Origin of the sequence: Chitinophaga sancti (assembly GCF_034087045.1) — a bacterium.
In the GTDB taxonomy this organism is placed as follows: Bacteria; Bacteroidota; Bacteroidia; order Chitinophagales; family Chitinophagaceae; genus Chitinophaga; species Chitinophaga sancti_B.
The window spans coordinates 3854013-4084698 of record NZ_CP139247.1 but is presented as its reverse complement, the minus strand read 5'-3'; the positions used below and the strand labels follow the sequence as shown (position 1 = coordinate 4084698).

The window sequence follows — 230686 nt, the reverse complement described above, 5'->3', positions numbered from 1 at the left end:
GGTTGAACTATAACTATGAAAAAGGTATGTTCAGCACTATCACATTTACCTATAACAATGCCAGCAATACGCTCCGGATCGGCAAGCGCACAGGTGAATTTCCCGGCATGCTGCAACAGCGTAGTTTCCGTATTGTAAAGATAGATCCAACACATCCAACAGCATTTGACCTGGCTGCCAACAAAGGCCAGCTGGTACAGTATAATGGCAATGAACAAATGATCCGTATAAAACTTTAAAACCAAAACCACAGTAACATTTAATACGTTGTGAACAACACAAAATTCGTCGACCATCAATTCTTACATCATCCAGAAACAAACATTCTAACATTATGAAAACTGCTTACAAAATCCACGATTTTGTGGCTGCATCCTGGGGGATCAGGGGCATACTGCTTATAGCAATGCTGCTGACCGGTACTATGACATTTGCACAGACCAACTCTCACCAGCTCGAAGGAAGAGTATCCACAGCTGGTAAAGATGAACCACTCACAGGCGCCAGTGTGCGCATAAAAGGCACGAACAATGGTGCCATTTCTGACATCAACGGCCGCTTTCACCTGCAGGTGAAAGATGGAGATTCCCTGGAAATTACCCTCATGGGTTTCAATAAACAGGTGATCACCGTAAAAGGACAAACAACCATCAACATCCAGTTAACCGAAGGCACAAAGACAATAGACGAAGTAGTAGTGATCGGTTATGGTACGGAGAAGAAAAAACTCGTAACCGGCGCCATCGACCATGTGAATACCAAACAACTGGAAGAAAACCACTCCCTGCGTGTAGACCAGGCTTTACAGGGTCAGACTGCCGGTGTGCAAATCGCTACTGTATCTGCCCAACCCGGCGAATCTATGAAAGTACGCATACGCGGTACAGGAACTGTAGGTACTGCCGATCCTATTTACATTGTAGATGGTGTGCAGGTAACGGACCTTTCTTACCTGAACCCTTCTGACATCGCCAGTGTTGACGTACTGAAAGATGCCGCTTCTTCCGCTATCTACGGTTCACGTGGTGCAAACGGGGTGGTACTGATCACAACTGTCAAAGGTAAAAACTCACCTACTAAACTGGCTTACGATGCTTATTATGGTGTGCAGAACCCTTCTCACAAAATGGCGTTGCTGAATGCACACGACTATGGTGTGATCATGAATGAAACTGCGATCAACTCCGGCAACAATGCGTACTTCACCACCGAAGAACTGAATGCACTGGGTAAAGGCACCGACTGGCAGGAAGCGATGTACAACAAGAAGGCACCGATGATGAACCATAGTATCTCTATGTCTGGTGGCAATGACCATTCTGTATACGCAGCCTCACTGTCTTATACCAAACAGAATGGTATCATTGGCTTTAAAGGACAATCCCAATATGAGCGTATCAACTTCCGCGTCAACTCCGAACATAAGGCTTACAAGGACCTGATCGTATTTGGTGAAAACCTCACTTATTCCCGCTCTGCAAAAAAAGGTGTGGGTGTGAGCGGTATTTATGACAATACGATGCATGGCGTACTGAATGTAAGTCCGCTCTTCGATGTGTATGACTCTACCGGGGCTTTCGGTAAGTCTACCTGGAACGTGGGTGAAGCTAACCCCGTAGCTGCCATGTACTATAAATACCAGAACAAGAATACCTACGACAACTTCATTGGTAATACTTACCTGCAGGCCACACCGATCAAGGGACTGAATATCCGTTCTGACTTCGGTATTAACCTGCAGTACGAAAATACCAACAGCTATAAACCCACTTATGAGCTGTCTACCACTGAATATAATGTTCACTCACAGGCCAACCAGGGTATGTCTCGCACTGCCATCTGGAACTGGGATAACACCATCAACTATGTACGCCAGTTTGGCAAGCACAACATCAATGCGCTGGTGGGTTTAAACTCCATGGAAAATACCACCTTTTATATCAATGGTTACAAACAGGACCTGACTAAAACAGGTCTGGACAATGCAATTATCAACAATGGTACGACAGACAGTACACAAAAAGTATATGGTTCCAGAGGTTCTTCTGCACTGCTTTCCTATTTTGGCCGTATTGGCTATAACTATGCGGAAAAGTATATGTTCACTGCCGTATTCCGTATAGATGGATCTACTGCATTTGGTGCAAACAACCGGTATGGTCGTTTCCCTTCCTTCTCTGCGGGCTGGGTACCTACCAATGAACCATGGCTGAAAAAATACTGGCTGGACTTCCTGAAGATCCGCGCCGGCTGGGGCCAAAACGGTAATCTGCCATCTGCTCAGTACCAATACCTGTCTACCCTCTCCACCCAATACCTGGGTTACTACTTCGGTAGTGGTGATGTAGCTTACGTAGGTGCGGCACCAATTAAAACTGCCAATCCTGATCTGAAATGGGAAACTTCCGAACAGGCCAACTTTGGTATCGATGCGGTGCTCTTCAGAGATTTCACGCTGACTATCGACCTGTATAATAAGCTGACAAAAGACTGGCTGGTAAGTGTGAACACGCCTGCTATATCCGGTGCCACCACTGCCCTCGTAAATGGTGGTGATGTGCGTAACAGAGGTATTGAAGTGGCAATGGGATGGGATCACAAATTCAATGAGCTCTCTGTAGGACTGAATGGTAACCTGACCGTGAACCGTAACAAGGTGACGGACATTCCTAACAAGGAAAAGATCATCAATGGTTCTACCGGCATCACCTATGCCAGTATGCCAGAGTTCTACCGTGCACAGAAAGGGTTCCCAATGGGTTACTTCTATGGCTACAAAACAGATGGTATCTTCCAGAATACAAACGAAGTCGCTGCTTACAAAGGTAAAGATGGTTCTCCTATCCAGCCGAATGCACAACCCGGCGATGTACGCTTCAAAGACCTGAATGGTGATGGCGTAATTGATGCGAACGATGAAACCATGATCGGCAATCCATTTCCTAAGTTTACTTATGGTTTCAATGTGAACCTGGGTTACAAGGGTTTTGATCTTACTGTTGCGATCTATGGCACACAGGGCAGCAATATCTGGGATGGTACACACGACTTCTCCAGCCCGCTCAATAACTATTCTACAGAGATCCTGGGTCGCTGGACAGGCGAAGGTACTTCTAACAAAATACCTCGTGTTACAGATGGTGCTGAGCTGAACCAGAACTGGATCCGCTCTTCTGACCTGTATATTAAAAACGGTTCTTTCCTGCGCATAAAGAGTGTGAACCTTGGTTTTGACTTCAAGAAGGTATTCCCGCAAATGCCTGTTCAACAATTAAGATTATACGTTTCCGGTACCAACCTGTTTACGTTCACAAAGTATAAAGGCATAGACCCTGAAATTGGTTATGGTCCTTCTTCCTGGGCTTCCGGCATTGACGTAGGTACCTATCCACAGCCTAAGACACTGTTACTGGGCCTGAACGTAAAATTCTAAAACATTCCACATGAAAAAAATATTCTTAGCAGCTATAGCAATCGCGTTCTTTGCCGCTTGTAGCAAGAGCTTCCTGGAACGCTCCCCTGTTGATGAACAGACGGAAGAATCTTTCTATAAAACACCGGAGCAGGCATTGCAGGCACTGGTATCCGTATACAATCAACTGGAAATCGGTGACTATGATAATATCCACCTCGTATCTGAAATAGCCAGCGACGACTGTTTTGGCGGCGGTGGTACCTCTGACCTGGTATGGAAACAATGGGACCGCTTCGAAGCGTCATCCAACATGAACCTGAGCCTCTGGCAGAAATATTATACAGGTATTTACAGGGCAAATATCCTCCTGTCAAAAATTGATGGTGTAAGCTGGGGTAGCGATACCACGCTGAAAGTACAGTATACGGCAGAAGCACGTTATCTGAGAGCATACTTTTATTTTGACCTGGTAAGGTTATTTGGCAACATCCCAATGACGACCGCTCCGCTCACACCCAGTGAACTGGGTCTGCCACAATCCGATCCTGCAGTAGTCTATGCGCAGATCGCAGAAGACCTGAAGTATGCAGCTGATCACCTGGCAGCTACACCTTATGCCAGCATCTCTTCTTCCGATTATGGCAGGGTGAACAAATGGGCGGCTGAGTCACTGATAGGTCGCGTATTTTTATACTACACCGGCTATTATAGTCAGACAGATCTGGCAGGTGTGATTACAAAAGCAGACGCCATTACTTACCTTGATAACGTGATCAACACCGGCGGTTTCGGATTGGTAGATAACTTTGCAAACCTCTGGCAGTCCTCACTCTCCAACTTTGTAGGAGAAGACAATAAAGAAACCATATGGTCTATTAAATTCACATACAAAGGGCTGGGCAACTGGAATCAGCACAATGGTAACCGTATGCAGGTAGACATCGCTATTCGTAACCAGGTACTGGATCCTTATTATAAAGGATGGGGTGCCGGTACCGTGAGCACAAGTCTCTGGGATGCGTATGATGATAATGATACCCGCCGTGGTGGTTCTATTATCTCTATTGAAAATGAAAACCTCACTGCTTACTCAAAGGGCGATCAGGCACAATACACCGGTTACTTCTGGAAGAAATATACACCCATGAATGAAGGCAATGCCGTGGATCTGGGTGGTGATTTCCAGATTGACAACTATTATGATGATGTAGTGATCCGCTATGCCGATGTATTGCTGATGGCAGCAGAGCTGAATCTCGAAAGCAACCTGTCTAAAGCACAGGACTACTATAACCAGGTACGCGACAGGGCTTTCTTAAGTACCAACTATCGTAAAACGCTCACTGCCGATGCAACGGGCAAAGCCCTCATCATGAATGAGCGCAGACTGGAACTGGCACTGGAAGGACAGCGCTACTGGGACTTACTGCGTCAGGGTATAGATGTTGCAAAGGCCGCGATCGACAATTCAGGTACTACATCTGATTTTACGGTGAGCTTCCCTTCTGCCACAAAAGGCCTGTTCAAAATTCCGGAGCAGGAAATCAGTTTGTCTAATGGCGTGTATCAGCAAAACGCTGGCTGGTGATTTTATAATTCCACAAAACTGTTAAAAATGAAAAACTATATTATACTGTCACTCCTGGTACTGGCTTTTGCTTTTACTGCCTGTACCAAAGAAGATGAGGAGAGCATGGGGTCTCCGACCGTAGCACAGTCCGGCCTGAAATATTCTGTTACACAGAAAGACGGGCACGATAATATCATCTACCTGAGTAGTGAAACCAGTGGCGGATATATTCCTTTCTGGCAATATACCGGTGGGTTCTCCAAGAAAATGCAGGATACCATCAATTTACCTTTTGCTGGTGATTATTGGGTCAAGTATACTATCTATACCCATGGCGGCCCTGTAGGCGATTCTACAAAGATCACCGTATCAGAGAACGACCCGGAATATTTCAGTAGTGCATTGTGGAACCTGCTGACAAATGGTGCAGAAGGTAAGACATGGGTATGGGCGGTGGATGTACCTACTTTGTATTGCTATGGGAATGGCCCGGGCGATGCGACTACACCGGCATGGTGGACGAATGGAGAGAGTTACCTTGTGTCACAGGGTGTAGCTGCTGATGAAATGACTTTTGACCTGGATGGTGCGAAGAACTTTACTTTTAATCATAATGGCACGAAAACCAAAGCCATCTTTGACCTGGATACCACAGCGCAAACAGTAAAGATAACGGGTAGTGATATTAGTTTGGGTGCGAAAACGACGTATACGATTGTGAAGTTGAATGAGAATGAACTGACGCTGGTGCAACAGGGAGATGGATGGAGAAATATCTGGTTATTCAAAAGAAAAGGATATAATTATTAAGGGTGATATACAGGGGCTGGTTGTATAACCAGCCCCTTATTTGTGTTTATTCATAACCGGGATTCTGGTAATACAGGCCCGGTTTTATTTGCATTTCAGATTGAGGAATTGGATATAATTCCTGTGTCACATCTATCGTTTTTGAATAGTTCGTTTGTAACCATGGGTTCATTACTTCCAAACACCTTCCTGTTCGTACTAAGTCGCCCCAATACAGTCCTTCCCATGCCAGTTCATGTCTTCTTTCAGTTTCCAATATTAGTCTGAATTCAGATTGTGATACACCGGAGATAACTGCAAGTCCTGCTCTTGTTCTGATCCTGTTCACCAGATTCAATGCTTCTGCTGTAGGACCACTGGTTTCATTCACGGCCTCGGCATACATAAGCATTACATCTTCCGGTCTTAAAATGGGGAAGTTAATACCCCAGTCAGCGCTGCTGAGAATAGACGCAGCGGCTGAGGAGTCAAGGTATTTTTTGAAATAGTTCCGCTTCGTCAACACACCTGATTTGTTTCTGTATATCGTATCCAGGATCACAAATTCCCGCATATCTCCTGCTTCAAAACTACTGATCAGGTCATCGGAAGGAAAACCCTGCATATAGTAGCTGCCGTAAGGAGTGATCTTTGTATCCATGTCCAGCGGAATCACTTCGCCCGGTACAGGATTGCCTAAGCCTTTCCCTCCTGACAGATATTGTACTTCGAAAAGATAGTATTTATTATCGCTGGCTGTCTTGAAGATCTCTGCATAGGTGGAGGCAAAGGTCCAGCCGCTATTCTCTGCATCCAGCACCTGTTTGAGTACATTGACCGCATTGGTATAGTTTTCTGTTTTGTAAAACGGATACCCTGCCATGAACAGGTATGCCCTGCCTAATAAACCTAAAGCAGCCAGTTTTGTAGCCCGCCCTTTATCTGTGCCACTATAACTGGTAGGTAATAAAGTAGCCGCTGTAGTGAGTTCGCTGACAATGAAGTTGTAAATAGTATCTGCACCGACACGGGGATAGTTGAGCGCTTCTGCTGAAGAAACCGTTGTTTCGATCAAAGGTACTGCGCCAAAGGTTTTTACCAATTCAAAATAAGCGAGTGCACGGAGAAACTTACATTCTCCTTTCATCCTGCTACGTTTGGTAGTATCTGCGAAAGAGATATTATCTATCTTGTCCAATACCTGGTTCGCTCTTTCTATCATTTCATAATCATTCGTCCAGGCGGTTTGCAAAGTACCTAAGGCAGCTGTGATTTCAAATGCAGAAAGGCTGAAGTAATCCCTCGCAGCATCCTGTCGGGCTACATAGTAGTTGTTGGAACGTACCTCGGACAGGTATAAATTATTCACGTCAGGGAAAGCGAGCAGCTTGTTGTACACCCCGCTCACGGCCTGCACAATGTCGTTCTCAGTTTTGTAATAGCTGCTTTCATTCTGATTGGAGATGGGCGCTGTATCCAGGAAATCTTTATTACAGGCGGCCAGTATGGCGATGCAAATGATTGCGATAATATATTTCATGTAACTTATTTTTTATAATCCGATATTAATACCCATGCTGTACGTGCGTGCGGTCGGGTAACTGGACCAGTCACTCAGGTAGTCGGACTGAAATGCTTCAGGAGAATAACCACCGGAGTAGTTGTCATGCATCCAGAGGTTATCTGCGCTGAAATATAGCCGCGCATTACGGATACCTTTTACAAAACCCGGGCGGAAAGTATACCCGATGGTGAGGTTTTTGATCTTGTAAAAAGCACCTGTGTAGAGCCACCGGGTATCGTATAAACTGGCGGTGGATGCATCGATGCGGGGTGTCTTTCCATCTCCGGGTTCACTCACGCTACGGAATCGGTTCACCCACACCTGCTTTGCATTGTAGTTACCCAGCCCGGTGGTCGGCCGGTCGATGTTACGGCCAAACATGCTGAAGATCTGGTTGCCCCATTGTCCCTGAAATAATAGAGACAGGTCAAAGCGCTTGTAGCTGAAGCGGTTGGTCATGCCCCAGGTGTAGTTGGGATTAGGATGGCCCACTTCTGTCATATCATTGGCATCGATCGTACCGTCTTTGTTCACGTCTCTGTATACAGGGTCTCCAATAATCGTACTGCTCCTTTTAGGCAGGTTTTTCAGCTGTTCTTCCGTTTGGTATACACCTATAGCATCGTAGAGCACATAGGTGTATAATGGCCTTCCTACGGCTATTTTTACCGTATTCTCCCAACCGGTGTAGATCGGAGTGTTGTCGTTGTTCAATTGTACAACCTTGTTTTTGTTCCAGGAAAAGTTGAAGGCCGTTTCCCAGCTGAAGTCCTTACCGCGGATGTTCCTCGAGTTCAGGTTGATCTCATACCCCCAGTTCCTGACAGAACCGATATTGGAGTTTTCCTTTGTAAAGCCGGTAGCACGGGCTACGGGTACGCTTAGTAACAGGTCTCTGGTGATCTTGTCGTAATAGTCAAAAGAGAGGGCGAACCGGTCATTCAGGATACTTGCATCGAAGCCGATATCGTTGGAGGTCGTCTTTTCCCACCTAAGGTTAGGATTGGTAATGCTGGTCACAGAGAAACCGGTGCTTTGTGCCTGTGTTTCTCCAAATACGTAGTTGGTGCTGGACACTAAGCCGATAGATGGATAATCACCTCCTATGCGGTCATTACCGGCAATCCCCCAGGAGTAGCGGATTTTGAGGTCACTCAGGATGTGTCGCAGGCCACTCATAAAGTTCTCATCACTGATCCTCCAACCGATAGAAGCGGCAGGAAACGCACCCCAGCGGGAGTCTTCGCCAAAGCGGGAACTACCATCCTGCCGGAAGCTCACTGATAATAAATACCGGCTGTTGAAGTTGTAATTGACACGACCAAAGAAGGAAGCGAGTGTGCGCTTTGATTCTGTCGTGCTGGATGTAGTCACGGTAGAAGAGCCCTGGTCAAAAGTGTACAGGTTATCATTGGCAAATACCTTGTTGGTTTGTGCAGTATTCGCCGCGTTATTGTTTTCTGTACTTGCACCGGCTATGAAGTTAAAACCATGTTTGCCCAGTTGCTTATCGTAGGTGAGCAATGCCTGAAAGAGGTAGTATTGTGTACGGGCAGTCTTGCGGGTGGCTGTACTCTGGGAACCTTCAGTAGCAGTTCTCCTGGCAGATGTCACGGAGGTTGGCTGGTAATATTTGTAATCACTGCTACTGCTGTTCCAGGCACCGGTCAGGTTCAGGCGAAGGCCTTTTGCCAATGCCGCATTGATATACATTTGAGAGAGTAACTTTGTCAGCTCTGTTTTGTTCATCGTTTTTTCCATCACTTCTACAGGGCTGATCTGGTCTGCTACCCAGCGATAAGCATCAGAGGTGATAGCACCGGAGTGTACACCGACGCCCTTCTCCTGTATGGGTGCTGTACCAGCTACAGATGGACCAATACCACTACGGCCATCGATGCCTGCACCATCTGTCCATGAAATGGAAGGTGATAATTGCAGTCCGACTTTCACCCGTTCGCTTACCTTAATTTCCATGTTGGAACGGAAGGTGTAACGTTTGTAACCAGTGTTTACCGCCATCCCATCCTGATCCATGTATTCGCCAGATAAGAGGTACGTTACATTTTCATTACCTCCTGAGGCAGAGAGGTTGTACTTCTGCATCCAGGCCGGCCTGAAAAATTCATCCTGCCAGTTCACATAATCGAGACTATCTGTACCGTACGCCCAGTAAGGATCATACATATAAGTGGTGTTGGCCAGATCATGTGTGTTCGCAACGGTGCCACCTAATTCGGAGGCACGAAAATCCATGTTATCACTGGCCGTATAGCTCTTTCCTTTTGTTCTGCCAAGGGCGACCCAGGAAGAGTCGATAATGTCTTTTTTGAATTGGATCCATTCTGTGGGCGACATCATGGCGACTAACTTTTCAGGTGCCTGCCTGGCATAGGTGGCGGAGAATGCAATGATGGGTTTTCCTGTCTGCCCTTTTTTGGTAGTGATGAGCACTACACCGTTTGAGCCTCTGGCGCCGTATATCGCAGCAGCCGATGCGTCTTTGAGCACATCTACAGATTGTATGGTAGCAGGATCGATATCGCCCAGGTCATCAACGGGTACCCCATCTACAATGTACAAAGGATCATTGCTGCCGGATACGGAGGCGGCGCCTCTTACCCTGATCTGTAGTGCCGCACCGGGTGTACCTGTAATGGATTGAACCTGTACGCCGGGCATCTGAGCGGCGAGTGCCTGGTCGATGCGGGTGATGGGGCGATCTTTGATCTGGGTTTCACCGATGGAAGCGACGGCACCTACCAGGTTCTTTTTGGCGACGCTGCCGTAACCAATTACGACGACTTCATTCAATCCTTTGTTTGCTTTTGATAAACGAATGGTGAGGTGTGGACCACTCACAGTAACTTCTTTAGGTTCATAGCCGACGTAAGAAATGACGAGTACGATATTGTCTGGTACATCGAGCGTGAATTGTCCCTCTGCATTGGTGGTAGTCCCTTTATTGGTGTTTTTCACCTTTACACTCACACCAATTAATGGTGTCTGATCGGCATCGTCCACGATTTGTCCTGTGACCGGGGCGAATGCGGCATGGAGGCATTGCCCGAGGAGGAGCAAAGCTGCCAATAATAAAATTTGTTTCATAACGCTTTCGTTGGTTGATACTAATTGAAAAAGAATAACCATGCTACCAGTGCGGTAGCCGATATGATGAGAATGAGCAATAGTTTTTCTAAACGTTTAAGACGCGCGAGCCGTTGTTGCTGGTAATGCGATTCCATGGGATAAAAATAGAGGCATGGAAAGGGGAGAACAATGGAGGATTGTACTATTTGATGGAAAATCTGGTATCTGTTGGCAAAAAAAAGCTTCTGCCTTCGGCAGAAGCTTTTTTTTGCGGGCGGCGAGGCGACGTGAGGCTGCGGAGGACGGTGGTGTGGGCCCACGGCCGGCTAAAAGGCAGACGCTGTATTAATCTGTTTTGAACGGACTCGCAGGCAAACCTGCCTTGTTATATAAATTTGTGGCAGGGTTGCCGGCCCATCCATATCTTACTATTGTGGGTTTTGAAATCGCTGGTGCTGATACAATCACCGTATTCCCATCAATCCGTGCATTTGCAAATACAAAATGCTGATCTGCACCTGCTATCGCAAACCCTTTCAATGTATCACCTTTTGCCATCAGCCCTCCATCTGTATGTTCAAAATATAACCTGATCTGTTTGCCCTGTACTTCCATTTTTGAAAATACCGGGCCACTATAGGCCACCTCTTTATGATACACTTTTGCATCAGCAATTAACGCTAACCGCAACCCTATCTCCTGCTTATTCTTCGGATGTATATTCCCCGGATCTTCCGGATTCGCATTATCTATCGCCACTGCCATCCCACTATTTGGAATGCTTAAATTTTCCAGCTGTGCCTGTCTGATCAACACGGTTCCATTTTCTCTCACAGGCAATGAATCTGGTTTGCCATAGTTCGCTAACTGCACATAATAGAAAGGAAAATCTCCCTGATGCCACTCAGCTCTCCAACTGGTTACCAATGTCTCCATCAAAGAGCGGTATATGTTTGGATTGTTGGCATTGGACTCTCCCTGGTACCAGATAGCTCCTTTAATGGTATAAGGTATCAATGGCGCTACCATCCCATTGTACAATACAGCAGGACTATGCTGATCGTGCTCAGGGTCAGGATCTTTTGGATTCCGGGGAGGATCTTTATGCTCCGCCTTTGCGATAGCCGCATCTGCATTCCAGCGCTCCATCGCTGTTTTATATTTTGCACGCGCTACAAAGCTGGTATCATACACGGCCTTTTTCTGCGCATACGCATCTAATAAATACTGGAAGTTATGGGCAGCTAATTCTTTTCTACTTACCCACGCTTCTGCCGTACTGCCACCATAAGCAGTGGTGAGCAAACCTATCGGTACCTGCAGCTGCTGTTGCAAATGCCTTGCAAAGAAATACGCGGCGGCAGAGAAGTGACCTACTGTAGCCGGTGAACAAATTTCCCACTTGCCTTTTACATCCGTTTGAATGGTATCAGTTGGCGTAAAGTCGGTATCAAAAACACGGATCAATGGGTAATTGGCTGCCGCAACTTCCGCTGCTTCATTGTACACGCCACACCAATAGCGATCCTCGCGTGCTACCGTCATATCCATATTTGATTGCCCGGAACACAACCACACTTCCCCCAAATAAATATCAGATAACCGTATATTATTTATCGCCAGTGTATACGGCCCCCCTGCTTTGGCAGTAGGCAGTACTGCCTGCCAGCGGCCATCTTTACCCACCGTGGTCGCAATAGTTTTATTATCCCAGCTATTCCGGATTGTCACCTTATCACCAGCTATGCCCCATCCCCATATGTTTACATCCGCATTTTGCTGTAATACCATGTGATCGCCTACTACGGCAGGTAACCGTAAAGCAGTAGGCTTCAATTCATCCGGACTATCCTTCGTATACAGGTTTACTTTCTTTGATGCACCCGGTCTGAACAATTCCTGTATCACAGGCAGCTTCACATCTACAGCTGGTTTGAAGTTGGCAGACTGCATATACTTCAATAAACTATACTTCAGCTGGCGGGTGACTATTCCTTCTTTATTCAGATCAATACTACTGATGATCAATCTTCCCTTCCCTACTTTCGCTTCCACGATCATTCCCAATCGCCTGTTCAGGAACCAGGTATCTATATTCTGTACCAATGGTGTCAAAGTAGCAGGGAAGTCAGACAGCTCCATGACCTGTGTATTATTCACCAGCTCCCACCATTGATAGTTGCTATAATAGTCTGTAGGAAAATCTGCAAATACAGGATGTGTAGGATTACATAAGATGCCTAATGTATGTGGCGGGCGCATCTTGAACCAGGAGGTATTCCAGAATACAGGTGTAAAACTCTGTACTACCTCTTTGCCCTGTTGTACCTTTCCTGCTGCCAGCAACAATACCTTTCCACCATCCTGCAATACCTTTTGTGCAGCAGCATCCAATGTATCGCAAACATAAATACCTTTTTCAGAAATATCCAATGTAGGCGTATATACCCATAACTGCCAGCTGTTGCTGATTTCCGTACCATCGAGACTAATTTCCACACTGATATTTCCTGTAAATTTTAAAGGCAGATGTAAATCACCTAAAGGGATATTATCACCCAATGGAATATCTGTGACCGGGAATGTACCTTGCTGCAATATCTTACCGGTTTTGTCTTTTACCTTCCAGAGAGGGTGCGTCGCCGATAAGGCTTTCTCTCCAAAGTTCGTTACAGATATAGCTGCATGCAAAGTATCGTTACTGGTGTATACAAATTTCTTTATCCTCGCCAGCAGTACTGTCGGACTACAAAAGTGCCGCCATTCTTTGTCACTGATATAAGGCTTATCATTCCAGAACGGATCCAATACACCTACCAATGCGGTACCCTGTCCCGGATAATCATTGATGGATAATAACTGAATACCCGCTAAACCCGGTGTACGTAAAGCTGCCTCTATTTCTGCTTTATAACATAACACCTGCAATTTTCCGGAAGCCATAAAGAAATCATGTGCCTGCGCACCCATATGATGCGCTGTGAGCTGATCACGGAATATCTCAAAGTTCTTTGCTTTGTATACACCTGCATATTTAGATATTTCAGTAAAGTCGGGATATACACACCACTGCCCCATTTCATGACTCACATAAGGCACATGAAAATCCCTGATGCGATCATAGTAATCAAAATCACTACCCGGCAAAGTGGACCAGCGTAAACCACGGGCGCCGGCCTTCACCATGTATTCATTATCCGGCACCAATGGCCAGCTATTACCTACAGAAGCGCCAGTATATACCCTTCTGCTATCCTTCTCTTTCCAATAAGCAATAAACTGTGTGAGGTAATCTACCTGGTGACCACCTTTAGGTTCATTGCCATACGCCAGCATACAAAAAGAGGCGTAGTTACCATATGCTTTTGCAATTCGGTTCGTCTCATCATAAATATATTGATCTACAGGTAAGCCATCTCCTAAAGAAGTACCATGGTTCGCCCAGCTGGGCCCTTCCGGTTGCAGGTAAAAACCAACTTTGTCTGCTGCACTGAAAGCGGCTTCTGGTGGGCACCAGGAATGAAAGCGCATGTGATTGAGGCCGTATGATTTTGCTTTCTGAAAGATGCGTATCCAACTTGCTTCATCCATAGGTGGATAGCCTGTTAAAGGAAAGACAGCATTGTCTACTGTGCCACGCAGAAATACAGGTTTCCCGTTTATGAAAAACCGGGTATCTGCAATTTTGAATTCCCGCATACCGAAGGTGACATTTTTAGTACTGGCTTCTCCTTCAACAGGTTTCATTTGAATCTTTAAATCATACAGATCAGGATGGAACTCATCCCACAATAATACATCATTGCCCATTGGATAATCAATCACAATAGCAGTGGTATCTTTACTCAGTTGAAAAGGAACTTCTTTTAATGGAATTTCCTTCAAAGGGGCTTTAATATTTTCACTCTTTGCTGTAATTAAAAATTGACCAGCTACAGGTGAATTTCCCTTTTTGCCAATTAACAATTTCAACCTGGCAATATGATGCTTCACATCCGGATACACCTGCACATCCTCCATCCACACCATCCCTCCCGCATTCAACTCCAACTTCCCAATCGTTCCATTCCAATTCCCCTGCGTATGATCCGTCAGACTATGTGAATCCGGCCCTACATTAATCTCCTTAATCCTATTATCAATCCGCACTAATATCGTATGCCTCCCCGGACTTAATAACCCGGACAGAACATACACATGCGGTGCACTCATACTATTCTGCATCCCGGCCCGTTGTCCATCTACATACACCACTGTTTCCCAGTGCGGCCTTTCCATCGTAAATGTAATTCTGCGATCCGCGTATTCTGCCGGAATATCCACCACCTTCTTATACCATGCCGGCCCTACATACGTCTTCGCCGGCGTGAGCCAGAATGGAAACTTAATATTCCCCGGCACCCGGTATTTCGCCATTTCAGGATTGAAGTACCAGGAGCTATCATAGATACTCCCTGTCCACCGTGTATTCACCGACACCTCCTCCCCTTTATTATTTTCCAGCATAGAGCCCGGCAATTTTACGGTACTCCATTGTCCGGCAGAGTCGGTGGTGAACTGCCATTCTCCCTTCAGGGAAATCGTTTGTGATTTTGCAGACAGCATACAGCCTAGCAGCAGTGCTATCAATCCTGTTTGTTTCATATCAGTTGATGACTATCGTATTTTCTTTGGTAGCATCGATGCCTTCAATCGTATATACCTGATGGGTAGCATCGTATTTTCCTTTGCCATTGGCAGGAGCTTTCTCTACATGCACCCTGAGGGTAAAGGTTTTGGTGGGAGAATTATATTTCCCTTCAGGAGCACTGATGTGTATGCGGCAGCCGCCATTCTCTGTCCGCTGATCTATGTGGGTAATGGAACAGATCCCCTGCTGGTATTGCAGGCTTTTGCCATCATCAGTATATAGGTCGGTACTGCCTATGCCCGGGTAAACTTCCAGTATCACGTTGTCTATCACACGCTGGCCTACGTACTGTACAACCTGTTGTTTCGGGATAATACCGCCTGCTTTGATGAAGATAGGTACTTTGTCGAGCGGGCATACGGCATTCAGGTAACTTTTACCATCGTAATGTTTGCCTGTCCAGTAGTCGATCCATTCGCCTTTTGGCAGATAAACAACTCTTGTTGCAGCGCCTTTTTCCGTCACTGGACATACCATGATATGCTCTCCTAATAGGTATTGATCTGTGATGTTGTATACATTCACATCATCCTGGTATGCCAGTACAAGGGCCTGCATAATGGGCGTACCTGTTTTATACTGATGATAGCTGGCGCTATAAAGGTAAGGCAGCAGACTATATCTCAGTTCATCATATTGCTTAAAAATATCCGTCGCCTCCTTCCCATAGCGCCAGGGTTCTTTATAACCAGGATGATCCATCCCGAATAATAAAGCGACAGGACTCAGCATACCAAACTGCACCCAGCGAATATACAACTCAGGATCTGCAGGTTGCTCAAAACCACCCATACAATGCGCCCAGTAACCTACGCCAGATACTCCTATATTCAAACCTGCTTTGATCACAGGACCAAAGTACTGCCATTGACTGGGCCAGTCACCCGCAAAGATGAAAGGGAATCGCTGAATACCCGCATACCCTTCGCGGGTCTGGTTCAAACCACGCAGCTGGTTGTAAGCCCCAAACTGTTCGTACGCCGCCTTCGCATATGCTATGGGAAATACATTATGTAATCGCTGTGCTTCAGGGCCACCGGGACCAGTCTTCGCACTTTCATTGGCCAGCGCACCAAAGGCACTGCCTTCATCTGTTTTGAAGAACCGTGCTCCTATTGCCGCCACTTTCATCGCTGCATGGTTCCACCACCAGCTCACAGCAGCAGTATCAAAGTAGTTGATGAACTCACCGGGATTATTAGCCTCCGGGTAGGTATAATGTAATTCTCTGGCCGTGTCTAACAATTTAAACCGGGTGCCATTGTCTATCCTTGGGCGAATGTGCAGCCCCACCATGTTGTAATGCAAACTATACAGGGTGTCGAACATCGCTTTCGGGTTATGAAAGGTCTCTCTCCATTCAAAAGAAGTAGCCCCCTTTCCCCCATTCTTTCCAAACTGTCTCCATGTAGAATCCAGGAAGAGGATATCTACAGGAATACCCATTTTTCTAAATCTGCGGGCCAGTTCAATCACATACGCAGCAGAAGTCAGTTCCTCATGCCCCCAGGTACCTCCACTATAAGTGCCCACATGCAGACCGAGGGCAAATTGTGGCAGTAAGGGCGACTTGCCGGTCAACCGGGTATACAGATCCAGTATCCCCGTAAACTGAGGGCCATATATAAAATAATATTCCAGCGGCCCCTGAGCGGCAGAAAAGCTATATGCATCTGATTCCGTATTTCCCATATCCCAGGTGGAATTATAGGTGGTATGCAGGAAAATGCCGTAGCCTTTCGTACTCATGAAGAAAGGTACCGGACTATAATTCGCCTGCAGCACATTGTAAGCACCCACGATATGTGGCTTCTCTTTTCCCCTGCCTACTTCCATTTGTACTTTCTTACCGCGCTGATCCAGGAAGTCCATCCGCTCCCCAAAACCAAAGAAGTGCTCATCGGATTGAAGCACCTTTTTCACCCCAAGGGAATCTGCGTTTTTTTCGGAAGAAAGGAGCTGACCATTGGAGGAATAGACTTCCAGGTGGCCGGCAGCACTGATGATGAGCCGAAGACTGGCAGTGCTGAGTTCCAGCCTGCCCCCCTCGCTATTGACCCGTACATCCACACTATCCCAGTCGTACCTGTTCACCATCAATGACTCTTTGAAAGGCACCCCATAGCTGACCCTGAACATGGACGGTGTACAAAATTCCAGCTGAAAGGATTGCGTAGCGGTGTGAATTTGAAATGCATGCTGTAGCCGGGTAAATTGCTGTGCCCGGGCCGGCATTATCACATACAAACAAATAATCGTAACTATTGACCTGATCATACCCTCAAATCTATCTCCTATATCAATATTGTGCAATGGATTATTGTAGTAAATCCTGTAAATATGTGGTCAGCGGCATGGATAAATTGACAAAAGGATGGAAAAATGTGCGAAAAAGTGTTGCTAAGACACTATAGGATAATGAGTAAGGGTTATTTTTTTATATTGCTCATACGAACTGATTTCACGCTTTATAAATTCCATCCGGTTATTTCCACCGAGGCCGGCAAAGAAAAACGTTATGCGACTGCAACAAAACTTCCTCTTGTTATGCGGCTTTCTATGGCCGTCGTTAACCGGGCTATCCTTTTCGTCGGCCGGCCCGATACATCCTTATACAGATCCGTCCGGCAATATCAGGCTGGAACAATTAACCACTCATGACGGGTTGTCCCAGAATACCGTGCGATGTCTGCTCCAGGACAAAAAAGGGTTTATCTGGGTAGGGACCCTGAATGGGTTGAACCGGTATGATGGCAGGAAGTTTACCGTCTACCGCACGAACCAGGGAGCACCCCTTCCTATTAGTGACAATCGGATCCGGTCATTGTATGAAGATAAGTCAGGGATTATCTGGGTCAAGACGACAGAGGGACATTATCATTGTTTTGATCCTAAAAAGGAGAGTTTTGTCAATGTAATACCAGACAGCGCAGACCTGACCTATGATCATCTGTACGAAACCTCAAAGGGAGTATGGCTATACAGTAAAAATAACGGGTGCCAGCACAATGGCAAAAGATACGCACTGGGTGCCGTACATTTTATATTTGAAGACCCGCAACATGAGCAATGGATAGGTACGGATAAGAATTTATATAAACTGGATGCCCGGGGCAATGCGATAAAAATCTGTGAAGGGAATTTTATTAAAGCAATAGCGAAGGACCAGCAGTTGTATTTTATAAAAAAACAGGGGTTCATCATATATGACCTTTCAACAAAACAAACCCTGAAAAATGATTTAGCTTTCCTCCCTGCCGGCGTGACATTGACAGATGCTGCTATTTTAGCCAATAACCGGATCTTATTAGGTACCCAGCAGCACGGCCTGCAATTAGTAGATCTAAAATCAAACCAACTGAGTTCTATCATAAAACTCTTTGGTGAAGAAATACCCGGTCATATCGATATAGAAACAGACCAGGACCATGGCATTTGGGTCAATAACCATTCCGGCAATGTCTGGTACTTCGATCCTGAACAGGAATTCAGCCAGCGCATCTCCCTCATTCCTGCCAATGTCATGAAGGTCATTGACGATTGCCGGTATGTTTTTGCAGCTGATCACAAAGGCAAGGTATGGATCACCACCTATGGAGGCGGTCTGTATTGCTTTGATAAACTCAACAGGCAGGTACAGCGCTTTGTATACGACCCAGACAATCCCAATGGGTTAAGTACAAATTACCTGCTCAGCGTAATCGCAGATCGTTCCGGTTTAATATGGGTAGGCGCGGAACATACCGGTCTGCAAAAACTAACCCCGCAATCCCTGCATGTCACACATATTTTCCCGGAGACACAAACGCCTGAAAGGTATACTACCAATGGGGTGAAGACCATCTTCGAAGACAGCTATCACCGCATATGGGTAAGTACCCGCAATGGTGCGCTGTATCTATATAATGATCACCTTGAAAAGATACGCTCTTTAGAACACCTGCTACCCGGACAATGTGCCAATATCTATTGTATCACAGAAGACGCCCGGGGATACCTCTGGATAGGTACCAAAGGCGATGGGGTGTACATTGTACATCGTGATTCACTACAACAAAAAGCAAGACATTTTCTGTTGCCCACAGGTGACAACCGGCTTGTGTACACCATCATGCAGGACCGCCAGCAGCGAATGTGGGTAGGTACTTTTGGGAGTGGTTTATACCTCGCTACTTACAATGGCGGCAATTCGCTGGAATGGAAGAGTTTCTTTCACGATGGCGTAAACCCTGTCTACGTTCGTTGCTTAATGCAGGATCAACAAAACCAGATATGGGCAGGTACAAACAATGGTATACTCGTATTTAATCCTGACAATTTACTGGCGGGTCAAAATAATGTGACCACTTACCAGGCTGGATTAGGGAGTAATGAAATCAAAAGCCTTTGCGAAGATCATACCGGAAGGATCTGGATAGGTACAACCGGCGGTGGTTTCAGCCAGTTTGTACGAAAGAAAAGGAAGTTCATAAATTATACTACCGAACAGGGGCTTTCGCATGATGTTGTAAATAGTATGCTCGAAGATGCACAGGGAAACCTATGGGTGAGTACTGAAAATGGCCTGACCCGGTTTAATCCAGAGAAGAGCACCTTCGAAGTATTTTATTTTGCCAATAATGCACTGGGCAATTTATTTTCTGAAGGTGCCTGTTTTAAAAGAGAAAACGGGCAGTTGTTATGGGGTAGCATGAATGGCTTTTACAGCTTCTTTCCTGAGCAATTGAAAAACGGCAATGGCGATGCCCCTGTATTCCTGACAGGACTCAGTGTGGCAGGCAATCCTGTGCCTTTAGAAGAATCTATCAGTACAGCCAAAGCGATCACCCTGGAACCCGGACAGAAAGTATTCAGCATTTCATTTGCCTCACTGGCATTCAGAAACCCGCAGCAGAATAAGTATACCTATATCTTAGAGAATTATGAAGATGAATGGAATGCACCTTCCAGTTATAATGTGGCTACTTATCGTAATCTGCCGCCGGGAAAATATACATTCAAAGTAAGGGGTACGAATGATGATGGTACATGGAGTAAGCATGTAGCACGTATACAACTCATCGTACTCCCCCCTTTCTGGCGTTCGGATATTGCCATCGTCGGGTACCTTGCATTCATCATTTGTCTCATCATGGGAGTGCGTACTGTCAACAAACGCATCCATCGCTTACAACATGCGGTGACGTTAGAAAAGGAACTGACTGAATACAAGCTTAATTTCTTTACAGATATCTCACATGAGTTCAGAACACCGTTATCACTCATCGTGAGTGCGATGGAACAATTGCTTCCGGGCAAGCCAGCAGGCAAGCACCTGCATATCATGCAAAGGCAGGTAGCACAACTTATGCGCCTCGCAGATCAGTTACTGGATTTCAGGAAAATACAGCATAATAAATTACAGTTGCAGGTACAGGAAACAGAAGTAATCCGGTTTATAGAGGACATCTGTAATGGATTTACGGACCTCGCTGCGCAAAAGCAGATCACCCTCAACTTTCAGTCCAATGTAGATGCCTGTATGGCCTGGGTGGATCAGGGTAAGCTGGATAAAATGCTGTATAATTTACTCTCCAATGCACATAAGTTCACCCCTACCGGCGGGAGGATCAATCTGGAAGTAACGGTCAGCAATGACCTTTCCATCAAAGTAATCGACAATGGCATTGCTATTTCCGAAGAGAAGCAACATCTCGTATTCCAGCGGTTCACACAACTGACCTTCTCTCCCACTGGTACCGGCTTAGGCTTGTCACTGACCAAAGAACTGGTCACCCTGCACAAAGGAGAGATTAGTTTTGAGAATAATGCCGATGCGGGTGTGACATTCAAAATAAACCTTCCCATTCACAAACAGGCGTACCAGGCAGATGAAATCGCCCTGCAGGTGGTACCTAAAGAACCGGTGATTCCATTTATTGATGATACCGACACTTCAGCAATACCACAACCCAGTTCCAGGTACAATGTATTGATCATTGAAGACAATGCCGATATTGCTGCGTACCTGGCAACTACCCTGGGTCGTTATTTCCATATAGATACAGCGGCAAATGGCAGGGAAGGATTAGAACAAGCCATTGCACAATCTCCGGACCTCATTGTTTGCGATGTGATGCTCCCTGAGATGAGTGGATTAGACATTACACATAAGATAAGGAGTGAATTCCAGACCTGTCATATACCGGTGATATTACTCACAGCATTGTCCAGTGGGGAGCACCAGTTACAGGGTATTAATGCAGGTGCAGATGCTTATATCACCAAACCTTTCAGCACACGGTTCTTACTGACCACTATTATCAGGATTATAGAACAACGGGAAAAGATCAGGAAGCGCTTTGCGAATGATCCTGGTTTCTTTGCCGTACATATTTCGGAGAATGAAGCAGATCAGCAATTCTTAGATAAGATCAATGTGATCATTGAAAAGAACCTGGATAATGCGCAGTTCTCTGTAGATGATTTTGCACTCTCCATGAAAATGGGCAGAACGTTATTTTACAAAAAAGTAAAAGGGTTGACTGGGTATTCGCCAAATGAATATATCAGGTTAGTGAGGGTGAAAAAAGCTGCTGAGTTGTTGAATACAGGAGAATACACGGTGGCGGAGGTGGCTTATAAAGTGGGGATGAATGATCCGTTTTATTTCAGTAAATGTTTTAAGACCCAGTTTGGAGTGCCACCAAGTGTACATCTAAAAAAGGTGAAAGCAGCGGGATAACATGAGAGGAGGTGGATCATAAATAAAAAAAACTCCTCAGAAGGGTTAAAAAGACTAACTATCTACATTAGGTACCCGAATAAAATGAGGCCGCATCTTACTTAAGATACGGCCTCCTCATTTTATTTAACATCGATAGTTTCCGTAATATCATCACCGTTTACTCCTCTGAATGTCAGGAAGGAGGTGCCGGATTTAGTAGGTTTAAATTTGTAACTGGCAGAACGTTCCGGAATATCCATGGTACAAAAGCAGCCTTTGTAGACAGCTTGAACGGTTACGATATGGGCACCGGCAGAGTCCTTTTCTATAAATTTGTTAAACTGTCCACAGCCGTTATTAACAAGGAAATATACTTTGATGCTGTCGTTGACGTGTTCGATACGGGATATGGATACGATGGCATATTTGGTACATTCTCCTAATTTTTCAGGAGTGATTTTCTTGCTACAGCTGCTGAGCAGCGCTACGGTAAGAAGTAAGTAAATGGTTCGCATTTTATTTAAACGCATAAAAGGGGGATTTAGTTACGCAGGAGTGAAAATTTGCTTTGCAACTTTCCACTCCTGCGATGCAGACCCGCTGGTGCGGGTCGTTTAATTGATTCTTTGGAAGAGCGTTTTAATACTAATTACCGGATCCTGACTATTTTTGCACTGCCAATTAAGCCCGCTTTCCCGTTCACTTTCAGTACCCATACACCTGCTGGCACAGTACTGATATCCAGCTGTACCGCACCACTTGTATTAATCAATTTCTGCAATACAGGATTACCTGATTGAACATCTAATAAGGATACTTCCAACTGCTCATTCGTAGCACTATTAATATTCAATGTTAAAGTATTACCACTAACCGGGTTTGGATAAACAGTCAATGCTGTTGTAGCAACAAGCGTCTTACCTGAAGCTGCTACAACAGGTTTATCCGTTGCTGAAGCAACACCTGTCTTCGCAGACACAGCTGCAGGCCCTGACACAGCCGAAGCTATCGCTGAAGCACTACACACCCCCACATACGTCCATGGTAAACCATCTCCTACATTTAAATCAGGCTGATTACCCTGTGTCCACCACTTTGCCTGGTATATCTTCCCTCCATATGCCACCTGGTTACCGGCTACATATATACCACCCTGTGTCCAACCCGGAATACTGCCACAACTTTGCCCATTTCCACCACCATTGCCGCCATTACCAACGCAGGTTCCTACCACTGCCCACGTATCATTACCACCTGGAACGTCTGCACTACCTGCCCACCACTGATTTCTATACACGATAGAATTATACAGCACGATATTGCCTACCGTCGTATAATTCTTCGTCGCATCCCACGCCGGCAAATACGCACAACCTGCAAATGTCTGGCTATTCCATACGGCAAATGTTGTAGTCGTTACCACTGAATCCTTGCCATTCCGCAATGCCACTGCTGTAGCGGTATAAGACTTATACGCAGGTGGTGTCCAGGATACACTCGTTCCACTCAACCGCTGACCATCTATTTTAATATAAACGGCCGTCACCTCATTATTCGGATCATTCTTAGCCACTGATAATGTAAGGGGAGAAAGGCTGGTCACATCCAGTATACCATTTGCAGGAGCAGTAAATGTAAGCGATACGATCATGCTGCATTCCGTATTATCAATCACAAACTGGCTCATATTTGCACAACCACAATTACTGGCATTATTGCCACCATCCAACTCCAGGCTCACCCCTTTCAAACCGGTATAGCGGGTATAATGACCAATGCGGCCTACTACCTGTGTTTTTTCCGTACCACCCCCACATTCTACACCGCCATTAATAATATTCACCGTCGCACCAAACCCTGCCCTGATCCCGGCAGCCGTCTGCGTAGCTGTCGGTACCCATTTGCCGGGAATCATCACATCATGACAACAAGGCTTTGGATACTGCTCTGCCATCCAGAACCAGATCGCGGTTTCAAATGCAATCGCTCCGTCTTCAATTACCTTCTCCGGATTGGCCAGCAATACATTCTTATCACCGAAGATAAACTCACTCGCCTGACCATAGTTATAATTATAACTCAGCTGGATCGGTCCACGACCATGATAAGACTTGCCTGCAGCAGGCGGATATTCTGCATTGGTTTCATCCCTGTAACCAATATTCATAGTACCCTCATACCCTACTTCCTCCCTGAAATACAATCCCCAGGCATATTGACCACCCGGTGCTGTTGCCCAGCCACCAGTGGTTTCCTGCGAAATATTCGCCAGAAAAGCCATCAGTTCCCGTTTGCGTACTGTCAGGTCACCTTCATTCGCAAAGGTGCCATAATCCACTGTGGTGGTAATGATGTTGTTAGTAGAGCTGTTAAACCCATCTACCGTACGAATCACAATAGAAGAGCCGGTGGTTTTGTCCACACGGATCAGGCGATACAGGTTGGTAGCACAACGCCGTTCTACAATAATCTTTATATTGCTCATCCATGTCACGGCTTTGGCAAAGTTAGCATAGGAATAAAAATCCTTAGCAGCGGTCGTGGGCAATGTACCAGCACCGGTGCGATCGTCAGGATTGAAGCGGTGAGGGAAAAACGTATTCCACTCAGTGCTGTCAATAACGGATGATAAGGATTGAGAATGAATGGGTAGCAAATAGCAGGTGAATAGGATCACCCACACCATGCGGGACAACAATGTTTTCATAGATACAGTATTTTGGTTATTTTGAGTCTGGCGAAGATAGGTTTTTTATTATTTTGAAATCCGGCACAAAATCCGGCGTATGACCTAAAACATTTTTTTTCTATCTCAGAATACTTATTTTTATTCCATACTTTTCCACTTATGAAAACTATCAGACTACTCGTCATAGTATTAGCTATTAGTATGCATGCAATTGCCCAGGATAAAGACATTATTCATATATGGCCTGGCGATGTTCCCGGAGAAACTGCTCCGAAACACCCCGCTAAAACCACTCCGGACACTTCCAACCATGTAGTCCGTCTCACCGACGTGACCGACCCTACCCTCCAGGTATTCCACCCTGCCAAACCCAATGGTGCAGCAGTAATCGTATGCCCCGGTGGTGGTTATAAAATACTCGCTATCAACCACGAAGGTTATGAAATCGCCAAATGGCTCAATACCCTTGGTTTCACCGCTTTCGTACTGCAATACCGTGTACCTGACAAAGAACAAGGCGCCTTACAGGATGCACAACGTGCCATCCGCCTCGTAAAAAGCAGGGCAGCGGAGTATAAGATCAATCCTGACAAAGTAGGTATACTGGGCTTCTCCGCCGGCGGTAGTCTCAGTGCACGCATCAGTACACTTTATGAAGCAGACAGTTACAAAAAGATAGATGCGGCAGACAACCAATCTGCCAAACCGGCTTTCAGTGTCCTGATCTACCCTGCTTACCTGGACAAGGGAGAAAACCGCTCCCTTACCCCTGAGCTGAAAGTAAACACCAACACCCCTCCTATGTTCCTCTTCGCCACTGCGGACGATCCTTATGGCAACAGTGCCCTGGTCATGGCAGGCGCCCTCCGGGATGCAAAAGTGCCGGTAGAACTACACTTTTTACCAAAAGGCGGTCATGGATACGGCCTTCGCAAAGGCAACTTGGCAGGCGAAACCTGGCCATCGCTGGCGGCCAAATGGCTTGCTCCCTATGGCCGATGATGATAATCACCGGAACTACTGACACTGATCATATGCATTCACCCCACCGTAGCGGAATTTTACAGCTGTAAGGCTGATCTTGTAACTATGCTCTACGGTAACAACCTGTATAAAAAGGAATACGATAAAGAATTACAACGCTTTGAAGCGCTGTTCAATTTTGCCAGCATTGGCATACTGGTGACCAACCGGCAGGGTGAGATCGTGCTAATAAACGACTTCGCACTGGAACAATTTGGTTATCAAAGAGAAGAGCTCATTGGCCAGACCATTGAGCGCCTCCTGCCCATGCGCTTCCGGCCTAAACACGAAGAATTTCGCGACAGCTTCAGTAGCCAACCCCAAAGCCGCCCTATGGGTATCGGCATGGATCTTTTTGCACTCAAAAAAGATGGCTCTGAATTCTCCGTTGAGGTCAGCCTCAGTCAATACCAACATGAAGAAGGCTCTTTCGTTATCTCCTATATCAATAATATCACTGAAAGGAAAAAGGCGGAAGAAAAGCTCGAAAAAATGCATAACGAGCTGGAACAGAAGATCGCTGAGCGTACCCAGCAGCTCACACATGCCCTGGAACAACTGGAACTTTCCAAACAGGAAGTGATGATCGCGCTGAACAAAGAAAAAGAACTGAGTGAACTGAAAAGCCGCTTCGTTTCCATGGCCTCCCATGAGTTCAGGACCCCCCTGAGCACCATTCTTTCCTCTGCTTTCCTAGTTAATCAATATATAAATACAGAAGACCAACCTAAAAGAAGTAAACATATACAACGAATCATCTCTTCCGTGACCCTGCTCACCGAAGTATTGAATGATTTCCTGTCTGTCGGAAAAATTGAAGAAGGAGGTGTAACAGTCAGAAGCAACACCTTCGATATGCAGCTACACACCACTGCCATTATCCAGGAAATGCAGGATCTCGTACAGGAAGGCCAGAAGATCGAATATGAACACAAAGGCCCTTCCAAAGTAAAACTGGATCCTTCGCTGATCAAACATATCCTGCTCAATTTATTGGGCAATGCGATCAAATTCTCCGGAAAATATGGAGTGATACGCGTGAGCACCCTTCAGAAAGGACATATTATCAAACTCGAAGTAAGCGATTCCGGTATAGGTATCTCCGAAGAGGACCAACAGCATTTGTTTGAGCGGTTTTTCAGGGGCACCAATGTCAGCAATATACAGGGGACGGGATTGGGGCTGCACATTGTAAGTAAATACGCAGAACTGATGAACGGAAAGATCACATGTAAGAGTGAATTAAATAAAGGTACTACCTTTACTGTGACCTTTCTGCAATCTTAACTAAAACGCTCAAATGATGAAAACTATCTTACTTATAGAAGACAACGACGATATTCGGGAGAACACCGCCGAGATCCTTGAGCTTGCCAACTACAAAGTAATTACCGCCGAAAACGGCAAAACCGGCGTAGAACTGGCATTGGAACACCAACCGGACCTGGTGGTTTGTGATATCATGATGCCTGTATTAGACGGATATGGGGTACTGCACCTGCTGCAAAAGAACCCCGACGTACAGGATACCCCCTTTATTTTTCTCACCGCCAAAAGTGAACGTGGAGATTTCCGGAAAGGCATGGAAATGGGTGCGGACGATTATATCACCAAGCCATTCAGTGGCACCGACCTGCTGAATGCAGTGGAGAGAAGGCTTAAAAAAGCCGCTGTTAAGAAATTGGAACTTACGTCAGATATGGAAGGATTACAACAACTATTGACGAGTGCAACCGGGACGAACACACTTCAAACCCTCATGGAAGAAGGTAATACCGACCGGTTCAAAAAGAAACAACTCATTTACCAGGAAGGCAACCGCCCTACCAGCCTGTATTACATACAGAAAGGAAGAGTAAAAACCTACAAGGTGAATAATGACGGTAAAGAACTGGCAGCTAACCTCTATAGCGCCGGCGATTTCCTCGGCTATGTAGCCCTCCTGGAAGGCAGTAACTATCACGAAAATGCAGAAGCACTGGACGATTGTGAACTGACCGCCATCCCCAGAGAAGACTTTGAGACACTCATTAACAATAACAGGGAAGTGGCCCAGCAATTTATACGCCTACTGGCCAAAAACATCACAGAAAAGGAACAACAACTGCTCCACATCGCTTACAGCTCCCTGCGTAAGAAAGTGGCCGAAGCCCTCCTTTTCCTGAAAAAGAAATACCATGTAACCAAGGATCAGCCATTCTCGATCGACATCTCCAGAGAAAATCTGGCGACTATCGCAGGTACAGCTACCGAATCCATGATCAGGACACTGGGTGATTTCAGAGATGAAAAGTTGCTGGAGATTAAACAAGGGGTTATCACGATCCTGAATGAACAAAAGCTGGCGAACCTCGTAAACTAAGCATGATAAAAATCAGTTTTCCTACTGACCCGTATCCTGTTTGGCCAAACAGACGCTAAGTATCTTTGAACTGATAAGATTTTTAGCGATGGAAGACTTGCGCAATGCCCTTGACAGGTGCAAAAAACAACTGGCCGTACTGGAAAACCGGAATATCAACCTTAAAACCCAGTTAGCCAATATTTTACAGTATCACTTTGATCGTTCCCTCTTAGAAAAGCTGGAATATTTTCATACTGCTTTTCTTCAGATGGACACACGATTCGAAGCCCTGCGCAACGAGGTGGCCTTACAGCAAGCCTGGTTAACCCCACACGGAAGCGATTTTTCTAATGAGGAACATATCAGGCGTCACCAGCAGCACATGCTGGAAAAGCTGGAAAATATGGAAAGAGACGCGAGAAGATTGGGAATAGGATTTGATGAATATGTGACAGAAAATTTTCCGGTAAATCTGGTCCTGCAGGCGCAGGAAGTGAGGAAACGAGATATAAGGTGAAGTTTTAAACAAGGACCGCAGTAGCGGTCCTTATTTTTTTACAAACAAATTAAAAATAAGCACTATATTAGTCCCCATCTCTAGCCCTATGCCTAAAAAAAGATGGATTGAACTAATATCAGCCCTGCTGGTTTTCCTGTTTGTATATACCAGTATCAGCAAATTGCTGGATTACTCCGTATTTAGCAGACAACTCAGCCAATCTCCCTTCATCACCCAATATTCGAATATTATCGCATGGGCACTGCCCCTGGGAGAACTCGTGATTGCCGGTTTGCTATTGGTCAATAAAACCCGTTTACAGGGCCTATATTGTTCCTTTTTTCTACTCTGCCTGTTCACTACTTACCTGGTCGCCATGCTCAGGTACAGCCCTTATATACCCTGTTCCTGCGGAGGCGTGCTCCAACACCTCTCCTGGCAGGCTCATATCATATTTAATTCAGCATTCATAATCATAACTACCATCGGCATCCTATTGCATGTAAAGAAGCATCTATGAAGAACATTGTCAGGAACCGCCGAAAACCTGTAGAAAAGAGTAGGCATTTATCAACTTCATTAATCTTTAAGACCATGAAAAAGACCCTTAGTATCACCCTGCTCGCCGCTGTTCTGGCGGCCGGTTCCGCGTTTGCCAACCAAAAACGTGTAATCACCTGGATACTGTGGGAGGGTACCTTAGTAACGGGCCTCGCCAGCGATATTAAAATCCAGTATTGCCTTGGCGGGAACAGGATCGTATGTGCCATGGATATCGACAATGGCTACAACGTGATCTATCGCCCATAAGCCAACATTCCTAAAATTTTCAGGGGCTGATCCTATCAGCATCAGCCCCCCTTTTATATAACCAATAACCATGCGCAAAGCTATTTTAACGCTCTCCTTCCTCCTCCTCAGCGCCATCGCTATCGTCACTTTCCTGGTAACGTCTGCACCACTTCCCAATAAAGTTCGCAACGGATTTGACAGAACCATCCAGCCGGCTCACTTCCTCACCCCACTGGGCAATATGCCTACCGGCGACAGCATCCAGCTCGTAAGCGGCGCTACCGCCACCCAACTTTTTTTCACTACCACAGACCCTACCATCATTCTCTGTACTGATTACCATTTTAAACACCCTAAGCGGATCAGGATCACCCTCTCGCAGGGACTCCTCGATTCCCTGCAAACGTATTTCTACACTACCATCGATTCTCCCTTCGTACACATCTTTGGCTATAACATGCCGGCTATCATTACCCTGCCGCTCTACAGTGGCAATGCACAGGTCTTCCATCTCCCTCCCGGCGGCTTTTCCAAGGCCATTGCCATCGCTCCCGATCAGTTTATTCTACGCAAACTGGACAGGAAAATATCCGATCAGCAATTCCTGAAAGTTAATACCTCCACCAATACCATTACTACCGAAAAGAACCTCTCTATCCTGCACCAGGATGGAGGCGTGAGTACCGACGGCAGCCTTATTTATGACACCGCAGCCAAACAACTCATCTATACCTATTATTACGTCAACCAGTTCTTCAGCTTCGATACCTCCCTGCAAAAATTACAGGCAGGCCATACCATCGATACCTCCTCCCACTTCCGCTACCAGCTGGCCGAAGCCACTGCCCGCAAGGAACACGTGTTCACCAGCCAGGGACCTGACCCGATGATCAACAATGCCAGTTTTGTATACAAAGGAAAATTGTTCGTCCACTCCCTCCTGAAAGGAGACCACGAAGCAGAAGGGAAATTCAGCAACAATACTGCGATTGACAAATATGACATCCATACAAATCAATACCTGGGTAGTTTCTACCTGCCCCTGAAACCTGAAAAAGTACTCCGCATCAATATCTTCCACGGTAAACTGGTCGTACAATGCAGGGACTACATCTATAGCTTTGCTATTGATACCCGGGATTCTGTGTTAAATTAGGATCCTTGTCCCGCTCCTGCTGCGGAATGGGGTAATATGCCGCCCAGTCTTTCCAGAAACCGGGTTTCAAAGCACCCAGCACCTGACTCATAGTACCCATACGTTGCAGGGTAAACCAGCGGTCTCCCCATTCACAAAATAATTCTGCCCGTCGCTCCTGCGCTACGGCTGCCATACAGTTTGACCGGTCATTGACAATATCCAGCGTATTCAATCCTGCCCCTGCCCTGATCACATCCAGGTCGGCAATCGAACCCGTGAAATTATCCTGCTGTGCCCTCGCCTCTGCCCGTATCAGGTATTGCTCTGCAAAACGCAGCACCATCAGGTATTCTTTGTCTTCGCCGGTTGTAGCCCCACGCTTTTTATATTTATAAGGATAATAGTAAGTACCGCCGCCATATACAAAAGACCGTGTCCACGACGCCCTGCGCTGATCCCCATTTTCAAACGCCGCTACCATATCCGCTGATAATGGATAGTAAGATGCATCGTCATCCAGCGGGATAAACATTTGCCCAGGTAAGGTATAACCTTCACTGGTCCAGATCTGTAAAATTGCCTGTGGACTATTGTATAGAAATGCACTATCAGGTACACATAACCGATACATGCCGGCATCAATCACCTGCGATGCATAGTATTCAGCTTTGGCTGCATCTCCACCCTGCAATGCCACCCTCGCCAGCAATGCCATGGCCGCCCATTTATTGGCTCTTACATGCTCCGCTCCCGGATATTTTTCAGATAATAAGTTGATCGCACTGAGTAGATCCTGTTGCATCCATGCATAGATACTATCTGTTCGCATACGATACGCCAGCGCAGTTTGATCCACATCTGTCGTGGTTATATATGGCACATCCCCCCAGCAGTTTACGAGATAATAATAACACAATGCCCGCATAAACTTTGCCTCTCCCGTCCATTGCTGCACCCTTTCGGGAGATAGCTTTGTTGATTGCGACAACCCTTCCAGTACTGAATTACAACGATAAATCGCTTTATAATAAGCTTTCCAGATCAGGTTGATCTGTGCATCATCCGAAGGAATACTATTGTTCACATAACGCTGATAATACGCATTCAATGTTCCCCCTTCATCACCTGTCATACCATTGATCACAGACAGTAAGTTACCATTGTAATACATACCCATGGTATAATAAATATCTGCCACAGCGGCATCAGCACTGGCATCGTCACTAAATACGTCATCTGAACTCTGCTCACTGTCCGGCGTGGACACTGTGAGCAGTTTCCTGCACGAGACCAGGCTAAGCGCCAGTAATATGATTCTTACATACCTCATATCCTATAGTGTTAACTGCACACCACCCGTGATGATCTTCATCGGTGGCAGTGCCAGCTGGGTTTCAGGGTTTGCACCACTGTATGGTGTGATGGTGAACAGGTCCTGTCCTTCGGCATACACCCTGCATTTGCGCAGGAGCGCCCGCTTTGTCCAGGTCACAGGCAGTTCATAAGAGATACTGATATTCCGGAGCCGCAGGTAAGAAGCATCCATATAGGCAGCATTGGACAGTGTGAGGTTTGCACTCAGATCATAAGCCTCATTTCCCGGCGTGGCACTGGCCCGCTGCACATTGGTCTGATCGCCATAGTGTTGCCAGCGGCTAAGCGCTGCAATGGTTTCATTGCCCTGACCACCCGGCGCATTCACAAAGGTTTTGCCCTGCTGCCGCACATATTGCAGAAAGCAACTGAGCGAAAATTGCCTGTAAGTAAGATCGTTTGTAATACCCGCATAGTAACGGGGATCCTTGTTAGATATCGTTACAAAATCATTGGCGCTGGAAAGGAACCCATCCTTATTTACATCTTCAAACCTGGCGACACCAGTCTCCGGATTTACCCCCTGAAAATGATAGCCCCTCACAATGTTCAACGATTGCCCGATCACAAATGTATTCGCATAGGAAGATGCCGCTAACCCCTGGAATGACTGTAATTTATTGCCAAAGAATGTGGCATTCAGACTACTCTTCCAACCGAATTGTTTATTTCGAATGATGGTGGCATTCAACTCTATCTCCCACCCCCTGTTGCGTACTATGGCAGGCAGGTTCGCCTGGTAACTGGAAAAACCGGAGATGCCCGGTAACTGATACCCTACCAGCTGATTACTGCTCCAATTGTCATACCGTGCGATGGCAAAAAACAACCGGTCATGCAGAAACCCCAGTTCAAGTGCTGCTTCCAGCTTTCGGTTCTCCTCCCAGCTATAACCATCATTGGCAATGCGCAAAGGAGATAGCGTACTACTGTTCTGGTAATTTCCATTCACCCCATAGTTGCTCATATACTGGTAATCCGGTATCTGGTCATTGCCCGTAATACCACCACTCACACGGAGTTTACCAAAACTCAGCCAGGTCAGGCGCCGCATCCACTGTTCTTCTGAAAAGATCCATGCTGCACCGATAGCACCAAAGTCCCCAAACTGTCTGCCAGGTCCAAAACGGGAAGAACCATCCCTTCTATAACTCACATTTAGCAGGTACTTGTCCTGCCAGTTGTAATTCCAGCGGGTAAAGAAAGAAATGTACCTGTATTCCCCGTGCGTATCCGGCTTACGGATAATGGTATCCGCACCCTTCAGTGATCCTAACTGATTTTCATCTGCATAGCCCCTGCCTTCGGCAAACTGCCCATTGCTCAGGGTACGCTGAAAGGTGCCGCCGATCAAAGCATGCAGACTTCCCTTTGCAATACGTAAGGTGTAATCGGCCTGTGGTTCTATAATATATCCCGCTCTTCTGTTGTCCGCCACCCGTGTAAAACTGGTCACTGCATTTTCCGGATGCTGTGAAGATTGCGGGAAGGAAAAGGTCTGTTGCATATCAATACGGGCATACCCGCCACTGGCCTTCAGGTACAGCCCCGGCAATAACCGATAGCGCAATACGGCATTGCTCAGTAAATTACTTGTCTGGCTATTCGCATGTTGTATTAAATACGCTGCCGGATTATCGAGATAAGAACCCCAGAAGAACTTACCATTGCGGTCATACATAGGATAATCAGGAGGTAGGTTCACCAGCGAGAAAAGATCGTTGGAAATACTCTGATTATTATCTGTTGTAAATAAAGTCGTACTGTTGATCTCAAAGCGCTCATTTACATCGTGGTGTTGTATACTGAAATGCCCGCCCCCCCTTGCATACCTCAATGCAGCAGGCAATACGGAACCCTGCCTGTAATAGTTGCCTGCCAGTCTGAAAGTAGTGCGTTCACTGCCCCCGGAATAACTCAGTTGTGCATTGGTAACAGGCGCAGTGCCACCAGTCAGGTATTTCGGCCAGTTCATATTAAGGGTAGTATCCCATAGCAGTAAGTCGGGGGCTACTGCCACAGTAGGGGTAACGCCGTCATTACGATAAGCTTCCCTGCGCAGGGACAGGTATTGGGTGGTATTCAGCATACTGAGAGATCCTGCTGTACGCCCGGCGCCCTGGTAAATATTCAGGTCCAGGAGGGGCTTTCCCGTTTTCCCTTTTTTGGTGGTCACGAGTACGACCCCATTGGCCCCACGGGAGCCATAGATGGCCGTAGCATCCGCATCTTTGAGAATGTCGATACTTTCTATATCTGCCGCATTGATGCTGTTAAACGGGCTGATATACTTTATGGCGCCCTGTAGTTCATCCAGGTTATTGAGCGGGGTGATATCAAAAGGCACCCCATCTATAATAAACAAAGGGTTATTGCCTGCAGCAATGGAATTACGACCTCTTATATACACTTTGATTTCAGCGCCGGGCAGTCCATTGGTATTCATGACGAGTAAACCGGGGATCTGTCCCTGCAGGGCAGAGAGTGGATTCACCACCGGCTGGGTTGCGATCTGCTGCGCGGAAACGCGGTTCACATTGCCCGTGAGCAGGCGGCGGCTACTGGCGCCATAGCCAATTATCACGGCGGCATCCAGACTATTCACGGCTTCTGACAGGTGGATCACATGGGTACGAAAAGGTGTCAACACCGTATCCAGCGGAGCAAACCCCAGTGACGAAATATGTAATACCGCATTGCGGGGCAGGTGGCTCAGTTCAAATGCACCATCGTTTCCCGTAGTAATACCACGGGAGGTACCTTTGAGGAGCACGGTTACGCCCGGCACGGGTTGCTCTCCTTCTGTTCTGATGTAACCCTTTACCACGTAGGGCAGGGAATCCTTTGCAGGAACCGGCACGGGAACAATGTTGACATCCGCCGTTTTTTGTAAAAAGATCCTGTTATTCAGCAACGTCCAGCTAACGTTTCTACCTTGTAAAACGACTTGTAATACCTGTTCCCAGGGTACTTTTCGAAAGTGTACAGTTACTTTTTCAGACTCATCCAGGATAGCATTATCGTAAACAAAATAGTAACCGGTCTGCTTTGAAATACTTTTAAAAATAGCAGATAATGGAAAGTGTTTACCCACCACCGTTACTTTCACGCTGTGGTTAGCAGGTTGGGCCAGAACAGCGGACGGTAGTAAAAACAGGTATAAAACACAAAGGGTTCCAATAGCGCTACAAACATGCTTCGCCATCCTTGAGTTTTAATGTTGGCTTACTTTTGACAAGTATTGAATTGGTTGAGTTTATATCACAACGTAAATGTTTTCGTCCGAAGGAAGGCTTGTATTCCGGTATAAAACGGCAATACCCGCAGTGCGGAATAACCGTTTACCGGCAATGAAAGACACCCTCTTAATTGTTGCTACTAAGATATACCTTCTCTGCTGTAATTTGGTATGCTATACCAGAAGTTTTTTTCAGCCCGTCGAGGAATTCGGTGATAGGATGGTCTCTCTCTATCACACCTGTGAGCATTTTATGAATCAGGGTAGTATCTTCAAAAACCAGTGTTTTACCGTACCAGTGGCGGATCACTGCATCGATGGAACTCAATGGTTGATTATAATAAGTATATTCTCCTTTGCGCCATCCCAGCGTTATATTTTCATCAAATGCACGCACTATTTGTGAGTGTCCTGAAGCATACACAGTCTCCATACCGGGCTTTAACAACACAGCAGCTTCCTGGCTCCGGGTTGTACTCACACTTCCCTGTACCAGAGAGGTAGTGACCATACTATCAGAATAGGCATTCACATTAAATGCTGTACCCAGTACTTTGGTATCGATCGTACCCGTATGGACTATAAAAGGATGCAGGGGATCAGGGGCGATATTGAAATAAGCTTCTCCTTCCAGGTACACTTCCCGGGTGCCTCCATTAAAAGCGAAGGGAAAGCGGAGTCGGGAAAAAGCATTGAGATGTACCTGTGAACCATCGGCAAGGACTACCCTATAGTCTCTGCCAGTAGGAACCAGCAAGGTGTTCCAGCCATTGGCATTGCCGGTAGGCGTAAAAGTGAGTTGACCGGGTACGGGATGCAGCTTTACCTGTTGTGCTGCAATATCTGCACTGTTGTTTTCAGGCAGACGGATGGTATCCCCGTTTTCAAGAAGAAGTTTGATCATTCCCTCATTCAGGGAATTACTGGCAAATGAAGCAGGCGATGCATTTTTATGTGCCGAAAGCAGGAAAAATAAACCTACCGAGACAAGCACAAGCAAACTGGCCGCTGCCAGCCATATTTTTGAAGGTGATTTTTTAACAATCCGGAACTGTTCTACGGGTTCTTCAGGTACGAAAGAAGATGCCGGAATTTCTGATGGAGAAGGTGCTCCGGCCTTCAGTTCTCCATGCAAATGTTCTTCCCGCTGATGTTCTTCCTGCTGATGTTCTTCCCGCAAATTTCCTTCTTCCTTATGTCTTCCCTGCTGCTGTCCATCCATCTGATCTGCATCCAGCAAGGACAACACCTTTCCCCACGCCATTTCATTGTATACATCTGTCATAAAGCCGGGACCTGCGGCATGCAGCGCATCTTCCATTTCGTCGAGACAGCGTTGTACACTCGGATCCTCTCCGGCCACCTTATTCAGGTAGTCGAGATTTTCCTGGCTTATTTCACCACTCAACTTTTCTAGTATCAGTTGAAAGATATGTTCTTCGTTATGAATCATTGGGCTAAAAAGGAAAATTGCCACCAACAGCGGGCGACAGGTTTTTCGTTGGCATTATTATTTATTACTTACGAAGCCTGAGTGTTCTGAGGACTTCTCTGCATAACTGTTTAGCATAAAGGACACCGTTTTCCATTATTCTTCTAAACTGCTCCACCCGATCTTTTTCCGGGCCGGATAAGCTAAGTACACTATAGGGTGTCGGTAAAGGGAACTCAACGTGGCGGACCATCAGTAAGCCTGGATCGGCGGAAAAGCGGTCGTCTGAATCGCTCTTCTTTACCAGATTAACACAACTGTTGTGAACCATTTTATATAAATATCCACCCATAGAGTGGTCTATTTCAAGATAAAGCTGTTCCTCCCATACCTGTACAAATACATGTTGCACCAGCTGCTCTGCCTCTTCCATCACCGTTAGCATGGTTCTGGCCTTCAGGCACAATGGCTTATAATATTTCATAAAGAAATACTGATAAGCTTTCAAATCTCCGCCTTTTAGGGCAGCCAGCATTACCGAATCATCCATGTACTGCATACAGCGTAATTTTGGGAAATCGTTAACAGTTGTTACCGTAAATATCATATTTCCCTGATCTCCAAAACGTTAATACCATGTTAACAGGTATATTTTACGTTTTTTATGCCGCCCATGGCTGAATCCGTAATGGAAATTAATGTAGGTTTTACCTTTAAAAACCGGCATAAACCTACAATTTATTAACTGAACAAAGATCGCTTTATTGCTTAAACGATTTAGTTTTTTTAGGAGGTGTTCAAATAATCCAGGTATAAAAAAGCCCCTGCGGGGGCGCAGGGGCTATCAAATAAAGTCATTATTGTTGCGCCAGGAGTTGTAAAAGAATATCCACATCGATCGGTTTACTCACATATCCATTTGCGCCGGCCGCCAGACACTTTTCTCTATCTCCCACCATTGCCTGCGCCGTTACTGCTATCACTGGTACCTCCGCCAGTTCAGGGTCATTCCTCAAAATGGACAGCGCTTCATACCCATCCATTTCCGGCATCATCATATCCATCAGTACCACATTAATTCCTCCATCTTCTTTTAGGATCTGAATCCCCGCCGGGGCATCCACTGCCGTTAATACCTCAAAGCCTTTTGCCTTCAATACCAGTCTCAATGCGTAAATGTTACGCGAATCGTCGTCTATGATCAGGATCTTTTTCATGTGTCTTTTAAGCGTTACGAGAATTATCGTACAACCATACTCTTAATAAGGATACCAGCTGGTCTATATCTACCGGCTTTGAAATATAATCGGAAGCTCCCGCACGGATACATTTCTCTCTGTCCCCGATCATCGTCTTGGCTGTCACCGCCAGTATAGGTAAGTGGCGATACCTGGCTACCTGTCGGATCTGGCGGATCGTTTCATATCCATCCATTTCCGGCATCATCATATCCATCAGTACAATGTCTATTTCCCCGTTATTTTCCAGCTGCTGCATGGCTTCTTTTCCATCCAGCGCCGATACGATCTTCATTTTATGTTGTTCCAGTGCCTTGGTCAGGGAGAAGATATTGCGTACATCATCATCTGCTATCAACACCGTCTTACCATTCAGTACTTCCTTCAAACTACCCAGTTGCTTACGGCTGGGTTTCTGTCCACCTTTTTCCTCTACCAGGTGCAGGAACAGTGCTACCTCGTCCAGCATACGCTGGTACGAATGCGCCGTCTTGATCACGATACTGTCCGCATACTGGCGAATGCGTTGCTCTTCTGCACGGGACAGGTTCTTACCTGTGAAGATGATGATCGGCAGATTCTCAAGACCCGGGTTGTTCTTTACTGTTTCCAGCGTTTCGTACGCATGCTGGTCAGGTACCCCCATATCCAGGATCACACAGTTCACATCCTGCTTTTGCAGGGCGGTGATACTGCTGCTGATATTGCCTGTGATCTCTGTACTTACACTGAAGTTTTCCAGGAAGTATGCCAGCGCCTGTGCATGTTTCGGATTCTCTTCTACAATCAGTACCTTCTTGGGGCCTTTGCTCAGGGCTTCTTCCAGTTGCTGGAATATGCGTGGCATCTGCTCCAGTGCCAGTGGCTTATTGATAAAGTCTACCGCCCCTTTCTGTAAGCTTTCACGCTTCGCATCCATACTCGATACAATGTGTACCGGAATATGACGGGTGGCCGGATTAGATTTCAGGGCATCCATCACCTGCCAGCCACTCTGTATAGGCAGTACAATGTCCAGCAGGATCGCTACAGGTTTGTATTTCAATGCCCATTCCAGCCCCTGGTCGCCTCTTACTGCCACAATCCCCTTATACCCACGCTTACGGGTAAAGTCGAGCAATATGCGGGCATAATTCGTATCATCTTCTACTATGAGGATGATCTTATCATTCGCGGTTATATCATTTCTGTCATCAGGTATTTCTTCCGGAATATCAGTCGCGATAAAGTCAGCGTATTTATTAACAGGTTGCTGCGCATCCTGCCATACTTTTTCTGCCTCTTCCTGCGTAGGTTCCGATACCAGGTTCTTCTCCACTTCATGTGGACGCACAGGGATGATCACCATGAATTCACTGCCATGTTCTGGTTCTGAGTCCAGCTTCAGTTCACCATGGAGCAACTTCGTCAGTTCACGGCTGATGGAAAGCCCCAATCCTGTACCACCGTACTTGCGGCGGGTAGAACCATCTGCCTGCTGGAAGGCTTCGAAGATCACTACCTGCTTATCTTTGGGAATACCGATACCGGTATCTCTCACTGCAAAACGGACATAGCCCGGCTGGTCAGGCATCATGCCCACCTGCAGGGTCACCCCTCCTTTGGCGGTAAACTTCAGCGCATTGGAGAGCAGATTTTTCAGGATCTGTTCCAGTCGCATTTTATCTGTTTCAATTAGTGCCGGGGCATCTGCCAGGATGTTGACATTGAACGTGAGGTTCTTTTCTCTGGCGATCGGTGCAAACAGGGATTCCATGTCTGTACAGATCTCGTGTACCGGTACATTGGCCATTTCAAGGTCCATCTTACCAGCTTCGATCTTGGAGAGGTCCAGGATCTCGTCGATCAGGTTCAGCAAGCCCTTGCCGGAGCTCTGGATCACACGGGCAGATTCTATCTGATCGTCTACCAGGTTGCCTTCGTTGTTTTCAGCCATGAGACGGCTCAGGAGCAGGATGGAGTTCAGCGGGGTACGGAGTTCGTGGCTCATATTGGCAAGGAACTCTGATTTGTACTTCGTGCTCACTTCCAGTTCCTCTGCCTTCTTCTGGATTTCCAGGTTACGCTCTACGATCACCTGATTCCTGTCTTCCAGCATGCGGGAGCGCTCTTCCAGTTCCTGGTTCGCCTGTTGCAGTTCCTCCTGCTGTACGCGGAGTTCTTCTTCAGAGGCCTGCAGTTTCTGGGCCTGGGCTTCCAGCTCTGTATTGATATTTTCGAGCTCGGAGTGTTGGGTTTGCAGTTCTTCTGACTGTGCCTGTGTTTCTTCCAGCAGTTCCTGCATACGACGGCGGTTTTCGGCCGTGATGATGGCGAGACCTATGTTGTGGCCTACTTCTTCCAGGAACGAGATATCATTTTTCGTATACGGGGTCAGGCTGGCAAGTTCTATCACGCCTTTAATCCTGCCTTCGAAATTGATAGGAACCAGGATGATGCCAGCAGGTTTTATTTCGCCGGAAGCATAGCTGATGCTGATGCTATCAGGCGGCACATCAGAAAGTAAAATAGTTTTGGCACTGGCGGCACATTGACCTACCAACCCATGACCAAATTCGATCTCTTCTCGATCTGTCGTTGGAACGAAAGCATAGCTGCCGGAGAGCCACATTTTCTTGTTGGAGTCGTTTATATATAAAGCACCTACCTGGCTATGCGTATATTCAGCGAGGAATTCGATAATGTGTGCCGTGAGCACCTCTACCGTCTTTTCTCCCACCATTTTATTATTCAGTCCTGCTACCCCGGTCTGGTGCCATTCTTTATCGTTCAGCAGGTTGAAAGAGGTTTCAAGGGAGGCCGCCATTTTATTGAGCGAGAAAGACAGGCTGCCCAGACCATCTTTTTCTTCATCATTCACTCGGATAGCATAGTCGCCAGCCGAAATCTTTTCAGCAATATTTTGTATGATATCGATACGACGGGTGATTTCCCTGTCTTTTGCTTCTAAAGCGTGTTGTAATGATGTACGGAGTTCGAAATCCCGTTTTACTCTTACATAAAATACGGATGTGATCAGTAATGCAAGGAGGGCTGCGATCACAATAAGGATGGGTGTATAGCCGGACACACGGTTCAAACGTTCGGTACGTGTCAGTAACAGGGATTTTTCCCTGGCTTCCATCACCTTCACAATATTGCGGGCATCGTCCATGATCATACGACCACTTTGCAGGGTATCATAGCTGATATTCCTGCCCATTTTTTTTGCTTCTACTGATCTTTGAAGGAGTGCCTGTCTCCTCAAAATGAGGAGTCTTAACTGTTCTATTGAGGTTTGTTGTGGAGGATTATCCACAGTTAGTAGCCTTACCTGTTGCACACCTGCTATCGCACTGTCGTATGCTCCCCTGTAAGGATCGAGAAATTCATCATTGCCTGTAAGCAGGTAGCCTCTTTGTCCTGTTTCCCCGTCCTTCATGTAGGAGATGGTGTTTTCAAGACCCTGGATCACCTGGTTGGTGTGGTCTACCATTGCAGCACTTTCCATCAGGTTTTTAATACTGAAAAATGATGCGACGGAGCTGATGATCAGCAGGAATAAGGATAGGCCGAATCCAATTAGTAAATTTCTCCTGAAAGTAGAACTAGTTTTCATCCATTCGTTGTTGTGCGGTGTATAGGCCCGTAAATATAGTGCCACATTATATATAAGTTGCAAAAAAAGGGTGTATCCTGGATAAATAAAACTTTTGATAACTGGAATCTGGCTACACCAGGTATCCGAAAAAAAAGAGGGTGTACCTCACATTGGATACACCCTCTTTTTTGCGCGCGTAGGACCTGCGGCCGGCTTTATTTTTACATCTTTTCTAAGTAAGCTGCGAGTTTATTGATCGCACCTGCCACTATTATAATCTGTTCCTGTGCTTCTTTCCAATTTCTTTGCTCTATCGCCTCTCTCACACCCGGCACCGTTTTTACCCCATAACCGGTATAAAAACCCGGTGCATAAATAGCGTGTTTATACCAGTCTCTCCGTGGCAAACCATTCGCTACTAACAGCTGTTGTTCCGCCTGATAAAGTGCCTGGTTGATAGCCGCCTTGTCCCCTGTTCCTGCTGCCTTTACATTTGCATGGTTCGCTGCTGTATCCAGTGCCACCAATGCATTCTGCAAAGGAGAGAAATCCAGGTAAGGTACCTCCGCCTTTGCAACCGGCGCCTTTACCTTTTCCTGGGGATCTGCTGCCAGATCGTACTGGCGGTTTCGTATCAGTTCATTTTCGATAGCCGTATTTTCTCTCATGGTCGTCACCAGTGCATCCAGTTCCTTTACATATCCTGCAATAGTTTTTTGCAGATTGCTGAAGTTGAAAGGCAGTACCGGTGCATCGGCCAGCCGTAAGGCAGCTCTGCCCGCAGTTTGTGCCAGCGCTACACCGTAGGCAAATTCAGGATCACCGAAACGACGATAGTGATCCCAGCTATCAAAGATAGAGTGGTAATCACCCCCTTCATCTTCCCCTCCAAAACCGATATTCAGTGAAGGCACCCCCAGGTGCTGTAAGAAGGAGGAATAGTCAGACCCGGAACCCAGTGCACTCAGGGTAAGCTGTTGCTGTTGCAGCAGGTCTTTCTTTGCTTTGGCATTACCGGCTTTTAAAACATCTGCCGCTTTTTTACGTTCATAGATACTCACTTTGGTTTGCGGATCGGTCACTGTCTGTGCTATATCCGCCACCAATGGTTCCAGTGCATGCGAGCCACCTGCATACAAAAAGCCACGGCCGTTGCCATCGCTGTTGATGTAAGCCACCGCTTTCTGTTGCAGCTCCTGTGCATGATCTTCTACCCACTCCGTAGATCCGAGCAAACCGGGTTCTTCGCCATCCCAGGCACAGTACACCAGTGTACGTGCAGGTTGATAACCATATTTTACGAGCTGGCCGATGGCCTTCGCCTCATCCAGTTCTGCCGCCATACCACTGATTGGGTCAGAAGCGCCGTTCACCCATGCATCGTGGTGGTTGCCCCTTATCACCCATTGGTCAGGATATTTGGCGCCTTTTATTTTGGCGATCACATTATAGGCAGGTACTAATTTCCAGTCAAAAGCCAGTTCCAGGTGCACTTTGCCAATACTGGGACCTACGTGATAGGTAATGGGCAATGTACCTCTCCACGCCGCCGGTGCTACAGGGCCTTGCAGACTTTTGAGCAAGGGCTGCGCATCGTGATAACTGATGGGTAATACCGGTATTTTCAGGATGGTAGGTGCCTGCGTTCTTTCCAGCCTTTTCGCAGACGCCGTAGCCCCGGTACCCGGTGTGAGCGGGTCGCCGGGGTAAATTACCATGTCCATGACTGATCCCCTTTGCACCCCGTATTCATTTTTATAGGCACCTTTGGGATATACATCCCCCTGGGTATAACCGTCATCTGCCGGATCTGAATAGATGATACACCCGATCGCCCCATGTTCGTAAGCGACTTTAGGTTTGATACCTCTCCAGCTATGTCCGTATTTTGCAATGACGATCTTGCCTTTTACATCCACTCCCTGTCTTTCCAGCCACTCATAATCTTCAGGCAACCCGTAGTTAACAAATACGAGTTCCGCGTTGACATTGCCATCTGCGCTCCATGCATTGTAAGTAGGCAACTGTCCCTCCTGTGCAGAAGTGCCGTCCTCTTTCAATGCAGGTTCTTTTAGTACAGCTTTATAGGGAGTGGGACCCGTTAGTTCCAGCACTCTTGTTTTTGGCGTAGGAAACAACACCTGGTAGGAGACGATGTTCGTTTCAAAACCATAACTTTTAAATTTGGCAGCAATGTCTTCAGCCACGGCCTTTCCACGGGCCGAGCCTATATGATGTGGGTAAGCAGAAAGCGTCCTGATGTTATCTCCGATGGCTGCTGCGGAAAGCAGTTTGTCGAAGCGGGTCTCCAACTGTAGCTGTGCGGCAGATTCACTGCTGTTATAACCAGTGATTGGTTTTTGCTGTGCTGTCGACAGCGTGGCATAGCTCAGGAAAACAGACAATACACAAGTAATACTACGGGTTTGCATGTATGTTTTTTTTAGTTGATAAAAGGTAATAGCAAATATACTATATTAATTTAGTAGACTAATACTCTTTTTCAACATGGGCCAACGGCTACAAGGCCGGATTAGCGGCGTACTCGCTCCACAGTTCATCCACAGTCTTCCCGGTCAGTTCCTTCCAGATTCCGTCTGTGTAGGTGTTGGTGCGCATCGCCTTGTCCAGTTTCAGGACCATGTCTTTACGTTTGTTTTTTTCCAGCCAGATCAGGAAGCGGGCGGTCACACGATAAGCATTTTTGTAAGACTGCTTTTCATTGTATTCCGGCAGGGTCCATTTAGCGCCGGCATTGTCTACCCCCATGGTAGCGCGTACATAATCGGCAATGCCTTCGGTCAGCCAGCCTGGGTTATACTCCGGATAGGCCTGTACCACATGCATCCCTTCGTGTGTTACTACATCGATATCACCGGGGTGCTTCCGGAACCATTCCGGGTTGAAAGTGATCACTGAACCACTGGTAGCGGCAACGCCGTCGTAGGCAGGGTCGATAACGAAATCTACTTTCTTTACCGTGTGTTTGTTGTACTTCTTCGCTTCGGCCGGATAGACGGTGAAGAAGGTGCTGATCAGCCGCGCTTTGACTGTGGAGTCGAGGTCAGGACTCTTGTCGGTAAAGACAAGGGTGTAACCTTTACGGTTGATAGTTTCTGTTTTGTCCTGCGCCCGGGTTGATGCGGGGAGCAGGGAGGCGGATAGGCATAGCAAGCCTATAGTTCTTTTCAGACCTTTAGTTGAGTAGACCATTTTACGTGGGTGGTTTAGTATTTAAAATATGTGCCGGTGCTTAAACACCGGCACGCCACAAAATAAATAATTTATATTTTAATTTTCGGGAGTTTCATTATCCATTTTTTCTTCACTCTCTCCTAATTGTTCCGGCAAATGTCTGACCGCCGTTTCTACAGCCTTCACCTCCGGCAAAGTATTTTTCAGCGCAGGGCCCAGATTATAAAGTTTTTTCGCCTGCGGTACAAACCTGCTTTCCAGGCTGGCGACTGCATTATTATAATGCCCAACCGCCGACGTCAGACTACCTCCTATTTTTGTAAAATGCTGCACCAGTACATTCGTTCTATTGTACAGCTCAATCCCCGCATTCCTGATCTCTTCAATATTCTCCGCCACATGCAACTGCTGCCATACAAATCCAACGGTACGCAGTAATGTGATCAGCGTGGTCGGTGTGGCAAATACCACCCTGTTCCGGATACCATCTTCAATCAAAGAAGGATCTGCCTGCAAAGCCGCACCAAAAGAAGATTCTATCTGCAAATACAAAATAACATAATCGGGTGAATGACTCCACTGGCTCCAATATGCTTTTGCACTGAGTTTTTTCAGGTGATCCCGAACCGCCAGTGCATGTTGTGCAAACAGCGCCTTTCTCTCATCTTCATTATCCGTCTCAAACGCTCTCATGTAAGCACTTAATGGTACTTTCGAATCCACCACGATCGTCTTCCCCTCCGGCAAACGAATGATCATATCCGGTCTTAACTGCCCCTCATCGCTGTTTACAGACACCTGCTCATTAAAATCACAATGCTCTGTCATACCAGCGAACTCAACTACCCTGCGCAAGGCAATCTCTCCATACTTACCACGTATATGAGAGGTCTTTAATGCACTCACCAGACTATGCGTCTCCTTTTGTAACTTCTCTGTACTTTGCTGTACACCGAGTATGAACTGATTAATCTGTCCATACTGTTGCTGCCGCGTACTTTCCAGGTGACGCATATTATCGTCAAATCGCTGCAGACTTTCACTCAGTGGTTTCACCATGCTATCAATGGCCTGCTGTCTTTTTTCAAGATCCCCTTTGGCATCTGTGAGCTGTGTTTCAAGCGCCGCCTTGGCCAATGTTACAAATGAATTGTTATTATGCTTCAATGCCTCGGTAGATAATGCACTGAATGCATCCCTGAGTTGTAAATTAGATTGTTCAATAAAATGTTGTTGCTCCCGCAGCCGCGTTTCACGGGCTTCTGCGTCACTATGAAGACGGATATTTTCCTGCTGCAATATTTGCATCCGGGCATTCAGCTCTTCTGCCAATGCCTTTTTTTCCTGTATGTCCTGTCTTAACAGATCGACCGCCTGGTTACCAGAACCCATCTGACTCTCCATAACGGCTATGCGGGTTCTGTATTGGTGTATGATAAAAAGAAGCCAAACGATGATCGCTAACGAAAGCACGACAATGATAATAATCTCCATATATATGTAAAAAAGGGAATTTTGTGCAATAATAACGAAAAATTAGCGAGCGATATTTTTCGGCTATTCGGAGATTAAATACTAACTTTCATAGATAACTTTTACCCATTCATCCCATTATGTCTGATCTTTTTAAACTCATTCCGTGTAAGGGTATCTAAAAATACCGACAAACTTTAATTTAATTATAATTAGGTATTATAATGAATTACGTAAGTTTGCCCGCGAATAAATTTTAGGTTATATTTTAAAGGGAGGAGCCTTTTTTCAACCCTGAAAAATTTATAAAATTGTCAAATAGCAAATATTATCTATGAAAAAAGGATTATTACTGGCAGGTGTTTTATCACTGTTTATTGGAACGGCTTCCAAAGCGCAGACATTTCATTACGGTTTAAAAGCCAGCCTGATGTTTTCCAGTATTCAAGGAGATGGCATGCAATCAGGTGTGAAGCCAGGTTTCCAGGGCGGTCTGTATGCCCATTGGGATCTGTCAAAAGACGGGAAATGGGGCTTCCAGCCTGAATTACTCTTTACCCAGGCGGCAGCAAAGAAAGCAAATAGCTTTCCTACTTACTTCGTTTCAGACAGGAACACGTATGGTAATGACAAGTTAAGACTCAGCTATGTGACTGTACCTTTGTTACTGCGTTACAGTCCAGTCAAGAACTTTACCCTCCTCGCAGGTGGTCAGTACAGCTACCTCGTATATGCTGATGAAAACATATTCAAAGGCAACAGAGATGCACTGACCAAGAGCGATATCGGTGCGGTGGCAGGTGTACAGATTGCAGTATCTACCGTACATTTCTTTGGCCGTTATGTGTATGGCATCAACGATGTCCTGAATGTACATCCGGCTGATCGTGGCGATGTGCACTGGCATTCTCAGCAGATCACAGTTGGAATGGGCATCAACATTAAATAATGTCAATCCCTCATCATTCTGATCGTACCATATACCGGGCCCGTACTATTGTGCGGGCCTGCTTTCATTGTAACAGTTACCTGTTTTTTGCCCTTTGTTAACTCCAACGGTATCGGATATACAATTTCGTAGAACTTACTCGCCTTGTACTGGTTCAGATCTTCTGTCGCCACCTTCACCCCATCTACCAGGATATCAAATTTGCGGTAACGGTTATCCATTCCCCAGTAATTGCATAGTAAACTATTAGTGGCTGCAGGATCTGTTTTCATTGTGAAAGCCAGGTAACCATCTTCTTCTGTCGCTCTCCATTTACGTCCATGTTCTTCGCCATTCAGTGTCTTCTCACCACCAAAGTTGTGGTCTCTTTCCGGCTGCATCTCCCCTACTCTCAACATGTCTACTGTCTTTGCTTCTATCTGTTGCAGGCGTTTCTTTTCACCCTCATATTTCTCCTGTTGCACTGCCCAGGTTTGTGGGGTGAAAGCATCCCAGTATACGCTGTAATATTCTTTTGAAATGGTATTGAATGGCACCAGTGTCAGGTCTTTTGGCTGACCGGTTTGCGCAGTGTGAAATACCAGTGGCTCATCGCTTTTCACCCAGTTATTCGGATCGTTGTCTGCAGTGACGAGTACAGGAATACCCGTCACCGGGTCGGGTTCTGTATTGCCCAATACACCTGCTAAAACAACAGGGCCGTAGAACAGGGCGATCCTGTCAGGATTGTCCGGCATACTTTCTTTGTACACGTTCATGGGCAATTGCAACGTGATCTTATCCCCGTTTTTCCAGCTACGTTTTACGGTGATGTAACCATCTTTGCCCACTGTTACGCCTTTATCCGTTTCTCCATTCACTGCAATCTGCCAACCCGGTTGAACCCAGCGGGGTTTGCGGATGCGCACGGCAAATGTGGATGGTTCTTTTGTATTGATCGTCAATTCTACCTTATCATCTGCAGGCAGTGAAGTAGATTGTTCTATAACTACATTCTTCTCTTTCCATTGCAGGCGTGAAGGGATGAAGAGGTTCACATACAAACTACCATCGGCTCCCTGAAAGTAAATGCTCTCGCCATACTTCACATGGTTTTCCATTCCACTTCCTACACAGCAGGTAAAGGTGTTGAATGTATCACTGAATTCCTTACGGGTACCCATCCGCAAAGGAACAAAGTAACACATCATTCCATCCGCATGATTCTGTGATGCAAGAATATGATTGTATAAGGTTCTTTCATAAAAGTCCATGAAATGTGCATCCGGTTGGAGGGAGAAGAGGTGACGGGTTAGTTTCAGCATATTGTAGCTGTTGCAGGTCTCCATCGTATTGTCCGTAAGATAGTCGTTCAGCTTATCCGCAGGGCCCAGGTATTCGTAGTTACTGTTACCACCAGGTGCATAGCTGTGATGCTGTGTCACCGTGTTCCAGAAAAAACCTGCGATCACACTGTCTTTCTTTTTACCCGTCATTTCATAGCGACGAATACAACCGAGTACCTTTGGTATCTGTGTATTGGAATGCTTTCCGGGCAATACATCCAGTTGTGCCGCAAGTGAATCGAGAATGCGTACATCGTGGAACTTGTACGAAAGGTCCAGGTATTTCTTTTCTTTCGTGAGCGTGTACGTATTCACCAATACTTCATTCATACCACCGTATTCGCAAAGCAGCATTTTCTGGATCAGGGAATCCGGCAGGTGATTGATCTCCTTTGAAGTCCAGTCAGCCATTTTCTTTTCTACAATGAGTGCTGTATTGTTATTGCAATAGAGGTAGGCATCCAGCAGACCGGCCATGATCTTATGTACGGTGTACCAGGGAGACCAGCCACCATTCAGATCAAAACCACGGCTTTTGATTTTGCCGGCAGCTACCTGTGCCCATACGGAGTCTTCCCCCGGTATGGCACCCAGGTAGCCTGTTTTGCGGGCTTGTTGACATTCGTCCAGTTCCTGTACGATATAATTTACTTTGTCGAGAAAACGCTTGTCGCCGGTGGCAGCATATTCCATGGCACAGGCAGAGAGATAATGCCCTAAGGTATGTCCTGCCAACCCGGAATTTTCCCAGCCACCATATCGTTCTCCTTTTGCTTTCAATCCTGCATGTACCCGAAAGTCGGACAACAGCCGGTCAGGCTCTATTACCAGCAAAAAGCGTTCATCTGCCTCCATGGCCTGTTTAAAGGGGCCTGCGGCAATGCTCACGTCTTCCAGCGGAAACGTATAGGCCTGTAGTTTTACAACAGGTTTCACCTTCATCTTACCGTTGTCTTTCATGGGAGAGAAAGACTGTGCGGAGCAAAAAGCTACCGGTAGCAACAAGGAGAATATAGCGGGTATTTTCATGCGTCAAAGTCGTTTAATGGGTTAATAGAAGCGCCAGTTTGTTCGGTAATCCTGCGTCAATGCCGTTAACCTGTTAATAGAAGCGCCAGTTCGATTTGAAATCTTTGGTGATCGTTTTGTTTTCGAGGATCACCCTGATCATCTCTACGGGCAACATATTATTTTGCATAATCGCATCGTGGTATTGCTGGTAAGTCATCTTACCACTGTCTACCAGTTCTTTTTTCAGGGCCATAAATTGCAGACCACCGATCATATACGCAACCTGGTAAAGGGGACTGTAATCACCTTTGAAAGAACGGCGTACTTCGCCGGCGGCATTGGCTCTTTCATGCCCTACCCTGTCTACGAGGAAGTCGATACATTGTTGGGGCGTCCATTTACCAAGATGGTAGTTGAGGGAAAATATAATCCTGGCACAGCGATGCATTCTCCAGAAGAGCATGCCTACGCGGTCTTCGGGTGACTGCGGAAATTTCAGGTCCCACAGCAGCATTTCCCAGTAGAGGGCCCAGCCCTCTATCCAGAAAGGGGTTTCAAAGTGACGATACGTCTTATAACGGTTGGTCATAAATTCCTGTAATGCATGGCCTGCAAACAGCTCATGGTGCACGGTTGCACGGGAGAAGTGTGGGTTGTTGCCTCGCATACTCATGAGTTTATCTGCTTCTTCCATATCGTTCGTAGGATAGGAAATACTTAATTCCTCTCCTCCTGTAAAGAATGGATTCACCAGCTGGCGTTCAGGCGTCATCATGATCATGCGCCAGGTTTCTTCTGCCAGTGGTGGAATGGTCACGAGGTGATGGCCTTTGATGAAGTCTACAGATTCGTTGTAGAGTTTCATGATGGCTTCCGGTTGATCGCCGGCAGGTACATAAGTGTTCTTTACTTTTTCCAGTGCTTTGTGCCAGTCATCGCCAAAGCCCATTTCATGGCTGGCTTTCAGCATTTCTTTGTCACAGAAAGCGAACTCCTTGTTAGCGATATCGATCAGCTCTTCAGGAGAATACGGGATCAGTTCCGTTTGTAACTGACGGATCAGTTCTTCTCTGCCAATAGGGTGACCGGTAATGCCGCTGCCATCGTCTTTAGTACCCGGCGCCTGTTTCATCTTCGTTCTCCATGCATTGGCATAACTCGTCAATGCGGAGTCGAGTTGTGCATAGGGAGCAGGTATCCACCAGGTGAACAGGGGATCATAAGCATTGTAAAAGGTTTGAATGCTATGGATCGCTTCCTGCAGACCTTTGGTTACCTGCTCGCCTCTGCGCAGCAGGTAGATGTTGAGGTCTGTATTATTGGTTAACTGTTTTTCTTTTTCTTTGATGGCGAGGGCCATTTCTCTGTAGGTGCCTGCCAATGCCTGCGCATCCTGCCTGCCACCTCTTCTTCTGATCTTTTCAGCAGCGTAAATTTTGTCAGCTATAGGAAACCAGGGTGCCAATGTTTTTACCTGTGCAGTGGCTTCGTCCAGGTGGTAGATGTTCTCTTTGAGTTTTGTGCGGAAGAGGATGTAGTCGACTTTGCCATCTGTGGTGAGCGCATCGAAGTTGACCGCTTCCAGTTGGGTCAGGTAGTCGTTGTTGAATGTTTTAAAGCGGGCATTTTTTTCGGGTGATTCATCGATCTGGTAAAAGCGGTATAAGCTGCCCCTGTCTGCTTCGTAATGAATGAGCAGATCGCTGATATCCTTTTGTTGTGCCCATACGGGCATGGTAGTCCCCAGCATCATCGAGAGAATGAGTCTTTTCATGTATAATGAGTTTGTATATGTTAGAATCGGTCTACCTTGAACGGTGTAATATCCATGGATAACTGATCGCCGTTGATGATTTCGCTCACAAGCTTACCAGTGGCGGCACCCAGGCTGATACCCAGCATGGAGTGACCGGTGGCCACGGTGACATTCGGATAGTTTTTCAATGTACCGATATGTGGCAGACCATCTGCGCTGCAAGGGCGATAGCCATACCATACTTTATCCTGCGTGGGTAATGGAATGTCGTAAGCAGGGAAATATCTTTTCACTGATTCGAGAATACCCTGTACTCTTTCCATACGGGGAGGCGTGTTTACAGGGGTGATTTCCATGGTACCACCAAAACGGATCTTATTGCCATTCATCGGGGAAATAGCTACGCGGGCTTCGCTGAGGATCACGGATCTTCTTACTTTCCACGGCGCGTTTTCGTAGGTAACGGAGTAGCCACGGCCACCTACCATGGGGATATTCAGGTTTAATAGCTTTGCTAATTCCCCACTCCATACACCGGCAGCGACAATGATATGGTCAGCTTCTATATTGCCTTTGCTGGTGATAACGCCGTTTTTGGTAAACCCTGTCACTTCACTGTTACCTTCGAATGTTACACCTTTACTTTTCAGGTAGGTGATCAGGCTGGACATCAGCTGGTTTGGATAGAGCTGGGAATCACCGGGGAAATATACCGCACCGAGGGCGTTGATTTCCGTATCGGGTTCCATTTGTTGTAACGTTGCTTTGTCTATGAGTTGTGCATCGATGCCCAGTTCTTTAGCAGCTTTGATGGTGTGTTCGGCATGGTACGCGTTGGCTTCGCGCTGGAAGAGTTCCAGCATGCCGTTAGGTTCATAGCTGAATTCCAGGCCGGGTATCTTTGTCCATTCTTCATAGAGATGTTTGCTGAGTAAAGCGATGTCTCTTAAAGGGATGGCGGATTTCTCAACATGAGATGTAGTAGCGCTTTTGTAAAACTGAAATCCCCATTTTACGAGTGAGCTATTTAAAGATGGCTTGATGTAAAACGGGCTTTTTGAATTGAGCATCCATTTGAGCCCCTGCCATACGATACCGGGTGTAGCGAGGGGTACGAAATGGCTGGGACAGATATAACCGGCATTGCCATAAGAGCAGCCGTCGAGCATGTCTGTACGATCTACGATAGTGATATTGTGTCCGGCGGATTGCAGATAAAGTGCACTGGATAATCCGATGATGCCGCCGCCTATGATGATAATCTTCATTTTGTTTTAATTTTATTTTTGATTTGCCGCCTTACGGCGGCAAATCAAAAATTCCTTTGACTACATCGACCTTCGGTCGATGTAGTCAAACTGTTTACAATACGGTGAACCCATATGCATACGGATCATCCTCCGGATCTATTGATATCGTATTATATCCATAAATCCTTGCCCATCCCTCAATACCTGGTCTGATCGCAGGCATACCCCCTACCGTCGTTTCCTCTTCTATAGTACCAATAAACTTAGAACCGATGATGCTCTCATGAACAAAAGCATCTCCCTTCTTCAGTTTCCCTTTTGCATACCACTGTGCCATGCGTGCTGAGGTACCGGTACCACAGGGGGAACGGTCAATCGCCTTATCACCATAGAAAACAGCATTCCGTGCTGTAGAAGCCGGATCCAGCACACTACCCGTCCAGAGTACATGTGAGCAACCGTTGATGTGAGGATTATCAGGATGTACGAAAGTGTATTTCTCATTAATACGGGTTCTTAATTCACGTGCCCAGCTAATCAACCGGGAAGCCGTATAATGTTCCAGCCCCGGGAAGTTTTCCTGCACATCTACGATAGCATAGTAATTCCCTCCATAAGAAACATCTACTTTCAGTGGGCCCAGATCAGGGCATTCCACTACCAGATCGGTAGCCGCCAGATAAGAAGCAACATTGGTCAGTTTGACACTCTTTACTTTATTGCCTTCCTGTTTGTATTCGATGATGACCAGGCCAGCGGGCGCTTCCATGCGTACTATACCGGGAATCTTAGGAGTAATGAGCCCTTCTTCAATCGCAATGGTAATTGTACCGATCGTACCATGCCCGCACATAGGCAGACAACCACTGGTTTCGATAAATAAAACCGCCACGTCGTTCGACGGGTCATGTGGTGGATACAGGATACTGCCGCTCATCATGTCGTGTCCGCGCGGTTCGAACATCAGTCCTTTGCGGATCCAGTCGTATTCCTGTAAAAAATGGTTGCGCTTATCACTCATAGTGGCGCCATGGAGTACAGGTCCTCCACCAGCTACCAGCCGCACAGGATTGCCACAGGTGTGGGCATCGATACAAAAAAATGTTTTCTTCACGGGTGCTTGATTCTGGTTAATTTTTTTTCCTCATTGGTAAAAATACCGGGTGCATAGGAATGTGTACTCTCAGGTATTGATCAATGATGTGCAAAAATTAACATAAAATCAGTTAGGATGCAATAAAAAAAAGCCCTCCGGGGGCGGGGGGCGGAATATAAGCGGAATATAAAATAACTATTGGTTTTTGGGTAGGGCAATCCTGCCTATTTTGAGGTCGTGATAGTCATCGGAGGAGTCGATCATGAATTCGACCTTTTCTATCTGGTCGATATTTCCAAATACGGTATCTACATACCACAGGTAGCGTAGCGCACTGTCCACATCCTGGTCATAGCGAAGGGTCACGCCGAGAGTTTCGCTTACTTCGGTAACGATGAGCCGGAAAGACTCCATACTATTGGCATTCAACCCGATAATGGCCTTTACGGAGAGGAGTTTCTTTCCTTCTGCGTCAGCGATGAATTCCGAGGAAATATAAGGAACGTCATTGCTGATGTGAATGATCTTCTCTGAAGTAGCAATCAGGTCAAAAGTGCTATGAATGATGACTGGTGCGGTCAGTGAGTCTTCCATAAAAGGGTAATTTTTATAATGTAAGGTGTAAAAATCATGCCGGTAAAACGAGGGCTGACTAAAAAGGATACACCTCTCGGGTAGGTGGCGGAGGTGAAACTACTTTTACGCAATTCTCAGCACCTTCACGTTACTTTTTAGTCAGCCCGCGCAATGGGTCAACAATATCCTTATTTCTTCAGGGCGCCGGGATATACCAATCCCTCTGCCTCCTTTAAATCAATCCCTAACAACTTTGCCACCAGTGGTGCCACATCCTCCAACCCAATCTCCGGCAATACCACTCCACTACCCAAACCAGCTCCACCTGCCACAAAACCGGTTCTGATCTCTTTAAAATCAGGGAAGTAACCATGTGCCCCCCCTTTCGCCGGCTTCAGCAAAGGCCCGTCTGCATTGTTATTGAAACTGATCCCCTGCTCCCCTGTCAATGCCAGTAAGGCTTCCGGATCTGCCTCCATTCTATCGATGGTAGCTTTGTCGATCACCCTGAACAATTTCTGCTGTGTAGGCGGCAACCCTGCCAGGATTGTTTTCACCTGTTCCAGTGTTTTTGTATCCTTTGGATCTTTCAGGTGTAAAAAAGCCGATCCTCCACTGGCATGAAAGGTGGCCTTCCAGTTGCCACGATCGGCAGTAGTACCCTGCAAACCAGCCTGTGCCAGCCATACATTCGGTGCCAGACTGGAATGGGTATCTACAAAACCATGATCACCTGTAATGATCAGGGCCGCACTATCCTTAATACCTGCCTTTTGCAATGCCTCGATAATATCGCCAATAGCCCTGTCTGCTGCCGCAACTGCTTTGCGCACACCGGGGCCTTCACGACCTTCCATATGCTCAAATTCATCTGTATTTGGCAAATGAACGGCTATCAGGTTCGGCTTATATCTACGGATCAGGTAAGCCGTCATTCTCCCCAGGTTTTCATTCATACTCAGGTAGTGCAGGTCCATATCATTTGCTTCCAGCTGCCCGGTTGCATTTGCCTGAATCTCTTCGAACAATCCTTTTGGTGTGGCATCCTGACTCGTCGCCATTCTTCTGTCGCCCGGCATTTTTTCTAACCAGGTTTCAGGAATATTATAATCGATATCTGCACCTACAGTTACCGGCCATGACACGGCAGCCGTCTTTAACCCTGCTTTGTGCGCAGCCTGCCAGAGGGTCTGTGCCTTGATCTGGTTCGCATACTTAAACCAGGTTCCATTCAGTCCTTTTGGATCAAAAGGCGTATTGTATACAATACCATGTTTGGCAGGCATCACACCGGTGATCAATGTGGTATGCGAAGGATAAGTGACAGTCGGAAAAATTCCTCTCACGCCTTCTGCATACACACCGTTGTGCATCATCTGCTGCATATTAGGTGCCGGCCATGAAGCGTCCATGTAAAAATCAGGACGAAAGCCATCCACACTCACCAGTACCACGTACTTTACCTGCTGCGCCACCAGCTGATGACCGCAAAGAAATATTGCTATGGATAATATAAACTTCTTCATATTAATTAATAAATGGGAAAATATAAGGAGATGTCTTGTTCTCAACCAATACCTTGTTCATATCATACTTCATGGTCACAATGCCGGATGCGGTATCATTTGTAAAATCATCCATTCCTCTTGCCAGTGGTATGAAAGAAGGAATCTGCGCCACGATATCCGCATCACTCACATTCGTATTGTTCAGCTGCTCCGTTTGTGATACCGGGAATTTAATACCCAGGTCTGTCATACGGCGACCTTCTGCCATAAATATTTCCTGGCGCATGCGGTACAACAGGTACAACAGCTCATCCTGTGTAGTGGCAGCATCCAGGTCAGTAGCAGTCACCTTTGTACCTGATACGGTATAAGCTGTGATATTCCCTGCCTGACGATTCAGGATATATCCACTGCGGGTATTATCCGTTGCATCAAACTTCACTAATTCAGCTGTTAGTGGATAGTCGGTCCTGTTACCTCCGTTACGTGTTTCTTTGCTATCATTCAGCGATACCGCCGGACGGTTTGCGATGACAGATGTGAGCAGGTCTTTCAGCGTAGTCCGGGCAGTGCCCAGGTCATTGCCGGCAATCGCAGCTTCAGCTACAATCAGCCACGCTTCTTCTGCTTTCACGATAGTTACAGGTTTCTGATCAGACGATGCTAAGCCTGTGTGGTAATATTTAGGGTCCAGGAAATCCAGTCTTGGCAATGGTGCAAACTCATTGTAAGTAGAAGAGAATACATAAGTCTGCATATCATTCGTCACACTGTTTGTACCATCATACTTCACCTGTTGCAATAAAGTAGGCACACTCATGGTTGTTTTTGCGATGGCCACCGCACTGTCCGTATTGCCCAGAGAATAGAATGCACGTGCTTTCAGCAGTGTATACGCCATTTGTGCTGTACTACCAGCATCCGCCAGTGTAATGGCAGTATTCAGACTGGCAATGGCCAGGTTCAGGTGTTCTTCAGGCGTCAGCACACGACCTTTATCACTACCCGGTAAGCCTACAAACAGTTCCCCGCTCAGGATATGCGCATACCCTAAGCTATAATACATCTTCGCACTATCCGAAGCAGTAGAAGTAACGTCGCCCGGCAATACCTTGCTCAGTCCGTACTCCGCCATGGTACGCAGTACGGCGATCTGGGTCTGCATATTATTAACATCCGTATCATAATAGTCGATCTGCGGAATATCGAATACTTTACTACTCTGTGTACGGTTGTTATAGTAATTGTCCGATACCAGTTCGGAGCTTACCACTACCTGGTTCATAGTGAGAGCCAACTGTCTGCTCACACCGTTTACCCAGCTGCTGGCAGCACCGGCATTGTCTACATATACATCATCTGTGATATTCGGGTTCAGTACATTACAGGCACTGGCGCCGAGTAAAAAGAATATAAAGAGTTTTTTCATTTGTTTCCGGAATTAGAAGTTTAACTTTAAAGAACCCAGCCACTGACGTGGTGAAGAGTAAGTGGCATAAGAGATACCGCCGGTAGTGGCACCACCCTGTCCCTGTGCTGCACCACTGATGGTAGTTTCAGGATCAAAACTGGATGCACTGAAGTTCAGTGGATTCAAAGCCATAAAGCCAATCACTACAGAACGTACCCTGTTATTCAGCTTACTGCCCTTCAGCGTATAGCTCATACCGATAGTCCTTACTTTGATAAAGTCCGTCTTTTCTACAAAGCGGTTTGTAAAGTTCAGCCAGTTAGTACGGCCGTTCTTTGTAATCTCCGCCTGTGGAATACCTTCATTGGAAGCGCTGTAATAAAAGCGGAACTGACGGTCGAAAGAGTTTGCATAAGCCCCTTTCTGATAGTCTGCATTCGCAAATACTTCCAGGTCTTTAAAGCGGAAGTTCAGGCCCATGCTACCAAACAGGTTAGGAATAGTCGTGCCCAGGTACTGCTGTGCGGTCGTAGAAGCGAGTGTACCATCTGCTGCAAATACACCTTTATTCCCTCTCAGGTAACCAATGGCATACCCTTCCTGTACCACCGTCTGAATCGTTCTGGCACTAAAACCGTTGATATTAAATGCGGCTACACCACCGCTGCTTTGCACCTTATTATACAGGGTATTCACAGATGCATTCAGGCGGAGGGAAGTATTCCTGGTCTCAATAGGTACTACCACAAAGTTGAATTCAAAACCACGGTTCAGTATCTTACCTACGTTGTAGAGCTGAGATTGTGACTGTCCGCTCGAAGGCGTAGCAGGCACATAAAACAGGGCATTTTTTGTCAATGAATGATAATAACCTGCGGACACTAAGATCCGGTCATGTACAAAACCCAGGTCCAAAGCACCTTCTGTGGTCTGTGTCTTTTCAGGCTTCAGGTTATCATTACCCGGCTGACCAAAATACGCTGCCTGCTCATTCTGATAACCACTGAAAGCAATGGTACGCTGATTGGCAAAAGCAGTCGGCAGGTTCCCGGCTACCCCAAAGCTTCCCCTTAGTTTCGCAGAAGAGATCACTTTGGAGACGCCGTCGAACCAGGGTTCCGCAACAGGTATATAGGACAATCCTACTTTGGGATAATATTGCACACCAATGTTTTTACCAAATGCAGGATTCCCATCACCTCTTACACCCATATCGAGGAAGAGTTTATTTTTAAAGCCCACATTCTCCTGCAGGTACATACCGTAGTTCACCACCTCTAAATAATATTCATCGCTGGTCTTGGTAGCGGCACCGGTTATGATCTGTGCACCATCACGGATATTACTACCTATGTATTGGATCTGCTGATCTTCGTTGCGGAAGTACTGGCCACCGGCAGTGGTTACAAATGAGAAGTCTCTCCACTTAGCCTGGTACTGGCCATTCAGTTCCAGGGTGATCCCCATGTACTTTCTGTCCGTATTGCTCACGCTACCCTGATCTACCACTTTTGTATTCGTGGTAACAGACAGGTATTGGTTCGTTGTGATCACCTGATTGCGCATCACACGATAATCAATACCACCCGTTGCTTTGAACACGAGGTTCTTAAGGGGAGAATATTTAAATACCTGTGAAGTCTGGAAACGGTTTACCTTAATACTATTGTTCTGCAATTGTTCTGCTTCGTCTACATATGCTTTCATCTTCGCATAGGAAGCGGCAGACAATGTATCGATCACAGGACTGAACTTCGGACCGGTGATGGCGCTTGCACCACTCTCTGCAAACCATAATCCGGTATAGCCACCCTGGTTACCATTCCTGTTACGTTTGTAGTTATTATTGATATAGGTAAAGCTGCTTTCGTAAGTGACTTTCTTACCCAGCGCGGCCCGGAAACCGCTGGAGAAATCTATACGTTTGTTCCTGTTCTGGTCATAGATCTGTACTCCCTGGCTATTCATATAGTTGCCGGAAAAACTGTACCCAAAGTTGTCCTTACCACCATTGATCGCGAGGTGTTGTTTCTGATAAAAACCATTCTGGAACAGCAGATCTTTGGTACGTTTGAAGTGCAGGAAATCGGCGGTAGGCGTTTCAACCCCCATCTGTGTTTCGGCAGTTACGTCCGTTCTGTCAGAACCGCCTTTTTTTGTAAAGATCTGGATCACCCCGTTTGCTGCATCCGAACCATACATCGTTGTAGCAGCACCACCATTGATGTACTCGATCTTTTCAATATTGTCCATAGGAATATCTGCGATAGAGCTCACGGCAGCACCGGTAGCAGAACCACCACCGAGCTTGGAAGCAGTATTCAGGTTATCCATTCTCACACCATCCACATAGATGATAGGTGTAGAGTTTACAAAAGCGGAATTTACGCCTCTTGCACGGATGATGGAGGTAGCACCTGCCTGACCACCTGTAAGGCGGATCTGGGCATTTGGCAGACGTGACTGAAGGATCTGATCAATTCTACCCGAAGGTGCCTGATCCAGCTCCTTCGCACCAATAGATACGATGTTTGACGAGAGTCTTCTTTTGGAGATATCCTGTCCCTGACCGGTCACCACTACTTCATCCAGCCCCATACGGTCGGTTTCCAGCTGGAAGTTAAGCGGGGCAGCGGCCTGGTCGCGGGTCAGGTTGATTTCAATTTTCTTGTACCCAAGGGAATAGATCACCAAAGTGATCTGCTCCTGATCCTGCGGAAAACGCAGGGAGAATTGACCATCCACACCGGTAGCGGTTCCTGAAGAAGTACCTTTTATGGCAATGCTCACGCCCGGCAGCATTTCGCCGGTGGTTTTATCACTCACTTTACCAGTGATGGTGATCTGTTGCATGAGCAGGTATTTTTCCGAATAAGATACCTTGTTCAGCACGATATATTTCTCATTTACCTGGCGGGCTACCACCGGGTAAATATTGAGGATGTCTTTGAGCACATCGCTCACCGACTTATTATTCCCGTGGTAGCTGATCCTGCTACTATCGGGAATATTGTCCTGGTTGTACCCGATCACAAAAGCAGATTGCTTTTCGATAAGGGCCAGCACTTCCTTAATAGGTCTGTTATCGACCTGGAGGCTTACCTTCACTTCGTGCATAGACTGGCCTGAGCCGGTGGCTGCAAAGGAAATGACCGAAGAAAAAAGTATCAGAAAGCTCGTTAGTCTCATTTTCAGGGTAAATAGCTTTTTAAACAGGTTATAATAACCTGAGAAAATTTTTCGCATCTTTGATGTAGTTTTTAATGTGAGTTGAATCCGTTAAAAATGTGACGTACTGTTAGCAGTGCGTTATCTGCCGGGAGTGTTGCAACCACTTCCGGCTTTTTTCGTACTGCCTACGCCTGTTTAATTTGTTTTTGGCACTTGAATGATCACCTGATCTGATTTAATTGTGTATGTAATACCGGTCAGGCCGGCGAGTACTTTCAGTACTTTAGTAAGCGGTTCCCTCGAGAAACTGATTTTGTAATGCCCGCCGTTCTTACCTTCTCCATTCACGATGACAGGTATATTATATTGTCGTTGCAGCTCCTGCCCTATTTCGGCCATGCTGCTGTTATTGAAATGAAAGATGTTATTACGCCATGCACCCGGCATACCGGCATCGGTGTCAGTAATGTCTGAGGTACCGGTTTCAAGGTGATAGAGGAGTGCTTTGTTCGCCGTGAGACATTCGGCCATGACCTGTTTGTTCACTTCATTGGAGACCTTTACTTTTCCGGTACTTACCCCAATTGCCCAGGTATCTTCTCCCGGCCAGGAGCGGATATTAAAGGACGTACCCAATACAGTGGTCCGGATATTTCCGGCATGGATAACAAATGGATGTACAGCATCGGTAGCAACAGTAAAAAACGCTTCACCTGTGAGGGTAATGGTACGATCTTTCATACCAAAATCACCGGGAATCACTAACGAAGTACCGGCATTCAACTGTACGACAGTACCATCGGGCAGGCGGATCGTTTTTCTGCTGCCAGCGGGTGTACTTACCAATTGATCTGCATGAAGCGGGAGCGGTTTCTTTTTAGTGATGAAAAAAGAAAGCGTGGAACCCAGCAGAATAAATACTGCGGCAGCAGCATACCAGTAAATTTTGCGCACACGTGCAGGTGGATTGATTTCCTGTAATACGTTGGAAATTATTTCATCCTTCAGGCGTGCTTTATCATTATCAGATAAAGGTGTGTCATTAAAAGAGTTGTACCATGCTTCGACCTGTGCGGCTTCGGCTGGTGTAGCTTTGCCCTGCAGGTACCTGGATAAAAGGAATTTTAGCTGTTGATTGCTCATAACATACTATACATCTCTTCAGCAAAAAAGAAGTACCGGTGAAGTATGTTAAGGAATTATGAAGAGTATAATAAGAATAATGCCGGCGATATCGTTTTGTTCTTTCAGGTAAGTGCGGAGGTAACGTAATGTGATGGAAATATTATTTTTCACGGTCTGTTCGGAGAGGGAAAGGCGCAGGGCAATTTCCCTGGTGGAGAGTTGCTGGTAGCGGCTCAGGCGATATGGCAGGCAAAGGCGGTCTGGCATGCGGTCCAGGGCTTCATTGACCTGTTGTTCCAGCTCTTTGGTTTCGAGTAGTTCGATGGCGGAAAAGGTGGTTTGCTGAGGAACGGTATCTGCAAAAAATTCTTCATTATATATTGGGGTGTGTGGACGGCTGAAGTGATCAATGATGCAGTAGCGGGCGGCGGTGAAGAGGTAGCTGCTGAGGCGACCGTTTTGGTCGGGGGTGATGGTGTCGCGTTTTTTCCAAATGGTGATGAAGATCTCCTGTAGCATGTCTTTTGTATCGTCTTCCTGCTTCAGGCGGGCGTGAATATGGGCATACAGCTCTTCCCAATACCTCTTTACCAATGCAGCAAAGGCCTGCTGATCCCCAGTTTTAATGAATGCTAGTAGTTGGCTGTCCGGATACTTTTCCATATTAGGGTACAAACATACTCACCGGATGTAAACTGAATATTAAGTTTAAAAAAGGGCCTCTGTAAAAACAGAGTGCCCCTTCATCTCAACATTCCAAAGAATTTTTAAAAGGATTGATAGCGACTGCCTGCGATAGCGGTTCCGATTGGATTACCTGCTATAGCAGCTGTCAGTTCCGGATAGGATTACCTGCAGCAGGCTATTTAGTAATGACTAATTTTTTTGTATATGTCTGCACCCCACTCACCTTCAACACATACACACCGGGCGTCAATGCTTTGTTTATATTGACACTATTCTGCCCTTTTACTCCCTGGCGCAATACTTCTTTCCCCTGCGTATCATATATTGATATTATCAATGCTTCTTCACTATCAAAGTTGAGAAGACTTACATTAAACGAGGTAGCAGCAGGATTTGGATATATTATCACCTCTTTTGTAGCTATCTTTGCAGCAGCTGCCGCTGTGGCAGGGCATGCCACACTTCCTGTAAATGCCATCTGCGTATCTGTAAACCGGGTATAAGCACTGTTTACATCAGTATTAGAGGCATCACTGGCACCTTTACCATCACAATCAGTACGGCCATTATTTGTATGTGGCACCTGCAAATACACACCTGCCGTACTACAACTTCCTATTTCCGCATCGCCACCTACGGTTACGCCTGTACCAAAGGTCACCCCCCATTCCATCGCATCGCCTTTTATAATCGCATTGTTGCTTACGGTACAATAACTTAACAACGCATTGTCCGTTACCTGCGCCGTACCGGAGTAAGTACCATACCATACATTTGCATTGCCATTAATCACCACACTACCAGATACTGCCGCACTTTCCACCCATGCAAAACCATCTATCCTGGCCGTACCGGAAATATTGCTGGTACCTAATACGATGGCATTAGGACCTACATAAGCCGTAGAAGCCACTGTTGCCGTATTTGCTACCCAACCACCACCATTGGAGTGCGCATGTCCATTTGTTTTGTAAGCAGCGCGGAAGTTACTTTGATACCCTTCGGGTACTGCATTTGCAATACGCAGTTCATAAGGATAACGTTTAATCTTTGGCCATCCCGGCTCCCAAACATAAGAAGTATGTGTAGTGGGTGCACCCATCACAACCAGGTACAATTTTGATTCATTGCTATTGAGTTGAAAACTGATCTGGCTTTCATTGGCATTATTCAGGGTACCATAGCGGGAAATAGTGCCATCTGCCAATGCGGTGACAAAGCCATACCGCCAGCCGGCAGTACTGTTCACCTCAGTATGCCCTTTGAACTTTACGGTCACCAACCCGGTGCTACAGGTAGGATACAAAGGGATGATGTTATATCCATAATCCTGTGGTGCAAAAGCATCCGGTACCACATAACGGCCGGTAGTGGCATTGATCTGTGTGAGGATCGTATTTAACCGCCATACATAATGCGGTTCACTGCTGATGAGTGCATCCCGCTGTGCACGGATAATGCCGCCAAATCCATTCACTGTATAATCGGCCGTCGGTTCTCTTTTTACATATTCAAACATAAAGTCGTTCAGCTGTGATTGGGTCCATCCTTTTAAACGACGATAGGTGATTAAGGGATGTTCATTGGCAACCGACTCTTTCCAGAGTCGATTGACCATGGAGATGCCATCAAGTTGCTGGATAGTAAATAATAAACGGAAGGCGTCATAGTGGTGACGGGTGGAGCTATAGTGAAACATCGCTGTTCCCATCCATCTGGGCATATCGTCTGATGCAAAGCGGGGATAAATCTGGGTGCGCATAAAATTGGCATGTGTTTCCCAAAAGAACCCGGCAGGTTCATAATTGACATAACCACCACCGACGGTGTTTTCCTGGATGGAGATCATGCCCTGCAGGGAATGGGCGAGTTCATGGCTGATCACCCCTCCATCGCGGGTGGCATTGGGATGTACCCACATGGCCCCGATGGTGTTGTCGTAAGTACCACCAAACGCCCAACCGGTAGGACCATTGGTACCCCAGGTGTCGTTCATAACGATAATGATCTTGTACTTCCCGAGGTTTTTAGTGGAGGTGTCAGTACAGAACTTAATCTCGGAGATGTACTTCGTGTAAATCTTTTCCAGGGTGTCGCAAATGGACTGCGGGTTAAAGGCCAGGTTCGCATCGGAATAATTAGCAGGGTCAGTGCCTACTACACTACCCCAGAAGACAATGAAGTTCGTGGATTGATAAGACCGGGTGTACGACCAGGTATTCAGAGGGGCCGTTGAGAAACCGGTAGGTATAAATACCGACTTCTGGGCGGCAGAGATGCCTGTAATGAGCAGGCACCATACTAACAGTACATGTGTTTTCATGAATTGTGTTTTTAAATTGTAACTGGGTTTTAAGGAGTTATAGCATGAGGGTTTGCTATTGATAGGTTTTTCTAAAATTAGGAGAAATGAGAAGGGCGGGCGGTACGGATATTAACCCGTTCTGGTCCTATCATAACCATATCAAAGCTTCGACGCTTCTTCGATATAACTTCGATACTAACGGTGCAGTAACAGGGCACCAAAAGGGCACTTCATTATCCTCACGATATTAAGGTGCCCTTATAATGTACTATTGGTAGCGAAGCTGTAACGAAGATTCACTATAGCTTCAGCGGGGGTTTGCCCGCATATTAACACATATTAAATAAAATTATATATACACTTTTACAAAAACAGTCCCTCCATTTCATTATATTGTAAAAATCCAGCACCAAATATTATCAATTACTTATGGGATTTTTGGACCAATATGACCTTCCTCCCAACATTTGGGACGAGATGTACGATCACCAACAGATAAGGGAGCACTATCACAAAGTCTTTACTTCGCTGGAACAATTCGATGTCAGTGCTCTTCAGCAGAAAGACCGCCTTGCTGGTGAACTCTTTATGAATCAAGGCATTACATTTACAGTGTATAGTGACGATGCCGGTATTGAACGTATTTTCCCCTTCGATATCATTCCCCGCATCATAACCGGGAAGGAATGGGACCATATAGAATTGGGCATTCAACAGCGTTTAAAGGCCCTAAATCTCTTCTTAAAAGACATTTACAACGAACAGCAGATTTTAAAAGACAAGGTCGTTCCTGCGTCTCTTATTGCCACTTGTCCGCATTATACCAGAGAGGTATTTGGGATCAAAGTTCCCCACGACATCTATGTACATATTTCCGGTATTGACCTGATCAGGGGCGAGGATGGAAAGTTCTATGTACTGGAAGACAACCTCCGCACCCCTTCCGGGGTGAGCTATATGCTGGAAAACAGGGAAGTGACCAAAAGGATCTTCCCCGAAATGCTGGCATCCAGTCATGTGCGCAGGGTGAGTAATTATCCCCTCATGCTCCATGAGATCCTTTTACAAATGGGACCGGCACAGATCTCCAACCCCCGTGTGGTATTGCTCACACCCGGTATTTACAATTCTGCTTATTATGAACATGCTTTCCTGGCCAGAATGATGGGGATTACCCTGGTAGAAGGCAGGGACCTGGTCATCGATAATCACAAGGTATATATGAAAACCACGGAAGGCCTGGAACAGGTACATGTGATCTATCGCAGGATAGACGATGAATACCTGGACCCGCTGGCGTTTAAGCCGGATAGCGCACTGGGCATTCCTGGGTTAATGAACGCTTACCGCATGGGCAATGTAGCGATTGTGAATGCCATCGGGAACGGTGTGGCCGATGACAAAGCAGTGTATGCCTATGTACCGGCCATGATCCGGTATTACCTGAATGAGGAACCAATTTTGCCCAATGTACCGACTTACGAAATGAGTGATCCGGAACAGCGCAAACATGTTTTTGAACATATAGGGCAAATGGTGATCAAGCGTACCAATCAGTCAGGTGGATATGGCATGGTGATGGGTAATAAAGTGACTCCTGAGGAATGGATTAAGGCCAAAGCCGCTATTGAAGCAGATCCACGTAGCTTTATTGCACAACCGATCATCAAACTTTCTACAGTTCCTTGTTTTATTGACGGCACTTTTCAGGCCAGACATGTAGACTTACGCCCTTATGCTTTATGTGGACCACAGGGGGTACAGATCGTACCCGGTGGACTCACAAGGGTGGCCTTGCGCAAAGACTCCCTGATTGTGAACTCTTCACAGGGCGGGGGTAGTAAAGATACATGGGTTATTGATTAAAATTATTTTCATGCTAAGTAGGATTGCGGATTCACTATTCTGGCTGGCCCGTTATATGGAAAGGGCCGAAGGTTTACTAAGAGTTACCTCTACACATTATCTCCTTTCTCTCGACAAAGATGTGAATGGTGCGCTCACCTGGCAATCGGTACTTGAGACCTTTACCACCGCTTCACCAGCGGAGATTGAAGCGACCAAAGATCAAACTGCGGATGCGTTGAAACTGTTGCTCACCAGCAACAGCAACTCCAATTCTTTGAAAGTAATCATCAGCAAGGCAAGGGAGAATGCGAGAGGTATACAGGATTATATTACCAAAGAGGTATGGGAGGAAGTGAATTCCTTTTATCACCTCATCAATCAGCCTTCACTGGATAAACGGCTATCCAGCTATGAAGCGGCAGATATGCTGGACATGTTCACAAGACATAGTGTTTTGTATACAGGCATTACAGATATCACCATGGCCCGTGGCACGGGCTGGGCTTTTATGAATCTTGGGAAATACATTGAACGGTGTTTTGAGACCATCGTGCTGACGAATAAACACTACCAGATCAATCATTACAAGATCCATGAAAGCAAGGACATCATGCAATGGCGACAATTACTCCTGTCACTTTCCGGATATGAACTACATTTGAAGACTTACCGGTCTTCTGCGGATAATCACGATGTATTGCACCAGGTATTGTTCAATGAAGACTTCCCGCATTCGGTGGTGTATTCCTTAGGACGCATTGACCGGCATTTGCAGGATGTAACAAAGCGCAACTTCTCGGAAGAAAACGCTGCATTGATGCGTTGTTTCGGACGATTGTACAGTAAGGTAAAACATACTGACCTCGAAACACTGAATAATCATACCTTACATCCTTATCTGGAAGACCTGCGGGGTGAAGTACAGTACTTTACCAGAATGCTGGGTCAACAATTTTTTTCTTACGCATAAGTGTTTGCTATATGCCTATTTTCAGAATTCATCATATTACAAGGTACGAATACGACAGACCGGTCAAAGAAAGTGTGAACGAGATCAAGATCTTCCCTTCCCAATGCCCGGGACAGGAAGTCTTGCAGCATGACCTGTCTATTACCGGGCATCCGGATGTACAGACATTTACCGATTACTTTGGGAATAAAACGGGTGGGTTTAACATACTGGCCGCACACAAGTTGCTCAAGATAGAAAGCAAATTACTGGTAAGGACTACTGCCACTTCGCAGTTACAGTTGAATTTTCATTCAGGGTTTGAGCAATTGAAAGATGAGGTGCTGGGTGATCTGCAATTGTTAGAAATGGCAAGGACCGCGTCTATCAATGCACAGGATGTGATCAACGATATTCAGCAATCGATCTTTGCCCAGGGGAAAAGCGTGGCGGCTGTAACGGAACATTGTAGTGAATATATCTTCAGGCATTTCAAATACATCAAGGGGATTACAAATATTGAAACCACGGTAGATGAAATTCTGCACCACAAAGCAGGTGTGTGCCAGGATTTTGCGCACCTGATGTTGCAGATATTGAGAAGTTGCCAGATCCCATGCAGGTATGTGAGCGGGTATATTTGTCCGAATAAGGATGGGTTAAGAGGTGAAGGCGCTACGCATGCGTGGGTAGAGGTATATATACCCGGAACAGGATGGGCGGGGATTGATCCGACCAATAATGTATGGGTGACGAACAAGCATGTAAAACTGGCTGTGGGCCGGGATTTCAGAGACTGCACACCTGTAAAGGGAACTTTTAAAGGACCTGCTAAACAGCAGCTATCTGTATTTGTAGCTGTGGGGTATGAGGATGGATATGTATTTGAAGAGTTGAACAATGTACATCTACAGGGGCAACAGGAGCATACACAGAAGGAAGAAAGCGAAGGCGCCGGCCAGCAATAAGGTCATTACATTCGCCGGCCGCCTGCCAGCTATAAAAAAAATGGCGCTTGCTAAGCAAGCGCCATTTTTTTAGTTCCAAAAAGATAATACGCAGGAATCCCCAATAACACTATCAACAATCCCGGCCAGGTATTCTCCCACTTATACACCAGCAATGACAAACAAATAATCGTCGCTGCTATAATATATAGCATTGGAATAAACGGATACCCAAATGCCTTATATGGCCTTTCAATTTCCGGCCTTGTACGCCTCAGCCTGAATATCCCCGCTATCGTAAGAATATAAAAGATCAACACCACGAAGATCACATAATCCAGCAGCTGCCCATACCGCCCACTCAAACACAATAAGGAAGCCCATATACACTGACTCCACAACGCCTTCCCCGGCACCGCATTCTTATTCAACAACCCCATTTGCTTAAAAAACAACCCATCCTTCGCCATGGTAAAACACACCCTGGCTCCTGACAATATCAACCCATTCACACACCCAAACGTAGACACCATCAGCAACACAGCAATGATCACTGTACCATTATTTCCAAAGATGCGTACGGCTGCCGCCACCCCTACCCGATCATTCTCTGCAAATGCAATTTCGCGCAAAGGCAGCACTGCTAAGTAAACCAGGTTAGTGGCAATGTAAATCATCGTGACCAGCAATGTACCAAAGAACAAACTGCGCCCGATATTCTTCTCAGGGTTTTTAATCTCCCCCGCTATAAAGGTCACATTATTCCAGCTGTCGCTACTAAACAACCCGCCGACCATACTCGCCGCGATGGCTCCCAACACTGCAAATCCGGAATAAGATACCAGCTGCGCAGGCTCCAGTTTATTAAACCCAAAACCACTCTGCCAGTTCGCATCCCACACCTGCTTATTCGCCGCAAAACAGCCAAATACGATCAGTGCCAGCAAGGCAACGATCTTTGTCAATGTAAAGATCGTTTGAATTAACTTCCCCTCTCTTACCCCCCGCGTATTCACAAAGGTGAGAAAGATGATCAGCAAAATAGACGTGACCTGAGCAGCGGATATTTTTACAAACCCCAGATCTGCCAGTATATGCGTTTCACTCAATACAGGAAACCGAAAGGCCGTGAACCTGGCAAATGCTACACCTACTGCTGCAATTGTACCCGCCTGTATGACCGTAAAAAAACTCCACCCGAACAGGAACCCTGTCAGGTCATTAAACGCTTCTTTCAGGTATACATACTGTCCGCCAGCATGAGGAAACATTGCACTGAGCTCACCATAACTCACGGCCGCCGTAATGGTGAGTACTGCTGTAATAACCCATATCAGTATCAGCCAGCCGGCCGAGCCTACATTGCGGGTGATATCGGCACTCACGAGAAAGATCCCGGAGCCGATCATGGATCCTGCTACGATCATTGTAGCATCGAGCAGGCCAAATGAACGTTTAAATGATTTTGGTTGATCTGACATAGGTGTTTTTTATCTGGTAAATTCGTTATCGACCAGTCTCCATATTCCTAACGGGTTTGATTTTTTTAATGCATCGGGCAACATGCTATCTGAAAAGTTCTGAAAGCATACAGGTCTTACCCAGCGGCGGATAGCACTGGTACCCACACTGGTAAAACGACTATCTGTCGTAGCCGGATAAGGGCCACCATGCACCATAGCAGCGCATACTTCCACGCCCGTAGGGGCATTGTTCAATATTATCCTGCCTGCTAAAGTGGCCTGCAATGCGATCAGTGATTTGTAAATAGTCGTATCCTTATCTGTACCGACCACTGTAGTGGTGAGTTGGCCTTTCAGGCTTCTCAGTACTTTTCCCAGTTCTTCTTCATCGGTACAGGATACCAGCAATGAATACGGGCCAAAGAGTTCTTCTGCCAGGTGAGGGTTTTGTAAAAACTCAGCCCCCGTGGTGCGCGCTACGGCAGGCCAGGCTTCTGTATCAGTTGGTTCGGCTGTTTGTCCCACCAGCGTAACAGCTTCCAGTGAGAGTACGCTGGCACGTCCTTTTACATAGGCCGCATGGATACCTGCGTGCAACATCTTTGCGGGTGCACTGGCAGCTATTGCACCGCCTAACATATGTGCGAAGTTGTCCAATGCATCGCTTTGTATACCGAGTAACAAACCGGGGTTGGTACAAAACTGTCCCATGCCGAGGGTAATGCTTGCAGCAAAAGTTTGTGCCAGTTGTGGTCCCTGTGTGAGCAATGCATCCGGGTAGAATACAACGGGGTTCACACTGCCCATTTCTGCGAAGACAGGGATGGGTGTTTCTCTTTGTGCAGCGTATTGTAACAATGCTTTACCACCATTGAAAGAACCGGTGAATGCCACCCCTGTAGTAGCAGGATCCATGACCAATGCCTTGCCTGTTTCATAGCCTTCGTCGGCTACATGCTGCACGGTATGCGCAGGGAGCCCTGTTTTTTCAATGGCACTGGCGATGGCCTGGTAGGCCAGTAAGGAGGTGCGTGGATGTGCGGGATGACCTTTCACCACCACGGTTGCACCGGCGGCGAGGGCACTGGCAGTATCACCACCGGCAGTAGAAAATGCAAAAGGGAAATTGCTGGCGCCGAATACGACCACTGGGCCTACAGGCAATAACATCCTGCGCAGATCGGGCCTGGCGGGGGTATTTTCTGGTCTGGCAGAATCGATGACAGCTTCTACCCAGCTACCCTCTTTGATCAGGTCAGCAAATAATTTTAACTGGTTGGTGGTGCGGGTCAGTTCTCCATTGAGGCGGGCAGCAGGCAGATTGGTTTCTTCGCCGGCTGTCTCAACCATGATTGTTCTTTGCGCTTCCAGCTCTGTAGCGATGGTTTCCAGTAATGCAGCACGTACAGCAGGGGTTACCTGTCTGTACGTTTCAAAGGCCTGTGCGGACTGCTGCATAATCTTTTGTATCTGCATGCGATGTGATTATATTGAAATGTTAATATACGGGCAACTTCGGTTTATTGGCCAGTGCGGTATTGATCACAGCGAGAATTTTTTCTCTTTCCGCTCCTTCCAATGGCAGGCGGGGTGCTCTGACAGTTTCAGAACCGAGACCTACCAGTTGCTCAGCCAGTTTAATATACTGTACTAATTTAGGGTGCAGATCTAATTCAAGCAAGGGCAGGAACCAGCGATAAATAGCGAGGGCCTCCTGGATCCTGCCAGCTTTGGTGAGGCGGTATATTGCCACCGTTTCTTCAGGGAAGGCACATACCAGTCCTCCTACCCAACCATCGGCACCCAGCATGATCTCTTCCATAGCTAACGTATCTACCCCACAAAGTATTTTGAAGCGATCGCCAAACCGATTGATCATACGGGTCACATTAGAGACGTCTCTGGTAGATTCTTTAACAGCCTGTACGTTTGGAAATGCGCTTAATTGTTCAAAGATATCCAGGGTTACTTCGATCTTATAATCAACAGGATTGTTATAGATCATGATTGGCAGGTCAGTGGATGCAGCTATGGTTTTGAAGAAAGTAGCGGTTTCTTTTTCATCGCTTTTATAGCGCATGGGTGGCAGCAGCATCAGACCTTTTGCCCCCCATTTAGCAGCAGCTTCCGCCTGTTTTACGGCATCGGCGGTAGCGCCTTCTGCAATGTTGAGAACCACTGGGATCTTTCCCTGCACCTTTTCAACTGCATATTTTGTAAGGGTTTCTTTTTCAGCGATGCTGATGGTACTGGCTTCTCCCAGTGAGCCACCGAGGATCACGCCGTCGATACCGGCTGCTAACTGTGCATCCAGATTTTTGCCAAACAGAGATAGGTCGAGTTCATCTGATGGTGTAAACTTGGTGGTAAATGCAGGAAATATTCCTTTCCATTCAATAGCCATAGACTGTTTATTTTTTTTCCAAAAATATCTACTACGATGTAAGGGGGCCGCTCTGATAGTAATCAATTATTATTAAATTTTAACCTCTTTGACTGTGGGGTAGTTGCAATGCCTGTTGTACGCACATCTCCGAATATTGCGCGGGCGGCCGCCGGGCCGTCGGGGACGGAAACACAGTACTTTTAACGGGTGTAATTTAAGTTAATCCGGATTTTATCCATCATTGCCCGGATATTAACCTGTATGGGTTTAATATTATGAAATTTGGGTTAAAATCCGTAATATTGAGTGGACGAAATTTTAATTGTGTAATTAACACTCATTTCTACCTGATAGAAGGGATCAACCAAAATATTTAGATTTTTGCTACTGAAGAAGGGCCTTTTTACTTTTTACCTGTAAAACAATTTTTGCAAGTACCAGCTTGCGGTGACTTAAAATTTCTTTACGATGAAAGTGTTACAGTTTACTATACCTGTTCCGCTGGACAAATCGATCATTGTTCAAAAAGACGTTCTGCCTTTTTTCTATCCACACTTACACAGACATCATGAGATCCAGATGAGCTGGATTCAACAGGGAGAAGGCACCCTGGTAGCGGATAATAATATGCATGCGTTCAGGCCAAATGATATATTCTGGCTGGGGGCAAATCAACCGCATATCTTTAAGAGTGAGGCGTCGTATTTTCAGCCGAAAAGCAGGAAGAAGATCGTGGCGCTGGCAATATTTTTTAATCCGAATGGAGAGCTGTCTTCGTTGTTTAACTTGCCGGAGACGAAGTTACTGAAGAACTTTATTACGCAGAGCCAGTCAGGGTTTAAGGTGCCAGATGCACATAAGGCGGAAGTGAGTAGTAAGATGATGCAGATTACGAATAGTAGTGGTACAGATCAGTTGTTGCAGTTTGTAGACCTGTTAAAGCAATTATCCGGGTATGCGGATATGACGCCGCTGGCTACGGCGCAGAAGACGCAGCTGGTGAGTGAACATGAGGGGATCAGGATAGGGAATATCTATAATTATATTATGCAGAATTATGATAAACCGATCACGCTGGAAGATGCGGCGAAGCAGGCGCATATGACACCTCAGGCTTTTTGCAGGTTCTTCAAGAAGCATACGCTGCATACGTTTGTTTCATTTTTGAATGAGGTGAGGATTAATGAGGCGTGTAAGAAGCTGACGGATGGGGCGTTTGATAATATTGCGACGGTGGCTTATACGTGTGGGTTTAATAGTATTACGAATTTCAACAGGGTGTTTAAGACGGTGACGACACAGTCGCCGAGTGATTATATGACGAGTTATTTTCAGAGTGTATGATAATGATAAACCCGCCTAAGACGGCGGGTTTGTCTTTTTGTTTTTCTATTCTTTCTGCTTCCAGCCTTAAAGGAGTCATATTCCTCGTACCTACATTTTAATATCCGGATTCGCCCCCTGCTTCCTATGCGCCGCCCATTGCTCCAATGCCTTGTCAAAAAAAGATTGTACCGTCTCTCTATTCCCATCCACATACACCTTAATCAATTTATGATCATACGTCGTCACCAGCAAGTGCGGCGTTCCCACATGTACCGAACGGTACAAAGTATCCATTGTCCGGATATTCTCATAGTATGCAAAAGCAATCTCATCTTTCGACTTGCTTCTATCATCAATATAGTAAGTAGCTACCCGCTTGCTGGAAACAAAATTGCCGGCTATTCGCTTTCTGTAGTTGGAGTAAAATTGGTAAATGGTCTCGTCCTCATCCAGTAAATGCAGATCCCTGAGGCGCTGTATCAACCGCTCGCTGATCATCTTGTCCCTTTTGCTGGGCTGACAGGCAAACAAACAACATAAAAAAATGCCCCAAACATAATATTTCATGGTAAAGGAAATTTATAGAAAAGCATGGAGGCCTGAACCGACCTCCATGCTTTTGCGCTACAATTTAATAAATTTCCTGTTTATCTTCTTTTCACCGTCTTTAAACTGTATGATATAAGTACCCGGCGTCAATCCGCTCACATCAATCTTTCCACCTTCGGAGCGCAGGGAACTGGTTTGTCCGCTGGCTACGTTCACGATGATAAAGAGACCATCGCTTGTTATTCCACTGATATTAAGGTAATTATATGCAGGGTTTGGATAGATCTTAACCACCTTCGGAGGAGCAGCGTTGTAATTGGCTACCCTGGCAGCACCGTTACCGTACACTTCCAGTTCGAAAATTGAGTAACCATAGCCCGTAGTTCTGGCGGTGCCGTAAATCTGTACGTAACGACCTGCAGCTGTTAAACCGGTGTGGTCGTTTATGAGATCATTATTGCCTGTAATGTTTTTTACGGTATGCCAGTTGCCAATGGTGTCCGCCACCTGTACGAGGTAGTCTTTGCCTTTGGCATTTTCCCAGGTGATTTTCACTTCGCTGATATTATACCTTGCTCCCAGGTCTACATAGATCGAGGAAGGATCTTCGAAGGCGCTGGACCAGCGCGTATTCAGGTCGCCATCCACTGCTGCGGAACCAGGCATGGTCACGGCGTTTTCATTGCCGGATACCACTACGTTTTTATTCAGTGCCAGGTTAGCACTGCCACCATTGCTGACGGTGATACTCACCGGAATGGAAGTAGCCGTAAGCCCCGCATTGTCAGTCGCTTTGGCGGTGATAGAGTATGTACCGGCAGGCACATTGGTCCAGGTAAAGGTATAAGGCGCATCTGCATCCTCTCCTATTTTAGTACTACCCTGGTAGAATTCTACATTCATAACTGTGCCGGTAGAATCTGTGACTGCTGCGGCTATTTCAATGTTATCACCTGCGGAGTAAGTGGCATTGTTTGCAGGTGCACTCAGGCTCACCACAGGACCTTCTACGCTACCTGCCAGTGCAAAGGTGAGATAGTTCACATTGAAGTCTGTCGCATCCAGCGATACGCGCAGTACCTTCACACCTTTGGTCAGTAAAGGTGTGGTGATGGATACTGTTTGCCATGCCTGAAAACCACCAGTGGCGGGTACAGTGATATTGCCTGAGATGTTCTGGCCATCCAGTTCTACGTGCATCGTCTTGGCAGCGCCGGGATTGGCTACGCGAACAGACAATGTGTATTGGGCAGCAGTAGTTACATCTATGGTGTATTCCAACCACTCTCCTGCTGCTACATAGCCAATGTTATAACCACCTTCGGAGCAGTTTTCAAGATCTACATCTTCGGTAGTGCGGTATTGATTACCTGCATTGCCGGTAGAGTTGTCATGGTAAGCAATGCCTTCGCCACCGAGGTCGAAGTTTTCAATTTCGATCTTGCCAGGAATAGGCGTAGGAGTAGCGAAATAAGGATTTTGCAGATTTGCACCCAGGGCATAGTTTGCTGTAAAGGTGCTATCCTTTGCAGGAACACGGATTGTCTGAGCCGCAGCACCACCATTACTCCAGGATGCGAATTCGTAGTACTTGCCGTTCAATACCTGTGGCGTAACCGCTTCCAGGGAGATCGGTGTATTGACTACGAGTGTTTTTGTAAATGGCGCAGTGTTCTGTGCACCGAGAATGAGTTTTAATCCTGCGATGTTGGAAGCCGCGGTGATGTTTACTTTATTTGGAATGATATCTATTGAATCTACACCGGTACGACCTTGTGAATCGCTCACGGTGAGCATGATGCGTAACCATACATTCGGAGAAGTTTCCCCACCATTGTCGGCCACAAAAGTACCGGCAGTCACACCATTTGGTACAGCGGGACCGGGGTGATAGTGCTGATTGTTCGCACCATCCTGGTGATAGAAACGTACTTCCCACTGATATTTACCGGCAGGTATAGTGCCGTCTTCTGCATCGGTAGCAGTAGCTGCAAAGTGAACGGTATCGCCTACATTCCAGGTGAGTGTAGAGAGTGGTGCAGTAATGTGTGGCACCGGGCGGGCATTGAATGGCAATACAGTGAGTTTTGCATTATTACTGGTATCCCTGCCTGCACTGTTGCTTACAATACAACGATAATTAGCTGAATCGGAAGCGGCTACTGCTGCGATCACAAAAGTATCTGCCGTAGCACCGGAAATGTTCACTCCATTCTTTTGCCATTGATAAGTTAATGGCAATGCACCGGAAGAGGTAACGGAGAATTCAACAGGATCGCCGGTTACAATAGCCTGGCTTTGCGGCTGGTTCACGATCACAGGTAATTGTGTCGTATCATATTCCAACCGGTACAATGATCCGTTCGTGCCGTAGTATACAAAATAAATATTACCGTCCAGCCCTACGCTGGTGCCCAGTACACTTCTGAAATTGGTAGTAGAAAAGGTCGTAGCGCCGGCCCCGGGATTGGTGGCATCTACACTTTTGAACCAGTCAGCACACCAGTCGGAGAAGTAAAAACGATTCTTGTATTCGGCAGGATACTTTGTATTCGTAGGATTGAAGAATACACCAGAGGTGATGGCACAACCCCATCCATCATGCGGATAAGCGAATACAGGTGCAATGGTTGAATCAGGTTGTTCAGGTCCTGACTGGCCCTTTCCATCCCAGCCATAGTTATAATGTTTGGTAGAATCCGGGGCAGTGACGTCGTCAATTTCTTCATAGTTACCACCTACATTGACAACGAATATTTTCCCTGATACCGGGTCCAGTGCCATTTTCCATGGGTTGCGCATACCGATGGCCCAGATGCTTCTTTGCTGGCGGGAAGCATTGGGTGTGTTGTAATAAGGATTGCCGGGAGCAGGCTGACCATCGGCTGTGAGACGCAGGATCTTTCCGCGATAGGTATCCAGTTTGGTTGCTTCGGCTGGAGAGTTACTTTCACCGATGGCGACATACAGATAATTGTCTTTGAACAGGATGGCGCCACCATTGTGAAAGCCATTGATGATAGGATCGAATTCCATGATGCGGGTCGTGTCAGTGATCTGGTTGGCGGCGTTGATCGTTACGCGGTCCAGGTAGTGCACGGTGCTGGCAGCATTGGTGTAGAAGATGTAGAACTGGCCGTTGGTGGCAAACTGCGGATGCAGTGTGATGCCTAACAGCCCCTGTTCATTGGCAGTAGTTGTCGATACAAAATGTACGGTGGAGACTGTACCGTTTTGATAGACTTTTACACTACCGCCACGTTCGGCGATAAAGATACGGCCATCAGGCGCATGGGCCAAAGCAGTCGCTTCGTTGATGTTGTTGCCCGATAACTGTTTGAGTACAAATGCCGATGGCAGTTGACCAAAGGCAGCGCTGGCATAGAGGAACACCAATATAAAAATGGTGAGTAGGTTTTTCTTCATGAATAGGATTGTTGATGAATGAATATAGGAGGATCTGTTTAAGGCATGGTATGTCTTTGTTAATGGCGATTGTAAAATAATAAAGATATCGGATAGAATGCAAAATGCCGGGAATTCCCGGCATTTACGCAGAAAAATGATGTAGATATATACTATAGTCATTACCGGTGGCATAAGGTACCAAAGGGTACTCTTCTTCGACAGGTAGTCATTGATCTCCTGTAGCGAATGTTAATTTCTATCAGGTGGCGTCACCCCCAATAAATTCTTAACAAAGAAATCCCGCTTTTTCAGTCTGCCATACGGCCCGCCATCGCTATGGCCCATACCGGGCACCACCAGCAGATCAAAGTCTTTATTCGCTTTGATCAGGGCATCTACAACCCGGTAGGTAGATTCAGGTGGTACGTTGTTGTCTGCTTCGCCAACGATGAGGAGGAGTTTGCCTTTCAGTTTGCATGCATTGGTCACATTGGATTGTGCGGCATAGTGAGGCCCCACCGGGTACCCCATCCATTGTTCATTCCACCATTGCTTATCGACCCGGTTGTCGTGGCAACCACAGGCAGATACAGCGGCTTTGTAAAATTCAGGATGGAAGAGCAACGCGCCTGCGGCATTCTGGCCACCAGCACTGGTGCCGTAGAGGCCTACGCGGGTAGTATCAACGTAAGGATATTTTGCAGCGAGGGCTTTGATCCATAAGATACGATCCGGCAAACCTGCATCAGCAAGATTTTGCCAGCATACGTCGTGAAAAGCTTTGGAGCGGTTGGCGGTACCCATACCATCGATCTGAACGACAATAAAGCCTAATTCTGCGAGGCTTTGCATTTCGCTGAACGTCATGAAGGTCTTGGGTACAAAAGCGTCCTGTGGGCCCGCGTAAATGTTTTCAATGACAGGGTACCTACGTGTACTATCGAAGTTGCGCGGACGGCAGACTACACCCCATACGTCGGTTTGGCCATCGCGGGCTTTGGCGGTGAATACTTCCGGCAGGCGGACGCCCGTGGCGAAGTAATCGTGCAGGTCTGCTGTTTCTACTTCCATAATTTGCTTACCATCTGTCGTGCGATGGAGGGTGGTAACAGGGGGTAGATCCGGCCGGGAATAGGTGTCGAGGTAGTAGGTTCTGTCAGGTGAAAAAGAAAGATTATGCTGGGCATTTTCTTTGGTGAGTGATACGAGTTGAGAGCCATCGAAATGAATGCGATAGTAGTGAATATTGTAAGGGTCTTCGCCGGGGTTCATGCCACTGGCTTTGAACCAGATCTCTCTTTTCTTTTCGTCTACACTGTCTATGTCGCGTACCACGTATGGACCTTTGGTGATTTCGTTTTTGATCGTGCCTTTGATGGCGTCAATTAAGTATAAATGATACCAGCCATCTTTTTCGGAGGACCAGATAATTTCGTTCGTCGCTTCGATATAGTGTGTGAAGATGCGGGATTCGTAGATGAAAGTATTTGTTTTTTCATCAACCAGGTCGCGGGTATTGCCATTGGCGGCATCGACCTCTATGATGCGGAAACGCTGGTGACCACGGTCTGCTTTTTCGTAGGTGAAATAGCGGGGATCATCTTTGCGCCAGCGCAGGTATGGCTTACCGAGGAAGTCGTAGAGCGGTGTGTTGACTTTAGTCGCCTTTTTACCTGAAGGATTGAAAATAAACATTTCGAAGGAGGTGAAAGGATCACCGGGTTGTGCATATTCTTCAGTATCCAGGCGGGCACGGGTCTGGTCTGGGAGAGAAGAAAGTAAATGGTGGATGGATCCTATTTTTTCAGGACGAATGCGGTAGCCAACAAAGTACTTGCTATCAGGCGACCATTGCAATGCACCGTAAGGCTGATCGATATTGCCATCAGTGGTGAGTTGTACGGAGTCAGTGGTGCCGGCTGCTTTGAGAAAAACATTGCCGTTTTGTATAGAAGTCACCCATTCTTTGTTGGGAGATGATGTATCGGAGGCTGTGTTGTCATCGTGAAGAGACCAGCGGGAGATATTACGAAAAGCTGTTTGTGCCGTGCTGACCAGCGGTGTTTTTATCTGTGTACATTGGCCATTTTTGTATTCATACCATTGCTCTTTGACAGCAAATTTCAATGACGATTTCTCTATCAGCAGATCTGTGATCGGCAAGTGTTTACTATCAGATTGCTTTAAAGCAGCAGCTATTTTTTCGTGGTCGAATGCAGGTGATTTTGTGCCTTTGACAGCATCAACTAATATAAATTCGACAGTGCTGTCTTTTAAATAGTTCTTGTACCAGAATGATTTATTATTCGCCTGCCAATGAGGTTTGACGGTGGTTTTGTAAGCTTTGCCACGAATGATGGAATCGAGATGTGCCGCAGATTGGTAAGCGGTTTTTTCTTCAGCAGCAGAAGGCTGATAAGGTGGTAAGGATTGTGCCCATGCGAATGCCGGGAATATGATAATCAGCAGGAAAATATTTTTCATAAGGATAAATTTAAGGGATGCACGGTCATATGGGTTCGCAGATTTTAGCTTTTTTTGAGCGAATGTTGCGAAAAATTTCCTTTGCTTTCAATTAATGTTGACGGCCAGCTGAAAGGATAACCGGCTTGAGAGATTGATTAATTAGCACTATCTTGGGCATTCTAAATTTTCACGAATATGAATGCTTATATACCTGCTGGTGACCGGTATGATTCCATGCAATATAACCGTTGCGGGAAAAGCGGCATCAGGCTCCCGGCTGTTTCGCTGGGCCTGTGGCACAACTTTGGTTCCATCGATACTTTTGAAAACGGCAGAAAGATTGTACGTCGTGCCTTTGACAGGGGCATTACCCATTTTGATCTGGCGAACAATTATGGTCCTGTGCCTGGTTCTGCAGAAGAGAATTTTGGGCATATCCTGAAAAAAGATTTTACTGGTCATTTGAGGGATGAACTGATCATATCTTCCAAGGCGGGTTATCATATGTGGCCGGGTCCTTACGGAGAATGGGGTTCAAGAAAATATATGTTGTCCAGCCTGGATCAGAGTTTGAAAAGATTGCAGCTGGATTATGTAGATATATTTTATTCGCACCGTCCGGATCCTGATACCCCGATCGAAGAGACCATGGGTGCACTGGATACGGCAGTCAGACAAGGGAAGGCGCTGTATGTAGGATTGTCTAATTATACAGCAGAGCAAACAACGGCGGCACTGGCAGTGTTAAGGTCACTCGGTACGCCTTGTTTGATCCATCAGCCTAGGTATTCTATGTTTGAGAGATGGGTGGAGAATGGTTTGCTGGATGTGCTGGAAAATAATGGTGTGGGATGTATTCCGTTTTCACCACTGGCACAGGGATTACTGACGGATAGATACCTGCATGGTATTCCGGAGGGATCGAGGGCGAGTAAGCCAAGCGGGTTCCTGAAAGCGGAGCAGATCACGCAGGAGAAACTGGATAAGATCACTAAGCTGAATGAGATAGCGCAGCGGAGAGGTCAGTCTCTGGCACAGATGGCGCTGTCATGGTTGCTGAAAGACAGGAGGATTACGACGGTGTTGATTGGAGCGAGTTCTGTAGAGCAGTTGGATAATAACCTGGGGGCGCTGGGGAATTTGAGGTATACGGTGGAGGAGTTGGAGGAGATAGAAGGGATTTTAAAATAATAGGAAATTTGAGGAGTTGGAATAGAGATAGAAGGTATACTGAAATAATAGGAAATGGAGGTTGCAGCGTGAAAGCAATTTCGAAATTACATAAAAAAGGCTCCCTTGGTAACCCGGGGAGCCTTTAATTATTTACAGAAAAAATAAGCTTACAAATAAAAATGGAAACTATCACCTCTCAGCCCCACTCTCATCGCCTCAAGAGAAATCACTTCATTGGATGATATATTGCCGAGATTGGCATTACAACCTACCAAACGCAGGAAATACAATTGCTGATCCTTACGTGGCGCTTCCCAAATGATTTTCTCCCCGGGGATCTTTGTGAGAATCTCCTGTACCAACCCTTCTCTCACCTCACCTGAGTCACGATACAGCCCTACCGTACCCTGCTCTCTTGCTTCTGCAATTACATATGCAGCACCAGCATCCATCTCAGCTTTCATCAACTCAATCCACTTATAAGGAGGCGTGATGTGCTCACGGTCTTTATCTTTGGAACCTACTTCACTTAATACAGTGCCTAGTTTTGCCAGTTTTTCTATATACCCGCATTTTTCAGCGTGTGGGATATCGAGTGATCCGTCGGATACTTCAAAATATTTGATACCATATTCTTTGGCTACGTTCAGGTAGTCATCAAACTGGTTGCGGATGATAAATGCTTCGAGGAGTAAGCCTCCGAAATAGACGGGTACATTGAAGGAATGGAACAGGTCTATTTTCTCCTTCAGGTTTGGCGTTACGTAGGCCGTACCGAAGGCGAGCTTTACCATGTCTACATGTGGTGATGCAACGGATAAGAAGTCTTTTGTGTCTTGCAGGCTCAGTCCTTTGTCGGTTACCATTGTGATGCCATTAGAACGGGGCCGTTGCGTACGTTCGGGCATCTTATCCAGGTTGAAGTTCATTTTCCTAATTTTTTATCTTCCGGGGCAAAGGTATTTAAAAAATCAGGACATGTGAGGGAAAGTTTTGATGGATGGATGTTGACGTTGGATGCACCTTGCTTCAGGCGTTGTCTGGCTATTTCAGGTGTTGGGTAGCACCTTGCGTCAGGCGTTGTCTGGCTGTGTCTTGCTTTTGAAAGAGCCTTCGGTTATATTTAGGTTATAGTGATTGTAACTGTTTCTTTAATAATTCTATCTGGCCGGTATGGTACATGTCATGTAGGGCTACGCCATTGATCAGGTATTTGATATCATAGTCCCTGCCGCCTACCGGTGTGTCCAGGTCTTCGGGGCTAAGGTCATCGAGCGCGTCCAGCAGGTCTTCGTGTACGTTTTCCTGTGCTTCGAGAAGCTGTTGCCAGCCAGCGGCCGGGTTTGCTGCGAGATCATTGACATTGAGCGAATCTTCCTGATCGACGTCGTAAGTGATATTGCCCTGTAACTTTTGTATGACGAATTGTTTCCAGTGAGTCATGTGTTTTACGATAGCGGCGATTGAATTACGGTGGCCAGGGGGTTGTTGGAACGCCAGTTCGGGGGTTACACCATCAATGGCACTGCAAAAACTGACCCCTACCCAGTTGTCTCCATCATAGATCTCGGCATATTGCTGATGGATGTCGAGGTTGAGTGATTTCATAATTTGAGGTTGATATTGTAAAATACGGAGTATGAAGGGATTTCCCTAATAATGGTGTAACATTTAATATAAAAAATACGCTTTGCCTGCGGCAAAGCGTATTTCAATAAAAAAGAGTGGAACTCATTATGCCCCTGCCACTGCCGCAGGCGCCTCCGACGGCAAGGCATCCCCTACCATAGGCCCGTTTGCCGCCAGTTCGCTTCCTTCTTTCTTAGATTTGAATATCGGCCACAGAAACTGGGCATACCACTCTTCCTGTTTATAATGTTTGATCCCATACCCGGTAGGATATTGACGGGTTATTATCCCGGTACCAAATACCAGGTCCCAGATAAAGAACATATTCCCAAAATTCCCTTTATAATACCCAACCCCATCATCTGAAGTATCCGCATGATGCGCATGGTGGGTGGCAGGTGTGGAAATTACCCTTTCCATCACCCAACCTATTGGCTTCAGCCATTTGATGGTATAAAACGGTTTGTCCCATTTTATACTGGAATGCGCTCCTGTTGTAATCAGCGCTTTCACCCCTGTTACAAACAATACAGGATATCCTAACCCCAGGTACACCAGCGTTGTAGTCAAATAGATCTGTGAAAAGAAAATGGTATAGATCACATTCTGCCTGCTCGCCATGGCCATACCCATGTAAGGCGCGGAATGGTGTGTACGGTGAAATCGCCATAACCATGGCAACTGGTGATGCAACCGATGATACCAGTACTGTGTAAGATCATCCGCTACTGCTATGATGGCGAATCCCCACCAGGAAGGTACCCATGCAAATGCATTCTTCGCATCCGGCAGAAAACGGGGGAATAATAACAGACCGACGTAAGCCACGAAAGGTCTTACAATGATCTTTGGTATAATAAAGCAGACAATATCCAGCACCTTTTCATTCTTCGTCCAGTGATTTTCATAGAGTCCATAAGCAAATTCGATCACACCAATGAGCAGCATGATGACAGGTAGTCCCCAGCCATTGAGATTCCGAAAAATGGTTTCGATATGTACAAGCATGTGAATGAGTTTTTATTATTTGTTAATAGTTGTTGCCGGTTTATCTTTCCATGGCCGCTGACCTGAAATCTTAAAAGACAATAACATCAGCAAGACCGGCAATGCATAAATAAAGACACTGATAATGACATCTCTCAATATGCGTTTCTGCGTTACTACTGGCGTTTTCATATCCTTTGTTTTTTTTTAGTTAGACAATAAATACCTGACCAGCCATAATAACAGACCGATCACCCCCAGTGGAATGAGGAAAATGATGATCCCCACTAAGATCTTCCTGATGAGTAATAGTATATCCTGTACTACCATGACTTATCGTTTTACTTTTTTTGCATTAATTAACTTTCCTGTAAAAACATCTTCCCAGTCTATGAGCGGATAGATGTTGTATTTCTTCGCATCTTCCTCAAATTGTTTCTTCAACTCAGCCAGTTTTTCCGGGTACTTTTTAGCCAGGTTATTTTGCTCGTTGAAATCTTCATTCAGATTATAGAGTTCCCATTCATCTTTGTCAAAATCCTTCTGTACATCGTGCTTTGTATCAGCATACTCATTCAGATCAATGTAATCAGGATGATGTGCCGCTGCGGCTTTCCAGCCATCTTTGTACACGGCACGGTTGCCAAAGATGTAATAGTATTGTTCAGTATGACGGGATGGTGCTTTGGCATTGTCAAAGGAGTAAGCCAGTGACGTACCCTGTAAGGTATCCTGTTTGATGCCTTTGATCGCTGCAGGAAATGGCACGCCAGTGACCTCGAGTGTGGTAGGCAGAATGTCCGTTACGTAACCGTATTGGGTACGCAGCGCTCCTTTGTCTGTGATCTTTTTTGGATAGAATACAATGAGGGGATTGCGGGTGCCACCTTCTGCAAATGCATCCTGTTTCCAGAATTTGAAAGGTGTATTGGTCGCCTGTGCCCAGCCTAAAGGATAATTCGCGTCTGACTCAGGAGTGCCAATGAGTGCGATATTCTCTTCGTTGTATTTAGTGAGTTCTGCACGGGTGAGGTTCTTATTACCACGCGGTGTTTGTTTGCCGGAAACGACACCTTCGTCTGTACCTTCTTTGCTGGCGCCGTTATCACCAATTACTACATAGATGAGCGTATTGTCGAGCTGATTGATACTCTTTAAATAGTTGATCACACGACCTACCTGGTAATCGGTGTAGGTAAGGTATGCAGCATAGACTTCGAAGAAGCGTGCATAGAGTTTTTGTTCATCTGGTCTCAGGCTGTTCCATGCCTTGATACGCGCATTGCGGGCAGGCAGGGTGGCATTTACAGGAATGATGCCCAGCTTCTTCTGGTTGGCAAATACCTTTTGGCGGTATACATCCCAACCTTCGTCAAACTGTCCTTTGTACTTATCACGCCAGTCAGCAGGTACCTGGTGTGGGGCGTGTGTAGCCGCAGGTGCATAGTAAAGAAAGAAAGGTTTACCCGGCGCTGCCTTTTGCTGACGTGCGATATAACTAATAGCTTTATCAGTGAGCTGTTCACTGAAATGACGGCCATCGGGTTGGATATTTACATTGTCTTCTGCCAGTGCAGGTTTATATTGATCTGTTTGTGAGCCAAGGAAACCAAAGAAATGTTCAAAGCCTTTGCCGGAAGGCCAGTAGTCGAAAGGACCGGCATTGGAAGTATCTTCATCAGGTGTGACCCCATACTTACCAACCGCAAAGGTATTGTAGCCTGCATTCTTCAACACTTCGGCAATGGTACCGGAAGAGCTGGGAATACGACCATCCCAGCCGGGGAAACCCGCTGATGAAAAGTAGTGGGCAAAACCACCCATGTGTACAAAGTGCTGGTTTCTGCCCGTGAGCAATGCAGCACGGGTAGGTGCGCAAATGGCAGCTGTATGAAAATTTGTATAGCGAAGACCGTTAGCCGCCAGACTATCAAAAACAGGCGTGCGGATTAAACCACCAAAAGCACTGCTGGCACCAAATCCCACATCATCTAACAATACGAGCAATACGTTGGGCGCACCTTGTGGTGGGTGCACAGGTTCAGGCCACCACTCTTTGGATTCGGCGAGGGTGCGGCCGACAGTGCCCTGATAAGTTTGAGCCGTCGCAGCGAGCGAAGAGAGTATTACAGCAGCGGCTAAAAATTGTTTTTTCATTGATGAAGTTTTGTGAGTTTTACCAACCGGGATTTTGTGTCAGTTCGTTATTAATATCTATTTCAGATTGTGGGATCGGGTAGAGTGTATCTTTCACAGCAGCGCCTGTCTTGGCAGGATACACCCTGAGTGCATCGTACAGGTAAGTGCCTCCCCTTCTCGACAAGTCGAACCAGCGATTGCCTTCCTGTATGAATTCCTTTCTTCTTTCATGGAATACAGAATCACGAAAAGCTGCCTGACTCAAACCAGCTGTGAGGTTACTGATCTTTGCCCTGGCCCTTACCTGGTTGATAGCAGCATAGGCATCGGCTGTAGGACCATTGATTTCATTCAGTACTTCGGCCTGCATGAGCAGTACATCTGCATAGCGGATCACAGGATAGTTGATACCACTGATGGACTGATTCGTCAAAGGAGAAATGGAATAGTCGATGAACTTGGCGAAGCGCGCGGCGCCGAATTGTACATACTTGCCGGTGGCAGCATTATATAACTGTGTAAAGAACGTCACGTCACGACGGGCATCAAAGCTGGCGAACAATTGATACAAAGTACTGTCTGCAGGCTGATCGCCGGGATATACAGCGGGATTGAAAGAGCTAAAATTACTACTGCTCAGGGAATTGGTACTGTTCTTTGCGCCAAGGTTGGTACCAAATTGTACAGAGAAGATATGTTCTTTGCCATTCTTGGTCGCCTGCTGGAATACATCGAGGAAGTTATCAAATAAGGCGTAGCCATAACCACCATTGATCACCGTGGTGAGTTCTGTTGCGGCTTTTGCCCATTCTCTTCTGGTGAGATAAACCTTCGCAAGCAATGCATGGGCCGCGCCACTGGTTGCACGGCCTACATCAGCACCGGTGTATGTCTTAGGCAACAGGGTCGCTTCATTCAGATCTGAAATGATCTGTGCGTAGACACTATCTTTTGGACTCCGTTTTATCTTTTGTGCATTCACATCTATGCTGGTAGGATCATGCAGCACCAAAGGCGCATCGCCCCAGAAACGTACAATATTAAAATACAGTAAGCCCCTGATGAATTTAGCTTCGCGTACCAGTCTTGCACGAAGGGTGGTATCGAAGTCTATATCCGGAATATTGTCTATCGCCACATTGGCACGGCTGATACCGAAATAGTGTTGTTGCCAGTTCTTTTTGATACGGTCATTAGCAGGTACATATGTCGCAGTACCTAATGCACGTACATCGGTATTGGTATTGGATGGACTGAAGATCTGGTCATCACTACCGTTGCCTGTTAAGAGGTTCAGGTCACGGCCATAGATCACGAAGTCGCCGGCAGCATCGGTATTGAGTGTGCTGTAAACCGCTGCTACGGCAGAAACGGCGTCTGACTGCGTTTTATAGAATTGCGATGCCGTGACGATGGAGTTCGGATCTTCTTCCAGCTTGTTGCAGGCAGCAGCGAAAAGTAAAGAAAATATGATGAGTGATTTGTTCATGGTTGTTAATTTTAGAATGTCAGATTCAGACCAGCGAGGAAACCTTTTGTGCTGGGATAGGCGCCGTAGTCAATACCCTGCTTGGTATTGTCACTATCAAAGAAATTGACTTCGGGATCGAGGCCGGTGTATTTGGTCCATGTCCATATGTTCTGGGCAGAGACATACACCCTGAGCTGACTGATATGTAACGGGCGGATCACATCGCGGGGGATGGAGTAGCCTAAAGAAAGTGTTTTGAGTTTTACGTAAGATCCATCTTCTACATACCTGTCGGTCACCTGTGCTACAGGCGCGTTGGTGGCTTTCGCAACTTTACCATTTGGATTGGTTGCACTGTATCTATCCAGCAAAGTGGCAGAGGCGTTGAGGGATAGTGTAGGTATTTCCAGTTTTTGCTGGAGGAAGTTGAAGATCTTATTACCATAAGAACCCTGGAAGAAAACGGACAGGTCAAACCCTTTGTAAGCAAGGGTATTGGAGAGGCCGAAGGTAAATTTAGGCTGCGCACTGCCTAAGTAATGTTTATCAGCAGTGGTGATCGCACCATCACCATTTGTATCTACATATTTAGTATCGCCTACCTGTTGAGATACACCGGTAAGGTAAGGTACACCTTTCGCTACGTCTGCAGCGGTAAGCAACCCTGCGGTATTATATCCCCAGAAACTGCCGACAGGCAAACCAACTTTTACAATCACCGGCGATACATATCCTGTTGGCGCCAAAGGGAAGTAGTAATCGGTTCCCTGACCCAGGCTCAGGATCTTGTTTCGGTTCACAGCAAAGACAGCGGTGGTCTTCCAGGTAAAAGAACTGCTTTTGATATTATCAGATGAGAGACTCAGCTCCACTCCTTTGTTCTCTACGCTACCCACATTCTGCAATACACTGGAATACCCTGAATAGAGCGGGAATGGTACATTCAGCAGCAGGTCTGTCGTTTTCTTATAATAGGCATCGAAGGTAAAGGTGAGGCGGTTATTGAAGAAGCCTGCATCCAGACCTACATTGTATTGAGTGGTGGTCTCCCATTTCAGATTGGGATTGGCGATCTGTGTAGGAGCGATACCTGTAACCAGCGAACCATTGAAGTAGTAATTGCTGGGTGACAGTGCTGCCAGTGAACTGTAAGGTGGTACTTCGGAGTTGCCGGTACGACCTACAGATGCACGTAATTTCAGGTCATTCACGATTTCACTGGCAGGACGGAAGAAGTTTTCCCTGCCTGCATTCCACGAGATACCAAGAGAAGGGAAGTAACCCCAGCGGTTATTCTTACCCAGTTTGGAAGAACCATCTGCACGCAGGGAGATCGTTACATTGTATATATGGTTGTAAGAATAACTGGCTCTTGCGAGGTATGAGTTCAATGATGATTCATGTGCATCGGAGGTAGAGAGTACAGCAGTACCTGCATAGTTCAGGTTATTGAATGTAGTCAGGTCATTGGGGAATTTCTGTGCGCTGGCTACGGCAGACTGGTCTTCCTGGTGCTGGGTAGTATAACCAGCCAGTACATTCAGGAAGTGCTTACTGCTGAAAGTATGATCCCAGGTGAGGGTGTTTTCATTGATCCAGGTAGATGCGGCAATACTACCCACAGATGCATAGCCCTGTGCAGCATAACCGGTGCTGTTGCCAGCTGGCGAACCCGCGTAGCTGGGAGAGTAATAATTTTGCTTGGTATTAATGAGGTCAGTACCGCCTGTAACTTTGAGGGTGAGGTCTTTGAGAATCTTGTATTCTGCGGAGGCGTTGCCGAGAATACGACGGATGTAAGTACGGTTAATGGTGGATTTAAAATCCTGAATAGGGTTGGTAGGAATTGAGGAATAAGGGCTGGCCGTATAATAGGTGCCGTTTGCATTGTAGACGGGCACAACGGGTGACACCTGTAATAAATTGGCGAAGGCGGTGCTCTGGAAGTTGATGCTGTTATAGCTATTTCCATAGAGTTTATCCTCGATGGATTGGCTACCGAATATATTGGTGGAGACTTTCAGTTTGTCGCCGATGTTTCGTTCATAGTTGATCCTGCCGGAGTAGCGTTTGAAACCGGTGTTCACAACAATTCCGTCCTGGTTGAAGTAGTTGCCGGAGATGAGGTACCTCGATTTATCGTCGCCACCAGATACAGAGAGCTCATGGTTTTGAATGGGTGCTTTGCGAAGCGCGGCGGATTGCCAGTCAGTACCGGCTCCGAGGGCAGCGATGGCAGAGTCGCTGTAGGTTTTGGCGCTGCCTGTGCTTGTATTCACATCATTGATGAGAGAGGCCCATTGGGAGGCATTGAGCAGCTTCAGTTTTTTACGCACCTGTTGCTGGCCAAAGTAGGTACTATAGCTAATTTCGTCACGGCCGCGTTTCCCTCTTTTGGTGGTGATCACCACTACCCCATTTGCACCACGGGAGCCATAGATAGCGGTGGCAGAAGCATCTTTGAGGATTTCGATACTTTCTATATCGCTGGGATTGATGGTAGAGAGGGCGTTCACCCCTACCCCGTTGGACGCGCTGGTGTTTACATTATCATTGTTATTATAAATGATAAAGCCATCGATCACGTAAAGAGGGGCGTTGCCAAAGCTGATGGAGTTGCCACCTCTTACACGGATAGTGGCGGTGGCACCGGGTGCACCGGAGCTCTGGGTGACATTGATACCTGGTACAGAGCCTTGCAATAAATTGTCGAAAGAAGCAGCGGGTTGTGACAGCAATCCTTTGTTCACGCTGGCGACGGCGCCGGTGAGGTCACTTTTGCGCTGGGTGCCATAACCTACTACTACGACTTCGTTGAGCTGGCTTTCGTTTTCGACCAGCGTGATGGTGAGTGGTGAGTTGGTGGCTTCGATCTCCTGCTTTTTGTACCCTATATAAATTGCTTCGAGTACGTAGGGAAGTTTTTGTCCTGTTTTGAAGAAGAACTTCCCTTTATTGTCAGTGAGCACCTGGTTGGTGGTACCTTTGATCCTTACCAAAGCCCCGATGAGCGGGGTTTGGGATTTGCTGTCTACGACAATGCCGGTGAGTGTGGAGTTGATGACTGGTTCATTCACTGTTTGCGCATACGACGTTACAGGTGCTAATCCCAGGGTGAGTGAGATGAGCAAGAGAACTTTTTTCATTAAATTTGTAGTTAGCGATTAAAAAATAAGGTGCCTGCCCAGCGATGTGAGTCGTTGAGTAGTGCGATAACGAGCCTTGTTAAAATCCGGCCGGTGACTGTTCCCGCAGTTACCGGCTTTCTTTTTTTAACACACGGTTGGTGTGCCTTTGTTATGTAGATGTGTGTGCATATTGCAGTTTTGAGGCATTCTTATGTCGTGCTATTGACATAGGAAAGCATGTGTCAGGATTATTATGCTGGAAAGGTGATTGAATGGAAGAAAATATCATTAGCGGCAACAACAGCGGTCGGCTGAGTTAGGACATCCTGGTTGATGATAAATGGTTTGTACTGTATTTGCCATTGTACAAAATAAATTACAGTGATATTGAGACAAAAATAGTAAAAAATATTAGTCCACCAAATTAGTGTACTAATATTTTTTTAGGAACTGTATAAATAGAAAAGCCTCCCTGACGGGAGGCTTTTCTATTTATTGCATTATTTTTTAAAAGAAGTCCGCTGTCCAGCTTCTCTCAAATACCTGTTTAGCCCCCAGTTGATTGATCCCTTCCTTTTCTGTAAGTTCTCCTGTAGCATCTACATTATCCGCTACACCACACCACGGTTCGATGCAAACAAAGTCTGCATCTATCGCCGCCCAGATACCCATGAATGGAAATCCATCAAATTGCAATGTAAGACCATGTGGTTTCTTATCGCTTTTAATAGAGATCGCATTGGAAGCAAGATCCTTAAATACCAGTGCATCCTTATAAAAGAGGGATTTCTTCAGGTCCAGGCGCTGGGTATGCTCCAGGAAAGGAACAGGTGTCTTTTCCACAAATCCTGCATCAGACAGGAGATATAAACGGGTATCTTCTACTTTATTAAACGCAAGGTAGTAATCCTCGTAAGTGACTCCTTCTTCCAAAGGCACTTTGAATGCAGGATGTGCACCTACAGAGAAATACATGTCTGCCGCACCTTTATTTTCCACCTGGTAAGTAACAGTGAGCTTTGCACCTTCAATTGCATAAATGACAGCAAAACGGAAATGAAAGGGGTATACTTTCAGGGTTTCTTCATTACTATTCAGTTCGAACGTAACCTGGGTATCGCTCTGCGAAGTAACAGCAAATACATTGTCCCTTGCAAAACCATGCCTGCTGAGTGTGTAATTTTTTCCTTCAAACGTGTAGGTATTATTCTTTATGGTACCCACTATAGGAAATAATACAGGGCTGGTTTTGGCCCAGTAAGCGGGGTCTGCATTCCAGAGATACTCCTGGTGCAGGTCTGTACGGGTTACCTTGCGGAGCTCCGCTCCTTTTTCAGCTATGACTACGTGCAACTGTCCGTTCTTCAATTCAGGCATATATTCCTATTTTTATGCCTGTAAATGTAAGGATTATTTTTTCCTGGCTCCCAATACCAATACTACGCCTACAACAGCTACAATACCACCCGCATAGGTAGGCCATCCAATCCATTTGTTTTCTTTCTTATTGATTTCAACGGGGCCAAGGTCAACTACTTTCTTTTGGGTGGTTACAGAGAAGCCTCTGATAACGATCATGGCAATACCAGCGATAATGAGGACGAGACCTAATGTTTTCATGCTTATCAGTTTTAGATAAGTAAAGACAATCGGCATGCCAGCAAAATGCAACAACCCATTTCTAACAAAAATGGAAGCCAACCTAAAAGATCATCCTCCGGCAGAAGGGTATCTTCTTAGTCAGCTTCCTTGCAGGTTTATTTGTATAGTCTATGAAGAATGTCAGAGTAGGGTTTGAGGACACACATATTCAGTCAACTGAAGCCTGTTTGCTTCGCGGATTGCCTTGAGCCCACCTCTAACATCTACCAGGTGGCTAAAGCCCCTGGCTTTTAGTATGGAGATAAACATCATGGAGCGATAACCGGCTGCACAATGTATGTAGTACAATTTCTCTTTATCCAACAGTTGCATGCTGTCATTGATATAATCCAGCGGCGCATGGATAGCGTCCATTACGTGTTCGCTTTCAAACTCACTTTTGCGGCGTACATCCACGATATGCTCCCCACCTGTGAGGGAACTGGCTTCTACCGTAATGACCCTGTCTATAGGCTTACCGGCCTCCATCCAGGAGAGCATACCACCTTTCAGAAAACCCATGGTAAAATCATATCCCACCCTGGCGAGACGGACGATCACTTCCTCTTCCCGGCCTGTTGGCGCTACGATGAGAATGGGTTGTTCTATATTCGGAATGAGGGTGCCAGCCCACGGAGCAAAGCTGCCATCAATACCGATATTAATAGCACCGGGGATAAAACCGGTAGCAAATTCTTCAGGATCACGGGCATCGAGAATGAGTGCACCTGCTTCGTCTGCGATAGCTTCGAAATCTTCTGGCAGTAATGCCTGGAGACCTCTTGACAAAACGGTACCCATTTCAGTAGCCCCTTCTTTGTTTAACCGCACATTTTCAGGGAAGTAAGCAGGCGGTGTAGTGAGACCGGTCGTTACTTCTATGATAAATTCATCGCGGGTCATATTTTTGCGCAAAGCATAGTTTGTCGCAAGCTGGTTAGCCAGCGTATCGGTGGTTTCGCGGCTCATATTTTTACCACAGGCACTACCTGCACCATGACCGGGATAGATAGTGATATCACCAGGTAATGTCATGATCTTGTTGCGCAGGGAATCGAAAAGCACACCGGCCAATTCTTCCCTGGTCATGTCTGTAGCCTTTTGGGTCAGATCAGGACGTCCTACATCGCCAATAAAGAGGGTATCTCCTGAGAACAGGGCCACCGGTTTATTAAACTCGTCGTATAATAGATAAGATGTAGACTCTGGTGTGTGCCCAGGTGTATGTAACACCTGGATAGTGCATTTGCCTAAGAACAGAAATTCATTGTCGTTTGCTACATAGGCGGGGAAACCTGGTTGTGCCGTAGGGCCATAGACGATGGTGGCGCCGGTAATAGCGGACAACTCCAGGTGGCCTGAAACAAAGTCAGCGTGGAAGTGTGTTTCCAGAACATATTTTATACTGGCGTCGGCAGTGGCGGCCTTTTGGATATAGGGAGCCACTTCGCGCAGGGGATCGATGATAGCTGCTACTCCATCGCTTTCGATGTAGTAAGCCCCATGTGCGAGACATCCTGTATAAATTTGTTCTATTTTCATGGTGACTAAGCTTGTATTGCAAAGATGCAATACGCCATTTTTTTAATAGATGACCAGGGTCATGCATGAGAATGATATAAATTTTACGGGAAAAATAGTGTGGATCACGGGAGCTTCTTCAGGAATTGGAGAGGCGCTGGCCGTATTGCTGGCACAGAAAAAGGCGCGGTTGATATTGACAGCAAGAAGGGCATCGGCTTTACTGGCTTTGTCAGCGCGATTGGATACTGCTGTGAAAGTATTACCGGCAGATCTGTATACAGCCGATGTTGCCGCATTGACCGCAGATGCATTGGCCGCCTTTGGCGGGATTGATATAGTGATACATGCAGCGGGAATGGGGCAAAGATCGCTGGCGGTGGAAACGCCGGTCAAAGTATACAGGCAGTTGATGGAGATTAATTTCTTTGCACCAGTCGCGATCACGGGATCTTTATTGCCCGTTTGTAATGCGCATATGGTGGTGATAGGGAGTATGTCGGGATTGATAGGATTTCCGGGGAGGACAGGGTACGCGGCGAGTAAACATGCATTAAAGGGGTATTTTGAAACGTTGCAGGTGGAGCAGGATGTGCCGGTGACGATTGTGAGTCCGGGTAGGGTGCAGACAAATTTATCACTGTCGGCGATTACGGCAAGTGGGGAGGCGCATGGGGTGATGGATGAAGCACAAATAAAAGGCATTCCGGTCATGGAATGCGCTGCACGAATATTAGAAGGAGTCGCAAAGCGGAAAAAACATGTAATTATTGCACGGAAGGAGAAGTATCTATATTGGTTGCATGGGTGGTGGCCATCCATCTACTATAAGGTTGCAAAAAAATACTCATTTACCAAAGGCAAATGAGTATTTTTTTGAGGCTGGGCCGGGCGGCCAGCAGAGAAAAAGAAGCTTTTAGCTTCAGCTTTATGCTGGCAATAATTCTGTTAATATTTCTTTGATAATATTCTTTCCAATTGGTTTAACAAGGTAGCCTGCCAGAAAAGGAAACTCCTTCGCTTTCTGCAAATCACTTTCATGTGTAGAACTGGTCAGTACATACACTTTAATCTGCTTGTCTGCAGGCAACGTTAACTTTACGTATTCCCGCAGAAACTGCCACCCATCCATATAGGGCATATTTACATCCAGCAGGATCAGATCAGGGAGATTATCCGGCTCATTCAGATTTTGTTTTATGTAGTTCAAAGCCTGTTCTCCATCAGTAAACTTATGGATCTTTTCCACCAGTTCCAGTCTTTCAAAATGCTGCCGCATGACAAATTGAAATAATTCATCATCATCAACAACGCAAACATTTTTAATCTTATTCATCTTCCTTCGTTATGTGTACCCGGTTATTAAAATAAACAAAGAAACTACTTCCTTTTCCTACTTCACTCTTTACATCCAAACTTCCACCGAAAGTCCGGATTTGATTCCGGACCATAAAAAGGCCCACTCCCTTACTTTCATAACCACGATGAAACTTCTTCTTATACCTGAACAACTGCTCTCCGTGCTTTTGGAGGTCAATACCTATGCCATTATCCTTTACCATCAATACGACCTGGTCCTCATCCTGCCAGGTACCAATAGTAATTTCAGGCGGAGCTTCCGGGCGGGTATAAGTTAATGCATTGTTTATCAAATGAAATAAAATATTTTCCAAATACGGGCGACAGTAAAATAAGACTGGAATTTGAAAATGCATATTCAATTGAGCATTTTTCTCCACAACCTGCTGATTGAGCGAGCTCCACAACTGACTGGTTATATCTTCCAGATCACATTGGGTAAAGGGCAGATCTGTATTGGCCTGCTGTGCCAGCACTTCTTTCAGGTCATTGAGGGTATTGATAATCGAATTCGCTGAATTTTTCATGTGATTGAGCAGGGCCTGCTCTTCCTCCATGTCTTTCAGTTCAGGTAAGAGCTCTACTGAACTGATAAGGGCTGTAGCTGGCCCCCGCAAGTTATGGGCAATGATCTGGTTGAGTTCGAAAAGTTGTTTGATCTTTTGCTGGAGGTCAATAGAAGTGGCATGTAGGATGATGTTTTTCTTTCTGGCTTCCGAATCAAGGTGTTTTAGTTCCGTCACGTCGATCATCTGAACGATCAGGTAACGGATGGTTTCATCGGGGTTCAGCATCGCCGAGCAGGCCAGGTACATATAGATATAATGCCCGTCATGATGCCGGTATCGTTGTTCTGCTCTGTAGCTATTGATCTTCCGGTCAGTGATCTGCTGGATCTGGGCGGTGGCTATATCCAGGTCGTCAGGATGAATGAGGGTGCGGGCACTCATGCCTAACATTTCCTCATGGGTATACCCCAGGGTATCCAATAGTGAGGTGTTTACATCCAGCCATTGGCCATCCAGCGATAACAGGGCGATGCCGGTAGGCGAATAGTCAAATACGCTCTTAAATACCTGCTGACTATCTTCCAGCTGGGTACGGGCCTCTTTGAGTTCCTGGTTCGCCTTGTATTCGGCGGTGACATCGTGTATGCTGAGGATAATGGTATTATTGGCAGTGCCGGGTTTGAGCAGGCGGATGCGGTACCATACCTGTTGATCTCCATCCAAAGGATCCTGCATTACCCTCACGACCTCCTTGCCGGAGGTAACCACTTCACGGATCAATTGCTGAATTTCCTTTTTTAAACGATCAGGCATGTAATGATAGGCAGATTTGCCCTGCATCTCCATCCAGGGCAGAGTCAGGCGGGCGCTCCGGTTCATCCATACATGCAGGATGATGCCATCGATTGTCATTTCGAGGATGATATCATCCAGGGAAGAGATGATGGTATTGAGCGAACGGTTGATTTCAAGGTAACCGGTCACATCTCTGAAAGTGAGGATATAGCCAGTCTCGGTAGATGTGTGCAAAGCCTTGCCGGTGACATGCAGCCAGCAGTCCTTTTTGTGAGGTACATCCTGCCGGATCTTAAGACCTACGAATTCTTTCTGCTCCTGCAACAGGCTTCCTAAAGCACCGGCAGACGTGCTTTTCCACCAGTCAGGATCCTCCATCTGAGCTTCAGAGATCTGCAGGATCTCCAATGCGGAGGGATTAAAGGCTACGATCTGACCTGCCTGGTTAATAGCGATATAGCCATCTTCGAATGCGGCGGCTATTGCGCCCCACCAATTGTTCACGGGGTTAAAGGTTTTAATTTGCACCATAGTTATTTTGGAACACTCCTTTAAGGTCGAGTGATTTTACTGCTAACGGTTGGACATGGATATGATTATAACAAAATATTAACAGCAATATTAAGCGAAAACTACAAGTTTGCCGCCAAAAACGAGTAATTCATCTCTATTTTCTGTTGAAATCCAGTTATTTTCTGTTTTTTTGAAGTGTTTTAATGGACGAATTAAAGAAATGACTGTTACACAAAATGATATAAAACCCGCCTGGTATACGAAAAAATGGGCTCAAAGTTTACTCCACGCGGTGGCCTGGGTTACCTTATTCACCCTCCCATATTTATTACGCCCTTCGCCAGACAAAAATCATGGACACAAGGAAGAAGATCCTCTCTGGCATATCCACTTTATCATAAATTGTGTGTTCCTGACCTTCTGGTTTTACCTGAACTCAAATGTGCTGATACCTAAACTGGTATATAAGAAGAAATGGTGGCAATATGGTGGTATATTGCTGGTAATGCTCTTTGTGCAGGTATTAGTGAGGTGGATATTTGTGAATATATTTATTTCGCCGGAGGAGTTTGATTTACGTCCTACGATATTCTTTAGCTTTTTCACCCTGCTCTTTATCCTTGCATGTAGTACAACCTGGAGGATCGTGAAAGACAAGGTAGAAGCTGAGCAACTGGCCAGTGACAGGGAAAATGAGAATCTGAAAACAGAGCTGAGCCTGTTGCGCTCCCAGGTAAGTCCGCACTTTATGTTCAATGTATTGAATAATATGGTGGCCCTGGCCCGGAAGCGGTCCGACCAGCTGGAACCTTCCCTTATCAAACTCTCTTCCCTCATGCGGTATATGCTGTACGAAGCGGATGAGGACAAAGTGGCCCTGGACAAGGAGGTCGATTATCTGCAAAGTTATATTGACCTGCAGCAGCAGCGATTCGGGGCAAAAGTACAGGTGAATGTAAACCTGCAACTACCGGAGAATGGGTATGAAATAGAGCCGATGCTGCTCATTCCTTTTGTGGAAAATGCCTTTAAGCATGGCACAGGTATGATACCGGATGCCAGGATTGATATAGAACTGAGAGCGAAGCAGGGTTTATTACAGTTCTCTGTAATGAACAAGTACAATGAAGAATATGAAGAGGTAAAAGATAACTCGTCCGGGATAGGTTTGACGAATGTGAAACGAAGGCTGAACCTGTTGTATAGAGATAATTACCAGTTACTGATCAATAAAAAAGAGGGATGGTTCGTTGTATCCCTACAATTACACTTGCATTAATAAAATACGAATATGGTATTACGTTGCATAGCAGTAGATGATGAGCCACTGGCGCTGGATTTATTGGAAGACAATATCAAACAGGTACCTTATCTTGAGCTGGTAGCAAAGTGTGCAGATGCTTTTGAAGCAATTAAGGTGCTGGAAGAAAATACCGTGGACCTGATCTTCCTGGATATCCAGATGCCGGGCTTGACGGGATTGCAGTTTATACAGAGTTTACAGCACAAGCCGATGATCATCCTGATCACGGCTTATGAAAAATACGCATTGCAGGGGTTTGACCTGGAGGTAACAGATTACCTGGTGAAGCCAGTCGCGCTGCCCCGCTTTATCAAAGCCTGTAACAAGGCGAAAGAACTGTTCCAACTCAGACAACAGCCATCTAACCCCACAACGGCGGCCCCTTCCCCGGAGTTCTTTTTTGTGAATGCGGATTATAGCCTGCTGAAGATCAATATCGGAGATATCATCTGGATTGAAGCCCTGAAGGACTATATCCGGATACATTTGACAGGTACTGCCAAGCCGGTGGTGACCAGGATGCCATTGAAACAGGTGGAAGAGCAGCTGAACCCGGCAAAGTTCATCCGGATTCACAAGAGTTATATCATTGCTGTAGCGCATATCACTGCAATCAGGAAGAACAGTGTGTTTATCGGTACCATGGAACTGCCTGTGGGCGATAACTACAGGGAGTCTGTGGCGGCGCTGACGGGTACTAAATAAGCTTATGCAGCTATATCAAAAAAGTGGGTTTTACCGGCTGGTAAAACCCACTTTTTTTGTCTGGCGTGCCAAACATGAAAAGAAGCTACCTTTTGTCGCTATATTTTTTCCTATTGTCTCATTTGGCTATGCATAATTAAATTCTACAATTAGTTTTGCCTTATCAGAAAAGAAGTTTATGCAAAGATTTTTTTGGCTAATCGCCCTGTTGACCTTTACAGTAGCAGCACATGCACAAATGCCCCCGGGGGGCACGCCTCCTCCGGGAGGTTTCCCAGGTGGTGGTAAACCTGTAGCAAACGGTCACCTCTACGGAAAGGTATTGGATAGTGATGGTAAACCTTTACCCTACACTTCCGTAATCGTATTTCAAAACAGGTATGACACCATTACCGGTACTAAAAAAGATGTGCTTGTGAAAGGAGCCATGACACAAAATAACGGGGATTTCAGCCTGGAAGGTGTGCCTACTTTCGGCCCCCTGATCCTGAAAATCTCGGCTACCGGTTTTAAACAATATGTACAGACCGTGTCTTTCAAAAAAGCAGGTAGTGGTCCCCCTTCTACAGATAAGGACCTGGGCAACATCAAACTGAGTTCCGATATCAGCCAGCTGAACGAGGTAACAGTTACCGCTGCCAAACCGCTCATGAAAGTGGATATGGACAAGAAGGTATTCGACGTGACCCAGAATATTTCCAGTGTAGGTGGTACTGCACAGGATGTGATGAAGAACGTACCTTCTGTGAACGTGGATGTAGATGGTAACATGACCATGCGCAATGCCACACCGCAGTTGTACCTGGATGGCCGTCCTACTACCCTGACCCTGGATCAGATTCCGGCCGATGCGATCGAAACAGTGGAAGTAATGACCGCTCCAAGTGCTAAATACGATGCATCAGGTGGTGGCGCAGGTATAGTGAACATTGTACTGAAGAAGAACCGTAAAACGGGTTATAATGGTAACATCAGAGCGGGTATTTCCAGCCGTGGCGGCCTGAATGGCGGCCTGGACTTCAATGCACGCCAGGGTAAATTTAACCTGAGTGCAAATGCCATGTATAACCAGAACAAAGATCGTACAACAGGTTACACTGACCGTACTGATTACTCTACAGACCCTAACCTCCATACACTGCAGAACAACGTACAGACTGGTGGCGGTGGATTTATGTTTGGCAGGGTCGGTCTGGATTATTTCATGAATAACAGAACGACTTTATCCCTCACAGGTACAAAAGTGCATGGTGAAATGTCACCAAAAAGTACGCTTGACATTTTTACAGACAGCCTGTACGACAGCGGTACTACCAGCTCTTATGGTCATCGTATTACAGATGGAAAAAGAGTCTTTAACGGGAATGGCCTGGAACTGGCAATGAAACACCTGTTCCCCCACGAAGGAGATGAACTGAGTGTAACGGCAAACTATTTCGGTGGTACCAACACAAATAATTCACTGTATACCACCAATTACTATACGGCTAAAGGTGGTACTTACACAGATGATGTAATTCAGAAGATCGATGGCGATGGTAAGATGCACCACATCACCGGACAGGCGGATTATACAAAAGCACTGAGTGCAAAATCAAAACTGGAAGCAGGTGTACGCGGACAGTTCAACTACACGCTGAACAAGAACGCTACTTACTATTACAATGACGAAACCGGTGAGTACGATCTGTCATCCAGCTCTACCAGCAACTACGAGAATCATGAGAGGATCCTGGCGGCTTATGGTACATTCAGCAGCAGCATTAAGAATTTCAGCTATAAAGTAGGTGTACGTGCAGAAAGTTCCAACTACGATGGTAAACTGCTTAACAACGGTGAGAAGTTTAGCAACAGTTACCCGGTAAGCCTTTTCCCAACTATCTTCCTGAGCCAGAAAGTAGGCCACAACCAGGAATTGCAGCTGAGTGTAACCAGGAGAATCAACCGTCCAAGCTTTTTCCAGCTGATACCATTTGCGGATAGTACAGATAAGCTGAATATCACAAAGGGTAATCCTAACCTGGTACCAGAGTTCACACAATCATTCGAATTATCTTACATGAAGACGTTTAGTAACAACAGTACCTTTATGGCATCTGGTTATTACAAACGTACTACACATACTATTACCAGCTATACTGATTCAGAAACAGACGAAGCCACTGGTACTTCTGCACTGATAAACACATATATCAATGCAAAGAACAGCTATACCACAGGTGCGGAAGTAACACTGGTCAACTACATCACTAAATGGTGGGATATGAATACAAACATCAATGCTTACAACTCTAAGGTAAATGCGGGTACTTCAGAGGTACAGAACAATGCCTTGTGGAGTGTGTTTGCAAAGGTGAACAGTAACTTCAAACTGCCGGCCAGCTTTGAATTGCAGCTGACAGGTACCTATCAGTCTAAAACCAACATGCCGGTGAACCAGCAGAAAGGTTTTGGAGATGGTCCTCCACAGATGCAGGCACAAAGTTCTTCCCAGGGGTATATCAAAGGTTTCTATGGTGTAGACCTGGCGTTGAAGAAGAGCTTCCTGAAGAGCAAGGCGCTGACAGCGACAGTGAGCGTGAACGACATCTTCCGCAGCAGAACTACGGATCAGGTATCATACAGCACTTATTTTACACAGGAGTATACACGTTTGCGTAACCCACAGTTCGTAAGACTGAACCTGGCATATCGCTTTGGTAAGATCGATGCTTCATTGTTTAAGCGTAAAGCAAACAGTACCATGGATACCAATTCAGGAATGCAGATGTAATTTTTTTATCGTAGGATATGGGGAAAACAAAAAGCAGCGGCTGGTCCGCTGCTTTTTTATTATCGGTCCAGCAGCGACATAAAGCCAAGCAGGAGGAGGAAAAGTACAGGTGCCAGTACGAGTAGGCCGGTGGCGAAAATGAGACCATCATGTATGGCTTGCTCACTTTGATGGGCAAATTCTTTATAAGTTCTGCGAATGACTGTTTTCCGGCTGAAATAGCATCGGTTTATCGAATAGATAAAGATGGTAAACCCTGCGGCGATAGCCGTCAGGAAGCCGTAAGACACCTGATCAAAGATCATAATAAAGCTGGCTATCACGAATGGTAATAGCACCATAAAACCCACCGCAGTCAGATATAAAACGGCATTCCCTCTTGCATACCGTTTTGTAAATTTTTGTGCCAATAAGTAATAATGGTAATACAAATAGCGGTATACTAATGTCATATACAGATCATCATATATGTTTTAACATAACGTTGTTGTGCTGTGTGTGTGTATTTGGTTGATAGGCCGAAGTAAAGAATTATTCCTGTCTTTTAAGGTTAATGAGCGGTTAACGCTATATATCCTCTGCATCGTAGACGATCACCTTTTGCCAGAGGGTAGAACAGTTTTTGATGAATGCCAGGTGTGCAGGATCGGTCTGATAGATGTCCTGATCTGCTTTATTTTTGAAGAACAGCAGCCAGGATACCTGGTAAGAGCGGTCAATCACTTCGCGGTTGGTGGTAGATGGCAATCCAATATGATGTTGGCGAATGGTTTTGGCGGTTTTCGCCAGCGTTTGTAGTCCTTCAATCAGCTTTGCTTTATCTTCCTGGCTGTCCGGGTTTTTGAGCCAGAAGTAGACATGGTGTACAAATACCTTTTCAGTTGGCTTAGCCATGAGCGCAGTGCCTGACAGGGAAGCGATACTGGTGAGAGCGGCTGTTTTCCCGGCGGTGGCTAAGAATTGGCGCCTTGTTTTTTTGAACATAGGGTCATGATTTTTAGTCCTTTAAAATAGGAAATATCTATGAGCCCAAAATTTATTTTTTGCAAAATGGATTTAGCTCAACGGATTAGCAGGATGGTGCCTTTTCTTACGACATCACCACAGATAGTTCTGGCGCGGATCATGTAAATATATGTACCCACAGGTAAAGGTTCGCCTTTGGAAGTACCGTCCCAGCAAGCATCTGGTGAATCTGATGCATATACGATCCGACCTACCCGGTTGAAAATATTAAACTCAAACCCGGAGGTTTCCCCCCAACGTTTTAGTCCAAAGCAATCATTTTTACCATCTCCGTTAGGTGTAAATGCCGAAGGTATGGGATAACGGGTGAAGGCGAGAGCGACATCCACATTGACGGTTATACTTTCTACATTGGTACAGCCATGACCATCCATAATAGTGACTTCGTAAGTAGTCGTTTCCAGCGGGGATACGGCCGGACTGGCGGTATGCGTATTGGTGATGCCGGGAGCAGTTTCCCAGGTGTAATAGATGCCTCCTGTTGCTTTTAAACTGATGCTGGCGTTGGCACAGTCAATGTCGCCTGATTTGGCAATGGTAGTCCTGGGTGTATCGTATACGATCACGGGTACCACGAGGGTATCGGCGAGCTTGCAGGCGTAGTCCCTGATGTAGACCTTGAAAGTAGTATCGTGCAGGGGTGAAATGTTTAAAGCCGTACTTGTGGTAAGCAGGGAATCATTTGATGTAAGCCATGCATATTCATCGCCACCGGCGGCGGTCATGATCACAGACTGACCGATGCACACAGCGGGTGAGTCGGGGGTGACCTTCAATACAGGCGTCGGAGTTACATTGATATATATTTTTTTAGAAGTACGGCAGCCGTAGATGGTAGATGCGGTAATGATGTAATTGGTGGTGGTGTCAGGGCTGGCAGTAGGGTTTGTGATGGTCGTGTTACTTAATCCTTTGGCTGGCGACCAGGTATAACTGGCAGGAATATCTGAAACGCCTGATAACTGGATAGTGGTGCCCGTACACATGGAGGTATCCTTGCTGGTGGTGATAACGGGAGAAGGATTCACATTGATCGTGAGCGAAGCTTCGCCTGTGCAGCCATAAGCGTCTGTTCCTGCTACGGTGTATTTTGTGGTGATGGTTGGACTGGCCACAGGTTGAGCGATGGTATCGGCATTCAGGAAAGTAGCAGGTGTCCATTTATAGGAGGTAGCACCCGTAGCACTGAGCTGCGTGGACCTACCTGCGCAGAGAATAACGTCGGGGAGCGTGCTAACTTTTACATCGCAGGGTGCAGTGAGAGGAATAAAATAGTCTTCGACTTCGCCATTGGGCGCATAGCCGGTGGGACTGGTGATAAGCGTATCGGAGATGCGGAAGCGAAAGGCGGATGGAGACACTTTGCCGGCAGGGAGTCGTGCCGGGATGTCTGACCATTTTAAAGTGGCGGTATTTGCTGTTATAGTATCGATAGCGATTTCATTTGCATCGAAGGTACCATTGCGGTTGAAGTCGAACCACGCGGAGACGTATGCGGTTGTAGTGGCGTATACCGGAATTGTGATTTCGTACTCCCCTCCTCCTGTATATGGAGGAAAAGTGGTGATCGCATCTTCGTCGGCAACGTCATCAGTGGCTTTTAGCGTGTCGGCATCGGGGACGATGGCACCTAAGTAGAAATTTGATTGTTGGGTGAGGGTACAAGGGATATAATTGAGTTCATGGGCGGCATAGCCGTAGGAAGCCGGCAGGTCTCCCCTGTCGAATCCTGCCAGGATACCGAAGATGACGGTGGAGGCATTTCCCATAGTGACTTCGGTCGTATCAGTACTTAACGCCATCGAAGTGCTGCAGGCATCTGTATAAGTAGTGCTGCCGGTACCGATGGCGACCATGGTAACGGGTATGGGAGTATTATTCCGGGTGGCGGTAAAGGACACTTTGAAATGCGCGCTGCTGTTGGTATTTAAAGAGCCTTTGATGGCTGGGTTATTGAAGTCATAGCCGGCGTAAGACATATAGTTAGGTACGGGAGTAGTACCTGTAACGTCGGAAAAGGTGGCGGTAACAGTGAGGCTATCACTGGTAATAAATGTTTTAGTGGCCCCTTCGGTAATGGTAAAACCGGCCCAGTTGCACCAGTAGATCTGCTCTTTGAGGGATCCTGTTCCGGTATCGGCATATTGTGCTTTTAGCTGTAATTGAGATAAAAGCAATGCCAGAGACAGGGAATAGATTTTTGGCATCGGGTATAGGATAAAGTTTTCAATGCATACAGGCGCTGGTTCTGGTTAAAAAGGGTTCAATATCACGGTAGCTGTATGTGTCGATGATGGTTTATGAGATAAGTAAATTATGATATTTTTTTATATAATAAAATATATTTTCAGGTAGGTATATTCTTTATGTGAGTATAACGGAGAGAGATGGTTGAAATTGAGGTGATTGGTTATTGTGCAGTATTTGGGAGGGAAAAAAGATTTGGAAAGAGCGGAAAAAGGTTGTTACATTTGCATACCAATATTTGAAGGGGAATAATACAAATTAGGTTTTCAAAGGACCAGATAATTTATTGAGGTAGCATCTCTGCTACCTCTTTTTCGTTTTAGGGGAATTGGAGGTATTTGTATCGATATTGTTACTTTATTTATTGTTCTGTTTTTCAAAAATAAAAGGCCCGCATCCTACGATGCGGGCCTTTTATTTTTTCAGCATATGCTGATAGCAATTATTTCTTAACAGCCTTCACTTTGAAGCCGATTTCGATATCCTTGCTAATCACCCAGTTTTCAGGGCTACCTTCAGTTTTGTAGTGGATACCCCATGCGGTTCTGTCAATCACGAATTTAGCAGTAGCAGTTACGTCGCCTTCAGACACAGTAACTACAGCAGGGAAGGTGATGTTCAGGGTGCTATCTTTCAGGGTCAGGTTACCGCTGATCAGATTAGTTGCACCTGCTTCCAGGCTCTTAGCTTTAGTGCTGTCGTAAGGAGCTACGGCAGTGATAACGAATTTAGCAGCCGGGAACTTCTCAACATTGAAGAAGTCTGCGCTTTTCAGGTGGCCATCCAGATCAGTGGATTTCTTATCCTTTTCAGTAACAGATGCAGGATCAGTGGTCAGGGAATTCATGTTTACTTCGAATTCACCACTGGTAATAGTGCCGTTTTCAACGTTCAGGGTACCGGAAGACACCTTGATAACACCCCAACGAGGAGCCATACCACCTTTGTGGGTAGCTTTCCAGTCAACGGTAGTAGCAGCAGTGTCGATGGTGTAAGCAGCACCGGTGGTAGCAGCAGCTTCCTGTGCTTCGGAGGTTTTAGCCTGTTCAGGTTTAGTACCACCGCCACAAGCGGCCAGTGCAAGCATTAAAGCAATAGCAGATACAGTTTGCTTCATGGTTTTCGATTTTTTTAATTAAAAGACAATGTATTATATCACCGAAATTAAATATTTGTGTTCTAACAACAATAGCGAAACCGGAAAAAAGATGAAAAGTACAACGACTTTTTACCGGGGAATGGACAATTTTCTGAAAATGATGTGATTTTTTTTAAATTTTAATGATTGTACAGCGAAATGACTAATGATTAATGTGGGATTTAATAGGAGGAGATAAAGGATGTAAATTTGTAACTCAGATAAACAGCAGTGGGTATTCGTTTAGTATAGCCATACTAGTTTGTTTATTTTACAATTTTAATGGGAAGCCCCAGCTGGATTACCGGCTGGGGCAATTTATTTAAGTTAGGCTATTTTTCTGGATTTAAAAATAAAATGATGAGTAGTGTATCATTTTGAATTTAGTCAGGCCCCGTACAATTAGCTACTTCTTTGCCTTCTGCGTCATGATCGTCTCATCCCCCTTTGAAATCGTCAATGTAGGTGGCAACTTCTCCTTTCCAATAACAGTGATCTCTACCTTGTAAGTATACGCCCCATTCTCAAAAGAGAAATAATGATTGCCTCCTGAGCCCTCACGTATCAACTTCCCATCCTGAATCACCACCTCCGGCTGATCTATGGTTCTGACATTCACTGGCCAGCTGGTATACCGGAAATTATTACTCCCCATATCATCAATTCGCACCTTGAATTTATCTGTCTGAAAAGCTAAAACCGGTTGCTTATAATCTCTTAAAGAAGGATTGATCTGGTTCTTATCCGCTTCTATCAGCGTAGCTCTTTTTGCCGCTTCTGTTTTCGTCTGGTAATTGATCCCTATCAGCTTTCCATTATCATCCAGCCATACCTGACCCCGATTCAGAGAGATTCCCCTCCACCCTCCTGAAGCCCAGTCTTTTGCCGGGTCAGAATGAGCGATTATATAAATCAGTGAATCATCAAACAGTTCACTGTAACGGGCAAGGAATTCCTGCTTATTATTCACAGCTGGCAACGGATATTGTCTTCTTAAAGGATATATGACTTTATCGGCGAGCGCCTGTTTATCCTGTTGTTTTACAAGCGTGATAAAGGCGGAAACGGCTTTGGGATTAGGATTGTCCTGACCAGAAGCATTTACGCCGGCATAGAGAAAAACGGCTAATAGTAATCTTTTCATAGTATTTGTAGCGGGCAAAGATATTGCACCTTGAGGGATAGAAGGCGAATTATATGCCAGATTTTTTCGTGAATTTATTATGAAAGTAAAATAACGGGATGTAGCGCAGCCCGGTAGCGCACTTCGTTCGGGACGATGAGGCAGCTTTTTGAATCAGGAAAGAATTATGAAGCATCATCCTCTGCTGCTGGCTCGCCCTACATCCTTCAACCAAATTCTTCTAATTTATTTTTATCTTTTTTTGTAAAAAAAATCAATAAATTTTATTAAATAGGGGAAATTTTACACTATTTAAAAGATTTCCGGATTGTTTGCAGACGTTACAGATAATAACACAGAGCTCCTTTCACTTGTAGCTGCGGGCAATGAAAAAGCTTACCGAAAGCTCTTTCACCTCTATGCTGATCTGTTACATACATATATACAACATCTCACAAAGTCAAACGAACTAGCCGAAGAAATCGTACAGGATATTTTCCTGCAAATCTGGACAACACGGGAAACTTTGGGCAATATTCACAACTTCAGGAACTACCTCTTTGTCATCTCCCGTAACCATGCGCTGAACATCATAAAAAAGATGGTTCGCGAGAATAAAAAAAGAAAGCTATGGGAATATAATGAAGAACTCCTCGCCACCCATCCTCCAGAAAATCAGGAACGTCAGTTAAGTCTTATAGAAGAAGCAATTGCCCAACTCCCTCCCCAGCAACAAAAAGTATGGATCATGAGCCGGCAGCAGGGAATGAAATATAATGAGATTGCGACTGCAACCGGCCTTTCCAGGGAGACTGTGAAAAAATACCTTCAATATGGTACCCAATCAATTATAAACTATGTAACCAAACATAAAGACCTTTTATTGATCTTACTTTTATTTATTAAAAAAAAATTCCCCACCTGATAGCCCCTTTTTCATTTTTCTGTTGTTCCTATTATAAAGTAATACTTTTTTCATGCAAACATCTTCCAGGCTTGAGGAGCTATTTCAACGGTGGTTTAATGGTCAGGCCAATCCCGCCGAAAAAGAAGAGCTGATAAACCTCCTCGAAAGCATCGATATAAATGGAACACTTCCTGCTGTACTAAAGGCAGCGTGGGATGATTTGCAGGCAGAGCAGGTATATACCAATATTCAAAAAGATGCAATTGTTGATAAAATACTTCAAAAAGCCCGGCCACCACTGAAAACCCGTACGCTCAATCACAGTTACTGGTGGTGGGCAGCTGCAATGCTTTGCATTATTATGGGTGCAGGTTACTGGCTTAATAGCCGGGTATCAACAAGACACACCGGGAATGCTATTGCAACAACAAAAGACGTTCCTCCCGGTCGGCATGGGGCTGTATTGACCCTTGCTAATGGAAAGAAGATCGTATTGGATAGCAGCGGCAATGGCATTATCACCAACCAACAAGGTACACAGGTCATACTCAGCAATGGAAAACTGTTGTATAACGCCGCCAAAGCCGAAGGAGTGAGCTATAATAATATTTATACCCCCCGGGGACGAAAATTCCAGCTGGTATTGCCGGATAATTCAAAGGTATGGCTGAATGCCGGTTCCAGCTTGCAATTCCCTACTGCTTTCACCGACAAAGAACGCCTGGTGAAGGTTACAGGAGAAGCTTATTTTGAAATAGCCAAAGATCCAGCAAAGCCTTTTTGTGTTTCAGTGAATGATCGCATGCAGGTGAAGGTATTGGGAACCAGCTTTAATGTCAATGCATATGGCGATGAAGCAAGTATGAATACCACCTTATTGAATGGCGCTGTATTGATCGAAACGCCGGGCCATAAACCGATGCAGCTAAATCCTGGCCAACAGGTAAGAGCAATGCCCGATGGCACCCTTCAGATGGAAAGTAATGTCAATACAGACCAGGTGATTGCCTGGAAAGATGGGTATTTTAACTTCGATGGGGCTACAATACAACAAGTGATGCGGCAACTGGCCCGCTGGTATGATATAGAGATCGTCTACGAAGGAAAAATACCAGACATCATATTCGAAGGAGAGCTCCCTACCTCACTTCAACTGTCACAAGTATTGAAAATATTAAATCAGGTTGAAATCAAATATCGTATAGAAGGGAAACGACTTATAATTTTGCCATAACCAAAAACTAAAATAACTACAACCAACTAGCCTGAAAAAAATAAGGGAGGTGTTCCACCACCCCCCTCTATGTAATTCCAGGTGACCAGTAAAACAGTCAGCAAGACTCATTTTTTAATCTACCTAAAATCGTTACAAAAGTATGAAATTTTACACCTTTTGTAAGTGTGCTTTTTATGTCCGTACAGTTCGTAAAGTACTATCAACCAAATTCAGGCACGGCACGGCCATAGAACCTGATCTATCCGGCAGCCGGAACTTAAAAACCTGGGGGAAAGCAATGAAACTAACTTCAATCCTCATGCTTGCTGCCTGCTTGCAAATCAGTGCAAAAACATTATCTCAGACCGTTACTTATTCAGGCAAACAAGTCATGCTGTCACAAGTGCTGAATGCGGTAAAGAAGCAAACAGGCTACGTTTTCTTTTACAACAAGAGCATCCTGCGCAATTGCAGCCCGATGAATGTTACGGCTGTTAATCAGCCATTGGAGACATTCCTGGATGACATACTGAAGGAACGGCATCTGGCCTATTCCATTGAAGAAAAGGTCATCATCATTTCAAGGTCAAAGGAGGATGCGAAACCCCAAAAGACCTCTTTGCCTGATAATAACCTGAAAGGAAGGATTACGGATGAAAAAGGTCATCCGCTACCAGGTGTTACAGTTAAAATTAAAGGAACCAATAAAGGGACTATCACCAATGCCGACGGTACATATAACCTGGCAGATATTCCCGATGGCAGCGTGCTGGAGGTGTCCTTCATGGGATTCCAGTCAAGGGAAATAAACATACAGGATAGATCAATAGTTGATCTCCAGTTGCAGCCCGTTAGCAAGGATATTGAAGGTGTAACTGTTGTAGGCTATACCAGCAAAAATGTAAAATTGTTATCGAGTTCTGTTAGCACCGTCTCTGGTGATAAACTGAGGGATGTAACCTCCAACGACCTTGCCAGCCTCCTGCAAGGCAAAGCGCCGGGTGTGACCGTATCTACCGGATCCGGTGACCCTACCACGGGCGCTACCATTCTGATCCGCGGACAAGGTACGCTGGGAGCCAGCTCCTCTCCCCTCGTTGTGGTAGATGGTAACATTGGAGGCACCTATAACCCGAACGATATTGAATCAGTTACTATCCTGAAAGACGCTGCTGCCACAGGCCTGTATGGATCAAGAGCGGCTAACGGCGTGATCATCGTTACTACCAAACAGGGAAAGACAGGCAGTTCAAAATTATCATTCAGCTCAACTACAGGATTTAACAAAGCTAATTTTGGGAAATTCAAACTGATGGATTCCCGCCAGCTGTTTGACTATCAGCAGACATTCACTAGTCGTCCTGATTCAGTATTAAATACAAATACGGATTGGTTAGACCTTGGTTTCAGAACTGGCATGACACAAAGCTACACCCTGTCAGCATCAGGTGGATCTGAAAAGACACAGTTCTTTGCTTCCGGCAATTATTACAGTGAAGAAGGCACACTGCTCACCAACAAAACAACTGTCTACAGCTTTCGTACGAATGTAACTCAAAAGCTGACTGACAAGCTGAAAGCAAGTGTACTTGTCAATGGACTGTTCACCAAAAACAATAATCAGCAAAGTAGCACATTATATGACGCTTACACTAATCTTCCATGGGATAATCCCTACTACGCTGATGGTACCCCCCGCCCGGGTAGCAGTGAAGGCTGGCTGGGCCGCGACCAGCATAACTTCCTGCATTCACTGCAATACAACCTTTCGTACGATAAGACTTTTGAAGGAACAGGCGATCTGAATATTGACTACGCAATTGTCAGGCATTTCACCATATCTTCTTACAACCGGGTCTACTTCAGTGCCTATAAAGCTGTAGATTACTACGATCGCAGATCACAGGAAGGCACTGCTGATAACGGTTATCTCTATAACGAAAACAGCTATTCCAGCCGGCTCTTAAGCTCAAACAGACTGCGATATGATAATAGTTTTGGGAAACACAACCTTTCGATACTTGCAGTTCAGGAAGGTGAAAAGTATTATTATGATGTGAACACTGCCACTGGCCGGGGATTACCTCAGGGTATGACGGCGATGTCTACAGCTACAGAAGTGAAAAACAATCCTACTGGTGGCAATAACCAATATTCCTTTTCCAAATACCTGACGCAAGCGGACTACAATCTTGCCAATAAATATTTCCTCGTTGCTTCCTTCGTCTATGATATCTCGTCAAAATTCGGGAATAATAACCCGGGTGGTAGCTTCTATCAGTTTGGAGCGTCCTGGATACTGACCAATGAACCTTTTCTAGCAGAGAATAATACGATCAGCTTTCTGAAGATAAGGTTGGGCCATGGTACGGTTGGCAATCCGCCCAGTGGCGATTACCAGGCATTGGGACTTTACTCTTACGATCAAAGCGCGAGCTATGCGGGCGAAGCAGGCTCCTATCCTTCTCAAAAAGGGAATCCTGACCTGACCTGGGAAAAGATCAGGGTCAATAACCTGGGATTTGATGTGTCGTTCCTGAAAGAACGGATTGCCCTCACCGCTGATGTCTATGACAAAAAAGCCAAATCATTATTGATGACAGTGAACCTCCCCTATACCAGCGGATATTCCTCTATCCTTGAGAATATTGGCTCGGTAAGCAACAAAGGCCTTGAACTGATCATCAATACAAGGAACCTCGTCGGTAAATTCAAATGGGAAACCAGTTTTAACATTGCTGCTAACCGGAATAAAGTACTTAAACTGAATGGCAATGATAAATTTGCCAACCCAGGTGCCCGCCAGCCGGTAGGACTTGGAGAAGATATGGATAAGTGGTATATGCGCAAATGGGCAGGTGTTGATCCGGAAAATGGTGATCCACTCTGGGAAAAAATTGAAACAGACCAGGATGGCAAACAGGTGGTGACCCAAACAAATAGCTATAATAAGGCGACCTTACAATATACCGGCACCTCTGCGGCTGCTAAATTCACAGGTGGGATTACAAACACATTCTCCTATAATGGCATCAGTTTAAGCTTCTTTTTCAACTTTGTAAGTGGTAACCAGGTATATAATAACTCCAGGCAATTCTTCGACTCAGATGGATTATATGACAGCTACAACCAGATGGTATTAGCTAAAGGCTGGAACAGATGGCAAAAGGCCGGCGACAAAGCCACACACCCTAAACCTTTGCTTGGCGGCAATAAGTCTTCTAACCAGCCTTCATCAAGATACCTTGAAGATGGAAGCTACCTGCGCCTTCGTAATGTGAGATTAGCCTATAGCTTTCCCAAAGACCTGCTCTCCAGGATCAATATCAGCAATGCAAGGATATTCGTAAGCGGTGATAATCTCCTCACCTTCACCCGTTTTTCAGGAATGGATCCTGAAGTGAACCTTAGCTCCGGCGAGTCCGGAACTAAATATCCTATAAGCAGGAAGGTATTATTTGGTGTAAACGTAGAATTTTAAAAACAAACACATGAAGCGTCATATTATATATATATTTCTTACCTGTTATCTGCTCACCGGCACTACGGCATGTAAAAAATATTATGAACCATCTACAGCCAAACTTGAATCAGCTGCACTGAACACTGAAGAGGATGTATACTCTGCTACGATCGGCACTTATGCAGTTCTCAAAAAAGCCGAATATGTGAGAAGCATGCATTTCCTTTCTGAGTATCCAGGTGATAATATCGCCCAGGCGCAGACCTCCTCTGATGACCTGTCTAACTGCTACCGATATACACATCTTGTAGATGGTAGCCATGCTACCAATGTATGGATGCAGGCTTATTCTGTTATCAATGCAGCCAACAAGGTCATTGCTTTTGTAAAAGATGATGAATCGGATAACCTCAACCAGCTAAAAGGAGAATGTCTTTACCTGCGTGCTATGATGTATTTCAACCTTGCCCGGGTATTTGGCCGTCCCTACTCACAGAATGGCGGAAGCAGCCAGGGTGTGCCTATTGTGCTGGAAAGCACTACTGAAGAATATCCTAAACGGAACACTGTAAAAGAAGTATATGATCAGGTGATCTCTGACCTCTTAAAAGCGGCAGACATGATGACTGAAGAAAAGAACAATAACTATGCTTCCCGGGAAGTGGCCGATGCACTGCTTTGTCGTGTTTACCTGTATATGGAAGACAATGATAAAGCCATTGAATATGCTGATAAAGTGATCAACTCAGGTCGTTATAGTTTGCTTACAGGTGAAAACTACGAACAATATTTTAGAGGTGTACCGGAAGATAATAATGAGACCATCTTCTGCATCCGGCATATGACAACAGAGAACCGTGACTTTAATGCTATCGGCTCAATGTACTATAGCGAAGGAGGGCAGGGAGTGACCGGCTGGGCAGAAGTCTATGCAAGTACCCAGTATATGGAGCTACTCAATAAATATCCGGAAGACCTGCGCCACAGCTTTATCTCCCCTTATACTACAGACGGCGTATTGTCATACCCTTATAGTACACCGGTATCCAATATTCGTTACAATACCCGCCTGAATCCCAATACACCTATGTACTATATAAATAAGTACAACTATCAGGAAGGTCTTGTGAACCTCAGCTCGCCGGTATATATACGCCTCGCGGAAATCTATCTGAACCGGGCAGAAGCGAACGCAAAGAAAGGAAATCTACAAAATGCACTGGATGATGTGAATGCTATCCGGTCCAGAGCCGGCCTTAGTGGAAATGCATTATACACACAGGCCAATTTGGACGCTGCCGGGAAAACAGTACTGGATGTCGTGCTGGAAGAAAGACAACTGGAGCTGGCTTTTGAAGGTCATCGCAGCTATGACCTTTTCAGGAACAACCGGCCTTTGAAAAGGAATTATCCGGGCACACACAGTCTCAATAATACCCCCTCCACTAATATTACCCAAACCATAGAAGCTACTGATAACCGGGTAATATTCTATATCCCGAACAGGGAAATTCAGATCAATGCAAACCTCACACAAAATCCATGATGTTTTAACCAGTTTAAAAAACAAATATGAAAACACAATCACATTTCATCAGCACCTTGCTGATAGCAGCTTTCTATGCCTGTAACATTTCCAGTAACAACGATCTGGAAGGATTATCATCGGTTGCTGCTACACAGAATGCTACTGCTACTGATACATTACATGTAGCACTGGCAGGCAATGCCTATGTTACCAATCTTCCTTCAGGTGCGGCTGAAGTGATCACCTCTTATGGACTCGGTAACTGGACCAACCCATCCAGCATTACCAGTGTATATGTAAGATTAGGAAAGACAGGTACGCTAAATGTGGGCCTGACTGCCAAAGTACCTTCAGGAACAAGTAATATCAAGGTAACTGTGAATGGTACACAATTCAATGCAACACTCACTGGCACATCCTATAGTTCCTATAACATTGGCAGCGTAAGTATAGCGGATACCGGGTATGTGAAAATAGACCTGCAGGGTGTGAATAAAACCGGTGGTTACTTTGCAGATGTTTCCCAGATTAACATCAGTGGTACGGCCACTACCAGCAATGTCGTATTTGCCAACGATCCGGATAATTATTACTGGTCCAGGCGCGGGCCGTCTGTTCACCTGTCATTTACACCTCCCTCCGGCAATACGGCTGAATGGCTCTATAGTGAGATTTCAGTACCTGCCGGGCAAGATAAAGTAGGCTCTTACTTTATGGCAAATGGATTCTCGGAAGGGTATTTTGGCATACAGGTGAATAGTAGCTCAGAAAGAAGAGTACTATTTTCTGTATGGGATGCAGATTCAGGTGCTACGACGCTCGTACGGAAAGGAACAGATGTGGTTGATAACAGCTTTGGAGGGGAAGGCACCGGCGGACAAAGCTACCTGGTATTTAACTGGTCTGCGGGTACTACCTATAAATTCCTCACCCATGCCAAACCGGATAGCGCCGGAGGTACGGATTACTCTTCCTGGATATATACACCTGAAACCAGTACCTGGAGGTTCATTGCTACCTGGAAAAGACCTTATACAGTCACCTACCTGACAGGTTTGTATTCCTTTCTTGAAAACTTCAATGAAACAACCGGATACCAGGGAAGAAAAGCAAATTATAAGAACGAATGGATCAGGAATACCAGCGGTACCTGGGTAGAACTTACTACTGCCAGATTTACGGCTGATGCTACCGCTACCAGTGATCAGCGCCGTGACTATGCAGGTGGGCTGGATAATGGAGTCTTTTACTTACAGAATGATGGGTTCTTTGCCAGGTACGTAAATTATAATACCAACTATACACGTACCGCCACCGGCACACCTCCTGCTGTAGATCTTAATTCACTTCCATAATTAAATTTCATATGATTCATCGGAGAACTTTTCTTCAGCAAACTGCTGCCGCAGGCATGCTATTCCCTTTGCTCAATACCCCTGCCAGATTATTTGCAAATGCCAAAAAGGAAAAGGTGAGAGTAGGCATGATCGGTGTGGGTGCCAGAGGACAAAATCATTTAAATCTTTGCCTGCGTAGAAAGGATGTAGAGGTGGTCGCTATTTGTGACCCGGATACGAAATGGGCCATACCCAAATCAAGAGAAATGATCAGTAAAGCTTATGACGCTAAAAGGAAAGTAGCAGAATACAGTGATGGCCCGGAGGATTTCAGGAAAATGCTGAAACGGGATGATATTGATGCCGTGATCATTGCGACTCCCTGGGAGTGGCATACCAAACAGGCGATTGCCGCCATGAAAGCCGGGAAGATACCTGCTGTAGAGGTTTGTGGCGCCAGTGATATCCAGGAATGCTGGGAGCTGGTTGATACCAGCGAATCGACCGGCATTCCCGTCTTCGCTATGGAGAATGTAAGTTATAGAAGGGATGTCATGGCTGTGTTGAACATGGTACGACAGGGACTTTTTGGAGAGCTGACCCATTTACAGGGTGGATATCAGCACGATCTGCGTAGTGTGAAGTTCAATAATGGCCAACAGCTCTATGGTGGTGGCGTAGAATTTGGTGAGAAAGCAATGTCCGAAGCCAAATGGCGAACAAATCATTCTGTTCATCGCAATGGCGACCTTTATCCCACGCACGGATTAGGACCTGTATCTAATATGATAAATATTAACCGGGGAAACCGTTTGATATCCCTTTCCTCCGTGGCTACCAAGTCAAGAGGATTACATAAATATATAGTAGATAAAGGCGGCAAAGATCATCCAAATGCAAATGTGGAGTTCAAGCTCGGAGATATTGTCAGTACACTGATCAGGACAAACAATGGAGAGACAATACTCCTTTCACATGATACGAACTCTCCCCGTCCTTATTCTTTAAATTTTCGGGTACAGGGAACTAATGGATTATGGATGAATGATATGGAATCCATTTATGTAGAAGGGAAAAGTCCGTATGATCAATGGGAGAAAAGTGGTTCTTTTAAAGACGAGAATAGCTATATGGGCCGGTATGATCATCCATTGTGGAAACGCTATGCAGCTGACACCTCAGGAGCTGGCCATGGTGGAATGGACTGGTTTGTGATCAATTCATTTATTGAAAGTATAAAGCGGGAGGCACCGTTTGCACAGGATGTGTATGATCTTGCTACGTGGTATGCGATTACTCCATTGAGCGAGCAATCGGTGGCAGAAGGGGGAAGTGTGCAGTATATTCCTGATTTTACAAGGGGCGCCTGGATAAACAGGAAAGCTAATTTTGCATTGGATGGGGAATGGTGAGTTGGACGTTTAATTGTAAGGAGATGATTGGGATACTCATTCGGATAGCTGAATCGCCAGGTGATAAAACAAGAGAAGCCGTCTCATAAATAAATGGGGCGGCTTTTCATTTTCTATATTTCTATAGCCCTTTTAGGTGCAGGTCAGAATAAATACCTATTAACTTTCTCCGCTTCGAATGTCGCCGTAATTACACTATAATCACCATTGAATATACTTTCTTACCAAAAGTACCTTTATTAACGCCTTCATTTCATTCCTGCCATTCCAATTATTATCTTTCCGCCATTACAGGTCTTAAAATTGAATATAAAATGAAAACGTTATTCACTTGTTTAACTGTGGGGATGTTAGGTTGCAGCACTCTTGTTGCACAAACAGTTCAACCGAATAACCAGGTACCTGCACGACCTGCTACGTTGCCGGCCATTTACCCGGCCCCCGTATCTATCGCGCTGGGAAAGGGATCTATCATGCTGGGTAAATCAGTTACCCTGGTTGCACCTCCGGGTATTGATACGGAAACTACAGCCCTGGCACGTAGCATACTTACGCAGGCGGGCGTTGAAACCATCACGGCGGCAAAACAGCTGCCACAGGCATTCGAAGGTACGCACATCGTACTCGGTACCGGCGATGCGGCGATCGTGCGCACAGCACTCACGAAATGCGGTGCTGTAGCAGACAGTAATACCGAAGGCTATACGATCGCCAGTGTAGCGACAGGCAACGGTGCACTCATTACACTTGCCGGCCACGATGCGGATGGTTTGTTTCATGCAGCACAGACTTTCCGGCAACTGGCACAACGCGCTGCCATTCCGGCACTCGTGATCAAGGACCATCCTTCTATGCCGATCCGCGGCACCATCGAAGGGTTTTATGGTAAACCATGGTCAATGACAGACCGGGAGAAACATCTTGACTTCCTCGCTACTGTCAAAGCAAACACCTATGTATACAGTCCCAAAGATGATCCATATGCAAGGGATCGCTGGCGCGATGCTTATCCTGCAGCTACTTTAGCTGAATTGGGTAAACTGGTAGCGGTAGCCAGAAAGAACCATGTCAACTTTGTGTATGCTATTTCTCCGGGTCCTACTGTGTGTTTCTCTGATTCAAGCGATCTGCATCAGTTGGAGCGCAAGTTCAGTGCACTTCGTTCAATTGGTGTTCACAGCTTCTATGTGGCCCTCGATGATATTGAATATACCAAATGGAATTGTGACCTGGACAAGACCACCTTTGGCCCTTCAGGCCCAGAGGCGGCGGGTATTGCGCAGTCTCGCCTGCTGAACGCACTACAGGCCAATCTCAGGAAAATAGATCCAACAGCTCCTCCGCTGATTATGGTGCCAACTGAATATTATGATGCGAAAGAAAGTCCGTACAAAGCTGCGTTGAGGAAAAATCTTGACTCGCAGGTGGTCGTACAATGGACAGGCACAGATGTGGTGCCGCCAGCAATCTCTATTGGGGATGCACGTGCAGCGACAAAAGCATTTGGACGCAAGACACTGTTATGGGACAACTACCCGGTAAATGATTATGGGGAATCTACAGGCCGGTTGTTGCTTGCTCCTTATGTACGTCGCGAAGCCGGCTTATCAACAGAACTGGCAGGTATCCTCTCTAATCCAATGAATCAGGAAGCACCGAGCCGTGTTGCGGTAACAGGGGTAGCTGCTTTTGCGTGGAATGACAAAGGGTATGATGCAGAACGTACCTGGCTGGCTGCGGCACGCGAGCTGGCAGGGGGTGATGAGCAGGCAACAGCTGCGTTGCTGACCTTCTTTGATACCCAGCATCTGGCGCCTACTTTTGGTAGTCAGCCATGGCAGTTACAGGCGCCCAAACTAAAGGCGATGCTCGATGGTGTACGCGATGCCATTGCAAATGGAGACGTTGCCACCCGTCACCAGGCAATTGCGGACCTGGTACAACGTGCTGCAGCGTTTGCAGCAGCGCCGGATATTATCAGGTCAGGAACTGTCGATACCTCCTTTGCCCAGGATGCACGTCCGTGGCTGGATGCGATGCAGTTATGGGGAAGAGCACTACAGCTGACCGCCGCAGGGTTGGATGCTGCTGATCATGGAAGTGCCGCAGCGGCTCGTTATTTTGCCAATGCGAAGAAATTTGCAGCTGAAGCTGCTGCATTGCAGACGATCCCTGGCGCTACCCGTTTTGGTGGTCCAATTAAGATTGCGGATGGTGTGCTGGATGTGTTTGTGGCGGATGCACCGAAGCTGATTGCGTATTAATTTAGATGCAGAAAAATAGGTACCGGGCAAATCAATGCATGTATTGGTTTGCCCGATTTTTATTCAGGCTGGTGGCAAGTTGGTAAGCTTGTCAGCTATTATTAAGGCTTATTAGAAGGACTGCATGCTGCAAAAGCAAGTCATCTTCTGATCTTTCTTTATATTACAAAAACCGTTTTATAGTTTCCTGGATACCTTCTTCAGTTTCCGGCACCAACCAGTTCAAACCACGGGTAATCCTTGCCTGCACACTTTCTACAAAAGGGCGGTAGGTGTCATTGTACTTTGCAAATGCAATATTGTAATCCTCATTTTCATGCAATGCATGTGCGATGATACTTGCCCCCTGCATGGCCAGACTCGTACCCATGCCAGTTGGAAAACCCGTTGTATGCGCAGCATCACCCACTAATGCCACACGACCATTTGTCCACGCAGGCATATGGATCTGACACACTTCGTCAAAATATAAATTGTTGGAATGCTGCATTTCATCCAATATCTCCGGTATCTTCCAGGAACTATCTTTGAAATTGTCTTTCAGGATCTGCTTATGTTGTGCATCATTCTTATAATCGTACGGTAACTTTGGCGACCGGAAAACGACAAACGCATTCACTACATTTTTAAATGGATACAACGCCGCTAATTTGCCTGGTTCACGGTAAATCACCGCTCCGGTTCCAGCTTTCAAACGAGGTGCTTCTACTATGGCAAAATAAGCACCGAAGAATTTTGAATACTTTTCCTCTTCCCCAAATACAAGTTTTCTTACGGATGAATGCGTACCATCCGCCCCAAATACAAAATCAAATTCACGGGGCGCTCCTTTTTTAAAAGTAACTGCAACGCGATCTTTGTGCTGCGTGATTGTCTCAATTTTATTATCAAAAATCAGCTGAACATCCCCAACAGGAATATTCTCATACAATATATCCACCAGGTCATCCCTGGTAATCTCAATATCACCACTATATTCCGCCTGTGCATTGATCGAAAAACTAACAATAGTTTCATTATCAGCATTCACAATTTCATCCGTATGCACCAGCTCTTTTGCCCTGATCTTATCCAATATCCCCATCTCTTCCGCCACCCGCAATGCATCACCCCGCACATCAATAGGAGAACCGCCTCTCCTTAACCCTTTTGATATCTCAATCACCGTCACTGCATATCCAAAATGATTTAGCCAATAGGCTAATGAGAGGCCTGCTATGCTTGCTCCCGATATTAATACCTGCTTTTTCATCTTACAAAAATGAATGTATCTTTATAAATAAAATAGCACGATAACTACTAAAAATAGTCGTAAAAATTATGTCAACTCAACAAGACTTCTTTCAATTGTTTGATAAAATAGGCTATAATATAGGTACTAACTACCTCCAGAATGTAGACATTCACAACTATAAAAGCTTTGACTTTTTTCCCGACCTGGCCATGTTCTTTGCTGCTTATACTGTAAAGAAAAACTTCTCCCGCCCCACAACTGCACCAAAATTTATCAACAACAGTATCTGCTTTTTCTTTAATAATCCATTTGACAACGATCACCCAAACAAAAATGAGAAGCCATTCATCCGCGTATTCCCCTCTACTTACACCTATACCAGTACTTTCAAAAAAGATTCCCGTGTAAAGATTGTCTCCGTGCTGATCAGCGCGGAATATTTAAAAGGATTTCTGAACAAAGATGTAGACCAGTTTCAATATCTCTTTGACACCAGCCATGACTTCTTTTTAGAAGAGATCATGACGGATGATATTGTCCGCACTATTAACGATATAGTAAAAAAAGAATCCCCAGGCGTATTATCTGACTACCACTACAAACTAAAAGCAATGGAACTGATCTTCCATCTGTTTAAAAGCCTGAGCAAACGCGAACAATCCGTTCACCAAAAATTGAGCGACAAAGACATCAAATCCATTTACAAGGTCCGCGATAAGATGATCTCCTCTTTAGAAAAGCCCACTGCTATTAACGAGCTGAAACAAATTGCTGAAATGAATGAATTGAAAATGCGCAAGGTCTTCACCCAGGTTTTCGGCATGGGGATTTATGATTATTATCAGCATTTCAGAATGCAGGAAGCGGCAAGACTGATCCGCGAAGAGAAACTATCCGTATCTGAAGCCGGTTACCAGATAGGCTTTGAAAACCTCAGCCATTTTTCCAGAACATTCGAAAAGTACATTGGTCAAAAACCTAAAAAATACGCTCAAAAAATTAGTTAAACCGGTTTAGCAAAATATTTTATACCTTTCGCCCCACTTATACCACACGAAAAAATGAAAAACAAGATGCTATTGCTGCTCCTTGCAATGCAGGCAGCAGTTTTTACCACGAATGCTCAGGTCAGAAAGACCTCTAACGGGATCATTGTGAATGCAGGCGGCCATCAGGTAGGATTATTTACCACTAACAATGCTGCATTTTGTCTCAGCTTAAACGGAGAAATGATTAAAAGCACTTTTATCGCATCCGGTAACAGTGCATCCTCGCCGTACACCGTAGTTTCGACCCCTCCGTTATATGGGATCAAAACTGCTTATGGCCAGTTAACCATCAATACCACTACCGGCACCTGGTCATTGTATGATGCAAAAGGTCAGCCGCTGATACAGAACGGTGCCTACCGCTTTACCGACTCTTCGGTTGAGATTGATCATACTATACAGGGATTACTGTATGGCGCCGGCAATATCTCTTCCAAAGACCTTACAAAAAGCCAGTCCGGTTCTGCTGTAGGCAATGGCGTAGCTGGCATTCCATATCTTTGGAATACGACAGGCTACAGTGCGTTTGGTGTTGCGGCCAATGATAATCAACCAGCTAGCTGGACTACAAATCACAACCAGTTAGCATGGAAATTTCCATCCAAAATTGCTAACCTGTACCTTTGGCCGGCGAGCACCATTTACGATGGTGCCAAAGGTTATGTAAAACTGACCGGGCAACCTAAACTACCACCCAGATGGGCTTTTGGATACCTGCAAAGTCAGTGGGGATGGGAAGATAGCACCTATATTTCGAATGTACTCACCAAATTCCGGACACTTCATCTACCTGTAGACGCCTTTATTTTTGACTTTGAATGGTACACCACTACACCTGATTATACTGTACCTAAAGAAGGACAGAAAGGTTATAGTGATTTCACTTTCAATCCAAAACTGTTCCCCCATCCGGCCAAACAGATAGCTGATATGAAAGCGCAGGGCGTGAAATTTATCGGCATCCGCAAACCAAGACTGGGCAATGATCAACGACTGGATACTGCCAGAAAAAACGGTTGGTTGATGAACCCACATACGGATAGCCGTGACCTGAACTTTAGCAATGCAGATCTGCGGCAATGGTTTGAAGACAGAACAAAACCTATGTTACAGGCAGGCGTAGATGCATGGTGGGATGATGAAGGCGAATCTTATTATACCTGTTATTATTGGTGGAATACTGCACAATGCAACTTACTGTCAACCGTACGGCCGAACTATCGCCACTTCACGATTAACAGGGCATTTAGCCCCGGCAATCAACGCTTTGGTTATTGTACCTGGGATGGCGATATACAGTCTTCCTGGTCTTCACTGGCCGATGTACCCAAAGACCTGTTGAACTTCAGTCTTGCCGGCATGTACTACGGTGCCTGCGACATTGGTGGTTTTCACGGCACGCCGGAAAAAGAGACTTTGGTACGCTGGTTCCAGGCAGGGGTGTTCTTCCCTATCATGCGTTCACATTCAGATTTCGGCACTACTGCCCGCTTTCCATTTTTGTGGGGGGATGATGGTGAAGCGGCCATACGCAAAGCGCTGGAGCTGAGATACCAGCTGTTACCTTATACTTACAGTCTCGGACACGAAGCATACAACAATGGCGCACCTATTATGCGACCGCTGGTGATGGAGTTCCCTACCGATACGACTGTTGCGAATATGACGGATGAATGGTTGTTTGGTAAAGGCGTATTAGCTGCGCCAGTATTAAATGCAGGTGGCAAGCGGCGGGTGTATATACCAGCTGATACGTGGTATGATTACTTTAGTGGAGAAAAAATTACAGGGCCAAAGACGATCGAAGTAAATAAGCAATTGGATGAGATCCCCGTATATGTGCGGGCGGGCACGATATTGCCGCTCAGTCCTGTTGTGCAATATTCAGAACAGGCTACTACAGCTCCGCTTGAAATACATATCTATCCGGGTAAAAACGGCAGTTTTAATATGGTGGAAGATGATGGTACTTCTTACAATTATATAAAAGGCGCTACAAGAACAACGGCGTTTTTATGGGATGATGCGACGAAAACCCTTAGCTGGAAAGTAAGTGGGGGGTATGCAGGTAAGCATGCTTACAAAATGATGAAGGCTGTTATAGGAAAAGAAGAGAAGAGTGGAATGATAGGGAAAGATGGCAAATTGAGTTTTTAAATAACAGAAAAGGGGGCGTGTCAACCTTCGGGACGGCCCCTTTTTCATTGAAAATAGTTAGTCTGTGTCATAATTTTGATATGACTCTATATGCTTAAAATTTTCATTTCGTGCTTATAGCAACAATCGTTTGTACTTAGAGTCTTAAATCAGTTTTCTTTACAGGCTTAAAAAGCACCAATAAGAGGTCGATTTTTGTAACTTAGTAATCTTATTGAGATGGGGGTAATGCCTCAAGCTCGCGCAGGCGCCTGAGATAATTATTTATCTGCGCCTGCTTTCTTTTTTTAAGCCACTCCTGATTATCCGGTTCCATATATGGCACTCTATTTTTGAGTATAAAATAAGTGGCAATGAGGATTTTGTGTGCAATGGCGATAAGAGCACGTTTTTTACCTCTTCGCACACTTAAAGAGTAATATCTTCTTTTCAGATAAGATTCCTTTGTATGTACAGCGGCCCAGGCCGCCTCCACCAGTGCTGTTTTAAGAGAACTGTTGCCATGATTGATACGTTCACTTTTCTTTTTTCCGGCACTTTCATTATTACCCGGACATAAGCCACACCAACTGGCTAAATGATGCTGATTTGGGAAGGCATGCATATCTGTACCTATTTCGGCTAAGATGGCTGTAGCTGTTTGTTTTTGTACTCCGGGAATAGTCTGAAGTAATTTTACTTCTTCTTCCCATTTTCTTAAGTACTGATCAATACGGTTATCTACCTGACAAAGCAGTTCATTTAGCTGTAAGATAGCAGCTTTAGACAGGTTGAGCATAAAACGGTGATGCTCATTAAGATTACCTTCTAAAGCAAGAATAAGTTCTTGCTTCTTGATTTTGAGCCTACTTTGGCCAGATTGGCCAATATCATGGGATCCTGTTCTCCATCAATAATAGCAGAGATCATTGACCAGCCGCTTATGCCGAACACATCACTGACAACGCTGCTCAATTTGATATTGGCAGTCTCTAAAATGTTCTGTAATCGGTTATATTCACTGGAGCGTTGGCCTATTACTTTACGTTTGTATCGGTACAATTCCCGTAATTCACGAGTGTATTGGGGTGGAATAAAACTTCCTTTTAGTAGCCCGCTTAGCAATAATTTTGCAATCCAGGCACTGTCATTACGATCAGTCTTATGACCCGGCACATATTTAATATGCCGGGCATTGACCAAAATAAGTTCAAAGTGAGGTTCTAGTATATTAAAAACAGGCTTCCAGTAAACACCCGTGCTCTCCATTGCGACATGTGTAATGCCCGATTCTTCCAACCAGGCTACCAGGTCCTTAAGTGAACTTGTGAAGGTGCTAAAAGTGCGGGTTTGTTCCTGCAAATTATCACCCCTGATGGTAGCTACTACATTCTCCTGGTGAACATCGAGGCCACAGCCACGACTCACAACCTGTTCAAAACTGATATGTGATTGTTCCATGGTAGTACTTTTGTCGAAGGTACCACCATTTTCATAGTCGTTTGTGAATTCGGTTCATGAGGGTTTTCTTTGAAAAATGGTTTTCATTACCCATTGGTGAATTCCCTTTTTCATGAATGTTTTATTCGGATACCTGATGGAGAATATTTTCGTACACTCATAGGCCACAAATATAAAAAAACACTCATTTACCTACAGGCTACACTTTTTACCAGATAGGCTAATTTTTATTTGCCAGCTTTCCTCACCTTTGTACCATGACAATCATTTATAAAAGTATCTCCGAATTTATGCGGGATATGGATATGCCCAAACCGCTCCATCCGCTGGTGGCCCTGGTCAATTATGACAAGGATCAGATCAGTGGCGACTTTACCGGGAAAAGGTTCATGATTGATTTCTACAAGATTGCATTTAAGAAAGATTTCAGCGGTCAGATGCGGTATGGACAGGCCTGGTATGACTTTTCAGAAGGCGGCATGGCCTTTTTAGCCCCCAACCAGGTGGTGACCATGTCTGGCGAAGTCAGTTGTCTGGATGGTTATCTGCTGCTTTTTCACGCAGACCTGATCCGGAATTATGCCCTGGGACAGCGCATTCAGCAATATGGATTTTTCTCATATGCGGTGAATGAGGCCCTCTTTCTGTCCGACAAAGAGAAAAAAGTGATCGGTGGAATATTTGAGAATATTGCGGATGAGCTGGATAATAATACGGATGCCTTTAGCCAGGATGTATTGGTTACTCAGATTGAGTTATTGCTGAATTACAGTAACCGGTTTTATAACAGGCAATTCCTTACCCGGAAGACCATTCACCATGATCTGATCACAGAGATGAATAAATACCTGGAAAGCCGGTTTACAGACCCACAGGGAGGTATTCCTACGGTTCCTGAGGTGGCGGCACAGCTACAGGTGTCTCCAAGGTATCTTACTGATATGCTTCGGTCACTCACCGGCCAGAGTGCACAGCAACATATACATGACCGGCTCATTGAAAAAGCCAAGGTGGCTTTGAGTACGACCAGGCAGACGGTGGCAGAAATTGCATATCAATTGGGTTTTGAGCACCCGCAGTCTTTTAATAAGTTGTTTAAGCGGCATACGAATCTCTCTCCAAACGTTTTTAGGAAGTCTTTTAACTAACAAATAACGGGATCTGATTTCAATAGGACGGGTACCTATATGGGATACGTATGCCTATGAGTGAATCTCTTTGCAAATATTTATAGAATATCATTTAACTAAGGGGCGGGTACCTTAATGGGATACACATGCCTATAAATGATTCTCTCTGCAAACGCTTCTTGAAAATCTTTCTAAACAAAGGGTGGGGTACCTTAATGAGATACACATGCCTATAAATGATTCTCTCTGCAAACGTTTCTTGAAAATCTTTCTAAACAAAGGGTGGGGTACCTTAATGAGATACACATGCCTATAAATGATTCTCTCTGCAAACATTTTCAGAAAATCTTTTAACCAAAGGGCGGGTACCTATATGAGATACCTATCCCTACAAATGAATTTCTCTGCAAACGTTTTTTGATAATCTTTTAACCAAAGGACAGGTATCTATATGAGATACTTATCCTTATAAACAAATCATATATGGAACAAATGAAAGCAATCCGCCTACATGCATACGGAGGTCCGGAAGTATTGAGCTACGACGATGCACCTATGCCGGAATTGAAAGATGGTCAGCTCCTCGTTCGCGTGCATGCCATCGGCATCAATCCACCAGACTGGTATCTGCGCGAAGGTTTTAAAATGCTACCTCCGGAATGGAGACCCAATATCCCCTTCCCTATTATTCCGGGTACGGATGTTTCTGGTGTTGTTACCGCTGTTGGCAAAGGTGTAGAGGGTTTTTCTGAAGGCGATGAAGTATTTAGCATGGTTCGTTTTCCCAGTGTGGGCGAAAGCGCCGCTTATGCTGAATTTGTAGCTGCACCGGCTTCGGACTTTGCACACAAGCCGGCGGGTATTGATCATATTCATGCTGCGGCTGCACCGATGGCCGGGTTGACGGCATGGCAATTCCTCATAGAACTGGGGCATGATGCACCAAATCCGCTTCAGGCCCACAAACACCATCCGGTTCCCCTCAATGGCAAAAAGGTACTCGTAAATGGCGCAGCCGGCGGTGTTGGACATCTGGCTGTACAATTGGCTAAATGGAAAGGAGCGCATGTTATAGCAGTGGCTTCTGGCAAACATGAAGCATTTCTACACTCGATAGGTGCCGATGAATTTATTGACTATACCAAACAAGCGCCTGAAGCTGTGGTGCAGGATGTTGATTTAGTGCTTGATACCCTTGGCGGTCCGGGTACAGGTCGTTTCCTAAAATCAATAAAACGTGGTGGTGCCTTATTCCCGGTATTTTTAGGCTTTTCTGACGCGGAGGAAGCTGCACAACGAGGAATCATGGTTTCTTCTACCCAGGTACGCTCCAATGGAATTCAGCTGGAAGAATTCGGTCGTTTGCTGGCGGCAGGAACGGTAAATGTCTCTATCGATAGCACCTTTCCCCTCTCTGATGCGCGGAAAGCACATGAACGGGCAGCTAATGGACATATCCAGGGTAAGATTGTGCTGACTGTCAAATAAAATTACAGGTATGAATACGAAGGAAGTACATGAATGCGCTGCTAATGGACATATCCAGGGTAAGATTGTGCTGACTGTCAAATAAAATTACAGGTATGAATATGAAGGAAGTACATGAATGCGCTGCCAATGGGCATATCCAGGGTAAGATTGTGCTGACTGTCAAATAAAATTACAGGTATGAATACGAAGGAAGTACATGAATGCGCTGCTAATGGACATATCCAGGGTAAGATTGTGCTGACTGTCAAATAAAATTACAGGTATGAATATGAAGGAATTAGCAGATAGGTTTGCCCTGCGGGAACTGGTCGATACCCTTTCCATACTGGGAGATAAAAAAGATGTTCACGCACAGGTGCAGCTATTTACTGACGATGGAATATCAGAAACTTTTATTGAAGGGACTCCTATCTTAAAACTGAATGGCCGGAAAGAGATGGAATCTGCTTTTACCAATTTCCTTAAAGACTTCGACACGATCTACCATTTCAATGGCCAGCAAAAGGTAACTATAGATGGCGATTCCGCTACCGGAACATGTTATTGCCAGATTACACTGATTGGCGCGAAAGTGAAGACGACAATCGGTGCCATTTATTACGATAATTACATCTTCGGGAATAACCAGTGGCTGATTGCAAAACGAATAGGCATATTCGAATGGCAGGAAAAACAGGCATTCTAACTTTTACAACAGCCATCTTAGCTTTAAAATAGCCATTCGAACTTTTGACTCCCATCTTAACTTTTAAAAATCCATTTTACTTTTTCTAAAAGCCATTTAAATTTTTCAAACAGCCATTTTACCTTTTTGCCAAATGGCAAATAATCCCAATTCCAGCCAGTCTACCTTCGCATCATAAAATTAAAAACGATGTCGAAAACAGTATTGGTCACCGGGGCCAGCTCCGGAATTGGTAAAGCAACCGCTATTTATCTGGCACAAAACGGCTACAATGTATATGGCGCTGCACGCCGTATGGAAATGCTCCAGGCCCTGCAGGCATATGGTATCAAACCAATTAAGCTGGATGTGACAAAAGACGATAGTATCGTTGCTTGTGTAGCACAAACCGGCAATATTGATATCCTCATTAACAGCGCGGGCCTGGGCTCCTACGGTGCACTGGAAGACGTACCTTTGTCAGAAGCGAAAAACCAGATGGAAATCAACCTCTTTGGTGTAGCAAGATTAATACAACTGGTACTACCTGGCATGCGGGAAAACAAGTACGGAAAGATCGTCAACATCTCTTCTGTAGGTGGTAAAGTCGGTCTGCCAATGGGCGCATGGTACCATGCCAGTAAATTTGCCATAGAAGGAATGAGCGATTGCCTTCGTAATGAAGTCAGACAATTTGGTATCGATGTCATTGTCATTGAACCCGGCGGCACCAAATCTGAAATGATGGGGATTGGTGGTAAGGAACTGATGCGCGTTTCCGGAAATACGGCATATAAAGGTCTGGCGAATAGCCTGCTGAAGATGTATGACGACATGGAAAAGAACTCAGCTGAAGCAATTGTGATCGCCAAACTGATTAAAAAAGGAATTGAAGCAACACATCCAAAAACAAGGTATATTGGAGGTGCAATGGCAAAACCCATGCTGTTCATGAGAAAAATATTGTCTGATAAATTGTTTGACAAATTGCTGATGAGTCAAATGAAATAGCTACACATGGAACAACTGATCAATTACCTATTACATTTTGGTCATCTCAATCAACAGCAGATTGAGATGATTACAAGCAAAGCTGTGCTAAAAACAACCAAAAAAGATGAATATTATCACGAAGCGGGTAGAATACCCCGTGAAATCATCTTCTTGCTGGATGGAATTATGCGGGTTTGCTACTACAACAACAAAGGCGATGAGATCACGAAATACTTCCTTGACGAAAATAACTTTATCGCCGATGTAAACAATTATAACCAGGGTATTCCTTCTACTGAGTATATACAGGCCATCACCGATTGTGAATATTTAGTCCTGTCTAAAACTGCCATGGAAGAATTGTCTATGACCATCATCAGCTGGGATGCGATTATTGCCAAAATAACAGCAAAAGGACTGGCGGAAAAAGTAAACAGGATCAGTCCGATGATGGCAGAAGATGCCACCGAACGCTACCTGATGTTTTTGAGAAACTTTCCTACAATGGCCAATAGAATACCATTATCCTATTTAGCTTCATATTTAGGTATCACTCAATCATCACTTAGCAGAATAAGGAGAAAAATCCGTTAGCTCTTCTCCCTGTCTCTATGACTATCCAATAGCTGCTCATCACCTTGTTCCATTGATTGCAGGATAACCTTCTCAAAATGTAAAATGTTATTTATTTCATACCATCTTTTAATAAAGATCAGTTCTTTATGATTGCCTTTGTTGCCGCATCGTGATGAAAGGTTCTACCGGAACTACATACTTATCCTGCGGTTCGTAAGAGCCTGCTCGTGCGCCAACATTCAGGATCGTTCTGGCATCTGATAATTGCTGGTGGATAAAGGCTTCAATGCATGGATCGGTCTGTCTGTAAATGACATATTTTTGCCCCGACTTGTCATAGTTGAAGGCTGGGTTATCAATTTTCATATACCACTAAAATAATGATTTCCGCCCTCATCTTCAAATTCTTCCACACGGGATAAACCAGCTGCCTGCAACAGTTTTTTGTATTCTTCTGCACCTAAAGACCTTGAGGTTTGTGCGGTCATTACATCCTGCCAGGCTACCTTTTGCAAAGGGGCGGTAAACAATAACTTTCCATTAGCATTTAACGCTGCGGCCATCCTGGCAATAAGTGATCGTTGTACTTCTTCATCCAATAAAAATATTACGCCAATAGCGATAATGCCATCATACTTAAAATTTAAAAACTTAGACTCCTCTACCGACTCGCATTCCACAGGTACATCCGGAAAGTTATCCTGAAAAGCCGCTACCATTTTTGCAGATGCATCTACTGCATACACCTTCAACCCCGCTTCCAGCAATATTTTCGTAACCGGAATGCCAGTGCCGCATCCCAAATCAAGTATTACTGCGCCTTTGGCAAAAGACTGCGCCCAGGCCCTGACTGTAGCCGAGCCAGTGGCCCCCCTGTGTCGGGAATATAATTCGGCTATATTATCATAGCCATTTGATTTATCTTTCAAAATGTTCCAATTTATCAATTTCCGTACCCCATTGCACCTCATTTTCAATCAGGTTAACATAGTGTCTCACCTGCGATAAAAAGTCCTCTCTGATCTTCTTCCAACCAAAATCAGGGATCCTGGCAGATTGAATACTTACTTTACTTTTCTTAAAAAATGAGAACATATCTATCTTTTGTATTCAACAACTGGAAGTTTTACCGGCATAGGATTCTCCACCACCCACTTCACTGCAATTTCAAGCATCCTGTCAGTATCACCCGATTTACGTTTTACCTCTTTCACGATCTTTTCCGTTTCATCATATGATACCGCATTCCCTGTACCTACAAATGTAAGAAATGCATCCGCCATCTTCTTGAAATCATCATCCCAGTTAATGCCACCATTCCCCTGCAACTCCCTTGAAATCTTTCCTGATATCCGGATCACCTCTCCCTGCACAGTGGCTGCCGGACCGCTGGATGGCACCAACATTGCCCATAGTTCATCATGCTGATCTTCCCAGCTGGCAGCCTTAGGAATAATTGGAGAGGATCCATCATGCATCTCACGCTTCGCCACCGGCTCCGCACCAAACAGGCTATAAAGTTCCTCCAATGCAGCGCTCACTTCTTCCACACTCTCTTTATTGAATGTGGCCCTGTGAAACTCAAACCGCTTCCCTATTTCAGCCACTAACTCCTTCATCTTTGCTGTGAAGGCCACACCCGCATCCCGATACAATTTCGCAATCGCAAGGGTTTTAACAATTTCAATATTGCTACACGTTTTCAACGCAGACTCTAACGGAGTCAAACCATATATATTGATGATATCTACTTTTGCACCATGGGCTAATAACAATGCTGTATTTTCAGGATTATGCGCCTCCGCAGCTGCATGTAGCGGGGTACCGCCGTAATTACTTGCCATATTCACATCGGCACCTAATTCCAACAGCGATGAAATATTCCCGGATCTGCTACGTGACCGACGGTGAAGCGGGGTATTTCCCCAGGTATCGGTAGCTTGCAAATCCGCACCCTGTTCTACTAACCATTGGGCTAATTCATGTGGACAATGATCAAATGCCAATGCAGTATGTTTATAAAAACTGCCACGGGCATCTATTTCGCATTTGGTGAATACATCTTTGAGCGCTTGTACATCACCACTCTTTAACAGGTCTTCAAACTCTTTGGGGAGTGTTTTTCTTTTCTTTGCCATAGCTGTAAATATATAACCACTATGGCGATAAACCAATACCTCCGGAAAGGGTAGTGTATCAATTTCAATTTTCTAAGAAAATCACCAGAATCTCCCGTGCAGTTGCCTGCGGCCGGCTTGAGTCAATTCAAAACGACACACGCCCCCGGAAAGGTATTGGTTTAATAACAATCTATTGATCCGATACGCTCAAGCACGCTATCCATCTATCCATCTATCTATCTATCTATCTATCTATCTATCACTCTAAGTATCAGTCAACCAGTCAACAAATCAATCACGATACTCTCAATCAATCTATCAAGATACTCTCAATCAGTCGATCAAGATATTCTCAACCAATCAATCAAGATACTCTCAACCAATCGATCAGATCCCCTCAATCAGTCGATCACGATACTCTCAACCAATCAATCAAGATACTCTCAACCAATCTATCAGATCCCCTCAATCAGTCGATCACGATACTCTCAACCAATCAATCAAGATACTCTCAATCAATCGATCCAGATACTCTCAACCAATCAATCAGATCCCCTCAATCAGTCGATCACGATACTCTCAATCCCTTTTTCAAGGGCCGTTTCTTTGATGCCGGGTACTTTCAAACCTTCTGCACGGAATACCGTGAGATCCGTCATTCCTAAAAAGCCCAGAAACGCTTTCAGGTAAGGGGCTACAAAGTCATTCTGTTTACCGGGGCCTTCTGAATATACACCACCTGATGACATGGCTACATACACCTTCTTGCCGGTCACCATTCCCGCCGGACCATTTTCATTATAGCCAAATGTGATACCCGCACGGGTTACATGGTCTATCCAGGACTTCAATGAAGAATGAATTGTGAAGTTGTACAATGGCGCACCAATCACGATAATATCTGCTGCCATTAATTGTTTGACAGCGTCATCAGAGTAACGTAGCAATTCCTTGGCTGCTGCAGTCAGTTGTTCGCCGGGTGTGAACATAGTCTGCAACAATGCTGGGGTAATATGTGGTATTGCCTGTTCAACAAGATTCACCTCTTCTACTGTACTGCCTGGATATTTTTCAATCACCTTACTGATGATCGCTTTGCTCAGTTTGGTGCTGTAAGATGTATCTCCCTGCAAACTTGAAATTAAATGAAGAACACGTTTCATAAGAACTATATTTTAAGGCCACAAAAATATTTGCGACAACCAGTAAATAGTTCCGACTTACCTAAAGGGAAGCACTTACATACAGGAAAGTGCTTAATTTTGCAGCATGATCACTGATGATAATATCCCGGGAAAAGAAGCGTGCGCAGACTCGCTGAAATATGTGCTGGATGCACTGTATGTTCTTGGCGGCAAGTGGAAACTACCGGTTATTTTAAGTCTTGTACAATCTGCGAAACGGTTTAATGAGATCCAGCATGCAGTGAGTGGGATATCGCCTAAGGTGCTGGCACAGGAATTAAAAGACCTGGAGTTAAATGAGTTTGTTACAAGGAATGTATACCCGACTACGCCGGTGACGATTATTTATGAAGCTACGGAATATAGTCATTCATTGAAAGATGTGCTGCGTGAATTGGGGGCTTGGGGGGAACAGCATAGGGAGCGGATCAGGAAAAGTTTAGCATATTCGAAGACCAGATAATGGTTCAGGAAGAACAGAAGATATGCAGGGATATATAACAGTTCAGAACGACCAGAAGGCATGCAAAGGATAAATAACTGTTCAGGACGAACAGAAGATATGCAAGGATAAATAACAGTTAAGGAAGAACAGAAGGCATGCAAAGGATAAATAACTGTTCAGGACGAACAGAAGGCATTCAAAGACTAAATAACAGTTCAGGACGACCAGAAGATATGCAAGGATAAATAACAGTTCTGAACGACCAGAAGGCATGCAAAGGATAAATAACAGTTCAGTAAGAACAAAGGCATGCAAAGACTAAATAACGCCTTAACAGAGGTGTACACGAGTATTATATTGTACAAATTATATATCCTATCTTTACATGAATCTTTTATGTAAAATATGAAAAACGGATTTAAGGTTATCGGCATTACAGTCAGAACAACAAATAAGGACGGTCAGGCAATGCAGGACTTAGGTAAATTATGGGGACAGTTCTTTGCTGAAAATGTATTTGAGAAAATACCGAATAAGCAATCAGGAGAAATCCTCTCTATATATACTGATTATAAAAGCAATTATACAGAAGAATACACCACCATCATCGGAGTTCCGGTAACTACGCTGGATGAAATTCCCGAAGGATTGACCGGCCGCGAATTTCAACCGGAACAGTTTCAGAAATTCACAGCAAAAGGTGCGATGCCTGCTGCGGTAGGCAATTGCTGGATGGACATCTGGCAGAGAGATGCGGAACTGAACAGGAAATACACCTATGATTTTGAAGTCTACGGTGAAAAATCTCAACAGGGAGACAATTCAGAAGTTGATATCTATATAGCGACAAAATAAAAAGTATGTCAATAACAAAAGAATCCGAATTATTCGGCATGCAAAAAGCGAGTGAAGCTGTTGCATATACATTGAAGGAAATGACGAACTATGCCAAACCGGGCATGAGTACTAAGGAGCTGGATGAATATGGGGCGAAGATCCTGGCAGACTTTGGTGCTAAATCAGCGCCTTATTTAACCTATGGATTCCCGGGTTGGACTTGCATTAGTGTGGATAATGAGTTTTGCCATGGTATTCCTTCAGAAAAAAGAATTTTAAAAGATGGTGATTTGATCAATATAGATGTTTCTGCAGAGCTGAATGGTTTTTGGGCGGATAATGGCGGATCATTTGTAATTGGGGAAGATGTGCATCAACATCAGAAACTGGTGGATGCATCGAAAGAGATTCTACGGAAGGCGTTGAATACGATCAGAGGTGGTGTAAAAATAGCGGATATTGGTTTACTGATAGAGACGGAGGCGAAGAAGAGAGGGTATAAAGTGATTAAGAACCTTGGTGGACATGGAATTGGTAGAGGGTTGCATGAAGAGCCGGGAGAGCTGCTTTGTTATAGAAACAAGGGAGATAAGAGACGATTTAAGAAAAATTCAGTGGTGGCAATTGAGACGTTTATTTCCACAAATTCATCTTATGCAACTGAGTTGAATGATGGATGGACAATGGTAGGTGAAAGAGGTGGATTTATGGCGCAGCATGAGCATACGATTGTGGTGACGGATGGGCAACCGTTGATATTGACGGAGATGAATGGGATATTGAATTAGGATTTTCAAAGCCTTCAGATCACCCGATCTGAAGGCTTTTCCTTTGGGACCGCTCACACCAGTAATTTTGGATCTCTCGCACCAGCAACTCCCCTCTCTCCTGTAGCGTTGCTTCGCTATATCACATACAATACAACTATCAGCACATGAAATGATCAAAGGTGGCAATGGCACGCCCGACATTCACTGCGGCCTACTCAGCTGACAAAAAAATAATCGTTTCATCCACTTGCTGCCATATTCCCTACTCACCTGACAAAGAAGAAATCGTTTCATCCAGCTTACTGCCATATTCCCTACTCACCTGACAAAGGAGAAATCGTTTCATCCAACTTGCCGCCATATTCCCTACTCAGCTGATAAAAAAGAAATCGTTTCATCCAGCTTGCTGCCATATTCCCTACTCACCTGACAAAGAAGAAATAGTTTCATCCAGCTTACTCAACCAACCAGGATCAATCGTTTTATCCTTTTGCGATTCTATCTGCAATCGCTTCAACGCCGGCAAAAAATCAGCATCTTCCAACGCTACTATCGCATCAAATAACAATGTCCCAAATTCACCCGTCAACAACTCCTCTATAATCACATCTTTTATCCCTGCATCCTTTCTAATGGCCAGCCCCACAATGGCTTCAAACCGCGTTTCCTCCTCCTTATCATTTACCCTGTTCCACAAAGCCGCTGTAATCTGTTTCGAGTCTTTCTCTATCTGCGAACCAATACCAAATGTCGCCCAATTCCTGATAGCACTAAATTTATCTGTCGTAAGTGCTACCATCGCATCGACCGCTACCTGATGTTCCACTCCAAGTAATGCATATACCACACCTAATCTTACATATTTATCCTCATGAGATTTAAATGCGGCTACAGCCTTTGCCTGAGCGGCATTCAGCGTATCGTTGTTAAACCGGATGGCATGTAGTACAGTGATGAGCAGATCTGTTGTAAACGCACTATCCAACAACGCACTATCCAACAATTCAAAATACAGTTGCAGCGACTGCTTTAAATAAGGCCTTACAGTCGATCCCAATTGTGCCAGAATATCAACAGCTACCTCCTTTTCCCGATCCGTACCCGTTTTAACCAATTGATAACATCTCTTAAATGTCTCCTCCCCACCCCTTCGGTGTAGCTCTCTAACATTATCCCAATATGTCTTTTGTGATTTATTACTGAGGATCCGGGTTAATAGTTCTTCGGCTGTAAAGTCTTTTCTTCTCATAAGGGCTACCAAATTAATAACATTAGTCCTAATTTTGCGCCAAATTTAATTGAGTTGGGAGATAAGATCGATTACTTTTCGGATGAATTAATAAAAGATATAGCCTTACCTGAACGGTTTACCTTTCCTTTTTTCTACGAACCACATCCTTTATCCAAACTAGCCGCTGCCGACCTCCAACAATATCTGGAAACGCAAACCGGGCTGGATCATAACTTCGGACTGACTGACGATACGGATGGATCCGCTATCGGCAAAATGTTCGGCGTACTGGTTGTAAAGGATCCAACCGGCAGACTGGGTTATCTCTCCGCCTTCTCCGGCAAACTCGCCAACTCAAATGACCACGGGAAATTTGTACCTCCTGTCTTTGATATGCTGTCTGAAAACAGCTTCTTCCTCAAAGGACTGGAATTCATCACTGCCATCAATGCCCGAATTGACGAACTGAATGCCGATGCAAATTACCTACGCCTTAAACTGGACATAGAGCAGGCAGCCATCACTGCATTGGCAGAAATTACCCATCTAAAGCAGCAATTAAAAGCTAACAAAGACACCCGTAAACAACTCCGGACTCAGCTAAAAGAACGGCTGAATGAAGCCGAATATGCTATTGCTGAGGCAGATATCATCAATCAGAGTCTGGCAGATAAAAGACAGCTGAAACACCTGACGGACAATTGGGCAGAAAGACAAGCAGAATTAAAAACCCAACTGGACCAGTTCGAGTCCATACTCGAACCCCTTAAAAATGAACGGAAGGAACGATCCGCTGATCTACAACAACAGATCTTTGAACAATACAGTTTTCTGAATAAAGACGGTCAGACCAAAAGTCTGCAGGCCATCTTCAGCGAAACACCTTTTGGCAAACCACCGGCTGGCAGCGGGGAATGCGCCATGCCCAAACTCCTGCATTTTGCTTTTGCAAAAAATTACGCACCAATAGCAATGGCTGAATTCTGGTGGGGCACTTCTCCAAAATCAGAGATCAGGAAACATAAACAATTCTACCCTGCCTGTACGGGCAAATGCAAGCCTATTCTGGCGCATATGCTGGAAGGAATACCTATCGACGACAATCCGTTATTGCATATAAAAGAAGATAGTCATCCGCTTGAAATCGTATTTGAAGATGATAGTTTTGTAGTAGTGAACAAACCCTCCGGTCTCCGCTCCGTACCCGGGGTGAGTATCGGTGATTCCGTATATAGTAGATTAAAACAACGCCTACTAGATACAGAACCGCTGATTATTCATAGATTGGACATGGATACTTCAGGACTACTCGTCGTCGCCAAAACCCAGGCAGCCCACAAGCATATCCAACGGCAATTTTTACAGCGAACAGTCAGCAAACGCTATACTGCATTGATTTCTAAAGTACTTGACCAGTCAGGAGGCATGATCGACCTTCCTTTGGGACCGGATTTATTAAACCGCCCCAGACAGCTGGTTTGCTTCGAAACAGGCAAGAAAAGCGTTACAAAATGGGAAGTAGTCAAAAGATTCCCGGACATGACTAAAGTAAATTTCTGGCCGCTTACGGGTAGAACGCATCAGTTGCGTATGCATTCGGCACATGCATCAGGACTCAATGCCCCCATTGTAGGAGACGATCTGTACGGCACCGCATCGGAAAGAATGTACCTCCATGCAGCCGAAATTGAATTTATCCACCCTGCCACGAGGGAAAAGGTGCGCTTCGCTGTCGAAGAGGGCTTTTAATACAATTGAAAAAGGTAGCTGATACAGCTGAAATCGAATTTACCCACCCTGCCACGAGGGTTCACCATCAAAAACACCTTTTAACCCAATTGATTATCAACCCCATTCCTACTCCCCTGATGATAATCATGGCCGCCAATGATGCTATTTTCAAAGACCCATGATCCACGTCAATAGTTTTGCTTCGGCAATGAGTGAGTTTTGAAGTAAGATTCTAAACTATAAACCTTCAGCTATGAAATACATTCAATTTATGCTTGTAGCCATCGCTCTGATGCTGACCAATATCCTTTCATCATCTGCTCAAACTGCTGCACCTGCTGCCGGACCTACTGTCAACTTACAGGCTACCAGTTATAAGTTCATCAAAACCGTCAACGGCAAAGAAGAGGCACAGCCAGTGGCGCCACTGGCTATCACTTCTGCCGCATACGATGTAAAAACTGCCGTTAATTATTACGAAGATGAGTACGATTCATACTTTATCTGCTTCGCGATACCCAACGGTCTCACACTGGCTGCTTATGACAAAGGTGGTAAACTGATCCGGACTGCAGAAAGATATGAAATTGAATTATTGCCTACTTCAGTAACCGAGGCAATTGCAAAGAAATATCCAGGTTGGACAATTGCTAAAGATGTATACCTGATCACTTACATCAAGGACCGGGACAATGAATCCAAATACAGACTGATACTGGAAAACGGTACTAAAAGAATTAAGTTAAAGGCAAATGACGCCGGAGAGCTTTTCTGATGATTTTTAATCAGACAATGTATTATTAAAACGAGGCCGTATCTCCAATAAGATACGGCCTCGTTTTATTCGGGTACCTGAGGGAAACTGATAATCATCTAAGCGATGCTCAGTGCGTTTTTCTCTGTGCGCTTTTACAAATGCCCAGGCTAAAATTAATCCGACTGCGGCACCACCGATTATCATCCATAAAAAACTAGTCGCCGCCTCCTGCCAGATAAACTGCCCCGTACCTACGGTTATCATGGCAAAGCGAAATATGATCAGGGAAGACGCATCATTCAACAAACTCTCTCCTTCCAATATCGCCGAAGTAGACTTCGGGATCTTTACAAATTTTGTAATCGCCGCCGTGCTGATGGCATCCGGTGGCGATACAATCCCTCCTAATAAAAACCCTAATGCGATCGAAAACCCGGGGAGGAAATAATTCGCAGCTACAGCTACCGACAAGGCGGTAAAGAATACGACAAGAAATGCAAAGCTGGTGATAATACGCCACCACTTTTTCATTTCTTTAAATGATACCCCCCAGGATGCTTCGAATAATAAAGGAGGTAAAAAAATAAAGAATATCAGGTCGGGATCTACCCTTACCGCAGGCAATCCGGGTATAAAACTAATGAGCAGTCCTGCCACTACCAGCAGTATAGGATATGCGATTTTTAGCCGGGTCGCCCACATTTCTAATATTACGACAACCGCGATCATCGCGAGAAAAAATGGAAGGATAGTGTGCATTCAGTTGATATTTAATTCCTTGACGAGCAAATATTCCCGAAAATAACGAAATAGGGCGGATAACAAATACAATAAAATAACTATATCCCAGCAGGGTCCAAATGGCTTTTTAAAAAAAACTTGTTTACATGCCCTACAAGCGCCCCCACAATCCCTGTAAAATGAGCTTACAAATCAGCGTCAATCTATAGCTCCATAATACTTTCTTAAGGTCATTATAAGGGCACTTTAAGGGCACCTCAATATCTATTGGATATTGAGGTGCCCTTAAAGTGATCTTTTAGTATTGATATAGTGATAAAGATTCACTATATTTGGATACTTATATTATTATTGATTTTATAAACCCCAAAACTGTTTGTTATGGCCATTGTAAAAGACAACATACTCCTCCAATGCGTACGAGGCTCCCTCGGCGATCAAATCACGATTTACGAAAGGAACGGGCAGATTATTATTGCCAAAAAACGCGGTCCTTCTAAGAATAAGCCGACTATAAAGCAGCTGGAAGCCAGGTATAAGATGAAGATAGCGGCGGCTTATGCGCTGGCGATCCTGAAAGATCCGGACCTGAAGGCTTATTATAAGTCACTGGCCGGACCGGGACAGAATGCCTATAATATGGCGGTAAAGGATACTTATGCGTCACCGGAGATTCAGAATATCAGATTCGAAGAGGAGACGGTGATCGTGACTGCAAAAGATGAATTCAGGGTTGCGGCTGTAGAAGTACGGGTGGTTGATTATGATGGTGTTATCTTGGATAGAGGCGCCGCTGTTTTAGGCAGGAATGGTGTAGATTGGTATTATAAGGTAGCCATTCAGCCACCGGGTGGTAAAATAATAGTAGTGGCGGTAGATTTGCCAGGAAATGAAACGGTCAGGGAAATGAAACTGCTATAAATCCGGCAGCAGCCCGGGGGAAAATACTTCCCAAAGCAAGCCCTCAGAAAAACAATCCCGAAAAACACCTCGGGAAAAGCCCGAAAATGCGCTGAAAATGCGCTGAAAAAAATTCCCCCGGAAGATAAACCTCCCGGGGAAAGATGTTATTTGAAAAAACTGATAAGGTTTGAGAAACAACCTGATAAGGCCCCCCTTATCAGCCTTTCTTTAATGTCAATACTGCAATTTCAGGCCACATCCCAATCCTGCCTTTTAAACCGAGAAAACCAAACCCTCTGTTTACATACAGGTATTTGCCCTGCTGTTCATACAGGCCGGCCCACTGCTTATATACATACTTTATCGGGCTCCACTTAAAACCAAATAATTCAATCCCAAACTGCATCCCATGTGTATGCCCTGCCAATGTAAGGTGTACATGCTGATGATGATCTATCGTTACCTCATCCCAGTGAGAAGGGTCGTGTGACATCAGGACTTTAAAAGAATGATCCGGCACATCCACCGTCGCTCTCTTCAGATCCCCATATTTATGAAAACCACCCTTCCCCCAATTCTCTACACCAATCAGTGAAATACTCTGCCCCTGTTTATTGATCGACACCGCTTCATTTAATAATAAATTGAAGCCCATCTCCCCATGCACCGCTTTTAAACGGTCCAGATTTGCCGCCTGCGCCTCCTTACTTTCCCACCTGATGTAATCGCCATAGTCATGGTTACCCAATACGGAAAACTTGCCATAAGGGGCCTGTAATTTCGTAAAACCACCTATCCAGGGATCCATCTCCGAAGCCATGTTATTGACAAGGTCACCAGTGAATAATAGCAGGTCGCTCTTTTGCGCTTCGACCATGTCAAGTCCTTTCTGTACGCCACCGGCATCGCTAAAACTACCGGAATGTATATCGGATAATTGTGTTATCGTAAAACCGTCAAATGCTTCCGGCAGGTCCGGGAAGAAGATCGTCTCTTTTCTAACTTTATAGAAATGCTTACCCTTTGTCAATCCAAAGAGGATCACGAGGAAGATCACCCCTGCCAGTGCCAGCGCCACCTCACTTACAATGACACTTCTGGCTGGAAAGCCACGGAATAAACGAACGATGTCTTCAGCTAATAATACCGGGGAGGAAAATAGCTTAGGGATAAAGCTGAGCATCATGGCACCCATCACAATAGCGATCAGGCGTTCTGATGTATGGCCGGCTCTGCGCATGAAGATGATAGAAATAATCGCACCGATCAGAAAAATATCGACCAGCCAGTAGGCAAAATGAATCATGGGATCGTGACTGATTGTCGATATTGCCTGGTAAAAATAAAGATCGCCCACCAGGAAGAGCAATAGCATTAATGGAAATCTTGCCATATAAAAGTAAAACCCGTTTTTTAGGTAGACGAATACCTAATGATAATATTTTAAGGGATGAGGGAAATTTTTTTCTTCTAATGGAATATCCGGTATTGAAAATATCGGATAGACCCATATACCCAAAATCCAAATAGCCGAAGTAAACTACTTCAGCTATTTGAATAAAGCGTTTCCGGAGGTAATTGCTACCTGTGAACCGGATCTTTAAATGGCAAAAATGGAATTTCCTGCTTAAGCAAATCGCTTCTTAGCATCCTCTGTAACAGGCGTAAAAAAGTTAACAAGGCTCCCATCCGGATCTCTGAATAACAAAGAACGATTACCCCAGGGCATAGTAGTAGGCTGTTGTACAACCGTTTCCGCAGGTATACGCTCATAAGCAGCATCTACATCATCTACCTTAAATTCAATGATCACTGATTTGTTTTGTGCCGGCTCCGCCACATTGCCACCAAAAAGTGCAAGGGTACGGGTACTACCTATCGCCAGCGCCGCACCGGCAGTTTTCAATTCGGCAAAGTCTTCCGTAAACCAGGTAAACTTAAGACCTGTAACATCTTCATAAAATTTAACAAGGCCCTGAATATCAGCAGTAATAATACGAATTGAGGAAAGATTCATGCGATAATTGTTTATTCTGGGTACAAAATAAAGGGCCCCGGGTGACAACCCTATGTCAGTAGCCTTCCCAACAATTTCAGTTTTAGGTCTACCTCATCTTTAAATAGTTTAAGGAGCTGGCATCTCCGGGAAATATCAAGGAGATCTATAACCCGGATATTCATCTGCAGTTTTAATTAACTTTGCAGTATGCCTGTTTCTATTATTCGCTACCGTACTCAAACACCAGCACAGAGAACGAAGATCATGTTGGAACAAAACATGTTCACCTTCCTGCTGGATGGTGAAAAAACGGTTCATTTTGCAGGCACACAGGTCACCCTTCAACCACATCAGTTTGTATTACTGGCTGCCGGCAACTGCCTGATGAGTGAGAAGATCGCGGCGGAGAATGCAGACTATCATAGCATCCTGATCCTATTCAGTAATCAGCTATTGTCTGATTTTTTTAACCGGCATACTGCTTTGTTGGGTACTACTACTAAACGATCAGCTCTTCATCCATTTCTACGATTTGACAAAGATGAATTTCTGGACAATTTCGTCCGTTCCCTTGATTGCATGCTCACAGATGACAAGTCATTTCATCCTGAGTTGCAAAAAATAAAACTGGAAGAACTGTTCTTATACCTTGCTATACATTATCCCGGGCAATTAGAGCAGATCAGGAACATGAGTTACGAAGGTGACGACGAACTTGCGATCCGTCAGGCCATCACCTCACATATTGATAGTAATATCACCGTGGAAGAACTGGCCTTTCTTTGCAATATGAGTCTTTCTTCATTCAAGCGTAAATTTGCACGCATCTATGGCAATAGCCCGAATAAATGGCTGTTGGAAAAGAGAATGGAAAGGGCGGCAAAGATGCTACGCCATGAACACCGCAAAGCCAGTGAGATCTATTATGAACTGGGTTATGAAAACCTTTCGAGTTTTATCCAGTCTTTTAAACAGGTATATGGTATTACGCCCAAGCAATACCAATTGAACGCTTAGCGATACTTTTAGAACGCCTGCCTGTTATTTACCCCCTGCATGTACGCCTACCTTTGGGCCATGAATAAAGCACATCTCCTCGACTTAGCCAGTTATAATATCTGGGCTAATTATAAAGCGATCGAATGGTTGCAACAGATCACAGATGCACAATGGGAACAGGTGGTAACCAGTAGTTTCGGTAGTGTACGACAAACGGCCTTGCACATAGCCAGTGCAGAGAAGATCTGGATTGATTTCTGGACAAAAGATCCTGCACCAGTGTTTATCTCTAATACATTTGCAGGTACTAAACAGGAGTTAATGGCTATCTGGGAAAAGGCGTCGACTGGTATGAAAGATTTTTTAACCACTTATCCATCACACGATCTGATGGAGCCTGTTACATTCAGGTATCCACGTGGTGGAGAAGCACAGTTACCATTTGTACATACGTTTTCACACATCATCAATCATTCTACTTATCATCGTGGGCAGTTAGTGACATTACTGCGCCAGGTGGGATTTACAAACCTATCTTCTATTGATCTTGCGACCTTTTACCGGATATAAAAATTGCCCCGCAGGTCGGGGCAAATTCCTATATTTGGCACATTATGTCACGCAAATTTGATACCCCAACATTATTAAATGAATTGCACCAGCAGGTAGATGTACTGTTGAACATTGCAAAAGAACAATTATTACCTGCTAAGGAAGAAGTGTTATTGCGCCAGCCTGCACCAGGCAAATGGAGTGCGGCGCAATGCCTGGACCACCTGAATGCATATGCCCGATTCTACATTCCGGCCATCGAAAAGGCGATTACGGGAAAATTGACGGGCAGTCTGCCTCCTTCTCCATCACCAGTATTCAAAAGTGGTTGGCTGGGGAATTATTTTACAAAGCTGATGATGCCCAAAGCCGATGGTCATCCGGGGATGAAGATGCAGGCGCCAAAGGGCTACAGACCACTCGCGGACCTTGATGCAAAACAAGTAGTCAATGAATTTATCAGCTGGCAGGAAAGAACAAAGCAGCTACTGGAACAGGCAAAACTTGTGCATCTTGAAAGCATCAAAATTCCCACGACATTAGGTAGCTGGTTAAAATTCTCACTAGGCGATACATTCCGTTTTACGATAGCACATGAACAAAGACATATGGCACAGGCACTGAGAGCAAAATATACGGTAAAGGTAGTATGAAAGGAAGAATAGTGGCAGGTCATATGACAAGAAATACTATTTTCGTAGTAGATTTCAACCAAAATTTCTGATAGAATGAAAAAAATATTGGGACTACTCGTTTTAACCCTGGCTTTTGCATGTAATAATAACAAGCAACCCAAAACTGCAGAAGACGTTTTAAACTACATTGACAAAACCAACTTAAACAAAGGTAGTGAGCATTTTCATTTAGACACACCTGAAGGATGGACTACGGATCGTAAGACGATTCAGGGGATTAATTACTACTATATCTTCTCTCCGCAAACGGGTGAAGTACCAAATCCCAATATTAATATGGTGACGGAGTCTATGCAGGGGGTGTCGCTCAAAACTTATATTAACAAATCACTGTCTTCACTGGAACAAATATTACCGGGTTCAAAAGTAGTGGCAAATGGAGATATTGAGGCAAATGGGATACATGGTGCATGGTATAATTATACGATGGAAATGCAGGGAGTGAAAGCGGATCTGATGGCGTATGTATTTCCGGCTGATGGTATTGCGTATGTGATTACAGGAATTTGTGCGCCTGATAAGAAGACGAAGTACAGGCCGGTATTTGATAAGGTGGCGAAATCATTCAAACTGGGTGAATAGTTAACAGTGAATGAATATAAGAAGAGCGTGTATTTTAAAAGAAAGATACACGCTCTTCTTATAAGGTCGACTTTATTTTTTTCAGAAAGCTATTATTTACTCGCCTGGATATCATTTAAACCCCTGACTATAAAGGGTATCAATTATATCTCTCCATGCTTTGCTATTTTCCAGTTCTCCATTACAGAGAAAGATCATCCCTTTTTTACTCCCCGGACTGTAGGATATAAATGAAGAAACGCCGTTTGCAGAACCGGTATGACAATACAAGATAGCGCCTTTATTCGTTGCATATTGGAACCAGGTATGAAACCCCTGGTTAAATTCATCAGGGGTCAATGTCTGGATAGCATTGCTATCTATCACCTGCTTGTTATTATAAATCCCCTGCCCCGTCCAGGCAATGAGGAAATGGGCAAACTGTGTGACATTTGTATGCAGACTACCGGCGGGGTAATCAGGAAATCCACCATAACCTAAAGGTTGATAGGTATGCAGCGAATCGGAATACCGGTATGGCATAGCAACCTGGCTACTATCTACATCATGCAGGAACCAACCGGTATGCGGCATGTCAAGCGGTTTGAATAAATGTGTTTTGCAATATGTGCTAAAGTCCACGCCGGAAAGCCTTTCTACAAGGTATCCAAGCAATGCAATCCCCATATTGGAATAATTCGTTTTGGCACCGGGTGGATAGGTGTAGAAGTTCTTTTCTTTGTCATAATGCCTGCCTTGTGTTGTGAAATAATCCTTTATAAATGCAGGTAGCGGAATGGTAGGATCTCCATGGTTGGTTTCCCAAAATTCATGCAGGTAGTCTACATTATCATCAATGGAAGATCGATGTTGTAATAGTTGTCGGAAAGTAATTGCTTTATTCGGGAATGCGGGATTGACAAGATGAAAATCAAGGTAATGATTAACATCGTCATCCAGCTTAAACTTGCCAGCTGCATACAATTGCATTAAAGCAGCGGCGGTGACTGTTTTTGATGTGGAGGCAGCTTCAAAAATTGTGTTAGGTCCTACGGGTATTTTCTTTTCTATATTTTGATAACCGTAGTAGCCCGTCCAGGTCACTTTGCCTTTCTCAATAGTGATCGCTTCAAAACCGGCAATATGTTTATCGGCCAAAAGGCTGTCAAGCAGTGTCTTTTGCGGATAGGCAATGAATGGAAAAAGTGTACAAACAATCAGAATACAGGCACTAAGTTTCATTTTCTTGAAGGGATGTATCGCCTAATTTATGAAATTTAATTTAACTCTATTCCGCCAGATGTAAAGTTCTTTTCATAACATAGTCGAAACATTGCAGGGAAGCGGGATTTCGTTAAATTCGCAACAACCTGAAAAATGGTGGATAATCTTGCGAAACAGCCACCAGATTGCAAAAAATTGAAGAAATTATTATTAGATACACCTGATGCATTGGCGGCGAGAAATGTAACGAATGATTAGGCCAACTTCTTCTTTCCCGTCAATAACTTAATCGCCAGGAACCCCACTCCTGCCATCACCAACCCAACCGCTATCTGCTGCCTTGTACTCCTTGCCAACCGTGGCCTTGCGTTTCCATTCGTACTCATTGAATAATCCACTGTGTTGAAAATATTCCCATCTGTCTTTGCAATCGGATCCGCCTTTTTAAAATACCCCCTCATCAATAAACCCGTAAACTTCACCATCAGTTCCGGTGCCAGTGCATGCCCCAACTTAAACAACTTTGGCACACCACCCGGATACCTGTTTGACAAAGGCCGTAAGATAGAAGCCTTCACAGCTTCCGCCACCACTTTAGGATCAGATACCGGCGGTGCATTTTTCAATACCTTACCCGTATAATTAGCCGCATGTTGTATACCAGGGGTATCAAGGAATGCAGGATACAGGTCTACCACATGAATGTCCGGCCATGCTGCCAACTCTCCTTTGATAGATTCAAAAAATCCCCTGAGTGCATATTTACTGGCTGTATAAGCACTACCATAAGGAACAGGAATATAACCTCCAATGGAAATATTATTGATCAGGATACCCGCACCCTGTCTTTTGAAAAATGGGAGTACAGCATGGGTGCCACTCATATAACCAAGCAGGTTAGTAGTGATGACCTGCTGATGAGTTTCCCACGGTGTTTCTTCAAAAGTCCCTGCAGCCAGTACACCGGCGTTATTTACCCACACATCGATACGTCCTTTCCATTCAAAGGCTTTCTGCGCCAGTTCCAGCATCGCAGTGCGATCTCCTACATCAGTAGGCAGCACCAATACATCAGCGCCTAACTCCCGGCATTCATCTCCCAGTTCCAATAAAGCGGTCTCATTTCTGGCTGCCAGCACAAGGTTTACTCTTTCCGGAGCCAGCTCAAGGGCAGTCGCTTTGCCTGCGCCACTGGATGCACCTGTTATTACGATCGTTTTGTTTTCCATATGATTGTGACTTCAAAAGCCAGGCCAATGGCAGCGGTCTTTACTGTTCGTTTTTTTTATTAACTTGTAGCGCAACCTATTCTATGAAGTATCAATACCTCGGCTTTGTAGCCGACTATTACCAGACGACCAAATCCAACGAAAAAACTATTAAAAAATTAGAAACAGGCTTCGGTGCACCCTTCCCTGAAGCGTTCAGAGAACTCATCCGCATTGTGGGGCCCTCTGCTGCGTTTAATATCGTCGCTTTCAGTGATGGTTCGTATGATGGTATGCAGGCACTACATGATATGGCAAGGGAAAATGCGGAAGAAGATGGTACCGACTTTATGAAGGATAAAAACCAATTCCCTTTCAGTGGTTCGGGCGTAACCGGGCAGTTCTGGTTTTTCAGACTCGATGAAGGAGATGACCCGCCTGTATACCAATACAGTCCTCCGCAGGAAGGAAAAGATCCTTATCGCAAACTGGCAGACCATTTATCTGTTTATCTGAAAACATTCTTACGATTTTCTAAATGATCTTTCATGATCTCCATATATACAAATGTACTTATCTTAGGGAAAATTAACCTAAACCACCATGAAAGTAAGGAGTCTCATTTTTGCTATCCTCATTATAACGGGGACAGTGCAGGCACAGGATACCGTAAGAAGCGTATATACAGGTAATAGAATTGACTCTATTTACTCTACCATCTTACAACAGGAAAGATTGATCCAGGTATTTACACCACAAGATTACAAGCCGGGAAGCAATACCCGTTACGACGTAATTTATGTATTGGACGGAGGCAACTGGAATACCGGTCTAATCAACAATGTACAACGATTTATAGAAGGTGAAGGGAGTGTACCACCCACCATTGTAGTGAGTGTATTAGGCATTGATCGTAACAAAGACCTTACACCCACCCATGTGGAAGACTGGCCTACTTCGGGTGGAGGCAACAACTTCCTGCATTTTTTCAAAGATGAGTTGATTCCTTATATCAATAAGAATTATCCATCCAATGGAGATAATACCCTTTGGGGGCATTCATTGGGCGGACTGTTTGTGATCAATGCCTTACTGACAGCACCTGATGTATTCAAATCATACATTGCTGTTGACCCCAGTCTGTGGTGGGACCATGGCTATATACCTAAAATAGCCCCGGAGAAACTGCCGGCATTGGCGGGTTCCAATCATACCTTATTCATCAGTGGCAGACTGGGTAGAGAAGCGGAAGCCATGAAGGTAACAGATATAGATACGATACTTCATCAAAAAGCACCTGCGGAACTGACATGGAAGGTAATTCAATATACTGATGAAACACATAGTTCTATCCGGTTAAAGAGCACCTACGATGGTTTGAAATTTACTTTCGGTTGGAATAAAAGCCATATTAGTTTTCATCCGATGAATGGGATAGTGATAAAAGGACAACCTATCAATGTATGGTCTTTTGGAGATACAACAAATATGCGTTATACTTTGGATGGTACAACCCCTACGATCTCTTCGCCTGCAATAAAAGGGATCGTGAATATTGATGATACTGCGAAGCTGACAATCAGACAATTTACCAACCGCGCACGCTATGATAAAATGAAATCAGGTGTGTTCACTACTGGTAAGCCCCTGAAAGCAGCGGCCAAAGGAGGAGCTGAGACGAGTTATAAGTATTACGAGGAGGATCTGAAAAAACCGAAACTGGCAGGGATCATCAAAGATAAATTAACGCTCCCGCGGAAGAATGATTTTAACCTCGAAGTAAATGGTTGGATGGAGGCGAAAGAAGCCGGGTATTATGTATTTGTATTCAATGCTGATACAGATTCACAATTCTATTTGAATGGTCAGGAACTGATCCGCTGGAAAGGGTCTTCCAGCGAGTTCACGTATACGTATATCGTACCGTTGGAAAAAGGTTTTTATCCGTACCGGATAAATTACATACATCACAATGCAGACTTTGGATTAAAGCTTACTTATCTGCCTCCATCAAGTTTAAAGCAGATCAATCCGGTATCACTTCCTTTTTATAATACAACGATGTTAGAGCGGTTAATTACTATATTTACATTATAACTGATTGGAGCTATTTTAGCTTTAAAATATTATAACCAATGATGTGGGAAAAGGAAACTGAAAAACTGAGAAAGATCATACAGGATTGTGGCCTCAATGAAGCCACTAAGTGGGGTAAGCCCTGCTTTGATTACGAAGGTAAAAACATCGTGATCATACAGGGGTTTAAAGACTATTGCGCACTCCTCTTTTTCAAGGGGGCATTGCTCACCGATCCTGATGGTATCCTTGTAAAAACTGGCGAGAATACACAGGTAGGCCGGCAGGCACGATTTACGAATGTAAAAGAGATCACGCAGGTAGCAGCTATTCTAAAGGCTTGTATTTACGAAGCTATAGAAGTAGAGAAAGCAGGGTTGAAAGTGGATACAAAGAAGACGCCGGTTAATATTCCTGAAGAGTTGCAGCAACAATTTCATAAACAACCGAAATTAAAAAAAGCATTTGAGGCACTCACTCCCGGCAGACAAAAAGCATATGTGTTTTTCTTTTCAGGGGCTAAACAATCTAAAACGCGGGAAGCAAGGATAGAGAAATATATTCCGCAGATTCTGGCGGGGAAAGGGATGAATGATTAAATTGAATACGGCATCTTTCGAAAGAAAAACTCCCCATATCCTGACTTCGAAAACCATCCATGATTAAATTATACACATAAAAGTTTGGAAAGTATCCGCATTTCACATCCTGAATAATTATGGGAATACCAGTAAAATAAGGCATTTTCCGGTCTTCTGTTTTAACATTTTAACCTACCCCCTTTTCTATAAATTAGTCCCCTTAACTGGCAATGACAATGAAATCTCTATCAGCATGGTCCAGGCGGGAGTTCCTAACCGCCATATCCGGCACAGGGGCAGCAATGATGCTAAACCCCTTATCATCATGGGCTATCAGTGACATAGACCCACGTGTAGCAGCTATCGTAGCAGCTACTTACGGAATTGATACACATAATCACGTAGACGTTCCTTTGACCAAAGAAGATATTCCTGGGCCCGATGTTGACCTGGCAGGAGAGATGAAACGCTCTGGTTTATCAGCCATTTGCATGACCTTTGCGGTTGACTACAAGAAATTAGATCCCAACGGAGAAGCCTATGATCGTTTCCTGAATGGCCTGACAGCAATGGATGCTGAACTGGCTAAAAACAAGATGAAACGGGCCCTGAACATGGAAGATCTGCGCAAAGCAAAGAAGAAAAAACAGCCAATTGTGATTCAGTCTGTTGAAGGCGCACACTGGTTGGAAGGAAAGGTGGAAAGAGTGGAAATAGGTTATAAACGCGGGTTACGTCATCTTACTTTATTACACGACAGCGATGCATCAGTGCCTTTGGGGGATGTGTATACGAATGAACCTGCATTTGGAGGACTAACTACGTTTGGTGCAGATGTGATCAGGGAATGTAACAGGCTAGGTATACTGGTGGACCTCGCACATTGCGATGGGAATACGGTGGCAATGGCATTGAAGGTGGCTGCACAACCGGTGTTTATTTCTCATACAGGGTTGAATACACAGCTGGGGAATAATCCCGGGATGGCGAAGATGATGTACAAAAGGCTCATCAGCAGGGAGAATGCGAAAGTAGTGGCAGATGCAGGTGGAGTGATTGGCGTGTGGACGCATCTGGCGGATACCCCGTTGGAGTATGCACAGAATATCAGGGCATTGGTGGATATTGTAGGTGTAGATCATGTGTGTATTGGTACGGATACGAAGATGACGCCTCCGTATCACAAGCCGGGTGCCCAATCTGGATTTGGCGGAGGACCGGGTGGTGAGCATAAAGGTGGTCCGGAAGGTGAGCAAAACAAACCTAAAGAAAATGGCCCTCAAAAACCCCGCGTCGGCGAACGCACCAATCTTGCATGGGCTGATCAAAATGTAGGCTTCTACTACGCAGTAGTGGATGCACTGCTAAAAACAGGTTTTAATGAAGAAGAAATAGGCAAAATAGGCGGAGGTAATTTCTGCCGTGTATTTGACGCTGCCACAAAAAAATAATAGTATTACCCCTGAAAAATGGGGTAATATTTCCTTCTCAAATGAGTTTTTTTTCAAACGAACTTTACTAAAAAACAATAATCCCTTTAAACGGTTATTCTTCCCAAACAATAGACTCCATTAAAAACACCTTCCCATTTTAAATCAAATCCCTATCTTCGCCCACGTTTTTAAGTTCTTTTCTTTCCCCCACCTAAAAAAGGTTCTGTTTAACAGCAGATTAATAGGGAATCGTGTGAAAATCACGAACTGTCCCGCAACTGTAAGTAACAATCACAGTTGCTGCCACCAATGTCCACTGATCGATATGATCGGGAAGGACGGCAGCAATGTTACAAGTCAGGAGACCTGCCTTTTTTACGCTGGCAATGCTTTCGTGGACTGAAGCAACGTCAAGGTTTGGAGTTTTAAATCCGGAGTGTATTCACTTACGGACCATCGTGTGCTTATACCACACCTCCATTCCTTCCCCACAAAAGCATGGTAAAGTCAAGGAGAATTATTATTTCTTCATCAACTCTATCAATGCAAACATCTACATTCACCTTCGCCGGTATTCTGCTGTCATGTACACTGTCCGCCGCCACCATGCAGGCACAATCTGTTGCTGACACTACTGTCAAACAATTAGCTGAAGTCACCATCAATCATGCCCAACGTTCCAGCATCAACAAGATCAATGTCCCTATCCGGGATCTCCCATTGACTACGACTGCTGTATCTTCCAGAACCATCGAACAAAGAGGCACTGACGACCTGGGCGAAGCTATGAAAAACGTGACCGGGGTACGTGCAAACAACACCTACGGCGGTTTTCAGCACTTCACCATCCGTGGTTTCAACAACTTTGTATTGCTGGTAGACGGTGTCAGAGATGAACGTCACAACATCAGCACCAGTGCGCCCAGCACCAATCTCGCGAATATTGAAAGGATTGAAGTGCTGAAAGGTCCCGCCTCTGTACTTTTCGGTCACTCTGCATTAGGCGGCATTATCAACATGGTGCGCAAACGCCCTACTACGGAGCAAAAAGCGGACTTCTCCGCCTCCTATGGTAGCTTTAATACCCGCAGAATGCGCGTAGGTGCCGGTGGTGCGCTGAGCAAAAACCTCTTCTACCGCGTTGATGCAGGATTATCTGCTACTGATGGTTATCGCAATGCCGCTGTGAATACCAACAATGCATACCTCGCATTGGAATACACACCTACTGCACGCGATAACTTCTACTTCACCGTTGGTGCCAACAAGGATCATTACGCTACTGACGCCGGTATCCCTATGCTGACAGGTAGCAAACCTGCTCCCGGTATAAATGTAAATACCCGTTACAACGACCCGGCCGATTTTCTGAAGAACACCACTACCAGCTATCAACTGCGTTATACTCACCAGTTCAGCGATGCTTTGGTGCTCTCTGATCAGCTCTCCTATTCCAATGATAATATCGATTATTTATCTACTGAAGAACTGACCTTCAATGAGTCACTCGACTCACTGACACGTACTTCTCCACTGTATTTCAATCACCTGACCAGGCCATTGCAAAATCAGCTGGAACTGACTTACAACGTGCATACCGGTCACATTGAACATAAAATCCTCGTAGGCTACTCTTACAGTAATTTAGATCGCAAAACGTATAGTGCCAACATATATGGAGATGGTCTGTACGCCACTGTTGCTGTACAGGATCCTATCTTAAATCAGGGGTATATCAGTTACACGCCTTACCAGTACAAGGCTTCAGAAGAAACCGTTCATGGGCTGTATGTACAGGAGTGGATAAAACTTTCCGACAAACTGAAAGGTCTTGTTGGCCTACGTTACGATATCTTCCGGGGTACTTATTTCACCAACAAGGTCGATAAAAACAGGAATGTAACGGAGAGAGGTGCGGAGACAAAGATCCCTACCGCGGCACTCACCTACCGTGCAGGCCTGGTGTATCAGCCATTGAAAGAATGGTCTGTCTATGGCTCCTACTCTACTTACTTCAAGCCAAGCAGAAGGATTGCCAACAATGGCGAGACCTTCGAACCGGAAGATGGTTACCAGGGGGAAGTAGGTACCCGTTATGACATTACCCATAACTGGTCTGTGAATGGTTCCCTTTACTATATGAGAAAGAACAATCAGGTAGAAAGCATTGCCGGCGGTGGTTACAAACGTGTTGGTGCGGCGGAGTCAAAAGGATACGAAATTGAATTGCAAGGTAGTCCGCTGGCAGGACTGGACGTGAATGCCGGTTATACCTTCACCCTTGCCAAATACCTCCCTTATGCTGACAAGTCGCTGACCAATAGCGTAGCTGGCAATATCGTAGCACTGGCACCTAAACATATGGCGAACCTGTGGGCGAACTATCAGCTGAAACGCTGGGGCGTTGGTGCTGGTGCCAACTATATGAGCGATACCTATACCAACAGTGCCAACACCTATGTATTACATGCTTACACCACCATCGATGCCGCACTGGGTTACCAGTTTGGCAAGGTAGGAGTGCGCCTGAATGTAAATAATCTGGCGAATGAGAAATACTTTGCAAACGCCATTTATTCCAACCAGTTTTACCCGGGTGCAACCCGCAATTATTTGCTGACACTGAAGTATGCTTTATAAGATGAAGTTCAAAGCAGTATTGCTCATACACCGGTACCTGGGGTTCGCACTGAGTATGATGTTTGTCGTTTGGTTTTTATCCGGGATGATGATGATGTATGTCACATATCCGACGATGAAATATGAACAGCGCTTACAACGGTTGCCCCAGCTTAAATTGGAGCAATGTCATATTATTCCGCCTCAGATCAAAGATGCAAAGCGTGTAAGACTGGGCATGCTGCTGGACAGACCTGTTTACAGGATTGACCAGCAGGTGATCTTTGCAGATAATGGAGATACGCTGCCGGGAGTAGATACGGCATTAGCCAGCCAGATCGCCACTGCTTTTGCGCATAGCCAACCTGCGTCTGTGGAGGTCTTACATGAAATAGATCAATGGATGGCAGCGCATCGTTCGCAGGGATATCTGCCGGATGTGTATAAATTTAAAATGGATGATGCTGCCGGCAATTATGTGTATGTATCTATGCATACGGCCGAAGTGGTGCAGATGGTAAATGCCAGACAAAGGCTATTGGCATGGCTGGGACCTATTCCTCACTGGATCTATCCGACTATACTGATCAGGAACAGACCTGTATGGAGTCAGGTGGTGATATGGGTATCATTGATGGGTACCATGATGTGTCTGGCCGGCATTATCATGGGTTTTGTGAGGTATAAAAGGAAGCGGGGTATGCAATTCAGTCCTTATAAAAAAGTATGGTTTAAGTACCATCATTATACAGGATTTATCTTTGGGTTGTTTGTATTTACATGGGTATTGAGTGGGTTGTTTTCAATGAGTCCGCTGCCTTTGGGAAAGAGTACAAAACCAAAGATCTCCATTCAGGATAATTTTGTTGCTTTACCTCGCAATTTTTCGGATGTAAAAGAAATCCAGTTTTTAGAAGTGGAAGGAAAACCTTATTACCTTGGCTGGAAAGATGGCCAGCATACACAGCTGGTGGCAGGTGACAAAGCGGGTAGCGAACCATTTGAACGATTCGATACCAGTATCTTTCATATAAAAGGGAAGAAAGAAATACTGGCTACTTACGATGACTATTACTATTCACGTAAATACGAAAAGCGACTTCCTGTTTTAAGGGTAAAAGATGGTGACACCTGGTCTTATATAAACCTCAGCACCGGCCAGCTGGTGCTGCAAGAGGATAATGGCGCAAGGGTGGAGCGGTGGTTGTATCATGGTTTACACAGTCTTGATTTTAGTTTTTTGGTTTATAAAAGGCCATTGTGGGATGTAGTCGTGTGGATTTTAATGCTGGGTGGTACAATGGTCAGTGTGACAGGAGCAGTATTGACATGGAAATGGTTAAAAAGGAAAGCAGGGGTCAGATGATCCCTGCCTTTTTAATATGTCTGACTGACTATTTCATTAATATTTCCAATTGACCAGTTCATGGTATGTCTAACTGGCCACTTCATTACATGTCTACCTGACTCCTTCATTTGTATGCACAATTGACCTCTCCATTATATGTCTAGCTGACCCCTTCATTTGTATGCTTAATTGACCTCTCCATGTATATGTCTAGCTGGCCCCTTCATTTGTCCACTTCGGGGATTTGCATCTTTTCAGTGGATAATCATGCTGATACCTTTGATTCACAATCAAAACAACTCATCATGAAAAATATATTCCTTGCCCTGCTCTTCTTCGCCACCTCCTTACAGGCACAATCTATCAAACAGATCCATGCCGGTGTATTGGATGTAGGTTATGCAGAAAGCGGCCCTGCCAATGGGAAACCGGTTATCTTATTACACGGCTGGCCTTACGATATCCATAGTTTTGACAGCGTCACCTCTATTTTGACAAATAAAGGATATAGGGTCATTGTGCCTTATTTAAGGGGATATGGCACTACTTCCTTCCTTTCTGATAAAATGCCCAGAAATGGGCAGCAAGCGGCCATTGCAAGCGATATTATCGCCTTCATGGATGCCCTGAAAATTAAAAGCGCCATTATCGGAGGTTTTGACTGGGGTGCCAGAACTGCGGATATCATTGCTGCTATATGGCCTGACCGCTGTACCGCCCTCGTATCTGTCAGCGGTTACCTCATAGGCAGTCAGCAAGCCAACCTCGCCCCTTTAAAGCCCAAAGCAGAACTGGCCTGGTGGTATCAATTCTACTTTGCCACCGAAAGGGGTCAGCAAGGTTACGCTTCCAATACAAATGAATTTAATCAACTCATCTGGCAGCTGGCTTCCCCTCAATGGCATTTTGACTCAGCCACCTATGCCCAATCTGCTGCTGCTTTTAATAATCCGGACCATGTAGCCATCGTGATCCATAACTACCGCTGGCGCCTGGGCCTTGCCAAAGGTGAAAAACAATACGATGCTATAGAAGCCAAACTGGCCACCGCCCCTGCCATTACAGTACCTACGGTGACCCTGGAAGGCGATGCCAATGGTGCCCCACACCCCGATCCGGCCCAATATGCGGCGAAATTTAAAGGGCCATATGCTCACCATACCATTACCAGCGGCATTGGTCACAACTTCCCCCAGGAAGCACCTGTAGCATTTGCAAATGCCATCATCGAAGCAAATAATTTATCTTTAAAGGAATAATTCAAAGGGCTATATGCATACTATAAAATCAGCAGCGGCATCGGTCACAACCTCCCCCAGGAAGCATCTATGGCCATCATCGAAGCAAATAATTTATCTTTAAAAACGAATGAAAGAAAATAAACTTAAAATATCACAGGCGACTATCTGGATCAGTTCGATCTTTCTGGGTCTGTTATCGTCCGTACCACAAATAGCACAGCAACATTTCAATACAATGGAAGCTATCGTAAATGCAGCCATTACTGGAATTTTTGCTGTGCTTATGTGGTATTTTAATATTTACATCCTGCGCAGAATGCCACAGCAAAAAAGCATCTCTTACACCAAACTCCTGAGCAGTCTCGCCTTTGGTATGGTAATCATGTTCGCCCTTGCCTGGATCCAGCAACTGATCCTCTCTCATATCAACTTCGGGCCTGTGATGCTGATGGTGGAAGTAAGAGGTATCCTCATCAACCTCGTATTCTACATGTTCCTGCACCTCATGCAACAGAACTACGAGAACCAGCATGTAAACATGGAACTGGAACGCATCAAAAATGACAACCTCGGCGCACAGTATGAATTACTGAAGCAACAGGTGAACCCACACTTCCTTTTCAACAGTCTGAACACCCTGAAGGCAATGGTCGAAACCGGCGACGAAGAAGCCATTGATTTCATCATCAAATTGTCCAACTTTTACCGGTTCACCTTAGAAAGCCGGAAGCTGGACCTCATTCATGTACATGAAGAAATGGAGATCCTGAATGCTTATCTCTTCCTACAAAAGGCCCGTTTTGATGCAGGATTTACTTTTACCAACGACCTGGATGAATCAATGCTAAAAACACTCATTCCTCCTTTCACATTACAATTACTGGTAGAAAACTGCATCAAACACAATGTAGTATCGCTGCAAAAACCGCTACATATCCGTATTTATGGAGAAGCAGAAAAGATCGTGGTAGAAAATCAGTTACAGCCAAAGGTGGGAGAAAATAACTCTCTTGGCGTAGGACTCAAAAACATCGATCTGCGGTATAGCCACCTGTTACAAAAACATATTGACATCATTAAAACAGATACCCTCTTTCAAATCAAACTGCCGTTGATTTATGAATATCGTAATAATTGAAGATGAATTAAGGACCGCGAAGTCACTGGAACAAATCATCCTGAAAATAAAACCTGCAGCCAAAATAGTTGGCCAGTACCAAAGTGTGGAAAGCTCCGTAGAAGCTTTGTCTACTCACAACCAGCCCGACCTGATCTTTATGGATATTCAGTTGGCAGATGGCCTTTGCTTTGAAATATTTAAATCTGTTAGTATTAGTTGTCCGGTCGTATTCTGTACAGCTTTTGATGAATACTCACTCGATGCTTTTAAAAACAACGGGGTAGATTATGTACTGAAGCCATTTTCAAAGGAAGACATACAGGAAGCGTTGAGAAAGGTAGATGAATTAAAGAACTTCTTTCAGCAAAAGGTTATGCCTGACCTGGGTGACCTATTATCCAAACTGGGTGCGCCGGCAGCGGGCAAAACGAGTTTTCTTGTTTTCAAAAATCAGAAGTACACCACTGTACCTGTTGAAAATATTGCATATTTCTTTATCAAGAATGACTGTACAATTATCGTGTGTTTTGATAAGGAGCAGTTTATTATTAATCAGTCACTGGATCAGATCGCGGGGATGGTATCTGCCAAACAATTCTTTAGGGTGAACAGGCAGTACCTCGTGAATTTTAAAGCGATCAAAGAGGTAGAACCTTATTTTTTAAGAAAGCTATATGTGAAGCTGGTGATAGAGACGGCGGAGAAGTTGTTGATCAATAAAGAGAAGTCACATAATTTCCTGACATGGATGGAAGAGAGATAAAAGGAAGAGGATGCATCAAAAATAAATAAACCATTTCCCTGTCGTCCAGAGACACAAATGTGAAAAAACTACGCACTGAAGTTCAGTAGCAAAGCCTTCAGTCAGACAAACCCATTCCTGAGTCAAACATTCCAAAACATAAATTATTGACGGTTGATTATGTCCACCTGAAGGGATTCATCCTTACATTTGACCTGCCTGATAAATAATTTTACAACATGAAAAAGATCTATTTATTAGCAGCCATGACGCTATTACAATTTAAAGCGTTTTCCCAGGGGTTTATCGTCCTTGAGTTATTTACATCAGAAGGATGTTCCAGCTGTCCGCCAGCTGAAGAATTGTTAGCCAGTATAAAGACTGACAAACCGGTGTATATATTGGAATATCATGTAGACTACTGGGATCGGCTGGGATGGAAAGATCCCTTTAGCTGTCATCAGTTTTCAGAAAGACAGTACCAGTATAGTCAGTTCCTCTCCAGCCAGGTTTATACGCCACAACTGGTGATGAATGGCACCAGCGAATGCATAGGCAGTGATGCTGCGATTGTGAATAAAACTATTAATGCGGCATTGTCAAAAACAGCGACAACAACCCTGAATGTGCAGGGAAATATCCAGGGAGGGAAGCTAACTATCAATCAGAAAAATATATTAATCGCAGTGGTGCAGAAGCATGCGATGACACAGGTGAAGAGAGGAGAAAATGAAGGACGTACGCTCAGCCATATTCAAATTGTACGAAGCCTTCATTTAGTAAAAAATAAAGAAGCCATTGATCTGCCTGCGGGATTTAATACACAGGATTATGAAATCATCGCCATGGTCCAAAATCCTTCTACGGGTGAGATTACGGCAGCGTCAAAAGTAACACCATCTCTGTAGTAATATCCCCACCAGTCGTATCTATTATTCTATATCCACATACACTTTGGTCTATCTCTACCTCAGCCGTTTCTTTTCCAATCTGGTAAGAAGCGGCTGGTGTTGTGTATTGATAAATATTATCTTCTTCAGCTTCATCTATCATATGGTAGTGACCACAGAAAATCGTTATTTTTTTATGTGATCCTTTTAACAAAGCCTTCAACTCATCCCGACCTTGCAGCGCAGCACCTAATCCTTCTATCGGGGTATTGATCGCTAACACAGGATGGTGTACAAAAAGAACGATCTCTTTGTCTGTATTTAACATTTCTCTTAACCATCTCAATCGCTCCCCATCTATTTTATTATCAGAAGTATCTAAGATAATATACCTTATCGCTGCATCCTCTTTGATATAATTTGCAGGCTCTGGATAATATTGACTCACAGCAGCAAAGGTATCATGGTTTCCCAATACCATCCACAATGAAAACCCTCTCTGCGCAATTACATCAAAGAACCATTGATTCATTTCAGGGGAGCCAATATCCCCTCCAAATACAATCTCTTTAATTCCTCTCTCCGCTACATCATCTAAAATCATCCTAAAGTTCTTTGTATGGGCTATAGGATTATTGATATAACTGATGCCATTCCCTGTCTGCAATTCCTGTCCTAAATGACTATCTGTGATATATGCTTTCATACTTTAAAGGTATAAAAAAACCGCCTCAAAAATTTGAGACGGTTCTTTTACGGAACATGAGGTACGTGACCCCGACCATTATAAATGCAATGACGGCATCCACGGTAGCAGCCGCCCCCAACACAGCTAATTTAGATCCGAAGGCAAAAATGATATCGAAAAACATACCTGCAAAAACCCATTCTTTCAGCCTGTTCAACTTATTTGGAATGAGGAGCACTGCAATGCCGGATAATTTTGCTACACCCAGTATATAAATAAAATGTGGCGGATAGCCCAGTTGTAAGGTGATATTCCATACCAGCGGATTGTTTGTGAGTTCACAAATACCACTGGTACCAAACCATAATGATGTGAGGGCGATACCTGTCCAATAGATGGCGTTTACTGCTTTATGATTCATGTCGTTATTGTTTTATGATCCAAAGGTGCGGCAAACGGGGCCGGAAGGAAAGGATCATTCCCCCGGGTTAGACAATATGAAGGGGGAACCGGACATTTCATTTCATAAAAATTAAGTAAAATTGTATCATGGAACTAAATTTAGAATATAACAAAGCCATACGGCTGCTGGATGAGGGCCGGGAAGAAGAAGCCCTGCAATTGCTGGAAAAAGTACTGCTGAACAGTATGCAAAATGATGATCAGGTACATGTGGTCAGGAGTAGTGTAGTACTGGGTGAATATTTCTTTAATATAGGTGATGAGGAAGCTGCCGGCAAGAACCTGGAACGTGCGATAGAAGCGATACTGACAGATGAGGAAGCGGAGGAATTGGATTGGGAGTTGAATCAGGCGAGGGAATTACTGAATAATCTGTAAATATAATATTCATGAAAGAGGAGATTCACCAACGAAGATGAATCCATTTTCAGAAAAATAAAGCGCAAGGGCTTGAATCTCCTTGCTCTTTATTAATTATTGCAAACCACCGGAAGCTTTAATACTATCCCCTGTCACGCACCTGGCCGCATCAGAAACGAGGAAGGTCACGATAATAAACCGGTGAGTGTAAACTATGCCATTACGGAATATGGTCTTACCCTGGAAACTGTGATCAAAGAATTATCTCACTGGGGCAATACCCACAGAATACAATTAATGGGTAAGGTTTAATGACGCGCTTTCAACTTCAGGTAAATAAGGGCGATTAAAACAAATGTACCCGCCACTGCCACATACACACTCAGTGAGATCGCATGCAGGATGGCCATACCTCCTCCTGCAGCAGCTGCACCCAGTATCGCCACACCGGTAGCACCTGCTGCCTGCCGCACCGTATTCAAAGCAGCAGAAGCCGTACCTGACAATTGCTTATCCACGCTGGACAAAATACCCGTGGTCATCGAAGGCACGGCCAATCCCATCCCCATTGGAATAATCAGGAAAGGCAGGAACAACTGCCAGTAAGGCGTATCTTCCTTTGCAATCAACAAACCTGCAAACCCAATGGCGAACATCACCAAACCTACGAGTATAGGTTTACGAATTCCGTATTTATTGATAATCGACCCACTCATTAAATTGGAAATCACAAACCCGATCGTCAAAGGCAGAAACGCAAAACCCGCCGTCAATGAAGGATAATGCAATACATTTTGCAGGTACAGGCTCAGTATAAACACAGTGCCGTAATAGAATCCATTCAACAATGCCCCCAACAACAACAATACATTGAATGACCCTGAATGAAAAAGATACAATGGCAACATGGGATGACTACCTTTCTTTTCCAGTATGATAAACACAATCAATGATACGATACTGAGCAGACAGGCGCCGTAGATGAACGGATGCGTGATGCCTAATTTAGGGCCCTCAATGATGGCGCCAATCAGGGTAGTGATCGCAATCATCCAGGTAATCGTACCCGGAAAATCTATCTTCTTTTTAACTACCGCCGATTCATTTTTCGGTAATCTTACTGTCAGCAACATCCCCGCTATACACAATGGCGCATTTACAAAGAAGATATAACGCCAGTTGCTGACAGAAATAATAATACCTCCTGCAATAGGTCCGGCTGCAATAGCGGCACTACCTGCCGCCGTCCACAAACCGACCGCCCTTGCACGAATATCCGGCATATGGGCAAAGCTCTGATTTAGAATAGCCAGCGAACTGGGTATCATGGTAGCTGCGCCAACGCCCTGCAATACTCTCCATACTATCAGCATTCCTGCAGTACCTGCAAATCCACAGCCTACTGAGGCGGCGCAAAATATGAACATCCCCCACTGAAATACATGTTTGGCGCCAAACAAATCACTCAGGTTCCCTGCTGACAACATCAATACCGCAAAGGCCAATGCATAGGCATCAATTACCCATTGCAGTATGCTCATATCAGCTTTAAATGTCTTTGCGATTTCGGGTAAGGCGATATTTACGATGGAAACATCTAATTGTGCAACTACGAAAGCAAGGCTGGTTACAGCCGTGGTCCATCTGAAACTATTACTGGCGGTCATGATCAAAGGAGGGATTTCCTGATACGGCTTAACGACGACGGAGTAATACCAAGATAGGATGCGAGCATGGCCTGTGGCACCCTGTTCGCTAACCCCGGGTAGTATTCTATAAAATGCAAATAACGGGATTGCGCATCCTGTACCAGCATATTGCCGGCGGCTTTCATCTTACTTTCCAACACGGATGCTGTGATCCTTGCAAAAATATCTTTCCAGCCGGGCACCACTTTGTCGAGGTAATTGAAATCTGCTTTTGAGAACACGAGCAATACACAATCAGTCACAGCCTCTATATATTCTGAAGCAGGCAGTTCATCACGAAAACTACTGAAGTCGGCCGCAAAACGGTCTTCATATACAAAATAACGGGTGAACCCCTCTCCTGCTTTGTTATAATAACAAATACGGCAAACTCCTTCGGTTACATAACCTATTTCTTCGGATACTTTCCCGGCTTCGGAGAAACTCGCTCCTTTGGGCAGCTTTTTCCATTGTGCTTTACTTTTGATTTGCGCGATCTGTTGTTCAGTCAGGTACCCAAATTGAAGCAGGTACGTAATGAGTGGTTCCATTCCTGCAAAGTTAGGGTAAGGAGAGACAACCTGTATTACCAATTGACAACTTATTCTTTTACCAGTTGTGAGGCTTGTACCGGGGTGATCCGCCCAGTCACCGCCGGTTTGCCAGCTGAGTGTCTGCAAACCAGCGGGAGGCGGGGCATATATTGCTTTTCTTAAGGAAGCATCGGTGCATCATAATAATAGGGTAATTTTTAGCATGGGCTACATGCTAAAAATTTTACAACATACTATTCTTCCCCTTTATTCGTCAGTTTTGCCAACACAAAGAAAGCACCTTTGGTCACCACTTTGGCATGCGCAGGCAATTCTCTGACAGGAGTGATAGCGGAATATCCCACATCAGCAACACCTTTTGCTACCGGCCACTTTTCAAACTCATAGCCTTCTTTTGTTTCTTTTATCATCACAAATATATAATCCTCTCCTGCATGACTTACAATAGCGGCAGAAGGTACTGCAGGGCCTTTAATGGCACCGGTACTTACGACCGCTGTTACATTCATCCCTTCTATCAATCCTGATTTATCTCCATTCACCACTGCATGTACTGGAATTGTCTTGGTGTCATTTTCAAATGCAGTGCCTATAGAAAACACGGCTGCTTCGTACGTCTTGCCGGGATTGTTTGTCAAGGTGAAGGTAATATCCTGTTTGGGTTTCAATTTAGACAGATCCTTCTCATATACAAACAGGTCGAGGTGTAATTCAGAGTTATTGACTATCTGCGCTACGGGGGTAGCTGCATCTACATTCGCTCCTATCTCTGCCTTCACATTGCTGATGGTGCCACTGATAGGTGCAGTAATGGCAATCGTTGTGGTGATCTTGCCGGCAGACACTGCTGAGGCAGAGATCCCTAATGCAGACAGTTGTTGCTGCAAGGCATTTCGCGTAGCAGTGAGGGTAGCGATTTCGGTCTCTACCCTTTGCAGGTTTTTTAATGGCGCTGCATTGCCGGCTACTAATTCCTGCTGGCGTTGTTGTTCTATTCTTGCAAGGTTCAATTGGGCAATGGTAGATTGTAATTCCTCCTGCACCTTTGTCAGTTCAGGGTTGACGAGTGTTGCAATGACCTGTCCTTTCTTTACATAATCACCGGGTAGCACGGTCAGCGTTTTCACAATGCCACTGGTCAGTGCGGTTACTAATGCTTTGTTCTGATTAGGCACTGAGAGCATGCCGCTTAACTTGATCGCATCTACCAGGCTTTTCTGGCTGACAGTATCCAATTCAATGCCGACTGCTTTCATTTGTTCCGGCGTGATGGTGGCAACATTGGTTTCCGTTTCAGCAGCGTCGTCCTCTTCATGCGTTGCTTTTGGTTGAACGCAGGCGGATAACGTCAATATGATTAAGAAAAATACTTTCTTCATTTTATCTGTTTAAATAGAAGTTTAATTGAATGGCGGACTGATTGTATTGGTTCAATACATCCAGGTAATTTCTTTGTATATCGATAGCTTGTGTCAGGAATTGCGAAAGCTCTGCAAAACTGATTTCACCGGCCCGATAACTCAGGTTGGCAGCTTTGATGATCAGATCCGCCTGTTTCAAACCGGTGGATTCATAATAATCCAGTAACTCTTTATTCTTTTGCAACTGCTGTACATCCTGCTGACGCTCTGTTTGCAATGCTTGTTGCTGATAGTCGAGTACGGATTGCTGGAATTGTTTTTCTACCTGTGCCGCTTTGATGCTGTTATGATACGCACCTCTTCCAAACAAAGGAACACCGACAGTAAATGAGAATCCGGAATAAGGATCACGCATGCCATACAGGCGTTGTGTGAAGAAACGTCCCTGAAAATCGGGCATACGGGTTTGACGGGCTACCCTGATCTCCGCATTGGCAATGGCAATATTCTGTTCCTGTTGTTGAATAAAAGGATGAGTTACATCCAGACTGTCACCATAATCGACAGCGACCTTTTCAATGCCGGTACTCTTTGCTACATAAGCGGTATCAGTATTCAACAGTTTTTTTAATACCGCCTGCTGTACTTTCAGATCACGATCTATGAGTTGTAACTGTACAGTGGTTTCTCTTGCTTTTGCAATGGCCGCAATACTATCTAATCCGGCACTTTCACCCGTCTTTACTCTTAATACAGCGGCGGCTGACAAGGATGTATAAATACTATCCAGCCTTGTCCACAGTGCCTGTCTGCTTTGATAATACCAGAGCGCGTACCAGGTACTTTGTACTTCTCTTTTTATTTCAAGTGCTTTAATCGTGCGATTATATGCAACTGATTTAGACTGTTCATTCAGCAACTGTCTTTTTGCTTTATACAGCCCTGGCCAATCCAGGGTTTGAGAAAGCCCAATCTTCAGGATCCCTTTTGAATCGGTAGGTCGCAGGTCTTCATTCTCTGCAAAGATCCCGGTATTCGGGATGGTCGCAGCGGTGGCATTCAGCGTAAGGCTTTTTTGCAGTTGCAGGTCAGCAGATCTGATTTGCAGGTTTTGCTGTAATGCTTTGTTATACGCATCATGGAGGGTGATGGGTGATTGCGCATTTACTTTCATGGAACATGTACAACCTATTAACAGCAATATGGTCAGGGCCTTTTTCTTCATACTGATCATATACAACAAAGGCAACACGATCAGGGTCAAAATTGTCGCAGAGAGCAATCCACCAATCACCACGGTGGCCAGTGGTTTCTGTACTTCCGCTCCTGCGCCGGATGATAATGCCATTGGCAGGAAACCTAAGGAAGCCACGGTAGCTGTCATCAACACAGGTCGTAATCGTTCCATAGTGCCTCTTTTTATTCGTTCCAATACATTTGTCACGCCCTCTTTTTCCAGCTGGTTAAAGGTGCCGATCAATACAATTCCATTTAATACGGCTACGCCAAACAAGGCGATGAACCCTACACCTGCTGAGATAGAAAATGGCATTCCCCGTGTCAACAAGGCCAGTACACCACCAATAGCTGACATAGGAATGGCGGTAAAGATCAATCCTGCCTGTTTAAAAGAATGGAATGTAAAGTAGAGTAATACAAATATCAACAGCAACGCTGCTGGCACTGCTATGCTTAACCTGGCAGATGCCTGTTGCAGGTTTTCAAAAGTACCGCCATAGGTAAAGTAATACCCGGTAGGCAATTTATACTTTGCGAGTTTGTCCTGTATCTCTTCCACTACAGATTCCACATCTCTGCCTACTACATTGAAACCAATCACGACCCTGCGTCTTGCCGCTTCCCTGCTTATCTGGGCCGGACCATCTTTGAACGATACATTTGCTAACTGGCTCAATAAGATCTGGTTGCCATTGGGCAATGGAATAAAGAGGTTGGCCACATCATCAATACTGCTTCGGTGTGCACTATCCAGTCTTACAACCAGGTCAAACCGCCGCTCATTTTCAAATACAGAACCAGCTACTTCACCTGCAAAGGCAGCACTGACTATCCTGTTGATATCAGCGATGTTTAATCCATAATTGGCAATACGGATCCTGTCATATTCAATGGTGATCTGCGGCAAACCTGTTGTTTGCTCTATCTGCGGGGTGGACACACCCTTCACGCCCTGTATCACACCAGCTACTCTAGGTGCAATTGCAGCAAGGGTGTCTATATTTTCACCAAATATCTTCACCGCTACATCCTGCCGGATGCCCGTCATCAGCTCATTAAAACGCATTTGAATAGGCTGATTGGCTTCGAAAAACACACCAGGTATCTGTGCTAACTTTTCTTCCATCAGGTGGGCCAGTTCATTGTAATCTTTCGTGGTGGTCCAGGCTGATTTTTCTTTCAGCACTACGATCAGGTCAGTCGCTTCTGGCGGCATTGGATCGGTAGGGATCTCCGCACTCCCGGTACGACCGATCACCTCTTTTACTTCGGGAAACGTTTTCAATAACCGGGAGGCCTGCATAGATGTTTCAATACTCTGACTCAAAGAAGATCCCGGTGGTAAGATACAATGGAAAGCATAGTCGCCTTCCTGCAATTGCGGAATGAACTCCCCGCCCATTCTGGCAAATAATATCACCGCCATCACTGTCAGCGCTACTGCCACACTCACCACTACATACTTAAACCGGATAGCCTTGTCCAATGCCCTGCTATAAATCCGCTGAAAGTACCCGATCATCTTATCGGCAAAGGTGACCTTCTGTGAAATTTGTTTTGGCAAAAACAACGCCGACATCATAGGAATATAAGTCAGTGAAAGCAGCAAGGCACCTAATATCGCAAAGCCGACAGTCTGTGCCATGGGACGGAACATTTTGCCTTCAATGCCAACCAGTGTCAGGATAGGGATATATACTACCAAAATGATGATCTCTCCAAAAGCGGCACTGTTCCTGATCTTAGAAGCAGAAATAAATACCTCTTCATTCATCTCTGCCTGTGTCAGTTTTTGTTGGCTGGTGCGCCGGGCCAGGTGATGCAGGGTCGCTTCAACAATGATGACCGAACCGTCTACAATCAATCCAAAATCAATAGCCCCCAAACTTAGCAGGTTTGCAGATACATGGAATACATTCATCAATCCCAATGCAAAAAGCATAGATAACGGAATGGCAGATGCGACGATGATACCTGCGCGTATATTTCCTAAAAACAATACCAGTACAAAGATCACAATCAAAGCGCCTTCAACGAGGTTGCGTTCTACGGTGCTGATAGCGCGGTTGACCAGACTCGTACGATCGAGATAAGGTTCAATGATCACATCTTCGGGGAGGGCCATTTTAATCTGCTCCATTCTTGCTTTTACCCGCTTTACTACCTCTGCACTATTTGCTCCTTTCAGCATCATGATAATGCCGCCTACTACTTCTTCCTCTCCATTCAGGGTCATGGCCCCATAGCGGATCGCACTGCCAAATCTCACATTCGCCACATCCTTCATATAGACAGGAATGCCTGCGGGATTCTTAATTACAATATTGCCGATGTCTTCCAGCGAAGTCACCAACCCAATACCCCTGATGAAATAGGCATTGGGCTTTTTATCAATATAAGCACCACCGGTATTCTGGTTATTCTGGTGCAGGGCGGTGAAAATTTCGGAGATGCTTACATTCATGGCCTTCAGGCGGTCAGGATCTACAGCTACTTCATATTGCTTGAGCTTACCACCGAAGCTATTGACTTCTGCAATGCCCGGGGTGCCATAGAGTTGGCGGGCTACAATCCAGTCCTGCATAGAACGGAGGTCTGCGGCATTGTATTTATGTTCACTCCCTTTTTTAGGGCGTAATACATATTCATAAATTTGTCCCAGGCCGGTGCTCACAGGCGCCAGCTCAGGCATGGCAACACCTTCAGGTACCTGGTTCCTTACTTCCAGGAGGCGCTCATTGATGAGTTGCCTGGCAAAATATACATCCACTTTATCGTCGAATACGGCGGTCACGACCGATAAACCGAACCTTGAAACAGAACGGATTTCGATCAGATCGGGAAGGTTGGCAATGCTTTGTTCAACGGGATATGATACGAACTGCTCTACCTCCTGGGTGGCGAGCGTAGGGGCATTTGTGATAATCTGGACCTGGTTATTGGTAATGTCCGGTACGGCATCGATGGGCAGGCGCAGTGCGCTCCACACACCCCATACAATGAGTACGGCCGTGAGGCATCCAATCACCAGTTTATTGTTGATACTAAACCTGATGACTTTATCTAACATAATAAATAGTTTGTCTCATGGCAGGGTGCCATGCAGCATAAAATTGTGTAATGGTGGAGGGGAATTATGCCAGCCGGGGAGGTTGTAGTAATGAACGGGTGTAAGGAGTGGCCCGCATGGACTTGTAAGCAGCGATGTGCTTAACAGGGGGTATGGTGATGGAGAATTCAGGGGTGGTGGCTTTTGCTAATATGACACCTGATGTGCAGGAGGAGCAGGAAGCAGTGAATGGGGAGCATTCGCCTTTGTCTTTTTTTGAATTGCTGGTGGTGGTGGTTTCCTGCGCGCAACTATCCCATACACAGCAAGGTATGATGGTTTCGCAGAGAACGATGAGAGATAGTATGAAAACCAGCAAGAATTTCATGGGGGTAAATATAGGGAAAAATATTATTATTGGGTTACCATGATGTTTTTATCCCTGCTGGTAATAGTTAAGTAGACAAGTTTCATCATTCCACCAGGATAAGGTTTTTATCCATAGTTGAATAATCCGCGAATCCTTTTTCACCACCTTTATAGTATCCAGGATCCGGCGTTGCCAAAGGCGTACCTAATCTGAACTCAGGATTGTATATATAATATAACCGGCCCCAAGCAACTAAATCAGCCAATCCCGCGTGCAACAATTAGCCTGCTTCTACAAAAATTAATTAATCCGCTTTCACCTTCCACACCCTGTTCTCTTTATCATCAGTGACAAATAAATCTCCCTTCCTACTCACTGTAATTCCCACCGGTCTGCCACGCACTGTCCCCGCCACACTATCTTTTACAAACCCAGTCAAGAAGTCTTCTCCCGGGCCTGAAGGTTTACCATTTTTAAACGGAATAAAAATAACTTTATACCCTGATACCGGTTTTCTATTCCAGGATCCATGCTGCGTAATAAAAGCACCATGTCTATACTTATCCCCCGTATAAAAAACCACTCCAAGATTAGCGCTATGCGCCGGCAATGCCAGATCCGGCACAATGGCTTTCTCTACCAATCCCGGAGGCGCAGCTGGTACTCGTGGATCAATATGCTGTCCGAAATAACTATATGGCCAACCATAAAAACCACCTCGCTGTACATGCGTGAAATAATCTGGCACCAGGTCATTGCCCAATTCATCTCTTTCATTCACAATCGCCCACATATCATCTGTACCCGGCGCCCATGCAATGGTGACAGGATTTCGTATACCTGAGGCATATAATTGCAACCCACTTCCATCCACGTTCATTTCCAATATCGCCGCGCGTAATTGTTCTTTCTCTATTCCTTTCTCTCCATGATCATCACCTGACCCAACGGATACATAGAGTTTAGTATGAGATGGATTCACCAACAAATTCCTCGTCCAGTGACGATTCACTTTGCCAGCAGGCAGATCAGCGATCTTTATACCCCGCGCTGTGATGGCTGTAGCTCCCTCTTTGTAGGGAAATCGCCATATAGCGTCCGTATTTGCCACATAGAGTTGATCACCTATCAGCAACATACCAAATGGCTGATGCAGACCTGACAGGAAAGTGGTTCTTGTTTCAGGCACGCCATCATTATCCGCATCCCTGAGCAGGGTAATGCGGTTCGCACTCTTCTTTACACTATTGGAATGGGTGGCACCAATGATGGCCGCCCCTATCTTTTTGAAGAAACCAAAGTGGCTGTTGGACTCTGCTATCAGCAGGTCCCCATTGGGTAGTTCATAAATCCAGCGGGGATTTTGAAGACCGGCAGCAAATAAGCTTACCGTAAAGCCTGCCGGTGCTACCGGCTTTTCATTGTCCCCCCAGCCCTTTACCTTGCTGTATTTCGTAACAGATTTCGTAGCATGTGGGGGTGGTAATTGCTGCGCGTAATTAACCAGGGGCAAACACAGCAGCAACAATAATTTTCTCATAACAGTACATTTCTTTCATATTGTTATACAAAAGATCTGCCGCAATAAAAAGAGGTCGTATCATCTACTTATGATACGACCTCTTTTTATGCGAAAATGGTTTTCATTCCCCGTTGGTCAATTCCCTCTTTCATGAATGATTTACTCGGGTACCTGACGGAAATAGTCAATCCCTGAAGTAATGCTAAGAAGGCTTATTTATTTTTGATACGACTACTTTTTAATAATAATTCCATCATCGCATCCGCAGCCACCTGGCTCTTTTGCAATATAAATGCGCTCGAAGTCTTATCTCCTATTTCATACACAGATGCCTCTGTGCCATATGTTTTAAACAAATAACTGAATGAAGTAGAAGTCGGACCATCGCTATACAACGGTTTTATATTCGGTGTATACCCGGGTATGCTCTCCTTCAGTTTTCCGAGTCACTCCTGGTTTCTACAAAAACAACAGGCTTATTTATATCAACAGGGCACCTCCATCGACGGTTACCTTTTGTCCTGTGCTGTATGCCTGTTTCATGAGATAAAGATATGTCGGGGCGATGTCTTCCGGGGCTGCCACCCACCTGACAGGCAATGCCTGTGCAAAGGTATCAAACAGCTGTTCTCTTTCTGTGGCATTCATGCTATCCCATAAATTTGACCTCACCAGACCGGGGCTCACGATATTTACCCTCACAGGGGCCAATTCTAAGGCCATTACGCGGGTAAATCCTTCCATTGCGGCACAGATACTACTACCAATACTCCAGCTGATTGTGGGCTTTACAGCAGCAATTCCGCTGGTGAGGGTAACAGACCCTCCGGGGTTGATATAGGGAGCACCAAATTTCACAGCGGCAACGGCGCCCCAGTAGCGGATATCAAAATACCTGCGGCTGGCAGCCAGGTCCATGTCTTTGATGACAGATAAGGAGAGATTTTCACCTGCGGTGTACACGAGGTGATCAAAGTTGCCAAAGGTGTCAAAAAATGACTGGATGGCTTTTTCGTCACTCAGATCGATGGCAAATGCAGTGGTTCCGGGCGGCAATTGTTTCGCGGCGTCGTCTAATCTTTTTTGATTTTTAGATACGATTGTTACAAGTGCGCCTTCTGCGGCAGCGGCTTTTGCCGTGGCCAGTCCTAATCCGGTGCTGCCTCCGAGGATGAGCACCTTTTTGTTTGCTAAATTTTCCATGCTGTAAAACTAGCCTGCCGTATTGCCAATCTATTTACCATTTGGTAAATTCTTACGGATCCTGCTAAGGGATTGCTGGGTAATGCCAAGATAAGATGCGATATATCCTAATTGTACGCGGGCAGCGATATCAGGGAGTCTTTCAAGGAATAAACGGTAACGGGTAGTGGCATCATGGCCATGCAGCATATTCTTAAACTGTATCTTTTGTAATAACCCCTGGGTGGTATGCAAATCAAACGTCTTTTTGAAAGCTTCGTCTTCTTTGGATAACTGGTTGAATTCATCCTTCCCGATCACTAAGACTTCAACATCGGTCGCGGCCTGTATTCCCTCCAGCGCGGGTATTTGCTCCAAAAAGCTTCCCAGTATCGTACAGAAATAATCCTCCTTCAGGAAATAATGGGTAATATCATCTCCCTTGTCAGAAACAGACATAATGCGCACCACTCCCTGATTAATAAAATACAGGTGCCTGCAAATGCCACCGGGGGCAAATATGATATCTCCTTCGTTGAAGGATTGTGTTTCAAAACGGGCTTTCCAATCCATAGCTACAAATATAGTAACTTGCCTGCATGAGAACCAATGAACAGGATAATGCCTTATTTGAAGACGGGAAAAAGTTGAAACTGGCTGTAGCGGATATGTATTATTTACTATCCAGGAATTACCCTGCCAGGGCAGCTGTTGCATTGGTAGGCAACCGGTACGCACTCGTGAAGAAACAACAAACCGCATTATTGGGAATGGTATGTGGTGAACAGGAGTTGCAAAACAGGTTACAAAAAGAGCTGCGCCCTGAGCAATTGAAAGACAAGACTATTTATGTGGATGGGTTCAATATTCTCATATTGTTAGAAACGTTACTTTCCGGGGGAGTTGTATTTAAAGGACTGGATGGTTGCTATAGAGACATCTCTTCTGTACATGGCACTTACAAACAGGTAGCGCAGACTGAAGCTGTGTTATTGCTGGTGGGCCGTGCCCTGCAATCGCTGGGTGTGCAAAAGGTAGTGTGGGTTTTTGACTCACCTGTATCCAATAGTGGAAAGTTAAAAACGTATTGTTATGAGCTGGCGGCACTACATGAATTTCACTGGGAGATTATGCTGCATCAACATCCCGACCAATACCTGATTGACAACAAGGTGTGGGCATGCAGTGCCGATGCATTTGTATTGAATGAATGTACGGCATGGTTTAATCTGGGTGCGTATATGATACAACAGGATTATTTGGCGGGCAAGCATATTGTATCTGCCAGGTAAACCGGTATTAGGATAAATATCTGTAATTTAGTAAGAAACCACAATGAATAAAAGCAGGCTTGAAGCATTCAGTGACGGTGTCCTCGCCATCATCATCACCATCATGGTACTGGAAATCAAAATCCCCCACGGCACCAACCTCACCGCCATTATTCCCCTCCTCCCCATCGCGCTCTCTTACTTATTCAGTTTTATCTATGTAGGTATCTACTGGAATAACCACCACCACCTCTTCCACATTGTCAAAGAAGTAAATGGCGCTATCCTTTGGGGCAATCTTCATCTGCTCTTCTGGATCTCCTTGCTACCTTTTGCTACCGGGTGGATAGATGAGAACCATTTTGCCTCGCTGCCTGTAGCTTTCTATGGATTTATTCTCCTGATGTGTGGCGCCTCATGGAAGTTGCTGACAATTATTATTATCAAACATGAAGGACCTAACTCCCGGCTCAAAGATGCCTATAAAAGCGATTACAAAACCTATCTCTCTATTGCACTGTATATTTCCGGTATCGCTGTTGCCTGGTTCTACCCCATTATCAGTATCTTCTTTTATGTGCTCATAGCCGTTATCTGGTTCATCCCTGACAGGAGAATAGAAAATAAATTAAAAGAGCACTAATCAATTTCTACAAATTTCTTCGCTCAAAAGCGATTTATTCTTCTCTTTAATTTTTCCGGAATGCGTAAACCGGCAGACGCCCTATTGCCTAATTTTGGCACCGCCAGATTTGCATACAACTATTCTGACCAACCTGATATTGCACGAATTATATACCATTATCTATAATACTATACCACATGCTTAAAAGCACATTTTTTGTGGCAGTACTTTCTGTCTGCAGTCTCACTGTCATGGCCCAACATGGCACCATCACAGGCGAAGTAAGAACTGCCGACGGCAAGCCCGCCCCTTTCGTCGACATCACCCTCCAACCCGGTAATACCGGCACCTCTGCTGACCGACAGGGACATTATCAGCTGAATAATATCAGAACCGGTAAGTATACAATAGTCGCCAGTTTTACAGGACTGAAAGCACAATTTCAACAGGTAGAAGTAGCCAATGATCAAACCGTAACGATCAACTTCTCTCTTTCTGAAGATAATCACACCCTGCAGGAAGTTACCGTCTCTTCAGGCTATAATAAATTTGCAAAGAAGGAAACTGAGAACATCGCCCGTATGCCCCTGAAGAACCTGGAGAATCCGCAGGTGTACAATGTAGTACCAAAGGAATTACTTCAGGACCAGGTGATCGTGAGCTATAACGATGTGTTGAAAAATGTAACCGGCGTAAGCCAGGCATTGGTCAATGGTTCCAATTCCTTTAACCTGAGAGGGTTCTTTACCACCAGCTACCTGCGCAACGGCCTGCAGGATTACAAAGCTAACAGTATTGAAATTGCCAACATCGAACGCATCGAAGTACTGAAAGGTCCTTCCGCTACTTTGTTTGGTAGTTCCCTTACTTCTTTTGGCGGTCTGCTGAACAGGGTGACGAAGAAACCGTATGAGACCTTTAATGGGGAAATCAGTTATACTCTAGGGGGCTTTGGTTTAAGCAGGGTAACAGCCGATTTCAACACGCCCCTGAACAAAGAAAAAGACCTGCTACTCCGTACCAATATCGCTTACCACGATGAAGGTAGTTTTCAGGATGCAGGCTTTACAAAGCGACTGTTCATTGCGCCATCCCTTGTATATAAAGCCAGTGACAGACTTACTGTAACACTGGATGCAGAAATATATAACCAGAAAGCAAATGACTTCAACCGTTTGTTTCCGCAGGCTTCTTTTACCAAAACCAATCCACGACTGCTGAGTGTAAACTGGAAAAGATCTTACAGCAGCAACGACATCTATGGGAAAACGCCTTCTGTAAGTTTAAATGGTGGAGTAAACTACAAGATCAATGATCAGTGGACTTCACAGACCTCCTTCTCTCATACCAATTCTGAAGTAGAGGGCTATTGGAGCTGGAACAGTATTTTAGGTGATACCGCCGTTTCCCGCAATCCGGGTTATGAGCATAGCCAATATAATTATACCGAAGTACAACAGAACTTTAATGGTGATTTTAAAATAGGTAAGCTCCGCAACCGCCTCGTATTAGGGCTGGACTTCCTGAATGGTATCACGAACGCGACTTCTGCAAGCGTATATGGTTTTGACCAGGTGACAATTGCAGGTCATGACCCAAGGTATAATGAACTGACCATACCTGCTTTACAGGCGGCGCTGGCAACCGTTCCAAGCTCTAAAAGCAGGAGTGAACAAAGCATCTACAGCGCGTATGCATCCGATGTACTGAATATTACTGATGAACTGCTGGTAATGGCCAGTCTGCGTGTGGACCACTTTGTAAACAATGGTACCTACGATGCCAATAACGATACGACTACCGGCAAATATAACCAGACTGCCCTTTCTCCCAAGTTAGGGCTCGTATACCAGCTGGTGCCTAAACACCTGTCAGTATTTGGTAATTACATGAACGGTTTCAGCAATAATGCACCCACTCAACAACCAGATGGTAAATTCAGTTCTTTCAAACCAAGTCATGCGAACCAATGGGAAACCGGTGTAAAAATGGAGTTCTTTAATGGCAAACTGAATGGTACCTTCAGCTACTACCACATCAAGGTGGATGACGTGATCCGTACGAATGCTGATAGCTATTCTGTTCAGGATGGTGGTCAGCTGAGTAAAGGATACGAAGCGGAAGTGATTGCCAACCCGGTCAAAGGACTGAACATCATTGCCGGGTATGCGTACAATGATATCTATACTATCAATACAAATGCTGATGTAGATGGCCTTCATCAATGGACAGGTCCTGCACAGATGGCGAATCTGTGGGTAAGCTATCATTTTTTAAATACGGCAATACGCGGCCTTGGATTAGGGATCGGCGGTAACTATAACGGTAAGGCGTATATAACGCAGTCCCGTTCTTCCGGTGAGTTCTATCTTCCTTCTTATACTGTATTGAATGCCGTATTAAGTTATGAGCGTTCCGCTTACCGTATCAGCCTGAAAATGGATAACCTCACCAATGAAGTATACTGGGGTAGCTATGTAAGTCAGATGATGCCACGCAGATTCAGTACGACGGTATCCTTTAAGTTCAGATAATATCTTAAATTTAAAGGATAAACCTTCATCCATATGAGCAGTAACATCAAGAAAGAGGATATTAAACAGGAAGTCTTTGACCTGTATGACGATTATGCCCATAATCGCCTGAGCAGGCGGGACTTTATCGACAAGCTTTCTGTATTTGCAGTAGGGAGCATCACAGTGCCCGCACTGATGAGCTTTCTGATGCCTAACTACCAGGATAATGTACAGGTAAAACCTGATGATCCGCGACTAAAGACGGAGTTTATTACTTACAACTCCCCTAAAGGAGGCGGTAGTATCAAAGCACTTTTGTCCAAACCAGCAGATGCGAAAAAGCCATTGGGTGGTATCGTAATCGTACATGAGAACAGGGGATTGAATCCGTATATTGAAGATGTTGCAAGGCGTGCCGCATTGGCAGGGTTTATCACCATTGCACCTGATGCATTGACGCCATTAGGTGGCTATCCGGGTTCTGATGATAAAGGACGCGAACTGCAGGCGAAGAGAGATAAGAATGAAATGCTGGAAGACTTTATTGCTGCCTTTGAATATTTGAAGAGCGATAAAGATTGTAATGGCAAAGTAGGTGTGGTAGGGTTCTGTTTTGGAGGATGGATTGCGAATATGATGGCGGTGAAGGTACCCGGTCTGGCAGCAGCAGTGCCTTTTTATGGTGCACAGCCCTCACGCGACCAGGTAGCACAGATCAAGGCGCCCCTTTTATTGCATTTTGGTGAGTTGGATACACATGTGAATGAAGGATGGCCGGCTTATGAAGCAGCGCTGAAAGAAGAAAAGAAAGAGTATACGGCTTATATTTATCCGGGGGTGAATCATGGGTTTCATAATGATACGACGCCGAGGTATGACAAGGCTGCGGCAGAGTTGGCGTGGAAGCGAACGATAGATTTTTTCAAAGCAAAGCTATCATAAAAGTAGTTGTATAAAAATCTTTTCAAGGTTACTTCAGGGATTAACTATCTCCATCAGGTATCCGCATAAAAACATTCATCACTAAGGGAGTTCTCCAACAGGTATGAAAACCATTTTCAGAAAAAAGATGGGGCTGGCTCAAAACATCGAGACAGCCCCTTTTTATTCTGGTACCTGATGGAGAGAATTTTCGTACATGCAATTCCCGGAGCCTTCTGGCAACTTATGATACATCCCCATCTTTTTATGATAGCTTCCACTTACAACCGTCATAAGCTATCTAGCTAAGCGTGGGAAAATATCCTTATATTTTTAACCGAAATATTTTATATGGTAATGTAGGAGGATAAGTGATCTGGGAACAGGAAATATATAAATAGCCATCATCAGAGATACTATAACTATCCGGCCATAACAATTGCTTTTTGTCCTGCGCGATGTAATGCATTTGCAGATCTGGTGTGATCTTCACGATGGCGCTCTTTTCCAGGTCACCCATGTACAGATTGCCTTCTTTGTCTAAGATCATCCCATCGGTGGTTACAAACTTGCCCAGGTCTTTTACACTGTCCTGCAAGGTCTTCTTAGATGTCTTAAAGTTTCGAAGCAGATCGGTATTAATACGGTACAGCTTATCATCCGTCAATGGTTTGTAGTATAACCACTGCTGATCTGCCGTGAGGGCGATACCATCTGAATTCACGACCATCGTTCTACCATTCATTTCAAAGTGATACCCTTTTTCCGCCAGCACAGAATAATGATCATGTAATACCAGCCGGGAATCTCCTGTTTTTGTATTCAGCACTACAATTCCACCATTGGCGGATGTGGTCATATATGCATACCCATTCACATTGTCAATCCTGATATCATTCAGGTAACTATCCTTGCCAGCCACTGATTCGGGAAAATGATAGATCCTATCTATTTTATTGGTAGCCAGGTTTATTTTCAACACTTTATTGGCTCCCTGGTAGACAGGTCCTAAATTGATGCCTGCTGCATCTACGACCCACAAAAAACCCTGATCATCTGTCACGACGCTCTGTACACAGACAAATTTGTTTTGTCCATCTTCACCTTTTTTAAAACTATTCCAGGTAGTATCAGGATAAGGAACGGGCTCACCGTTCACCACTTCTACCACGGAATATGCGTGTTTTTCGCCCCAGTAAGGATAATTGGTAAATAACCGGCCATCTTTGGCCACCGCTACGCCCGTAATCTGGTAAGCGGAGTCTGCGAATACTTCCTCAAGCTGTGGCACTGCAGATGAAGTCGCAATCGTATCGGTAGTATTTTTATTCGTTTGTCCACTGTTGCACGCAGCCAGGAACATTCCCAGCACCAGAATATTCAATTTCGACATATGTTCTGCATTTGTTGATGCAGCAAATTTAAGGAAGTTGTGCCTTATGATCATGATTCCATCTTGGCACATCGATATCAAATCCAAAAAGATCCAGTGCTCTTGCGACTGTATGGGTTACAATTTCATCGACCGATTGTGGTCGCAGGTAAAAGGCCGGCACCGGGGGCATAATAATTCCTCCCATCTCTGTTACCTGTGTCATGCTTCTCAGGTGACCCAGGTGTAAAGGAGTTTCCCTGAATAACAATACCAGTCTCCTTCTTTCTTTCAGAACCACATCGGCCGCTCTGGATAAGAGGGAGTTGGTAATACCGCTGGCAATTTCTGACATCGTTTTTACAGAACAGGGGGCGATGAGCATCCCTAAGGTTTTGAAAGAGCCACTGGCAATAGCGGCTCCCACATCGGCGGTAGGATAAATTACATCGGCCATAGACATGAGTTCTTCATGCTTTATATCGGTTTCGTAGGTCCTTACCAGTTCCGACGCTTTGCTTACCACCAGGTGTGTTTCCACATCCTGTTCTTTGAGCAGTTCCAGTGCACGAATACCGTATTGCAGACCGGTAGCGCCACTGATACCTATTATAATCCTCTTTTTCATAAAATCAGTTTAAAGAAAAAGGCCAGCCGTTGCCTATAGCCCCGGCTGGCTATTTTGCTAATGGAAGAGTAACCTCCAGTAATGTGAGAATATCATTACCAGCAATAACGCGGGCAACATATTAGCTATAGGGAATTTCTTAATACCGCAGATCCTGAACCCTGTTACGAACATGATTATGCCGCCGCAGGCAGAGAAGTCAGCAATCAGCTGGGGAGTGGTCAAAGGCAGGATCACCCCGGCCAGTAAATACAAACCGCAGAGAATGATAAATTGCGGAATTACTGTAGTAGCCACAATAAAGCCAAGGGAAGTAGCAAATATGGCGGATGTGAAGAAATCCAGCATCGCCTTGGATATCAATACGGTTGGATCATGTGTTATACCTTCATTCAATGCCCCAAATATACCTGTACCACTTGCACTGAAGAGTACCAGTACAGCCACAAAATTCTGCAGGAAAGCCTGCGGATCTTCATTCGTTTTTTCTCTTGGGAAGATCTTCTGAATTGGTCCGTTGACACGGATAGCCGCCCATTCAATTCCCTTTTCAATTTTCAGCAGTTCACCGATCGCACTACCTACCAGCAGTGCCAGGATTACTGGTGGCAGCATGCTTACCTTGACCACTGAGTTAATACCCAGTGCCATGGAAGCTGCACCAAATGTCATAGGAAGAGCAAGACGGAGACGTTCAGGAATTTTGTTTCCCATAGTAGCCCCGATGATGGAGCCGGTTAATGTTGCGACGGAATTTATAATTGGTCCGGTTAGCATATGATTTTTTTTAGTGAGCTGGCCAAAGGAGCACCTTCAGCCAGCCCGTTTTTTTTCATCTGTTTATTTAAACCACTCAGGTAAATAAGGCGTTGCATCTACTTCTTTGAACTGCGCACGTTTGAATCTGTCTTTCAGATTCCATGGAACGGTACAGTCAAAGATAGTCTTGGTTGAAATACCCTTACCTAAAATCTTAGGATCGAATGAAGGGTCCTGTGAAGGATCCAGTGGGTGACAACGAACACCTGGAATAAAAATGGTGCTGATATCGCCCTGGTAACGGGTAGTCATTGCCCAAAATACGTCGTTGCTGTCAAAGATGTCTACATCGTCATCCACCAGGATCACCTGTTTCAGTTCAGAATAAGCAGCAAAGGCTACCAGCGCAGCTTGTCTTTCACGACCCTGATCTGTTGGTTTGGTTTTCTGAATTTGCAGTATGCTCATGAATTTACCACCACCGGAGGTATGTGCATACACGTTTTTCAGCAAACCAGGCAGTGCAGCTTCTACAGCGTTGTAAATGCTGGCTTCTGTTGGAATACCTGCCAGGCTGGTATGTTCTTCACCCGGACCTATCAGTGTTTGCATAATCGGTTTTTTGCGGGTGGTAATCGCTGTTACCCTGATCAGTGGCAGTGATTGGTTCGCAGGACCGTTATAACCTGGAAATTCAGGCATAGCGTGACCTGTGTTGGTGTTCTGGTCTTCTACTACTCTTACGTTTGGCAGAATTTCACCTTCAATCACGATTTCGGCCTTCGCGATAGCATGTTGGTTGATGGTAAGGGATTTTACCAGTTCTACTGGTTTCTTGCGCAGACCACCGGCTATGGACAGTTCGTCAAAGCCAAATGGTGTGGTAGGCGCTTCAAAACAGGAGCCGATCATGATAGCAGGATCAAGCCCCATGTTGATGGTAATAGGCAGTGGTTTGCCAGCTTTCTCTGCTTTTTCACGGAAGGCATCTATGTGTCTGCCTGGTGCAAAATAGATGGAGATGGAATCTTTGCCCTGTACGCAGAGGCGGTGAATAGTTACATCGCTGTGGCCTGTTTCAGGATCTGAGCCTAATACCAGTCCTTCGCAGAAATAAGGACCCGCATCTTCAGGTGTATTCGTTGGTGCAGGCAGGATCTTTCTCAGGTCAAAATCCTTGTCGGTAGCTTTGTACACTACTTCCTGGCAGGGGGCCCCTGCATTGGGTACCACTACAGGGGCAATGTAATTCTTTACAGCCTGACCCATGTATTTACCCAGTTCTACGCCTGGCGCACCCAACATAGCCGCTACTCTGTCTCTGCTAGCCAGCAGGCCCACCAGTACCTTAGCACCAGGATACCCCTTTACATTAGTGAACATCATGGCAGGGCCAAGGCGGGTAGGACGCTGTACGGTACCACCTGCACCTATTTGTTTGTATACACCTGCCAAGTCCGCATTTGGATCGATCAATACATCTGTTTCATGATATTGCTGAGGAATTGTTTTCAATAATTCCAATGCACTCCGCAAGTCATCGATTACTATGGGTTTGTTTTCCTGACTCATTGTGTTATTGTTTTATAAAACAAAGGTCATCCATCAAAATTCGCCGTGCTTGCACTATTGACTTATTAAATAGGACAATTCGAACCGGATTAAAATCAGTCCATCGACTGTCTGTGGTCAGAATGGAAGGCGCATGGGCCACTTAATTTTGAATTTCAAATGTATGCTATGCACGCGAACAGCATTCAGCACCATGAGTTCATTAATTACTCCGGGCTATATAGAGAAAAAAACACTCACAAAGAGAATTATATTTTTTGTGAAACAATTGAAAACAGAAGTAAGGATTTCAACTGGGAAGTAGACGCACATTTTCACAGTTCATTGTACCAGGTATTTTTTGTCGAAAGTGGGTACGCTACTTTTTATACTGCCGATGAGCAAATCTGTTTAGAAGCACCTTTTATGTGTTTCATTCCACCACTGAGTATTCACGGTTTTCATTTCGGTGCACATATAGATGGCCGTATTCTCACCTTCTCTGATTTTTATACGGAGACTCTGCATGAAAGATATCCGAATATTCTGCATGCGCTGGAAACCATCTTCGTGTTGAAAGGAGATGTATTGCCTCCATTCAGGGAATCATTCAATAAAATTCATACTGAATTCAATGAGTCTAAAGTAGGGAAAGAGATTATCCTGGAACACATGCTCTACTTATTAGTACTGCAATTCTATCGCTACTCCAACGAACAGCCTTCGCTCAAATCCGGGCACAATAACAATTTATATTATTTCAAGAAATTTCAGCATCTCATTAAGGTTTCCAAAAGTCCATTCACGAGTTTACAGGTGTATGCTGATCACCTGCACATTACCGCCAAACACCTGAACCGCATCTGCCGCTCCCTCAAACAAATGTCGGCACTGCAGGTGGTACAGGTGGAACTGATCCTAAAAGCAAAAGCACATTTGTATCATTTCAATTCCAATATTTCTGAGATTGCTTATGAATTGGGTTTTGATGATCCTTCTTATTTTACCAGGCTCTTTAAAAAACATACCGGGCTAACGCCCAATGAGTATCGCAAGCAAATTCCACTGGCCAGAATAGAACAGGATTGAGATCATTTTAAAAGCCGCTGCTTATCCCCTTCAGGATAAGCAGCGGCTTTTTGGGTAATGGTTAAATTAGAATCTGAATACACTATACAGGTGTGCGTACACCATGTTCTGGCTACTACCTGCCTGTTTTAAGTATTCTCCTTTGAAGGTTTCGTTCATATATGCACCAAATAGCAGGAATGGATTCAGCTGGTATTCTGCTTTCGCTACACAGCGTGTTCCTATTACACTGGAAGTACCAGCACTGGCGCTTCTGATTTGTATACCAGACATGGCATAGATACCATCTTCCCTGGAAGTACGCCACAGTTCCTGCACGGTAAAGTCAATGCTCAGTTTTGCTGTTGGCTTACAACCGAATATCGGACCTACTGCTGCGATGTTGGTATACCCCAGATCCGGCACCCAGCTCATACCTTTTGACCAGAGATAGTCATAGCTGTTACTCTTGTTGTCAGTTGAGTCTTTATCACCTGAAGCGATATCGATGCGGGTACCTACGAATGGTTTCCATTTTGCCTTAAAGGTATAGGCACTTTCTGTCGCCACATACCATGCATGGATCTGTTTTCCTGCATTGCTTTTACCTGTCTGACCTACCAGTTCTACATCGTAGTTCCAGCCTCCTTCTACACCACCGATGCGGGCGGACAAAGTATTTCTAGTGCCGTTGTACAGCGCATTGGCAGCACCTTTTTTATCGGTATAGATATACAGCAGTTCTGCCGTAGAATTTGGCAATACACCACCTAATTTAAGGGATACATGTGCAGCACCAAATTTCAGGTTCTTGTTGGAAGGGTCGTTGAAGTAACCGGCTTTGTCCTGTACTTCCTCCCCACCGATCACACCGAAATTCCACGCGCCCAATTTCACACCGATCCTACCTGCATCAAAAGAGTGACGGTTATTGGGTGGCTGTCTTACATCGAATAAACGTGCTTTGTTAAACAAGATCTCCTGGCGGCCAGCTCTGAAATATACTTTGCTGCCGGCGCCTAAGTTCACCGTATATTCAGCAAATGCCTGGTGGAGTTCGCCGGGGTTATAGTCTGTCAGAGAGGGATTATAATCCAGTTCGTAGGTAGTACCGGATTGTACTTCACCAAATACCCGGAGGTTAGTTAAAATATGGATATCAGCCCATAAGCGGGAGCGTTGTTGCCAGTCGAAGCCCTGGTCTTCATTGCCTTTACCATATTTTAAATGTTGTCTAAACTCCCCTCTGGGACGGATTTCACCACCGATAGTAATGTATCCGTTTTTCCATAGAGGAATGTATTTCAGTTTTGCCCATAGTCCGGTTCTTAGCTCCTTATTCGAGAGATAGCGGTAATCTTCTTCATAATTCAGTGGTAAGAATTTCGGAGCAGGCCGTTTTTTGATGGTATCCTGCGCATAGATGAGTAGTGGAAAAAACGCGAGGATACACAAGAAGGCTCGTTTCATCTTCAATTGTGTTGTTTAACAGTGCAAAGATGAAAATCAGATGGTTTTTCAGCTGGTAATAAACGGCGTATTAATAGGATAATCGGTCCAAAATCGTTAGCCACCTTTTATGTATGATTGAAGGCGGGTGAGGAGCTGAGATTTATCATTTTTAATGGGATTTCATAAGTTAGAATGATTATTCGACCTTCAGCACCCTGGTCTTGTCCGATACCCCATTTTCATTAATGGCTTCTATTGTAAAATAATAAATCTTCTCCGTATCCAGTGTTTTTAACCAGTATTCATTTGCATTGTACACCATGATATTTGTATACAACTTACCAGGTGCGGTACCATAGTAAATATTATAGGCATAAGCATCCGTGGCTGGCTTCCATTTTACCCATGCACTCCGCTTATCTTTTTCTGTACGCAGCACGATAAGGTTTTCCGGTTGAACGGGTTTGCGGCCTGATGCATTTCCAAATACCCGCAAACCACTGATGGCAAACTTCCCGGTTGGCATATGTACATTTTCCAGCCTGATATACCTGGCTTTTAAAGGCGTTGCGAATGCGACATAATCATGCGGCACATCCGTTTTATTTTTGCTTTTATCGATTAATGACACCCATTTCTTTCCATCTAATGAATACATCAATTTATACTGGTGATAAATATCCGTTTGCTTGCCTAAGAAAGTGGCATCCTGGTCTGCATAGTTTACCTGCACGGCATGTACTTCAGACACATTGCCCAAATCAGATTGTATCCACTCTCCTGCATCGCCACTGGCGGCACTCCAATAGGTTTTAATATCCTCATCTACCGCATTGTTGGCAGTATAACGTCCTAATGTAGACGATACCGTTACCGGCTTGTTATAATTCAACAACATCCACCCGGTAAAATCACCATTTGTATAATGCGGGTAATCGCCAAAGGCTGTATTACAATACATCATATCATCCTGGTCAAATCCTGCCGGCCAGATGCCGATCCTGCGTTCAAAATTATTCTTCACACTGATGCCCATTGTGCTCACATGCCAATATGCACCTTTGTTATCTGTAAATGTAGCGCCATGCCCTGCACCTCTTGCAAAGCCACCAGCTTTGAATGACAATGGATCTGATTGTGGTGTGAAGTGATTCCCTAATGGTGCAGGGCCTACTATCACACCATCTGCATACCCGCTCATTTCTGTACCCGGTGCGCCATATTGCAGGTAATATTTACCATGGTATTTCGTCATCCAGGCACCTTCAATAAACGGATCCAGGAAGGTATTATCCATATGCTCTCCAAACCGCTGCCAGCCATATCTCCAGGGTTCCAGCAAATACATTTCCTGTCTGGTTCCGACCGGTTTAAAACTCGTACGATCCAGCTCCACGCCATATAATGGATACCGGTTACTACTCCCGTTATACATATACAAACGGCCATCATCATCCGTAAAGAATGCGGGATCCCAACCTCCAATTTCAAAAGAATCTACCAATGGTTTCCAGGCATTCTCCTTCGGCGAGGTGCTCATCCATAAAGTAAAGTTCCGTGTATAGGTTGACCCAAATACAATCATCGTATCTCCCACTACACCCACTGCCGGCGCACATAATTCATCGTATCCTGCATTCCAGGGGCGCAGAAACCGCCTGGATACAAAGGTCCAGTTCACCCTATCTTCGCTATACCAATAGCCCCATTGGTTCGTCGAAAACAAATAATAGGTTCCTTTGTAATTCACTATGACAGGGTCTGCTGTGGCCCTATGTTTTCCCCATTCCGCAAAGTCGGGAATAGGTGTATAGCCATAGTCAATATTGATTGGATTGCAATAAGTGGTGTGCTGTGCATGGCTCACCATGCTGATGAATAAGCAGATGGAAAGGAGTATCTTTTTCATAACAGATCAAAGGTAAAAAGAAAAGGGAGTGTATCATACTTTTGATACACTCCCTTTTATGCTGTTACGGTTGCCATTTAAACGCCTCAGGCGCTCATTCTTTTTATTGTGGCTCTTTATCTCCGCCTGGCAACGGTGGCGCCGGCACGACCGGGGGATCTATTATCGGTAATTCTCCCCAATCCAATATCCTCATATCTACATAAGCTGCTACCTTCACACCGATCGATTTGCCATGTTCGTTTATATACATCCAGTTATCATCATTACCTTCTCTCGCCATTACCGGAAAACTAAATGATACCTTGCCATCATACCCTGCCATTTCATTCAGCATGATATCTACATATTGGGGTTTCAATATTTCATTGCCATTCGTATCCAGGATACCGAACTTATCTCCCTGTTGTACCAGGTAACCCTTGCCATGTTTTTCTGGAGAGATATTATCGTAGTTCACCGGCAATATAATCCTGCCATTTAACCCTGCCAGACCTCTTCTGCCATCGTTTTTCATCAGCACCAGCGTCTCTGCATCTTCCTCTCCAAAGAAAGCTTCTTCTGAAAATCGCTGCACAATCTGCTGCGGTAAATCATAAATAACCGGTACGATTTCCCTGCCTGTTGAATCTACATAGCCGTATTTGTAAATGCGATTCGCCGTATCCAGGCATTGATACACTGCTGCTACCCCTTTGTGGAAATTAGAAATATAATCATACTTAGGCTGGATCACGAAATCTCCTTTCGGATCGATATAACCAAACTTTTTGTTCTTCATGATACTCGCACGGTGATTTACAAAATACCCCAGGTATTCAGGATAACCACCTTTTGAATAAGCGCCTTCTACCCGCTGCTTTTTCTCTATATCATAGATGAAACTCTTACCATGCTCCCATACCAGCAAAAAATGGCCTTCATATGCCACAAACGCGGTATCCCATGGCAGTTTTGTCAGCTCATGTGTACGGTTGTTCAATACTTCTACTTTTGATGTATCCTTCGCCTTTAAATAGGAATATACGGTGTCAAAAGGAATGATGTCTTTATATTTCACCGGACAAAGCAGCTTGCCTGAAATATCATACAATCCATTTAACCCGTTTTTGCTCACCTGCAGGATGGAGCTGTCTGTATAGTTGGAAATGTAATCGTACACGAGCGGAATGATCACTTTCTGTTGTTTGATATCAAACACACCCATTTTATCTTTCAGGGTCACTTTTACCAGCAGGTCATTCCCGGTTATGTAATGAAGATCTGTGTAATCGTAGATAGGTGGTACAATCGTTTTCCCTTCTTTGTCGATATATCCATATTTGTCACCTACCCCGATTGTGAGGTAATGTGAATCACCATAATAACTGAGGGTCGTGTATTTAGGAGGTACCAGTTTGCCGCTGGCAGGGTTATAAAAACCCATTAACTTACCCTGTACAATCGAGATCATCCTCGTCCCATCTTCCAGGGCCATTGTTTTAAAATGGCTGTATTGTGTTAAGATCTGTTTCCCGGTTTTGTCAAATGCAACGCCTTTCCCGTTTTTTTCTCCTAAAAATACAGCTCCATTACACTGTGGTTCCACCCAATAATCATAAGCCAGTGGAATGATGATCTTACCTGTACTATCTGCCACCCCATATTTTTCATTACGGACGATGCCCACTACCCCGCTGCTGTCACCGAAATTGTTAATGTCGTCATATACATGGTCAAGGATCAATTTGCCCTGTGCATTCACCAACCCCCATTTGCCATTTCTACGCTGCCCGGTATAGTTGCCCAGCTGTGTATCCAGACTTGACAGATCCTCTGTTGGCAGACATTCGCAGGTATCTATTTCTACTTTCTTTGTTCTGAGATTGATGCTGTACTTCCGGCCATCCTTATAGAGGGATTCTATCCATTCATCACTCCGCATATTGATATGCTCGTGATCGTATTCAAAGGGCACTAATATCTCGTTGTTGAAACTCATCACCCCCCATTTGCCATCTTTTTGGGCAAATACGTAATCACCTTTGGTGTTGCAACCATAACAGTAATCTATATCCTCGTAAGTATAAGGTACGGTCAATTGATCCGTTTCCTTATTGTATACGCCCCATTTCCCGTTTTCCTTTACGGCAAACCAGGCGCTGTCCAGTTGATTACTATCTTCAAACCGGAAGGGGAGTATAAACCCTTTGGAGGTATACAAACTTACTTTATTGTCTTTTTTCACCATCCATTGTTCTACGGATTGCGTGTCAATGGTATCATATTCGGGTGGCAATATCCATTTGCCTAACACCGTCATCACCCCCTGTTTGCCTTTTAAGCCTACCTGCAGAATGTCTTGTGGCAGGTAAACGGTGTCGATGTCGACCCAGCCTTCTGAGAGACTTCTATCATTATAAATGGTGTCAAAAGCTATTTTGCCAGTGCTGTCGATATAAATAGATTGTCCCTGGTCTATTACCCTGGCAAATCCCTGCACAAAGAGGGAGCCGCCTTCGTATTTTTGCTGTGCCCTAATGCTTCCGGTAAGGAGTAACAAACAGCTGGCTAGTAATCGGTATTTCATATAAAGAATTTGTAGGCACAAATGTCCGGGAGCAAGGGTATCTTTCCAAATAACCATGGTCACAGGAGGACTACAAGCGCGACTACAAAACGACTACAGGATTTATAAATAACTATTAATCAACTAAAAAGACATTAGTTATTAAAGGACGATCTTTTTTATTAAAAGGAAAGCCTGCCGGTATTGGCAGGCTTTCCTTAAATCCATCACTTTATGGTATGATCTGCCACAACTCCGCGTCATACTGATTCTCATACCACTGTTCCAGTTTCGTACCCGGGGTCTGGTTACTATACGGCACATTTAGCGCCAGCAAACTCCTTTGATTGATGAGTTTATAATATCCACCCCCCATATCCTGCACTCTCCAATGTTGCGCCGCATTCCCATTGTCCGTCCACTGTATCAGGATATTCCCCGCAGCTGTAGACGCACCTGCATTATCCAGGTTCAACCCTGACGCCACATTCGTAATCGTGTAATACCCATTACCCAATGAGGTAAATACCCACTTTTGTGCATTCGTTCCGTTATCCGTATACTCCTGGATTTGTAAACCAGCCGTAGAAGCGGCATTCGGTACATCCACACACTGTGAAGTCACTTTTGATTTGATCCGGTAAGTGCCATTCGCAATGGGCATTGCATAACCAGGTCCAATTGAAGGCGCCGGTACCGGTATTCCCTTTTCTATCGGGTACCCAAAGAAAGGCTCATCTCCTATCCAGCTAAACTGCTGCGCCATTACCCTTCTATCCCATCCACTGCCATCACTGTTTGCCGCATGGTATACAATCCAGTTCTGGATATTATCCGGTGACTTCACAAAAGAAGCATGACCGGGACCATACACATTTCCGAACCTGGAAAATACAGCCGTTGAATTTTTTGTCCAGGAAGCTTTGGACAACAGGTTCCCGTTTGTACAGGTGATCCGTCCCAAACAATAATCGTTCGTCCAGCTGCCACTGGCAGAATAAATAATGTGCACCGTGTTGCCGCTGATCAGGGAAGTAGGGCCTTCATTTACCGTAGGTGTACCTACCTGCTCCCATGAATAATCTGGTCTGGAGATTTCAACCCTGTCCCCATCGATGGTATAAGGGTTACTCATCTTCGCGATGTAGAGGTACTGGGATACGTTCGTCGTACCTTCCCATCCTGACCATACAAAATACAACTGACTGTTGTACACAAACGGATGTCCGTCTATCGCCCAACGATCAGTAGTAGCATTCAGCTTCGTCTTGAAACTGTAAGTACCGTTCAGTGGATTGCTGGCATCCGTGCCACCTTCCAGTACATACATACGGTGATTGGCATTCGTACCATCATCTGCAGCAAAGTACACATACCATTTGCCATTCAGGTAATGCAGCTCAGGCGCCCACAGCTCCCCGCTATATCCCGTACCGGATGGTGGTGTGAAAATGTAAGTCTTTGTCTGCTGTAAAAGGTTTTCAAGTGTAGCCGACTTTGTAATCCATAAACGCCCGCCGTCGGAACCACAATAATAAAAATACCCGCCAATGTTAATCACCCATGGATCGTAATAACTACCGTTGTCGAGTGATGGTAAAGGATTTGTAAAGATGACCGAAGTGCTGGCGGCGGTGACAGCTTTAAACGTGGAGGAACCTGATAGTCTTTGCTCAGATTCTGGCTTTGTACAGCCGTGCAGGAGTGTGAGCACGGTGAGGCCAAGTAGCAGAAGGGTTCTTTTCATGCCGGTTAATTTTGAGAGATAAATGAATAATAGGTATTCAAATGAAATATACAATTAAAAAAAATGCTTCTATCCTATAGACAGAAGCATTTTTTTTAATTATAACAGGTTGGAAATCAGTATGAGGTTATAGAACAGTCGAAGAAGCATCGAAGAAGCGTCGAACAACAGTCGAACAACGGTCGAACAAAGCTTATAGAAGGTTGATGCAAGACAATGACAACCATTAAGTTCTGATCTCTCTTCTCATAAATAACCAGTAAGACAGGGCAAAGCAGGCCACGGTAGCCGCTATCAACCCACTCACCTGCGGCCAGGTGATCAACAGGCTCTCTCTCAATGGCAAGGGTGATGGCACCGCCATCGCCATCTGCTCCATCGACAAAGGTCCCATACTCCTTACCACCGGCATTAACAACGTTGTCGTTCCATCTGCATACATCTGGCTCGGTATCACAAGCAGGAAGTTGTGCCTGATCTGGTTGTAGATCACCATTTGCTCCGGACTCAGAGTATTCGGATCAGGTAAGATTCCTTTTAGGATAATCTGTACCAGGATAGGATAAAACACCGTAAAAAACAACCAGATGGCAATCGCCGTCAATGCCGAAGTAGCCGATTGTTTAAACTTCACTGATAATAATATGGAGAGGTTTAGCCAGAACGCCACATAAATTACACTCAATACCACAAAGCAAAGTATGCGCACAAACTCAGCGCCTTCTATATGTACACCGGTGATCAGCATACCCCCGCCTACCATCAGCATGTTCAGTGAAAAGAACAGGATACTCACTACGATCAGTGATCCGGTGAACTTCGCATTCAACAACGAATCCCTGTATACAGGTTGCGCCATCAACCGGATCAGCGTACCATTGCTCTGCTCAGCATTGATCGCATCAAAGCCTAAAGCAATGCCCAGCAAAGGCCCTAAGAACCCGATGAATACATGAAACGGTGGTAATGACCGGTCTGTTGTGGTCAGTAATTTCAGGTAAAAATACACGGTATCCTGCTCCCGTACATTCTCCATCGCCGCCCTGATATTGGACAGCGATACATACATCGATCCTATCCAGGTGAGCAGGATCAACAGGGCCATAATGATGAACCGCCAGCTATGCACCTGGTCAGCCACCTCCTTCTTTACCATGACCCAAAAAGGACTAACGCTTTTTGAACCTGCCAAGGAATGACCTTTGGAATAAGCCAGTAGACTTTTCATTTTGTACCTCGTTTTCCTTTAAATTATTTTCAAAATAACGTTGATAAATTTCATCCAGACCATACGTCCGTTTTTGCACGCCGGTTACATCATATCCCTTATGTACAAAGTATCGTACAATGTCAGGGGTATTGTCTGCCTGCCCGGAAATCTCCACCGCTGCATCCACGATGTTTACTTTCGTAACACCCGGCAATTGCAGTAGGTCCTGTTCCGACAAGCCTGCTGCGTTTTGCAGCGTAACCTGTACTACGTGTGGATCAGCTTTGAACAGGTTAGCCGCCAGTGTTTCCACACTTCCGTCGGCTAACAGGTGTCCGCCTACGAAAATGCCCACTCTGCTGCAAACCTGCTGTACCTGGTGCAGGTGATGAGAAGATAAGAGAATGGTGATGCCCTGCTCCTGGTTCAGTCTCCTGATCAGTTCCAGGAAATCTTTTACACCTGCTGGATCAATTCCCAAAGTAGGTTCATCGAGAATGATCACTTCCGGGCGTTTGATCAATACATCTGCCAGTCCCAGTCGCTGTTTCATACCACGGGAAAAGGTGCCGGCTTTCTTGTGAATAGCGGCTTCCAGGCCTACGGAAATGAGCATTTCACGGGCAGCAGCTTCCACTTCATCTTCAGGAATGTCATTCAGTCTGCCGATGTATTTCAGGTTTTCCAGTGCAGAGAGTTCGTTGTAAAAACCAACGTTGTCCGGCATGTAACCCACCTTTCGTTTTACAGGAATGGGATGGCGGGAAGCATTCAATCCGCAGATGTGAGCGGTACCAGCTGTAGGCTCTGTAAGCCCCAGCAGCATTAATATAGTGGTCGATTTTCCGGCGCCATTAGGTCCCAGCAGTCCGAAGATCTCTCCCTGCTGAATGGTGAGGTTGAGATTATCGACGGCTTTCAAAGACCCATAGGTTTTGGATAACCCATGTATCTCTATAATTGGTTGTTCCATAATGTACTATCGCCTGCCATATTTACGGATAAGGAAATAAACAGCGCCCAGGGCGATCAGAATAATGACCAGACCCAGCCAGCCTGTCAATACAGAAGTCTTGACGGTGATACGAAAATCTGCTTTCGCATTGGCATTGTTATTCCTTACGGTAACGTTGGTCATGTAGTCGCCGGCCAGTGTTTTGTCTGGCACCTGCAGGGTCGCTACGATAGTGGTGTCGGCACCGGCTTCCAGGTGGAGGACCTTAGCAGGCGCAAAGGTGAGTTGCCATTGAGACGGATTCTGTGCAGAGAGATCCAGGTTGTCCAGGGCGATGGTGCCGGTATTTTTAATGACCAGTTGCAGTTCTTTTGTACTGCCTTCCGTTACATCTTCACTCAGTTTACCGCTTGGGGTGGTCAGGCTTACGCCATAGGTACCTTTGATCACCGCTTCCAGGTTCAGTTTCAGGGAATCTGAGCCGACCAGTGCGGTAACAGGGATTTCGTATTTACCTGGTTTGGTATCCAGTGTAGGAACGATTTCGATGGTAATATCTGCGGTTCTGTTGGAATCAATGTTTACAGAAGTCACCGACATTCCTTCTACCTTAAAATTCGCGTTCCATCCGGGAGGCAATCCTGCAAAGAGCTGGAATACCCTGGATACGGGTGCTACGTTTTTTAATTTGGTATTGTAGTTAAACGTGGTGTTGGCTGCGGCCTCGATGTTCATTAATCTGGCAGTGAACGGTGGAGAAGATTTGTTGACTGCCTGTGCCCAGACCTGGTTGCTGAATAATAATACGAATAAATACAGACTGCGCGTCATCCGGCGCTGATGCTTTGTTGTAGTAGCTGACATTGCCAATTCGAGATTAATAAATAATAAATTATATACTGGTTGAAATAATTGTTATTTACTTACCTATTAAAATGAAACGGCTGCCAATTTAGTAAACTCACAACATTTAAATGTAAAAAAATTGTGAAAATTTGAATCAGGCAGTCCGCTTATTTTCCAGGTGCGGCTGATACTTTCTACCCCATTGCTCCATCATCAAAACGACAGGTAACAGCTCATTTCCGAAGTCGGTCAGGTAGTATTCCGTACGCAGCGGCACTTCGGCATATACGTTCTTAGCGACAATTTCGTGGTCTTCCAGCTCTTTCAGCTGCTGACTGATCACCCGTTTGCTGGCGCCATTGATCATTTTGAGCAGTTCACTGGGCCGTTTTGGACCATGCTGCAGGTAACAGATGATAAACGGCTTCCATTTTCCGCCCATTACTTCCATCGTCACTTCCAGCGAACAATTATATAAACGGGGGATTTTCCTTGTATACATGTTTCAGACCTTAAAAGGTGATTAAATTATCACCTGGTGATTAAATTCCCGGTACTTGACTTTCGTTCTGTACGGTTTCAACTTTGCAATACAAAAATAAGGATATGCAAAACAGAATCGTACAGTTAGACAAAACTGGAATTGAAGCACTCAAGGTAGGCACTACAAGTATCCCCCAACCGGCAGCGCATGAAGTGGTGGTGAATATAAAAGCAGTGTCGCTGAATTTTCTGGACCTCATGATCGTGAAGGGTGACTTCCCGACCGGACTTCCTTTCCCATATACACCTGGTTGCGATGGAGCGGGAATAGTAACAGCAGTGGGCGAAAAGGTGAGTGAATGGCAGGTGGGTGACAGGGTAGCGCTGACCTATGTACAGAATTTCCTTTCAGGGGATGGGATTCCATTAAAAGATGCGGTACGTATTGGCTGGCAGATACAAGGAGTGATGGCGGATTATGTAACGGTGCCTGATTATGGCCTGGTAAAACTCCCCGATTCCCTCTCCTTTGAGGAGGCGGCAACCATGCCGGTAGCAGGGGTGACAGCATGGGAAGGGCTGATCAATATTGCCAAAATACAATTAGGCCAAACAGTGTTGGTACAGGGCACCGGTGGGGTATCGATGTTTGCCTTGCAGATAGCCCGTCAGGCAGGAGCCAGGGTGATAGCCACGACCAGTTCTGATGCGAAAGCTATGAGGTTAAAAGAATTAGGTGCAGATGCAGTGATCAATTACATCACACATCCGCAGTGGCAGGAGGAGGTGTTACGACTTACAGGAGGGCTCGGGGCAGATGTGACCCTGGATGTAGGCGGTAAGGATACGATCCGGCAATCATTGCAGGCGGTGAAGGTGAATGGACTGGTATGTACTGCCGGTGGGCTGACAGGGTCTGCGATTACACTGGATGTGTATGGAGATCTGAACTTGAATTTTAAGCGGATCGCAGGGTTTGCGGTGGGTAGCAGGGAGAGTTTTAAGGGGTTGTTGAAAGCGGGGATCAGGCCAGTGATTGATAAGGTATTTCCTGTTGAAGAGGTGCAAACGGCATTCAGGGAACTGGAAAGCGGTGGGCATTTTGGTAAACTGGTGGTGAGTTTTTAAATAAGAGATTTCAAAAAAAGGGATTTTCTGGAAAAAGGTTTTCTGGAAAGGGATTTTCTGGAAAGAGTGCTTTTTGAATAAAGGCTTTCTGAAAGGGCTTAAAAGAAAGATGGAGGAAGCTTTCGCTCCCTCCTCTTTAGCATTCCCCCAAAAAGTCAGCATTAATTATGTAAGGCTTTAGCTTCGTCGTTTGTCTTCTGAGGAACAATCCCCGGAGTCCTAAAGAACCCCGGAGTGTTCCAATTGGAAAAAGGTTTGATTATTTCTCATTCTCTGTATAGTATAATGCGAAATGGATGCCAATTGGCCAATAACAATGCAACTAATTGAAATTCAATGTATTTTAATTATTAAATAGGAAGGATTCCTTCCATAATCTGGAAATTTTTCCCTGCTGTAGAGGAAACAATATAATCTTGAAGACTATTTTCTGTGATTTAATAACTAAATGCCAATGCCGATTGCTACGCAATCGGCATTGGCATTTAGGCGCTGGCCTTTTAAATTGCCTGCAGCAGGCAATTTAAAAGGCCAGTAGTTAATTTAAAGCCATGCGGCCAGTTTATAGGACATGCTGCTAGTTTATAGGCCATGTTGCCAGCTTAAAGACCTGTTGATAATGCCCCTTTTATCTGCGCCAAAAACTCTTTTACTGATCTTGCCGTACCGGATGATGGGTCTACCACCGCACAATTATTCTTTACAAAATTCTTCACATCCGCCATCTGCCAGATACATGCACCACTCATCTCAGGATAGTCTTTTTTAAACCTGATCATCTCTCCCTTTATCTCCTCCACCGTCTTACTATTATGCGATGTGCCACAGGTACTGAACGATCCTCTGCACATAAATATCGGATATACCGGCTGTACTGGATTCATCGCATTCTTCCATAACCCGGGATTCGCATTCCTCCCTCCATCATAACATTGCAAATAAATCGCGTCCACTACCTTCGGATCTGTATTCTTCAACACAGTACTCCAAAACTCATTCACCCTGAACGGACACAACGTCATATGCATGTTTAATCTCGCCGCTATCTTACCCATCTCTATGATAGAATGACTATCATACACGGATTCATCATCTATACAAAATGCATCGGCACCCACCACTTCTTTCAACACTTTACAAATGGTAAACAATGTACTGTTATCACCCACTCCTGTCACCACACCCGGTACCTGTTTAGTTGAATCTACCCAATCTCTCATAAAATCAAACGTATTCGGTGGCTGATTGTACCATCTTCCTTCCAGCAGGATCTCAATCCTCGCCCCCTTCTTTAACGCTGCGACCCTTCTCAGGTAAGCCGTATCCCCTACCCACTTTCCATCATGGATCACGGGATGCTGATTATCATCCCCGGAATACAGATCTCCATCTCCATGAATATAAAAGCTGGATAACAACACGGTATTAAAACCCGCCTCCTGCAATAATGCATAGGTAGAATCATCCCCAGGATACATCCCCCTTCCGAAAATACTTAGATTTTTTGCAGGCAAAGGCGCCTGCGCAGCACAAAATAACGAACTTACCGTTAGATAAGAAAGCAGCAATAAGACCCTCATAGTATAGTAAATATTTATAAAGTCAAATGTCGGAACTTAATTCAAGCCTTTCAGACCACTCATACTGCTATACGACTAGCCATCAACGTTCATAAAATATATTATTCTTTATCAAAACCATAATCTCTTTCTACCAGGCAAATCCTCGTCTTATACTGCTCATACCATTTCTCCCGCCCCAGCTGCTGCGCAATCAGGTGATCCGCCTGTTGCTTCCAGTTACGGATTGCTTCAAGGCTCTCCCAATAAGAAACGGTAATGCCCACTCCATCGCGTGCAGGCTCCACGCCCAAATATCCTGGCTGTGCCTGCGCCAGTTCCACCATCAGGGTAGCAGTGTCTTTGTAACCTTCTTCTACCTCCGTTCTGAGTGATGTAAATATAACTGCGTAATAGGGTGGTGTGGGTGTACGGGCTATCATGTATAATTTAAATTATTCTTCCGGTAAGGTATTCAAATATCTTCGGCTAACTATATATCACTAAAAGTGCAACGAATCAAAAGGTAAAGCAGGGTCCTGGGGCCGGCTTGACTAAATTTATAATGATACACTTCCCAAATAGCATTTTAACCTTCTTTAACTTCCTCAGCTTCCAGCAACTCCGCCAGAAATCGCTTCGTCTTCTTCGCCTCCAACTTATAAGGAATTGTAAATAGTAAACAACCAAATACAAACATCCCAAAAGGTATTAACATCACAGGCTCAAACCCATCATTGATAGATGCTCCCAAAACCGCCACACAACCTACCAATACCATGAACAACCAGACGCCTGAAAATATCATGACGGCCAGATGAGGACTACTTTTCACCTTTATCTCCGTCTGCCCAAGAAAATTACTCATCTCCCCTTTGGTAACCGGCAGAAAAGAATTCTTGTAGTTAATGACTCTCGCTATTTCAAAACGAGGGCCTACTACCACACCTACATAAGGCTTGTCCGTCATATTCTTTTTTAGCCCATAACGTTGTACCAACAAGCTAAAAGGTTTCTTTGGGGGAGCCACATTGGCTTCCAGTCTCCGCCTCACTTCCCCCTCATTCAATCTGGTAGTCAGGGTATAACGATCGTACGGTAATAAGGATTTAATATTCATATTAGTCTGTTATTGTAATCCATACCGGACAGTGGTCGCTTGTCTTCTCCCATCCCCTCACTTCCTTATCCACGCCGCCGGCTATCAATCGTTTTTCTACATCCGGACTTACCAAAAAATGATCTATTCTTAAACCCGCATTTCTACCATACGCATTACGGAAATAATCGTAAAAGGTATAGATGGTTTCTTCCGGGTATAATTTCCGTAATGCATCTGTCCACCCCTGCGACTTCAGTAGCTCAAACGCTTCACGGGTTTGTGGCAAAAAGAGCGCATCAGTGACCCAGCTGGCAGGTTTATATACATCTTTCTCCGTAGGGATCACATTGTAATCACCGAGTATAATCACTGGTTTACCACTGTCCATCAATTCCTGTGCATGTGCATGCAGCCGCTTGAACCATCCTAACTTATAATCATACTTTGGTCCCGGAGCCGGGTTTCCATTTGGCAGATACAAACATGCAATGGTGATACCATTTACAACAGCTTCTATATACCGGCTATGCAGATCTTCAGGATCACCGGGCAACACTCTTCTTACTTCTTCAGGTTTGCCGATGCGAGACAGGATTGCCACCCCATTCCAGCTCTTTTGTCCGTGCCAGATGGCGGTATATCCTGCTTCGAGGATCGCTGCTTCCGGAAACTTTTCCTGTGGCGCTTTCAGTTCCTGCAAGCACACCACATCCGGCGTTGTTTCTGTCAACCAGCGGAGTAATACTGCCAGGTGGCCATTCACCCCATTCACATTATAAGTAGCTATTTTCATTTTCCTATTTTTCGTATCACTTTTTTAGAACGGATAATGACTGTATGAAAGATCCAGGTAATGAGCATCCCGATCACACAACCTGCCAATACCCCGCCTCCCCGCTCCAATGCCACATCCCAGAAGTATTTACCCGGTTCATGCATGGTGATGATCAATACGGCAATTGCCGCCGATCGGGTAGCAGGCTGTAATTTCAGTAATTCACAAGCGATGATGGAAAGGGTGACTCCTATACACATCATCAACAGATTTACCGGGTGGATAAAGAAGATCGTCAATCCAATGGTAGCCCCTACCAGGTTCGCCTTGATACGGGTTTTAGCCAGTGTCATCGCATCTTTCCTGTCTGGCGCCAATACCAGAATAATAGAGATCAGGGCCCAGGCACCGATGGTAGGATAAACGCGGTACAGGTAAAATCCAATCGCCGTGCCTGCTAAACATTCCAGGATGTAGAGTAATAAATTCCGTTGACGCTGCGTAATCTCCATATCACCAAAGGTAACTAATATGATAAAAACACCAGCATGCCACCCAGGAAATGCACCTGCTGGTCATTGTATAAATAATGCGCCGCATCCCGAAAATAAAGGACATGATTAACACCTATCACGGCCTTTAGTGCATCTATCTGCCCGGGTGAATACAATCCATCATCCATGCCATACATAGCAAACACAGGCACTCCCTGCTTCACTATTTTCGCGAGGACAGGCAGGTTATTGATGGTAGAATATTTTTCATGTTTCCAAAACTCATTGGCGGGGGTATCATTGTTCAGGTTTGCATAATGCTGGTACAAGGTGTCCGCATCCAGTTGTTTATAAATCGCCTGTGCAGCCGGGGTTCTGTTCGGTGTGGCAAAGAAACCGTTTTTAGAAGCCTGTTTAAAACACCCTCTCCTGAATTCAATGGAACTACGATCCAGTTTTTCTAACGCGGTCAGGTCTTTTAAACCTGCTGTATTATTATTGGAAGTATATATCTTTTTACAGGAGGCAATAATTGTTTTATATGTCTCCTGCAAATCGACCAGCGCACTCACCAGCACCAATGCCCGCACCTGTGCCGGATATTTTGCCGCATAACCTGTAGCTACAATCCCTCCAAAACTAAACCCGATCAGGGTCGCTCTTTTCACATTGTATTGTTTATACAGGTTATTCAGGTCATCATAAGATTGCTGAAAAGTATACGCTGCCTTCGCATCCACAGAACGACCTTCTCCCCTCCGGTCGTAAGTGATCACATAAAAACCCTGTGCTGCGAGTTTTGCGGCGGTAGTAGTTTCAAAATTAATAGCATTACTGCCCGGGCCTCCATGCATAAAAATAACAGCGGGGTTGTGGGCATCTCCAAATGCATGGGATACAATGGTTTGGGCCTTTGCACCCAATGTACAGCATAACAATAGTAAAGTTACAAATCTCATTCCCTGTAAAAAGTTGTACTGCAAAATAAGAAATACGCAGAAAGACTACGCTATTCGCAAATAATATTGTGACATGAAAAGAACAATAGTTGTGGGGGATATCCACGGCTGCTACCATGAGCTGTTGACCCTACTGGAAAAAACCGGCCTCCGGGACGAAGATCTGCTGATCTCAGTGGGCGACCTCGTAGACCGTGGCAACACATCCAAAGAAGTATGGCAGTACTTTATGGATCGCCCTAATACCATTACACTCATGGGTAACCATGAACGAAAACACCTGCAAGGCATTCACAATTACGCACAGGAAATTGTGAAAGTACAGATGGGTGAGCAATATCCTCATTTCCTGGCCTGGGCCATGAAATTGCCTTATTATTTTGAAACAGACGATGCGATCATCGTACATGCAGCTATGGAACATGGCCTGCCCCTGCATGCGCAAAGACAGGATGTACTGAGTGGCACGACTGCCGGTGAGAGATACCTGAAGAAAAAATATGCTGGTCACTCCAATCATCATACCGGCGTTACACCCTCCGTATACTGGACAGATCATTACACCGGTACGAAACCTGTCATCTATGGTCACTCCGTCACCGGCAATCTCCCCCGCATCGTCAACAATACCTACGGCATCGATACCGGCGCCTGTCATGGTGGTTACCTCACCGCCATCGAGCTGCCCCGTTTTATCATCCACCAGGTAAAAGTTGAAACAGATCACTGGAAAGAACAACAGGCGCAATGGCAAATACCTGTGCTGGAAAGTAAAGACTGGGATAACATGGAAATAAGCGCTATTCAAAAAGAACTGGATAAACTGGCGTACAAAGAATCGCCAGCAGTAAAGGAATATCTGGATCACAAACAATCTTATTTAACAGACCTCGATGCTTCGCTGGCGAAACTCAAAGAACAACTTGACCTTTTCGCTATTGCACACAGCGACCGTCTGCATGAATACCCTTTTAAAACCTTCCTGTACAAAAGCAGGTCGGGTAATTTGAGCGTAGCAGACCTGAGAAAGTCGCTGCATACACCGGCTAAAATAAAACAGCTACAGCATCTGCTTTCTGATAGCCTCCTTGTCAGCCGCAGTGACAGCCAGTGACAAGGCTTTCCGGAAATGCACCATGGCCTGTGTACGATCCAGGGGTGTATACAAATGCCCTAACAAAGCATAATAAAAATGATTATCCTGCAATGGTAACAATGTAGCAGCTTCTATCGCTGCTGCATTGCCCATAACCTTCGCCAATGCGAAGATCCTGTTCAGCGCAGCAATGGGAGAAGGCTCCATCAATACCAGCTGATCGTATAAATGTAATATCTGCTCCCATTTCTCCCTGCTATCTTCCTTGTGGGTATGCCAGTAAGCAATGCCTGCTTCTAAATGATATTTGGTCAGTACATGGCCCGTTGCACCCTGGTTCAAATAATACGTTCCTCTTGCAATCAGCTCCTGGTCCCACAAGTTCGTATCCTGGTCCTCATATAAGATCATCTCTCCCTGCTGATCTGCTCTTGCTTCGAACCGCGACGCATGAAAACACATCAGTGACAACAATGCATGTACCGGGGGCACAGCGGTGGGCGCATGCGAAGCCAGTAAATAAGTGAGCCGCATCGCCTCCAGGCAAAGGTCTTTCCGTAAGATCGTATCCTGCGAGGTAGAGTAATACCCTTCGCTGAATAACAGGTATAATGTAGTCAACACCGTATCCAAACGGTCACGCACAGCTTCGGCAGAAGGAGCGGTGATAGCAATATGATCTGCTTTCAGCTTGTCTTTGGCCCTTTGCAGCCTTTTGTAAATGACATCTTTATTGGTGAGAAACGCATCCGCTATCTCCTGTGCGCCAAAGCCACACAACAGGTTCAATGCCAGCGCTACCTGCGATTCCTCGGGAATACCCGGATTACAAACTGTGAAAATCATTGCCAGCTGACTATCATGAATACTTTGATCTGACAGATCAATATCCATTTCTGTTATATCCTGACTTGCGTTCCTGATCTCCGGACTTATCTTCTTTGCAAATAACGCATCTCTTTTTATATGGTTCAGCGTCTTGCGTTTGGCCACGGTATACAGCCATGCCACAGGGTTTGGAGGAAGCCCCTGCTCACTCCACAATTCTGTGGCAGAGAGGAAAGTATCACTCACAATGTCTTCAGCCGTTTCAATGTGTGCAATACCAAAAAGCTGACAGAGTACAGCAATGATCTTCCTGTACTCTGTCCTGAATAAATATGGGAGCAACTCCTGATCTTCCATTACACTTCTTTGGAGAGCATACGTACTTCCACAGATCCGTTCCAGGGGGCATCTAAAACCGGGCAGTCCTTCCCGATCTCAGTAGCAGCCGCCAGATCTATCGCCTTGATGATCACAAATCCACCAATGGATTCCTTGATATCCGGATAAGGTCCGTCCGTAACGATCTTACCCGCTTTGATCACAGCCCCTTCGGGCCTGAGGCGGTTGCCATGACTCACCAGGGCCCCGGCGGCATCCAGTTTACCCAGCCATTCCTGCCAGGGCTTGATACTCGCCTGTAATGCGGATGGAGAAGGTTGTGCCTCTTTGGAATTGTCTTTTCTGAAGATCAATAAGAACTCATTCATAGCATTAATTTTTTGCGGCGAACTGCCCGACTTTATAAGAGCCTACCGGCATGGGTGAACCAAATGCGATGTTCAAACGGTTGTAACTATTGATCGCCACAATAGCAATGGCCAGGTCTACCAGTTCTCCTTCTGAAAACTGTGCAGCAGCGGCATTATATACTTCATCAGATACATTGCCTGTGCTCACTTTGGTGAGGGCTTCTGCAAAAGCCAGGGCCGCCCGCTCTCTGTCTGAATAAAAAGGGGCTTCTCTCCATGCATCCATTAAATACAGACGATGTTCTTCTTCACCCATAGCACGCAGTTCTTTTGTATGCATATCCAGACAGAAGGCGCAACTGTTAATTTGCGATACCCGAAAATAAATCAATTCTAATAAAGATTTGTCTAGAGGAGATTTTGCCAGATAAGGGGCAAAACCGCTTAAAGCTTGCAGGGCATTGTTGGCTACCTGAAAATAGTTCAGTCTTTTTTTCATGATTTTGAGATTTTGCCCTTATAACAACCGGGGGTTTCTGAATTGGACAAAACCAATAGATATTTATTTTATACATTTGTAAATCAATAGATCCTATGAAAAAAAGTCTTCTTATATCCCTTTTCTGCGTAACCGCTTTTTTAACCTGCCATTCCCAACATTTTACCAATGGATTAGGAATAAGCATATTACATGACGAAACTAATTATTCTGGCAACAATCCTTACATTGGAATTGCCTACACACCGGGAGTAACATTCCTGGAAACCCGGAAATATGCTTTATCCATTACGGCACCTTTACGGGTGGGTTATGCATCAACTTATTTCTCCCAGAATTCAAATGATACAATAGTGATAGACGATTGGCAAAGCGTGATCGTACAACTGCCAGTACTATTCAACTTTGCCTATGGTGCGGGTTCATCCCAGAAAGCACCTGCCCGGTTCGGCTTTTTTGGGGGTGTTGGCTATGGTGTACAGCTGCGTTATTATCATGAAGTTTACCAGTTCAACGAAACCAAAAGTATTGGTACCAGTTCACCCTTCTCTACCGGTGCTGCGTTCAGTGCAGGTATCAGGTTGGCAGTAGGCAGAACATACAGAAGGAAAAACATAGAATTAGGTGCAGGTTATCTGTTGGGTATAACGGGTGAAGATCATAACATCATCAGTTACCATGTCCTCTTTAATTTCTAATTCTTCAAAGGTAATAATAGTGTGAAGGTCGTTCCTACTCCCGGTGTGGAATTTACCTCGATATCACCACCGTGATTGCGGACGATCTTCCTGCAATAAGCCAGTCCTACGCCGGATTGTATATGTGCAAAGAGGTCGAATATCTTCTCCATTTCCTGTTTTTCAATCCCCTTTCCATTATCTGCCACCCTGATTGCTATATAGCGTTTTTTCAGTACCACTTCCTCTCCGCTGATGTCAATTTGCAAAGGCCGCTCATGGGCTGCAAACTTCACTGCGTTGTGGATCAGCTGGTAAAATAGTTGTTCAATCTGGGCATTAATCCCTGAAATTACAGGAAGTGGCCCCACAGTCACAGCCTCCTGGACAGATAGTTGTGTACAAACATCATGGACCACCTTGTCCAGGTCCACGGATTCATACAGGATCTTGCTATCATTCAAACCGGAATATTCTGACAGGTCACGGATCATCATAGATATCCGCTGCGCATTGTTATTAATCCGCACAGCATATTCCTTTGCTTTTTCTGCCTTATTGGTATCCACAGCATCAATCAGGATATCACTGAATAAACGGAGCTTGCGCAAAGGTTCCTGCAAATTATGATGGGAAATAAACTGGTATTGCTTGTTCTCTTCGATACTTTCATTGAGTTGTTTGCTCATTTCAAGCATGGTTTCCTGGCTTTGCAAATGAAATGCCAGCAGCTCTGCATAGAGCTGGAACATATTGACGATCTTAGGTTCTATTAATTTTGCCGGGCGTGGATCGATTGCACAGAGGGTACCGAAAAACTCACCGTTTTTCAGCATGATAGGTACTGAAATATAACTTTGTATGCCATACATTCTAGGGGTATGGTGATTGCAATACAAGGCATCTTCTGCTACATGGTCTATCACCACGGCCTTTCCGCTATCCCTGATTTCGTCACAGATGGTAGTGCCCACTTCCAGTTCACCACCGGGTACCAGGCCGAAATTAATTTCATCTCTTACTCCACAGGCTATCCATCTATCCTTTGTCACACGGGCAATTGCAGAAAACCCCATACCGGTTGTACGGCAAATCACTTCCAACAGGGATGGTACGATAGCAATCTGTTGTACTTTCTCAATGTCGCTTGCAAAACTCTCAATTATTTCAGGCATGCATCTAAGTTAAGTCGCTTCTTATTACCAAACAACATGCCTGATGCAATGTTCGGTTCGGCTGTATCTCTTTTTATGATTCATTAGCAGAAACTGGTATATCTGGAAAAAGCCCTGTCAGTAAGGCTATAGAGGGTTCCGGAATGTGCAGATCTGAATGCATGTCATAAAGATTTGTCTTATTGATCCGGTTTTAGAATGGGTCATTCACGGCGGTCATGGAGTCATGTTTGCACCTTTTCAATCCATCGTGGTAATCGTGCTACCAGTTTACGAAAAACGGATCTTATCCCACAATTTATTTGACACCACCTGTTCAATCACCTGTTCCCTGTAATTTCGGCTGATGGGGATCCTGTGTTGCTGAATAAAGATCTCATTCCCTTCTATCGCCTCAATTTTATCAATGGCTACAATGTAAGATTTGTGCACCCTGATAAAGGCATTGCTATCAAGATTTTGTTCCAGGTTTTTCAGGTAGAGTAAAGTTACATATTTCCCTTTTACAGTATAAATGGTAATATAGTTCTGCATACCTTCCACATACAAAATATCCTCAAAATGGATCTTTTCATACTTGCTGCCGCACTTGATAAAGCAGTAATCTGTTGCAGCCTCCGCCTTCTGTACAGCGGGCCTGTTCACCAGCTGATGGTATTCCCTTGCCTTGCTTACCGCCTTAAAAAAACGGTCAAAAGTGATAGGTTTTAGCAGGTAGTCCATCACATTCAGCTGAAATCCTTCCAGCGCATAGCTAGGATAGGCCGTTGTGATAATCACCATAGGTGGTTTCCGGATGATCTTCAGGAAATCGATGCCATTCATCTTTGGCATCTGGATATCCAGGAAAATGAGGTCTACGGGATACTGATCCATCAGTTTCATGAGCGCTACCGGGTTTTCGCAGGTATCGATCAGGTGCAGAAAATCGATTTCCTTCACATAGTCCGCCATCCCTTCGCGGGCCAGGGGTTCATCATCTATGATTACACAGTTTATCATCGTTTTCAGGCTATTTTATGCATGATGGGCATACTTTGCAATATGGACAATTGTAAATTAAGTAATATGGTAAAAGTGGTGCTATTGCTATTTACGGTCAGGTTATACTGACCGGGATACATCAGGTCCAGCCGGCGCCGTACATTTTTCAATCCAATACCTCCGTAGTGCACTACTTCTTCACTGTCAGCACCGGATACGCTGTTTGCCACGGCCAATTGCAGTTCCTGACCGTTTATCTGCAACTCAATCTGTACCCAGTTTTGCTGATCAGTATGCTTTGATACATGCTTAAAGGCATTCTCTACGAAGGTCATCAATATAAACGGGGCAATGCCCAGCCTGGCATCGTATTGTGCCGGCAGCTGGATATCGACCTCTACATTGGCGTTCTGCCGCAGTCTTTCCAGTTCTATTCCATTTTCAAGGTAAGCAATTTCTTTATTCAGCAGGATCTGCTTATCGTTACATTCATACAACTGGTGCCTGAGCAGGTCAGAGAATTTGGCCAGTGAGGCAGAGGCCATGTCCGGGTTCTTATGGATCAGGAAGAAAATGGAATTGATGGTATTGAAGAGAAAATGGGGGTTAAACTGGTACTTGAGGTAATTCAGTTCGGTTTCCAGTTTCTCTTTTTCCAGTAACTGTTCTCTTCGCCTGGTTTGCAGCCAGCTTCTACCCAGTTTGATGCTCATGGCCAGGGTCATAGCAGCAATAGCGCTGGGCAGGGAGTTGGCCAATATAATGCTCAGGAAACTATCTGTATGAAAGAGCTCCTTCACAGTCGTACCTGCCAGCGAAGCAGTTAGGTAATACCCCGGTACAATACAACAAGCTGTTAACAACGTAGTCGCTACCAGCAGGATGACATAGGTCGTATATTTTCCCTTTTCAAAATACTTAGGCAATAGAAAATACAAATTGAAATACACTGCCAATATTTCCCAGAATACATAGGTAAAATACTTTGGAAACATGGTGGTGGTAAATATGATGGTCGCTGCTTTGATGGGGTTCCCCACGGCCACTGTCCACCATATAAACTGGTAGAGCATCCAGAAGGGGATGTGGTAAAGTTTGTATTTGTAGAACCAGTTACGCATCTATCTGAAGTTACGCAAAAGGTGGGTTATTTCCCGACGCCGTTACATGAATGACATGAAATAATTGACGAACTGCATCTCCTGCATTTTGTAGATTGCCATTCACCTGCGAACAGAATTTTTATAGCGCACTAACCGGCATCAGTTGGTTGCCTGATTTCATCTGGCACAATTCCTGTAGTTACTTCAGTAAAAATATTGAACTATGGATATTATTATTCAATCCCTCGGATTTAAAGCTAGTAATGCACTTGAGTCATATATCCGTGAAAAGCTGAACACGTTAAAAACAGACAAAATCGTACGTGCAAACGTTACATTATATAAAGGGCCGGATAGTACGCCTGAAAATAATTATTGTGAAATCAGGCTGGAAGTACCCGGTCAGGATCATTTTGTAAAGAAAGTGAGTCCTCACTTTGAACCTGCTGTGAATGAGTGTGTAGATGTGCTACAAGCACAGATAGTGAAGGTCAGGGGTAGAAAAGAGGATGGCAACAGGCACCAGGATAAGTCAAATATCCAGGATGTGCTGCTGCAGGAGGACAGTGATAACAATGAAGATGTAGAATTGGAAGATGTAGTGAAATAGTGTTTTTTTTAAGTAGAAAGGGGTGATAAAAAGGATCTTTTTATCGCCCCTTTTGCATAACTTAAAGTTATAACCCATTACCATTTTCGATTTTCATTTGCCATTGCTTCGCCGGACATTTGTGAGCAAATGAAAACAATTAACAAAACATTTTTAGACCGGACAGTTAGTCTTACAACAAGGGAAGTCATCTTTCTGCTGGCATTCGTATTTTGCCTTACACCGCTCATCACGCCGCCGGTGGCTTTATTGATGGGGTTAATCATTGCCCAGTTTGTCGGGCATCCATATTTACATTTAAATCATAAGGCGACCCATTTGTTATTGCAGATCTCAGTAGTAGGATTGGGATTTGGGATGAATGTAACGAGTGCGCTGCATGCGGGGAGTCAGGGGTTATGGTTTACCGTAGCGTCTATTATGGGTACATTGGTATTCGGAACGCTGCTTGGAAAATTGTTAAAAATTGATAAAAAGATAGCTTACCTGATATCTGCGGGTACGGCGATTTGCGGTGGGAGTGCGATAGCAGCGATTTCTCCTGTAATCAAAGCTGAAGAAAAACAGATATCCGTGGCACTGGGCACGATCTTTATCTTAAACTCTTTTGCGCTTTTTCTTTTTCCTTTTGTTGGCCATTTGTTAAATCTTACGCAGACACAGTTTGGGCTGTGGAGTGCGATTGCGATACATGATACCAGTTCTGTAGTAGGGGCTGCCAGTAAGTATGGAACAACCGCCCTGCAGGTGGCGACTACGGTGAAGCTGGCGAGGGCGTTATGGATCATTCCGCTTTCTCTGCTGAGTTCTGTTGATAAGAAGAAGGTAAAGGTGCCTTTATTTATAGGGTTCTTTATCGTGGCGATGGTGTTGAATACGTATATACCTATTGTACAGGAATATGGTCATTATGTGGTAGATATTGCTAAGGCAGGATTGACGCTGACATTGTTTCTGATCGGGTGTGGATTGAATGCAAAGGTGTTGAGGGCAGTGGGGATCAGGCCGTTTGTGCAGGGAGTTGTGTTGTGGGTGTTGATTGCAGGGGCGGCGTTGTGGTCAATTGTTAGTTTTGTTTAAATAACGCGCAGGTGAGTTTCCTGCGCGTTATTTAAGTGTTTAATCAAAAACAGGTTGCGCAGGCAATGAATATTTCTTACCGGCATTCGCTTTCTTCAGATAATCCATCAACACACTAAAATAAGCAACCATTGGCTTCGCACTCATATCAGTATGCAGGTCATCTTTCAGCTGTTGTCTCCAATCAATACTGGCGCCAGGGCTCATCACCTTTTTCAGGAAATCACCCACGGCTTTATTTCCCCAGTAGTTAGTGGCATGTGGATCCTGGTGCAGGATATTATCAGCAATGTAAGCATGAAACTGGAATACCAGCACACTCGCAATAGAGTAATCGTAATACTGGGCGGGATCATCATTGATATGCGTTTTGGTCGCGGCATCACAATACTCCTCTCCTCTCTCCGTAGGTGGTACGATCCCCTGGAATTGTTTTACCAGTTTCCACCATGCCTGATTATACTGATCTTTCGGGAGTTTTTTTGCATACAGATTATATTCAAACTCCGTCATCACCCCACTGCTCCATGGCAGACTTACTACATAACTCAATGCTTCTTTTAGCAATTTCAGTGTATCATTGGTCGTCGTATTCTTAGGAATCAAATTCAGATTTTCAAGGAAAGGCTTTTGTAAAGAGGCTAATCCCATCATGGTACCAAAGGCTTCATGAAAGCCCCTATTGGCGCCACCACGCAAAATTACGGGGATCTCCGGACGGCTGTAAGACATATAATAATAGATATGTCCGAATTCATGTAACACCGTACTCCAATAATCGGTGGTAGGGGTAATGCTTTCTAAAGAACGCACATCTTTATCCAGGTCCATATGCCATGCAGAGGCGTGGTTATTCTTGGTGAACGGACTATCTGCAGGTACCGGGTACAGGCTACTCTTTTCCCAGAAAACAGGGGGCAGTGCATCGAAACCGAGGCTCTTGTAAAAGTCTTCACTTTGATGTGCCATCCATTCAGCACCATGTACTTTGAGGATAGAATCGATACTCAGTCCTTTTACATCCACCAGGGAGGACCAGTCTTGTCCCCAGCGGTTAGGCAACCAGTCGGCGGGAATATAATCAGGTACGGGTTGTTTATATCTCTCAGCCAGGGTATAACGTGCCCAGGTATGCAGTTCTCTATACAACGGCCATATTTCTGTTACAAACTGGCGGGTCAGTTTGATCATTTCATCTTCGCTCATGCCATATTCGCGGGCGTTATAGTCGAAGAAGTCTTTATAGCCCAAAGGAGTAACAGAAGCATTTCGCAGGAACTGCAGGGAATCCAGTCCGTTTTTTAGTGTCTTACCTACTTCTTTGCTGGCGGTCCATGCTTTTCTTCTCTCCTGCAGGTTGTTGGAAGATTCCAGTATTTCATCGATACGTCCGGTAGTAACGGGTTTGCCATCGAGGGTAAACTTGAATCCATAGAGAGCAGATAATTGTTTGTTGGTGGCGCTGATACGGCGGGTTACGATATCGCCGGCGGTAGCGGGGTTATTGCCTGCGTTGAAGAGGATGACTTCGAACTGCCTTATTTGTAAGGGAGTGAGTTGTTCTTTTAATTGCAGGTATTTCTGAGCAGAGTCAATGTTTGCTTTGCTACCGGTATATTCAGCCAGCACCTTATCGGCGGCATCAGCCAGCTGCTGGCTCACGGTATCTCCTTTTACAATACGGGTATTCAGCGTCCATTGGGCCAGGTTGTCTTTGTAGATGAGGTCCTGGAATTGTTTGTTGTAGCCATCCAGGTAGGTCTGGGCTTGTAGCTGGACAAGCTGGTGGTTGTTTGTGCCGGTGGACTGGCAGGCTGCGAAAGAGAGCAGGGCGCCGGTGGCGACAAGGGTGATACGATTCATAAAAGGGTAGATTTTGCGGAGTGAATTTAGGGAATTTTATTTTGTTCAGGGAAATGGCGAGGGGGAGGTGGGGGGAATGGAGGAATGAACAAAATGAACAGAAAAGAAGGGTGTAGATTTGGGATTATGAGAGGGGGAATTATTGAAGGATCGAATGGGGAAAGATTATTTTACTGAAAAGCTAAATTATAGAAAGACTGAATGGGGAAAGATTATTTTACTGAAAAGCTAAATTATAGAAAGACTGAATGGGGAAAGATTATTTTACTGAAAGACAAAATTATTAAAAGACCAAGCCAGGAAGGATTATTTCATTGAAAGATCATTTTATTAAAAGACCAAACTATAAAAGATTATTTTATCAGAAGACTAAATTATTAAAAGACCAAACTATAAAAGACTATGGCCTATAATCCAACTACAATTGCCAATTATTTTATTACTACGTATGGATCACAATATGTACCGATTACTGTTCCTCAACTTATTGGTTTAGTATACTACTCATATGGTTGGTACCTCGCGTTTTCTGAAGGTAAATCCACCTTAATTAAGGAACCGCTGGTATGCAGGAGAACCTGTGCTACATTTGATTCATTATGGGAGAATATGCTGGAATCCAGATTGAATCTTTATTATAAAAAACTGCCTAATCCACAGGGAAATCAGACTATTTCAAAGGAAGACCAGCATTTATTGGACCGAATATGGAATACCTATGGGCATTATCATGGTCGTATCGCTACTTTAGCATTTTTCACTGAAGATAATCCATGGAGAAAGTCAATTATAAGGGGTTACTCAATAGTGCCAATGTTGAAGGTATATGAACATTTTAAAAATAAATTAATCAAGGCTGGTACCACTGCAGCATAATTAAAGTAATTAATGGATACAATTATCATCCATAGTTTGGAAACCCATCCACCAGTTCCGGATCAAAACCCTTTTTACGAAGTGATAGATGGTGAAGGTAATCCACCTTCAGACTCAGAATTTGAAGCTATTCGGCTACGGCGATATTCCACTGATACAGATCTCAGGAAGCATATCACGTATTCATTCATTATCAATATTACATGCTGGTTGTTTACAGTAATGACAGTGCTTTATTTTAATAATTTCTTATTACAATTGCACTTGTCAGATGCGGTATTGATCACGCTATTGACTACTTCTACACTGAATGTAATTGGTATGATGACAATTATTTTGAAGAATTTATTTCCAATACAGACTGAGAAATTAAAACCTCAGTCTGTATTGGATTAATATTAAGATGTTGTCAATTTTAAAATCGGTGATGGATCAAATTACCAAATCTACCCTCTTAGTATCAATACCAAATCCCGTCCACATTATCCTTACCATATCTGCCATTTTATTATCAATACCAAATCTGCGTCCACATTATCCTTACCATATCTGCCATTTTATTATCGATACCAAATCTGCGTCCACATTATCCTTACCACATCTGCCCTTTTATTATCAATACCAAATCTGCGTCCACATTCAACCCTAAAACCGCTGTACCAAATACTCCTCCTCCAAATCCAACTGCGCCAAATGCTTTCTGATCATTTCCTCATCCATACTATCCTTCTTATTCATCTTCCTCAATATCCCCCGCTGCTCATTGATCAAATCCGTCAACACCACCTTATACCGGTCTATCTTATGCGACACCATCTCATTCCCCTCCTCCGAAGCAATATAACTATTCGCAAACGTCACATCCCCCTCCAACCTCGCCTTCAACGACTTCAACAGATCATTGCCCTCAATCTCCTCCCCATACTTATTATTCAACAAATCCAACGCATACGACGCCATCTTCTTCCTCATAATCGCCTCCTGCTCATGCTCCGGCATAAAAAACCGATCCTCCCCCAACTTCACCCACTTCACCACCAACGGCAATGTCAACCCCTGAAACACTAACGTGATCAAAATAACCATAAACGTAATAAACAATATCAGGTCCCTCATCGGAAACACATGCTCCTTATCCAGCATCAACGGTATCGACAATGCTGACGCCAAGGATACTACACCCCGCATCCCCGCCCATCCAAACACAATCGGCAACCGCCACCCGGGATTATTATCCGCCGTCTTTATATACTTACTCACCACCTTCGTAAACAACGCCGCTCCCATCGTACACAATAACCTCATCACAATCACCACAAACGTAATGATCAACCCATACCAGATCGCCCTTCCCAAAGATATATCTCCCATTTCCTGCACAATCACCGGCAACTCCAACCCTATCAATAAAAAGATAATACCATTCAATACAAACCCTATCGTAGACCATACGTTCACCCCCCTGATTCTACTCAGATGCGACAGGAAATGATGACTCTTATTCGACATAAATAATCCACCCGTCACCACGGCCAATACCCCCGAAAAATGCATGCTTTCCGCTGTGATATACATCACATAAGGCGCTACAAATGTCAACACCGTATCCATACTCGCATTCGTAGGCAACCATCTATGAATCGCATAAAAGATCATCCCCACTGCCAGGCCGACCAATATTCCCATCGATATCACTAAAAAGAAACTCGTCACCGCCTCATGAAATACAAATTTCCCTGTCGCCACAGAGATCAGTGCAAACCTGAACACAATCAAACTGGAAGCATCATTCAACAAACTCTCGCCTTCCAGTATATTCACCAGTGACCTCGGTACTTTTACTTCTTTTAATACGGTCGTAGCAGCTACCGCATCCGGCGGTGAAATAATCCCTCCCAATAAGAAGCCCAATGCCAGCGTAAAACCGGGAATGAGGTTACTCGATACAATCGCAATCACGCCCGATGTGAGGAGTACTATTAAAAATGCAAATGAACTCACAATACGCCGCCACCGCCAGAGTTCTTTCCAGCTCGTATGCCAGGCGGCTTCATATAATAATGGAGGTAAGAAGATCAGGAAGATCAATTCAGGATCGATACTGATCTTTGGTAATCCAGGGATGAAGCTTATCGCCAACCCTCCGATTACTAATACTATTGGATAAGAGATTTTTAGTCGCCCGGCGATCATCACTAAAAACAGGATCACGAGTAAAATTCCAATGTAAACCGTAAAGGTAAAATGCATATGGGCGAACGATTTTGGTTTGAATGTTTTTAAAGAAAGCTGGAAGTAGCAGGCAATGGATTGCTGGTATGCACAGATACATAATTCCTGAAAAGGCTTAACATAATTCCAGAATAGTCATAAAATAATTCCAAAATAGCCTTAATAATTCCAGAAAAAAATCATCCCTACTTCCCGCCAATATTAACAATCTTCTATTAATACCTATCTTTGACTCTCATGGAAGCAATCATCTTCTGCGGCATTCAGGCCAGCGGCAAATCCACCTTCTACAGTGAACATTTTTTCAATTCACATGCCAGAATATCCCTGGACCTCCTGAACACCAGGAATCGGGAAGACATTTTCCTCCACGCCTGCTTCAGTACCCACATGCCTTTCGTGGTAGACAATACCAACCCTACCCGCGCTGAAAGACAGTAATACATCACTTTGACCCAAAATAGAAAATATAATATCTACACAGAAAGCGATGAAATCTCCCTCCTCTTTGACCTGCATGAAAACTCCTTTTCCAGGAAGATCCGGAAATATACCTCCATCCTCGCCGGCGAGGCCAGCGCTAAAATCTCTTTACAATTAGGGCATATTGGAGCTTTCGACTGCCGTATCTGTGAGTTGCCAAATGCACAACTGGTAGTAGATTATTTCCGCTGGCGCAATGAAGACGCCCACCGTAATGCCCTTAGTGCTCACTGCTATTGGATATTGAGGAAAAATGGACAGTCGGCCAATGCGGCAACAAAGACCATCAATCATTTGAGTACTGCCCAGAAGAATGAATTGCTCTTTTCATATGGAATTAATTTCAATGAATTGCCAGACTGGCAAAAGCGAGAAATTGGGATATATTGGGGAGAGACGGAGAAAGAAGGAATCAATCCGGTGACCGGACAACAGATGACTGTACAAAGAAGGACATTGGTCGTGAATGATGTACTGCCTATGCGGGATGAGTATAGCGCATTTATTGAAAAGTTGCTAAATGAAAGAGGCCATTAAGTATCTACAGGATTTAAGGTGCTAAATGAAAAAGGCTATTAGGCATCTACAGGATTTACTTTCAATCCCGAATTGGTCCAGGGCCTTTACCAAAAGGCTACCTGACTCCATCTTTAATACTTAAAATCAATAAATCTCAGACAATCCTTTTTCCACTCACATACCTACTCCCCTCCACTATAAACCTATACGGCAACAACGCATCCGCCCCCGCATAATCAACCCCTATGCGGGGTGTCGCTACCACCTTCTCAGGCACATACCCATCCTCCGCCAGGTAAAAATCCTCCGAGAACAAACTATACCCCGTATGTATTTTATCAATCCCCAACGCCTTACTCACATTCCCCGGCCCCCTTGTCAGTGTAAAATCGGCCTTCGCCTTCCCTGTCCGTTTCAACATTTCCGGAATTCCCTCCAGCGGCTCCGCCCCTCTGATCAACACCGCCTCCGGAATCTCCGCCTCATTCGTCACTATATTAAATAAGAAGTGGATCCCATAACACAGATATACATACGCATTGCCCGCCGCCCCAAACATCACCTCTGTACGTTGGGTGCGACGCCCACCATAGGCATGACTCGCCTTGTCTACCACTCCTCTATATGCTTCCGTCTCCACAATCCGCGCTGTCGTCAGTACCCCATCAAACCGGGTTACTATGATCTTGCCCAGTAGCTCCTTTGCTATCGTCAATACCTCAGGCCGGTTGTAAAATTCCGCAGTCAGTTTTTTCATAGCTATGAATGTAAATAAAAAATCGCCTTCCCCAAAAGGAAGGTGACCAATAAGAAATATACACCCGGTGTAATTCATGCAAGTATCAAACCAAATGAATAATATCCGCTTCGCAAATCACTATAAATAAAATTACATCTCTTCGTTGTACACTATTTAAAAAATACTATTTTGCAATCCTTTCCCATTACTTACTATGCTACATCAACCGATCACCCGCAAGCTCAACGGGCTTGACCATCTTCGCGCATTTGCCATCACCTTCGTATTCCTTTTCCATTACAACCTATTCGGCCACCCAAACTGGATTTACACAGTCGGTAGCTTCGGCTGGACAGGCGTAGATCTCTTCTTCGTGCTCAGTGGTTTCCTCATTGCCGGCCAACTATTCAATGAAGATCCGATCTCTTTAAAGACCTTCTATACCAAAAGGGTCTTCCGCATCTTCCCCGCCTACTTCCTAATTGTAGCACTGTACTTTCTATTTCCGTACCTGCGGGAGCGTGATACCCTCCCTCCATTATGGAAATTCCTCACCTTCACCCAAAACATTGGCCTCGACCTGAAAAACACCGGCGCCTTCTCCCATGCCTGGTCCCTCTGTATCGAAGAGCAATTCTACCTTCTCTTACCTATATTGATCATCTTTTTCAGAACCTACCGATTGACGCAAATCGCACCCTGGTTCATCGCGTCCCTATTCCTCGCTGGTTTTGGCGTTCGCTATTACTGCTGGAACCATTTCTATTTACCCGCTACCACCGATAACTGGATGGTGTGGTACAAATGGATCTACTACCCTACCTTCTGCCGGCTGGATGGCTTGCTGGTAGGTATTAGTCTCGCCGCCATAAAAGAAAAGCTATATAAATACAGTACCCCGCTCCTGGTAGCAGGACTACTCATACTGGCAGGCGCCTACATCCTGTGTGACAACGAAGACCTGTTTAATGAATCCATTTATGGTTTCCCCCTGATTGCCATTGGCTATGGTTGTATTGTAGCTGCTGCCGCCAGCCCTGCATGCTTCTTATATAGACAGGGTAGCTGGATCACCCGCTCACTGGCAGCGCTGAGTTATGCACTGTACCTGAGCCATAAGATAGTCATTCATGTGACCCAGAAGATCGTCTCGCAATGGGGGATTGATAAGAAGAGTACAATGATGTTTGTAATTTGTACGATCACCTGCCTCACGGCTGCATCGCTGCTCAGGCTCCTGGTTGAAAAACCATTTTTGAGATGGAGAGATAAAATTCTTGCAAAATGACCCGGTACCTTATTTTCCTGTTTTTAATTTGGGGTTGCACGCAAAAAAAGCAAATGCCAAAGCGCGGGCTACCACCAACAAAACCTGCTGCTGTAAAATATGTAAAGGTAAATGGCCTGCAGACTATTGGAGAGTTTGCCGGGAAGATTGACGCTGTCTGGAAGTCACCCCCATTTACACCCCATCCACCAATGCCTCTAAAAATGAAATAAGCGCCTGCTGCTCCCCCTTATCCAACCCCAATGTATCAGAAGACAACGTCTGATGCATCACCGGCGTCACGCCCCCCTGATTGTAAAAATCAATCACCTGCTGCATGGTACTAAAATTCCCATGATGCATAAAAGGTGCCGTAGCAGCCGCATTCCTCACGGTAGGCGTCTTAAAAGCACCTTCATAAAAGGTAACAGGAAACACCGCTATCCTACCCCTGTCGGTATCTGCCACCGGATGCTGCAGATCACTGTACAGGGGTACTCCTAATATTTCAAATTCTGTTCTGTTAAATAACGGGGGCGTCAGCCCATTGAACAATGGCGCAAAATGACAACTCCCACACCGGGCCTTGCCCATAAAAATGTTAAACCCATGCTTCTGCTGACTGGTCATCGCTGTTCTATCCCCCTCTATATAATGATCAAAAGGAGAATTGAACGGGGTCAATGTACGAATATAAGCCGCCAGCGCCCGGATGACCTTCGCCTTCGGCATTTGCATTCGCGCCACGATACTATCATCCGTTCCCCCCATCTCGGTCGGACTATGCAATACCACATCTATCTGCTCTTCCAGGCTCTTTGCCCGGCCATCCCAGAACTGTGCATACTGGTAGGTTGCATATAATAATGAAGGCGTATTCCTTGGTAGAAAACCTCCTGACAAAGACACGTTCTGCGGCATCCCATCTGTAAAATGCTTTTCCGGTAAATGGCAGGTGGCACAACTGCGCTGCATATTGCCAGATAGTTTTTTCTCGAAAAACAACCGACGTCCTAGTGCCGTATCGTATCCAATCTTTGGTGCACTGTTATCTGCGTTACGTATTACATCCCCCTTACCATCGACTGTAATATCCGCTCCCTGTGTAAAGGTTTCTTTCTTAAATGCATCCCGCCCACCATATATCGCCGTTGTATTCAGCGCTCTAACTGTATGCGTCGCTTCTGCATTTGAAAGCATTCGCTGCACCGGCATGGCATAATCAGTAATAAACGTGAGGCGATCAAAACTATTAAAATCAGGATGGTCATGCAAATAATCAAACGCATTTGACATCGCGGAGCGAATACTATCTACGCCCACCACATGCCGCAATGCATCCATCGCCGCCGCAGCCTCCGGTACCCCACATTGTAAGGAAGGCGCATCATACCCCGTTATATACAAACTCTGTATCCGGATCAATTCTAACTGGATACTCTCCATCACCTGCGCATCCGTAGCCTTAAAGTTATATAACAAAGCAGGCAGACCTGCCGCTGTTTCAGCAACGATGTCTGCCTGCTGCATCAGTTCTTCTTTCGATGCATGACTATATAATAACGCTTCTACTTGTTGCAATCCTACCGGCTCTTCATACTCTATATAAGGTTCCTCTACCTCATACTTCGCCGGCGTATTGAACACATACGCTTCGCTCACAAAGAAGTATTCAAGGAAAAATGAAATGCGTTTATAAGCAATCCTGCATTCCTTCAATGCTTCTTTCGCCTGCTCCACAGTAACCGGATCTTTCACATCATACTTTTCAATGGCAGCTTTCAAAGCGCCTGCTTTTGATGCAAATACGACCTGCTGCTCTTTGAAATACCGGATCGCCTGCTCCGGGTACCCTTTTGGTGTTTCACCTACTATCCCCATACACAACAACAAACACAAACCGGTGAGCACCTTTATTCTCTTCATCGCGCTGTAATTGTAAAGGTATCTTTTACACAACCTTCCTTATCTTCTACAGTATAAGTGCTGGTTCCTTTTGCCACCCTGATCGTTATTGACTTAGTCGCCTGCCCCTTCTCACTCCACTTATAGTTACCCACAAATGAAGCCGTCAGTGTCAATGACTGTCCCGCCCTGGCTTTGATCTCATTGTGCTTATCCACTTCCTTCATCATCGTGAAATGATCGCGGATCACCCCATCTGCACAGATCCATTTCAGATCCAGCCGGTTGTTTTCAATCTCTAACAACGAAGCTCCACCATTCGAATCATTCGCATATTGCATCGCCTTGTGGGGATAGGTCTTTTGTCTGCCACCCAGTTTACCTGCCGAACCACTCACCACATACACCGTTCCTGCATTCAGTGAATCTTTTACATACGGACAGCTATTCTCACTACCATCATACAACCCTGAAGAATGACTCAGGTTATGTACCGCAGGATCAAATGAATCCATCATGCCATAATGTCCTTTCATGAGGCGGGAACGCTCGTAATCATGGCTATGTCCGCAGAGGATGAGGTCTACACCATTCCGCTCAAGTATACGGATAAAGTTCTCACGGATGCTGATCAGCTCATCTGCTTCGTCAGAGTTGTGAGAGCCCATGGTATAAGGAGGATGATGCCAGTAAGCAATCACCCACTGTTTATTCTTATTCGCTTCCAGGTCACGTTTTACCCATTGTACCTGCGGACCCAGTGTATCGTACAGACGATATTGATCTGCTTCTTTACCATAGCTATCCAATGAAATGAAGTGTGCATTCCCGATATCAAATGAAAAGAACGCCTGGGTGTGAGAAGGTACGCCACCATCTTCTGCTTCTGTCGGCATAGAGAAGTTCTGATAATACGCGGTCTTGTGCGTACGCATCGCTACTTCTACCGCACCTGGAAAATCATGGTCATTGTAATCATGGTTACCCGGGGTAGGATACAAAGGGTGCTGTTTTAACAGGTCGTCTTTATATACATTGAAAAACTTTGTCTGGAACTCCTGATCCGTACCACTGCCATACGCATTATCACCTAAGAGTATCCACGCATCCATATAGTTATTACCCAGGTAATTGAGTACGGATTGCTTTACATTACGCTGGTTTGCGGAGTTATTGCCACAATCTCCAAATGCCCCAACCCTGATCAGTTCTTTGCTACCCACTGCCGGCAGGGTATAGAAGTAGTTGTTCGCATCGCCCTGCAATGTATCGGCAAATGTACCTACTGTATAATAGTAACGGGTATGAGGTTGTAAACCTGAAATACGCACGATGTGTTCTGTCGTAATTGTAGAATCATCTTTTAAGAGATCCCATTTGTTCACGGTCGTACCAAAGCGTACACGGCTACGTGTGGCTACATTTGTACGCCAGCGGATTGTCATAGCGGTAGGTGATCCTACCTGTAAGTAGGGACCACGGATCACAGTGATCGGGTCTTCATCTCCATCACTGACCTGGGCACGTACATTTAAAAACGCACCAAATAATAAACAAAGCAACAGCCATCCCTTCATTTGCATTTTTTTCTGCGAGGTAATCATAATTCTGTTTAATTCTGGTAATTACTATATGATCTTTACGTTATTTTTATCTATGCAATCCCTTCTTCCGCAAATACCCCAGCAATTCCTCCGGCCTATCCGTCTGAATCACATTCACCTGCTTTTTCTGCAACAGGGAATCAAACCCCTTCTCCCCTAAATCATCATAATCCCCCAGTGCATTCATCCACACTCTCATATTCGCTTTCCGCACCACCTGCATCAAACTATCCGTATAAAAATCATCATCCCCGTGCAGGATTGCATAACGCCCCTGTTTTACTACCGCCATTGTCTCTTCAGCATTATGCACCCTTGGCATCACCGGTATATTCGGATCTATTGCGCTTACAAGATCCGCATCTTTATAATCATATACAAAAAACAACACCTGTTTTTCCATCCCCATGTCGCGTACCAGTTTACAGGTCGATACCATTGCACTCCGTGTATCTGCTTTAAAATCGATATCGATCATGATCTTCCCTTTCGCCATTTCCAACGCATTCTGAAATGAAGGAATTCGCGCTGATGTAATGACGCCTTCTCTTTTTAAATGTACCCCCTGTAATTCAGAAAAAGTAAGATCGGCTACATTCCCATGTCCATCCGTCTTTTTCTCAATACTCTTATCATGCATTAACACAAGTACCCCGTCCTTTGTTTCCCGAACATCTAATTCAATAATGTCAATACCTTTATCTATCGCTCGCTGGATAGCCGGCAGAGAATTTTCAGGATACTCCTCATGATCGGCGCGATGAGCGGCGACCAATACATACTCATGATGGTGATAGAAATCCTTTATAATATTATCTACAGGCGCCATTAACAGCAGTAAAAATAATAGCTTATTCATTACCTGTTCCCATTTTGTTTTAGATAATTGATCAATGCCCCCGGGTGATCGGTCTGCAAGCCCTGTACAGGGGTATCCAACGCCTTCTGCCAGCGAAGCGGACCTTCATCCTTCGCCTGCACATCCAGCCATATGGCTACATGCCGTTTTTTGCAAACAGCCAGCATTTCAGGGGTATATTGCCCAATGCTGCCATCGATCACTGACACCGGGTATTCGTCAAAAAACGCATTCAGATCCTTCACTTCATCAGGTACACTCGTCATCAGTGGCATATCAGGCGCCACTTTGTGCCATCCTTTCAATTGCTCAAATGTGTTGCAGAATACAACGATGTGCTTTTGCATACCTGCTTTCTTAATCAATGGATATACGATAGCCGGATCTGCATCTTTAAAATCAAGGTAGATGTTTACCTTTTTCTTACAAAGCTTCAATACCTGCTCAAAGGAAGGCACTTTGTCTGACAGTGCAGACAGTTCCCCATGACTAATATATAATCTCCCATCCTTAAACGTCCTCAAATCTACCTCTACATAATCCACTCCATCTTCTATTGCACGGGTATATGCCGCCAGTGTGTTCTCCGGTAAAACAGTGTGATCGCCTCTATGGGCGATCACTACATGTTTATGCTTTACGACAGGCAGCAATGCAATCAATAGCATTGAAAAAAACTGCATAGCTAATTATTTATCATTTTAAATACCACATCTTCGTTGTCAGTACATCCGCACCTTGTCTTGCTACCGCTGCATTATACTGATCCAGGTTATAAGACTGCTCTGTAGTAGGATACTTATACCGGGAAGGGATCTCAGATATAGCAGCCAGCGGGCCTGTTACAAATACAGGATACCCCGTTCTTCTATGATCGAACCAACCTTCTGGTCCTTTCAGGAAATTCGCAATCCACTTCTGTGTGATCAGCTGTACCAATGTACCATTGTATTGTACAGAAGACTGTGCCAGGTAAGTCGCCTTATCAGTAGCAGATACACCATATGCATCCAGCGATGCGCTGATACCTTTGTTATATAAAGAGGAAGCCGTTTCACCACTCACCGTTACTTTGCCACCCTGTACTACCTCCGCCAGTATAAAACACTGCTCTGCATAGGTCATCATACTTGCCTTCAGCAGGTCATTCTGGTTGGAGTAGAAGATGGCTGCCATCTTTGAGATATGCGTCTCACCACCATTATAGTCATAAGGAGAAGAAATCGCATTGGGTACACCTACATACAGGTTTGCATCTACAGTATAACCTGTTGTACTTGATACAGGTGCTACCCAGATCGGTAACCTGGGATCGTTCAGACGCAGCAGTGTATCTACGATCTCTTTACTTGGTTTATATTTATCGATCTCTGTCGTCTTGTTGTTCAGGTTACCACCCGGCCATGCATCGGAAGCATTCACACCTAAATATCTCAGTGCCGCATCGTCGCTATTGCTGTCGAACAAAGGATATTTAGAAGGATTGTCCACTATATTCTGCATTTCAGTATATGCACTTGCTGACTTATTCGACATACGTAGCAGCAAACGCAGGTGCAGTGCATTGGCAAATTTGCGCCAGTTCAGTGCCACACCGCCATACAGGATATCGTAGTCTGCATCGATGCTCAGCGTTGTAGCCGCCAGCGTATCATTTGCAGCGGTAAGTGTGGCCAGCAGCGAAGGATAGATATCCTCCTGCTGATCGTATTTGGGATGTACTATACTACTGTCTTTAGATAGTAAGGCCTCACTATAAGGTATGTCGCCATATAGGTCTGTAATATAAGCGAAGTTGAAAACCCTGAGGATGTCTGACACGGCAGTATATTGCAACATACTATTGCCGGCTGCCAGGTCATGAAAGGTTTTATTGTAAGTCAGTGCGCCGTAATACCCGTCCCAGTTATTGCCAGACCACCCAAACAGGTCATCACCTTCGTTACGTACTTTAGTGATGTACCGGCCTGCTTCTGCAGGCTTGTCCAGGAATGCATCGTCCTGGTAGGGATATGCCGTCTTTACCAGTACTGTCGAAAGCAGGTATTGCGGATTCACAGTGGTCGCCGTATTTGGATCCGTGTTGATTTCCTCAAAGTTCTTTGTACATGCACTTAACAGGAACAGCACTCCAATGGCATATATCTTTTTCATATAGTTGTCGTATGAATATTAAAAATTAAGACCCAGTTTCACACCATAAGAACGTGTGTAAGGCAGTGACCAGCTGGATGTACCAGGGGTGATGCTACCGCTCTTGATCGTCATCGCAGTTTCAGGATCATATCCGCTACCAGCGGCTGTCCAGCTAAACAGGTTGCGTGCTATCAGTGATACACTCAGGTTAGAGACCGGCAGTCTGCCAGTCTGCTCCTTGCTGAACAGGTATGTCAGGCTCACTTCGCGCAGCTTTACATATGTTGCACTGAAGGTGTTGCGGGCGTGCATTTTCCAATAGTAGTCACCGTAGAAACTTTCAGGATCTGTAACATTGGTATTCTTAACATAGTTACCATTGCCATCTGAGATATAACCATCTTCGATCATACCATCTGTACGGTCGGTCGTACCATCGTTCCAGCTCAGACCTCCATGTTCTGTATCACGGCCTTTCAGTGTATTTTTAGTACGCCCGTCAGACAACAGGTTCATGAACATATAAGAGAAGAACTGGCCACCCTGGCGGTAATCGATCAGGGTATTCAGTGTAAAGTGACCGTAGGTAAAGGTGTTCGTGATACCCAGTGAGAAGTCGGGATTGTAGTTACCGATCTTCACGAGGCCGGTTGCATACTGGCTATGACCGGTTTCGTCCAGCAGTTCCTTGCCTTTGTAAGGACCATCGGGAACGGTTGTCCAGGTGTAGCCGTACATATTGCCGAGTGACTGACCTTCACGTACCTGGTACTGCATACCTTCTGCAGAACCCTGCAGGTAAGAAGTAATACCATCCGCCAGTGCGATCACTTTGTTCCTGTTGCGGGTAAAGTTTGCACCGATATCCCAGATAAATTTACCGGAGATCGGCGTACCATGTACTGCTACTTCCCAGCCACGGTTACGGATTTCACCGGCGTTGATGATGCGTGCGCTATAACCGCTGGCCATGGTAGTCGGGATCTGGATGATCTGGTTACGGCTATCGGTGGTATACCACGTAGCTTCTACCGCTAACCTGTTGTTGAAGAATTTCAGATCCGTACCAATCTCATAAGAGGTAGCGATTTCAGGCTTCAGGTTGTTGTTTTTCAGTGTAGTGCTGAAGGTCGCCATCTTCACATCGCCCCAGTCAGGAGAGCTGAAGGTAAAGCTGTTGTACAGGCTGTAAGGATCAGTATCCTTACCCACCTTAGACCAGTTCAGTCTCACTTTGGCATAAGACAGTGCGCCGTGTTCGATCTTCAACATATCAGACAACACTAAGCTCAATGAGGCAGAGGGATAAAAGTAGGAGTTGTGATTAGCAGGCAGCGCGCTGGACCAGTCATTTCTGGCACTCAGATCCAGGAATGCAAAACTCTTGTAAGACAGTTCACCCATAGCATACAAACTGTTGATGCGTTTGGTAGCCTTGTAAGAAGAGTTGGTAACAGTACCTGCAGCAGCATTGGAGATGTTGTATACTCCTGGCATTACCAGCTGACTGGCCGCCTGTGACTGCGTGTTAGAATGCTGGTCCATGCGGTTAGCACCTACGCTTACGAAAAATGCAAAATCGTGTTGAAGACTTTTCTTATAGTTCAGGAGGAAGTCTGTGTTCTGCTCACTACCAAAGAGGTTACCGATATAATAGGCACCATAAGGATTCTGCACAGCACTTACTGCCCGCTTGCTTTCGTCGGTTTCAGTATACCAGTCGAGACCTGTACGACCCATTAATGTTAAGCCCTTAGCCAGTTCCATGGTCAACTGCACATTGCCTGTTACGTGATGACGATTGTAGGCATTGGTCAGCTGATAAGCTACGAAGTAAGGGTTATCTGTACTACCCTGATCCTGTGACCACTGCTGCAGGCCTTCTTCACCACTCTGCCAGTAATTTTTCAGCAGTTCGGAGTTGATGTTTGCCGGCATGGTATACAGGATATAACTGGAGCTACCCCTGTTGAAAGTAGGACGGTTATTACTGGTATTATTCGTATAAGCAATATTGGTAGTCACCTTTATTTTAGGACTCAGATCATACCCTGCGGCGAGGTTGATGTTGTTGCGCTGCAGCCCGGTATTTGGTGTGATACCTTTATTTTGCAAATTTGTATAAGAGAGGCGGAAGTTGCTACCCGTGATGGCTACGTTGCTGGTATAGGTAGAACCGGTTTCATAGAAATCTTTTACCCTGTTTGGATAAGCGATCCAGTCGGTCGCTACCTTGTCGCCGTTGGCATCGGTAGGGCTATTCCATTGAATATATTTGGCACCGGTGTTCAGTTTAGGACCCCATGAAGCGGTAGACAGGGTATTGGCAGGATCTACAGACCCTGTGGCATCACCTGCACCATATTCACTCTGGAAGTCAGGGAACTGCCAGGCTTTATCATAGATAGCGCTGAAGTTTGCGCTTACGTTCAGTCCTTTTTTGTTTTTACCATTCCCGCTTTTGGTAGTGATGAGGATCACACCGTTTGCAGCACGGCTACCGTACAAAGCTGCAGCGCTGGCGCCTTTAAGCACGGTAACGGTGGCGATATCGTCCGGACTTACATCGGAGATAGGGCTACCGTAGTCAACAGTCACCTGGCCTACAGGAACGGTTGGGCTTCTGTTAGCCGAAGCGACAGGTACTCCATCCACCACGAACAAAGGCTGGTTATTATTAGCGATAGAGCTGGCACCACGGATGGTGATCAGCACAGAACCACCGGGGTCAGAGCTGGCAGAGCGGATGTCCACACCTGCCACTTTGCCGGAGAGGCTGTTTACAATGTTCACATCTTTTACAGTGCTTACTTTAGAACCGTCGAGGGTAGCGATAGAATAACCCAGTGCTTTTTCTTCACGTTTGATACCTAAAGCAGTCACCACTACGGCAGAGAGATCCTTTACATTGGGCATGAGCTGAATGTTCAGCATAGCAGCAGTACCCGCTTTAACAATCTTGCTGGTAAAGCCAACAGCGTGCACTAATAAAGTGGTAGGACCATTTACTTCGATGGTATAGCGGCCCTGATCATCAGCCATCACAGATTTGTTGGTGGTTTGATCGGTGATGATAGCACCGGGTACAGGTTCGCCTTTATCGTTGGTGATGGTACCGTTGATGATTTTGTGATCATCGTTGGTGGCTTTGTGATCATCGTTGGAAATGGTGATCGCATTAGCGGTAGTAATACGCTGGATCGCGTAGTCTTTATGACCCAGTTCAACGATAGTAAGGCCCAGTGGTTGGAGGGCTTGTGCTACCTTGCTGGCATTGAAAGCGCCCTGTTGCGGGAACTGTTCAAGGTATACAAATTTGTTAGCGACAGTCGCGCTGTTGTAGTTAAAATTCACATGAAAAATGTCTTCCATTTTCTGGAGTGCTGTAATCAGCGAGACCTTTTCACTTACATAGTTATAGGCGATCGGAGCAGTGTGGGCCCTTACCTGCCAGACTTCCAGCAATAGGAGGACAGTCAGGACAACGTACCTGTTCAATTTGCGTTTCATAAAAAATTAATGCGCTTTCTAGTTTACGAAGTAATAATAGCTTATTCGAATATAATAGTATGATTAGCCTGGACTATTAACTGGTCATTGTACACTGACCGAATAGCTGCCAGGAGAATGTCTGTATTGTCTAAAGGACACGAGCCGGAGAAGCGTTCCATTTGTAACCTGGTGCTTTTCCACTGAACATGAAAACCGTAATTTTCTTCCAGTATGGCGGCGACTTTATATAGTGGTGTATTTTTAAAGATCAGACGGCCGTTCTTCCAGGAGGTGAAGGTCTCTGGATTGATACGGGTCATGATTTTGTTGGTGGCATCGAGGTGGATCATTTCACCGGGAGTCAGATTCAGGGTGCCGGCGTTTTTCGCCCATCCTGCACCGGTTACATTTACCTTTCCTGATTCCAGTAATACTTCAATATGTTGTTTTCGATTATAGATGTTGAATGCGGTACCGAGAACGGCTACATCCATGCCACCGGTATGTACTTTCAGGCCGTGGTGTTCACCGCTGAAGTAAGCTTCCCCTTCGATCCATACCTCATGCCCTTTGTATTTTAAAGTAGAGTTGGCATTTAGTAATACTTTAGAACCATCCGGCAGGTTTACTTCTTTCGTCATAGCGATACCGGTGTGAATGGTGGTGCTACGGTTATTGAATAATATTCCTGTAGTGATAAGTAATAACAGGGATGCAGCGGCGGCAGTCCAGCGGTATAGCATAATACGGCGTCTGCGGCCAAGTGCGGTATCGAATCTATCCTGCATGTCAAGCATATCATCGGGAGAAGGTCCGTTTTCATTAACTTTCAAAAGAGAAAGTAAGGTGAAAGCGGTGTTCACATCATCATGACGATCCGGGTGCGCTGCAAGCCATTGTTCCCAATGTGTGCGGGCTTTTTCATCTGACTGATCGGCCCATGCTCTGAAAGAGGGATTGGTCATCAGATCCGCTACTGTATATTGTTCCTGATCCATTGTTATTAGTAAGAGGGAGGAAGTGAATCGAATACCCTCAGGAAATTTTAAGTTTTTTTTTGATGATAGTTGTTTGATTTCTTGTGATGGTATCTTGTATCTTTTTCCTGACTGATTAGTATTAATAAGTGATAGAAAGTGATTTGGATACGTTAAGAAATTATGATCATTTTCTTGTGATGGTATCATGCTTTTAATACATGAATGATCGCTATTTATAAGAGGGAGGAAGTGGTTTGAATACCCTCAGGAAATTTGAACTTTTTTTTCGATTCCAGCAGTTCAGTGAGTTCTTTATTTATCATGATCACAACTCATTCCAATCTCTGAAGGCTTGCGCTTAGTAAGAGGGAGGAAGTGGTTTGAATACCTTCAGGAATTTGAACTTTTTTTCGATTTCAGCAAATTAGTGAGTTCTTTATTTATCATGATCACAACTCATTCTAATCTCTGAAAGCTTGCGCTTAGTAAGAGGCAGGAAGTGATTTGAATACTCTCAGGAAATTTGAACTTTTTTTCGATTTCAGCAAATTAGTGAGTTCTTTATTTATCATGATCACAACTCATTCTAATCTCTGAAAGCTTGCGCTTAGTAAGAGGGAAGAAGTGGTTTGAATACCTGAGGAATTTGAAAATTGATTTCTCGGCTACAATAATTCAGTGAGTTGTTTATTTCTCGTGATGGTATCACGCATTTCATCAAGTGCTCTATAGATGAGGGTTCTGGCGTATTTCACTTCTTTCATAGACATGATTTCAGCAATACTTTCGTAACCGATATTTTCGAAGAAATACAAATAAATAGCTTCACGCTGACGGTTGCTTAGCCCATTAATAACGTGCTGAACCACCTGCTTGCGATTATGCAATTCCTGTTGTTGAATGATGGGATGATCGGCGGAGAGATCTAGGTAAAAGCCGTAGCTTTCATCGTTGCCCAAATCCTCGGTGGACCTGGCTTTCTGCTGGCTGATAACACGCAGCAGTTTACGACGTACAGCAATCATAAGATAGCTCTTTAAATGCTGTACATTATTACGCCGGGAACGGCTGGTAAATAGCTCAATAAAAAAATCCTGTAATACATCTTTGATCAGGCCCTTGTCGTCGGTAAACCTGTTACAGTATTTGAATAGTATAGGGAACCAATAAGCCCACACACTGTCGAATGCCCGCTTATCCCCCTTGCAAAACTGCTCCCAAAGTTGTATTTCATCGTTTTGTCCCACTGCCATACGACTTGAGTAGGTGCAAAGCTATTCTATAATGAGATGGGAGTATATTAACTTTTTGTTAACCGAGGGTAATCCGTATTTTTACGTTCAAACCCAACCATTTAACCTGGATGCCATCATTAAAGAATAATTGTTTATGTCTATGCCTGCTATTGTCCAGAAGACAGGTAAAATCTATGGCCAACCCGCTGATACGGTAACGCGGCAAACACTGAAAGCTGATTATATCACCAGATTAAAAGGTACGAATGTACAGAAGTCGGTATTTTACACTACCAGTGGTGGGTTCAGTTGCGGGAATTTAGCGTGAAGGCCATTACCACCTGATTTTCAGTCCTAATTCCTTCTTCATTGTCAGCAGTGCTTCTGCATTTCCTTTTGCATCTTCTACCGGATGATGTGTATGCTTTGTTACCCGCAGGTGTTTAAAGTTCTTAAACATATCCTTTTCCATTCCTTTGAAAAGGCTTCCTAAATTCTGCGAACTATGACCAAATGGATTAGTCCCAATAAAATGATGAAAATACCATGCGATGAACATACTATCAAAACCATTATTATCACTGATCAGGATAGGACGATCCTTTCCACAAACCGTTTCAATCCAGGTTTTAAATTCCGCCATCACAATTTTGGGTTCTTTAAAAGTCATTGTTTCTTCCCTGCTAAAACCAGATACAGCGAGTGCTTCAGGAATATACTTTTCAGAGATAGGAGCTAGCTGACCATAAAAGGTCTGATCTAATTTTTCGTTTACGAGCACGGCACCAAATGAAATCATGGAAAAATCTCCGGGTATAGGGCCATCGCTCTCGATGTCTACCATAATGTAAGGCATGGGGTTATAATTTAATTTACTAAAATCTGCGCAAGATACGGCAAAATGTGTAAACTGACAAAAGGTATGAGGAGGTATATTGCAATATGACCAGATATTTGAAGCATCTTCTTAACAGGCAGGCTTACTTAAATTGCAATATCCAACGATATCTGACACCTGTTCTGATCATCCTTTTCCCACTTATTTCTTCTGTTGCTTTTGCACAGCATCCCGGAGCAGTGGTATTGTCTGCTGCAAAATTTAAAACCGGTGATACTGCTGTATGGGCTTCTTCGTCGTTTGATGATCGTTCATGGGGGACTATTGTCCCAGGTAAGGTTTGGCAGGAACAAGGCTATCCTGATTACCATGGATATGCGTGGTACCGGTTTCATGTTCGGTTACACAAGAGCGGGCATTGGAAAGACAGCTTACGGATATTTCTTGCGCATGTGAATGATGTGGATGCTACGTATTTGAATGGTGTATTAATTGGTAAAACAGGCACTACGCCGGAGGATAAAGGTGGGTATGTAAGTAAATGGCCGAATGTGCGGTCGTATCACTTAGCGGCTGATCATCCGGCTATCAAATGGGATAAGGAGAATGTGATAGCGGTGCGGGTGTATGATGGCGGTGGCACAGGAGGAATATTTATGGGACAGCCGTTTGTAGATATGTTGGAGAAGGTGGATGGGATCAATGTAAGTTTGGGTAAGATAAAGAATAACTATGGCCTGCGAATAGAAGGGACATTTAGTTATTCAGTTTTAGATGAGGGCCGGGAGATCAAACATGCTGCTATTCCAACAAGTCTTGCTCCCCTCGAAGAAAAAACCTTCCCAGTTGATGCACCTCAGAAAGATGGCATTGTATTTAAATACACATTCAAAGAATCGGGCACAAATCTAACCACGCAAGGACAGATAAAAGTCCCTTACATGCAAACACCGCCGCCAGGTGCATTCCCGAGAATTAATAATGCGTTAGTATTAGGTGCACGTCCGGGTCATCCTATATTATTCCGTATCGCAGCTACAGGCGCCACACCTTTAACTTATAAAGTAACAGGATTACCCTCCGGTCTTTCGCAGGAAGGCGCCATCATAAAAGGATCCATTGCTGGTGTTGGCCACTACCCTATTCAAATACAGGTATCCAATTC

185 protein-coding genes and 1 riboswitch (2 of these 186 only partly in view) are annotated in these 230686 nt (G+C 45.0%); of the genes, 75 read left to right on the top strand and 110 right to left on the bottom strand.

What is annotated here, in order from left to right:
* From SIO70_RS16785 to SIO70_RS16770, 4 genes are all read left to right on the top strand, one after another.
* A protein-coding gene (locus SIO70_RS16785) for a TIM-barrel domain-containing protein (protein ID WP_320582009.1) crosses the window boundary here: on the top strand, positions 1-239 show its end. It extends 2596 nt beyond the left edge of the window; the window shows 239 of its 2835 coding nt (coding positions 2597-2835); the start codon falls outside the window, past its left edge; it ends in the stop codon at positions 237-239.
* A 95-nt stretch (positions 240-334) separates the two neighbouring features.
* On the top strand, positions 335-3433 hold the full coding sequence (locus SIO70_RS16780) for a TonB-dependent receptor (protein ID WP_320582008.1): 3099 nt from the start codon (positions 335-337) through the stop codon (positions 3431-3433).
* Positions 3434-3443: 10 nt separating this feature from the next.
* On the top strand, positions 3444-5003 hold the full coding sequence (locus SIO70_RS16775) for a RagB/SusD family nutrient uptake outer membrane protein (protein WP_320582007.1): 1560 nt from the start codon (positions 3444-3446) through the stop codon (positions 5001-5003).
* A 27-nt stretch (positions 5004-5030) separates the two neighbouring features.
* A complete protein-coding gene (locus tag SIO70_RS16770) occupies positions 5031-5795 on the top strand; it encodes a hypothetical protein (RefSeq protein ID WP_320582006.1) in 765 nt (254 codons plus the stop codon).
* A 46-nt stretch (positions 5796-5841) separates the two neighbouring features.
* On the opposite strand, the gene SIO70_RS16765 is transcribed toward SIO70_RS16770, so the two are convergent.
* The 4 genes from SIO70_RS16765 to SIO70_RS16750 all read right to left on the bottom strand — a co-directional run bounded on the left by SIO70_RS16765 (position 5842) and on the right by SIO70_RS16750 (position 17395).
* Entirely contained in the window at positions 5842-7314 is a 1473-nt protein-coding gene (locus SIO70_RS16765; RefSeq protein WP_320582005.1) for a RagB/SusD family nutrient uptake outer membrane protein, read from the bottom strand.
* Positions 7315-7326: 12 nt separating this feature from the next.
* On the bottom strand, positions 7327-10446 hold the full coding sequence (locus SIO70_RS16760; RefSeq protein WP_320582004.1) for a TonB-dependent receptor: 3120 nt from the start codon (positions 10444-10446) through the stop codon (positions 7327-7329).
* A 327-nt stretch (positions 10447-10773) separates the two neighbouring features.
* Positions 10774-15072 carry a sialate O-acetylesterase gene (locus SIO70_RS16755; protein ID WP_320582003.1) on the bottom strand — a complete coding sequence of 1433 codons (4299 nt, stop codon included), beginning with the start codon at positions 15070-15072 and terminating at the stop codon, positions 10774-10776.
* Position 15073: 1 nt separating this feature from the next.
* Positions 15074-17395 carry a glycoside hydrolase family 31 protein gene (locus SIO70_RS16750; RefSeq protein ID WP_320582002.1) on the bottom strand — a complete coding sequence of 774 codons (2322 nt, stop codon included), beginning with the start codon at positions 17393-17395 and terminating at the stop codon, positions 15074-15076.
* Between the two features lie 241 nt (positions 17396-17636).
* Here SIO70_RS16750 and SIO70_RS16745 point away from each other — a divergent pair, with 241 nt between their 5' ends.
* Positions 17637-21842: a two-component regulator propeller domain-containing protein gene (locus tag SIO70_RS16745; RefSeq protein ID WP_320582001.1), complete on the top strand. Its 4206-nt coding sequence runs from the start codon at positions 17637-17639 to the stop codon at positions 21840-21842.
* 122 nt (positions 21843-21964) lie between these two features.
* Here the strand turns inward: SIO70_RS16745 and SIO70_RS16740 are convergent, their stop codons facing one another.
* Positions 21965-22354, bottom strand: coding sequence for a hypothetical protein (locus SIO70_RS16740; protein WP_320582000.1), 390 nt, complete (start codon positions 22352-22354; stop codon positions 21965-21967).
* Between the two features lie 119 nt (positions 22355-22473).
* Positions 22474-24531, bottom strand: a complete 2058-nt coding sequence (locus SIO70_RS16735; RefSeq protein WP_320581999.1) for a glycoside hydrolase family 19 protein — start codon at positions 24529-24531, stop codon at positions 22474-22476.
* A gap of 141 nt (positions 24532-24672) precedes the next feature.
* Between SIO70_RS16735 and SIO70_RS16730 the strand changes: the two genes are divergently transcribed.
* From SIO70_RS16730 to SIO70_RS16700, 7 genes are all read left to right on the top strand, one after another.
* Positions 24673-25515, top strand: coding sequence for an alpha/beta hydrolase (locus SIO70_RS16730; protein ID WP_320581998.1), 843 nt, complete (start codon positions 24673-24675; stop codon positions 25513-25515).
* Positions 25516-25602: 87 nt separating this feature from the next.
* Positions 25603-26823, top strand: coding sequence for a PAS domain-containing sensor histidine kinase (locus tag SIO70_RS16725; protein WP_320581997.1), 1221 nt, complete (start codon positions 25603-25605; stop codon positions 26821-26823).
* Between the two features lie 13 nt (positions 26824-26836).
* Entirely contained in the window at positions 26837-27898 is a 1062-nt protein-coding gene (locus tag SIO70_RS16720; protein WP_306460909.1) for a response regulator, read from the top strand.
* Between the two features lie 88 nt (positions 27899-27986).
* Positions 27987-28397, top strand: coding sequence for a hypothetical protein (locus SIO70_RS16715; RefSeq protein ID WP_320581996.1), 411 nt, complete (start codon positions 27987-27989; stop codon positions 28395-28397).
* Positions 28398-28485: 88 nt separating this feature from the next.
* On the top strand, positions 28486-28899 hold the full coding sequence (locus tag SIO70_RS16710) for a MauE/DoxX family redox-associated membrane protein (RefSeq protein WP_320581995.1): 414 nt from the start codon (positions 28486-28488) through the stop codon (positions 28897-28899).
* 74 nt (positions 28900-28973) lie between these two features.
* Positions 28974-29189 carry a hypothetical protein gene (locus tag SIO70_RS16705; protein WP_143708765.1) on the top strand — a complete coding sequence of 72 codons (216 nt, stop codon included), beginning with the start codon at positions 28974-28976 and terminating at the stop codon, positions 29187-29189.
* A 70-nt stretch (positions 29190-29259) separates the two neighbouring features.
* Positions 29260-30327 (top strand): hypothetical protein, encoded by a 1068-nt coding sequence (locus SIO70_RS16700; RefSeq protein ID WP_320581994.1) that lies wholly within the window; start codon positions 29260-29262, stop codon positions 30325-30327.
* Here SIO70_RS16700 and SIO70_RS16695 read toward each other — a convergent pair.
* The 9 genes from SIO70_RS16695 to rmuC all read right to left on the bottom strand — a co-directional run bounded on the left by SIO70_RS16695 (position 30296) and on the right by rmuC (position 45860).
* Positions 30296-31639, bottom strand: a complete 1344-nt coding sequence (locus SIO70_RS16695; RefSeq protein WP_320581993.1) for a RagB/SusD family nutrient uptake outer membrane protein — start codon at positions 31637-31639, stop codon at positions 30296-30298. The two genes, SIO70_RS16700 and SIO70_RS16695, sit on opposite strands and share 32 nt — an antisense overlap.
* A gap of 3 nt (positions 31640-31642) precedes the next feature.
* Positions 31643-34888 carry a SusC/RagA family TonB-linked outer membrane protein gene (locus SIO70_RS16690; protein ID WP_320581992.1) on the bottom strand — a complete coding sequence of 1082 codons (3246 nt, stop codon included), beginning with the start codon at positions 34886-34888 and terminating at the stop codon, positions 31643-31645.
* A gap of 160 nt (positions 34889-35048) precedes the next feature.
* Positions 35049-36374, bottom strand: a complete 1326-nt coding sequence (locus SIO70_RS16685; RefSeq protein WP_320581991.1) for a FecR family protein — start codon at positions 36372-36374, stop codon at positions 35049-35051.
* Between the two features lie 64 nt (positions 36375-36438).
* Positions 36439-36912: a sigma factor gene (locus SIO70_RS16680; protein ID WP_320581990.1), complete on the bottom strand. Its 474-nt coding sequence runs from the start codon at positions 36910-36912 to the stop codon at positions 36439-36441.
* A 298-nt stretch (positions 36913-37210) separates the two neighbouring features.
* Positions 37211-37570, bottom strand: coding sequence for a response regulator (locus SIO70_RS16675; protein WP_320581989.1), 360 nt, complete (start codon positions 37568-37570; stop codon positions 37211-37213).
* A 7-nt stretch (positions 37571-37577) separates the two neighbouring features.
* Positions 37578-41234 (bottom strand): response regulator, encoded by a 3657-nt coding sequence (locus SIO70_RS16670; RefSeq protein ID WP_320581988.1) that lies wholly within the window; start codon positions 41232-41234, stop codon positions 37578-37580.
* Positions 41235-41392: 158 nt separating this feature from the next.
* Positions 41393-43603, bottom strand: coding sequence for a transferrin receptor-like dimerization domain-containing protein (locus SIO70_RS16665; RefSeq protein WP_320581987.1), 2211 nt, complete (start codon positions 43601-43603; stop codon positions 41393-41395).
* Positions 43604-43691: 88 nt separating this feature from the next.
* The gene (locus tag SIO70_RS16660) at positions 43692-44384 is read right to left on the bottom strand and encodes a basic secretory protein-like protein (RefSeq protein ID WP_320581986.1); all 693 of its coding nucleotides are present in this window, start codon (positions 44382-44384) and stop codon (positions 43692-43694) included.
* A 78-nt stretch (positions 44385-44462) separates the two neighbouring features.
* Positions 44463-45860 (bottom strand): DNA recombination protein RmuC, encoded by a 1398-nt coding sequence (gene rmuC, locus SIO70_RS16655; RefSeq protein ID WP_320581985.1) that lies wholly within the window; start codon positions 45858-45860, stop codon positions 44463-44465.
* 313 nt (positions 45861-46173) lie between these two features.
* On the opposite strand from rmuC, the gene SIO70_RS16650 reads away from it, so the two are divergent.
* A complete protein-coding gene (locus SIO70_RS16650; protein ID WP_320581984.1) occupies positions 46174-46788 on the top strand; it encodes a porin family protein in 615 nt (204 codons plus the stop codon).
* Positions 46789-46790: 2 nt separating this feature from the next.
* Here SIO70_RS16650 and SIO70_RS16645 read toward each other — a convergent pair whose 3' ends face one another.
* The 11 genes from SIO70_RS16645 to SIO70_RS16595 all read right to left on the bottom strand — a co-directional run bounded on the left by SIO70_RS16645 (position 46791) and on the right by SIO70_RS16595 (position 64027).
* Complete coding sequence (locus tag SIO70_RS16645) at positions 46791-49142, bottom strand: beta-L-arabinofuranosidase domain-containing protein (RefSeq protein WP_320581983.1); 2352 nt, start codon at positions 49140-49142, stop codon at positions 46791-46793.
* A 73-nt stretch (positions 49143-49215) separates the two neighbouring features.
* The gene (locus tag SIO70_RS16640; RefSeq protein ID WP_320581982.1) at positions 49216-50898 is read right to left on the bottom strand and encodes a DUF885 family protein; all 1683 of its coding nucleotides are present in this window, start codon (positions 50896-50898) and stop codon (positions 49216-49218) included.
* A 20-nt stretch (positions 50899-50918) separates the two neighbouring features.
* Positions 50919-52148, bottom strand: a complete 1230-nt coding sequence (locus tag SIO70_RS16635) for an FAD-dependent oxidoreductase (RefSeq protein WP_320581981.1) — start codon at positions 52146-52148, stop codon at positions 50919-50921.
* 94 nt (positions 52149-52242) lie between these two features.
* Positions 52243-53244: a 4-hydroxyproline epimerase gene (locus SIO70_RS16630; protein WP_320581980.1), complete on the bottom strand. Its 1002-nt coding sequence runs from the start codon at positions 53242-53244 to the stop codon at positions 52243-52245.
* A gap of 177 nt (positions 53245-53421) precedes the next feature.
* Positions 53422-53820, bottom strand: a complete 399-nt coding sequence (locus tag SIO70_RS16625; protein WP_320581979.1) for a hypothetical protein — start codon at positions 53818-53820, stop codon at positions 53422-53424.
* 170 nt (positions 53821-53990) lie between these two features.
* Positions 53991-55328, bottom strand: coding sequence for an ectonucleotide pyrophosphatase/phosphodiesterase (locus tag SIO70_RS16620; protein ID WP_320581978.1), 1338 nt, complete (start codon positions 55326-55328; stop codon positions 53991-53993).
* A gap of 1 nt (position 55329) precedes the next feature.
* Positions 55330-56739, bottom strand: coding sequence for a hypothetical protein (locus tag SIO70_RS16615; protein ID WP_320581977.1), 1410 nt, complete (start codon positions 56737-56739; stop codon positions 55330-55332).
* 12 nt (positions 56740-56751) lie between these two features.
* Complete coding sequence (locus tag SIO70_RS16610) at positions 56752-59967, bottom strand: TonB-dependent receptor domain-containing protein (protein ID WP_320581976.1); 3216 nt, start codon at positions 59965-59967, stop codon at positions 56752-56754.
* A 120-nt stretch (positions 59968-60087) separates the two neighbouring features.
* Positions 60088-61035, bottom strand: coding sequence for a FecR family protein (locus SIO70_RS16605; protein WP_320581975.1), 948 nt, complete (start codon positions 61033-61035; stop codon positions 60088-60090).
* 48 nt (positions 61036-61083) lie between these two features.
* Positions 61084-61680, bottom strand: a complete 597-nt coding sequence (locus SIO70_RS16600; RefSeq protein WP_320581974.1) for an RNA polymerase sigma factor — start codon at positions 61678-61680, stop codon at positions 61084-61086.
* A 199-nt stretch (positions 61681-61879) separates the two neighbouring features.
* Positions 61880-64027 carry a DUF6055 domain-containing protein gene (locus tag SIO70_RS16595; RefSeq protein ID WP_320581973.1) on the bottom strand — a complete coding sequence of 716 codons (2148 nt, stop codon included), beginning with the start codon at positions 64025-64027 and terminating at the stop codon, positions 61880-61882.
* 411 nt (positions 64028-64438) lie between these two features.
* On the opposite strand from SIO70_RS16595, the gene SIO70_RS16590 reads away from it, so the two are divergent.
* The 3 genes from SIO70_RS16590 to SIO70_RS16580 are packed head-to-tail and all read left to right on the top strand — an operon-like array spanning position 64439 to position 67774.
* Positions 64439-65875, top strand: coding sequence for a circularly permuted type 2 ATP-grasp protein (locus SIO70_RS16590; protein WP_320581972.1), 1437 nt, complete (start codon positions 64439-64441; stop codon positions 65873-65875).
* A 10-nt stretch (positions 65876-65885) separates the two neighbouring features.
* Positions 65886-66827 carry an alpha-E domain-containing protein gene (locus tag SIO70_RS16585; protein WP_320581971.1) on the top strand — a complete coding sequence of 314 codons (942 nt, stop codon included), beginning with the start codon at positions 65886-65888 and terminating at the stop codon, positions 66825-66827.
* A gap of 11 nt (positions 66828-66838) precedes the next feature.
* Positions 66839-67774: a transglutaminase family protein gene (locus tag SIO70_RS16580; protein WP_320581970.1), complete on the top strand. Its 936-nt coding sequence runs from the start codon at positions 66839-66841 to the stop codon at positions 67772-67774.
* Positions 67775-67824: 50 nt separating this feature from the next.
* Here SIO70_RS16580 and SIO70_RS16575 read toward each other — a convergent pair whose 3' ends face one another.
* Genes SIO70_RS16575 through SIO70_RS16565 form a run of 3 tightly spaced genes read right to left on the bottom strand, consistent with a single transcriptional unit; the run spans position 67825 to position 71620 of the window.
* Positions 67825-69234 carry an APC family permease gene (locus SIO70_RS16575; RefSeq protein WP_320581969.1) on the bottom strand — a complete coding sequence of 470 codons (1410 nt, stop codon included), beginning with the start codon at positions 69232-69234 and terminating at the stop codon, positions 67825-67827.
* A 9-nt stretch (positions 69235-69243) separates the two neighbouring features.
* A complete protein-coding gene (locus tag SIO70_RS16570; protein ID WP_320581968.1) occupies positions 69244-70692 on the bottom strand; it encodes an aldehyde dehydrogenase (NADP(+)) in 1449 nt (482 codons plus the stop codon).
* A gap of 22 nt (positions 70693-70714) precedes the next feature.
* A complete protein-coding gene (locus SIO70_RS16565) occupies positions 70715-71620 on the bottom strand; it encodes a dihydrodipicolinate synthase family protein (protein ID WP_320581967.1) in 906 nt (301 codons plus the stop codon).
* A 450-nt stretch (positions 71621-72070) separates the two neighbouring features.
* On the opposite strand from SIO70_RS16565, the gene SIO70_RS16560 reads away from it, so the two are divergent.
* A complete protein-coding gene (locus tag SIO70_RS16560) occupies positions 72071-72946 on the top strand; it encodes an AraC family transcriptional regulator (RefSeq protein ID WP_320581966.1) in 876 nt (291 codons plus the stop codon).
* Positions 72947-73036: 90 nt separating this feature from the next.
* Here SIO70_RS16560 and SIO70_RS16555 read toward each other — a convergent pair whose 3' ends face one another.
* The 3 genes from SIO70_RS16555 to SIO70_RS16545 all read right to left on the bottom strand — a co-directional run bounded on the left by SIO70_RS16555 (position 73037) and on the right by SIO70_RS16545 (position 79369).
* Positions 73037-73495: a hypothetical protein gene (locus tag SIO70_RS16555; RefSeq protein WP_320581965.1), complete on the bottom strand. Its 459-nt coding sequence runs from the start codon at positions 73493-73495 to the stop codon at positions 73037-73039.
* 57 nt (positions 73496-73552) lie between these two features.
* A complete protein-coding gene (locus SIO70_RS16550) occupies positions 73553-76903 on the bottom strand; it encodes a PQQ-dependent sugar dehydrogenase (RefSeq protein WP_320581964.1) in 3351 nt (1116 codons plus the stop codon).
* Positions 76904-77134: 231 nt separating this feature from the next.
* On the bottom strand, positions 77135-79369 hold the full coding sequence (locus SIO70_RS16545) for a S9 family peptidase (protein WP_320581963.1): 2235 nt from the start codon (positions 79367-79369) through the stop codon (positions 77135-77137).
* Positions 79370-79546: 177 nt separating this feature from the next.
* On the opposite strand from SIO70_RS16545, the gene mgrA reads away from it, so the two are divergent.
* Positions 79547-80542, top strand: a complete 996-nt coding sequence (gene mgrA, locus SIO70_RS16540) for an L-glyceraldehyde 3-phosphate reductase (RefSeq protein WP_320581962.1) — start codon at positions 79547-79549, stop codon at positions 80540-80542.
* A gap of 149 nt (positions 80543-80691) precedes the next feature.
* On the opposite strand, the gene SIO70_RS16535 is transcribed toward mgrA, so the two are convergent.
* From SIO70_RS16535 to SIO70_RS16485, 11 genes are all read right to left on the bottom strand, one after another.
* Complete coding sequence (locus tag SIO70_RS16535; RefSeq protein ID WP_320581961.1) at positions 80692-81453, bottom strand: phosphosulfolactate synthase; 762 nt, start codon at positions 81451-81453, stop codon at positions 80692-80694.
* A gap of 199 nt (positions 81454-81652) precedes the next feature.
* Complete coding sequence (locus tag SIO70_RS16530; RefSeq protein ID WP_320581960.1) at positions 81653-82132, bottom strand: DinB family protein; 480 nt, start codon at positions 82130-82132, stop codon at positions 81653-81655.
* A gap of 126 nt (positions 82133-82258) precedes the next feature.
* Positions 82259-83161 (bottom strand): sterol desaturase family protein, encoded by a 903-nt coding sequence (locus SIO70_RS16525; RefSeq protein ID WP_320581959.1) that lies wholly within the window; start codon positions 83159-83161, stop codon positions 82259-82261.
* 15 nt (positions 83162-83176) lie between these two features.
* Entirely contained in the window at positions 83177-83332 is a 156-nt protein-coding gene (locus SIO70_RS16520) for a hypothetical protein (RefSeq protein ID WP_320581958.1), read from the bottom strand.
* Between the two features lie 15 nt (positions 83333-83347).
* Positions 83348-83470: a hypothetical protein gene (locus tag SIO70_RS16515; RefSeq protein ID WP_320581957.1), complete on the bottom strand. Its 123-nt coding sequence runs from the start codon at positions 83468-83470 to the stop codon at positions 83348-83350.
* Between the two features lie 3 nt (positions 83471-83473).
* Positions 83474-85297: a sulfatase-like hydrolase/transferase gene (locus SIO70_RS16510; protein WP_320581956.1), complete on the bottom strand. Its 1824-nt coding sequence runs from the start codon at positions 85295-85297 to the stop codon at positions 83474-83476.
* Positions 85298-85316: 19 nt separating this feature from the next.
* Positions 85317-86768, bottom strand: coding sequence for a RagB/SusD family nutrient uptake outer membrane protein (locus tag SIO70_RS16505; RefSeq protein WP_320581955.1), 1452 nt, complete (start codon positions 86766-86768; stop codon positions 85317-85319).
* Positions 86769-86779: 11 nt separating this feature from the next.
* Positions 86780-89896 carry a TonB-dependent receptor gene (locus SIO70_RS16500; protein WP_320581954.1) on the bottom strand — a complete coding sequence of 1039 codons (3117 nt, stop codon included), beginning with the start codon at positions 89894-89896 and terminating at the stop codon, positions 86780-86782.
* Between the two features lie 489 nt (positions 89897-90385).
* Entirely contained in the window at positions 90386-91255 is an 870-nt protein-coding gene (locus tag SIO70_RS16495) for an aldose 1-epimerase family protein (protein WP_320581953.1), read from the bottom strand.
* Between the two features lie 33 nt (positions 91256-91288).
* A complete protein-coding gene (locus SIO70_RS16490; protein WP_320581952.1) occupies positions 91289-91498 on the bottom strand; it encodes a hypothetical protein in 210 nt (69 codons plus the stop codon).
* Positions 91499-91660: 162 nt separating this feature from the next.
* A complete protein-coding gene (locus SIO70_RS16485) occupies positions 91661-93061 on the bottom strand; it encodes an MBL fold metallo-hydrolase (protein ID WP_320581951.1) in 1401 nt (466 codons plus the stop codon).
* A gap of 49 nt (positions 93062-93110) precedes the next feature.
* Between SIO70_RS16485 and SIO70_RS16480 the strand changes: the two genes are divergently transcribed.
* Positions 93111-93908, top strand: coding sequence for an SDR family NAD(P)-dependent oxidoreductase (locus SIO70_RS16480; RefSeq protein WP_320581950.1), 798 nt, complete (start codon positions 93111-93113; stop codon positions 93906-93908).
* A gap of 60 nt (positions 93909-93968) precedes the next feature.
* Here SIO70_RS16480 and SIO70_RS16475 read toward each other — a convergent pair whose 3' ends face one another.
* Positions 93969-94376: a response regulator gene (locus SIO70_RS16475; RefSeq protein WP_320581949.1), complete on the bottom strand. Its 408-nt coding sequence runs from the start codon at positions 94374-94376 to the stop codon at positions 93969-93971.
* A complete protein-coding gene (locus SIO70_RS16470; protein ID WP_320581948.1) occupies positions 94369-96234 on the bottom strand; it encodes a PAS domain S-box protein in 1866 nt (621 codons plus the stop codon). The genes SIO70_RS16475 and SIO70_RS16470 overlap by 8 nt, the downstream gene beginning before the upstream one ends.
* A gap of 202 nt (positions 96235-96436) precedes the next feature.
* On the opposite strand from SIO70_RS16470, the gene SIO70_RS16465 reads away from it, so the two are divergent.
* The 3 genes from SIO70_RS16465 (at position 96437) to SIO70_RS16455 (ending at position 100997) form a co-directional block, all read left to right on the top strand.
* A complete protein-coding gene (locus SIO70_RS16465) occupies positions 96437-97495 on the top strand; it encodes a sensor histidine kinase (protein WP_320581947.1) in 1059 nt (352 codons plus the stop codon).
* A gap of 12 nt (positions 97496-97507) precedes the next feature.
* Complete coding sequence (locus SIO70_RS16460) at positions 97508-98224, top strand: LytTR family DNA-binding domain-containing protein (RefSeq protein ID WP_320581946.1); 717 nt, start codon at positions 97508-97510, stop codon at positions 98222-98224.
* A 178-nt stretch (positions 98225-98402) separates the two neighbouring features.
* Positions 98403-100997 (top strand): outer membrane beta-barrel family protein, encoded by a 2595-nt coding sequence (locus tag SIO70_RS16455; protein WP_320581945.1) that lies wholly within the window; start codon positions 98403-98405, stop codon positions 100995-100997.
* A gap of 59 nt (positions 100998-101056) precedes the next feature.
* Here SIO70_RS16455 and SIO70_RS16450 read toward each other — a convergent pair whose 3' ends face one another.
* The 5 genes from SIO70_RS16450 to SIO70_RS16430 form a co-directional block, all read right to left on the bottom strand.
* Positions 101057-101449, bottom strand: a complete 393-nt coding sequence (locus tag SIO70_RS16450; RefSeq protein ID WP_320581944.1) for a hypothetical protein — start codon at positions 101447-101449, stop codon at positions 101057-101059.
* 115 nt (positions 101450-101564) lie between these two features.
* Entirely contained in the window at positions 101565-101981 is a 417-nt protein-coding gene (locus tag SIO70_RS16445) for a Dabb family protein (RefSeq protein ID WP_320581943.1), read from the bottom strand.
* A 77-nt stretch (positions 101982-102058) separates the two neighbouring features.
* Complete coding sequence (locus SIO70_RS16440) at positions 102059-104230, bottom strand: gliding motility-associated C-terminal domain-containing protein (protein ID WP_320581942.1); 2172 nt, start codon at positions 104228-104230, stop codon at positions 102059-102061.
* A 482-nt stretch (positions 104231-104712) separates the two neighbouring features.
* Positions 104713-105387, bottom strand: a complete 675-nt coding sequence (locus SIO70_RS16435; protein WP_320581941.1) for a YceI family protein — start codon at positions 105385-105387, stop codon at positions 104713-104715.
* A gap of 427 nt (positions 105388-105814) precedes the next feature.
* The gene (locus SIO70_RS16430; RefSeq protein ID WP_320581940.1) at positions 105815-106552 is read right to left on the bottom strand and encodes a hypothetical protein; all 738 of its coding nucleotides are present in this window, start codon (positions 106550-106552) and stop codon (positions 105815-105817) included.
* A gap of 307 nt (positions 106553-106859) precedes the next feature.
* On the opposite strand from SIO70_RS16430, the gene SIO70_RS16425 reads away from it, so the two are divergent.
* From SIO70_RS16425 to SIO70_RS16395, 7 genes are all read left to right on the top strand, one after another.
* Positions 106860-107456 carry an RNA polymerase sigma factor gene (locus SIO70_RS16425; protein WP_320581939.1) on the top strand — a complete coding sequence of 199 codons (597 nt, stop codon included), beginning with the start codon at positions 106860-106862 and terminating at the stop codon, positions 107454-107456.
* A 52-nt stretch (positions 107457-107508) separates the two neighbouring features.
* Positions 107509-108672, top strand: coding sequence for a FecR family protein (locus SIO70_RS16420; protein WP_320581938.1), 1164 nt, complete (start codon positions 107509-107511; stop codon positions 108670-108672).
* Positions 108673-108952: 280 nt separating this feature from the next.
* Positions 108953-112135 carry a SusC/RagA family TonB-linked outer membrane protein gene (locus SIO70_RS16415; protein ID WP_320581937.1) on the top strand — a complete coding sequence of 1061 codons (3183 nt, stop codon included), beginning with the start codon at positions 108953-108955 and terminating at the stop codon, positions 112133-112135.
* 10 nt (positions 112136-112145) lie between these two features.
* A complete protein-coding gene (locus tag SIO70_RS16410) occupies positions 112146-113663 on the top strand; it encodes a RagB/SusD family nutrient uptake outer membrane protein (protein ID WP_320581936.1) in 1518 nt (505 codons plus the stop codon).
* 26 nt (positions 113664-113689) lie between these two features.
* A complete protein-coding gene (locus SIO70_RS16405) occupies positions 113690-115000 on the top strand; it encodes a DUF3472 domain-containing protein (protein ID WP_320581935.1) in 1311 nt (436 codons plus the stop codon).
* An 11-nt stretch (positions 115001-115011) separates the two neighbouring features.
* Positions 115012-116394, top strand: a complete 1383-nt coding sequence (locus SIO70_RS16400) for a Gfo/Idh/MocA family protein (RefSeq protein WP_320581934.1) — start codon at positions 115012-115014, stop codon at positions 116392-116394.
* A gap of 314 nt (positions 116395-116708) precedes the next feature.
* Complete coding sequence (locus SIO70_RS16395; RefSeq protein WP_320581933.1) at positions 116709-118658, top strand: beta-N-acetylglucosaminidase domain-containing protein; 1950 nt, start codon at positions 116709-116711, stop codon at positions 118656-118658.
* A gap of 163 nt (positions 118659-118821) precedes the next feature.
* Here the strand turns inward: SIO70_RS16395 and SIO70_RS16390 are convergent, their stop codons facing one another.
* Entirely contained in the window at positions 118822-119910 is a 1089-nt protein-coding gene (locus SIO70_RS16390) for an FAD-dependent monooxygenase (RefSeq protein ID WP_320581932.1), read from the bottom strand.
* A 68-nt stretch (positions 119911-119978) separates the two neighbouring features.
* Between SIO70_RS16390 and SIO70_RS16385 the strand changes: the two genes are divergently transcribed.
* On the top strand, positions 119979-120899 hold the full coding sequence (locus SIO70_RS16385; RefSeq protein ID WP_320581931.1) for an AraC family transcriptional regulator: 921 nt from the start codon (positions 119979-119981) through the stop codon (positions 120897-120899).
* Between the two features lie 54 nt (positions 120900-120953).
* Complete coding sequence (locus SIO70_RS16380) at positions 120954-123098, top strand: TIM-barrel domain-containing protein (protein ID WP_320581930.1); 2145 nt, start codon at positions 120954-120956, stop codon at positions 123096-123098.
* 211 nt (positions 123099-123309) lie between these two features.
* On the opposite strand, the gene SIO70_RS16375 is transcribed toward SIO70_RS16380, so the two are convergent.
* On the bottom strand, positions 123310-123918 hold the full coding sequence (locus SIO70_RS16375; RefSeq protein ID WP_320582067.1) for an IS110 family transposase: 609 nt from the start codon (positions 123916-123918) through the stop codon (positions 123310-123312).
* Positions 123906-124538, bottom strand: coding sequence for an IS110 family transposase (locus SIO70_RS16370; protein WP_320581929.1), 633 nt, complete (start codon positions 124536-124538; stop codon positions 123906-123908). The genes SIO70_RS16375 and SIO70_RS16370 overlap by 13 nt, the downstream gene beginning before the upstream one ends.
* A 257-nt stretch (positions 124539-124795) precedes the next feature.
* On the opposite strand from SIO70_RS16370, the gene SIO70_RS16365 reads away from it, so the two are divergent.
* The 5 genes from SIO70_RS16365 to SIO70_RS16345 all read left to right on the top strand — a co-directional run bounded on the left by SIO70_RS16365 (position 124796) and on the right by SIO70_RS16345 (position 129410).
* Positions 124796-125686 carry a helix-turn-helix transcriptional regulator gene (locus tag SIO70_RS16365; RefSeq protein WP_320581928.1) on the top strand — a complete coding sequence of 297 codons (891 nt, stop codon included), beginning with the start codon at positions 124796-124798 and terminating at the stop codon, positions 125684-125686.
* A gap of 465 nt (positions 125687-126151) precedes the next feature.
* Positions 126152-127156 (top strand): NADP-dependent oxidoreductase, encoded by a 1005-nt coding sequence (locus SIO70_RS16360; RefSeq protein WP_320581927.1) that lies wholly within the window; start codon positions 126152-126154, stop codon positions 127154-127156.
* Positions 127157-127421: 265 nt separating this feature from the next.
* Positions 127422-127844: a nuclear transport factor 2 family protein gene (locus SIO70_RS16355; RefSeq protein WP_320581926.1), complete on the top strand. Its 423-nt coding sequence runs from the start codon at positions 127422-127424 to the stop codon at positions 127842-127844.
* A 189-nt stretch (positions 127845-128033) separates the two neighbouring features.
* The gene (locus tag SIO70_RS16350; protein ID WP_320581925.1) at positions 128034-128834 is read left to right on the top strand and encodes an oxidoreductase; all 801 of its coding nucleotides are present in this window, start codon (positions 128034-128036) and stop codon (positions 128832-128834) included.
* A 6-nt stretch (positions 128835-128840) separates the two neighbouring features.
* Entirely contained in the window at positions 128841-129410 is a 570-nt protein-coding gene (locus SIO70_RS16345; RefSeq protein WP_320581924.1) for a Crp/Fnr family transcriptional regulator, read from the top strand.
* Positions 129411-129536: 126 nt separating this feature from the next.
* Here SIO70_RS16345 and SIO70_RS16340 read toward each other — a convergent pair whose 3' ends face one another.
* The 5 genes from SIO70_RS16340 to SIO70_RS16320 all read right to left on the bottom strand — a co-directional run bounded on the left by SIO70_RS16340 (position 129537) and on the right by SIO70_RS16320 (position 132675).
* Complete coding sequence (locus SIO70_RS16340) at positions 129537-129758, bottom strand: hypothetical protein (RefSeq protein ID WP_320581923.1); 222 nt, start codon at positions 129756-129758, stop codon at positions 129537-129539.
* Entirely contained in the window at positions 129755-130321 is a 567-nt protein-coding gene (locus SIO70_RS16335) for a class I SAM-dependent methyltransferase (RefSeq protein WP_320581922.1), read from the bottom strand. The genes SIO70_RS16340 and SIO70_RS16335 overlap by 4 nt, the downstream gene beginning before the upstream one ends.
* Positions 130311-130487, bottom strand: a complete 177-nt coding sequence (locus tag SIO70_RS16330; RefSeq protein ID WP_320581921.1) for a hypothetical protein — start codon at positions 130485-130487, stop codon at positions 130311-130313. Before SIO70_RS16330 ends, SIO70_RS16335 begins: the two co-directional genes overlap by 11 nt.
* Before the next feature lie 2 nt (positions 130488-130489).
* A complete protein-coding gene (locus SIO70_RS16325; RefSeq protein WP_320581920.1) occupies positions 130490-131530 on the bottom strand; it encodes an ankyrin repeat domain-containing protein in 1041 nt (346 codons plus the stop codon).
* Between the two features lie 542 nt (positions 131531-132072).
* Entirely contained in the window at positions 132073-132675 is a 603-nt protein-coding gene (locus SIO70_RS16320) for an FMN-dependent NADH-azoreductase (RefSeq protein ID WP_320581919.1), read from the bottom strand.
* Between the two features lie 106 nt (positions 132676-132781).
* On the opposite strand from SIO70_RS16320, the gene SIO70_RS16315 reads away from it, so the two are divergent.
* The 3 genes from SIO70_RS16315 (at position 132782) to map (ending at position 134766) form a co-directional block, all read left to right on the top strand.
* Positions 132782-133159, top strand: coding sequence for a helix-turn-helix domain-containing protein (locus SIO70_RS16315; protein WP_320581918.1), 378 nt, complete (start codon positions 132782-132784; stop codon positions 133157-133159).
* Positions 133160-133546: 387 nt separating this feature from the next.
* Entirely contained in the window at positions 133547-133996 is a 450-nt protein-coding gene (locus SIO70_RS16310) for a GyrI-like domain-containing protein (RefSeq protein ID WP_320581917.1), read from the top strand.
* Positions 133997-134001: 5 nt separating this feature from the next.
* The gene (gene map, locus SIO70_RS16305; protein WP_320581916.1) at positions 134002-134766 is read left to right on the top strand and encodes a type I methionyl aminopeptidase; all 765 of its coding nucleotides are present in this window, start codon (positions 134002-134004) and stop codon (positions 134764-134766) included.
* Between the two features lie 400 nt (positions 134767-135166).
* On the opposite strand, the gene SIO70_RS16300 is transcribed toward map, so the two are convergent.
* The gene (locus tag SIO70_RS16300; RefSeq protein ID WP_320581915.1) at positions 135167-135997 is read right to left on the bottom strand and encodes a hypothetical protein; all 831 of its coding nucleotides are present in this window, start codon (positions 135995-135997) and stop codon (positions 135167-135169) included.
* Positions 135998-136051: 54 nt separating this feature from the next.
* Here SIO70_RS16300 and SIO70_RS16295 point away from each other — a divergent pair, with 54 nt between their 5' ends.
* On the top strand, positions 136052-137728 hold the full coding sequence (locus SIO70_RS16295) for an RluA family pseudouridine synthase (RefSeq protein ID WP_320581914.1): 1677 nt from the start codon (positions 136052-136054) through the stop codon (positions 137726-137728).
* A 235-nt stretch (positions 137729-137963) separates the two neighbouring features.
* The gene (locus tag SIO70_RS16290; RefSeq protein WP_320581913.1) at positions 137964-138485 is read left to right on the top strand and encodes a nicotinate-nucleotide adenylyltransferase; all 522 of its coding nucleotides are present in this window, start codon (positions 137964-137966) and stop codon (positions 138483-138485) included.
* A gap of 6 nt (positions 138486-138491) precedes the next feature.
* Here SIO70_RS16290 and SIO70_RS16285 read toward each other — a convergent pair whose 3' ends face one another.
* On the bottom strand, positions 138492-139226 hold the full coding sequence (locus SIO70_RS16285; protein WP_320581912.1) for a cation:proton antiporter: 735 nt from the start codon (positions 139224-139226) through the stop codon (positions 138492-138494).
* Between the two features lie 363 nt (positions 139227-139589).
* On the opposite strand from SIO70_RS16285, the gene SIO70_RS16280 reads away from it, so the two are divergent.
* On the top strand, positions 139590-140129 hold the full coding sequence (locus SIO70_RS16280) for a hypothetical protein (protein ID WP_320581911.1): 540 nt from the start codon (positions 139590-139592) through the stop codon (positions 140127-140129).
* Positions 140130-140328: 199 nt separating this feature from the next.
* Here the strand turns inward: SIO70_RS16280 and SIO70_RS16275 are convergent, their stop codons facing one another.
* Together SIO70_RS16275 and SIO70_RS16270 are read right to left on the bottom strand one after the other, a co-directional pair.
* Positions 140329-141504: a metallophosphoesterase gene (locus SIO70_RS16275; RefSeq protein WP_320581910.1), complete on the bottom strand. Its 1176-nt coding sequence runs from the start codon at positions 141502-141504 to the stop codon at positions 140329-140331.
* A gap of 234 nt (positions 141505-141738) precedes the next feature.
* Positions 141739-142128 (bottom strand): VOC family protein, encoded by a 390-nt coding sequence (locus SIO70_RS16270; protein ID WP_320581909.1) that lies wholly within the window; start codon positions 142126-142128, stop codon positions 141739-141741.
* A 189-nt stretch (positions 142129-142317) separates the two neighbouring features.
* Here SIO70_RS16270 and SIO70_RS16265 point away from each other — a divergent pair, with 189 nt between their 5' ends.
* The 4 genes from SIO70_RS16265 to SIO70_RS16250 all read left to right on the top strand — a co-directional run bounded on the left by SIO70_RS16265 (position 142318) and on the right by SIO70_RS16250 (position 144938).
* Positions 142318-143127 carry an AraC family transcriptional regulator gene (locus tag SIO70_RS16265; protein ID WP_320581908.1) on the top strand — a complete coding sequence of 270 codons (810 nt, stop codon included), beginning with the start codon at positions 142318-142320 and terminating at the stop codon, positions 143125-143127.
* Positions 143128-143187: 60 nt separating this feature from the next.
* Positions 143188-143679 (top strand): DinB family protein, encoded by a 492-nt coding sequence (locus tag SIO70_RS16260; RefSeq protein WP_320581907.1) that lies wholly within the window; start codon positions 143188-143190, stop codon positions 143677-143679.
* 44 nt (positions 143680-143723) lie between these two features.
* Positions 143724-144314, top strand: coding sequence for a DinB family protein (locus SIO70_RS16255; protein WP_320581906.1), 591 nt, complete (start codon positions 143724-143726; stop codon positions 144312-144314).
* A gap of 75 nt (positions 144315-144389) precedes the next feature.
* Positions 144390-144938, top strand: coding sequence for a hypothetical protein (locus tag SIO70_RS16250; protein WP_320581905.1), 549 nt, complete (start codon positions 144390-144392; stop codon positions 144936-144938).
* Between the two features lie 111 nt (positions 144939-145049).
* On the opposite strand, the gene SIO70_RS16245 is transcribed toward SIO70_RS16250, so the two are convergent.
* Together SIO70_RS16245 and SIO70_RS16240 are read right to left on the bottom strand one after the other, a co-directional pair.
* Positions 145050-146159 (bottom strand): serine hydrolase domain-containing protein, encoded by a 1110-nt coding sequence (locus SIO70_RS16245; RefSeq protein ID WP_320581904.1) that lies wholly within the window; start codon positions 146157-146159, stop codon positions 145050-145052.
* Between the two features lie 236 nt (positions 146160-146395).
* Positions 146396-147370, bottom strand: a complete 975-nt coding sequence (locus SIO70_RS16240) for an SDR family oxidoreductase (protein ID WP_320581903.1) — start codon at positions 147368-147370, stop codon at positions 146396-146398.
* 83 nt (positions 147371-147453) lie between these two features.
* Between SIO70_RS16240 and SIO70_RS16235 the strand changes: the two genes are divergently transcribed.
* The 10 genes from SIO70_RS16235 to SIO70_RS16190 all read left to right on the top strand — a co-directional run bounded on the left by SIO70_RS16235 (position 147454) and on the right by SIO70_RS16190 (position 159417).
* On the top strand, positions 147454-147891 hold the full coding sequence (locus SIO70_RS16235) for an SMI1/KNR4 family protein (RefSeq protein ID WP_320581902.1): 438 nt from the start codon (positions 147454-147456) through the stop codon (positions 147889-147891).
* Positions 147892-147952: 61 nt separating this feature from the next.
* Entirely contained in the window at positions 147953-149446 is a 1494-nt protein-coding gene (locus tag SIO70_RS16230) for an alpha/beta hydrolase-fold protein (protein WP_320581901.1), read from the top strand.
* 38 nt (positions 149447-149484) lie between these two features.
* Positions 149485-150024 carry a YdeI/OmpD-associated family protein gene (locus tag SIO70_RS16225; RefSeq protein WP_320581900.1) on the top strand — a complete coding sequence of 180 codons (540 nt, stop codon included), beginning with the start codon at positions 149485-149487 and terminating at the stop codon, positions 150022-150024.
* 218 nt (positions 150025-150242) lie between these two features.
* A complete protein-coding gene (locus SIO70_RS16220) occupies positions 150243-151457 on the top strand; it encodes a dipeptidase (protein WP_320581899.1) in 1215 nt (404 codons plus the stop codon).
* Positions 151458-151640: 183 nt separating this feature from the next.
* A riboswitch (cobalamin riboswitch) is annotated at positions 151641-151828 on the top strand.
* A 154-nt stretch (positions 151829-151982) separates the two neighbouring features.
* Positions 151983-154079, top strand: a complete 2097-nt coding sequence (locus SIO70_RS16215; protein ID WP_320581898.1) for a TonB-dependent receptor — start codon at positions 151983-151985, stop codon at positions 154077-154079.
* A 1-nt stretch (position 154080) separates the two neighbouring features.
* A complete protein-coding gene (locus SIO70_RS16210; RefSeq protein ID WP_320581897.1) occupies positions 154081-155424 on the top strand; it encodes a PepSY domain-containing protein in 1344 nt (447 codons plus the stop codon).
* A 287-nt stretch (positions 155425-155711) separates the two neighbouring features.
* Complete coding sequence (locus tag SIO70_RS16205; protein ID WP_320581896.1) at positions 155712-156665, top strand: alpha/beta hydrolase; 954 nt, start codon at positions 155712-155714, stop codon at positions 156663-156665.
* Between the two features lie 109 nt (positions 156666-156774).
* On the top strand, positions 156775-157785 hold the full coding sequence (locus SIO70_RS16200) for a sensor histidine kinase (protein WP_320581895.1): 1011 nt from the start codon (positions 156775-156777) through the stop codon (positions 157783-157785).
* A complete protein-coding gene (locus tag SIO70_RS16195; protein ID WP_320581894.1) occupies positions 157766-158530 on the top strand; it encodes a LytTR family DNA-binding domain-containing protein in 765 nt (254 codons plus the stop codon). The genes SIO70_RS16200 and SIO70_RS16195 overlap by 20 nt, the downstream gene beginning before the upstream one ends.
* A gap of 218 nt (positions 158531-158748) precedes the next feature.
* Positions 158749-159417, top strand: a complete 669-nt coding sequence (locus tag SIO70_RS16190) for a DUF1223 domain-containing protein (protein ID WP_320581893.1) — start codon at positions 158749-158751, stop codon at positions 159415-159417.
* Here SIO70_RS16190 and SIO70_RS16185 read toward each other — a convergent pair.
* Together SIO70_RS16185 and SIO70_RS16180 are read right to left on the bottom strand one after the other, a co-directional pair.
* Positions 159383-160105: a metallophosphoesterase family protein gene (locus tag SIO70_RS16185; protein ID WP_320581892.1), complete on the bottom strand. Its 723-nt coding sequence runs from the start codon at positions 160103-160105 to the stop codon at positions 159383-159385. The two genes, SIO70_RS16190 and SIO70_RS16185, sit on opposite strands and share 35 nt — an antisense overlap.
* A gap of 25 nt (positions 160106-160130) precedes the next feature.
* Positions 160131-160508 (bottom strand): DoxX family protein, encoded by a 378-nt coding sequence (locus SIO70_RS16180; RefSeq protein WP_320581891.1) that lies wholly within the window; start codon positions 160506-160508, stop codon positions 160131-160133.
* Positions 160509-160636: 128 nt separating this feature from the next.
* On the opposite strand from SIO70_RS16180, the gene SIO70_RS16175 reads away from it, so the two are divergent.
* Both SIO70_RS16175 and SIO70_RS16170 read left to right on the top strand, forming a co-directional pair.
* Positions 160637-160927 (top strand): hypothetical protein, encoded by a 291-nt coding sequence (locus SIO70_RS16175; RefSeq protein WP_083727465.1) that lies wholly within the window; start codon positions 160637-160639, stop codon positions 160925-160927.
* 99 nt (positions 160928-161026) lie between these two features.
* Entirely contained in the window at positions 161027-161221 is a 195-nt protein-coding gene (locus SIO70_RS16170; RefSeq protein WP_320581890.1) for a winged helix-turn-helix transcriptional regulator, read from the top strand.
* Here the strand turns inward: SIO70_RS16170 and SIO70_RS16165 are convergent.
* The 8 genes from SIO70_RS16165 to SIO70_RS16130 form a co-directional block, all read right to left on the bottom strand.
* Positions 161218-162576, bottom strand: a complete 1359-nt coding sequence (locus SIO70_RS16165) for an MFS transporter (RefSeq protein WP_320581889.1) — start codon at positions 162574-162576, stop codon at positions 161218-161220. The genes SIO70_RS16170 and SIO70_RS16165 overlap by 4 nt on opposite strands.
* A 2-nt stretch (positions 162577-162578) precedes the next feature.
* Positions 162579-163148: a Crp/Fnr family transcriptional regulator gene (locus SIO70_RS16160; protein WP_320581888.1), complete on the bottom strand. Its 570-nt coding sequence runs from the start codon at positions 163146-163148 to the stop codon at positions 162579-162581.
* 236 nt (positions 163149-163384) lie between these two features.
* The gene (locus SIO70_RS16155) at positions 163385-164530 is read right to left on the bottom strand and encodes an efflux RND transporter periplasmic adaptor subunit (RefSeq protein WP_320581887.1); all 1146 of its coding nucleotides are present in this window, start codon (positions 164528-164530) and stop codon (positions 163385-163387) included.
* A 1-nt stretch (position 164531) separates the two neighbouring features.
* Positions 164532-168821, bottom strand: a complete 4290-nt coding sequence (locus SIO70_RS16150; protein ID WP_320581886.1) for a CusA/CzcA family heavy metal efflux RND transporter — start codon at positions 168819-168821, stop codon at positions 164532-164534.
* A gap of 64 nt (positions 168822-168885) precedes the next feature.
* Positions 168886-169188, bottom strand: coding sequence for a hypothetical protein (locus SIO70_RS16145; RefSeq protein ID WP_320581885.1), 303 nt, complete (start codon positions 169186-169188; stop codon positions 168886-168888).
* Positions 169189-169474: 286 nt separating this feature from the next.
* Entirely contained in the window at positions 169475-170710 is a 1236-nt protein-coding gene (locus SIO70_RS16140; RefSeq protein WP_320581884.1) for a sorbosone dehydrogenase family protein, read from the bottom strand.
* A gap of 462 nt (positions 170711-171172) precedes the next feature.
* Positions 171173-171895 (bottom strand): SDR family oxidoreductase, encoded by a 723-nt coding sequence (locus SIO70_RS16135; RefSeq protein ID WP_320581883.1) that lies wholly within the window; start codon positions 171893-171895, stop codon positions 171173-171175.
* Between the two features lie 30 nt (positions 171896-171925).
* On the bottom strand, positions 171926-172447 hold the full coding sequence (locus SIO70_RS16130; protein WP_320581882.1) for a Crp/Fnr family transcriptional regulator: 522 nt from the start codon (positions 172445-172447) through the stop codon (positions 171926-171928).
* Between the two features lie 26 nt (positions 172448-172473).
* On the opposite strand from SIO70_RS16130, the gene SIO70_RS16125 reads away from it, so the two are divergent.
* From SIO70_RS16125 to SIO70_RS16110, 4 genes are all read left to right on the top strand, one after another.
* Positions 172474-173166: a DUF434 domain-containing protein gene (locus tag SIO70_RS16125; protein WP_320581881.1), complete on the top strand. Its 693-nt coding sequence runs from the start codon at positions 172474-172476 to the stop codon at positions 173164-173166.
* 43 nt (positions 173167-173209) lie between these two features.
* Positions 173210-173788, top strand: a complete 579-nt coding sequence (locus SIO70_RS16120; protein ID WP_320581880.1) for a TMEM175 family protein — start codon at positions 173210-173212, stop codon at positions 173786-173788.
* 179 nt (positions 173789-173967) lie between these two features.
* Positions 173968-176304 (top strand): TonB-dependent receptor, encoded by a 2337-nt coding sequence (locus SIO70_RS16115; RefSeq protein ID WP_320581879.1) that lies wholly within the window; start codon positions 173968-173970, stop codon positions 176302-176304.
* Between the two features lie 33 nt (positions 176305-176337).
* A complete protein-coding gene (locus SIO70_RS16110; RefSeq protein WP_320581878.1) occupies positions 176338-177228 on the top strand; it encodes a dienelactone hydrolase family protein in 891 nt (296 codons plus the stop codon).
* Positions 177229-177532: 304 nt separating this feature from the next.
* Here the strand turns inward: SIO70_RS16110 and SIO70_RS16105 are convergent, their stop codons facing one another.
* The 4 genes from SIO70_RS16105 to SIO70_RS16090 all read right to left on the bottom strand — a co-directional run bounded on the left by SIO70_RS16105 (position 177533) and on the right by SIO70_RS16090 (position 181538).
* The gene (locus SIO70_RS16105) at positions 177533-178600 is read right to left on the bottom strand and encodes an L-dopachrome tautomerase-related protein (protein WP_320581877.1); all 1068 of its coding nucleotides are present in this window, start codon (positions 178598-178600) and stop codon (positions 177533-177535) included.
* Between the two features lie 28 nt (positions 178601-178628).
* Complete coding sequence (locus SIO70_RS16100) at positions 178629-179207, bottom strand: UbiX family flavin prenyltransferase (protein WP_320581876.1); 579 nt, start codon at positions 179205-179207, stop codon at positions 178629-178631.
* A gap of 57 nt (positions 179208-179264) precedes the next feature.
* On the bottom strand, positions 179265-179984 hold the full coding sequence (locus SIO70_RS16095; protein ID WP_320581875.1) for a DUF554 domain-containing protein: 720 nt from the start codon (positions 179982-179984) through the stop codon (positions 179265-179267).
* Between the two features lie 63 nt (positions 179985-180047).
* Complete coding sequence (locus SIO70_RS16090) at positions 180048-181538, bottom strand: UbiD family decarboxylase (RefSeq protein WP_320581874.1); 1491 nt, start codon at positions 181536-181538, stop codon at positions 180048-180050.
* A 168-nt stretch (positions 181539-181706) separates the two neighbouring features.
* On the opposite strand from SIO70_RS16090, the gene SIO70_RS16085 reads away from it, so the two are divergent.
* A complete protein-coding gene (locus SIO70_RS16085; RefSeq protein WP_320581873.1) occupies positions 181707-182606 on the top strand; it encodes a helix-turn-helix transcriptional regulator in 900 nt (299 codons plus the stop codon).
* 66 nt (positions 182607-182672) lie between these two features.
* Here SIO70_RS16085 and SIO70_RS16080 read toward each other — a convergent pair whose 3' ends face one another.
* From SIO70_RS16080 to SIO70_RS16045, 8 genes are all read right to left on the bottom strand, one after another.
* The gene (locus SIO70_RS16080; RefSeq protein ID WP_320581872.1) at positions 182673-184055 is read right to left on the bottom strand and encodes an alginate export family protein; all 1383 of its coding nucleotides are present in this window, start codon (positions 184053-184055) and stop codon (positions 182673-182675) included.
* A gap of 178 nt (positions 184056-184233) precedes the next feature.
* Entirely contained in the window at positions 184234-185946 is a 1713-nt protein-coding gene (locus tag SIO70_RS16075) for a discoidin domain-containing protein (protein ID WP_320581871.1), read from the bottom strand.
* Between the two features lie 103 nt (positions 185947-186049).
* Positions 186050-188515: a WG repeat-containing protein gene (locus tag SIO70_RS16070; RefSeq protein WP_320581870.1), complete on the bottom strand. Its 2466-nt coding sequence runs from the start codon at positions 188513-188515 to the stop codon at positions 186050-186052.
* 211 nt (positions 188516-188726) lie between these two features.
* Positions 188727-190241, bottom strand: coding sequence for a family 43 glycosylhydrolase (locus tag SIO70_RS16065; RefSeq protein WP_320581869.1), 1515 nt, complete (start codon positions 190239-190241; stop codon positions 188727-188729).
* Positions 190242-190467: 226 nt separating this feature from the next.
* The gene (locus tag SIO70_RS16060; RefSeq protein WP_320581868.1) at positions 190468-191397 is read right to left on the bottom strand and encodes an ABC transporter permease; all 930 of its coding nucleotides are present in this window, start codon (positions 191395-191397) and stop codon (positions 190468-190470) included.
* Positions 191398-191410: 13 nt separating this feature from the next.
* Entirely contained in the window at positions 191411-192424 is a 1014-nt protein-coding gene (locus SIO70_RS16055; RefSeq protein WP_320581867.1) for an ABC transporter ATP-binding protein, read from the bottom strand.
* 6 nt (positions 192425-192430) lie between these two features.
* Complete coding sequence (locus SIO70_RS16050; protein WP_320581866.1) at positions 192431-193270, bottom strand: NEW3 domain-containing protein; 840 nt, start codon at positions 193268-193270, stop codon at positions 192431-192433.
* 136 nt (positions 193271-193406) lie between these two features.
* A complete protein-coding gene (locus SIO70_RS16045; RefSeq protein WP_320581865.1) occupies positions 193407-193754 on the bottom strand; it encodes a helix-turn-helix domain-containing protein in 348 nt (115 codons plus the stop codon).
* 104 nt (positions 193755-193858) lie between these two features.
* On the opposite strand from SIO70_RS16045, the gene SIO70_RS16040 reads away from it, so the two are divergent.
* Positions 193859-194863 carry an NAD(P)-dependent alcohol dehydrogenase gene (locus SIO70_RS16040; protein WP_320581864.1) on the top strand — a complete coding sequence of 335 codons (1005 nt, stop codon included), beginning with the start codon at positions 193859-193861 and terminating at the stop codon, positions 194861-194863.
* 602 nt (positions 194864-195465) lie between these two features.
* Here the strand turns inward: SIO70_RS16040 and SIO70_RS16035 are convergent.
* The 6 genes from SIO70_RS16035 to SIO70_RS16010 form a co-directional block, all read right to left on the bottom strand.
* On the bottom strand, positions 195466-196443 hold the full coding sequence (locus SIO70_RS16035; RefSeq protein ID WP_320581863.1) for a hypothetical protein: 978 nt from the start codon (positions 196441-196443) through the stop codon (positions 195466-195468).
* A 101-nt stretch (positions 196444-196544) separates the two neighbouring features.
* Positions 196545-196865, bottom strand: coding sequence for an antibiotic biosynthesis monooxygenase (locus tag SIO70_RS16030; protein ID WP_320581862.1), 321 nt, complete (start codon positions 196863-196865; stop codon positions 196545-196547).
* Positions 196866-197011: 146 nt separating this feature from the next.
* Complete coding sequence (locus tag SIO70_RS16025) at positions 197012-197542, bottom strand: hypothetical protein (protein WP_320581861.1); 531 nt, start codon at positions 197540-197542, stop codon at positions 197012-197014.
* 1 nt (position 197543) lies between these two features.
* Complete coding sequence (xth, locus tag SIO70_RS16020; RefSeq protein ID WP_320581860.1) at positions 197544-198317, bottom strand: exodeoxyribonuclease III; 774 nt, start codon at positions 198315-198317, stop codon at positions 197544-197546.
* Entirely contained in the window at positions 198314-198811 is a 498-nt protein-coding gene (locus SIO70_RS16015; RefSeq protein WP_320581859.1) for an FUSC family protein, read from the bottom strand. Before SIO70_RS16015 ends, xth begins: the two co-directional genes overlap by 4 nt.
* 14 nt (positions 198812-198825) lie before the next feature.
* Positions 198826-199752, bottom strand: a complete 927-nt coding sequence (locus SIO70_RS16010) for an alpha/beta hydrolase (RefSeq protein ID WP_320581858.1) — start codon at positions 199750-199752, stop codon at positions 198826-198828.
* Between the two features lie 73 nt (positions 199753-199825).
* On the opposite strand from SIO70_RS16010, the gene SIO70_RS16005 reads away from it, so the two are divergent.
* Positions 199826-200866 (top strand): metallophosphoesterase, encoded by a 1041-nt coding sequence (locus tag SIO70_RS16005; protein WP_320581857.1) that lies wholly within the window; start codon positions 199826-199828, stop codon positions 200864-200866.
* Here SIO70_RS16005 and SIO70_RS16000 read toward each other — a convergent pair.
* Genes SIO70_RS16000 through SIO70_RS15990 form a run of 3 tightly spaced genes read right to left on the bottom strand, consistent with a single transcriptional unit; the run spans position 200813 to position 202864 of the window.
* Positions 200813-202033 carry an RNA polymerase sigma factor gene (locus tag SIO70_RS16000; protein WP_320581856.1) on the bottom strand — a complete coding sequence of 407 codons (1221 nt, stop codon included), beginning with the start codon at positions 202031-202033 and terminating at the stop codon, positions 200813-200815. The genes SIO70_RS16005 and SIO70_RS16000 overlap by 54 nt on opposite strands.
* Complete coding sequence (locus tag SIO70_RS15995; protein WP_320581855.1) at positions 202033-202383, bottom strand: YciI family protein; 351 nt, start codon at positions 202381-202383, stop codon at positions 202033-202035. Before SIO70_RS15995 ends, SIO70_RS16000 begins: the two co-directional genes overlap by 1 nt.
* 4 nt (positions 202384-202387) lie before the next feature.
* Complete coding sequence (locus SIO70_RS15990) at positions 202388-202864, bottom strand: carboxymuconolactone decarboxylase family protein (protein ID WP_320581854.1); 477 nt, start codon at positions 202862-202864, stop codon at positions 202388-202390.
* A gap of 95 nt (positions 202865-202959) precedes the next feature.
* Here SIO70_RS15990 and SIO70_RS15985 point away from each other — a divergent pair, with 95 nt between their 5' ends.
* Positions 202960-203562: an outer membrane beta-barrel protein gene (locus tag SIO70_RS15985; protein ID WP_320581853.1), complete on the top strand. Its 603-nt coding sequence runs from the start codon at positions 202960-202962 to the stop codon at positions 203560-203562.
* Here the strand turns inward: SIO70_RS15985 and SIO70_RS15980 are convergent.
* The 3 genes from SIO70_RS15980 to SIO70_RS15970 form a co-directional block, all read right to left on the bottom strand.
* Positions 203559-204716, bottom strand: coding sequence for a sensor histidine kinase (locus SIO70_RS15980; RefSeq protein WP_320581852.1), 1158 nt, complete (start codon positions 204714-204716; stop codon positions 203559-203561). The two genes, SIO70_RS15985 and SIO70_RS15980, sit on opposite strands and share 4 nt — an antisense overlap.
* A gap of 270 nt (positions 204717-204986) precedes the next feature.
* Positions 204987-205718, bottom strand: coding sequence for a LytTR family DNA-binding domain-containing protein (locus SIO70_RS15975; protein WP_320581851.1), 732 nt, complete (start codon positions 205716-205718; stop codon positions 204987-204989).
* 5 nt (positions 205719-205723) lie between these two features.
* Positions 205724-206821 (bottom strand): sensor histidine kinase, encoded by a 1098-nt coding sequence (locus SIO70_RS15970; RefSeq protein WP_320581850.1) that lies wholly within the window; start codon positions 206819-206821, stop codon positions 205724-205726.
* A 205-nt stretch (positions 206822-207026) separates the two neighbouring features.
* Between SIO70_RS15970 and SIO70_RS15965 the strand changes: the two genes are divergently transcribed.
* Both SIO70_RS15965 and SIO70_RS15960 read left to right on the top strand, forming a co-directional pair.
* The gene (locus tag SIO70_RS15965) at positions 207027-207413 is read left to right on the top strand and encodes an HPF/RaiA family ribosome-associated protein (RefSeq protein WP_083727027.1); all 387 of its coding nucleotides are present in this window, start codon (positions 207027-207029) and stop codon (positions 207411-207413) included.
* A 129-nt stretch (positions 207414-207542) separates the two neighbouring features.
* The gene (locus SIO70_RS15960) at positions 207543-208493 is read left to right on the top strand and encodes a YeiH family protein (protein WP_320581849.1); all 951 of its coding nucleotides are present in this window, start codon (positions 207543-207545) and stop codon (positions 208491-208493) included.
* Between the two features lie 39 nt (positions 208494-208532).
* Here the strand turns inward: SIO70_RS15960 and SIO70_RS15955 are convergent, their stop codons facing one another.
* On the bottom strand, positions 208533-210356 hold the full coding sequence (locus tag SIO70_RS15955) for a M2 family metallopeptidase (protein WP_320581848.1): 1824 nt from the start codon (positions 210354-210356) through the stop codon (positions 208533-208535).
* 402 nt (positions 210357-210758) lie between these two features.
* On the opposite strand from SIO70_RS15955, the gene SIO70_RS15950 reads away from it, so the two are divergent.
* Together SIO70_RS15950 and SIO70_RS15945 are read left to right on the top strand one after the other, a co-directional pair.
* Complete coding sequence (locus SIO70_RS15950) at positions 210759-211232, top strand: hypothetical protein (RefSeq protein WP_320581847.1); 474 nt, start codon at positions 210759-210761, stop codon at positions 211230-211232.
* 12 nt (positions 211233-211244) lie between these two features.
* Positions 211245-211628 carry a hypothetical protein gene (locus SIO70_RS15945; protein WP_320581846.1) on the top strand — a complete coding sequence of 128 codons (384 nt, stop codon included), beginning with the start codon at positions 211245-211247 and terminating at the stop codon, positions 211626-211628.
* Positions 211629-211877: 249 nt separating this feature from the next.
* Here SIO70_RS15945 and SIO70_RS15940 read toward each other — a convergent pair whose 3' ends face one another.
* Positions 211878-213482, bottom strand: a complete 1605-nt coding sequence (locus tag SIO70_RS15940; RefSeq protein WP_320581845.1) for a Na+/H+ antiporter — start codon at positions 213480-213482, stop codon at positions 211878-211880.
* A 219-nt stretch (positions 213483-213701) separates the two neighbouring features.
* On the opposite strand from SIO70_RS15940, the gene SIO70_RS15935 reads away from it, so the two are divergent.
* Together SIO70_RS15935 and SIO70_RS15930 are read left to right on the top strand one after the other, a co-directional pair.
* Positions 213702-213905 (top strand): hypothetical protein, encoded by a 204-nt coding sequence (locus SIO70_RS15935; RefSeq protein ID WP_320581844.1) that lies wholly within the window; start codon positions 213702-213704, stop codon positions 213903-213905.
* Between the two features lie 9 nt (positions 213906-213914).
* Positions 213915-214484, top strand: coding sequence for a tRNA(His) guanylyltransferase Thg1 family protein (locus SIO70_RS15930; RefSeq protein ID WP_320581843.1), 570 nt, complete (start codon positions 213915-213917; stop codon positions 214482-214484).
* Between the two features lie 136 nt (positions 214485-214620).
* On the opposite strand, the gene SIO70_RS15925 is transcribed toward SIO70_RS15930, so the two are convergent.
* Positions 214621-215223 carry a DNA-3-methyladenine glycosylase gene (locus tag SIO70_RS15925; protein WP_320581842.1) on the bottom strand — a complete coding sequence of 201 codons (603 nt, stop codon included), beginning with the start codon at positions 215221-215223 and terminating at the stop codon, positions 214621-214623.
* A 196-nt stretch (positions 215224-215419) separates the two neighbouring features.
* Here SIO70_RS15925 and SIO70_RS15920 point away from each other — a divergent pair, with 196 nt between their 5' ends.
* A complete protein-coding gene (locus SIO70_RS15920; RefSeq protein ID WP_320581841.1) occupies positions 215420-216493 on the top strand; it encodes an acyltransferase in 1074 nt (357 codons plus the stop codon).
* 174 nt (positions 216494-216667) lie between these two features.
* Here SIO70_RS15920 and SIO70_RS15915 read toward each other — a convergent pair whose 3' ends face one another.
* The 8 genes from SIO70_RS15915 to SIO70_RS15880 all read right to left on the bottom strand — a co-directional run bounded on the left by SIO70_RS15915 (position 216668) and on the right by SIO70_RS15880 (position 228701).
* Positions 216668-218398 (bottom strand): cytochrome-c peroxidase, encoded by a 1731-nt coding sequence (locus SIO70_RS15915; protein ID WP_320581840.1) that lies wholly within the window; start codon positions 218396-218398, stop codon positions 216668-216670.
* Positions 218395-219981, bottom strand: a complete 1587-nt coding sequence (locus SIO70_RS15910) for a metallophosphoesterase family protein (protein WP_320581839.1) — start codon at positions 219979-219981, stop codon at positions 218395-218397. The genes SIO70_RS15915 and SIO70_RS15910 overlap by 4 nt, the downstream gene beginning before the upstream one ends.
* 46 nt (positions 219982-220027) lie before the next feature.
* On the bottom strand, positions 220028-220840 hold the full coding sequence (locus SIO70_RS15905; RefSeq protein WP_320581838.1) for a glycerophosphodiester phosphodiesterase family protein: 813 nt from the start codon (positions 220838-220840) through the stop codon (positions 220028-220030).
* A complete protein-coding gene (locus SIO70_RS15900; RefSeq protein WP_320581837.1) occupies positions 220840-221523 on the bottom strand; it encodes a glycerophosphodiester phosphodiesterase family protein in 684 nt (227 codons plus the stop codon). Before SIO70_RS15900 ends, SIO70_RS15905 begins: the two co-directional genes overlap by 1 nt.
* Positions 221524-221536: 13 nt before the next feature.
* Positions 221537-222994, bottom strand: a complete 1458-nt coding sequence (locus SIO70_RS15895; RefSeq protein ID WP_320581836.1) for a SusD/RagB family nutrient-binding outer membrane lipoprotein — start codon at positions 222992-222994, stop codon at positions 221537-221539.
* 18 nt (positions 222995-223012) lie between these two features.
* Positions 223013-226486, bottom strand: coding sequence for a SusC/RagA family TonB-linked outer membrane protein (locus SIO70_RS15890; RefSeq protein ID WP_320581835.1), 3474 nt, complete (start codon positions 226484-226486; stop codon positions 223013-223015).
* A 41-nt stretch (positions 226487-226527) separates the two neighbouring features.
* A complete protein-coding gene (locus tag SIO70_RS15885; RefSeq protein ID WP_320581834.1) occupies positions 226528-227466 on the bottom strand; it encodes a FecR family protein in 939 nt (312 codons plus the stop codon).
* 647 nt (positions 227467-228113) lie between these two features.
* Entirely contained in the window at positions 228114-228701 is a 588-nt protein-coding gene (locus SIO70_RS15880) for a sigma-70 family RNA polymerase sigma factor (RefSeq protein ID WP_320581833.1), read from the bottom strand.
* A gap of 142 nt (positions 228702-228843) precedes the next feature.
* On the opposite strand from SIO70_RS15880, the gene SIO70_RS15875 reads away from it, so the two are divergent.
* A complete protein-coding gene (locus SIO70_RS15875; RefSeq protein WP_320581832.1) occupies positions 228844-229011 on the top strand; it encodes a hypothetical protein in 168 nt (55 codons plus the stop codon).
* A gap of 6 nt (positions 229012-229017) precedes the next feature.
* On the opposite strand, the gene SIO70_RS15870 is transcribed toward SIO70_RS15875, so the two are convergent.
* Positions 229018-229539, bottom strand: coding sequence for an exonuclease (locus SIO70_RS15870; RefSeq protein ID WP_320581831.1), 522 nt, complete (start codon positions 229537-229539; stop codon positions 229018-229020).
* A gap of 98 nt (positions 229540-229637) precedes the next feature.
* Here SIO70_RS15870 and SIO70_RS15865 point away from each other — a divergent pair, with 98 nt between their 5' ends.
* A protein-coding gene (locus SIO70_RS15865; protein ID WP_320581830.1) for an alpha-L-arabinofuranosidase C-terminal domain-containing protein crosses the window boundary here: on the top strand, positions 229638-230686 show its 5' end (the start). It continues 3547 nt past the right edge of the window; 1049 of the gene's 4596 nt are visible here — the first part of the coding sequence; the start codon lies at positions 229638-229640; its stop codon lies off the right edge, out of view.

Excerpts from the sequence above, each read along its gene's own strand:
- SIO70_RS16780 (WP_320582008.1), top strand. The coding sequence starts at position 335 with ATGAAAACTGCTTACAAAATCCACGATTTTGTGGCTGCATCCTGGGGG.
- SIO70_RS16775 (WP_320582007.1), top strand. The coding sequence starts at position 3,444 with ATGAAAAAAATATTCTTAGCAGCTATAGCAATCGCGTTCTTTGCCGCT.
- SIO70_RS16770 (WP_320582006.1), top strand. The coding sequence starts at position 5,031 with ATGAAAAACTATATTATACTGTCACTCCTGGTACTGGCTTTTGCTTTT.
- SIO70_RS16765 (WP_320582005.1), bottom strand. The coding sequence starts at position 7,314 with ATGAAATATATTATCGCAATCATTTGCATCGCCATACTGGCCGCCTGT.
- SIO70_RS16760 (WP_320582004.1), bottom strand. The coding sequence starts at position 10,446 with ATGAAACAAATTTTATTATTGGCAGCTTTGCTCCTCCTCGGGCAATGC.
- SIO70_RS16755 (WP_320582003.1), bottom strand. The coding sequence starts at position 15,072 with ATGAAACAAACAGGATTGATAGCACTGCTGCTAGGCTGTATGCTGTCT.
- SIO70_RS16750 (WP_320582002.1), bottom strand. The coding sequence starts at position 17,395 with ATGATCAGGTCAATAGTTACGATTATTTGTTTGTATGTGATAATGCCG.
- SIO70_RS16745 (WP_320582001.1), top strand. The coding sequence starts at position 17,637 with ATGCGACTGCAACAAAACTTCCTCTTGTTATGCGGCTTTCTATGGCCG.
- SIO70_RS16740 (WP_320582000.1), bottom strand. The coding sequence starts at position 22,354 with ATGCGTTTAAATAAAATGCGAACCATTTACTTACTTCTTACCGTAGCG.
- SIO70_RS16735 (WP_320581999.1), bottom strand. The coding sequence starts at position 24,531 with ATGAAAACATTGTTGTCCCGCATGGTGTGGGTGATCCTATTCACCTGC.
- SIO70_RS16730 (WP_320581998.1), top strand. The coding sequence starts at position 24,673 with ATGAAAACTATCAGACTACTCGTCATAGTATTAGCTATTAGTATGCAT.
- SIO70_RS16725 (WP_320581997.1), top strand. The coding sequence starts at position 25,603 with ATGCTCTACGGTAACAACCTGTATAAAAAGGAATACGATAAAGAATTA.
- SIO70_RS16720 (WP_306460909.1), top strand. The coding sequence starts at position 26,837 with ATGATGAAAACTATCTTACTTATAGAAGACAACGACGATATTCGGGAG.
- SIO70_RS16715 (WP_320581996.1), top strand. The coding sequence starts at position 27,987 with ATGGAAGACTTGCGCAATGCCCTTGACAGGTGCAAAAAACAACTGGCC.
- SIO70_RS16710 (WP_320581995.1), top strand. The coding sequence starts at position 28,486 with ATGCCTAAAAAAAGATGGATTGAACTAATATCAGCCCTGCTGGTTTTC.
- SIO70_RS16705 (WP_143708765.1), top strand. The coding sequence starts at position 28,974 with ATGAAAAAGACCCTTAGTATCACCCTGCTCGCCGCTGTTCTGGCGGCC.
- SIO70_RS16700 (WP_320581994.1), top strand. The coding sequence starts at position 29,260 with ATGCGCAAAGCTATTTTAACGCTCTCCTTCCTCCTCCTCAGCGCCATC.
- SIO70_RS16695 (WP_320581993.1), bottom strand. The coding sequence starts at position 31,639 with ATGAGGTATGTAAGAATCATATTACTGGCGCTTAGCCTGGTCTCGTGC.
- SIO70_RS16690 (WP_320581992.1), bottom strand. The coding sequence starts at position 34,888 with ATGGCGAAGCATGTTTGTAGCGCTATTGGAACCCTTTGTGTTTTATAC.
- SIO70_RS16685 (WP_320581991.1), bottom strand. The coding sequence starts at position 36,374 with ATGATTCATAACGAAGAACATATCTTTCAACTGATACTAGAAAAGTTG.
- SIO70_RS16680 (WP_320581990.1), bottom strand. The coding sequence starts at position 36,912 with ATGCAGTACATGGATGATTCGGTAATGCTGGCTGCCCTAAAAGGCGGA.
- SIO70_RS16675 (WP_320581989.1), bottom strand. The coding sequence starts at position 37,570 with ATGAAAAAGATCCTGATCATAGACGACGATTCGCGTAACATTTACGCA.
- SIO70_RS16665 (WP_320581987.1), bottom strand. The coding sequence starts at position 43,603 with ATGCAAACCCGTAGTATTACTTGTGTATTGTCTGTTTTCCTGAGCTAT.
- SIO70_RS16660 (WP_320581986.1), bottom strand. The coding sequence starts at position 44,384 with ATGGTCTACTCAACTAAAGGTCTGAAAAGAACTATAGGCTTGCTATGC.
- rmuC (WP_320581985.1), bottom strand. The coding sequence starts at position 45,860 with ATGGAGATTATTATCATTGTCGTGCTTTCGTTAGCGATCATCGTTTGG.
- SIO70_RS16650 (WP_320581984.1), top strand. The coding sequence starts at position 46,174 with ATGAAAAAAGGATTATTACTGGCAGGTGTTTTATCACTGTTTATTGGA.
- SIO70_RS16645 (WP_320581983.1), bottom strand. The coding sequence starts at position 49,142 with ATGAAAATACCCGCTATATTCTCCTTGTTGCTACCGGTAGCTTTTTGC.
- SIO70_RS16640 (WP_320581982.1), bottom strand. The coding sequence starts at position 50,898 with ATGAAAAGACTCATTCTCTCGATGATGCTGGGGACTACCATGCCCGTA.
- SIO70_RS16635 (WP_320581981.1), bottom strand. The coding sequence starts at position 52,148 with ATGAAGATTATCATCATAGGCGGCGGCATCATCGGATTATCCAGTGCA.
- SIO70_RS16625 (WP_320581979.1), bottom strand. The coding sequence starts at position 53,820 with ATGGAAGACTCACTGACCGCACCAGTCATCATTCATAGCACTTTTGAC.
- SIO70_RS16620 (WP_320581978.1), bottom strand. The coding sequence starts at position 55,328 with ATGAAGAAGTTTATATTATCCATAGCAATATTTCTTTGCGGTCATCAG.
- SIO70_RS16615 (WP_320581977.1), bottom strand. The coding sequence starts at position 56,739 with ATGAAAAAACTCTTTATATTCTTTTTACTCGGCGCCAGTGCCTGTAAT.
- SIO70_RS16610 (WP_320581976.1), bottom strand. The coding sequence starts at position 59,967 with ATGCGAAAAATTTTCTCAGGTTATTATAACCTGTTTAAAAAGCTATTT.
- SIO70_RS16605 (WP_320581975.1), bottom strand. The coding sequence starts at position 61,035 with ATGAGCAATCAACAGCTAAAATTCCTTTTATCCAGGTACCTGCAGGGC.
- SIO70_RS16600 (WP_320581974.1), bottom strand. The coding sequence starts at position 61,680 with ATGGAAAAGTATCCGGACAGCCAACTACTAGCATTCATTAAAACTGGG.
- SIO70_RS16595 (WP_320581973.1), bottom strand. The coding sequence starts at position 64,027 with ATGAAAACACATGTACTGTTAGTATGGTGCCTGCTCATTACAGGCATC.
- SIO70_RS16590 (WP_320581972.1), top strand. The coding sequence starts at position 64,439 with ATGGGATTTTTGGACCAATATGACCTTCCTCCCAACATTTGGGACGAG.
- SIO70_RS16585 (WP_320581971.1), top strand. The coding sequence starts at position 65,886 with ATGCTAAGTAGGATTGCGGATTCACTATTCTGGCTGGCCCGTTATATG.
- SIO70_RS16580 (WP_320581970.1), top strand. The coding sequence starts at position 66,839 with ATGCCTATTTTCAGAATTCATCATATTACAAGGTACGAATACGACAGA.
- SIO70_RS16575 (WP_320581969.1), bottom strand. The coding sequence starts at position 69,234 with ATGTCAGATCAACCAAAATCATTTAAACGTTCATTTGGCCTGCTCGAT.
- SIO70_RS16570 (WP_320581968.1), bottom strand. The coding sequence starts at position 70,692 with ATGCAGATACAAAAGATTATGCAGCAGTCCGCACAGGCCTTTGAAACG.
- SIO70_RS16565 (WP_320581967.1), bottom strand. The coding sequence starts at position 71,620 with ATGGCTATTGAATGGAAAGGAATATTTCCTGCATTTACCACCAAGTTT.
- SIO70_RS16560 (WP_320581966.1), top strand. The coding sequence starts at position 72,071 with ATGAAAGTGTTACAGTTTACTATACCTGTTCCGCTGGACAAATCGATC.
- SIO70_RS16555 (WP_320581965.1), bottom strand. The coding sequence starts at position 73,495 with ATGAAATATTATGTTTGGGGCATTTTTTTATGTTGTTTGTTTGCCTGT.
- SIO70_RS16550 (WP_320581964.1), bottom strand. The coding sequence starts at position 76,903 with ATGAAGAAAAACCTACTCACCATTTTTATATTGGTGTTCCTCTATGCC.
- SIO70_RS16545 (WP_320581963.1), bottom strand. The coding sequence starts at position 79,369 with ATGAAAAATATTTTCCTGCTGATTATCATATTCCCGGCATTCGCATGG.
- mgrA (WP_320581962.1), top strand. The coding sequence starts at position 79,547 with ATGAATGCTTATATACCTGCTGGTGACCGGTATGATTCCATGCAATAT.
- SIO70_RS16535 (WP_320581961.1), bottom strand. The coding sequence starts at position 81,453 with ATGAACTTCAACCTGGATAAGATGCCCGAACGTACGCAACGGCCCCGT.
- SIO70_RS16530 (WP_320581960.1), bottom strand. The coding sequence starts at position 82,132 with ATGAAATCACTCAACCTCGACATCCATCAGCAATATGCCGAGATCTAT.
- SIO70_RS16525 (WP_320581959.1), bottom strand. The coding sequence starts at position 83,161 with ATGCTTGTACATATCGAAACCATTTTTCGGAATCTCAATGGCTGGGGA.
- SIO70_RS16520 (WP_320581958.1), bottom strand. The coding sequence starts at position 83,332 with ATGAAAACGCCAGTAGTAACGCAGAAACGCATATTGAGAGATGTCATT.
- SIO70_RS16515 (WP_320581957.1), bottom strand. The coding sequence starts at position 83,470 with ATGGTAGTACAGGATATACTATTACTCATCAGGAAGATCTTAGTGGGG.
- SIO70_RS16510 (WP_320581956.1), bottom strand. The coding sequence starts at position 85,297 with ATGAAAAAACAATTTTTAGCCGCTGCTGTAATACTCTCTTCGCTCGCT.
- SIO70_RS16505 (WP_320581955.1), bottom strand. The coding sequence starts at position 86,768 with ATGAACAAATCACTCATCATATTTTCTTTACTTTTCGCTGCTGCCTGC.
- SIO70_RS16500 (WP_320581954.1), bottom strand. The coding sequence starts at position 89,896 with ATGAAAAAAGTTCTCTTGCTCATCTCACTCACCCTGGGATTAGCACCT.
- SIO70_RS16495 (WP_320581953.1), bottom strand. The coding sequence starts at position 91,255 with ATGCCTGAATTGAAGAACGGACAGTTGCACGTAGTCATAGCTGAAAAA.
- SIO70_RS16490 (WP_320581952.1), bottom strand. The coding sequence starts at position 91,498 with ATGAAAACATTAGGTCTCGTCCTCATTATCGCTGGTATTGCCATGATC.
- SIO70_RS16485 (WP_320581951.1), bottom strand. The coding sequence starts at position 93,061 with ATGAAAATAGAACAAATTTATACAGGATGTCTCGCACATGGGGCTTAC.
- SIO70_RS16480 (WP_320581950.1), top strand. The coding sequence starts at position 93,111 with ATGACCAGGGTCATGCATGAGAATGATATAAATTTTACGGGAAAAATA.
- SIO70_RS16475 (WP_320581949.1), bottom strand. The coding sequence starts at position 94,376 with ATGAATAAGATTAAAAATGTTTGCGTTGTTGATGATGATGAATTATTT.
- SIO70_RS16470 (WP_320581948.1), bottom strand. The coding sequence starts at position 96,234 with ATGGTGCAAATTAAAACCTTTAACCCCGTGAACAATTGGTGGGGCGCA.
- SIO70_RS16465 (WP_320581947.1), top strand. The coding sequence starts at position 96,437 with ATGACTGTTACACAAAATGATATAAAACCCGCCTGGTATACGAAAAAA.
- SIO70_RS16460 (WP_320581946.1), top strand. The coding sequence starts at position 97,508 with ATGGTATTACGTTGCATAGCAGTAGATGATGAGCCACTGGCGCTGGAT.
- SIO70_RS16455 (WP_320581945.1), top strand. The coding sequence starts at position 98,403 with ATGCAAAGATTTTTTTGGCTAATCGCCCTGTTGACCTTTACAGTAGCA.
- SIO70_RS16450 (WP_320581944.1), bottom strand. The coding sequence starts at position 101,449 with ATGACATTAGTATACCGCTATTTGTATTACCATTATTACTTATTGGCA.
- SIO70_RS16445 (WP_320581943.1), bottom strand. The coding sequence starts at position 101,981 with ATGTTCAAAAAAACAAGGCGCCAATTCTTAGCCACCGCCGGGAAAACA.
- SIO70_RS16440 (WP_320581942.1), bottom strand. The coding sequence starts at position 104,230 with ATGCCAAAAATCTATTCCCTGTCTCTGGCATTGCTTTTATCTCAATTA.
- SIO70_RS16435 (WP_320581941.1), bottom strand. The coding sequence starts at position 105,387 with ATGAAGCAAACTGTATCTGCTATTGCTTTAATGCTTGCACTGGCCGCT.
- SIO70_RS16430 (WP_320581940.1), bottom strand. The coding sequence starts at position 106,552 with ATGAAAAGATTACTATTAGCCGTTTTTCTCTATGCCGGCGTAAATGCT.
- SIO70_RS16420 (WP_320581938.1), top strand. The coding sequence starts at position 107,509 with ATGCAAACATCTTCCAGGCTTGAGGAGCTATTTCAACGGTGGTTTAAT.
- SIO70_RS16415 (WP_320581937.1), top strand. The coding sequence starts at position 108,953 with ATGAAACTAACTTCAATCCTCATGCTTGCTGCCTGCTTGCAAATCAGT.
- SIO70_RS16410 (WP_320581936.1), top strand. The coding sequence starts at position 112,146 with ATGAAGCGTCATATTATATATATATTTCTTACCTGTTATCTGCTCACC.
- SIO70_RS16405 (WP_320581935.1), top strand. The coding sequence starts at position 113,690 with ATGAAAACACAATCACATTTCATCAGCACCTTGCTGATAGCAGCTTTC.
- SIO70_RS16400 (WP_320581934.1), top strand. The coding sequence starts at position 115,012 with ATGATTCATCGGAGAACTTTTCTTCAGCAAACTGCTGCCGCAGGCATG.
- SIO70_RS16395 (WP_320581933.1), top strand. The coding sequence starts at position 116,709 with ATGAAAACGTTATTCACTTGTTTAACTGTGGGGATGTTAGGTTGCAGC.
- SIO70_RS16390 (WP_320581932.1), bottom strand. The coding sequence starts at position 119,910 with ATGAAAAAGCAGGTATTAATATCGGGAGCAAGCATAGCAGGCCTCTCA.
- SIO70_RS16385 (WP_320581931.1), top strand. The coding sequence starts at position 119,979 with ATGTCAACTCAACAAGACTTCTTTCAATTGTTTGATAAAATAGGCTAT.
- SIO70_RS16380 (WP_320581930.1), top strand. The coding sequence starts at position 120,954 with ATGAAAAACAAGATGCTATTGCTGCTCCTTGCAATGCAGGCAGCAGTT.
- SIO70_RS16370 (WP_320581929.1), bottom strand. The coding sequence starts at position 124,538 with ATGGAACAATCACATATCAGTTTTGAACAGGTTGTGAGTCGTGGCTGT.
- SIO70_RS16365 (WP_320581928.1), top strand. The coding sequence starts at position 124,796 with ATGACAATCATTTATAAAAGTATCTCCGAATTTATGCGGGATATGGAT.
- SIO70_RS16360 (WP_320581927.1), top strand. The coding sequence starts at position 126,152 with ATGGAACAAATGAAAGCAATCCGCCTACATGCATACGGAGGTCCGGAA.
- SIO70_RS16355 (WP_320581926.1), top strand. The coding sequence starts at position 127,422 with ATGAATATGAAGGAATTAGCAGATAGGTTTGCCCTGCGGGAACTGGTC.
- SIO70_RS16350 (WP_320581925.1), top strand. The coding sequence starts at position 128,034 with ATGTCGAAAACAGTATTGGTCACCGGGGCCAGCTCCGGAATTGGTAAA.
- SIO70_RS16345 (WP_320581924.1), top strand. The coding sequence starts at position 128,841 with ATGGAACAACTGATCAATTACCTATTACATTTTGGTCATCTCAATCAA.
- SIO70_RS16340 (WP_320581923.1), bottom strand. The coding sequence starts at position 129,758 with ATGAAAATTGATAACCCAGCCTTCAACTATGACAAGTCGGGGCAAAAA.
- SIO70_RS16330 (WP_320581921.1), bottom strand. The coding sequence starts at position 130,487 with ATGTTCTCATTTTTTAAGAAAAGTAAAGTAAGTATTCAATCTGCCAGG.
- SIO70_RS16325 (WP_320581920.1), bottom strand. The coding sequence starts at position 131,530 with ATGGCAAAGAAAAGAAAAACACTCCCCAAAGAGTTTGAAGACCTGTTA.
- SIO70_RS16320 (WP_320581919.1), bottom strand. The coding sequence starts at position 132,675 with ATGAAACGTGTTCTTCATTTAATTTCAAGTTTGCAGGGAGATACATCT.
- SIO70_RS16315 (WP_320581918.1), top strand. The coding sequence starts at position 132,782 with ATGATCACTGATGATAATATCCCGGGAAAAGAAGCGTGCGCAGACTCG.
- SIO70_RS16310 (WP_320581917.1), top strand. The coding sequence starts at position 133,547 with ATGAAAAACGGATTTAAGGTTATCGGCATTACAGTCAGAACAACAAAT.
- map (WP_320581916.1), top strand. The coding sequence starts at position 134,002 with ATGTCAATAACAAAAGAATCCGAATTATTCGGCATGCAAAAAGCGAGT.
- SIO70_RS16300 (WP_320581915.1), bottom strand. The coding sequence starts at position 135,997 with ATGAGAAGAAAAGACTTTACAGCCGAAGAACTATTAACCCGGATCCTC.
- SIO70_RS16290 (WP_320581913.1), top strand. The coding sequence starts at position 137,964 with ATGAAATACATTCAATTTATGCTTGTAGCCATCGCTCTGATGCTGACC.
- SIO70_RS16285 (WP_320581912.1), bottom strand. The coding sequence starts at position 139,226 with ATGCACACTATCCTTCCATTTTTTCTCGCGATGATCGCGGTTGTCGTA.
- SIO70_RS16280 (WP_320581911.1), top strand. The coding sequence starts at position 139,590 with ATGGCCATTGTAAAAGACAACATACTCCTCCAATGCGTACGAGGCTCC.
- SIO70_RS16275 (WP_320581910.1), bottom strand. The coding sequence starts at position 141,504 with ATGGCAAGATTTCCATTAATGCTATTGCTCTTCCTGGTGGGCGATCTT.
- SIO70_RS16270 (WP_320581909.1), bottom strand. The coding sequence starts at position 142,128 with ATGAATCTTTCCTCAATTCGTATTATTACTGCTGATATTCAGGGCCTT.
- SIO70_RS16265 (WP_320581908.1), top strand. The coding sequence starts at position 142,318 with ATGCCTGTTTCTATTATTCGCTACCGTACTCAAACACCAGCACAGAGA.
- SIO70_RS16260 (WP_320581907.1), top strand. The coding sequence starts at position 143,188 with ATGAATAAAGCACATCTCCTCGACTTAGCCAGTTATAATATCTGGGCT.
- SIO70_RS16255 (WP_320581906.1), top strand. The coding sequence starts at position 143,724 with ATGTCACGCAAATTTGATACCCCAACATTATTAAATGAATTGCACCAG.
- SIO70_RS16250 (WP_320581905.1), top strand. The coding sequence starts at position 144,390 with ATGAAAAAAATATTGGGACTACTCGTTTTAACCCTGGCTTTTGCATGT.
- SIO70_RS16245 (WP_320581904.1), bottom strand. The coding sequence starts at position 146,159 with ATGAAACTTAGTGCCTGTATTCTGATTGTTTGTACACTTTTTCCATTC.
- SIO70_RS16240 (WP_320581903.1), bottom strand. The coding sequence starts at position 147,370 with ATGGAAAACAAAACGATCGTAATAACAGGTGCATCCAGTGGCGCAGGC.
- SIO70_RS16235 (WP_320581902.1), top strand. The coding sequence starts at position 147,454 with ATGAAGTATCAATACCTCGGCTTTGTAGCCGACTATTACCAGACGACC.
- SIO70_RS16230 (WP_320581901.1), top strand. The coding sequence starts at position 147,953 with ATGAAAGTAAGGAGTCTCATTTTTGCTATCCTCATTATAACGGGGACA.
- SIO70_RS16225 (WP_320581900.1), top strand. The coding sequence starts at position 149,485 with ATGATGTGGGAAAAGGAAACTGAAAAACTGAGAAAGATCATACAGGAT.
- SIO70_RS16220 (WP_320581899.1), top strand. The coding sequence starts at position 150,243 with ATGAAATCTCTATCAGCATGGTCCAGGCGGGAGTTCCTAACCGCCATA.
- SIO70_RS16215 (WP_320581898.1), top strand. The coding sequence starts at position 151,983 with ATGCAAACATCTACATTCACCTTCGCCGGTATTCTGCTGTCATGTACA.
- SIO70_RS16210 (WP_320581897.1), top strand. The coding sequence starts at position 154,081 with ATGAAGTTCAAAGCAGTATTGCTCATACACCGGTACCTGGGGTTCGCA.
- SIO70_RS16205 (WP_320581896.1), top strand. The coding sequence starts at position 155,712 with ATGAAAAATATATTCCTTGCCCTGCTCTTCTTCGCCACCTCCTTACAG.
- SIO70_RS16200 (WP_320581895.1), top strand. The coding sequence starts at position 156,775 with ATGAAAGAAAATAAACTTAAAATATCACAGGCGACTATCTGGATCAGT.
- SIO70_RS16195 (WP_320581894.1), top strand. The coding sequence starts at position 157,766 with ATGAATATCGTAATAATTGAAGATGAATTAAGGACCGCGAAGTCACTG.
- SIO70_RS16190 (WP_320581893.1), top strand. The coding sequence starts at position 158,749 with ATGAAAAAGATCTATTTATTAGCAGCCATGACGCTATTACAATTTAAA.
- SIO70_RS16185 (WP_320581892.1), bottom strand. The coding sequence starts at position 160,105 with ATGAAAGCATATATCACAGATAGTCATTTAGGACAGGAATTGCAGACA.
- SIO70_RS16180 (WP_320581891.1), bottom strand. The coding sequence starts at position 160,508 with ATGAATCATAAAGCAGTAAACGCCATCTATTGGACAGGTATCGCCCTC.
- SIO70_RS16175 (WP_083727465.1), top strand. The coding sequence starts at position 160,637 with ATGGAACTAAATTTAGAATATAACAAAGCCATACGGCTGCTGGATGAG.
- SIO70_RS16165 (WP_320581889.1), bottom strand. The coding sequence starts at position 162,576 with ATGACCGCCAGTAATAGTTTCAGATGGACCACGGCTGTAACCAGCCTT.
- SIO70_RS16160 (WP_320581888.1), bottom strand. The coding sequence starts at position 163,148 with ATGGAACCACTCATTACGTACCTGCTTCAATTTGGGTACCTGACTGAA.
- SIO70_RS16155 (WP_320581887.1), bottom strand. The coding sequence starts at position 164,530 with ATGAAGAAAGTATTTTTCTTAATCATATTGACGTTATCCGCCTGCGTT.
- SIO70_RS16150 (WP_320581886.1), bottom strand. The coding sequence starts at position 168,821 with ATGTTAGATAAAGTCATCAGGTTTAGTATCAACAATAAACTGGTGATT.
- SIO70_RS16145 (WP_320581885.1), bottom strand. The coding sequence starts at position 169,188 with ATGAAATTCTTGCTGGTTTTCATACTATCTCTCATCGTTCTCTGCGAA.
- SIO70_RS16140 (WP_320581884.1), bottom strand. The coding sequence starts at position 170,710 with ATGAGAAAATTATTGTTGCTGCTGTGTTTGCCCCTGGTTAATTACGCG.
- SIO70_RS16135 (WP_320581883.1), bottom strand. The coding sequence starts at position 171,895 with ATGGAAAATTTAGCAAACAAAAAGGTGCTCATCCTCGGAGGCAGCACC.
- SIO70_RS16130 (WP_320581882.1), bottom strand. The coding sequence starts at position 172,447 with ATGGATTGGAAAGCCCGTTTTGAAACACAATCCTTCAACGAAGGAGAT.
- SIO70_RS16125 (WP_320581881.1), top strand. The coding sequence starts at position 172,474 with ATGAGAACCAATGAACAGGATAATGCCTTATTTGAAGACGGGAAAAAG.
- SIO70_RS16120 (WP_320581880.1), top strand. The coding sequence starts at position 173,210 with ATGAATAAAAGCAGGCTTGAAGCATTCAGTGACGGTGTCCTCGCCATC.
- SIO70_RS16115 (WP_320581879.1), top strand. The coding sequence starts at position 173,968 with ATGCTTAAAAGCACATTTTTTGTGGCAGTACTTTCTGTCTGCAGTCTC.
- SIO70_RS16110 (WP_320581878.1), top strand. The coding sequence starts at position 176,338 with ATGAGCAGTAACATCAAGAAAGAGGATATTAAACAGGAAGTCTTTGAC.
- SIO70_RS16105 (WP_320581877.1), bottom strand. The coding sequence starts at position 178,600 with ATGTCGAAATTGAATATTCTGGTGCTGGGAATGTTCCTGGCTGCGTGC.
- SIO70_RS16100 (WP_320581876.1), bottom strand. The coding sequence starts at position 179,207 with ATGAAAAAGAGGATTATAATAGGTATCAGTGGCGCTACCGGTCTGCAA.
- SIO70_RS16095 (WP_320581875.1), bottom strand. The coding sequence starts at position 179,984 with ATGCTAACCGGACCAATTATAAATTCCGTCGCAACATTAACCGGCTCC.
- SIO70_RS16090 (WP_320581874.1), bottom strand. The coding sequence starts at position 181,538 with ATGAGTCAGGAAAACAAACCCATAGTAATCGATGACTTGCGGAGTGCA.
- SIO70_RS16085 (WP_320581873.1), top strand. The coding sequence starts at position 181,707 with ATGCACGCGAACAGCATTCAGCACCATGAGTTCATTAATTACTCCGGG.
- SIO70_RS16080 (WP_320581872.1), bottom strand. The coding sequence starts at position 184,055 with ATGAAACGAGCCTTCTTGTGTATCCTCGCGTTTTTTCCACTACTCATC.
- SIO70_RS16075 (WP_320581871.1), bottom strand. The coding sequence starts at position 185,946 with ATGAAAAAGATACTCCTTTCCATCTGCTTATTCATCAGCATGGTGAGC.
- SIO70_RS16070 (WP_320581870.1), bottom strand. The coding sequence starts at position 188,515 with ATGAAATACCGATTACTAGCCAGCTGTTTGTTACTCCTTACCGGAAGC.
- SIO70_RS16065 (WP_320581869.1), bottom strand. The coding sequence starts at position 190,241 with ATGAAAAGAACCCTTCTGCTACTTGGCCTCACCGTGCTCACACTCCTG.
- SIO70_RS16060 (WP_320581868.1), bottom strand. The coding sequence starts at position 191,397 with ATGGTAAAGAAGGAGGTGGCTGACCAGGTGCATAGCTGGCGGTTCATC.
- SIO70_RS16055 (WP_320581867.1), bottom strand. The coding sequence starts at position 192,424 with ATGGAACAACCAATTATAGAGATACATGGGTTATCCAAAACCTATGGG.
- SIO70_RS16050 (WP_320581866.1), bottom strand. The coding sequence starts at position 193,270 with ATGTCAGCTACTACAACAAAGCATCAGCGCCGGATGACGCGCAGTCTG.
- SIO70_RS16045 (WP_320581865.1), bottom strand. The coding sequence starts at position 193,754 with ATGTATACAAGGAAAATCCCCCGTTTATATAATTGTTCGCTGGAAGTG.
- SIO70_RS16040 (WP_320581864.1), top strand. The coding sequence starts at position 193,859 with ATGCAAAACAGAATCGTACAGTTAGACAAAACTGGAATTGAAGCACTC.
- SIO70_RS16035 (WP_320581863.1), bottom strand. The coding sequence starts at position 196,443 with ATGAGGGTCTTATTGCTGCTTTCTTATCTAACGGTAAGTTCGTTATTT.
- SIO70_RS16030 (WP_320581862.1), bottom strand. The coding sequence starts at position 196,865 with ATGATAGCCCGTACACCCACACCACCCTATTACGCAGTTATATTTACA.
- SIO70_RS16025 (WP_320581861.1), bottom strand. The coding sequence starts at position 197,542 with ATGAATATTAAATCCTTATTACCGTACGATCGTTATACCCTGACTACC.
- xth (WP_320581860.1), bottom strand. The coding sequence starts at position 198,317 with ATGAAAATAGCTACTTATAATGTGAATGGGGTGAATGGCCACCTGGCA.
- SIO70_RS16015 (WP_320581859.1), bottom strand. The coding sequence starts at position 198,811 with ATGGAGATTACGCAGCGTCAACGGAATTTATTACTCTACATCCTGGAA.
- SIO70_RS16010 (WP_320581858.1), bottom strand. The coding sequence starts at position 199,752 with ATGAGATTTGTAACTTTACTATTGTTATGCTGTACATTGGGTGCAAAG.
- SIO70_RS16005 (WP_320581857.1), top strand. The coding sequence starts at position 199,826 with ATGAAAAGAACAATAGTTGTGGGGGATATCCACGGCTGCTACCATGAG.
- SIO70_RS16000 (WP_320581856.1), bottom strand. The coding sequence starts at position 202,033 with ATGGAAGATCAGGAGTTGCTCCCATATTTATTCAGGACAGAGTACAGG.
- SIO70_RS15995 (WP_320581855.1), bottom strand. The coding sequence starts at position 202,383 with ATGAATGAGTTCTTATTGATCTTCAGAAAAGACAATTCCAAAGAGGCA.
- SIO70_RS15990 (WP_320581854.1), bottom strand. The coding sequence starts at position 202,864 with ATGAAAAAAAGACTGAACTATTTTCAGGTAGCCAACAATGCCCTGCAA.
- SIO70_RS15985 (WP_320581853.1), top strand. The coding sequence starts at position 202,960 with ATGAAAAAAAGTCTTCTTATATCCCTTTTCTGCGTAACCGCTTTTTTA.
- SIO70_RS15980 (WP_320581852.1), bottom strand. The coding sequence starts at position 204,716 with ATGCCTGAAATAATTGAGAGTTTTGCAAGCGACATTGAGAAAGTACAA.
- SIO70_RS15975 (WP_320581851.1), bottom strand. The coding sequence starts at position 205,718 with ATGATAAACTGTGTAATCATAGATGATGAACCCCTGGCCCGCGAAGGG.
- SIO70_RS15970 (WP_320581850.1), bottom strand. The coding sequence starts at position 206,821 with ATGCGTAACTGGTTCTACAAATACAAACTTTACCACATCCCCTTCTGG.
- SIO70_RS15965 (WP_083727027.1), top strand. The coding sequence starts at position 207,027 with ATGGATATTATTATTCAATCCCTCGGATTTAAAGCTAGTAATGCACTT.
- SIO70_RS15960 (WP_320581849.1), top strand. The coding sequence starts at position 207,543 with ATGAAAACAATTAACAAAACATTTTTAGACCGGACAGTTAGTCTTACA.
- SIO70_RS15955 (WP_320581848.1), bottom strand. The coding sequence starts at position 210,356 with ATGAATCGTATCACCCTTGTCGCCACCGGCGCCCTGCTCTCTTTCGCA.
- SIO70_RS15950 (WP_320581847.1), top strand. The coding sequence starts at position 210,759 with ATGGCCTATAATCCAACTACAATTGCCAATTATTTTATTACTACGTAT.
- SIO70_RS15945 (WP_320581846.1), top strand. The coding sequence starts at position 211,245 with ATGGATACAATTATCATCCATAGTTTGGAAACCCATCCACCAGTTCCG.
- SIO70_RS15940 (WP_320581845.1), bottom strand. The coding sequence starts at position 213,482 with ATGCATTTTACCTTTACGGTTTACATTGGAATTTTACTCGTGATCCTG.
- SIO70_RS15935 (WP_320581844.1), top strand. The coding sequence starts at position 213,702 with ATGGAAGCAATCATCTTCTGCGGCATTCAGGCCAGCGGCAAATCCACC.
- SIO70_RS15925 (WP_320581842.1), bottom strand. The coding sequence starts at position 215,223 with ATGAAAAAACTGACTGCGGAATTTTACAACCGGCCTGAGGTATTGACG.
- SIO70_RS15920 (WP_320581841.1), top strand. The coding sequence starts at position 215,420 with ATGCTACATCAACCGATCACCCGCAAGCTCAACGGGCTTGACCATCTT.
- SIO70_RS15915 (WP_320581840.1), bottom strand. The coding sequence starts at position 218,398 with ATGAAGAGAATAAAGGTGCTCACCGGTTTGTGTTTGTTGTTGTGTATG.
- SIO70_RS15910 (WP_320581839.1), bottom strand. The coding sequence starts at position 219,981 with ATGATTACCTCGCAGAAAAAAATGCAAATGAAGGGATGGCTGTTGCTT.
- SIO70_RS15905 (WP_320581838.1), bottom strand. The coding sequence starts at position 220,840 with ATGAATAAGCTATTATTTTTACTGCTGTTAATGGCGCCTGTAGATAAT.
- SIO70_RS15900 (WP_320581837.1), bottom strand. The coding sequence starts at position 221,523 with ATGCAGTTTTTTTCAATGCTATTGATTGCATTGCTGCCTGTCGTAAAG.
- SIO70_RS15895 (WP_320581836.1), bottom strand. The coding sequence starts at position 222,994 with ATGAAAAAGATATATGCCATTGGAGTGCTGTTCCTGTTAAGTGCATGT.
- SIO70_RS15890 (WP_320581835.1), bottom strand. The coding sequence starts at position 226,486 with ATGAAACGCAAATTGAACAGGTACGTTGTCCTGACTGTCCTCCTATTG.
- SIO70_RS15885 (WP_320581834.1), bottom strand. The coding sequence starts at position 227,466 with ATGGATCAGGAACAATATACAGTAGCGGATCTGATGACCAATCCCTCT.
- SIO70_RS15880 (WP_320581833.1), bottom strand. The coding sequence starts at position 228,701 with ATGGCAGTGGGACAAAACGATGAAATACAACTTTGGGAGCAGTTTTGC.
- SIO70_RS15875 (WP_320581832.1), top strand. The coding sequence starts at position 228,844 with ATGCCTGCTATTGTCCAGAAGACAGGTAAAATCTATGGCCAACCCGCT.
- SIO70_RS15870 (WP_320581831.1), bottom strand. The coding sequence starts at position 229,539 with ATGCCTTACATTATGGTAGACATCGAGAGCGATGGCCCTATACCCGGA.